A 230,686-nucleotide genomic window follows, 5' to 3' on the forward strand; every position below is an offset into this window, starting at 1 on the left:
GAGTTGCCGTTGTTATACCTCAAAGTGCCTAGCTCCGAAAGAAAACAACGCGTTGAAGAAGTGTTGGAAAGAATGAACATTATGCACCGTCGTAATCACTTCCCACAACAATTATCGGGTGGTCAGCAACAACGTGTGGCCATTGCCCGTGCTGTAGTAGCGAAACCCAAAATCATCTTAGCGGATGAACCTACCGGTAACCTCGATTCTACCAATGGTGAAGAAGTAATGAAACTGTTACAAGAGCTGAACGATGCCGGTACTACATTGATCATGGTAACGCACAGCCCGTACGACGCAGGCTTCGCTCACCGTATCATCAACTTATTCGATGGTAGAGTAGTGACTGAAAACATCAAGGAGCAATTTCACGTGTAGCAACTGATCATTTTATCAACCTAATTTATCTATAACGCCCGCAACATCATGATCCTAAACAACTTCAAAATAGCATATCGAAATATCAAGAAGCAAAAGCTCTATTCGTTGATCAACATCGGTGGATTAACCTTGGGTTTAAGTATTAGTATCATGCTGTTGCTATGGGTACAAGATGAATTCAGTTATGATAAAATGCATAGCAAGTTCAAAAACATCTACATCGTTGGTAACGTATTCGAACGCGGCGAGCAACAAAACTATAACCGCACGTCGCCGGCAGGTATTGCTGCATATGCCCCGAAAGAAATGACCGGGTTGAAAGAAATTGTACGTGTTGGCGATAATTACGATTACTACTTACAAGAGTACAACGGTAAAAGATTCTACGAATCGAACATGGGCTATGTAGATTCTACCTTCTTCAGGTTGTTCGATTTCGAATTGATTAGCGGGAACAGGTTTTCTCCATTCCCTAATATCCATTCTATCATCATGACCGAATCTACTGCAAAGCGTTACTTCGGCGATGCAGCATCGGCTGTTGGTAAAGTAATTACGGCGGAGAAAAAGACACAATTCACCGTAGTGGGGGTGATGAAAGATTTCCCCAATAACTCTTCCATAAAGTACGACATTCTTTTCCCTGTTGCCCATAAAGCCGCTTTATACACGGCGAATGATTACTGGAGTTCTCTGGATAACGACTTTGGTAACTGGGCATTTAATACCTATGTAGAATTAGCGCCCGGTGCTAATTTAAAAGCCATTGGTGATCAATTAGGCTTGGTACAACATCGTTATAACAAGTACGACCGTAATAGTAAATGGTTTGTACAGCCTATGAGCATGTTGCACCTGTACAATAACGATGGTTCTGATGGTGCTATACGCGTGGTTAGAATTTTCTTGATTGTGGCCATTGTAATTATCTTAATTGCATGTATTAACTATGTAAACCTTTCAACAGCCCGCGCTTCACAAAGAACCAGCGAAGTGGGTTTACGCAAAGTTGTAGGCGCAACGCGCTTCCAATTATTCGGCCAGTTCATGGGCGAGTCAACTATACTGTTTGTTGTATCCATCATATTAGCGTTAGTAGCGGTACCCTTGATGTTACCGTATTACAATACGCTCACACAAAAATCATTAACCTTCAGCCTATTCAACATGCAAATGTTGTGGGTAGTTGTAAGCGTTATCTTGTTCACCATCTTAATAGCAGGTATATACCCCGCATCGTTGTTATCTTCTTTCTCGCCACTGAAAGCATTACGTGGTAGTAAGGGTACAGTTGGTTCCAACAATGCGAGCTTCCGTAAGATATTGGTAGTGGTACAGTTCTTCATTTCTACTGTACTTATCATTGCCACTTTGGTGATCGCTTTTCAGATGAAATATATCCACTCGAAAGAGCTTGGTTTCGATAAATCTAATACCATCACCTTCGGTGGTGGGGCGCTAGGCGGTGAAAAAGCAACAATTACCAAAAATGAAATCGCCGCTATCCCAGGTGTGATGGCCGTTGCAGCTGCCAATCAAAACATTATGACCATCGGGCATACTACCGGTGATACCGATTGGGAAGGCCGTGGCCCCGACGAATCTATGATGGTACATCCTTTTGTAGTGGATGAAAATGTAATTCCTATGATGGGTGTGAAAATGATAGCAGGTAGAAACTTCATGCCGGGCTTAGGCGATACTACCGGTTATATCCTCAATGAAACGGCTTTACGCTTGTTGGGGTATGAAGGTGATCCTATCGGTAGGTACTTCTCGTTATGGGAACAAAAAGGTACTATCATTGGTATTGTGAAAGACTTCCACATGTCGTCGCTACATGCGAAGATAGAACCGGTTGTATTCACGATTAACCCTAACAGGTTATATTATTACCATGTGAAAATTACGCCAGGTAAGGAAAAACAAGTGATTGAAGGTTTAGAAAAGATCTATAAAAGAGGCAACCCGGATTATCCATTCGAATACAAGTTTATGGATGAGCAGTACAACAATATGTACCAAGCAGAACAACGTACGGGTTGGTTATTTAATTACTTCGCAGGTATTGCCATTTTCTTATCGTGTTTAGGATTGTTCGGACTCGTTACCTTCTCTACAGCACAGCGCTTTAAAGAGATAGGTATTCGTAAGGCTTTGGGTGCTTCCGTTGGAAACATCGTAACATTATTGTCGAAAGATTTCTTGAAGCTGGTGATTATCTCCATTGTCATCGCTGTACCTGCTGCTTATTATTTCATGAATATTTGGTTGCAAGAATTTGCTTACCACATTTCGTTACAAGCCTGGATGTTTATTGTAGCAGGTGCTGTAGCTATTGCTATAGCCTTGTTTACCATCAGCTTCCAGTCGATTAAGGCGGCACTGGTGAACCCGGTGAAGTCTTTACGTTCAGAATAATTATTCACGCTAAACATCATACATATGTATAGTGAATCGGAAGTAATGGTGCCAAAAGTTGTGCAAGCGATTTTTCAAACGCATAAAATTACTACGAATAGCCCTTCGTATGCCGCGGGGTACGACCTGCTGATGTTGGTGATTAATATCACCATTGTAATTGCGGTGATTACAGCCGTACATTTTTTCGCTTTAAACTTTTTAAAGGAAGTGAAAGCGAAGCCAATAACAGCCAACAAATACGCGGTTTTCAACCTCCGCAATAGTGAGCCTGCACAGTGGGATTTGGCATTAATGATGATTGTAAGCTTAGTGGTTTTATTCCACTACACCAATAAACCAGGAAAAGATTGTAGAACAGCCATTAAAACTACGCCGACGAGTATATGTTCAAAAACTATGTAAAAATAGCATCCCGGAATCTCTGGAAGTTCAAGCTGTACAGCTTTATTAACATCGGTGGCCTAGCCATAGGCTTAGCTGCTTGTATGATGATGTTGCTATACGTATCGCATGAACGTAATTACAACGATTTCGTAGCAAATGCTAATAACAAGTTTTTACTGGCCACAGAAAATAACTTCAATGGCGAAATTATGCGCCATAGGTATATGAGCTACGCTAGTGGTCCTATGTTGAAAGAGAAAAGCCCGCTGGTACTGAATTATGCTCGTTTACAAACACCTTATCAACCGGTAGTGGTAAGAGCCAATAATATAGCCGGCGATGCATTCACTGAAAAGAACATCGTATTTGCAGATCCTAATTTCTTTCAATTCTTTAGTTATCCACTCATTACCGGTAATGCCGTGGCGGCATTAGACAGACCTTATACGGCCGTTATTTCCCGTGCTACCGCGCAAAAGTACTTCGGGCAAGAGAACCCTATTGGTAAAGTGTTGGTGTACGATAATAATTATAAATTCGAAATTACCGGGGTAGCCGAGAACGCCCCTTCTAATACCACCGTACCTTTCGCGATGGTATTATCACTTTCTTCTAAACTTACCATGGGCGAAGAAGGGAAGTACCTATCTTCTGGTCAACAGTTTATTGGCGGTGGTGGTTTTTCAACCTATTACGAACTAAAGCCCGGTACCGATCTAAACAAATTCGCTGCCTCCATTCCCTCTATGAACGGGGAAGAGCGCCGCAAAGCCAGCAACGACGAATTCTTCTTTACCTCGCTTAACAATATTCACCTCGATAAAAAGCTCGGCGACGGTAACTTAAAATATTTGAACATCATTTCTTTAGTTGTGGTGCTTGTATTGCTATTAGCACTTATTAACTACATGAGTTTAGCTACGGCAAGAGCTACCCTTAGAGCGAAAGAAGTAGGTGTTCGTAAAGCTATTGGTGCCGGTAGAATAAAGATTGCCTACCAATTCTTCACAGAATCGGGGTTGTACGCCGTTATTGCCTTTATGGTAGGTATCGCCATCTTCTACGTATTCCAAGCCAATTTCTTTGGTATACTTGGGGTGCACATCGATGCGCAATACTTATTCACCCTGCGTATGGCTGGGTTGTATGTAGGCCTATTACTAATCACGATTATAATAGCGGGCAGTTACCCGGCATTCATATTATCGGCCTTTAAGCCGGTAGCTACCTTGTATGGTACAATTTCTAAAAGTGCAGGTGGTTCAACTGTAAGAAAGGTGTTCACCGTGTTGCAGTTTTCTATTTCTGTGGCCTTGATTATTTGCGGGGTAATTGTACATCAACAAATCCAACACTTCCAAAACGTACATACGGGCGTAGATCGTAACAATGTGTTGATGATTAATTTCAAATCTACCATTCACCCACATTACGCTGCTTTCAATAACGAGGTACAGCAATTGGCCGGTGTAAAACAAACGGCCACAGCGCAGTACCCAATGTATGAAGGATTTGATATGTTCTTTATTCGTCCTAAATCGGATGGTAAGGGGAATGACAATGAGAGTACGGCCTTGCCTTATTTCTCGGTAGATAGCTCGTTTATTAGCTTGTTGGGTTTACAATGGAGCATAGCCCCGGGCGATTACCAAGAATTAATTCATGCAAAAAATACGTTAGTCATTAACGAAAAAGCCATAGAAAAATTAGGCTTGCGTCAAAACCCGGTGAATGAAACTATCAACTTCGCCGGCGCTACTATGCGTATTGGGGGTGTGTTGAAGAACTTCAACTACGAAACCTTAGAAAATGCTATTGGGCCGATGGCTATTGGTATTACTGAAAATGCCATGAATGCTTGGGGCGAAAGAGGTGGATCGATGTTCGTGAAGATAGCGCCTGGTACTTCCATTAAACCATTAATGGAGCGCTTAGAAACCATTTACAAAAAGTACGATGCACAATCGCCTTTCCAATATATGTTCTTAGATGAAACATTCAACAAGCTGTTCATCAACGAAACCCGTTTAGCGAGCTTGTTCGATATTTTTATCAGCATCACCATCATGTTGGCTTGCTTGGGATTATTTGGCTTAGCAGCCTTCATGACCGAGCAACGTACCAAGGAAATTGGCATTCGCAAGGTATTGGGATCAAGTGTGCAACAAATCATCAAATTATTATCACTCGACTTTATCAAGCTTGTATTCATAGCTGTCATCATCGCGGCACCAATTGGTTATTTCGCGATGCATCAATGGCTGGAAAACTTCGCTTACCACGTAGATATTCAATGGTGGGTATTTGTATTAAGCGGTTTAGGAGCGGTAACGGTGGCCTTTATAACAGTAGGTTACCAATCGTTGAAAGCAGCTACACGCAATCCCATCAAGGCTTTGAAACAAGACTAAAACCCTATTACAACGAACGAACATGGTACAGAATTATTTAAAAATAGCAAAGCGCAATATGTGGAGATACAAAGGTTTCTCTGCCATTAACATTGCCGGTTTAATGATCGGTCTTGTTTGTTGCTTGCTCATTTGCTTATATGTATTCGATGAATTAAGTTACGATCGCTGGAACCCTAAGGCCGATAGAATTTACCGTATCAATTCTGATATCAAGTTCGGTGAAAGAGATTATGTGATGTGCCTCACCGCCGATCCAATGGGTCCTGTAATGGCGAAGGACAATCCTCAAATAGAAAAGCAAGTACGCATTCATAACTACTACGCTACTGTAGTACGCAAAGGAGAAGATAACATCCCGCAAGGAAACTTGCTCTACGCCGACTCTACCTTGTTCGATGTGTTCCCTTTTAAAGTACTACAAGGCGATGCAAAAACAGCCTTAGCGGCACCGGGTACAATTGTACTAACCGAGTCGATGGCGAAGAAATACTTTGGAAATGCCAACGCTTCTGTAGTGGGCCAAACCCTATTAATCGATAACTACAACTTGGTGCGTGTAACCGCCGTTATCGAAGATTTACCGAGCAATATGCACTTTTATGCAGAAGGCTTCGTAAGTATGGCATCCTTCCAAAATAGCCGCGAAAACGCTTGGGGTAGCCATAACTTCCATACATATTTATTGCTTCGCGACGGGGTAGACGCAAATTCATTCTTTCCTAGGGCAGAACAGAACTACGTGAAAACATACTTATACCCTTGGATTCAGAAAACCTTGGGTATGACGTTCGACGACCTCAAAAAGTCGGGCAATTTCTTAAAATACAGTATCATCCCTTTAAAAGATATTCACTTACATTCTAACCGCGAGGGCGAATTAAAGCCAAGCGGTAGTATCCAGTATGTTTGGGTGTTCTCTGCTGTTGCCTTGTTTATATTGATGATTGCTTGTATCAACTTTATGAACTTAACCACGGCGCAATCGAGCAAACGTAGTAAAGAAGTGGGTATACGCAAAGTATTGGGATCGGATCAAGCGGCATTAATTAAGCAATTCCTCGCAGAATCGTTCCTAACCGTATTAATCGCTTTAATATTAGCTATTGGCATGATGGCAGTAGTATTGCCTGCTTTCAATGAAATAGCGAATAAGGAATTAAGCTTCTTTACCATTTTCCAACCACCGTTATTGTTCATGATTCTTGCATTACCATTCGTGGTAGGTGCATTAGCGGGTAGCTATCCAGCATTTTTCTTATCCCGTTTCCAACCGTTGAAAGTGTTGAAAAGCAATACGGGTGGTAAACACGGAACAGGTGGTAAATTAAGGAGTGTGTTGGTGGTATTCCAATTCACCATGTCGATCATCCTGTTGTCTAGTACCGTTATCATTTATAAACAACTGGGTTATATCCAAAATACTAAACTGGGTTTCCAGCGTGAGCAGCGGATTATTGTGCAGAATTTGGGTACGTTGAATCAGAACAAATTAGCCACCCTGAAAGAATCGTTCGCTAAAGTACCGGGTGTAATCAATGCTTCTATATCTGGTTTCTTGCCAGTTTCTTCTAATAGAACCAATACTATTTTCTACAAAGGAAACGGTAACAACAAGGAAACACCTGTATCGATGCAACATTGGTTCGCAGATGCCGATTATATGAAAACAATGGGCATGGAACTAGCGTCTGGTCGTTATTTCGAACCTGCTAGTTTTGGAAACGATTCTGTTGGTATGGTGTTGAATGAAGAAGCGGTGAAGAAATTCGGATTCAAATCAAATGAAGAAGCGCTCGGTAAGGATATTACCGAGTACGTGGATATGGATGCACAAAAATTTGCCACTTTCCATGTAATTGGGGTAATGAAGAACTTCCACTTCGAATCACTTCGTCAAACTATTGGTGCTTTATCTATTAAACTCAGCGGCGATGGTAACCGCATCACCTTGCACGTTAGTCCGCAAAAAGATATGCCTGGGTTAGTGAAACAATTGGAAGATGTATTTAAACAACAAGTGCCGCACGAAATGTTCAGCTATGCCTTTATGGACGAGTCGTACAACAACATGTACCGTGCAGAAACCCGTGTAGGTAGAATTGCCTTGGTATTTGCTGCATTGGCCATTTTCATTGCTTGTATCGGCTTGTTAGGCTTGATTGCTTTCGTAGTGCAACAACGCAATAAAGAAATTGGTATCCGCAAGGTATTGGGGGCATCTACGGTGAGCGTGGTAACGCTATTGTCGAAAGATTTTATCAAGCTTGTAATCGTAGCGATTGTTATTGCTACACCGCTGGCTTGGTATTTAATGAGTTCTTGGTTGAAAGACTTCGCATTCAGCATTCAATTACATTGGTGGTTGTTCGCATTCGCTGGAGGTGTGGCCGTATTTATTGCATTATTAACAGTAGGACTACAATCATTAAAAGCAGCTTTAACGAATCCAATTCAATCGTTAAAGTCAGAATAAAACACAGCATTCTAAAACCTCGATTATGTTATTCAATTACATCATAGTAGCCTGGAGAAATCTTAGACGCAATAAGCTGTTCTCGGCCATCAATATTATGGGCTTGGCCATTGGCTTAGCGTGCTGTATGGCTTTAGTGTTGTATATCTTTAATGAATTGTCGTACGATAAACAATTCAAAAAAGGCGATCAAATCTATTTACTAGGTACCGACTTTATTCGTACTTCTGGTGATAAGGAGTCGGGCGTTTCCTCTTCTGCACCGTTTGCATACGCGATGAAGAGTGAATTACCCGCTATTGCTCAATCGACGAGATTGTTCCGCGACCCGGCTTCCGATAAAATCCTTTTCCGCTATACAAATCAAAACAACGTACAACAATCCGTTTTTCAACAACGTGGCTTTTACGTTGATTCCACTTTCTTCGATGTATTCGACTATAAATTCATAGCCGGTAACCCGCAGAATGCGTTACAGAATCCACAAGGACTTGTACTTTCTGCTACCCTCGCTAAGAACTTGTATAGCAACCCTGTAAATGCTTTAGGAAAAGTAATTGAGGTAGAAAGCAACATGGGTAAATATAGTTTAACTGTAACCGGCGTATTCGACGATAGTCAATTGAACCACATCGGTGCAAACTTCTTCATGCCGATGACGATGGGTTGGATTGCAGAATTTGTACGAAGCAACCAAGTAGAGTTTGCCGCGAATAATATGTTTATGACATATTTCCGTTTGCATGAAAATGCTACCCGCGAAAGCTTGGAGAAATTGCTGCCTGGGTTTATTGAAAAGTATGCCCGTAAAGACTTAACGGTAATTGGATTTGATAAACGTTTGTTCTTGATTCCATTGAAAGAAATTCACTTCAGTGCCGATATTAAATCCAACATCTTAACACCTACCATCACTAAAAAGTATTTATACATTCTTGGTTCCATTGCTGCCTTCTTACTTGTAATTGGCTGTATTAACTTCATGAACCTTGCTACCGCTCGTTCTGCAAAAAGAGCAGCAGAAGTAGGTGTACGTAAATCGATGGGCGCTACAAAAGGAGCGTTGATCAAACAATTCATCGGCGAATCGATGATGATCACCTTTATCGCCTTTGGCATTGCCGTGGTGTTATTGATCTGTGTATTGCCTTTGTTCAATAACCTAACAGGTAAACAAATATCCGTATTGCAAGTGCTCGATTGGAAGATCTTAGTATCGTTCTTGTTATTGTCGTTGTTAACTGGCGTTTTAGCAGGTAGTTACCCGGCTTTCTACTTGTCGATGTTTAAACCGGTAGAAGTATTAAAAGGTAAAGTGGTGAACAATTACAGTGCTATCTTCCTGCGTAAGGGTTTGGTAGTATTCCAGTTTATCATTACTATTTGCTTGATCCTTGCGGCATTGGTAATACAAATGCAAATGAAGTATTTGCAAGAAGCGCCGTTGGGTTTCAATAAAGATCAGCAAATCATTCTTCCATTACAAACAGAATATACGCGTTCGCACATTAACGTGATAAAAGAAGCATTGAGAAATAATAGCCAAGTAGAGCAAGTGGCGGGCACACAGTTTTACCCGGGTGTTACGAACTTTGGAGATTTCGCTTTATTCAATGAAGGGCAAACCGTGAAAGATGCCAAGAAATTCTCGCGTAACTGGGTTGATGAGAACTTCTTAGAAGGTTTAGGGGTGAAGTTATTACAAGGTAGATTGTTTTCTACGCAATATAAAACCGACAGCCTTACGAGCCTCGTTATTAACGAAGCCGGTGTGCGTGCTTTGGGATATAAACAAGGAGAAAATGTAATCGGTAAAAAGGTGTATGCTGAATGGCATGGTGAGCGCGAGCAGATGGAAATTGTAGGTGTGGTAAAAGATTTCCACTTCACCAGCTTACACGAAAAAATTGAACCGTTCTCATTCCGATTCGAGCCTAATAGCGATGGCTATAATTACTGCTTAATTCACGTGAATACAACGGATATACAAGGCTTCTTACGTACCCTAGAAAGTACATGGAACCGTATTTACCCCATGGAGCCATTTACCTATTCAATGCTCAGCGACGATTTCAACCGCTATTACTCGGCCGATCAGCGTACGGCTAGCATTGTAAACGTATTTGGTACCATCGCAATTGTTATCTCTTGCTTGGGCTTGTTTGGCTTAGTGGCTTTCTCTACGCAACAACGCACGAAAGAAATTGGCATCCGTAAAGTATTGGGTGCTTCCGTAACACAAATTGTGACGTTACTGTCGAGAGACTTCTTGAAATTGGTGGTGCTCGCCATCGTAATCGCTTGCCCATTAGCATACTGGGCTATGAATACATGGTTGAACGATTTTGCATATAAGATTAAAATTGAATGGTGGATGTATGTAGTGACGGCCGTAGTTGCCTTATTGGTAGCAGGCTTAACACTCAGTTATCAAAGTATTAAAGCTGCATTACTCAATCCTGTTAAATCAATAAAAGCGGAATAATGATTAAAAACTATTTTAAAATCGCTTGGCGGAATATCAAGCAACGCAAAGTGTTTTCCATCATTAACATCCTTGGCTTAGCCATAGGTATTAGCACCGCTTTGGTGATTTACATGATGGTACATTATGAAACACACTTCGATACCTTCCATCCCAATAAAGAACGCATCTTCCGTATTGTAACAGAAATGCCGGCCGATGAACCAGGTGGTGAAGGCTTCCACAATGGCGGCGTACCTACACCTATGTACGATGCAGCACAAGACGAAATCGCTGCTTTTCAATACGTAGCGCCGGTATCCACTAATTTCTACCAAACAAAGGTTACTATCGGTAACGAGGGTAAAGATCCCAAAGATTTTATCAGTGTAGATAATATCGTGGTAACCAACGAGCAATACTTCGATATCATCCAGTATAAATGGTTAGCCGGTAATGCTAAGTCGATGGCAGAGGTAAACCAAGTAGTGTTAACAGCCGACCGTGCAAAGCAATATTACCCGAACATGTCGTTCGCTCAAATGATCGGGCAAGGCATTACCTTGAACGATAGCCTGCATTTCCAAGTGGCAGGTGTGGTAGAGCAGCTACAAGGAACTACTGATTTCAATTTTAAAACATTCATTTCTTATAAAACAGTTACAACAGGTTTTTTACATAAAGCATGGTATTGGGGCGCATGGAATAGTATTAATTCCGCCAACCAATTGCTTGTTATGTTACGCGAAAACACGCCTATTGCCACTGCGCAAAAGCAGTTGTGGGCTGTAAATCAGAAATACATTAAACCAGAGAAAGGAAAAACGCAGCTAGAACAAATTTATCACCTGAGTCCTATCCAAGACCTACACTTTACCGGCTACGACAACTTCGGTACACCGCAAGCCAATAAAGAAGTATTTAAGAAATTAACCATAGTAGCTATTTGCTTATTGTTGCTCGCTTGTATCAACTTTGTGAATTTAAATACAGCGCAAGGTACTACACGTGCAAAAGAAGTAGGTATTCGCAAAAGCTTGGGTAGTTCGGTGAGTAACTTGGTTGCCCGCTTTTTGGGTGAAAGCTTCGTGTTAACATGCTTGTCGGCTATATTGTCTATTTGCATGGTGCCACTTATTTTACAACAGTTTTCCGATTTCCTACCAGGTGGTTTATCGGCATTGTATATGTTCCAGTGGCATGTGGGGTTGTTTTTGGTAGGATTGGTGGTCGTAATGAGTTTATTAGCCGGTTTATACCCAGCTTGGGTGTTGTCGAAATACAAACCCATTAGTGTGTTACGTGGTAGGATGACAACTAATACCAAGAGTGGTGGCATATCTCTACGCCAAGTATTAACCGTGTTACAGTTTACTTTCGCGATTGGTTTTATCGTAGGAACCTTCATCGTAATACAACAAATCAAATATGCCCTAACAGCTGATTTAGGATACAGGAAAGATGCGATTGTAAATATTAGGTTGCCATTCTCTTCTAAGGTGAGCCAAACTGAAGTATTTGCCGGTAAACTTGAACAGATGTCGGGTGTTAAAAAGGTATCTAAAAACTCTTTTGCCCCTTCTACAGCAGGTTCTGTTACCATGATAATTGAGGCTACCATTAAAGGCAAGAAATGGGAGAGTGCTGCTCAAATTCGGGCTACGGATAAAAACTACATCGATTTATTCCAACTGGAACTAGTGGCGGGTCGTAATTTCTTACGCGATGACACGCTCAGTGAGGCCATCATCAACGAATCAATGGCCAAAGCAATGGGTTTTTCGAACCCTAATGATGCCTTGAATCAATTCGTGAGCGCAAGTTCAAAAGAAAAATTGCCTGTAGTTGGTGTGATCAAAGATTTCCACTTCCGTTCATTCCGTGATAAAATCACCCCGTTAATGATGCGCCCGCAAATGAATATGATGCGCAATGTTAGCGTACTGGTAGGACCCACTACACAAGGATATTCAAAAACAATGCAGCAGTTTGAAGCTGCTTTTAAATCGGTATACCCCGATAATGTTTTTGATGCTACTTTCTTCGATCAGCAAATTGCTGATTTGTATTCCCAAGAGCGCAATACGTTACAATTGCTTAGTTGGGCCACGGGCTTAATCATCTTCATCAGTAGTTTAGGCATGTTGGGCCTAGTGATCCATGCTACCCAATCGCGCACAAAGGAAATTGGCGTGCGTAAAGTACTCGGTGCCAGTGTTACAAACATTGTAGTGCTTGTATCAAAAGATTTCGTAAAACTGATCATCATTTCATTAATCATTGCTACACCTATCTCGTATTACTTGATGAAAGAATGGTTAAGCAATTTCGCATACGGTGTGTCTATTCATTGGTGGGTATTCGGGTTAGCTGGTTTGGGCGCAATTGTAATTGCCGTAGCTACCATTAGTTACCAAACTATAAAAGCGGCTATGGTAAACCCAATTGAGTCGTTAAAATCTGAATAATAATTACATCAAATATTGTTGTATCAATAAAGTTAATATCATGTTCTTCAACTATATTAAAATTGCATGGAGGAATATTTGGAAATCCAAAATTACCACGTCTATTAACGTTATCGGTTTATCCGTGGCAATTGCCGCTGCTTTGCTATTAGGCTTAACAGCAGCATTCGAATTTTCGTATGATAATTTCCATGAGAAAAACGATCGTTTATTCCAAGCATATTGGCATACGCAACAACCGAACGGTAGAACAGAGGAAGGTTCGAACATGATGATGCCATTAGGGCCCGCTATATTAAACGAAATTCCAGAGGTAGAAGCCATTACACGCTACCAATCTGCCGGTGGAGCTTTGCGTATAGGAAACGATGAATTCAATGCCACCACCATGGCTGTTGATCCAGGTTTTTTCAAAATGTTCTCTTTCCCCATTGTGAATGGTGATACCAAAAACCCGTTAAGCCAACAATCTAATATTGTGGTGACAGAATTGGCCGCCAAAAAATATGTGAAAGCTGGCAACCCAATCGGTAAACAAGTTGACATTAATATGAATGGTCAATGGAAAACCTTTATCATTTCGGCAGTTACAAAAGACTTCCCAGAGAATTCTACTGTTAAATACGATTTCCTTGTACCGTTCGAAGGCAATGCATATGCATGGGAGCAAAGTAAAGACAATTGGGGCAGCTCGAACCATGAACTGTTCTTTATGTTGAAGCCCAACACCACTATCGCTTCATTCGAAAAGCACGCAGTTACGTTGGTGAATAAATACTTTGCAAGTACAATAGAACAACTCAAGAAAGACGGCGCTGTACCAGGTGCTAAAGGTCATATTATGGAGTTGAGAGGAATGCCTTTCCCAGAAGTACATTTCAGCAATGTTAGTCAATCTGGTGGCGGAGCTAAAACAACCGTTATCTATTTATTACTGGCTATCGCCGGTTTCTTAATGCTTATCGCTTGTATCAACTTCGTAAATCTTACCGTAGGTCGTTCTTTCACTCGTGCGAAAGAAATTGGCGTACGCAAAATATTAGGTGCTTACAAAACCCAGTTATTCGCGCAATTATGGGGCGAAGCATTTATTGTTAGCTTCATGGCCTTCTTACTAGGTTTACTGCTTTGTGGAAGCTTTTACAGCACCTACGCAGCGATGTTCAATACACAATTAAGCATCTTCCAATTATTTACCCCTACGGTAATTGTTTGGGTAGTTATATCATTTGTTGTAGTTACCCTGCTTGCAGGCGGTTACCCAGCCTTAGTAATGATTCGTTTGAATACAATCGAAGTCATGAAAGGTAAATTGAAAACAAGCCGTAAAAACTACTTCCGTAACTCGTTGATTGTTGTACAATTCGTGTTCTCTACTTTATTGATCACTTGTACTGTAATTGCCTATCAACAATTAACCTACCTCAGGAACCGCCCATTAGGTATCGATAAAGGCACCGTTATTAGCGTTCCGATGGACCCCACTACCGACGATGCCCGCTTTATGCATTTGTTCCGTAATAAACTGGAAGGAAATGCAGCTGTTGTAAGTGTTTCGGCGGCAGATCAAAACTTCGGCCGTGGTCGTGATGGCTCTTCCGGTACTTCCAAAGTAGGATTTACTTACGAAGGTCGAGCGCTGAAAGCACACTGGCAAACAACGAACTTCGATTTCGTGAAAACTATGGGCTTGCAACTAATAGCCGGCCGCGACTTCTCTAAAGCTTTTAATGATAGTAACTCTATCGTGATCAATGAAGCAATGGCGAAAACAATTGGTAAGAAAGACCTTATCGGCCTTGCATTACCGGTAGATTCGGCACGACCATTAACGATTATCGGTATTGTGAAGGACTATAACTTCAAATCGTTACACCAAAAAATTGAGCCCATCATCATGCAAATGATGGAGGGGGAAGAGCACTTGGGATATGCATTTGTAAAAATTCAGCCTAACCAATTGGTGAATGGTATGAATGCTGTTGAAGCTGCTTGGAAAGAGATTGTGCCTGGTAAACCATTCCTTGGTTCATTCCTCGACGAAAACCTCGCAAAGCAATACAAGCGAGAAGAGCGCTTATCGCAAATTTTCGTCGTAGGAGCTATTTTAACTATCATTTTATCGTGCATGGGCTTGTTCGCCATCTCTTTATTGGTGATCGCACAGCGTACGAAAGAAATCGGTATCCGCAAAGTATTAGGTGCTAGTGTAAGTGGAGTAGTGGTGTTATTAAGTGTCGATTTCTTGAAATTGGTATTGCTGGGTATTATAATAGCGGCTCCAGTAGCCATAATATTCATGTCGAGCTGGTTAGAAGATTTTGCTTACCATGTTAATATTACTTGGTACACAATAGCGGCCGTAGTGATCATTTCATTGGGTATCGCCTTCCTCACCGTATGTTACCAATCTATCCGCGCTGCCTTATTAAATCCCGTTAAATCGTTGAAAACAGAATAGAACATGATTACAAACTACATCAAAATCGCTTTTCGAAACCTGTGGAAAAGAAAGTCGTACACGTTTATTAACGTGACAGGTTTAGCCGTAGGTGTGGCTTGTTTCGCGCTGTTGGCTTTATTCATCAAGCATGAAACTTCGTACGATAAATTTCATACGAATGAACAAAATATCTACCGTGTACTAACGCAGTATAACGATGGAGCAGGGCAGGTGAATACCTACGCTTCTACAGCATCGGCATTGGCTGGCACCTTGAAATCGTCATCGCCCGGTATATTGGGTATTACTCGTTTAGGCGATGCTACGCCTGTGATCAAAGCAGGGGAGCAATTGATCCAAGAAAAGAAGTTCTTATATGCCGATAACGATTTCTTCAAAGTATTCTCGTTCCCAACTATTGCCGGCGACCCCGCTAAAATGCTAGTAGAACCTTATACGTTGGTATTATCGGAAACGGCTGCACGCAAGTATTTCGGTACAACCGATGCAGTGGGTAAAATGGTTACCATCAACGATAACCAAGCATACAAAGTAACGGGTGTAATTAAAGATGCCCCGGCGAATTCACAGATCCAGTATAACGTAATTGCCTCTTTTAACTCTTTAGAAGATGGTAGAACTGAAAACTGGAACCGTCCAAACTACCAAACATACGTATGGTTAGATAATCATGTTCAGTCTAAAACGGTAGAAACCAACTTAAATGCCTCCTTGTCTAAATTGATGGACACTTGGGGTATTAAGAAATCGGATAGGGGCATACTGTTCTTATTGGATAAGTTTTCTGATGTGCATTTACATAGCTCGATCGATGGTTTAACGGCCAATATGGACATCCGTTATATTTATATCCTCAGCATTGTGGCCATTTTAATGTTGTTGGTTGCTTGTATCAACTTCATGAACTTGGCAACAGCCCGCTCGGCTGAACGTGGCCGCGAAATTGGGGTGCGTAAAGCCATTGGGGCAAAACGTTTCCAATTAGTATCACAATTCCTCGCAGAGTCTGGCTTTATTACCTTGTTTTCGGTATTGTTGGGAGCATTAATGGCAGGCTTGGCTTTGCCATACTTTAATGCCCTCGCCGAAAGAGAGCTTTCTTTCTCTTTATTCTCGGTAGTGAGCATCGTAGGTATCCTGGTTGTACTATTTGTAGTAATTACCCTGTTGGCAGGTATTTACCCTGCTTTGTTCTTGTCTTCCTTCCGCCCAGTTACGGTGTTAAAAGGAAAGATGACGGCTAGCGGAGGCGGATTGCGTAAAACGTTGGTGATCTTCCAATTTGCAGCATCGGTATTTTTCATTTTAAGCACTATTGTAGTGATTAAGCAATTGCGCTATATCCAAGGTAGCAAAACAGGGATGGACCGTTCGCAAGTACTGGTAATTGATATGCCGCGTAAACTAATTGCGAACTTCTCTACCTTCAAACAACAATTATCTACGCAGCCAGGTATTTCGAACGTAACAGCTTCGTACGATTCACCGGTAAGCACAGGTGGCGGTTATAGTATTAACAGCTTTGAAGGAAAAGGTACCAACCTGAACTTCTCTGTAACGGCCCTCCCGGCAGAAATTGATTTCGTAAAAACACTTGGGATGAGGATTATTACGGGAGACGACTTCACCATGAGCGACGAAATTGCTGCTAAGAACGAAGAGAACAACGTGGTACACTTCATCTTAAACGAAACGGCTGTAAAAGAACTAGGCCTAACACCTGCCTTAGCAGTTGGGAAGAAATTGTCGATGAACGGTCGTAATGGCTTTGTAAAGGGAGTGGTGCAAGATTATAACTTCGCATCTTTGAAAGAGAAAATTACCCCGCTTGTCATTTTTACGGAATATGGTTATTTCGGTAAGATGATGATTAAAACGAACGGGGATGTACATAAGAGCATTGCTTCCTTGGAAAAGGTATGGCACGATTTAGTACCGTATGCGCCCTTGGAGTACCATTTCTTGAATGACGAGTTTGACAGCCTATACCGTACTGAACGCAATACGGGTAACATCTTAATCGTCTTCTCATCTATCATCATCTTCATCTCTTGCTTAGGCTTATTTGGTTTAGCGGCCTTTACAGCAGAGCAGCGGATGAAGGAAATAGGTATCCGCAAAGTAATGGGTGCTACTACAGGCAGCATTGTAGCTTTGTTATCGAAAGACTTTTTGAAACTGGTGTTAATCGCCATTGTAATAGGAACACCACTCGCTTGGTTCTTTATGCACCAATGGTTGAACAACTTTGCTTACCATACGAAAATGACGGCGGATGTTATTTTGATGAGTGCAATTACGGCCATTGTGGTGGCATTGGGCACCGTGGGATACCAAGCTTTCAAAGCAGCAGTGATCAACCCAATTCGCAGTCTTAAAATGGACTAAGCAAATAAACAGGCTTAGCAAAAAGAAATTAGTATTTTACCCAAACCAATCTATTCATTCGAAAATTATAAGTGATGATACAACTACATCGAATCTCTAAATATTACCCGGTGGGCTTTGGCAAAAATGAAGTGCTCAAAGATGTGGACTTGTCAATTCAAGAAGGTGAGTTTGTATCGATCATGGGCCCTTCGGGTTCTGGTAAATCCACTTTGCTACACATCATGGGCTTACTCGAGGAACCAAGTGCCGGCGAATATCTTTTCCAGTACGACCCCGTGCATAAGCTTAGTGAGAAGAAAAGAACGGAATTACACCGTAACAGTATTGGTTTCGTTTTCCAAGCATATCATTTAATCGACGAGTTAACGGTGTACGAGAATATTGAAACCCCTTTACTCTATAAGAACATGTCGAGTGCAGAACGCAAGAGCCGTGTGGCCGACATCCTGGATCGTTTCAACATTGTAGCGAAAAAGGATCTTTTCCCGAACCAATTATCGGGTGGCCAGCAGCAATTGGTAGGTATTGCCCGTGCCTTGGTGGCAGAGCCGCGCGTGATTTTTGCGGACGAGCCAACAGGTAACTTGCATTCCAGCCAAGCGAAGGAAATCATGGAGCTGTTCAAAGAATTAAATACAAAAGACGGCATCACCATCGTGCAGGTGACCCATTCGGATATTAATGCCACATTCGGCAACCGGGTGATCAATATTGCCGACGGTAAAGTTGTTTAAGCCATGGTTGGGCTTTTAGGGAGATGAAAGAAAATAATTCCCGGCTCAAACATATTTATAATGTTTTACATTAAATTCGTGTTCACCTGGTGCCACACCTACTAATAAACTTACCATTTATCAAGAAGGTACAAAAGGTATCATATCAATTATTATATTTTTGTCAAGTTATGAAACTACAAACCCTGCCTAAAATAATCACCGTAGCCTTGATGGTGCTTTGTATGCAGAAAACCTCCGTGGCCCAAGAAAAATGGAGTTTCCAGCGCTGCGTGGATTATGCTTTGGCGCATAATATTGATATCAGGCAAGTAGAAATGGATAAGCGTTTAGCTGCTTTGCGATTGAAACAAGCAAAGTGGGCGCAAGTTCCTAGCGTATCGGGTTCTGTAAACAGTTCCTTGAATAATGGTCGAAATATCAACCCTGCTACGAACGTGGCGGAAAACCTTTCCTTCTTCTCTTCTAACTTCAGCGTATCTGCCGGCGTAGAACTATTCAGTTGGTTCAAAATCCGCAACCAGATTAAGTCGTACAAGAAGATGGAGGAATTGAACCTCATGCTTTTGAACAGGGCACAAAACGACATGGGCTTCAACATCGCGAATGCTTTCTTACAAATTATCTTGGCAAGCGAAACGGTGAAAGTAAACGAATCCCAAGTACGCCAAGCGCAAGCACAACTCGAAAACACCAAAAAATTGGTAGCCGCAGGTTCCGTATCTGAAGCAAACCAAGCCGATTTGGAGGCGCAACTCGCCCGCGATAGTTCAACTTTGATCACTTCTAAGAATAACTTGGTAACAAGTGTATTGCAAATAAAAGCACTCCTCAACCTCGACTTCGAAACACCATTCGAACCAGAGATCCCGGGAGAAATCAAGAATTTGCCTATGCTTACGCTTGACCAGGTAGCTCCAGAAATGGTATTTAGCGCCGCTTTAGCTAACCACCCCTTAGCAAAAGCCGACCAAATGAGGATCGAATCTTCCGAGTACGACCTTAAAGCGGCTAAAGCTGCTATGTTACCTACGATCAGCCTTTTTGCCGGTATTAGCTCCGCTTATAACAGTACTACGCAACAAAGGGTGTACGACGGTACTACGACGGAAGTGCCTATCGGGTTTATTAAAACCACGCCACAAACCGAAGTGTACACGACTACCCAAAACTTCAGTTCAAGTAAAACTCCTTTCGGAACACAGTTCGATAATAACTTTGGTCAAAATATTGGTGCCACATTGCGTATCCCCTTACTCAATAACTGGCAATTACGTGGCCAAGTTGAACAAACAAGAGTGCAACTAGAAAAGAATAGATTAACGTTCGAGGGCGACAAATTGACCTTAAGAAAAGACGTGTATACTGCGTATGCCAATGCTGAAACAGCTTTGGATAAATACAGGAACGCCATTAGAATAGAAGAATCTTCTGCGAAAGCATACGATTTTGCCACTAAAAGATATAATGTTGGATTGTTGAGTTCGATAGAATATCTTACAACACAAACTAACCTATTCAAGGCGCAAACTGACAAACTATACGCTCTATACGACTACATTTTCAAAGTGAAATTATTAGAGTTCTATAGGGATCAGAAAATTACCTTGTAGGATCACGAGAAATACAACAACTGTTTATGAGAAAAAAAAGGCTGATTTGGTTAATTATCGGCATCGTCGTGCTTGCACTAGTGGTGTTCATGGTAGCAAAGCCAAAAGATGACTCTATTAAAGTTGGTACTGATAAAGTTGAGAAGAAAGATATTATTGAAGTAGTATCAGTAATCGGCAAAATTTACCCAGAAATCGAAGTGAAAGTAAGTCCCGACGTTTCTGGTGAGATCGTGGAATTGTTGGTACAGGAAGGCGACTCCGTATCGAAAGGACAATTACTCGCACGCATCTACTCCGATATCTACGGCTCTCTTCGCGACAAAGCAGCCGCTTCTGTGAGTCAATCCCAGGCACAATTAGCGAACGTGAGTGCCTCTATTCACTCCTTCAAAGCTAAACTCGACCAAGCGAAAGCCGCTTATGATCGTAACAAATCTTTGTTCGACCAGAAAGTAATTTCTCGTTCAGAGTTCGAAACTGCAGAATCTGCTTACCGCGCAGCAGTAGCTGATTACAACGCGGCACAAGAACAAATCAACAGTAACAAATACGCCGTTCAATCCGCACAAGCGAACCTAACGGAAGCTAATAAAAACCTCGGTCGTGCTACTATCAATGCACCAATGGGCGGTATCGTTTCTTTACTCGCTGTAAAGAAAGGTGAACGCGTAGTAGGTACTGGTCAAATGGCCGGTACTGAAATGTTACGTATCGCTGATATGAACGTGATGGAAGTACAAGTTGACGTAGGGGAAAACGATATTCCTAAAATTAAATATGGCGATACTGCTTTAATCGAAGTAGATGCTTATACCGATAGGAAATTCAAAGGTATCGTTACCCAAATCGCTAGCTCTAGCAAAGGCCTCGCTTCATCTGCAGCCTCTACTACTACCAGCTCGGCCGACCAAGTAACCAACTACATCGTACACGTACGCGTATTGGCTAGCTCTTATAAAGATCTTCTCGATCCTAAAAATCCAAGAGCATTTCCTTTACGCCCAGGTATGAGTGCAAACGTAGATATCCAAACAAGAAGAGAATACGGTGTAATGGCTGTGCCAATCAACGCCGTAACAAAACGCAACTTGGCGGATTCTATTTCTACCGTAAAAGGTAAAGAAACACCTAAAGCTGAAACAAAGGCTGCTAACAATAACAACGACGATGAAAATAAACCGAAGAACGAAGAAAAACTCGTTGTGTTTATTATTCAAAACGGTGTAGCAAAAGCAGTAGAAGTGTCAGCCGGTATCCAAGATGATAAATACATCCAAATCACGAAAGGCCTCACTTTAGGTCAAGAAGTAGTAAGTGCCCCGTACACCGCTATTTCTCGTACCCTTAAATCTGGTTCTAAAGTGAAAGTGGTACCAAAAGAACAGTTGTTCGAAACACCGAAAAAATAATCGCTCCCACGATAACCATTCATAAGTACACCCTTCCAGCACACACTGGAAGGGTTTTTTTATACCCCTACTAAGAACTTTCCCCCTGTACAACTGTTCCTTTTTATGGATGAACGCCCGCCCGGATATGATTTTTGCTTTACCAAATTGTTAATGGTAATGGCTTTATTAATTACATTGCACAAAAATTTATTGATCTCGTAGCGTTATGGGTAATAAAATTGGTTTACTCGGAAGCGGAAGCTGGTCGACAGCTCTAGCAAAAATCTTAACCGATAACGGTCACCACGTCAACTGGTGGATCCGCAATGAGGACACAATCCGTCATATGCAAGCCCGTCATCATAATAAACACTACCTCACCTCGGTGTATTTTGATACGGCATTATTGAACTTGCAACACGATGTAACTAACATTGTACGTGAAAGCGATATCGTGATTCTATCCGTTCCTTCTGCCTTTTTGAAAGATGTGCTGAAACAATTGCCGGCCGATGCGTTGGTAGGGAAGAAGGTGGTATCGGCTATCAAAGGCTTAGTAGCACCGGAAAATATCCTCATCAACGAGTACTTGTTACAGCAGTTCAACTTGCCTGTCGAGCAATATTTCACCATCACGGGGCCTTGTCATGCTGAAGAGGTGGCTAATGAAAAGCTTTCTTACCTCACCTTCAGTGGTATTGATCAAGATCAAACCCAAGTGATCGCAGATTTCTTTACCAATAATAATCTCCAAACGATCGTTAACCAAGACGTGCTAGGTGTTCAATTCGCGGCCGTGCTGAAGAATATTTATGCACTCGGTGCCGGTATTGCTCATGGTTTGGAGTATGGCGATAACTTCCTCAGCGTATACATCACGAACTGCTTCCGCGAAATGCAAGAGTTCCTGGAGAAATACGAACAACACCAAACCCCGCTTGGCGGTACACCTACTGTGCATAACTACAATGCCAGCGCCTACCTCGGCGATTTGCTCGTTACCTGCTATTCCCTCCACAGCCGCAACCGTACTTTCGGCAACATGATCGGTAAAGGCTATAGTGTAAAAGCGGCGCAATTGGAGTTAAACATGATTGCCGAAGGATATTACGCCTGCAAATCTATCCGCGGCGTAAACGAATCTGTAGGCGCTATTATGCCCATTGCACAAGCTGTATATAGTATTTTATGGGAGCAAGAAAATGCCGGCGAGGCTTTCATGGCGTTGGAGAAAGGTTTGATCTAAGCTTGTTTATAATAACTTTCTATATCCCCGGTTTGCCAGCAAGCTGGGGATTTTTATTGTATGCTGGCAAGTTGCCTATTTTGCAAGCAGTTGCATTAAACGCGGCACTAAACTTAAAGCTCTTGTTCTAATGTATTGATTAGTAGTTGTTTGATAAGAGTAGTCTTTCACTTACTTCCACTCCAACTATTCAAAAATACAGTTGTTAATATAGTATTACTTTAAAAGGGTGTTTTTGTCGCAAATGGAATGTTGTGGTTGTCTTTTGTATGATTTTTACGAATAAATGCTAAGTTTCGCTATTTATCGCAGCGTGTTTTATAATATCTCCTAATGGTCTTCCAATGGTCTTCTAATGTTTGTTCAATATTATCCCAATGTTGCTGATATATTTTTGATGTTTTTATAACATACCTACGATCTTATTTTTAGTGATGGTGTAATGCCTGCTATAATTTTGAAAATTGGGCATAACCATTTCACGATGCCTGTTCAACCGCAGCGCTAAACCGTACATTTGACATACCAAGGGGTTAAGCGGGAAACTCCTGGCTCGTTACATATTTTTTAAGGCAAGTGCTCGGTTCATGTTGCTTTAATCTTCCATAAAAAATTCTGCGGCAATACCATCTGCAAAGAATTTGCCTTCTTTGGTAAGGCGTAAAAAATGGCCGTCGGTAGTCATCCAGCCTTTGGTGATGAAGGGTTTGCTGCCGGTTTCTATATCGAGGCGAAGGGCTTCACCGAAGTGTTCGGAGATATAGGCAAGGTCGGTACCACGTGAGGTGCGTAATGAAATCATCATGTACTCGTTGAACTTCATAGCAGGGCTGAGGGTTTCAACTTCAGCAGGTACGGTATCCTGGCGGATAGATTGCATGTACAGTTGATTATTAGCCACGTTCCATTGGCGACTATTCCCATCATATGAATGTGCCGAGGGGCCTACTCCTAAATAAGGCATACCTTTCCAATAGCTGCTATTATGTTGTGAATGCATACCGGGTTTGGCGTAATTACTGATTTCGTAATGTTCATAACCGGCTTCTTCCACCCAATTCATTAACATTTCAAAATGCTTCGCTGCTTTGTCGGGATCAATAGCAGGGATTTTTTTCTTATTAATAAAATGATCTAAAGCCGTACCGGGCTCAACTGTTAGGGCATAACAGGAGAGGTGAGGTATGTTGAGCGCAAAAGCTTGGTGTACATTTTGCTTCCATGCTTCGTCCGTTAATGTGGGGCCACCGTAAATAAGGTCGATGCTGATGTTTGAAAACCCAATACGCTGGGCATCTTGTAAACAACGCAAAGCTTGGTCGGCATTATGTGCACGGTTCATCCATTGTAGGTCGTCTTCAAAAAAAGATTGCACACCAATACTTAAACGATTGATGCCAGCATCAAATAATTCTTGTAATTTCCCAGGCAAAAGATCGTCGGGATTAGCTTCAAGTGTAATTTCTGGGCTAGGTGCAACGTTGTAGTGTTCCCGGATGGTTTGCAGCAACGTTTGAATAGCGCCTGCCGGCAGTATGCTAGGAGTGCCACCACCAAAATAAATGGTGTGGATTGTTTGATTGTGCAGGTAGCTTTGTTGGAGCACCAGTTCTTTATTGATAGCTTCTAACATCTCGTCGCGGTAATACGTTGTGGTAGAGAAGTGGAAGTTGCAATAATGACAAGCTTTCTTGCAAAATGGAATATGGATATAAATGCCAGCCATGAAGCGATAATAAATAATCGGTATAATATATTTGCAAACCTCAGAAATACATATGAGTTTTGCTTAAATTTTTAGGAACAAGTTTCGTTGCAGTGCTAAAATATTTTATGGTGCGAATTTGGATCATCGTCGTTTTAATTCTAACACATTTTACAGCTATTGCGCAGGTGGATACCGGCGCAGTTTCCAAGCCGGCGCCCAAACGCGTAGCTCCTGTTACGCCCGCCAAAGTTAAAGCAGATTCTTCGCAACACAAGCCGAAGCCTGTAAGCAATACCATAAAGCCTGCTACTGTTACTGATACAACCAAGCGGATGGTGGATTCGGCGGCATTGGTACCTAAAATCCCGCAACGCAGCCAGTACGATATTACCATCGATTCCCTAAAAAAATGGAATACCTACTTCAAACACCTCGACGAAACCCCGGTAAACGATATTAGTCAATCGCGCCCCGACCAACAAGACGATTGGTTGGTGTACGTAGTAGGGGGTATTTTACTACTGCTGGGAATATTTAGGGTATCGTATTTGAAGTTTTTCGGTGACTTATTTAGAGCCTTTCTAAATCCAACACTGAGCCAACGCCAGTTGAAAGACCAGTTATCGCAATCGCCTTTCCCGAACTTTTTACTGAACTTCTTTTGGGTGATTACCCTTGGCTTTTACATTTACTTACTGATGTACAGGCTTGATTATATCAACGACGAGATTAAATGGATGTTAATTCCAGGGTTAATGTTGTTGGTAGGATTGATTTACGCCGTAAAGTACGTAGTACTAAGGTTTTGTGGATGGTTATTTGGCAGTGCTGACTTGATAGATGCCTACGTTTTTATTTTATACTTGATTAACAAGGTGTTAGGAATTGTTTTGGTGCCTTTCCTTGTGATATTGGCTTTTTGTAGTGATGATCTTGCGAAAATTGGCTTATATATTTCTTTATTCTTCATCGTGTTAATGGTTGGATACCGTTATGTAAGGTCATATTCTTTAGTGAAACAGCATTTGGCGTTTAGTAAATTGCATTTTTTTCTTTACCTTTGCGCATTCGAAGTTGTGCCGGTATTAATAATTATTAAGGCATTATTGAGAATAGTTAACGGGTAAAACTGGCATTCCAGTTTAGCTTAATTTGGTTAACAAGAGCAAATTAAAGTATGATAAAAGGCGGGCCAAAAAAAGATTTGCAAGTGAAACAACAACTGTCAATCCTAATTTCCCAACCTAAGCCTGAAACAGAAAAGTCCCCATATTTCGACCTAGCGAAGAAATTTAATGTGCGTTTAGACTTTCATCCTTTCATTAGGGTTGAAGGCGTACCGGGAAAAGAGTTCAGGAAACAAAAGATTGATATTTTAGCTTACACGGCGGTGATTTTTACCAGTAGAAATGCAGTAGACCACTTCTTTAGAGTATGCGAAGAGTTGAAAATCAAGGTTTCCCAGGATTGTAAATACTTTTGTATTACAGAAGCTGTTGCACTGTACTTGCAAAAGTTTATTCTTTACCGTAAGCGTAAAGTTTTCTACGGGGCCGATGGCTCTACGAAAAGTTTGCTGGAGGTAATGAATAAGCATCGTGAAAATGAGAAATTCCTTTTCCCTAGCTCCGACAGCCAGAAAAAGGATATCGAAGAATGGTTGAAAACCAACAAGAGCGAGTATGCCACCGCTTCCCTCTACAAAACTGTTTCAAACGATGTAAAGGAAATCCTGGCTGCTACGAACTACGATATGATCGTGTTCTTTAGCCCTTCTGGTGTTAAATCTTTGTTCGAAAACATGCCGAAGTTCAAACAGAACGGTACGCATATCGGTGCATTCGGTCCAACTACCTCGGCCGCTGTAGAAGAAGCAGGACTTAGGTTAGATCTTAAAGCACCCGCTCCGCAAGCACCTTCCATGGTGGCTGCATTGGAGAAATTCCTCGCGGATTTAAACAAAAAATAATTCGGAATTATTCCGATAAAATAAACTTACTTGCATGGGCAGTCGTTATTAAAACGGTTGCCCATTTTTCTTGTATGCATACTACATTTGCATCTCCCTTAGCTGTAATTGAATACCATGCCTAATCATACTAACAACCTCGTTCACGAAACGAGCCCATATTTACTTCAACACGCCCATAACCCAGTAAACTGGTACCCATGGGGCGAAGAAGCTTTGAACAAGGCAGTCGCAGAAAATAAGCCCATACTCGTTAGCATCGGCTACGCCGCTTGCCATTGGTGTCACGTGATGGAACGCGAAAGCTTCGAAGATGAAGCCACCGCACGCATCATGAACGAACACTTTATTAATATCAAAATCGACCGCGAAGAGCGCCCCGATCTCGATCATATTTACATGGATGCCGTACAAGCTATGACAGGCCAAGGCGGCTGGCCACTAAACGTTTTCCTGCTACCCAATAAACAACCCTTTTACGGTGGTACCTATTTTCCCCCCGTTAAAGCCTATAACCGTCCTTCGTGGACGGAAGTATTGAACGCCATCAACGACGCGTTTCAAACCAAGCGGGAAGAGCTGGAACAACAGGCCGACAACCTAACACAACACCTGCACCAGGCCAACCAATTCGGCATGCAATCGTCGCCCATCGACGCGGCTATCCCGAAAGAAGAGTTGTTCACCAAGCAGCAAATAGATACCATTAAAGAGAACCTGCTGAAGCAAGCAGATAAAGAATGGGGTGGCTTTGGCCGTGCCCCGAAATTCCCAGGTTCATTTAATATTCAATACTTACTCCGTTATTACCATCTTTATAAAGATCAAGAAGCCCTCGACCAAGCCCTATTATCCTTGGATAAAATGCTACAAGGTGGCCTGTATGATCAATTAGGTGGCGGTTTTGCCCGTTATGCTACCGACGATCGTTGGTTGATCCCCCATTTCGAGAAAATGCTGTACGACAATGCATTATTGATCGATGTGCTGTGTGAAGCGTACCAAATCACGGGTAATGAAGTATATGCCCAAACGATAGCGCATACCATCCAGTTCATTAAACGCGAAATGATGTCGCCTGATGGCTTGTTTTATGCTGCATTGGACGCCGACTCGGAAGGCGTGGAAGGAAAGTTCTACACTTGGCAGAAAGCTGAAATAGATGCCTTATTGCCGGCTGAAGATGCACAGTTATTCTGCGAGTACTATGATGTAACCGAAGAAGGTAACTGGGAAGAGCAGAACATTTTATGGGTACAACAACCCTTGAAACAGTTCTGTGCAACCAAAGGCATGGACGAAACCTTGGTAAGTAATAGTTTAACTGCTAGTCGTGCTATACTTTTAGCCGAGCGCAGCCACCGTATTCGCCCAGGGCTTGACGATAAGATTTTACTAGGTTGGAATGCCTTAATGATACATGCAATAAGCAAAGCCGCGGCTGTGCTGCAAGAAGACAGCTACAAGCAAATGGCTGTAACAGCCATGGAGGCCGTATTTGCCTACTTTAAGCAAAGTGGGAGCGAGGTGGCGCTACATCATACTTACAAAGAGAAAACGGCGAAATACCCGGCTTTCGTAGATGATTATGCTTATTTGATTCGTGCGTTGATAGCATTGCAGGAGGTAACGGGTGATTTGGGGTATTTTGATAGGGCGGATGCCTTGGTAAAATATACGAATGAGCACTTTGCCGATGAAACCCAAACGTTCTTTTACTACACGGACCATGCGCAGAATGATGTAATTGTCAGAAAGAAAGAGATTTACGATGGGGCTACGCCGAGTGGGAATGCCATCATGGCGCAGAACCTTCTGTACCTTTCGATTGTATTTGATAATAAAAGCTATCAAAAACAAGGAATCGAGATGATTTCGCGCTTATCTCAAACAATAACCAGGTACCCTACGTCGTTTGGTGTATGGGCAAATCAAATGTTGCAATTATTGCATGGAACAGCCGAAATCGCGATTGTAGGAGAAGCATATATTACACGTATGAAGGAAGCTTATAACTGTTATATACCCTTTAAAGTATTGCTAGGCGCAAAATCCGATCAACCTAAATATCCGCTTTTAGCCGATAGGATGCAGGCTGGGCGTACCTTAGTATACCTTTGCAAGGATTATCATTGTATTAAGCCTGTCGATTATATAAAAGAAATTATTAATTTATTATAGGAATATTGTACCTTGCATATCGGTTCAAACAAATTTGCTGTGATTGTATAATAAAATGTTAAAAATTACGTTTAAAATGGTTACCGGGGTTATCCCTATCAGCTTGAAAAAGTTGGGTAAAAAGTAACTACGGATTAAAATTAATTATTACATTTGCTATCTTTCATATCAACAACCAGGTGAGGAGTGTGACTATAAAGGTGCTGCGGGCATCTGGCCGGTTTATAGAAAAACATATTCTAATGAAAGTCACCCTTATGAAGCTTAATTATTTAAAAGGGCTGTTGGCTATACTGTTAGTGCTGCTTGCAGGTTGCGGTGGTAGTAAAACCCCCAAAAATGCACAGGGCCAATTGATTGGTGTTAGTCCAAGGCCTAAGTATTATCCACCCGTACCTATCGGAATGGTGTATGTACCCTCTGGTACATTTCACATGGGTCCCAGCGATGAAGACGTAAACTATGCGTTTACGGCGCGCAACAAATCGATCTCTATTTCGGGCTTCTATATGGATGCTACGGAGATTACGAACAACGAGTATCGCCAGTTCGTAGAATGGGTGAAAGACTCGATTGCGCACATCTTGTTGGGGCACGTAAAGAATGTTGATGGAACAGATTTCATCGACTGGAAACAAAAGATTAACTGGAAAGATCCAGCAGTGGTGGAGCAGTTAGATGCTATCATCTTTGCGCCGGAAGATCGTTTGTATGGTCGTAAAGAGATTGACATTCGCAAGCTTAAATACCACGCAGAAACCTTCAACTTCGACAAAGCGAAGTTGTTAGAGAATAAAGACAAATCTCGCTCAAACTTCATTGAACGTAAAGACGTTGCTATTTATCCCGATACTTTATGTTGGATCAGGGATTTCTCGTATGCTTACAATGAACCGATGACCCGTATGTATTTCTGGCATCCTGCGTTCGATAACTACCCGGTTGTTGGCGTAACATGGCACCAAGCGAATGCATTTTGCGAATGGCGTTCTAGGTTCTGGGAAGACTATAGAAGAAGCAAGAACTTATTCACGGAAGATAAATTCCAATTGCCTTCAGAAGCACAATGGGAATACGCTGCTCGCGGCGGTAGAGAACAAGCGCCATACCCATGGGGTGGTTTGTACATCCGCAACAAAAAAGGTTGTTTGATGGCGAACTTCAAACCGGGTAGAGGTAACTATCCAGATGATGGTGGTTTCTACACGGTACGTGCAGATGCTTATTTCCCGAACGATTACGGTTTATATAACATGGCCGGTAACGTTGCTGAATGGACGCAAGATATCTACTACCAAAATGCGTACTCGTTTACATCAGATATGAACCCTTATTTGCGTATGGATATTCCAGATAACGCACCTCCAAAAATGAAGCGTAAAGTAATTCGCGGCGGTTCTTGGAAAGATATCGGTCACTTCTTACAAAACGGTACACGTGCATATGAATACCAAGATAGTGCTAAATCTTATGTTGGTTTCCGTTGTACGATCGCGTTCTTGAGCCGTTCTAAGAATGATTTCGGAACGAAAAGATAAATACTAATAGCCATAAGATGAATGCATGGAATGGCAAATAACGAAGCACCTATTTAAACTATACTCATAATTTTTAACCTTAAATTCACTAGTTTTTTAAACTAAAATTTTGACCTATGGCTATGAATCCTAAAACAGCGAAATGGCTTAATTTTTTTGTATGTATCGCTGCTTCAATCGTAATTGTTGGTGCATTATTTAAAATTTTGCACTGGAAAGGCGCCGATATCGCTTTGATGGTTGGTTTGTTAACAGAAGCTTTGATCTTCTTAGTGTACGCATTCGTACCAGATGATCACGCTCCTGCTGCTGCCACTGTAACTGTTGCTGCTAGCGGTAATGTTGCTGGCCTCGACAAAATGTTGGAAGAAGCTGATATCACTCCTACAAACTTGAAACGCTTGAGCGAAAACTTCTCGAAGTTGGGCAATACAGTCGACAAAATGAAAGACATCAGCGATGTGGTGGCTGTAACAGGCGATTACACAGCTAAAACCAAAGAAGCTGCAAACGCAATCGGTTCTTTAACTCAAACCTATGCGAATGCTGCTGCTGCTGTTTCAACATTTAACTCAGCTTCAGAATCTACGCGTAACTTCCACGAGCAAGTACAATCAATGACTAAAAACTTAGCTTCATTGAATGCTATTTACGAATTGGAATTACAAGATACTAACAACCACTTGAAAGCCATGAACGGTTTCTACAGCAACTTATTGAGCGCTTCACAAGCGATGTCAAGCAGTGCTGAAGATGCTAAGAAAACACAAGAGCAAATCTCTTTATTGGCTAAAAACCTCGGCAACTTGAATACCATTTATGGTAACATGTTGACAGCTATGCAAGGTAAATAGTCGCACATAGTTATTTTTTGAACGAACAACAAGACATTCATTTCAAATCATTAAAATACTATGGCACTACCTAAAGATCCCAGGCAGAAGATGATTAACTTCATGTACCTGGTTCTCACGGCGATGCTAGCATTAAACGTATCTGCCGAAATCTTGAACGCTTTCGATATTGTAAACAACTCTATCGTTACGTCAAACACAACATTAGAAACTAAAAACAGCAACTCTTACAAAGTTTTTGAAAAACAACTCGGTATCGATCCAGCTAAAGTGGGTCCTTTTAAAGAAAAAGCCGATAAAGTAAAAGCCGATGCAGCTGCAATGGTGAAATACTTAGAGTCGATCAAAACTGAAATTAAAGTGTTGGCTGATGGTTCAGATAAAGGTGAATTGGTAAACAAAGGCGAATTAAACGCTTCTTCTAATATCATGCAAAACCAAGGTCGTGGCGCAGAATTACAGAAGAAACTAGAAGGTTTAAGAGCTGCTCTTTTGGCCAATGTGAGCGATGGAAAGAAAGCTGAATTCACAACTTCTCTTCCGTTGAAACTTGATCTTCCTAAAGAAGCAACACAAGGCCCGGTAAAGAAAGATTGGACAGCTTACCACTTCGTAGATGTACCAGCTATCGCTGCCATCACTTTGTTATCTAAATTCCAAAACGATATCCGTAACTCGGAAGCAATTATCGTTGAAGACTTATTAAAACAAATTCACGAAAACGATATCACTTTCGATCAAATGCAAGCATTCGTTTCTTTGAACTCGAAAAACTTGATGGAAGGCCAAACTGTTGAAGCACAGATCATGATCGGTGCATACAGCAGCACAGCTACGCCAACGATCACTGTAGGTGGTACAACTATCCCAGTTACAAATGGTATCGGTAAATTCTCTGCAACAGCAGCCGGTATTGGTGAAAAATCAATCTCTGGTACTATCCAGTTGACTAAACCAAACGGTGAAGTAGTAACGCAAAACTTCAACGAAACTTATAACGTTGGTGCTTCTGCCACTTCTATTTCTGCTGATAAAATGAACTTGTTCTACGTTGGTTTACCAAACCCATTGTCGATCACTGCTGCTGGTTATCCTGCTGAAAGTGTAAATGCTACTATCTCAGGTGGTGGTTCAATCACTAAAAACAGCGCTGGTCACTACACTGTGAACGTAAACGGTTCTGCACCAAAAGTAACGATCAACGTTACAGCTAACCACCAAGGTAAAACTGTGAACGTAGGTCAGAAAGAATTCCGTGTAAAATACATCCCAGATCCTGTCATGAAAGTGGGCTTTAACAAAGGTCCAAACATGAAATCTGCTGAGTTTAAAGTACAACAAGGTTTAAGAGCCGATTTAGAAAACTTCGAATTCGAAGGTGTTCGTTACGAAGTAATCAGCTACTTGATGGGTATCGATGCAAAAGGTAGAGACTTCGCTGAAGAATCTGCTAACTCTGCTTTCTTCCCACCAAAATTAGCCGGTGCTATCAAAGCGCTTAAATCTGGTGACCTCGTTTACTTCGATAACATCCGCGTAAAAGGTCCGGATGGTAGAGTACGCGATATGCAGTCTATTACATTTAAGATCAATTAATAAAACTTTAATTACTGGGCTATGCGAGCAGTAATAACTAAAAAATTTGCTTTAATCACCTTAGGTATCGCCCTCATCGCGATAGCTGATGTGAATGCGCAGAGAAGAAGTAGGAACAATAGACCTACTTCAACAACTCAAAATCAAGGTGCTGGCGATGCTGGCGTAACAAACCCTGCCACAGGCAATGCTGTTACTGCCCCTCCTCCAACGCCTGCTGCGCCCGCTCCAGCAGCAATGGTGGCAGATACACCACGTGTGTCATTAAGAGTAAATGGTATTACTGCGAAAAATGCGAACAAAGAACGCGTGCCAATCCAATACGACCACATTCGTGAAGATGACGAATTCTGGGAAAAAGAAGTTTGGCAAATCATTGATATCCGTGAAAAAATGAACCTTCCATTCCAATACAACGTGGAAGATGAAAACGGTATCAACCAATTGTTCATCAACATCCTTTTAAGCGCCATTAAAAACAAAGAAGTAGAAGCCTTCAACCCAATCGACGATCGCTTCACTACTACTATGTCATATCAAGAGATTATGACTAAATTAACCGGCGAAGAAAAGACTGTTCGTAGCATCGACCCTGTAACAGGTGAAGAGAAAATGGTGACCACAAGGGATGAATTCAACCCTGAAACCATCAAACAATACAAAGTAAGAGAGATCTGGGTATTCGATAAAGAAGCCTCTGCTTTAAAAGTGCGTATCCTTGGTTTAGCGCCAATGGTAGCCCGCTTGAATGAAGATGGTAGCTTACGTGCATCAGTACCGTTATTCTGGGTATATTACCCCGATATGCGCCCCATCTTAGCTCGCTTCGATGTATATAACCAAAACAACGATGCCGCTACTATGAGCTGGGAAGATCTTTTCGAAATGCGTTTCTACACCAGTTATGTAATCAAAGAAAAGAACCCATACAACCGCGAGATCAAAGATTATATTAAAGATGGCGTAATGCGCCTGCTCGAAGGACAAGCCATTAAAGACAAAATCTTTAACAAAGAACAAGATCTCTGGCAATACTAGTAGGGATAAAATATTTACAAGAAGCACCACCGCAAGTGGTGCTTCTTGCTTTTATATACACGCCATGTTTGTCGTTTGTGCGTACTTGGTATTCCCAATACGACGAACAACGATCTCTCCCCGAAATTTTACTCTCTATATATTAAGCGTTGTTAAAGCCACATCAATTAGTATTCACATCCTGTTAGCATTCTTGGCATATTGCGTGTAATACAATCAGTCAAAATTTAATTGATATATCAATCATATTTGGGAAACTCCATATGGCCCTACCACCGCAGTCAAAACTCGTAACATCGTGTAAACGTAGATGAGGGATATTTAGATCGCTGCGATAGGTTAAATGCTTAAGAATTGAATTGCATGTCTTTATGAAATTCTTCATCTCAATAACATATGGTTAACATCCTCATTACAATCCCTGTGGTATTTTAGTAATGTCAAAGCGCACAAAGCATGTGTAGCGATGCTTGGAAAGTGAGGCGTGTGCAGCTTTTAAAATGTGTATAATCACCGGAAACGGTTAAAGAATATATCTGTGTCTTTTAATGGTTAACTTGGGGAAAGAGCCCGGTTTTTTACCCGGGCTCCTATTTTTTATCTTGTCTTTATTATTTTCTACCGTTAGCCTTTTCTTTCTTTTTCTCATATTCATTCGTCATCACGTTACGCATCTTTTGAAGCGTTGTTCGTTGGATGAAAATGTTCAAATACTAACTTCGCTTTTGCTGCACCCACTTCTGTAGTTAGCTCGTCGAGAGTAAGGGCTTTTACTTTTGCAACAGAACGGAAGGTTTTGAGTAATTGGGTTGCTGTAGATTCACCAATCCCTTTAATCGATTCTAATTCGTTTTTAAAAGTGCCTTTACTACGCTTTAAACGGTGGAAGGTAATACCAAACCGGTGTACCTCGTCACGAATACGACGAATTAATTTTAAACTCTCACTATCAAAAGGAAGTTTAATACTATCCTTATCTCCAGGGAAGAAGATTTCTTCTTCGTTCTTCGCTAAACCAATTACCGTCATACTGCCAATTAAACCCAGGTTGCGAATGCTTTCCATGGCGGCGCCGAGTTGACCTTTACCACCATCTATAATGACTAATTGAGGTAAGGGCTGTTGTTCGGCTAATAAACGGCTATAACGACGGTGTACTACTTCGGTCATAGAGGCAAAGTCGTTAATACCTTGCACGGTTTTAATATTAAAATGCCTGTAATCTTTCTTTGACGCCACCCCTTCTTTAAATACCACGCAAGCAGATACAGGGTATGCTCCTTGGAAGTTCGAGTTATCGAAACATTCGATGTGCGTAGGCAGTTCTACTAGTTCCAAGTCGGCTTGTAGTTGATAAAGTACTTTCTTACGTTCCATATCGCTTTTGCCTTCGAGGTGAAGGATTTTCTTGCGATGAAGTTCGTCTTTAAAGTAGTTCACGTTTTTGATCGACAAGTCGAGTAGTTTCTTTTTATCGCCGCCTTTTGGAATAGTAATCGTAACGTCCTCTTCCGGGAATTCGATAGGGAAGGGGAGTACAATTTCTTTACAGCGACTATTAAACACCTCGCGCAGATAAGCTACAGCATATGCCAGTACCTCTTCGTCAGATTCTTCGAGCTTTTTCTCGAGGGTAACTGTTTTGGTATCGGAAATAGTGCCGTGTAATACACGAAGGTAGTTCACATAGGCATGTTCGCCGTCGGTAAGAATGCTGAACACATCTACATGGCCGATACGGGTACTAACGATTGTAGAGCGTACTTGGTATTCTTGCAGGCTTTCTATTTTCTTGCGCATGATCTCAGCTTTTTCAAACTCGAGGTTCATGGAATGTTCCTGCATTTGGGTTTTGAATTGGTTCAGTACGGGCGATAAGTTGCCCCGTAAGATATCTTTGACTTGTTGTAGTTCTTCTCGGTAATCTTCGAGAGTTTGTAGTCCTTCGCAAGGACCTTTACAATTCCCTAAGTGGTATTCCAAGCAAACTTTGAACTTTCCTTTTTTGATGTTCTGCTCACTGAGGTTGAGGTTGCAAGTACGTAAAGGAATGTTATACTTGATGACTTCCAGCAGTTCGCGTACACGTTGCACGCTTGTAAATGGGCCTAGGTACTCCGAGCCATCCTTAATATACCGGCGTGTTAAGAACACCCGGGGAAACGGTTCGTGTTTAATTACGATAAAAGGATATGTTTTATCGTCCTTTAAATCAATGTTGTATTTCGGCCTGAATTGTTTAATAAGTGCATTTTCCAGCAGGAAGGCATCCTGTTCAGAATCCACGATTGTGAATTCGAAGTGGTGGATGGTGTCTACCAGTTTCCGGGTTTTGAAGTTATCGTGGTTTTTTACGAAGTAAGAGCTTACGCGCTTGCGTAGGTTCTTGGCTTTGCCCACGTACAACAACTCGCCATCTTCACCGTAGTATTTGTAAATACCGGCTTGCGTAGGCAACGTATGTGATAATGTTTGAAACTCAGCTGCCGTCATTATTTACCTCCTTCAAAGCGAACGGTTACTTGCATTTCGGTAGGCTTCAGCAACATCACTTTTTGAGTGGTGTAAATGCGGGCTACCTTTTGCTTGTCGTATTCTAAGTTCTGATTGTGTTCGTAGATAAGATTTTTGATCGTAGAAGAAATCCTAGCACTTACGAGTAGTCCAGATTTATCTACGTTGAGAATGATTTCTTTTGGGCGTGTTTGATTGCCTTTGGCGAGGTAGATAAACGTGGTATCGCCAGTGAATTCATTCGCGATGGTGTTAACGGAGTATTGACCTGCCAGTGAAGGCTTAGTAATATCTGCATCCATGAATGGCTTAAAAAGATATTGCAAAAGGGCTGTATCGCTCGAGCGACGGGCTTGCATATTGCCATCTTTCTGACCGTTTAATTCCGCTTCTTCCTTCAGTACGAGGTCGGCCTTTTGTAATGAGGCGATTTCGTGTTGGAAGATTTGTTTGAGCGATTTATATGGAGAGGCATTACCGGCGACTTGCGTTTGTTGTTGGCAGGAAGCCATCATGATAACCGAGCTAATGGAAACAAACCAAACGTATAATTTCATGTGGCAAAATTAAGCATTTTGGTGCTGGCGGTGTCAACCGTATGTAAATAATAATGCGCTGTAAAAACAGCGCATCTGATGCATGAGCAAATCTGTCGAGAGCACTAAAAAAAAGCTTGCACCTTTACAGGCAATTATGTTGAATGCAATTGTTCGTTAGGAATAGACATGCGCGGGTACATGGGCAGTGTTCGACTGCGAAGTATTTGCGCATGCTGTGGTGATCGTTAAACGGGGTGCTGCGGTGAAATGTTACAGTTGGGGAGAGAAAAGAAATAAAAAAGCCTTCCCGCTTAGCGAGAAGGCCCGTACAATTATGCGGTATGCTTTACACAAGCACGTTACCTGTCATTTCTTTCGGAATGGGTAGTCCCATAAAATGCAAGATAGTAGGCGCTACGTCACCCAATTTGCCATCTTTTACAGCGCCTTTATAGTCGTTACTGATCACGAAGAATGGCACTAAGTTCAGCGAGTGTGCTGTGTTAGGGCTACCATCTTCATTTAACATGAAATCAGCATTACCATGGTCTGCTGTTAAGAACACGCGGTAGTCGTTTGCCAAAGCAGCAGTTACTACGCGGCGTACGCAATCATCTACTGTTTCTACGGCTTTAATTACGGCCGGCCATACACCGGTATGCCCAACCATGTCGGCATTCGCGAAGTTCAATACGATGAAATCGGCTGTTTTAGCGTTCAATTCAGGTACTAACTCGTCGGCCAATTCATTGGCGCTCATTTCCGGCTGTAAGTCGTAGGTAGCTACTTTGGGAGATGCTACTAGCATTCTTTTCTCGCCGTTGAATTCTTTCTCGCGGCCACCGCTAAAGAAGAATGATACGTGCGGGTATTTTTCGGTTTCCGCCATACGGATCTGTGTTTTGCCGTTTTCTGCCAGCACTTCACCCATGGTTTTTTCCAGGTTGTCGTTTTCGAAGATCACCGATACGCCGTGGAACGATTTATCGTATTCGGTCATGGTGGTATAATGTAAGTTCAGCGGGTGCATTTCGAAATCTGGGAAGTCTTGTTGAGTTAATACCTCCGTGATTTCGCGGCAGCGGTCTGTTCTAAAGTTGAAGCATAATACAGCATCGCCATTTTGGATAGTGGCGATTGGCTGGTTGTTTTCGTTTACAGTGATAATAGGTTTGATGAATTCATCTGTAACACCCTCTGCATAAGATGCTTTTACGGCAACGAGTGGCTGTTGTGTAGGCGTACCAACGCCGCGAACGAGTGCATCGTAAGCGAGTTTTACCCTTTCCCAACGTTTATCGCGGTCCATTGCATAGTAGCGACCTGTAATGCTAGCAATTCGACCGGTGCTTTGCGCGAGGTGTTGTTGTAAATCTTCCAAGTAGCCTAAACCACTTTTCGGATCGGTATCTCTACCATCGGTGAAAGCGTGGATGAAAACATTAGAAAGACCTTGTTGCTGTGCAATTGTGGTAAGGGCTTTCAGATGATTTATATGCGAGTGAACGCCGCCATCGCTCACAAGACCGATGAGGTGTAAAGCTTTATTATTTTCTTTCGCGTATTGTAGCGTATTTAAGAGAACTGGGTTTTGAGCCAATTCACCTGTTCTGATGGCAACGTTAATGCGTTGTAATTCTTGGTACACGATACGGCCTGCTCCTAAGTTAAGGTGCCCAACTTCGGAGTTACCCATTTGACCGTCTGGCAAGCCCACGGCTTCACCGCAGGTGACAAGCGTGCTATGAGGATATTGATGATATAATGCGCTAACGAAAGGTGTTTTAGCATGTGCAATAGCATCCGCGGTAGGAACTTTCCCTAGTCCCCAACCATCCATGATAATTAATATAGCTCTTTTCTGTTCCATACAATACCCGTGTTTTTACGGTAAATCAATTAATTGAGGTTGTGAAAATAAATAATTATCCCCAGTGAGTTAAACGTTCTTCCAAAATTTATATGAATGTTTAAAAAACGTCTAATGCCTATCCTATCTTGCATGCCTTGAGATTATTTCATATATTTTAAATGTTTTATAATTTGCGGCTTGAATTACATAGCACGATTGTGGGATTTCCTTGGCTGCCATGTGTTTGGCATAGTTTTCGCGCGATTTCAAGTTGGTAAAAAGTATATTCTTTATAAACAAACAAAGGACATGAAAAAGTTAATGTTTGTGCTGAGCACGTTCGTGCTGGGTGCTGTTTTGATGGCTTTTACGTTAGGAGCGGGTCCGTTCGAAGACGTAGTGGGTGCGTTGAAACAGGGCGACACAAATGGATTGTCCCGTTACCTCGATAATAACGTTGAGATCAACATGATGGGCAAATCGAACTCGTACAGCAAGGCGCAAGCTGAAATCATTCTCAAAGATTTTTTCAGCAAAAACCAAGTAAAATCTTTCGAATTGATTCACCAAGGTGAAGCTACCGGCGGTGGATCTCGATTTGGGATTGGTAATATGACAACCTCCGGGGGTAATTACCGCACATCTTTCTTCTTACAAAAGAAAGGGAATAATACCGTGCTTGATAAACTCAGGTTCGAAACAAAATAACAATAGGCAAAGCAATATTATAAGTGCCTCGCAACATGCGGGGCATTTTTATTTTTTGGCAATACTCACGGATAAGCCGAATTTTACACATCGAACCTAATTTTACAACGCAAGGAATTTTAATATAGATAACACCATGTTACCAGCAGCAGCATTAGAAGCCTTCATTACCGCAGCATTAGCAGAAGATATCGGCAACGGCGACCATAGTACTTTGGCTAGCATCCCAGTTGATGCACAAGGTACAGCCGTACTAAAAATCAAAGAAGCTGGCATCCTCGCCGGTATGGAAGTAGCCAAAGCAATTTTCCTTCACCTTGATCCACATACCGTTTTCACCCCTTATAAAAAGGATGGCGATGCCATGCAAGTAGGTGACCTTGCCTTTGAAGTAAAAGCAAGCGTACATGCCTTACTCATGGGAGAACGACTCGTATTGAACTGTATGCAAAGAATGAGTGGTATTGCTACGCTGGCAAAAACATATACCGATAAATTACAAGGCTACCATGCACGTCTACTCGATACAAGAAAAACAACTCCCAACTTCCGGATGCTCGAAAAAGAAGCCGTAAGAATTGGTGGTGCTGTTAATCACCGCATGGGATTATACGATATGGTGATGTTAAAAGATAACCATATCGATTTTTGTGGCGGGATTACGGCAGCTGTTAATAAAACAGTAGCATACCTGCAAGAGAAGCACCTAAATTTGAAAATTGAAGTAGAAACCCGTAACCTTCAAGATGTACAAGAGGTTATGGCGGTGGGCAAAGTACACCGTATTATGCTCGACAACTTCACCCCCGATCAAATCAAAGAAGCCCTACAAGTTATTAACGGGAAATATGAAACAGAAGCAAGTGGTGGTATAACTATAGATAATATTGTATCTTATGCCGCAACCGGCGTGGATTACATTTCCGTTGGCGCAATTATTCACCACGCTGTTAGCTTAGATTTAAGCCTGAAAGCGGTGATTCACTAAGTTCGAAAATGCGAATGCTCTTGAGAAAGATTCTAGTTATTATTAATAAAAAAGCCGGTACCGACCGCGAGAAAAGTATCCAAGGGGTAATAGAAAAACATTTACCCAAGGACCGGTTTTCTGTGGAGATAACCTATTTACAATACTTAGGGCATGGTGCCGACCTGGCCCGCGATGCTGTGAAAGCGAATGTAGACACAGTGGTAGCGGTGGGTGGCGATGGTTCTATTAACGAAATAGCGCAAGGTTTAGTAGGAAGCAATACTGCTTTAGCCATTATCCCGTTAGGCAGTGGTAACGGCCTGGCACGCGCACTCAAAATTCCTTTAAACACAGCGGCAGCCTTCCAAATTATCGTTGATAACAAACGCCAGCGAATGGACGTGGGTTATGCGAATGAGCATTTGTTTTTAAGTAATGCAGGCGTGGGTTTTGATGCGGTAATTGCCGATAAATTCCAACACTCTAAAAAGCGTGGCTTAATCAATTATGCCCGCCTTGTTATTAGTAGCTTCAAAAACTACGTAGCCGATCAGTATAATATCACTTCCGATAAGCAACAATCCAAACGTGAAGCATTTTTGCTAACCGTTGCCAATGGCAACCAGTTTGGGTACGAATTCAAACTGGCTCCAGATGCTAGTGTGTTCGATGGTAAATTGGATGTTTGTGTAGTGCCGCCTATTAACTTCTGGGGATTATTACCTTTAAGTATTCATTCGTTGCGCGGTACCATCAATAAAAGTAAATACATGCAACACTTCACCGGCGAACAAATTCACGTGAAAGGGCAACAACTCAATTGTCTACAGGTGGATGGCGATGCGGCCGTTCTTAGCACCCCGGGCGAAGTAGCATTCAAAATAGTGCCGGCGGCTATCGACGTAATTATTCCTTAGCACCTCAAAACCTACTATTATGAGCAAGAAGAAAAACAACAACAATGGTATCGTATTTTCAACCGATCCGAACTTTAAGCCGTATGACGACGAACAAGACGAGGTCGTAGAAACCCTAGCACCGAACCAACAACAACTACGTGTGAAGCTCGATACAAAGCAAAGAGCGGGTAAAGTAGTAACGTTGGTAGATGGTTTTGTGGGTAAAGATGAAGACTTGGAGAAATTGGGTAAAGAATTGAAAACGAAATGTGGTACGGGCGGTAGTGTGAAAGATGGTTTTATTATCATCCAAGGAGATTATAAAGATAAAGTACTGAAGTGGCTCCAGGATTGGGGTTACAAAGCAAAATAAAAGTAAAAAGGTCTCTACATCATAGAGACCTTTTTTTATGCGTTATGGTTTAAATACACCCCAATATTCAAAGAAATCCTTCTCACCTTTTAATACAAAATTTTGCGACTTCGCACCACGCTGAATTGTTAACGTTACCTCTTCGTTATAGGGTCGTTCGAGTGCGATATACACAAACCCTTTTGCATTCGTTTTCCCGATAACTGTACCATTCAACAGTATTTCCACATTTTCTGCTGGTTCTTTAAAATTGCTATCGTTCGATACGTGGCCGATAAACACATTTGGATGCGTTAATTGCTCAACACCAGGAGCCATTACAATGCTACCGGCAGTAACATCATCTTCCACTTTCCCGAAGCCTAATGAAGCACGTTGTTTATTCACTTCTTCGATATTTTTCATGGGGTAGCAGTATACATTGCCGAGTGGGTCCGACGCTTGTTGAAGGCCATAGCGCTGGAATTTGCCTTGGCGGAATAGGAGACGATCTACAAAACGAGCATAATCTAAGTGACTAATTTCTTTGGCCTTGTAGGCTTCATCCATGTAGCGAGCATACTTGATTTGCGCGGGTAGTTCGGCATGTTGAATAACGTAATAAAAAGCAGCACTGGCGTTCTTAGACGTAACGTTGCTTTTTAGCCAATTATATTGTTCCAAGATGGGAAATACAATGGCTTGGTTAGTGGAATCGATGTACCTCAATGAATCGCGCACAATTTTATATTCGGGCGTATTCATTGGTGTTTTAGCAAAACGCTCGCGGATAGATTGATCGCGTTCGTAAGCTTGTTCTAAAGTAGTGGTAATTTGTTTGAAGTTAGGTTGTTGTTGTGCTTGGGAAGGATTGCTAAAGTGCAATACCAGCAGGGCGATTAAGATAGTTTGTTTCATGTGGTTGATCGTTAGGGAATGAATGACGGGGCATAAAAAATGCCGTTCCATAAAGAACGGCATTCATCAGTTAACTGGAAGTTAAAATTAAGCTTTCGGTTGTTCATCTTCTGTGGTTGAAGATGCTGAAGGCGTTTCTTCCGCAACAGTAGCTTCTCCAGGAGCTTCAATAGCCGCTGGTTCGCTTACTGTTTCTTCTTCGGAAGAAGGAGTGCTATAAGCTTGTTCCTTTTTACGTTGGAATATTCTACGAATAGCAGCAAATAATGCGATAAAGCCAAGCGCAATGAATTTCCAGCCCGCTATAAGGAACTTCATAATCAATGCGAAGAAACCGGCTTTCGCTAATACTTTACCGGCAATCAAACCACCGATCGTCCATGCAGCTACTTGGTCTACTTTTGGATCGAAATCGGCATAAGTATTTTCTTTTGTGAAGTAGGCGATATCTAAGATATGCGGAATGTCTTCGTTGATGGTTTTCAATTCATCCATTGTACCGATAGCAGTGAGGGATAATACACCTTCGCGGCCGAGTACACGTACGTCGTAGTTCAGTGTATGGGAACGTTCTTCGGCACCGAATTTCAATTCTTTTGCCCAGTGCAAGATCTTTTTATCGTGATCGTAATAAGGTTTTTGCGCCCAGCCGATTAATTCGATAGTTGGGTATCCTTCTTTCACGCGGGCTTCATTGTTTTCCTTGGTACTTTCCTTCATCTGTTTCAATAAATCGTCGTAATCAATTTTGGCAGCATCATCGTCTTTAACGTGGCCATCATGTTCGTACGAAATAGTGAATACATATTTATGGTCGTCGAATGCGCCGGTACCTTCGCGCATAATCATGCCCAATACACCTTCGGCAGAAGCAGGAGGATTGCCCCAGAGATCCACCAATAAACGTTTAGATTGCTTGGCATCGAGGAATACGAAACCTTTTGGTACGTTTAGTTCGATTTTATTGTTTTCTAAGGCAATAACACCGTTTTGGAAAGTGAAAGTTTTTTGAATGGAATCAACGAATTGTTGTTCTTCCGGTGTTAAAGTAACCGAATCTTTTGATGATGCGAACAACGCTGTGCTTGCTACCAGCAAGGCAATAGTTAGGTAAATACGTCTAAACATTATGTTAGAATTATAAGTGTTAAGGGCGCAAAATGGTAAAAATTTGTTAAAAATTCTAATACTTAGTAAAAAATAAGGAAGGAATAACAAAAAATAGCCCCTAAAAAGGGGCTTTGGGGGCTATTTTTATAGCAGTAGTGTGTAATTAGTTTTGATCAATAAGTTTCATGGAACCTTCCGTATAGCGTTCGCCTTCTACGGTATAGTTTTTCATGAGGGTATTGATATTTTGCACATCGGCAGTAGATAATTGCACATCCACGGCTGCCGCATTTTCTTGTAAGTACTTGCGTCGTTTGGTGCCAGGGATGGGAATAATATCTTCTCCTTGTGCTAATAACCAAGCCAGCGATAACTGTGGCAAAGTGATGTTTTTGTCTTTCGCGATGTTTTCCAAACCATGTACAATCTCCAAGTTTTTCTCGAAGTTCCCTGCTTGGAAGCGAGGCAAATTGCGACGCCAATCGTTTTCCGATAAATCGTTCAAGCTTTTTACTGAGCTAGTAAGTACACCACGACCTAACGGGCTATAAGGTACAAGTGTAATACCTAATTCGCGGGCAGTTGCGAGAACGTTGTTGTTTTCCACATCGCGGGTATACAGCGAATATTCCGACTGTAACGCGGCTATGGGATGTACAGCGTATGCTTTCTTCAAACTGGTGGCAGATGCTTCGGATAACCCCAGGTAGCGTACTTTACCGGCTTTTACTAAATCTGCCATGGCACCAACTGTTTCTTCTATTGGTACATTTTGATCTACACGGTGCGCATAATACAAGTCGATGGTATCGATACCTAAACGTTGTAAACTGGCATCTACCGCCTGTTTAATGTATGCTGGGCGACCATCAAAATAAGTACCGCTACCATCTTCTTTCATTCGGAATCCGAATTTTGTAGCTAAGAAAATTTTATCACGGTTCGATTTTAATAAGGGAGCTAATTGTTGTTCATTCAGGCCATTGCCGTACATATCTGCTGTATCCCAGAAGTTAATACCAAGGTCGAGGGCTAACTCAAGCGTAGCTTGCGATTCCACGTCATCACGTTCACCATAAGCGAAGGCCATCCCCATGCAGCCAAGACCAATGGCGGATAATTTTTCGCCTGTTTTTCCTAATGTTCTGTATTGCATATTAAAAAGGGTTTTATGAAGCAAATGTAAGTAGGGTTCTATTGCCCAGGCTTGCCGCAATCAAAGGAATGATTGCAAAAAACAAGTTAAGGGATGACACGAATGTTATATTTTTTTGCACTAGGTTACGTTAAAATTAATCTAAATGAATGTTAAGAAAATGTAAAGCCTGCTTGCGTTTACATGATATTTATCATAAAAGTAGGCATGAGAACAACTAGGAATATGCAACAATTGTTCATTTTTATTTTTGGAAAAGAAGTAAAATAAGGACAATTTGTAAACACCTTTTATCTACCAAAATCTACGGCTTATGCCGATGCCGGCTGCATTGGAGAAGTTTTTTTCTCCTTCTTCAAGCAAATTGATCATGCTTCTCCATGGTGCCGGTGGGAACATTTTCTAGTTCAATGTTTTCCTGTAACTGAAATTCATTTATCCGTATGTAGAATCCTTACACTTGCTGCCAGGCAAGTTGTGTCTATATGGTTCGTTGTTCATTTCATTTTCCTTTTCTTTTTAATGATTCAAACTGCATTATAATTACCGTGTATAGAAAGTACTAAGTGCATTACTATAACATGGTCATATGGCTGGCATATATGGGGAATATATCCAGGACATTGGGATAATATTGGAAGAACATTGGAAGACCATTGGAGAACCATTAGAAGATATTATAAAAAGCACTGCGGGAAATAGCAGTAATGCTTAAAAATGTGTCTTAAATAACCCTTTGAGGTGTTATTGCGCCAAAAAAGATGCTGAAAAGGAGCTTTCCAGGTGAACAGTGCGACGCAAGCGGTGTTAAATAGAAAGGAAAAAGCTGGTTACATACTGCGAAAAAACATCGATCAAATGCGTTATTTCCGCACAGGCCGGTGTTCAATTTCGTACAGTTATAAGCTGTAGCGTATGTTCTATAAACCTCTTATCAAGTTTTTTGACAATATTTTAGGTCGTTTTTACAAACTCAACTTCGCCTACTCCCAGTTCTAGGAGTTTGCCTTCGCGTTCTAGCTGTAAAAGGCCGCTGGGCAAGATATCACGAATGATGCCTGTAAAGAATTCGCCGTCGATTTTATACAATCCTGGCTCGTTAAAACGGAAAAGTTTGGATTTGTATTCGTTCCGCAAAACGGTTTCCTGGATAAGGGGCAAATCGTTGAAGCGTTTATCTAGGAAAGTGCAGAGTTCTTGGGCTAAAGCGAGGCTATCGTACTCTTTACCCGTGATTTGTTTTAGCGACACGGGGTTCACTAAAGCAGGCGGAAAATGGGGGGTATTTATATTGATACCCATACCTGCGATGGCGTATTGCCATTGGCTACCGCGAAGGATGTTTTCGATGAGTGTGCCCCCTGCCTTTCTGTCACGCCAGTAAAGGTCATTTGGCCATTTGATCGCTGTTTCTGAGCCGGCATATTTTGAGAAGAAATCGTGCTGTGCGAGGGCCACAGTCATGCTAAGCATAAATTGCTGTGAAAGTGTGAGTGGTGGCTGTAGAACGACTGTTAAAATGATGTTTTCACCGGGTACGGAAGACCAGGATTTACCGCGTTGTCCTTTCCCGGCATATTGTTCCATTGCGAAGTATGCACTGCCGCTTGTAACAATGCCTGCGTTTACTTCTGCCGTGGCATAGTTATTGGTGCTGTCTACCGAAGCTAATACATGAAATGGAGAGCCTATCACTGTCGTAAATTTTAAATGAAAGGCAAAGTAACATCATTTTAACATTTCATTTAGAATATAGGCATTGCTAAACACGACATCTGAATAATATATACGAAGTTATATTTCCCGTGTGTTTAGTAATTTTGATATTAATAGTTTATTTTTAACGAAAACAAGAATTTATTGGCACCCTTAACCGTTCTAAATACCAGGAAAAAAGCGGTCACACGCGTAACCAGGAGCAGTAAAATATTTACAACCATCATTAAGGCCATACAGGAAAAAAAGGGAGACAATGTAGTCTCTTTAGATCTCCGCAAGATTCCTGAAGCTGTCGCTGATTTCTTTATCATTTGCGAGGCCAATTCCAATACACAAGTAAAGGCTATTGCCGATTTTGTTGAAGAAGAAGTGAAGAAGCATACGGATGAGTCGCCGTATAAAGCTGAGGGAAGAACAGGCCAACAATGGATTTTGGTGGATTATGTGAATATTGTTGTGCATGTGTTTACGCCCGACAACCGTAAATTCTACAACCTGGAGGAGATGTGGAGTGATGCAGATAGAATGGAGCACCTCGACAACTAACAAATCGTAAGATTTGAGTATCATAAACAAATAATCTGATTGCAAAAACAATAATTCGTAAAGGAGCGAACGATCATGGAAAAAGGAGGCAACAATCAAAAGCCGGGACCAGGACAAACGCCTAAAAAGGGAGGACCGAAGTTCAATATATACTGGGTATATGCCTTGATTGGTATTGCACTGTTATCATTGAACCTATTCGATTTTGGGACCCGCCCCAAAGAAATTAATTTCAAAGATTTTGAACTTAAGCTTCTTCCTACTCATGCTATTGACAGAATAGAGGTTAATACGGGTAAGAAGGTAGTTGATGTTTATATCCAGAAAGACAGTTTACAGAAAGACCCGCAATTCTCTGAAGTATCGAAAGGTCGTATCGGAGCTGTTAACCAAGGACCACATTATTTCTTCACTATCGGTTCTGAAGAAAGTTTCAAGAAAGATTTAGATCGTGCTGAAGATGGGGTAGCGATTAAGGACAGGGTGAAAGTAGTTTACCCGCCGGGCAACCCTTGGGTAGAATCGTTGGTAACGATGTTACTGCCGATTGTATTGATTATAGGTTTATGGATTTTGTTGATGCGTAAAATGGGAGGCCCTTCTGGTGGAAGTGGAGGCCCAGGCGGTATCTTCAACATTGGTAAATCTAAGGCGCAATTATTCGATAAAGGAACACGTGTAAACATTACTTTCAACGATGTAGCTGGTTTAGATGAGGCGAAAGTGGAAGTGATGGAGATTGTGGATTTCTTGAAGAATCCTAAAAAGTACACTTCTCTTGGTGGTAAAATTCCGAAAGGTGCATTACTTGTTGGCCCTCCGGGTACAGGTAAAACCTTGTTGGCAAAAGCCATGGCAGGTGAGGCGCAAGTACCATTCTTCTCTATGTCGGGTTCCGATTTCGTGGAACTTTTCGTAGGTGTGGGTGCTAGCCGTGTACGTGACCTCTTTAAGCAAGCACGTGAAAAAGCACCATGTATCATCTTTATCGATGAGATTGATGCGATTGGTCGTGCCCGCGGTAAGAATGTTATGATGAGTAACGACGAACGTGAGAATACATTGAACCAATTGTTGGTGGAAATGGATGGTTTCGGTACCGATAGTGGTATTATCATCCTTGCTGCTACGAACAGGCCAGATGTATTGGATAGTGCTTTGTTACGTCCAGGTCGTTTCGATCGCCAAATTTCGATCGACAAGCCGGATTTAGCTGGTCGCCAGCACATCTTCGAAGTGCACTTGAAACCTATTAAAACATCACCGAACCTGGATATTCAGAAATTGGCATCACAAACACCGGGCTTTGCCGGTGCGGATATTGCCAACGTATGTAACGAAGCGGCATTGATTGCAGCACGTAAGGGTAAATCACAAGTTGAGATGGAAGATTTCAATGATGCGGTTGACCGTGTGATTGGTGGTTTAGAAAAGAAAAACAAGATTATTTCTCCGGAAGAGAAAGAAGTGATTGCATACCACGAGGCTGGCCACGCGATTTGTGGTTGGTACTTGGAACATGCGAATCCATTGGTGAAAGTAACCATTGTACCACGTGGTGTGGCGGCTTTGGGTTACGCACAATATCTTCCAAAAGAACAATATCTCTATAATACCGAACAATTGATGGACGATATCTGCATGACCCTTGGTGGCCGCGCGGTAGAGGAACTCGTATTCGGTAAGATTTCAACAGGTGCGCAAAACGACTTACAAGTAATTACCCGCATGGCTTACGCAATGGTAACTGTGTATGGTATGAACGAGAAAGTAGGTAACGTATCGTTCTACGATCCAAATAACGACCAAGCCTTCACGAAACCGTATTCAGAAGAAACGGCTAAAATGATTGACGAGGAAGTACGTATTTTGATCGACAAAGCATACGTGCGTACAAAACAATTGTTGACAGAGAGATTAAACGATGTGAAATTGTTGGCGGAAGAATTGTTGAAGAAAGAAGTGTTGTATAAAGATGATTTGGAACGCTTAATCGGTAAACGTCCGTACGATCAACAAAGAGAACATCAAGTGAATAAAGAAGGCATGACGACTGACGGTGTTCATCCATCAGACATCATCAACCCTTCTCCAGCAAACGCAAACGTTGTTGAATAATTATGAAAGTATCTCCTGCTAAGGAAAATATATTGAAGAAAGTGAGGAACGCGCTGAGCCAATCGGTTCAGCTGCCGTTCCCGAATGCAGAAGGTAATAATTCAGTATTCAAAGCGGCACACGATTCGCTGGAACTGAAGTTTGCAGAAGAGTTTACCAAATTGGGTGGCAAGTTCATATTTTGTTCTAGCCGCGACGAGATGGTAGAAAACCTGCAAACCCTCGTGGAAAATAAAGGATGGAAACATGTGCAATGCCAAACTCCATCTGTGCTGAAAATGCTCAACCCGTATAATTTAAGCTATGTAAGTAGCGGCGAATACACCGAGTTGGATGCCGCCATTACAAGCGTAGAATACTTGGTTGCACGTACTGGCAGCATGGTTTTAACATCGGCACAACCTTCCGGCAGGCAATTGCCCGTGTATGCTCCGTATCATATCGTTATTGCACATACGCACCAATTGGTGTTCGATATCAAAGATGCACTTGCGAAGATGAAGGAGAAATACCCGCACCAACTGCCTTCCATGATTAATTTTGCAACAGGACCGAGCCGTACGGCCGACATTGAGAAAACCCTTGTAGTGGGTGTTCACGGGCCCAAAGAGGTATTCGTGTTCTTGTTGGATGAATAAGATCATTACACATTATTCATACGAGAGGTGTTGTAAAGTTGCTTGTCAACGCACAACACCTCTCTTTTTTATTTCATACTATCCCTATCTTTGCGGTCATGCAAATAGAATTGCCAAGTAATAAGAAGATATATTTCGCGTCGGATTTCCACTTAGGTGTACCGTCTAAGGAAAAAAGCCGCGAGCGCGAACGCGTGATCTTACAGTGGTTGAACGAAGTAGAGCAAGATGCGGCACACATATTTTTAGTGGGCGATTTGTTTGATTTTTGGTTCGAATACAAGCAAGTAGTGCCGAAAGGGTACGTGCGTTTACTAGGCAAGCTGGCCGATTTAACCGATAAGGGTATTGGCATTTCGGTATTTATTGGTAACCATGATATGTGGATGAATGGGTATTTTGAAGATGAATTGAATATTCCTGTTTACTACGAACCGCAAACATTCGATATCAAAGGCAAGAAATTCTATATTGGTCATGGCGACGGCCTTGGTCCCGGCGATCATGGCTATAAATTCCTCAAAAAGGTTTTCCGCAATCCTTTCTGCCGATGGGCATTCTCAGCTCTTCATCCTGCATGGGGCATTGGATTGGCTAATTACTTCAGCCGTAAAAGTCGCGCTAAAACCGGCCTAGAACTAGAGCATTTCCTCGGGGAGGAGAATGAATGGCTGGCTATCTATTCTAAAGAAGTTTTACAGAAAGAACATTTCGATTATTTCATTTTCGGGCATAGGCACTTGCCTCTTGATTTGAAAGTAGGCGATAACAGTCGCTATATTAACCTGGGTGAGTGGATGAATTACTTTACCTATGCTGAGTTCGATGGGAACGATGTGAAATTAAAGTATTACACGGGGGCTGCGCATTTGCGTCCACCGGGATTAAACATCGAGAATTTCGTGTAAAATAGGCGGGCTGTGCATTTCCGTGAAGTCGGGAATGTGTAATTTAAAGAACTCCAAGTACGTATACATCAAGTTTCTCCGTAAGTTTTTATTTAAAGGGATTTTATCCAAATCTTCGACGTTTTGCACACGCAATAAACGATCGGTGATTTCGCTATTGGTTTCATCGAGGTGATGGGTATGGTGGGGTGGAAGATCGGTGAAAATACCTTCTTGTAGATCTAAAAAAGGGGTATAGTTCGAGTAGTGGCCGTTAATACCAAAACCCATATGAGAAGCTAGTTTCAGTGTGAAATATAAAGGCAAGTTCGCGGCTACATTGGCCGGAGCTTGGTCGAGTAATTGCAGGCTGGAAGAGGCGAAATAGAATAGATCTGGCTGATGTTCGGGTTGTCGCAAGACCTTTTGCAGTAGCTCGATCATATATAGCGCTACGGTATTTTTCACCACGTTTACATGCAAAGCTGTATAAATATACCGCAACTTGAATTCCGAGATGCGGTGAAGGTTTTTTTGTTCTTGGTGGTACACTACTAAATCCAAGATATTCCCGGGTTGCAACAGGTTGCCCTTAGCCGATTTCGGCTTAGAAGAACGAGCGCCGTTCACGATATACGACTGGATACCGAATAGTTCAGTGAAAATGCTCACGATAATGCTGGCTTCGCCGTATTTCACCGTGCGTAAAACAATGCCGGGCGTTTTATGTAACATAGTGCTGCAAATGTCGGTATACCGGGTTAATTGATAAAAACGATTTTTGCGACTGACTTTTCCCTTCCATCATCGCCTTGGGCGAATACGAGATATACCCCGGTTTGCGGGCGATTCCCTTTAGCATCTTTCCCATTCCATACTGCTTGTGTACCGTTGGCACGGAGCTGTACTACTAGTTGGCCAGTAATATCTGTGATTTTCACCAGGGCATTACGAGGAACCCCGCGAATGCCGATAGGGCCCTGGTAAGTGGGTTTTACAGGATTGGGGAATACCAGCACATTCGTGGGCGTTTCGGCGATTTCGTTGCCGGTGGCCGTTCCACGGTAGGCTAGCAGACCTGCTGTTGTGGCGAAGAATATTTCGCCATTTGTTGGGTCGATAGCTATTTGTAGTATGATATTGCTGGGGAGTGGTGAATTGGAGGTGTTGAAATGGGTAATAACTTTTGTGCCTTGCGGGTTTACTAGCCATGTTCCATTATTAGTACCTATCCATTTGCGGTTGGCGCCATCTACGGCAATGCAGTGAATCGTTTCATTTTTTAGTAAGTAGCTAGGGGTGTTATTATCCATTACTACAGGCCAAACGGCGTTACAATCGTTGGTAAATAAGGTGTTTGTACAGGGAAAGTATCCTAACCCGCTAGCAGTTCCCACCCATACATTCCCATCGTGATCAAGTGAGAGGCTGCGAACATCGTTGTTGGGTAGGTTGCCATTTATTTTCGTGACTTGTTTCCAGTTAGTGGTATTGGAATTGTTAAGTAAGAGTAGTCCATTTTCCCCGGGGAGCTGCATCCATTTTTGTTGGAGGCCATCGATTAGGATGTTACCAACAGTGTTATTAGGAATAAAAAAGGGAGGTGCCATGCGGGTGAAATTGCCGTTGGTGGATTGTAGGACTACAGGGTTGGGGTTATTTTGAAAGGTGAACCAGGTATTGTGTTGTGCATCGATAGTAACAGCATTCATGTTATTAGCGCTGGCATCAGTATCGAAAGATGGTATTGGATGTTGCGTGATGGATTTATTTGGGAGAATGGAGATGAGGCCATTTCCTAGGCTACTGGCTAATAAAGTTTGTGATTGTAGATTGTAAGCGAGGCTGGTAATTTGAGTATTTGGGATTGGATGGGTTGTCCAATCGTTATTGCTGAAACTACAAATGGGGTCGCCATTTAGACCTGCTACGAATAGTGATTTGCCATTGTGGAGGAGTAGTTGTGGTTGGGAAATGCGCATCCCAACAGGCAGCGCTTCCGTCCAGTTACCTTGATATTGGATGAGTAGGCCTTTGCTGGTATCTGCGATACACAATTGGGTGCCTATTAAATTGATCGCTACTGGATGAGGGAATTCGGGGGAATTGAATTGTTGTATAGTAGTGCCTGTAGTGGATAATTCGGCGTATTGGGTATTCCCAATTTTGATCCATGCGTTTTGTATAGGCTGAATGGGTTGGGGGCTTTGAAAAATGGGTTGCCAGCCATTCTTATAGGCGAATACTTGTGATCCATTGCTATACCCCAGCCAATTGTTACCCTTAATGAATTGGGTAATTCGAGTGGGGCTTGTGGTTTCCCAGGATTTGTAGTTGTTGAGCACGGCACTGTTTGCGGGCGCTTTTAGGATACCTTCTTCCGTTGCCAAGAAAATCCATCCATCTACCACCCCCATATCGTAAACGGTTGCAAACTGGCCATTGTGCCCTATAACATAAGTATCGGCTACCTCTTCTTTCTGTAAATTCACTACTACCACTCCAATACTCGTGCAGATATAAGCCGCTTGTTGGTAGCAAACTACTTGGTAAATGGTTTTCGTAGCGGGTAATTGCTTAAGATAGAAGTCGGGGATATTGATTACCGCTTCATCCTTTACTAAGTCGATATTGCCGTTGCTGTAGGCAATTAATAGTGTTTGTAAATCGTATTGGTAGGCAATTTGTGCAATATTGGCATCGTGAAGGCCTGTTATCTTATTATAAACATCGAATGTATTTTCATCCAGGCGCCAGCGAACGACCTCGTTTTTTGTAGCATAAAAATAGTTGTTTCCACCCAAAGCTACGTCTACACCCGCTTGCAGGTTATAGAAAGTACGCCACTGACCAATAGGCGTTTGTGCTTGCGTAGTAAGGGAAAGGAACAAGATGCAACAACAAAGTAATAATCGCATAGGTGTTCATAAGATTGAAAGACCAAGTTAGCGTTAAATACCGTTAATTCGTAGAGAAGGCTGCGGCATACCTTCAGATTTTTGCGATTCTTTGTTTACCTTTAGGCCATTTACCAAATTTGAAAAATCCTTATGTGGCAACGCCTTGCTGGTTTTGTATTAAAATTTAGGTTATCGTTGTTAGCCGTACTGTTGTTGGGCACTGTTGTGATGGGCTATTTCGCCAGCAAAGTGCAGTTGAGCTACGACAATCTAAATGCCATTCCTACTGATAACCCGAAGCTCAAAGTTTACCAACAATTTAAGAAGCAATTCGGTGAAGATGGTAACATGATGGTGTTGGGCATTCAAACCAACGATTTCTTTAAAATCGAATTCTTTAAAGATTATGTTGCCCTTAACGACGCGATTAAGAAGATCCCGGCCGTTGAAAACGTATTAAGCATTCCAGGGGCTATTAACTTGGTAAAAAACGATAGCACGAAGAAATTGGCGGCTATTGAAATATTCAAACCCCTACCTACTACCCAAGTAGAGCTCGACAGCCTAGCTGCTGTTTTCCAAAACTTACCTTTCTATCACGGTTTATTATATTCTCCTACTGAAAAAGCTTACCTCATCGCCATCCGCATCAACCGTGACGTACTTAACTCGAGTAAACGTGTAGGTGTGATCAACGAGATTTCGAGTGTAGCCAATGCGTTCAGTGAGAAACATCAAACAGAAGTACACTTAAGTGGTTTACCATTAATTCGTACGAACCTGGCAGTAAAAGTGGCGAACGAACTAAAGCTTTTCTTGGCCATTTCATTCTTATTAACAGCATGTATTTTACTGATCTTCTTTAGAAGCATCAGCGCGGTGTTAATGAGTATGGTGGTTGTAGCCATTGGGGTGATTTGGTCGTTGGGAACAATCCAAATATTAGGGTATAAATTGACCTTATTAACGGGCTTGATTCCGCCATTGATCGTGGTAATTGGTATTCCAAACTGTGTTTACTTCCTAAATAAATACCATACAGAATATGCGATACATGGCAACAAGGTGAAGGCCTTGGTGCGTATGGTGCAGAAAATGGGTATTGTAACCTTGTTTACGAACATTACGGCCGCTATTGGTTTCGGGGTATTCTGCTTTACGAATAGTGCCATTTTGAAAGAATTTGGTGCGGTGGCAGGTATCAATATCATGTTGATCTTCTTGATCTCCTTTATATTCTTGCCTTCCGTATTAAGCTATTTACCGCCACCGAAAACCAAGCATACCAGCTACTTGGAAAACGGTGCGTTTACGAAGTTATTAGACTTTTTAACCACGCTTGTATTCAAATACAGGCCGATTATATATACTGTAACAGTGGTATTTGTGGTAGGTGCTATTTGGGGAATGACGAGGTTAGAGCCTAGGGCGTATATGCTCGACGATGTTCCGCATACCGACCGTTTGTATACAGATTTGAAATTCTTTGAAAAGAACTTCAAAGGTGTTATGCCATTGGAAATTGAAATAGATACGAAGAAAAAGAACGGTGTAATTGGTTTACAGACCTTGAATAAATTGGATGAGTTATCCAACTTAATTGTACAGCAACCTGAATTCGCTCGCCCGTTATCGATTTCTGAAGGTATTAAATTTGCGCGCCAAGCATATTACGATGGGGATAGTACCAGCTATTCCATTCCGAATTCTTTCGACATTGGGTTTTTGGCGAGTTATTTAAGAATGAAAGGAGGAGAAGGTGAGAATGCGAATGCATCGATGTTTAATAAGCTTTTGGCTTCCTTTATGGATAGTACGCGCCAAGTGGCTCGTATGAGTGTGAATATGGCAGACGTGGGGTCGGAGAGGTTGCCGGCTTTGTTAGATACATTACGTCCACAAGTAGATCAAATCTTCGATACGGCACAATATAAAGTAACCTTTACGGGTACTAGCATCATTTTCTTAGAGGGCTCTCGTTTCATCATTAATGGTTTGGCGGAAAGTATCATCTTGGCATTTGGTTTAATTATCTTGTGTATGTTGTACTTGTTCCGTTCATTCAAAATGTTAATAATATCACTGGTGCCGAATGTAATACCTTTATTGGTAACGGCAGGCGTAATGGGATGGATGGGCATAGCCATAAAGCCATCTACCGTGTTAGTATTTAGTGTGGCCTTAGGTATTGCGATAGATGTAACCATTCGATTCTTAGTGAACTTTAAGCAAGAATTGCCATTACATAACTTTGATATATCGGCGACTGTTAAGCAAACAATTCATGAAACGGGATTGAGTATTATTTATACTTCATTGATATTATTTGCTGGTTTCATGATATTCAGCTTTTCGGGATTTGGCGGTACGAAAGCATTGGGGTGGTTAACATCCCTAACATTAGTAATGGCGATGATTACTAACTTGACGATATTGCCGGCTATGTTATTGTGGATGGAGAAGGGTTTGATGAAGAAGGCGAAGAAGAAGGAATTATGGAAGACTTTGGATGCGGAGGAAGATATCGAGATCTCTAAATTGGGATTGAAGGAAGACGAGGATGAGAAATAATGGATATGAAATAATTGATATACCGTTCACGGCGCAACAATATATGTTGCGCCGTATTTTTTTTATATATAACTGAATATATAATTCACGATAAATTCCGTGAAACCCCCAGTAGTAGATTGTTTTAGCAAAGTATGTAAAAATAAAATAATCTAGTAAAATTCATTCATAATTCAGAAACCGCCGCTCGTAATATTAAGCCACCCTTTACCATTTAAATTTTCGAAGTTTATAATGCCATTTTATAACCTTTTAGATCCAGTAATGAAGAATAAGTACTTAAAGGGTGCTCACTTGTCTGAGCGCAAATTTAAGGAGATACTAAAGTTATTCTCCGAAGACCTCACTGCAACCCAAATCGCCAGCATTAGTGGCGTAAGCCGGGTTACTGTCAACAGTTATTTAAAGAAGATTAGGCTTCAAATTGTGCGTTTCTGCGAAGCGGAAATGTCGGTTGTTGCATTACCGTCGAAACCGGTTGCGGCGCGCCAGGGCGTGTTACAGCAGGGAGAAGCGGATCATGCAGGCTTAGGAAAAGAGATGGATAGGACTGTTAAGCCGGTGATTTTTGGGATTTACCGTTCCGGTAGTAAAGTTTACACCGAGATTTTGCCTGATATCAGCCGTTCAATGGTGCAAGCTGTTGTACGTGGCAGATCGATTTTAGAAACGATCGGCACAGCAGATAGGATTCGCAAATTCAGCGGGGTAGTAGATTTAGGTCAATACCGCTTATACCATTTAAACCATCATCAAACAGATTCGCAGCAGCGTTCCATTACAGAAGATGTGGATGGATTCTGGGCTTTAACGAAGCACAGGTTAGCGAAGTTTAAGGGTTTAAATAGAAACACTGCCTATTTGCATTTGAAAGAATGTGAGTTCAGGTATAACAATAGAACACAAGATATTTATGTTGTTTTGTTGGAATTACTAAAAAATTTCCCTCTCAATTTATCATGATAAAAAATTTTCTTCGCTGAAAAGCGAAGAAAAGCTTATGTACGAAAGTTGTAGTACTTATACGATTTAGCAGTATGTATGTCGATAAATTTATTTTGAAAATATTGAGAGTTGAAAAATATAAAGCCAAAACGTAGTCAATTAGCTTGACAAATTACCGCCCAATAGCGACAGAAAAATTCAGCCAAATTTAGATCGCCGTAAAACCGGGATCATTATTAACACTTATTATAGTTTGCAGCCAAAATTCTTGCTCACTATTCCACTGGAATTTTTTTCTTAGTACAAGCTGGTATTATGTTTTAAGCAAACGTTATTACACGGAAACCATGAGTTTAAACAAAGATTTTTCGATTTAGATTTTGGTTGATGATAAGCGGGCGATACTCTTATTGCCTGCTTTTATTGTACTAACGTGAACGACTATACGAATTAATTTTTTGACAAATAAATTAATAAACTTATACGATAGATTATTTTTTTATGTAGATAATTTGGCGTAGCCAATCCGCTGTAACCCTTTAGTGGTAGGTATTACAAAGGATTGCCATTTGTTAACGATAATAACAAACAACGTTAAGAATCTGTTACGACATTTTTCTGAATGAAAAAAAATTTTTGAGTTTATTAAGCTATTTATATTTGGAAAGTTAAATTTTCGTTAAACAACTAAATCATGCTTATGAGGAAAAGGCTCATCGTGCTTTTCCTGTTCCTGGTCGCCCTGGCTGGACAGGCAATGGCGCAATCCCGTGCCGTAAAAGGTAAGGTAACTGCCGCAGAAGACGGATCACCGATCATTGGTGCGACTGTCATCGTAAAAGGTACTAACATTGGTACTGTTACGAATGTAGAAGGTGTTTACACCATTAATGTTCCTGAAGGAAACGATGTATTAGTAGTGAAATTCGTTGGTATGAAAGACCAAGACGTTAAAATTAACGGCGCTACTGTAGACGTTACACTTCACCAAGATGTTAGAACGTTAAACGAAACCGTTGTAACGGCTAACGCAATCAAAAGAGAGAAACGTTCTCTCGGTTATTCAGCTCCCACTGTAAAATCAGACGAATTGACCAAAGGTCAGAATGCTAGTGCATTGAATGGCTTGGCGGGTAAAGTTGCAGGTGTGAACATCACATCTACAGCGAACGCTCCAGGTTCTTCTTCTCGTATCGTTTTACGTGGTGGTTCTTCTATCACAGGTAACAACCAAGCGTTGATCGTTGTTGATGGTGTTCCCATCGATAACTCTAGCGTAACTGGTGGTAGCGTTTTGTCTAACACCGACTTTGGTAACCGTGGTAACGATATCAACCCAGACGATATCGAATCTATGACTATCTTGAAAGGTCCTGCTGCTGCTGCATTGTATGGTTCACGCGCTTCTAACGGTGCGGTTGTAATCACTACAAAATCAGGTAAAAAAGCAAAAGGTAACCGTAAAGCTGACATGGTTTTCTCATCTGCAGTAACATTCTCTAACATCGCTAAATTGCCTGAATTCCAAAACGAATACGGTCAAGGTGCTGGTGGTGAATTTGATGCTCGTGAGAATGGTTCTTGGGGTACAAAGTTTGATGGCCAAATGAAAGAATGGGGTCAAGAGATCAACGGTAAACGTTTATCTAAACCTTACTCTGCTTTGCCAAACAACATCAAAAACTTCTTCGAGTTAGGTAAATCTGCCAACAACAACTTAGCAATTTCTGGTGCTGGCGATAAAACTACCTACTACTTGTCATTAGGCGCGTTGAACTCTGATGGAGTTTTACCTGGCGACTACGACACTTACAACAAATACAGTGTACGTTTCAACGGTACAGCGGAATTGTCTAACAAATTCTCTAGCTCTATCAACGTTGCTTACACTAAGATTAAGTCTGATATGATCTCTGGTGGTCAAGGTACTGGTTCTGTTTATAACTCAATCATCCAACAACCACGTGATATTCCTATCGACAAAATGGGTGATTTGAACAATCCATACTACGGTTATGACTTGACTAAAGGTACATACGGTTACTATGGTTCTTACACAGTGAGCCCATACTTCTTGTTACAGAATTACAAAAACTTGAACTGGGTTGACCGTGTAACGGGTAACGTTGGTTTGACATACAAAGCAAACGACTGGTTAGATGTAACTAACCGTTTGGGTGCTGACGTATATTCTGATCGTCGTAACTTCATTGCTCCTAAATTCAGTGTTGTTCCTGTTGATAAAACAACTGGTAACTACAAAGCATCAAACATCCGTAGTGATGTGGGTTCATTCCAAGAAGTGAACTACAACATCAGCGAAATAACGAATGATTTGATGGTAACTGCACGTAAGAAAATGGGTGACTTCAATACATCTGTAATGGTTGGTCATAACATTCGTCAGCGTGTAGCAAACACATTATCTGCAACTACTAGCTCTACGGGTTTAGTATTACCAGGTTACTACAACTTAGATAACAGTAACGGTCCTATCACTGCTGTAAACTCTAACTCTAAACGTAGATTAGTAGGTTTATATGGTGCATTGAACGTTGGTTATAAAGACATCTTGTTCTTGGATGTTACAGCTCGTAATGACTGGTCTTCAACACTTCCTAAAAACAACAATTCATTCTTCTATCCAAGCGTAAGTGCTTCATGGATTTACTCTGATTTGTTCAAGGAAGCTGGTCTTTCTCACATCATCAACTACGGTAAATTACGTGCGAGCTATGCTAAAGTTGGTAACGATGCTGATACATATTTAATTAGGGATGTTTATTCTAAAACTAGCTTAAGCGGTGGTTTTGGTTCAACTTTATTCCCTTTCAACAATATTCCGGGCTTCACAGTTGGTGACAGGGTAGGTAACCCTAACTTGAAACCAGAGACTACATCTGCTTATGAGATTGGTACAGAAATGGGCCTTTTCGAAAACAGAATCATTGTAGACTTCTCTTATTACAAGAACAAATCTAAAGACATGATCATTTCTATGCCTGCTGCTTCTTCAACAGGTTATACGTCAATGGTTGTGAATGCGGGTGAAATTCAGAATACCGGTGTCGAATTGAGCTTACGCGGTACGCCAATTAAAACTTCTTACGGATTGAACGTTGAGTTATACGGTACATTCACTAAAAACAACTCAAAAGTTACACAATTAAGTGTTGACCAAATCGTATTGGGTGGTTACAGTGGTATGAGCATCGTAGCAGCAAGAGGTATGGCATATGGTACTTTCTACGCAATCGACGTACAGAGAGATCCTCAAGGTCGTGTTGTAGTTAGTCCTACAACAGGTATGCCTTTGCCTACTACATCTGCAGTTTACTTAGGTTCTTACAACCCAGATTACCAAGCATCTTTGGGTACAAACATCAATTACAAAGGCTGGAACTTCAGCATGTTGTTTGATACTAAACAAGGTGGTAAATTCTGGAGCCGTACTAAGAGCATTGGTGACTTCGTAGGTACTGCTCCTGAAACTGTAGTAGGTGGTCGTGATCCTCACATCTATCCTAATTCAGTTATTAGACAAGCAGATGGTTCTTACAAAGAAAACACTAGTGTGAACTTCGATCCAGAATCATACTATGGTAGCAACATCCAAGCAGGTCAACACGTAGTAGACGCATCTTATGTACGTTTACGTGAAGCTAGCTTGAGCTACCGTTTGCCAAAAAATCTTTTAAACAGAACTCCATTTGGTGATATCACAGTTGGCCTTTTCGGTAACAACTTGTTCTTGTGGACTGCGAAAGAAAACGTATATGCTGATCCAGAGGTTAACTCAGGTGGTGCTAGCAATGCGCAAGGTTTTGACTACACAGCTCAACCGTCTTTACGCAACTTTGGTTTCAATGTGAAAGTAAGTTTCTAGTTTTTGGAAAATTAAAAGTTTGAAAATGAGAATTAATAAAATAAAAACTGCTGTTGCTGCCGTTGCTTTCGGTGCAGTAGCATTCACAGGATGTTCGAAATTTTTGGACATCAACGTGGATCCTAACAACCCAGCGGATGTAAATCCAAGATTGTTGTTACCATCAACAGAGGCGGCGATTGCTATGACTTTGGGTAACAACTTCCACCAGTTTGGTTCAATTTGGGGACAATACAATACACAAAATCCAACTTCATCTCAATACAAAACAGTTGATCAATACCTTTCTCAACAAACCGCGTTTAACACGCCTTGGTCAATGTTGTACAAAGATGCGATGACTGACTTGCAAAGAATCATCTCTAAAGCACAAGCCGACGCGTTTTACAAAAACCACGCTGCTGTTGCTTACTTGATGTTGGCTTACGAAACGCAAATGATTACGGATGCTTGGGGTGATGCTCCATTGTCTGAGGCAATCAAAGGTACGATCAACACTAGCCCGAAATATGATTCGCAAAAAGCTATCTACGATAGCATCTTTGCTTACATTGATCGTGGTGCTGCAATGATCGACTTGTCTTCAACTGCAGGAAAACCAGGTACAGAAGATTTGATCTTCCAAGGAGCAATGGACAAATGGGTGCTTTTCGCGAACACATTGAAATTGCGTGCTGCATTGCGTTTATCTAATCAACCAGAAGCTGCTCAAACAGTAGCTACTCAAATGGCTTCATTAAAAGGTAAAGCGTTCCTCACTGCAGATGCTAAAATCAATTACATCGCAACTGGTGGTAACGGTAACCCATTCTATGAAGAACAAGTTGGGTTGAAAAAAGTACAAAACATGGTTGCCAGCAAAACTGTTGTTGACCAGTTTGTAACTTATAGCGATCCTCGTTTAGCAGTATTTTATACTAAAAGAGTTGACGGTAGCTTCTTTGCTATTCCTCAAGGTTCTTTCGCTACAGATCCTAAAGTAGAAATTTCTTATCCTAGCGCTGCGGTTGCTGGTGATGCGAACAACACTGCTTCTGGTTTAGCGCCAGTTAAATTGATTTCTGCAACTGAAGCCTACTTCTTACAAGCTGAGGCAGTAGCTAAAGGTTTCTTAGATGGTAATGCTTCTACTTTGTTCACTCAAGGTATCGATGCTAGCTTCGCTGCTTATGGTGTGTCTACTGCTGATGCAACTGCATATAAAACGGATGCAGCTGTTGCTAAGTATCCAGGTACAACTGTAGCTGAAAACGTAAAAGCGATCATCACGCAGAAATACTTCGCTATGTGTAACAACCAATCTTTCGAAGCTTGGACTGAATGGCGTCGTACAGGTTACCCAACCTTCTTCGTAGGTTCTGTTGCTGGTAAAACAAACTTAAACGGCAATTTCCCTGCTCGTTTCAAATACCCAGATACAGAAGTTTTACGTAACCCTAATACTCCTAAAGGTGTTGAATTAGACGCTAGAGTATGGTGGGATGTTGCGGATAACAAAATCCCATAATTTAGCACTAGATAATTTTGCTACAATTTATAGGCGGTCTCTACTTGTAGAGGCCGCTTTTTTTATATATATGCTATCTTATATCTTACGCTATTTATCCATTTTAATAAACCTTTTTTCCAACCTATATGTTATTTAGTAGGGCTTGCATTGCCCTACCAATTCTAAAATCGCCTGGAACTGTCCTAAGTTACCCCTTCGCCTAGTATCCATGCGAAACACCATGCTTATTTATCCCCCATCCTAAGAGAGTTTTATTCTTTACCAAAATCGATTGTTTACATGAAAAGAGTTTTACTCCTCCTGCTACTGGCGGTTGCTATAACCGGGCAGGTAATTGCGCAAACCCGCAATGTTAAGGGTAAGGTCACATCCTCCGAAGATGGATCGCCCATTATAGGTGCCACAGTTCTTGTTAAAGGCACCAACATTGGTACTGTAACGAATGTAGAAGGAAATTACTCACTCAACGTGCCCAATGCAAACAATACCCTGGTTGTGAAATTTGTTGGTATGAAAGAACAGGAAGTTCAAGTTACCGGCGAAACAGTCAATGTAGTGTTGCAAACGGATGTTAGAACATTAAATGAAACGGTTATTACGGCGAACGCTATTCGTCGTGATAAAAGCTCTTTGGGTTATTCTGCTCCTGTAATTAAAGCAGATGAGCTTACAAAAGGGCAAAACGTAAGTGCCATTAATGGTCTTTCCGGTAAGGTAGCGGGTGTGAATATTACAGGTACTGCGAACGCGCCGGGTTCTTCTTCTCGTATCGTTTTACGCGGTGGTTCTTCTATCACCGGCAATAACCAAGCACTACTCGTTGTAGATGGTGTGCCGATTGATAACTCCAGCATCATGGGCGGTAGCAGCTCATTGTCATCTACCGACTTCGGTAACCGGGGTAACGATATCAACCCAGATGATATCGAATCTATGACTGTATTGAAAGGTCCTGCCGCTGCTGCATTGTACGGTTCAAGAGCTTCGAACGGTGCGGTAATTATTACCACTAAATCAGGTAAAAAAGGTAAAAAGAATGCTGATATCACATTTAGTACTACGGGTACTTTGTCGAGGGTGTTAGTATTGCCTAAGTTTCAGAACGAGTATGGACAGGGTGGTACCCAGTTAGATCGTGCAACAGGCACAGCAATAACTTTTGATGATCCCAAAGAAAACTTCAGCTGGGGACCTAAGTTCGACGGTCAACCTAAAGAATGGGGCCAAACCATCAACGGTAAACGTCAAATTAAAAACTACGTCGCACAGAAAAATAACGTAAAAGACTTCTTTGAAACAGGTATGTCTATAAATAACAACCTTGCTCTAACAGGCGGTGGTGAAAAAACATCCTATTATGTTTCGTTGAATGCTTTAAATTCAAATGGTGTAATGCCTACTAGTGCTGATACCTATAATAAATATGGTGTTCGTTTTAATGGTAGTGCAGAACTAGCGAAAAACTTCAGTACGAGCATTTCTGTTAACTATACAAAAATCAACAGTTCCATGATCCAAGGTGGCCAGGGTGTTGCTTCTGTATATGATAACGTATTGCAAACACCTCGTGATATTCCACTTCCTTCATTGAAGAATTTGAATAATCCTTATGCTAGTATGAATGGATTATTATTTGATGGTGACGGTAACCCATTATACGGTTACTACGGTGCCTATACTTTAAGTCCATACTTCATCTTGCACGATTTCAAAAACCAGAACAATGTAGATCGTATCACAGGTAACGTAACACTTAATTACAAACCTGCGGAATGGGTAACCATCACAAATAGGTTAGGCGCAGATTTTTATTCTGATAGAAGGAAATTTAAATACCCTAAATTCAATAACGCTCCTGCGGATTCTACTAGTGGTGAATATGATAAAGAGGGAAATGCCCAAGGTTATGTGGGGCAATATGCCGAATCAAATATCAACGTAAGTGAAATTGTGAATGACTTGATGGTTACTTTCAAGAAAACCTTCAGTAGCGATTTCAATGCGAGTTTAATGGTAGGTAATAACATTCGCCAAAGCCAAGTGAACGATGTAGAAAGCCAAACAAACTCAGGTGGTTTGGTAGTACCAGGTTGGTATAACTTCAATAACAGTAATGGTCCTGTTGTAACGACAAACTTCTATTCTATTCGTCGTTTAGTAGGTGTTTACGCGGAATTGAACTTAGACTATAAGAATTTCTTATTCTTAGGTGCTACTGCACGTAATGATTGGTCTTCTACTTTACCTTCTGGTAAAAATTCTTTCTTCTATCCAAGTGTGAATGCTTCTTTTGTCTTTACTGAATTGATGAAAGATTCTAAAGCACACGATATCTTAAACTACGGTAAATTACGCGCCAGCTATGCAGCAGTGGGTAATGATGCTGATCCTTACCTATTAAAAACATACTACGACAGAACAGTTGTAAGTGGTGGTTTTGGATCAATCATATTCCCATTCATGGGCACACCTGGCTTATCATTATCTGATAGAATTGGTAACCCTAATTTAAAACCTGAAAAAACCACAGCGTTTGAAGTAGGTACTGAATTAGGTTTCTTTGAGAATAGATTGTATATCGACTTTTCTTATTATGAAAACAGGTCTAAAGACTTGATCTTACCAATTCCTTCTCCTCCATCGATTGGCTATACAACACGTATTAATAACACGGGTGAAGTTAAAAATACAGGTATCGAGTTAGCAGTTCGTGGTACACCGGTTAAAACACAATCGGGTTTTACATGGGAGTTATATGGTACTTATACACGTAACCGAAACCGTGTAATTGCATTAGAAAATGGTGTACAGCAAATTGTAATTGGTGGTTATAGTGGGATGTCGATTGTTGCTGCTGTAGGTAAGCCATATGGTACTTTCTACGCGCAAGATATTCAACGTGATGATCAAGGTCGGGTAATAGTAGATCCAACTACCGGTTTGCCTAGGTTAACAGAAGCACCAGTGTATTTTGGTTCTTATAATCCAGACTACCAAGCATCTTTAGGATCGAACTTCAGTTATAAAAATTGGTCGTTTAGTTTCTTATTTGATACCAAACAAGGTGCCCAATTCTTCTCTCGTACGAAGAGTATTACAGCATTCAATGGTACATCTATTGTAACAACTGAAGGTGGTCGTGATGCGCAAATTTGGCCGAATTCAGTGATTTTCGATCAAGCAACACAAAAGTATATTCCGAATACAACAGCTAAGTTCTTCAACTACGATTTCTATGCAAACCAGAATAATACACCTGCTGGTCAATTTATTGTAGATGCATCTTATATCAAATTACGTGAAATCAGTTTGACTTACCGTTTCAGTAAATCATTATTGAGCAAAGCGAATATTGGAGATGCATCAGTTGGTTTATTTGGTAACAACGTTTGGATTCACAGGGCTAGTCAGAATAAATTCGCTGATCCAGAAATCAACTCAGGTGGTTCTGGCAACGAGCAGGGTTTCGACTTCACCGCGCAGCCATCGCTTGCGAATTTTGGTGTGAACTTAAAAATTACTTTCTAACCCTTAAAGCTGCTTAAGATGAAAAAGACTCATTTTTATATTACGTTGACGGCCTTAGCAGCGATACTGTTCGTGATGCCAGGCTGTAAGAAATTTTTGGATGTAAATGATAACCCTAACCAATCGGAAACTGCGAACGTGGAGTTGATTTTGCCATCAACCCAAGCGGCAATTGCACAGGCATTAGGTTTACAATACACCATTAATGCAGGTTTTTGGATGCAATATTGGACACAAGATCCATATGCAAGCCAGTACAAAAGTATCGACTCCTATAACATGGAGCCAGCAAACTTTGATCGCCCATGGGCTGCATTATATGCTACTGCATTAACAGATCTTCAAACTTTAACCAATTATCAAACGTTGGCTAAATATGCGCAATATTCAGGCGTAGCATATCTATTGAAAGCGTATAGTTTCCAATTATTGACGGATGCATTTGGTGATGTTCCTTTGGCGGATGCGTTAAAAGGGAATGGTAATTTAAGCCCTACCTATGCACCTCAACAAGTAGTGTATGATAGCATTTTTCTTTGGATTCGTAAGGGATTGACCTTAATAGACCCAAATACAGTGTACCCTATTGCAGTTGCAGATGGTGGCCCAGGTGGCGATCTGATTTACAATGGTAATTTGGAGGCATGGGAATCTTTTGGATATACACTATGGTTAAGAGCAGCATTGAAGATTCGCAATGCTAATGAGGCAAAAACTCGTACTGAAATAGCGGCATTGATGGCAATGAATCCTACTTGGATGGATGAGAATGCTGAGCTTCACTTCCAAAATGTGGGTGGTAATAGAAGTCCTATCTACGCAGAAACTGTTGCATTGAATGTGGTGAACATTCGCTCTAGTAAAACAGCCATCGATAACCTAAAGAAAAATGCTGATGGTCGATTACCTGCTTTTTATGTAAGAGCTTCGGGTACGGGGATATTCAATGGTTTACCGCAAGGAGATTTCAATGCTTCACCAACACGTGGAACATATTCTTCCGTTAGTCAAAATGCAATTGGACCACTTGCTCCTGTTAAATATGCTAGTGTAGCTGAAACATACTTCTTACGTTCCGAAGCTAGGTTAAGAGGCTATATTTCAACCGGTCCAAGCGCACAAACATTATTCACAGACGGTATTAAAGCAAGTTTTATATCAACTGGTGTAACTGCGGCTGACTCTTTAGCTAATGCTTATATTACACTAGCGCCAGATGCACAATGGAGTGCCACTGTAGATACTGCGGTTAAAAGAATCATCGTTCAGAAATATTACGCCTTTAGCGGTTCACAAACTTTTGAAGCGTGGTGTGATTGGAGAAGAACAGGCTATCCTGATTTCTTAGTGCGTTCAGTAAACTCTGCTTTACCAGGTAATACAAAACCATTACGTTTTATTTACCCAAGTGCAGAATTAACACGAAATGCAAACTTTCCTGGTTTGAAAACAATTGCAGAACCCGTATGGTGGGATAGATAACAAGTTTAGATTCTTAACACTTATATTAGAAACCCCGGTTGGACAACCGGGGTTTGTTTTTTATAACTGTTTATGATGACTAAAAGTCTTAACGTTTATATTGATGAACATGGAAGGCGCCATCAGCTCTATTTCTTGTCTTTATTAATGCCAACCAATGAAGCATCCCTTTATGTACAAAACATGATTTAATGCGCTTAAAATGGGTTCATTATTGTAATTACCTCTAATAATAGAGCTTCTTTCAATAACCGCATATCGCTGCGATATTAGAATGCTGCTACCTAATGAAATACGATTTGTTGAAAAACATTTTCTCCTAGTCTCATTCTCATAGAACGAATTTGAAAATGTTGTAAAAATGAGTATAACATAGATCGATAGCATACTTGGTAATGCATCAATGTGTATAAGACCTCTATACTTATAGCCCCACTGATTTAAAACATTGTATACTACAAAATGCTATTATCCTCATTTTATAAAGTACCGACAATAAAAGTCCTTCCACTGGAATACAGTAGGCAATAAGAGCTAGTATGTTTTCTTTAAAGATCGCGTAGAAATAATTAGGATGGCGGAGCAGATAGTAAACTACCACCATCCTAATAGCTTATTCTGATTTTAAACTTTTCACCGGGTTCATCCACGCTGCGCGGATGGCCAAGGCACTTACAGTTATAAAGGCAATTAAAACAGAAATACATCCTGCCAAAATAAATACCCAAACTTGTATGCTGGTTTGATAAGTAAACTGTTTCAACCAGTTACTCATAGCCCAGTAAGAGATAGCCCAACCTATAACGTTAGAAATAATCACCAGCTTAATAAAGTTGCCTGACAGTAAGAGTACGATACTATTTACAGATGCACCAAGTACTTTACGTACGCCTATTTCTTTCGTTCTTTGTTCTGCTGCAAATGCAGCCAAACCGAGTAGGCCTAAGCAAGAAATGAATATTGCTAACCCACCAAATATGTTGGCCAAGTTACCGAGCAACGTTTCTGTTTGGAATTTACGTTGGAATTGTTCATCTACGAATGAGTAGGTGAATGGATAATTCGGATTAACAGATTTCATGATTTTCTCAATCGTAGCCAATGATTCGTGGGCCGACTTGTTACCCGCTAAGCGAATACCATATGTACTTGCCCATTCTGCTTCAAATCCTATGATTAAAGGTTTTTGCTGTTCGTAAGGTGATCCTAATGTGAAGTTTTTGATAACGCCTACTACAGTACGATCTACATCCTGCCATTTTACGATTGTGCCAACTGGGTCTTTTAAACCCATTACTTTTACAGCTTCTTCGTTTAAGATGATCGCTGTTGAGTCTGTTGAAAAGGAACGGGAGAAATCGCGGCCTTGGATAAGTTGCATACCGAAGGTCGTTACAAAGTCATACGTACAGGCGATTTGATGGAAAACAAGTGTTGACTGGTCTTTACGCATACCGGGCCACTCTACGCCCCAGCAAGAACTGTTCTCATTGGAGATAGTGTTTGAAATAACGCAAACACTTTCAGCTGCTCTACTTTGTAATATTTGCTCCTTAATATGATCAATTTTATCCCAAGCTTTACCCTCGATATCTATCTCTACCAAGTTCTGTTTATCGTAGCCAATAGGCAAGTTCCGGATATAACTTACTTGTTTGTAGATGATGATAGAACAGATAATCAAACCAACGGCAAAAGTGAATTGTACAATTACCAAAACTTGGCGTAATGATAATTGACTTTTACTTGTTTTAAGCTTGTGCTTCAATACAACCATCGGTTTAAAGGACGACAAGTACAATGCTGGGTAGCTACCTGAAAGGATACCAGTAAATAGTATTAGCCCAATCAAGAATACCCAAGTACTCGTTTCTGTAAATGGCAAAGCCAACTTTAAACGCAATAGCTCATTAAACTTCGGCAAACAAAGCAGTACCAATAAAACTGCCACTAACACACTGATGAATGATACTATTAACGATTCTGTGAGGAATTGTCTTGCTAATGAACCCCTTGATGCTCCAATTGCTTTACGAATACCTACCTCTTTTGCACGTTTTTCTGAACGCGCTGTGCTAAGATTCATAAAGTTGATACAAGCAATCACAAGGATACCCAATGCTAAAATCACAAACATTTTAATCATATCAATTCTCCCACCAACCGGTATTCCATCTTTAAATTCATTATAAAGATGGTACTCCGCCATAGGGTAGAACATCGTTGCTTCACTTGATTCTCCTGCACTGTTAGAATGACGAGGAATAATTGATTTGATTTTCTTATTGATCTGTTGGTAATCTGTATGTTGTTTTAACTTCACATATGTTTGGATATTGAAATTACCCCAGTTATTACCCCTTAGCCAATTGTATTTCTGTTCAGCAAGGCGCCATGGAATGAAGTATTCTGCACGAGATATAAATGAATTTCCAGGCATAGGCTCAAAAACGCCTACTACTTTTACCGGGTTTTCTCCATCGTATTTAATCACCTGGTTCAATGGATCAGCATCCTTAAACAACTTTTTCGCCAAGGTGGTAGAAATAACGATGTTATTAGGTTCGTATAATAGCTTGTCTGTAGAAGATGTTTTCATCTTCAACCCAAACAAGTCTAAAAAACTGCTGTCTACAAAAAAGCCAGTTGCTTTCAACCCCAAATCGCCATTCGTTATCAACGATGTCTGTTGGTTCGATTTGCGGGCAACGATTTCTATTTCTGGTGTCTCTTCTGCCAATGCTGCGGCTAATGGCGTAGGGGAAATATTCATCGTCATGGTGGTGCCGGCTTCTGGAGTAAAGTTGCGCATAGCGATAAATACCCGGTCTACATCTTTATACTGCTTGTCATACATCCACTCGTGGTAGATATACAAAATAAGTAATAAGCTACTAGCCAATCCAATGGCTAAACCACTAATATTCAATAGTGAATACCATTTACTCTTAGATAAATTTCGAATTGCAACAATAAATCCGTTCCAAAACATACAGGGTTTATTTAATCGTGGTTAAAGAAAAGGCAAAATCATTAGTAATCCGAACTCACCTTAAAAAATATGCCATTAATATAAGTTGTTTTAAATCAATTTGTTAATAAGGATTCTTTTAGCAATAGTGTCCACTTCCGAACCGTAAGTGTCCGGTTTTGATACACTAAATATTAGCTAGATAATTTCTACTGCGTTACCTTATGATTCAATTAAATGTTGTTTTTATAGGTTATAGAATCCCGTTACGCAAACATTGATCTCTCAATGCCGGCATGCACTTTACTTTCATAGGTATTTTCTTGCAAACTAGTCGTGTGGTTGATAATTCTCGACAAGTAAGGCAAGACCTGCGTTAAAGTAAATTGTTTAACACATCTACGCCTAAGTTTGCAAGAAAATAAAGGGCAATTGCTAAAGAGCTAATTGCCCCCTTAAGAGAATGTTTGTTTTTTAATTATTGCATTCCTGAACGGTTTTGGTTAACAATAGGGTTATTAAATAACCCATTTCCTAAAAAGAAGTCCAGTTTGACTGCTAGGGATCAAACGATGGTATTAATCTCGTTTTTTAGAGGATTTTTTCTTTTTGTTTTGGCCATTACTATTTTTCTCCTGCACCAGTAGTAACTTTTTAATAATTACAAGTTCCGCTGATTGCTGCTGAAGTAGGCGTAATAGCATAGCTTGATCAGCTTTTAACTGGTCAATCGTTTGCTTCATCGTAGCAATTTCATTGCTCGAACTATCCTGAACTTTTTGTTGGGTACTATTAGCTGGGCTAGTACCTGCTTCAAAAAGGTTAACAACAGTAATTTCGAAAACTTGAGTAATGTTATCTAAAGTTCGAAATGCAACGGATTTTACTCCATTACGTTCAATATTTCCGTAACCAGTGGTGCTCATTCCTAACTGGCTTGCTACATGTTGTTGGGTTAAATTTTTAGTTAGCCTGATAAGTCGAAGTTTGTCCCCGAACTGCATGGGTTAACGTTTAAGTTTGCAAGCTTACGCTTACCTATAGAGAATTATCATGCGAATAAAAATAGAAGAAATTATTATTGATTGCAAGTAATCTCAAGTGAGAGTTGAGAAAGTTGTTCCAAATCTCAAGTGCCACTTGATATTGGGCGCAAAAAAAACGCCTCTACAAGGTAGAGGCGTTGATAGTGTATTTTGTACAGTTTTTACAAAAGCGACTTAACGGCTGTAATTACCGCTTGTAGTTGGCTGCTGTCTTGTCCGCCAGCTGTAGCCAACGTTTTCTGGCCACCGCCACCACCTTTGATTAGTCCTGATACTTTTTCTTTGATGATTTTGCCTGCATCCAAACCTTTCTCTGCTGCAACTTTTTCATCGAGCATGATGGCTACTTGGGCTTTCCCGCCTACTTCTGCCGTTAATACTACTACGTAGTTTTGCAAACTGTTCTTTAAGGCAAAGGCTAATTGCTTCAATGCATCGCCGCTAGATACCGATACTTGTAAGCCTAAGAAGGTAATACCATTCACCGTTTCAGCATGCTGTGGTAACGTAGCTGCTTGTTGTGCGATGGCTTGTTGTTCAAAGGCTGCTACTTGTTTCTCCAAGTTCATTTTGTCGGCCACCAAGTTTTCAATGGTCTTCAATAGGTCTTTTGGATTCTTCAAGATCGTTTTAATATCACGTAATTGCAGTAATTGTTCGCTTACATATGCTTCGGCTTTCGCGCCTGTTACTCCTTCAACCCTTCGTACACCAGCCGCTACAGCTCCTTCACTCGTGAATTTAAACATCCCCAATTCGCCGGTATGCCCAACGTGGGTACCGCCACATAATTCAACAGAGAAGTTATGATCCATCACCACCACGCGAACAAAGTCACCATATTTCTCACCAAACAATGCCATGGCGCCCAATTTCATGGCTTCTTCTTTCGGCATTTCAGTAATGACTACCGGTACGTTCTCACGGATCTTTGCATTCACTATGGCTTCTACTTGCGCTAATTCTTCATCGGTCACTTTTGCAAAGTGAGAGAAGTCGAAACGTAAGGTTTCTGGATTTACCAAGGAACCTTTTTGCGCTACGTGTGTACCCAACACTTGGCGTAATGCTGCGTGTAAAAGATGCGTGGCAGAGTGATGCATTGCTGTTGCTTTGCGCTTCGTTACGTCCACTTCTGCTATTAAGTCGCCTTGGATGGCTTCCGGTAATTTGTCTACGAAATGAACGATTAAATCGTTTTCTTTCTTCGTATCTGTTACCTCTATATCTTCTCCATCAAAATGTAAAATACCCGTATCACCTACCTGTCCGCCGCTTTCAGCATAGAACGGGGTATGGTTCAATACGATTTGGTATTGTTCTTTACCTTTTGATTTGATTTTACGGTATTTCTGAACGGTTGCAGGGCTGGTTAATTGCTCGTAACCGATAAATTTAGTATTGCCTTCTTCTAATACAACCCAATCGTCTAAATCCAAAGCTGTCGCAGCTCTAGAACGATCTTTTTGTTCTTGCAAGGCAACATCATAGCTTTTTTTATCTACTGTAAACCCATTCTCCGACGCAATCAAGGTCGTTAAATCGTAAGGGAAACCAAAGGTGTCATATAACTCAAACGCTGTTTTACCGTCGATGACTTTAGAGGTGGTATTACCCATTACCTCGTCCATTCTACGGATACCGCTTTCCAATGTGCGCAAGAAACTATTTTCTTCCTCGAATACAATCTTCTTCACAAAGTCAACTTGCTGCTGCAATTCAGGGAATACATCTTTAAACTGGTCGGCCAACACCGGTACTAATTCGTGCAATAATGGTTTTTGCACGTCTAAGAAAGAGAAGTAGTAACGAACTGCTCTACGCAAGATTCTCCGGATAACATAACCGGCACCTGTGTTCGATGGTAATTGACCATCGGCAATGGTGAAGCAAATTGCGCGGATATGATCTGAGATTACGCGGAATGCGATGTCTGTTTTCTCACTTTGGCCATATTTCTTTGTACAATATTTTTCTGTTGCGCGGATGGTAAGTTGGAAAAGATCGGTATCGTAGTTAGATTGTTTGCCTTGCAATACACGCACCAAACGCTCTAAGCCCATACCAGTATCCACGTGTTTCGCCGGTAATGATTCGAGGGAACGATCCTTTAAACGGTTGAATTGCATGAATACGTTATTCCAAATCTCGATCACTTGCGGGTGATCGGCATTTACTAACGATGCGCCGGGCACTGCTGCACGTTCTGCATCGGTACGACAATCAACGTGAATTTCGGAACACGGACCACATGGACCCGTATCTCCCATTTCCCAGAAGTTGTCTTTTTTATTACCCATCAAAATGCGGTCTTCAGCCACAAATTGTTTCCAGAGTTCGTATGCTTCTTGGTCTTTCGCCAGGTTCTCGCTTGCGTCACCTTCAAAAACGGTCACGTAAATACGGTCTACCGGGATTTTATAAACAGCTGTCAATAACTCCCAGCTCCATTCGATCGCTTCTTTTTTGAAGTAATCGCCGAAGCTCCAGTTACCCAACATTTCGAACATCGTATGGTGGTAAGTATCGATACCTACCTCTTCAAGATCGTTGTGTTTACCGCTTACACGCAAGCATTTCTGCGTATCGGCGACTCTTTTGTGGGCGGGAACTTTATTGCCGAGAAAATAGTCTTTAAACTGGTTCATCCCTGCATTCGTGAAAATGAGGGTGGGATCGTTTTTCAAAACGATGGGAGCGGAAGGCACGATAGTGTGGCCTTTGGATGCAAAGAAGTCTAAGAATTGCTTCCGTATCTCGGCTGCTGTCATAAAATATTAATGCGTATTGATATTTAATTTTAATATTATAATTGCGTCTGATCGAAATTTGGCTTTAATTTGTACTGATAGCAATATACATCATTCAGAAAATCAAGCAAAAGGTTGATCTTTTAACCTAATTAAGTTAATTTGTGCGCCTTCTGCCTGGCTTGATGTCCGGGAAGATGGCTTGGCGCGCTGCAAAAATATTGAAAGGTCGCCATATTATTGAAAAATCGTAGTGTTTTACTTTTTGCGGTAATTCCACGTGGATTTGTGCTCACTAGCCCAAATTTTACACTTTAATAATAAAATCGTTTTACAAACGTTTCGAGAACGTCTAGCTTTAGAACAACCTTTAGGGGCATGAAGAAGGTCAAATATTTCTATAATACACAAACACTTAAATACGAAAAGTTAGTGGTTTCACTTCGTGTGAAGCTCTTGCGTATTTTAGGTTTTTTATCAGCAGCCATTGTTACAGGTATCCTCTTTCTTTCAGTTGCATACCGCTTCCTCGATTCCCCTAACGAGAAGAAATTACGCCGGCAACTCGACGAAATGAAGGAACAATACGCTAACATGCGCACTTCTATTAAGGAAGTCAGAGGGCAGTTAGCCGAACTCCAACACCGCGATAACGACATTTACCGCGTTATTTTCGAAGCCAGCCCAATTGCCGATAGCACCCGCGCCGGTAAACCCATGCCCGAACCCGATGTGGATATGCTGGAAGCTTTACCTAGTGGCGACGTCATCGCAGATATCGCGAAATCTCTCAACGAAGTACATAACAGGATCAAAAAACAAGAAGAGTCATACCTCCAAATCGATGATCTTGTAAAGAATAAACAGAAAATGTTAGCATCTATCCCGGCCATCCAACCCGTGTCGAACCGCGACTTGGATAGGATTGCGTCTGGGTTCTCATATCGTATCGACCCCATTTACAAAACCGTTAAATTCCACAGTGGGCTCGACTTTGCCGCACCGATGGGAACACCAATTTACTCTACCGGCGATGGTAAAGTGGAATCCGCTAGCATGAGCAACGTAGGCTACGGTAACCACGTAATCGTTAACCACGGTTACGGCTACAAAACTTTATACGGCCACATGGTGCGTATGAAAGTAAAAGCCGGCCAAGCAGTAAAACGTGGCGATGTAATTGGTTGGGTGGGAAGTACCGGTAAATCAACCGGCCCGCACTGCCACTACGAAGTCATTAAAAACGGTGAAAAGGTAGATCCAGTCTACTTCTTCTTCAACGATCTTACCCCAGAACAATTCGATCGTATGTTGAAAATCGCCCGCTCTAGCAACCAGTCGCTCGATTAATGGCGTGATTATTGGTGTAACAAGCAAACGGTTATATATTTCGTACCTCGTGATAAGCGAGTGGAAGGCAATCGGTTAAGTGTGGTTTTTTACAGGACAGTAAGTGATTCTATCATTTTATAGCGTTAAATTGCATATAGGATAGTTAAGCCTACCCCATTTCTGTTACACACACAACTTGTTTCACGAATAACAATCTGTCATGATGCATCATCAACTGGATTTGTTTTCTTCGAATGAGGCTGAAAAGCCCGTATTGGGAAATGAAGTGGTGCCGGGACAAGAGAAAACAAACGACAAAAACGTGGATTCATTACCTAATTCGCCTGCCAACTCCAATGTTGCGTCGATTACGGTAATTGCTCCCCAGAAAGGAAAGAAGCGTGGTCGAAAATCATTGAAAGAATTGGCAGATGATCCACATGTTATCCAAGAAATTGAACGGATGACATTGGATAAGCAATATTATTCCATCTCGGAAGTAGCTGCTATGTTCCATGTGAACAGCTCGCTTATCCGTTATTGGGAGAACGAATTCGATGTGTTGCAACCTAAAAAGAATAGGAAGGGCGACCGCCTATTCAGGCAAGACGATATTCAACATTTAAAACTGATTTATCACCTTTTGCGAGAACGGAAATACACAATCGAAGGGGCAAAACAAAAACTGAAAGCAGATAAGAAAATAGCTAGCCGCAATTTTGAAATGGTACAAGCCTTACAAAAAGTCCGCGGCTTTCTAACGGAATTAAAAGATCAATTATAAACAAGTCTTTATTTTATGTGGGTTAAAACTATTCTACTCGGTGGAGGATTATTCTTCTCTACGTTCGCAATGGCACAATCACCCGTTAAAGGTAAAATAGAAATGAAAACCTTAACGAATGATGCCAACCACGCTTGGTTTTATGCGGGAATCAACAAATATCAACCAAATGATAAAGCTGTTGATTACTTAAAATCCAATAATACAAAATATAAGATCGTTGCTATTACAGGTACAACCGACGATAACAGCAAGAAATTATTGCCTGCATTCTATAAAACTATGATCTTGTCGAGCTGGCCAGATGATAACATCGAGCTATATGCTGCCGATGATAAACTCCAAACAGGCGACAATAAAGGTCAATCGTTTAAAGCCAAAAAATTACCCACTTTCGTAGTATTGAAAGAAGGTAAAGAAGTAGGCCGTGTAGCTGGTGATATCAACGAATCTATTGAAAAAGATTTAGCAGTGATTATCTTCAACAGCAACAAGAAAAGCGAAGAGAAATAAGATTTTGCAATCAGATACATTGAAAAAGCCTTCCTGCGTAAGTAGGAAGGCTTTTTTGTTATATCAAATATTGTGCTATGAATAATTGTTATGCCGATTCTGATTTAGAGGCTAATGATACCTTTTGCTCTGCCAATAATCTCATAATCGATAAGTTCACAAATTCGCGCAAACTATTATAAGGCTTGCCTTCGATGATGTTGGTTAGATAAATGACTTGAATTACGTAGGTGTCTTTAATAATATCATTCAAGTTCACCGTAAAGCCTTTTTCAATAGAAGGATGTTCCTCCAAAATATGCGTAATACCGCTCAGTACTTTTTGCATATCGCTGGCATTTGTATGGCTATCTAGTTCCAACTTTAACACTACACGCTGCTGCGTGCGCAAGGAAAGGTTATCCAATACGCTATCTACCATCTTCTTATTCGGTACTGTAACGAACGTTTTATCCAAGGTACGGATACGCGTACTGCGCAAACCAATTTTTTCTACGGTACCTTGGTACGCGTCAACCTTCACTGTATCGCCCACATGGAATGGTTTATCGAAGAAGATGATGAAGGACCCGATGAGGTTCTCGATGCTTTCTTTTGCAGCCAAAGCCATGGCAGCCGCACCAATACCAAGCCCCGCAATTAACTTCGCAACCAACCCGGCCCCGAATAATATCCGCGTTACTGCCAACATGCCGATGATGAATACAATGGCTTTGAAAAAGTCTTTGAAGAAAATTACAAACTGGTCGTCTGTTTTGTCGGCTGTTTGTGCTGCTTTGGTGTGTAATACCAAGGAGATAAAATCTATCAGGCGTAGCAATATCCAAATTACACTTACACACAAAGTAATTTGCATTAACGTATCGGTAATGCTATGTAATGTAACCTGGTACAGCTGCTCTCGTACTTCGCCATTCACCACCACGCTGCTGGTTTTCTTGTAAATGACAAGGTTTAAGAAGGAGGGGAATTTGATTTTATTGATGGCAATGAAAAACGTGAATAACACGAGGAACCATTCTAATGGTTTCACGAAGATTTCTACGAACTCATTACGTTCAATTTTGGGTGCCCAGCGTTTTACTAAGTTGAAGAATAAACGGGCAATTCCTTTTGATAAATAGCGTTTGATGAGGAAAATAACGAGCAAGCTAATTAAGAAGGCCGTATAATCTTGCACGGTATTATCAAGAAATTTGTAACTAAAAAATTCTGGCATAAAGTGTTTTACTAGCGGATGTGGGTGATGTTGTTATTGTGAATGGCAATAATACCGGGTTTTTTGCCGATTTCAAAGGAACCATAAGTATTGGCTATATCGAGTGCTTCGGCGCCGTTTTTGGTAGCCCATTGCAAAATTTCAGCTAAGTCTATGTGTGGAAAATGTTGTTGGATGGATTTGATTTCTTCCCATATGGATAAAGTGTGGTTAGAAGCCAACGAATCGGTACCCAAAGTAAGCGTACAACCCATTTCACGGAACATATCAATAGGTGGCACTTTTCCCTCGATATACAAGTTCGCATTGATACACAATACCCAAAACAGCTGCAACGGCAAGCTCTTCGCAAATTGTACATCTTGCGGGTGTGTACACGTATTGTGCACTAATAACATTTTATCGCGACCGGTAAAATACGGTAAGTAACTCTGTAAGCTCGATTTCCCGGTAGGCTGGAAGGCATCGATGTTAATCCCGAAAAACTGGAAAAAGTCCAAGAATTCACCCGATTTGCTTGCATACAATTGGTCTTCCGCGGGGCATTCTTGGTTATGGATACTTAAAGGACCCTGCTGCTCGAACCCGGCTATTTGTTGGAATAAGGCACCCGATACGGAATAGGGAGCATGTGGCACGATGGTAGCCGGTAAACCCGCATCGCGGAAGGCCTGGTATACTACTTGGGCTCCTTGAAAGCGCTGGTTAGCAAAGGCTTCTATAAAACCGGTGCTTTCCACGAAAGTATGGTAATAGAGGGCTTGTTGGGATTTAATAACCGCCGAGGTATCGGTATTGGAAATATCGCCCACCGCCACTATGCCTGCTTCCCGCATATCTTCCACGGCTTTTACCATGGCATCGTGCTGTTGAATGGGATCATTGCCGCGTTGTGTCATTACCCCCCGGAGGAAGGCAGGCAAGCCTGTTTTTTCGGGGATAACGCCCTTCATATGAGATAATTCTATATGACAATGGGTGTTGATGAAACCAGGGCACAGTATGCCCGGTATTTCTTGCACATTTTCGCCGGCTTCGGATTTATTAACAATTCCTTCAATGGTGCCGTCTGTGGCGGTTATTAGCACTTTGCCGGGGCCTAAAAACCTGTTTCCGTCAAAAATATCTTCTCCTAATAGCTTCATATAACCGGGTGTATGTAATATTTACGTGAATTGGTGTTAATTTTGCAACCCCAAGCCGTCCATTTTATGGTGAGCGACTGGGGATAAAACGGTATCAAAGATAATTATGATAGACAAACTAGAGGCCATAAAAGGTCGTTACGACCAGGTAGCGCTAGCGCTCACGAACCCCGAAGTAGTGAGCGACAACAAGCAGTTCGGTAAATTAAGTAAAGAATACCGCCAGCTTGAAAAAATTGTGAAGGCATACGAAGCATACAAAAATGTGATAGATGCCATCGCTTTCAACAAAGAGGTGTTAGAAAGTGGTGATGAAGAAATGCGTGAGCTAGCGAAAGAAGAAACGGAATCGTTAGCGAACCAAAAAGAAGAAGTGGAAGCGAACATCCGCAACTTGTTAATTCCAAAAGATCCGCAAGATGAGAAAAATGCCATCCTCGAGATTCGTGCCGGTACAGGTGGCGACGAGGCGAGCCTTTTTGCGGGTAACCTATTCCGTATGTATTTACGCTATTTCGAGATCAAAGGCTGGAAAACTAGCATCATGAACGAAAACCCTGGTTCTGCCGGTGGTTATAAAGAGGTTGTTGTTGAGGTAAGTGGTGATGATGTGTACGGTACTTTGAAATTCGAATCGGGTGTACACCGCGTACAACGTGTTCCTGCTACAGAAGCATCGGGTAGGGTACACACTTCTGCAGCTACGGTAGCAGTTTTACCAGAAGCTGAAGAGGTAGACGTTGAAATCCGCGAAGCCGATATTAAAATGGATACTTTCCGTTCTTCCGGCGCGGGTGGTCAGCACGTAAACAAAACGGAATCTGCCGTTCGTTTAACGCACATCCCAACAGGTGTTGTAGTAGAATGCCAGGAAGGTAGAAGCCAACACTCGAACCGCGATATCGCCATGAAAATGTTGCGTACGCGTATCTACGAAGCGGCTGTACGTAAACACGAAGATGCTATTGCTTCTCAACGTAAGAGCTTGGTATCAACTGGTGACCGTTCCGCGAAAATCAGAACTTATAACTATCCCCAAGGTCGTGTGACCGACCACCGTATTGGTATGACCATCTACAACTTGGATGCCTTTATGAGTGGTGATATTAACGAAATGGTGGAAGCATTGCAGTTTGCAGAGAATGCAGAGAAATTAAAGCAAGGCGGCGAATAATATTTCCGGCAGGGCGTTTGCGGCGATTGGGGTATTAAATGGTTTAACATGGAGATACTCAGGTTACATTTACACACCAATCGCCTGCCACAGCTGGTTACATTTTATGAAAGTGTTATTGGGTTGCCAGTAACAACATCGCACGACGGGCTACGGGCCATCATTCAAATAGGAAGCAGCGAAATAGTGTTTGAAGCCACCGAAGAAAGCGCCTATTATCATTTTGCCATCAACATTCCAGCTCATCTTTTAGTACAAGCACACGATTGGTTACAGGCAAGAGTAACATTATTGCCCTACCACAATCAACTGATCGTTCCATTCCCACATTGGAATGCCGACGCGTTATACTTTCACGACCCAGCAGGGAATATCGTGGAATTAATAGCACGGCGCGACCTGGCATACGATGTACCCGGGATATTTAGCGCCCAGCATTGGATGTCGGTGAGCGAAATTGGGTTACCGGTTGAACGGGTCGATCAAACGAACGAGGCTTTACAGCAAGTTGGAGTACCGGTTTATGATGGTGATAATGAACAGTTTAGTGCCGTAGGCGATGCACATGGATTATTTATTGTTGTTGACCGGGAACAGAAAACTTGGATGCCTACCCACGAACCAGCTTTAACTTTCCCTCTGGAAGTCATCTTTAAAACAATGCCCGGGGGAAAAGTGTTTGTATTGAGGTTGCACCAGCGGGGCATAGAAGTGGCCGAGATGCAAATCATAACGTGATTAACTGCTTTACGAGAAACCAACAATAATATCCCGTCAAATCTTCATCAGTATACAAATCAATTTATCCTATAAAATCATTTCACCATGATAGATCAATTAGTGCAATTAGTGAGAAACTATGCTACAGACGCAGTAGTAGCAAACCCCGCAGTTCCTAACGAACAAAATGAAGCGGTTATCGGCGAAGCTACCAATTCAATTACTTCCGTGTTGCAGAATGCTTTAGCCAATGGCCAAGCGAAAGATGTATTGGCATTGTTCAATGGCGGTGGAGCAGATGTTGCTGCCAACCCATTGGTAAACGGTATCTCTGGTAACTTCATTACCAACATCATGCAAAAATTCAACATCAGCCCCGAAGCTGCTACTTCTATTGCAGGTTCGTTGATCCCAACGGTGATGAATAGCATGGTAAAGAAAACCAACGACCCTAACGACAAAGGTTTCGATTTAACCAGCATTTTATCTTCTTTAACGGGTGGCAACGTAGCCGGCTTAAACGTACAAGGTATGTTGGGCAAATTAGGCTTAGATAAGGATGGCGACGGTGACGTTGATTTCCAAGACTTTGCCAGCATGTTAAGCAAAGGTGCCAAACAACAGCAACAAGGTGGCGAACAGAAGAGTGAAGGTGGTGGATTAGGCGACTTGTTGGGTGGCTTCTTTGGAAAATAATGCACGCTTGGTGTTTCATTCACCCTATACGTATCAATTTTTCAAATTTTTAACTTATTTACACTAAACTGCTTATGTAGTACCCGCTATCTTTGGCAAGAGATTTGATTTATGCTTGCCGGAGATAAGTAGCAGCATGTTTGCAGCAATAAAAATTTTTTTAAGATAAAATTCTCTATGATGAAACGAATGAATGCATTAGTAGCCTTCGCCCTTATTGGTGCTCTATTATTTAGTAGCTGTAGCACTTGGCAGAATATGGATAATTCTAAGAAAGGTGCAGTGATCGGCACAGGTGGCGGTGCGGCTGCTGGTGCAGTAATTGGTAAAGTTGCCGGTAATACGGCTTTAGGTGCCATTATTGGTGCCGCAGTAGGTGGTACTGCCGGTGTTTTAATCGGTAAGAAAATGGATAAACAAGCACAAGATATTAAGAACGAAGTACCTAACGCACAAGTAGAACGTGTGGGTGAAGGTATTAACGTTACTTTCAACTCTGGCGTGTTATTCGGTTTCGATAAATCAGATTTAAACGCAACCGCTAAAACAAACATCCAAAAGCTAGCAGAAATTTTAAATAAATACCCAGACACTTACGTACGTGTTGAAGGTCATACCGACGACGTAGGTTCTGATACATACAACTACGGTTTATCTGAACGCCGTGCAACTTCTGTAGCAAACTACTTGAAGTCTGTAGGTGTTAGCGCAAACAGGATTCAAACATTCTGGTACGGCGAAACTCAGCCTAAATACCCGAATGATTCTGAAGAAAACCGCGCTAAAAACCGTCGTGTTGAGTTTTCCATCTATGCGAACGAGAAGATGAAATCTGACGTTCAAAACGAAGCTGGTAAACAATAATCTTCGTCTTATACAATCTCACATAAGCAGTTTAGTTGTTCCCCCCGGTTCCGGGGGGATTTTTTATGCTAGAATGTTACGCGGTCGATGGCGTCTAATATAATTTTACACGCCGTACGTACTTCGTCTTCCGTAATAATCAATGGTGGAACCAAGCGTAAGCAAGCCGGTGCAAACAAGAACCAATCCGTAATTAACCCATTCGCAATACAATCGTCGATAATCTTCTTATTCACTTCAAAGCTTTCGAACTCTACCGCGAACATCATCCCAACACTCCTCACCGCTTTAATCTTAGGATGCTTTAATAAATCGAGGAACAACTGTTCTTTTGCAGGTATGGTAGCTATATAATCGCCTTCCACCAAAGCCTTCGCACCCGCTAAACCGGCTGCACAAGCTACCGGGTGGCCGCCGAACGTGGTAATATGACCTAACACGGGGTTATTCGTCAAGCTCCACATAATTTCTTTATCCGCTACAAATGCACCCAAAGGCATTCCCGCTCCCAATGCTTTACCGAGTAGTACTACATCGGGTACAATACCGTATTGTTCAAACGACCATAGAAAGCCGTTTCTACCAAAGCCACATTGTATTTCATCGAGTACCAACAGTGTACCTGTTTCAGTACATTTCTTGCGCAAGGCTTGCATCCATTCTTTCGATGCTTTATATACGCCCGCTTCAGCTTGTACCGATTCTGCGAATACAGCGGCAGTATTATGATTGATAGCGTCGATCGCTTCGAATGAGTTATAATCGAGATGATGAATGCCGGGTAATAACGGCCTGTAGGCATTTCTCCAGTACTCGTCGCCCATAATGCTTAGTGAGCCTTGAGTAGAGCCGTGGTAGCTATTTTTAAAAGCAATGATTTCGTGCCTACCTGTGTATCGTTTCGCTAATTTCATAGCGCCTTCTGTGGCTTCGGAACCCGAGTTGGTGAAGTATACACAGTTAAGTGATGGGGGTAAAATACTGCTTAAATACGTGGCGTATTGCACTTGCGGTGCTTGTACAAATTCTCCGTACACGAGTAAGTGCATGTATTGCGCTGCTTGTGATTGAATGGCTTCTACAACCGCAGGATGGCAATGACCAACATTACAAACGCTGATACCGGCAATCATATCGATGTATTGTTTGCCATGATTGTCCCACATATACATACCTGAAGCCTTTGTAAATTCAATCGCTAAAGGAGCGTCGGACGTTTGTGCTACGTGCTGTAAAAAAAGCTGCCTGTTGTTCATAATTCATTCAAGTTACTGCGCGAAGTTAGCGAAGTTCTTAATGCCTATCTTTGTAAACCTTCCTTCTGCATACGAAGAAGAACATTGTATCACCTTTAAAAAAATTAAGATGCCCGTTATATTACCGGTGAAAGGCGTACTGCCTAAAATGGGAGAAAATTGTTTTATAGCCCCGAATGCAACCATTGTAGGAGATGTGCATATGGGCGACGATTGTAGCATTTGGTTTAATGCAGTTGTGCGCGGCGATGTGAATAGCATTGTAATGGGCAACAAAGTAAATGTGCAAGATGGCGCCGTTATTCATTGTACCTATGAGAAAACGAAAACAGTAATTGGTAACAACGTATCTATTGGTCATAACGCCATTGTACATGGCTGTACCGTAGATGATAATGTGCTGATTGGGATGGGGGCTATTGTGATGGATAACTGTAAAATTGGTAGCAATTCTATTATTGCAGCAGGCGCTGTAGTACTTGAAAATACCGTGGTAGAGGCAGGCTCTATTTACGCCGGTGTTCCAGCTAAAAAAGTAAAAAGCATTAGCCAAGAACTGATAAGCGGGGAAATAAACCGTATCGCGAATAACTACTTAATGTATTCCGGTTGGTTTAAGGACCCGGCATAATACTTTATAAAAAAGTATTATATTTACACCAACAAAATCCCTCCTATGAAAAGAGCAGCTATCTTGTTGGTGCTGATCGTATGCCTATGCCAAGCATGTGCAACGGAGAAAAGTGGATGCCCGGGTACGAATAATTATTCCAAAAAGGAACGAAAGCAGAATATGCGGGCTGTTAAACAAACCCGGTTATTCTAGCATCTTGCATCTATTTTACCTTTCAATTGTTATTTACACGAAAACGATCTTGTTGCACATGAGAAAATATGTTTTATTACTGGTAGTGGCTGGCACAATGTGCAGTTGTCGTTCCCAAAAAGTAGGATGCCCTACAAACGAGCGAAATAAAGGTGCCGAGAAGGTGCTCGATGAGATGAGTGCGCCGCCGAAGAAGAAAGGCTTCTTGGGGTTATTTGGAGGGAAACGTAAAGGTTAAAGTTTGATTGATATAAAAAGTAAAGCGCGTCTTCTGAACGCGCTTTCTTTGTTATGGTGAACGAGGTGATTAGTAATTTTTATCGTCGATAGTTTCGAGCATGGTGGCATAGCTTACGTACCTTTCCACATCAATTTCTCCTTCATTTACAGCTTCCTTCACAGCACAGCCAGGTTCGTTGATATGTAAACAGTTATTGAATTGGCATTGCGGGATATAAGCCTGCATTTCCAAGAAGTAGTGCGACAATTCGCCCCGTGGAATATCCACGATGCCAAGTTCCCTAATACCGGGTGTATCGATTAAAGCGCCGCCTTGTGGTAGGTCGAACATTTCTGCGAAAGTAGTGGTATGTAACCCTTTACCGCTCCAACCGCTAACAGCCTTCGTTTTTTGTTCGAGGCCAGGTACGATTAGGTTGATTAAAGAGGATTTACCCACACCGGAGTGCCCGCTTACGAGGGTGGTTTTATCTTTTAAGATAGCATTCAGTTCATCGAGGCCTTCCCCTGTATTCGCGGAAACGAGCATTACTTTATACCCGATTTCGCTGTAAAGGGCATCCCAATCTTCATATTTTTCCATTTCCTTGGCTTTGTAGATATCCTTCTTATTGAAAACAAGGATGGCCGGGATATGGTATGCCGCAGCTGTAACAAGGAAACGGTCGATAAACCCTTGCGAGGTACGTGGTTCCTTCACAGTACAGATAAGCATCGCCTGGTCGAGATTGGCGGCTACGATATGTTTTTTGTGTTTATTATGGGGGGAAGAGCGCACGATGTAGTTTCGGCGATCTAAGATATTGGTAATCATGGCCGTATTTTCGGCGCTATTGGCTTCCATTTCAATGTCCACCAAATCGCCCACAGCAATAGGATTGGTAGAAGTGATATCCTCGTCTTTCTTGAAAATCCCTTTCATACGCGCCTGGATAAACGCGCCTTCTGCCGTTTTCACGGTATACCAGCTACCTGTTGATCTATAAACGATTGCTTGCACAGCTCTTATATACTTTAATTGAACAATAAAGTTAGGGCTATTTGTTTGAAATACATGTTTAATTGGATCAGTCCCATTTCCCTATTCGCATGATCTCCCTTTTCTTCCATACAAAACCACCATGTTCAATATAAACTCCTACATTTTCGTAGCAGGTCATTCCTCCACTGCGAAATCTGGGTCCAAAATCGCTGGGGACATTGGAAATGAATAACTAATGTTTGGTGGTTTTAGGAATATGAAGTTAACTAATTGATATACAATAGTGGAAATAGGCCAGGGATAGGCAAAAGATAGGCTCGAGATAGGCTTGGGATAGGCTTTAGATAGGGTAAGGATAGGGTAGGGATAGGCTTTTACTAGGCAGAAGATAGGGTGGAGATAGGGTAATACCGAACAAACTACGGAGAAACTACAGAGGAACTATAGAGGAACTATAGAGAAGCTACAGAGAACCGACAGAGAAACTACGAAGTGCATCTCTACTTTGTAAAGACAAGGTAAGTAGGCGGAGATATATTGGGGGGATAGTTGAAGTTAATATAAGCTACTGCGAAAAGCAGCAGCTTGCGAAAAGAATGGATGGTGCTATTGGAAGGTAATCGAATATAAGAACAATGGGTATTAAAAAACGGTCTTCGCATTTAAGCAAAGACCGTCAATAATAAAGGACGAACAAAAATATGATGTAACTCCTTCGCGGAGTATTAAGGTAATCTTCTGAACACTGTATATCGCAATATGATCTCTAAGAACAAACATGCTAAAGCCATCATTGCCAATGGGAAGAAATGTTCCTTATAACGTTTATACGAGGTAATTTCAACTTTCGTGCGTTCTAACTTATCGATCTCGCGGTAGATATTTTCTAAAGATGCATTGCCTGTAGCACGGAAGTACTGGCCACCTGTTTCTTTCGCGATTTTACGCATCAGGGGTTCGTCGATTTGTACGTCTTGCATTTGCATTTGTATAGAACCGTCGGGCATCGGGGTAGGGGCTGGTGCTTGACCAATTGTGCCTACTCCAATGGTGTAAACGCGTACTTTGTAAGCTTTGGCGATTTCTAATGCAGTGAGTGGATCTACGAGGCCGGTGTTGTTCACACCGTCGGTTAATAAGATGATCACTTTACTTTTCGCTTGGCTGGTACGTAAGCGATCTACAGAAGTAGCCAAACCCATACCAATGGCGGTACCATCTTGTAACATCCCGCTTCTTACTTGCATTAATTGCGCTTTTAACACGCCGTGGTCGGTAGTAATCGGGCACTGGGTGAAGCTTTCACCGGCGAAAATTACTAATCCAATACGGTCGCTAATACGGCTATCAATAAAGTCGGCAGCTACTTTTTTAGCAGCTTCCATACGGTTGGGTTGTAAATCTTCGGCCAACATACTACCCGAGATATCGATTCCTAGTACGATGTCGATCCCTTCACTGTCGATATTTTCGGAGGTGTTGGAAGTTTGCGGACGGGCTAAAGCTGCTACGAGGGCGGCAAAAGCGAGTAAACGCAAGATGAACAACACGGGGCGGAAGCGTACTTTCCACGAAATTGGAAGTCCTCTTAAACCCTGCAAGCTGGATACTTGGAAGGTGCTATCGGCGCGTTTGCTTTGGCGTAGTTGCCAATAAATCATAACGGGCACTAATAACAACAACCAGAAGAATAGCGGCTGTGCAAATGTGATATGTTTCCACGTATCAAGGTTCATCTATTATGTCGAATTAGTCGTTAGTTATTGTTTTGTTCCGGGTTGTCGCCAGCGTTTTCCTTTGCTTCGGCATTCTGTGCGGCGGCTTTTGTCCATTCCACGATGCCGATTGCCTTTTGTAAGCTGTCTTCCAATTCTTGCGGGGTAGGTTCGAACTTCGCGAATTTTGCTAAGTCGGATAACGTTAACAAAGCGCGGAGTTGATCCTTTTGTTGGTTCAATACAGTTACCGGTTTGATGTTTTGTAACAACTCGGCACTGGTTTGTTCCAAGGCAGCAATTTTGAATTGTTGTTCGAAGTAGAGGCGCAACACATCTGTTAAGGTCGTGTAATAGGTTTTACTATCCGTATGTATCCAAGCTTGATCTTGCTTCAGCTTCATAAGTCCATTCATGGCCAATTGGTACGGTGTAATTTCCGGTTTCTTTGGTACCTCAACAGGTTTGTTCTTCCGTTTATTATTCCAAATAACCAGGGCAATAATACCACCAATCACTCCTACACCAATTAATATCGCCCACCAATAATCTTTCAAAAAGTCGAGCAAGTTGAAAGGTACTTCTTCCACATTCTTAATGGGCTTGAAGGCTTTCGTTGTATCTACTTGCACGGTATTCACATCTAAAAAGAATGGCTCTGTAAATACAGAATCGTATGAACCATCGGTGATACTGAATACTTCGAATTTCATAGGTGGTATTTCCCAACGGCCACTATCAAAGCTGGTAACGGTAATGGTTCTGCTGAAGAAACTTACTGCATCCGTGCTTTTAGAAGTATCCAAGGCGCCTTTATCTACCACTTCGATGTGGTTAAAAGAATCGGGCACTATGGGAAATATCACTTTAAAGGCAGCCCCTTTCAAGGCGCCTAATTCAACGCGGGCCGACAAATTAATATTCACTTGTTCGCCGATGCGAATGTGATTACTGTCGGGTTTCGCGTCTACCTGGAAATAGTTTTGCGCTTTGGCGGCATATGGAAATGCTACCAAAACGGCCAATATGCATTGTAGAAATAGTGTAACGACGATATGCTTTTTATGCAATTTCATTGGTTAAGCGCTCCGTAGGTTATACTCGTTTGAGGAAAAATGATTGTAATGCTTTCACATAATCTTCATCGGTACGGATGGAAACAAGTTCGGCACCGCTTTTCATAAATGCATTACGACAATATTGTGAATGTTGCATAAACTGTTGTGTGTAATAGTCACGCACCTTTTTATCGCTAGCATCGATCCATTGTGTATGACCGGTTTCGCCGTCGCGCAGTTGAATAAGTCCAACCGGTGGCAATTCCTTGTCGCGTGGATCATATACATGGATGCCTACCATATCGTGCCTTTTGGCGGCGATGTTGAGGGCATCTTGGTAATTACCGGAAATAAAATCGCTTAATAAGAAAACGATGCTGCGTTTTTTCGCGGCATTGTTGAAGAACCGTAGTGTTTCGGCGATGTTGGTGCCTTTTTTCTTGGGTTCGTACGATAATAATTCGCGGATGATGAAAAGGATATGTGATTTACCTTTTTTGGGCGGGATATACTTCTCAACGCCATCACTAAAGAAGATAACACCTACTTTGTCGTTGTTCTTAATGGCCGAGAAAGCCAATACAGCACAAAGTTCCGTGAGCATTTCGCGTTTGCTTTGCTTGGCAGTACCGAAGCTTTCGCTTTCGCTCATATCAACCAATAACATCACGGTTAGCTCGCGTTCTTCTTCAAATACTTTGATATACGGCGTATTAAAACGCGCTGTTACGTTCCAATCAATGGCGCGCACATCATCACCGAAATGATAATCGCGTACCTCGCTAAAGTTCATACCCCGTCCTTTGAAGGCGCTATGATATTCGCCTGCAAAGATGTGGTTTGTTAAACCTTTTGTTTTAATTTCTATTTGTCGTACTTTCTTAAGTATTTCCGCTGTTTCCATGATTTGCAGTTATAGGCCGGGTGTTTAATGATGTGTTTTGTCACAAACAGTATAAAGCTGTGGTAGTACCACTTGCTCTACTATGGCACTTCTACAGCATTCAAAATCTCGCTCAAGATATTTTCAGCAGTAACGTTTTCTGCTTCTGCTTCGTAGGTTAAGCCAACGCGGTGACGCATTACATCGAAGCAAACATTGCGTACATCTTCTGGAATAACGTAGCCGCGGCGTTTCATGAACGCGTAAGCTTTAGAAGCTAAAGCCAAGTTGATGCTGGCACGTGGAGAACCGCCGTACGAGATCAATGGTTTCAGTTTCGATAATTTATATTCTTCCGGGTTACGGGTAGCGAAAACGATGTCGAGGATATAACGTTCGATTTTTTCGTCCATATACACTTCACGCACAAGTTTGCGGGCGTTGAGGATATCTTCAGGACTAATAATCGGTTGTATTTTGCTCATACCTTCAGGATTGAGGTTCTGGCGGATGATGAGTCTTTCCTCTTCTTTAGTAGGGTAGCCGATGACTACTTTCAGCATAAAACGATCCACTTGAGCTTCTGGTAGCATATAGGTACCTTCTTGCTCGATGGGGTTTTGGGTGGCTAGTACTAAGAAAGGTTCTTCCAACTTAAAGGTAGTGTCGCCGATGGTAATTTGTTTTTCCTGCATAGCTTCCAGCAAGGCACTTTGTACTTTTGCCGGGGCGCGGTTGATTTCATCAGCCAAGATGAAGTTAGCAAAGATAGGACCCTTGCGCACCATGAATTCGTTGCGTTGTTGGTTGTAGATCATTGTACCTACAACGTCGGCCGGCAACAAATCGGGTGTAAACTGGATACGGCTGAATTTACCATTGATGGCAGACGATAATGATTTAATCGATAAGGTTTTTGCCAAGCCGGGCACACCTTCTAATAGAACGTGGCCTTGTGCCAGCAAACCGATTAACAACCTTTCGACCATGTATTTTTGGCCGACAATAGCCTTGCCGAGTTCCAAATTGAGCAGGTCGACAAAAGCGCTCGCCTGGTGGATCTTTTCATTAAGTTGACGGATGTCTTGCGATGTATTTTCCATGCTATGAACATTTCGAGGTTGCTAAAATAACGATTCCATTTTTCAGATTAGCCACCGTGGCGGTTTCTAGCAGTTAAAATGCTGTTAAACTTGCTCACCTGGTTGGTATAGGCTCTTTGAATATGGTTGTAAAAAAATTCCAATTTAATAAACCCCTGGATATTTACATAGAATTTTTAATGAAAGCGTACATTTGATGACGGCAAGCGAAAAAAGCATGCCGCATATATATTCACAAGCATAAATCAACATACATATGCACGACGATTTCGGGCAAAGATGGAAAGCGCTGGAAGAGATGCTTACCGAACGCTTCGGCAAAACGCCCAATATGGAGGCCATTCTATTTTTGATTGGCGTACAAGAATTACAAAAATTCAAGAAGAAATATACCAAGGAGCAGAAACAAGACTTGATGCATATTGCAGTTTGTACCTTGTTAAGCCTAGGAGGCTATTTCGAGTTTGAAGGCTTAGACAACGATGGCTGGCCACATTTTAAGGAAGTATCGCCTGTACCTAAAATGGGTTTACAGGAGCAGGAGCACTTGTTAAAAGAATACGTGCTGGAGTATTTTGAAGTAGAATAGAATGGAAGCTGGGATAGGATTGAAGGAAGATTGGCATTTAAAACCTTTGCATATCAACATGAAGAAAATCGTACTCATCGTTAGTTTATTTTTGGCCCTCGCGCAGGTTGTAGCGGCTAAAAACCGTAAAGTAAAAGTGATCACGCCATATGGCACCATGGTAATTAAATTGTATGATGAAACCCCGCTACACCGGGATAACTTCATCAAACTCGTAAAGAAACATTTTTACGATAGCGTATTGTTCCACCGCGTGATCAAGAATTTTATGATTCAAGGTGGCGATCCCGATTCGAAGCATGCGCAGCCGGGTGCTGCATTAGGTGAAGGAGATGTAGGGTATACCATCCCGGCGGAATTTCGCGCTGATTTATTCCACAAGAAAGGCGTACTAGCTGCGGCACGGGATAATAACCCGGCGAAAGCTTCATCTGGCTGCCAGTTTTATATTGTACAAGGTAAAAAGTATACCGATGGAGGACTAGATACCTTGGAAACCACCCGTTTAAAGGGCCGCAAAATACCGGCGAACCAACGCGAGGTGTATAAAACAATAGGTGGTGTGCCACATTTGGATCAAAATTATACCGTGTTTGGCGAAGTAATTTCGGGCATGGAAGTGATTGATAAGATTGCTGCAGTTGAAACCGACAAGCGCGATCGCCCTGTGAAAGACGTTCCTATGAAGATTCGCTTGAAGAAAAAATTCTTGTTCTTCTAAGAATTGTCATTTCGCACCCATCAAGGTGGAGAAAAACATAGTACAATTAAAACTTTTTATTTTTCTGAAGGTTATAAGTAATTTTACCCCTCAAAATCAAACTTGTTATGAATTTTCCTGATAACTTGCGCTACACAAAAGACCACGAATGGGTTTTATTAGAAGGCAATGTTGCAACTATTGGTATTACTGAATTCGCACAGCGCGAATTGGGCGATATCGTATTCGTAGATATTCCAACCATCGGTAAATCTTTAGAAGCTGAAGATACTTTCGGCACTGTAGAAGCAGTAAAAACGGTATCTGATTTGTTTTTACCTGTTGCCGGTAAACTTGATCAATTCAACGAAGAATTAGAAGGTTCACCAGAATTAGTAAACGAAGATCCATATGGCGAAGGTTGGATGGTTAAAATGACCGTTAAAAACCCGGCTGATGTAAATAAATTATTGACTGCAGCGGACTACGCTAAGTTGGTAGGCTAATCGACAACCGATTAATAGTTTAATTTTTAATATAGACACAGAATGAGAATGCTCCGTTTTTTTGTACCCGCAATTTTATGGATCATTCTCATTCTTGTGTTATGTACCCTTCCTGGGAAAGACCTTCCCTCTGTTTCCTTTCTCGACAAGATCCATTTCGACAAAATCGTTCACTTCGGCATGTTTGCGGGGGTAGTAGTACTATTGGGTTTTGGGTATTTCAAAAATTTTGGTCGCATTCCAAGGGGCTTTATTACGGTGTCGGTAATAGGTGCATCTGCCATGGGATTGGCGATTGAATATATTCAGAAGTACTTTATTGCGAACCGTAGTTTCGACTTATACGATTTCCTTTTTGATACCTTGGGGGCCCTCTTTGGGGCACTTGTATTGCGTTTTTGGTTGAAATACCAATCCAAGAAACGATAACGCCTACACGTTTTTTAACATTCCTTTTAGCTTTCTCATCGCGTTTTAACTTTTTCTTATCTATGGGTCGCGCCTATTTTTGTCCCATCATTTTTAAAAACGATTGGAACTATGCAACGCAACCTTCAACTTTTGGGGTTATCCCTTTTTGCCGGCTGTAGCTTATTTCTGAGCCATCCAACCTATGCACAAACGAATGCGAAAGAAAAAGGATGGGGTGAGTATGATGAAATAGTAGTAAAGCGCAAAAATGATAAGAACGGAAAAGTAATCATTGAATTAAAAGATGGCGAGATATGGGTAGATGGCAAGAAAGTAGATGAACAAGCGAACCAAGATTTTATCGTGTTGTTCAGGAAAGTCACGCCCCAAGATGGCAATCAATTCAACAACAGTCTTAATGTACAAGACGGTCTTTCATTCAACGATTTGTTCAAAGATGATGCAAATCCGCCGTCGAAACTCCAGCAGGAAAAACCATTTCCTTGGGCTAGTAAAGCCGTGTTAGGCGTTATCACAGAAAAGAAAGAAGCAAAAGGTACCACTGTTACACAAGTAGCACCTAAAAGTGCTGCTGAATTAGCAGGTATCAAAGAAGGCGACGTGATAACGAAAATTAATAACACGAACATCAACGAACCTAAAGAACTCTTCGAAACCATTAGCAAGTTTAAGCCCAACGAGCGTATTACGGTAACGTATACCCGCGAAGGCAAATCAAAAACAGCTACTGTAAAACTGCAAGAACGTAAGCAGGTGGCGACGAAGAATTTCAAGGTAATGCCTGGGCAAGATTTAAATAGCTTCTTCTTCCGCCAAGGCCCCAATGTACCATTCATGCGCTTCTTCCATGATGCTGAGGAAAGTGAAAGTGGACAGCGACTCGGCATTACAGTGCAAGACACAGAAAATACTGCCGGGGCCAAAATAATTTCAATTGAACCGGGTTCGGTCGCTGAGAAAGCGGGTTTGCAACCTAATGATATTGTTTCTTCTATTGCTGGTAGCCCCGTTCGCAATGCAAGGGATGTAGTTGATGCCGTTCGTTCCCAACAAAACAAAGGCACTTTTTCTATCGATTACATTCGCAATGGAAAAACACAATCTTCGGAAATACCTGTTCCTAAGCAATTAAACACCGAAAGATTGTAAAGCAACCTTGGAATGTGTATGTTCCAAGCAGAAAGCCTTCTCCCAAAGATGGAGAAGGCTTTTGCTATTTTATTTCATGAGTAATTTCAATGTTTTCAATTTATTCCCGAAAGGTGGGTATTTGATGGGTACATCTAACCAAGTACCTGTTTTCATGATCGATTTATGATGTGAGAATAAATCGAAACTGTATTGCCCGTGATACCTACCCATTCCGCTGGCGCCTACGCCTCCAAAAGGCAATGTGGCACTGGTTAAATGCACAAGGGTATTGTTCACACAGCCTCCACCGAAGGCAATGTTTTCGGTATAGAACTGCTCCATTTGAACATCATTCGTAAACACGTACAATGATAAAGGATTGGGGTGCTGGGCAATTATATGGAGGGCTTCTTCTTTGGTACTGAAGGAGATGACCGGTAAAATAGGACCAAAGATTTCTTCTTGCATAACGGGGGCATCGGCTGGTACATCCGTTAAGATGGTGGGTTCGATATAGAGGTCGTTCTCGTCGAACTTTCCACCCCACAGTAATTTCCCATCGCCAATAAAGTTGCGCAATGTTTGGAATCGTTTATGGTTGATAATTCTACCATAATCGGGGCTTTCCTGTGGATTTTGTCCAAAGAATTCCTGTATAGCACTTTGTAGAGCAATGAGGAGCTTGGTTTTTACCTTTTCATGCACCACAAGGTAGTCGGGTGCCACGCAGGTTTGCCCGGCATTCCAGAATTTTCCCCATACAATACGCTTAGCAGCCACCTTCAAATTCACACGTTGATCAACTATGCAGGGCGATTTGCCGCCCAATTCGAGGGTAGTAGGCGTAAGGTGAGGGGCAGCCATGGCCAGTACTTTTTTGCCTACGGGGATACTTCCCGTAAAAAATACATGGTTAAATGGGTGTTCCATCAGCGCTGGTGTAACGGTAGCGCCATCACCTTCTACTACGGCTATATAGGCTGGATCGAAGTTTTTAGTAATAAGATCGGCCATGATTTGGCTGGTAGCAGGGGCCAGTTCCGACGGCTTTAAAATAGCACAGTTACCGGCAGCCATAGCGCCTACAAGTGGATCGATAATTAGTTGGAAGGGGTAGTTCCAGGGGCCAATAATTAGCACAACACCCAATGGTTCCTTGATGATTTTACTCGTGGAAGGAAACTGTGTAAGTGGTGCCGTGGCTGTTTCGGGTTGCATCCAATCGGCTAAATGCTTCAAAGCATGGTTAATTTCTTCATACAAGAACCCAATTTCACTCGCATATGCTTCCATAGCAGGTTTGCGAAGGTCGCTATACAGCGCATCCAAGATAGCTTGCTCATTTTCCTTCACAACGGCTTTTAATTTTAGCAATTGTTCTCGCCTGAAATCGAAGCCCCTCGTGGCTCCCGATGAAAAGTAAGCTTTTTGAGATTGGTAGATCTGTGTAATATTGACCATACTTTTATATTTTGTGGATGAAGTTCAATAAGGTTATAGGGACCATTATCCTAAATTTCGTGAAAATTCCCATATTCCTGGTACTTTGAATATCTTTACAGATCACCCGCATCAAATAATTTTTATGAGCGCAATGATTGACGATAGCAAGTATGAAGCCGTGATCGGCTTAGAAGTGCACGCACAGTTACAAACAGTGAGTAAGCTGTTTGTGGCCGACAGTGCTGCTTTTGGTGGCGCACCGAATACCCATATTAGCGCTATTACGCTAGCACATCCCGGTACTTTACCGTTTATGAATAAAAAGGCAGTGGAATACGCCATCCGCTTGGGTTTGGCTTGCCATTGCTCCATCGAAAAAGAAAACTATTTCGCCAGGAAGAATTATTTCTACCCCGACTTACCCAAAGGCTACCAAGTATCGCAACATACAGCCCCTATTTGTGTGGGTGGCTATGTAACGATTCCTTCTGCCGATGGTCCGAAAGACGTGATCTTGAACCGTATTCACTTAGAGGAAGATGCGGGTAAATCGATCCACGACCAGGATGATGCCTATACTTACGTGGATTACAACCGTGCAGGCGTTCCTTTGGTGGAGATCGTAACCGACCCGGTTATTCATAATGCCGATGATGCTTATTCGTACCTGACAGAATTGCGCCGTTTAGTGCGCTACTTGGATGTGTGCGATGGTAACATGGAAGAAGGTAGTATGCGTTGCGATGCCAATATTTCTATTCGTCCGAAAGGTTCGAATACCTTGGGTACGAAGGTAGAGGTGAAAAATATGAACTCTATTCGTAACGTAAAACGTGCAATTGAGGGCGAAATAAAGCGCCAAATCGAGTTGACCGAAACAGGAGGTGCTATTGTACAAGAAACGCGCAGTTATGATGCTGCAACGAATACCTCTTTCCCATTACGTTCGAAAGAAGAAGCGAACGATTACCGTTATTTCCCGGAACCGGATTTAGCCCCGTTCAACTTCACGGATGAATTTATTGATGATATTCGTCAATCATTACCGGCATTGCCAGAGGAATTGGTGGCACGTTATACGAAAGAATTGGGATTACCTGAATATGACGCAAGAGTAATTGTAGATGATAAATCGACTGCCCAATACTTCGAAAACATCATTCAACATACAGATCAATATAAAGCAGCTGCCAACTGGTTGTTAGGCCCTGTAAAATCGTACTTAAACGAGAAGAATATTGCGGCCGACGAGTTCCCTGTTTCGGCAGCAGCCATTGCTAGTATAATAGCACTCATTCAAGATGGTAAAACGAACTTCTCAATTGCATCGAGCCGCCTTTTACCGGCCTTGATCGAAACACCGAACGAGGAGCCATTGGCATTAGCGACAAAATTGAACTTGTTGCAAAATACCGATGCGGGTTCCATAGAAACCATTGTAGATGAGGTATTAGCGAAGTTTCCTGATAAAGTGGCCGAGTTTAGAGCTGGGAAAAAAGGCTTAATGGGGATGTTTGTGGGAGAAGTAATGAAAGCCTCGAAAGGTAGTGCAGATCCGAAGGTGACGAATAAATTATTAGCAGAAAAATTGGCTAAATAATAGTACACACTGCATAGTAGTTGCTGTAACGAGTGATAAGTTGCAATAACCTTGTTGCTGGTAATATGCATTTTGCATCCTATAACTTTAACATTTTTTACTATCAATAGTTGTTACTTTTGAAAGGAAGTTAAGCAACGTAATAAACGATTTGTAATGAAAAAATTAGTGCTCATGATTGCAGCGGCCGCATTTTTGGCTAGTTGTAATAATAACCCGGAGAAAGGAAGTTTCAAGATTGACTTACAATTAACCAATGCGCCACTGGAGAAAGTGACCTTGGAAGAAGTGAGTATGTCGGCTCCAAGAGTGGTAGATACTACTAAAATTACCGATGCATCTGGTAAATGCACTTTGGAAGGCACCGTAACTGAACAGGGCTTATACCGTGTAACCTTCAATAATGGCGGATCTATTTTCTTGGCTTTGGACGCGGGTGATGTAAAAATTACGGGTGATTATAAAGACTTAGAACATGTAAAAATTACAGGTAGCGAAGCATCCGTTGAGTTACAAAATATCCTCAACGAAGTAGTTACGAGAAATACAGCCTTTACAGCAGCAGCCCGCGAGTTGGATAGCTTACGTGCAGCAGGCGCTAGTGATAGCGTTATTACCGTTAAAGCAAAATCTTTGCAAGACAATGAAGCGTCTACTAACAAATACTTCTTACAGGCGTGTAATGATACAAAATCACCTGTAGCCGGTGTGTTTGCATTGAGCTTAGTACGCCCGGTTTCGCAAGACGATTTGAAAGTTATCCAAGCATCTGCAAAAGATTTGGCTAAACGTTACCCTAACAACACGATGGTAAAAGATTTATCAGCGCAAGTTGAGAAGGCTGTGAAGCAAAACGAGCAACAAGCAGCGCCGGGTTCCGAGTTATCGAAATTAATTGGCAAACCTGCCGTTGACTTTACCTTACCAAGTATTGATGGTAATAAAGTAGCATTGAGTTCATTTAAAGGAAAATACGTATTGGTAGATTTTTGGGCAAGCTGGTGCGGCCCTTGTCGTGCTGAAAACCCGAACGTGGTAGCAGCGTACAATGCGAATAAAGCAAAAAACTTTACCATCTTAGGTGTATCACTCGATCAAAAGCAAGAAGCGTGGGCTAAGGCCATTAAAGATGATGGTTTAACTTGGACACAAGTAAGCGACTTGAAAGGTTGGGAAAGTGAAGCTGCGAGATTGTATAATATCAATTCTATTCCAGCAAACATCCTAGTTGATCCACAAGGTAACGTGATCGCTACAGATTTGCGTGGTGCTGATTTGGAAAAGAAATTAGCAGAGGTGTTGAAATAATTTGATTTATCAAATATTGACATAAAAAAAGCTCCTTGTATAACAAGGAGCTTTTTTATTTATTGCAGCTGGAAGGCACGGCATGCATCGGCTGCTGGTTACTAGAAATGTTGGTAATTATTTTGCTACGAAGAAGTATTTCGGAGGATTGTGCATTTGCTGCAAAAGATATCCTGGTAGCACATATAGTGCCTACTAGCCAGTTAAGTTTTTACGATAAGGGAGTTTTATGAACAATAAAAAATCCCTTCAAGGTTGAATAACCTTGAAGGGATTTACATGATTATTTCAAGTGATTAGAACTGTAATTTAAAGCTGCCGAATATACCGAATCGTTTATCTGATTGTACAGGCAATGGACCTGGTTTTAAGCGCCAGATAAAGTCGATACGAATGAATTTGAAGATGTTTTCAACACCGGTACCCACTTCTAAATAAGGACTCTTCTCTAATGTTCTGAAAGGGTAGCCATGTGTTAAATTCAATTGGCGATTTTCGGCAGATAAGCCACCGATCAAACCTTTTGCAGTCCAGAATTGGCGGAGTTTGAATTTGCGTACGAAAGGAATATAATTGAATATACCGTTCCCGATTGTGTGTTCGAAATTAATACCTGCGTATTGATCACTGATGAATTCAAAACGGTTCATCATATTGAAAGCATACTTATTGTAGTAATAGATTTCGTTACCGGGGTGTACTTCTAATAGCATGTATGGTAGGGTGCCGAATACTTTACCGCCAAATACGTTGTAGTAAATGCTACCAAACGGCGCAATTTTCACATCGTCGCTCACCGTGAAGGCTAGCTTGTTGTAGTCGTAGCTGCTGTTTAGAATGCCCTTGAAACCTTTAGAATACTTCAATTCAACAATAGGGTAGCGGCTACCCATGCTAATACGGTAGTAGTTGCCTTCTAGGAATTCTTCTTGGTAGGCAAAACGCAACTTGATGGTAACGTCGGTATTGTTCAGTGGGTCGGTTGAACCATCCGTTGGGTAATTCAATACGCCAGGCAATGGTGCAAATGGGCGGTAGATTTTGTTTGTTAAAGCTACATGGTGCGAGAAACCGCTATAATATTCTTTGAAGAACTCGAAGCGTTTTTCTTCCACCATCATAAACTTTTGTGGAACACCACCTTTACGAATGGCGAGTGTGAAGATATTATCTGTACCTACTTCATCATAATAGCTGGCACCATTGTCTAAATCTTTCACATAAGAACCATAGAGGTACATACGTGGGTGACGGTTCAGTAAGTATAAAGCAGATAGTTTTCCTTTAAAACGTTGATCGGTAAAGCCGTAAGCTAAATACCCATTCAAGTAAAGATCTTTATGGAATTGCGGTGTAGTACCTAAATCGATCCTCGCACGGAAACCTTCCAACCTGTTTTGGCTGAACAAGTACCAATATGGGCCCCATTCGATTGGGCCAAGTGGTTTATACCCCGTGGCAAGGAAACGAATGGTGTTAGAGTATTTTTGGAAGAGCGGCATTTTCTGCAAGGTGTCTACCATTTTGTAGATACCTACTTCGTTTTTGCTCAACTCTTCATGCCGCATAGCCGACCATGCGTTTTCATCCAGGTTGCGGGCACCTTGTAACAAGGTAATGTTTTGTGGATAACGTTTGTCGCCGAAGATATTCGTTGCGGCTGTGTCGTTTACGGTGATATTTTCGTAGGTCGTGGTTTTACGGCCAATAAAGTCGATGGTTTTAGTTGGTTTGGGGCTTGGCGTCCAGAAATCTACGATAAACTTATCCTTCGACAAGAACCAAGTGCTGCTATCATTTGGTAATTGCTTGAACTCTTGTACGAGGGAGATCTTACGTACGAAATTGATATTGGCTTCGTTGGGAACGGCCATTGTCATTTTCTGTACAGCGAACGTAGAGTCTTGCACCCATACTTCCCCAACGAACACGTTTTCGCCGCGGCGTTTAGGTTCGAAATTGAGTTTAATAAACCGGCTTTTATCGATGTATTGCGTATCTGTGATGCGGTAATTATAGAATACGGCACCATTGTTACTGATGGGGGATACGAATGATTTATCGAAAACTGGGATGTAGTTGTCGTATACATTGATATTCTGGTACATACCACCGAGGAACTTGATTACGCTTTCATTGTCTAGTCCCGAGGTGCGACTAGCCTTAATGAGTTCTTTGGTTTTGCGAGGGCTTCTTTGGTAGTAGTAATCAGAAATTGTTTCCGTTAAGAAAACCGGGAGAAACGGTTTGTTTTCCGAGGTGCTATCGATATTCTTAAGGATAAATGCAAACGGCTTCGTGAAGCGGTTTTTCGACAGCTTCCCGGTGTTTAGATTTTTTAAATCAAGTTCCAGCTTGTTGTACAGTTCGTACTTGTAACTTTCTAATTTATTGTAATTGTTTTCGGGCTTGTGCTTGATAATTTGACGTAGAAGGAGCAGGGCAAAGTTCACATTGGCCTTTACTTCGAATTGTTTCAATGAAACATCGGAGCGGCTGATTTCAAAGTCAAGCGTTTGTTCCTTCAAGGATTTATCAACAAACAATACCGTTCGTTGGTAGCCCATTACCCTCACGAGTAGTGAATCGGAGGGAATGTAGTTTAGTTCGAATAGAAAGCTCCCTTCAGCATTGGTGACCATCCCTGTGTTCGTGCCTACGAATTGTAGGGTAGCGAATGGAATTAACTCCTGGGTATGGGCATCTTTAACAGTACCGCGTACCTTGTATTGTGCATGAAGAGATATCGAGCTGGCGATGCAAAAAATAAGTGCTATAATTCTAGTCCAGGCGATCATAATTAGGCAGCAAATTAGATATTTTACCCTTATCCAGGAGCACTTCTTAAAAATCTTCGAGAATTATTAAAAATATTTGACGAAATAAAAACTTTGATTAACTTTGTAGTGCAAAGTGCTTTTATATGAATCAGCAACATCACTTACAACAACTTAGCGATATCAAGCAAATGATGGAACGCTCGACGCGTTTCCTTTCCTTGAGTGGACTTAGCGGCATAGCATCTGGGATAACAGGTTTAATTGGCGCTTTTATAGCTCGCTCGTGGATGAAAAGTTATTATAGTGATTACGATGCTGTAGGAAGAGTGGATGCTGCTGCATTTTTGGAATTGAAAGTGAAGTTGATTGTTTTAGCAATTTGTACATTGGTAGTAGCTGTAGGAGTAGGAGCCATATTTACTTACCGTAGACCGGAGGTAAATAAGCAAACTTTCTTTTCACCTATCTTCAAAAAGATTACCATTAACTTAATGATCCCTTTGGTAACAGGGGGGATATTTATAGCAGCATTAATTACCCATGATAGGAACTTCGAAGTACTGGTGGCTCCTACCTGCTTGGTGTTTTACGGGTTGGCACTGCTTAATATAAGTAAATACATGGTTAGCGACATTAAATATTTAGCCTTGGTAGAAATACTATTGGGGTTATTGAATATGTTTTTCCTTCGTAACGGTATTTACTTCTGGATGATTGGATTCGGGTTTATGCATATTATATATGGAGCCAGCATGTGGTGGAAATACGAACGAAAGGGAAGTGTAAATTAAATTGTAGTTTTGCACCTCCTTTTAAATAAGATAATTATAGAGGAATTTTTATGAATCCGATCGGTAACCTAAATAAAATTTTCGAAAGCCGCATTCGCTTAGGCGTAATGAGCATTCTCATGGTAAATGAGGATGTGAATTTCAACGACCTAAAGCAAATGTTAGAGGCTACCGACGGCAACCTCGCTTCCCACCTTACTACATTAGAAGAAAACGGTTTTATTAAAGTACACAAAGGTTTTATCGGCCGTAAAACCAATACCACTTACTCGATCACCAAAGCCGGCGAAAAAGCCTTTAAAAGCCACCTCGCTGCCCTTGAAGACATGATCAAATTCAGCAAATAATTTTTTTTGTATTTGCACTTTGAAATACAAAGTGCTTTCAAAACAATAATCCTCATGGAATTACATCAATTCGAACCCGAAAAACGTGGCAGTTGGAAAGACTCCATCCTGCTGAAATCCGCCATCATTATGGCTTTGTCTCTCATGCTCCTCATTCCCATTGCCATGGTAATGGTGCTCGTTGAAGAACGAACATCCCGTCAACGTGATGCCATTGAAGAGGTCAGCAAAAAATGGTCGAATAGTCAAACTTTAACAGGCCCCATGATTGCCATCCCAATGAAAACAGGGGGCGAATACCTGTATATCCTTCCCAAGGAGTTAAAAATTACTTCAGATGTAAATGCTTCCACGCGCCAACGCGGCATTTTCCCCGTAACGGTGTATTCTTCCAATGTACAATTCTCCGGCAGCTTCGAACCATTCGATCAAACCATTTTGCCCGTATCCCCTGATTCACTCAATATCCAAGCGGCAAAGTTGATTATGGGTATTGGCGATTTACGCGGCGTGCAAAGCATCTCGGAAGCTACATTGGGCGGTACCGCATTATCATTTAATCCTGGTATTCCCGATGGGGCATTACCTGTGAATGCAACGACCATGGGCAGTAAGAACCCAAACAGCGGGGTGCAAACGAACGTGCCGTTATCTCTACTTGGCAGTAATTCACTTGCGTTCAATATCAAATCCAATATCAAAGGTTCTGAAAGTTTACATTTCGTGCCTATTGGTAAGCATACTACATTACATATGCGTTCTAATTGGTCGTCGCCCAGTTTTACCGGCGATTTCTTGCCTACAAATAGTAAAATTGGAAATGGCTACGAAGCCGATTGGGAAGTGTCGGATATTAACAGAAACTACCCACAGGTTTGGGTAGGACATAATTACGTGATCAATGATTCCGCATTTGGTGTAGATCTCCTTTCGCCATTGACAAATTATCAACAAACACTTCGTTCTGCTAAATATGCTGTGTTAATGATCGCGCTTACATTTGTTGCCTTTTTCTTGATGGAAATAGCGAAGGTATTATCGCTCCATCCTTTACAATATGGCTTAGTGGGATTGGCACTCATTATCTTCTATACTTTATTACTCTCTCTTTCAGAAAGAATCGATTTCGAATGGTCGTATTTAATAGCAGGTACAGCCACCACGGTATTGGTTTCGATGTATATATGGTCGGTTTCCCGGCAATTAAAAGCAACGTTGATTACGCTGTTTGTTTTGATTAGTATGTATTCGTTGGTGTATTTCATCATTCAATCTGAAGACCAGGCCTTGTTGCTAGGTAGCATCGTATTGTTTGTTGTTGTAGCCATTATGATGTATTTCACCCGTCGTATTCGATGGGGAGCACTTTCCACAGGGGCGCAAGTGTAAGTGATTTGCGCCTGTACACTATTCGCCCCGTTTTTACGGGGCGATCTTCCATACAAAAGCTAAGAATATGAAATATATTTGGTTTAAATCTTTCGGGTTCAGTTATATCCCTACGCATATTATCGGTTGCTTAATTACTTTATTGGCTTTGTTACTAGATGTTTGGGGAATATATTGGTGCGCAATTGAATTGCGGTTGGATGGTAGCTTATTAATTGTTGTATATAGCATGTTCTTTTCTATGGTGGCTTCCTGGTGGAAGTGGATTGCAGAGAAAACAACGGCTACAAAATAATGGCAAATGGCAAATTTATTTATACAAACGTGTAAGAACCGTTTACGTGCATTCAAGTTCGCGGGACAAGGCATTGTTTCGTTTATGCGTAGCGAGCCTAATGCTCGTTTACACTTGCTATCTACCATTATTGTAATGATGGCCGGGTTTTATTTTAAGCTAAGCCCGGTAGAATGGTGTTTGATTGTTGGTACAATAGGGCTTGTTTGGGTAACGGAAATGTTGAATACTGCTATTGAAAAAGCGATGGACCATGTTGCACCTACTATTCATCCCCACGTAAAAATTATTAAAGACATTGCGGCAGGAGCCGTATTAGTGGCGAGTACCGGGGCTGTTATTACCGGGCTCATTATTTTCTTGCCTAAGATTTTCTAGCGATTTTTAAATTAATTACTGATGTTATTATTGAAACGTGTTGCCTTGCTATCTGCAAGGAATAAGGGATTTGTATACATGGTACATGCCATGTCGGTGTTTGCAGTACTTCAAGTGGCAGTACGTATTGCATTAACAGGTCAAACGGCTTTCTTAGGAATGGTATGGAATTTATTTTTAGCTTATATACCGTTCTTTTTATCGAATGGATTGATGAAGATGGAGCGTGTCCGGAATAGTAATTTTTTATTGATGTTATGCACGCTGGCTTGGGTATTCTTTCTTCCTAATGCCCCTTATATGCTCACTGATTTTTTACATTTTTCTACTGATGCTAGTGTGCCAGCATGGATGGATATCATTTTGTTTTTCAGCTTTTCGTATGCCGGTTTGATGTTGTGTTTTATTTCTATAAAAGAGATTGAATCTGGCTTGCGTAAACGTTTCGCTACTTGGCAGGTATTTGTGTTTGTAGAGATGATGATGATACTCTGTGCAATTGGGGTGTACATTGGTCGCTATATTCGTTTCAATTCTTGGGATGTAATTATGCAGCCGTTCGAGTTAGTTGAAACCAGTTGGAAACTATTGTTTGTGCCTTCTTTCCATTCGGATTTCTGGGCTTTTACTATTTACCTAACAGTGTTGATGAGCATACTATATTATGCCACAAAAAAATCCCCCTCGCTGTAGCGAGAGGGATTTCCTATTTTGATGTAAATAGTTCTATTAGAAATCAACACCCATACCGAAGTAAATAATAGGTTTGCCTTTAAAGAAACCACTCATTGGCCAACCTGCATCTACTTTCAAGAAGTAGCCTGCTAAGGTAGTCCTGGCACCAAAGCCATAACCACCTACGAATGGACCAAGGAAGCTTTCTTTCATAGTTAACACAACGCTACCATCGTCATTCGGAATTCTAATTTGATTCGCTTCTTTGCTGAAATCAAGCTTTCTATTCCACGCTGTACCAATATCGATAAACGTTGTTAATTGGAAGTTGCGTAAGAATGCTGAGCTAATGGGTTGATTGCTGAACGTAGTGAATACAGGCAAGCGCAATTCGGTGTTCATGACCATTACGTTGTTACCATTCCGCGCATTTTGGTTATACCCGCGCATATTCACCGCTAATGTTTGATAGGCGTAGTTTTCAGTTGTATTAATAGGCCTGTTGTAGTTGTATTTCGGAGAGAACCAGTTATCGTAGCCACCTAAGAAATACAAGAGCTTACGACTACCCCAACTCATATCCAAGGAATAACGTGTAGCCCAGATGAAATTACGCATAATCGTTTTGTAGTAACGACCATCAAATCCCATGTTGTAGGTAAACCTACCTTTAGGCTCGGCAGCACCTGAGTTGAAAGCTGCATCGTAGTCACTTTTCACAACAGCAATTGCTTCACCATATACTTTATAACGTAATCCTTTCCAAATATTGATAGCAGGATTCATCGTGTTATCATATACATATTCTAACCTAGATAATACGGAGTTTCCATCAATATCCGGCAATTTCAACGATGTTCTATCCATCGATGTAAATACCGTTTTATCGGTTCTGAAACCTACTTGTAAACGTAAGCTACGTACTTGGTCGAATGGATATTTTACTTCGGCTTGGTAAAGGTTTGTTTTTACCCTTGTGCTGAAAGGATAATTATCTACACTGGAAGCCAATGAGCCTTTTTCAACTTTACGATAGTAGGTTACTTTCCAATCGAATCTTCTTTTTAGGTTACTGAAGCTGAAGAAATATTCTGTACCATCTAAGTTGGTTGGTACACGGAAGCCGCCTGTGAATTTGTAATCTTCCATCAGATCCATTACGCCTAAACGTATCAAACCATTCAAAGGCTCTGTTAAGCGGATGGGGCCGCCTGGAGGGCCTTGGTAAGGTTGATAGCGGGTAATCATCACCGAGTTATCCAATTGTAATACGGCATAATCGGTGGCGAATTTGAGTTTATACGGGTTCAGCTTCGCAGATTTTAAGATGGAAGGTTCGCGTTTCGGGATGTCGAGTGTATTGGCCAAAGGCAAATCGTCTTGCGCAGTGGCTGGTTGTGCAGTTGAATTCGGTAATACAATTTTATTGGTTGTATCTACCGGTTCGTTCGCAAATTCGTTTTGGAAGAAGTTCGGCTGGGCCGGTTTCTTCGGTTGCTCTGCGGCACGTTTATCGAACATCGTTGGTAAGCCTGCTTTAACACTGTCTTCGTGCATCAACTTCGCCATAAACTCAGTTGGGCGCACGTTCACATTACGTTTACGCAATGCTGCTGTATCAATCTTCAATTTGTACAAACGCAAATAATCGCCGCGCTTAATCACTTCCGATACTTGCCCTTGATCGCCGGCACCTCTACTTTCGCGGATACCCACTTGGTAGTTGGTGATAGGGAAGGTATAAGCAGAATCTTTTGTAATAGTTACCGCGATGATAGAATCTGGTTGGGTAGCGCCGTAATCTGCTAATGCAGAGTCTAAATCTTCAGGATCGGGGTTGTGCAAAATTTCATTTCCAACGAAGTACAACGAATCAACACCAGCTCTTTCCGTAGAGAAGAAGCCCGCATAACGGTTGTTGATACCATTTGCATCGCTCAGGAAGGTGAAATGTGTAGTGTTGTATTGCAATGGAGAACGAGCGTTACCGTAAGGTAATTTCGTTAGTTGCGAAATTTGCTTTTCGGATGTTTTGTTCCAGTTGTCGATTAAGAAAACTTGGTAGCGATTACTCATCGAGGCAGTATCGCTACTACGGGCAGTAGCTGAAGGGCGGTTAGATGAGTAAATGATACCACTTTTACCAGGGAAAGCAACGAATGAAGGATCTAGATCATCGTATACATCGTTCGTGATTTGCTCGGTTTTAAAGTTGGAGATACTATACGTGAAAATGTCTGTATGTCCATTTTTCACGGCCGACAATAAAAGCGAGTTATCATGTTCGAAGAAGTATTTCACATCGATTACGCGATCGAATTGTGGTAATGGTTGGTAGATTTTTGTGCGGGTAAGCACATCGTAGACCATTAAGTTTGTTTTGCCTTCTTTTTCGTAGATCACAGCCAGCTTGTTACCTTTTTGGTTCCAGGCCAGCAATGGGTAGTTTGGATCGAGCTTAGCATTGAGCTGGCGTACACCGCTTTTAAGCACGATTAGGGGTTTCATATTGCTACGTTGTATTTGCACCCTGTAGAAGCCACTACCGTATTCTACAACGGCGTACGTTTGGTTTTTAGGGTTCGCTTGGAAGCGAATGAAGTCGGTTTTACCAAGTTCACGTGCTACAACTGAGGTCCCTTTAACGGATTGTTTACGGCGGCGGTTATCCTTTTGGTAACGGCGCATGTTATAGATCATAAAATCTTTCATGGCGTTTTTAGGTGTTTGATGAAGAACGGATTCGAAGCCTTTCTTCAGCCCGCGGTTGATACGCGTGATGTACATGAGGTACGGCACGGCATCTTTACCGTATTTGGATTCAACATAATACCAGAAAGCATGTCCAGCCAATAAAGGCTTTTCATAAGCAAATTGATTAAATGTTGTGTATTTACCAGAAAGCAAAACAGATTTCAATTCATCGTCTAACTTTGCATTCCAGTTATCGGCGGCGTAGGAGATAAAACCATCTGTGAACCAATTGGGAAAGTCGAGCAATACGGCGTTACCGGCAAATTCGCCGATATCTTCACCGAAAAGGAGTGTTTGTAGCATCACGGAGGCGATACCTTGGCGGATTTGCTGACGTAAATGTTCGTGATCACCATCGAAATATACGAGCAATTTGTTGCCAACGAACTTCGTAACACCGCCTGTATTTTGCCAATCTTGGCCTATGCCAATATTGGATTGTTGGTATTCGCCGAAGCTATTATACACAACAATGTTTACCTTTTGGCGGAAGCTATACTCCATGAATTGTTCTAACTGCGGCAATTCTTTCTCTGCTATTTGGGCTACATACTTTCCAAGTTCAAGTCCATTCTGTGAGAAGTAGGTATAGAAGTGACGCGTGGTGTAATAGCGCCATTTGAAGTTCTTGTATTGAACGCGGTTCTGTCCATATTGCACGGTATTCGTCTGGGCATGTAGTATCAGTGGGCCAATTAATAGGATGCCGGATAATAATAACCTAGTAATAAATCGGTTCATACAGAAAGTATTGATAATATTGTGATCTAGTTTTAAAAATAGTAAAATTCGTGTAACAAATGATTGAAATTCAACATTTCACCTTTAGCCCGTTCCAAGAGAACACCTACTTGCTTATAAACGAAGAGAATAAGTGTATCGTAATTGATCCTGGTTGTTACTTTGATTATGAACGGACTGAGTTACTACAATTTATTGCAACACGAAAATTAGAAGTTGAGATGTTGTGGAATACCCACTGCCATTTAGATCATGTCTTTGGGAATCATTTGATCTGCAACACTTTCAACGTTCTTCCGGTTTTCCACCCATTAGAACAAGTGATTTTCGATAGGCAAACACAAACGGGTTTAACTTACGGACTGCCTTTCCCTGCTTCACCCCAAGCTGTCGAATTCTTCCACGACGAGCAAATTATCAAATGGGGCCAAAACGAAATCAAGGTCATCCTAACGCCAGGGCATTCCCCCGGTAGCGTGTCATTCTATTGCGAAAAGCAAGCGTTTCTCATCTCGGGCGATGTTCTATTTTACGAAAGCGTTGGTAGAACCGATTTCCAAGGATGTAACCACGCCGATCTAATGGATAGTATAAAGAACAAATTATTTAGACTGCCAGGGCAAGTGAAAGTTTATCCTGGTCACGGACCTTCCACTACCATTCAACACGAAATCGAACATAACCCTTTTATTTCATAAAGTAACGATAAAAGGGAAGCCAGTGTTCAATCATTGCTTCCCTTTTATAATAACGACAATGTGCGCAGAAAATTATCTTGGTGCGCACAATAACGCTCGCTTAACATATTTATTTTCTTCGAAGCATCGCTGCGAAGGTTTTTTTCTCCTTTTTCCACACTAATCCCACGTATAGCAGCAGCCCCAATACGCCTAATCCTAAACGAATAGGCATGCTTTTTACACTACCAGCACCCCACCAATAAGCTACAAATATCAATACCCCGAAGCCCACATATAACAGGATGGCCTTTACATTGTAAGGCACATAGTAATAACGCTGGCCTACGATATAGGTTACAATTGTCATGATTAAATAGCATAGCATCGTTGCCCAGGCACTACCCACGAACCCAATTTTCGGAATCCACCAAATGTTTAGCACAATGGTAATAACGGCACCCATTACGGTTACATACGAGCCAATAAGCGTTTTATTGGTTAGTTTATACCAGATCGTTAAGTTGTAATAGATACCTAAGCATACATAACCAAATGCTAAAACAGGTATTACTTGCAAGCCTTGGAGGTATTCTGGGTGCTGACGAGAATCTACTAGGTAACGTATCCAAATGGTATCTGAAAACAAGGATACGCCTAGGAATATGGCCATACAAATAATCGTAAAGAAGTACATCACATTGGCATATACTTGCTGAGCATTGTTTTTGTTCGACTCGTTGAAAAAGAATGGTTCGGCACCCATCCTAAAGATCTGGATGAAGATATTGATGAGGGCTGCAATTTTATAGCTGGCCGCATAGATACCAATCATCGATTTATTCGTTTCCACGTCGTATGGAAGCAAGTGATCCAACAAGGTTCTATCCAGCGCTTCATTCACCATACCAGCTAATCCCACCACGATTAACGGGAGGGAATAAGCCATCATATCGCGCCACAAGGTTTTATTGAATGTAAAGTTGTATTGCTTAAATTCTTTAGAAAGTAACAATAAGGTACTACCGCTAGCGATAAGGTTTGAAATGAAGGTATACCCAACGGCGGAAATATTCGGGTTGTAAACAGACAAGAAGATAGAATCGGGGTGATGTTTCGCTAACCAAGGACATAAACCTACGAAATACAAGGTGCAAAATACCTGTATAATGATGTTGGTAAACTTAATCAGCGAGAACTGCAAGGCTTTTCCCTCGTTGCGCAATTTTGCAAATGGAATGGTCGCAATCGCATCAAAGCCAATGATACAGGCAAACCACACCACGTATTCTGGATGATCTTCAATTTTCCACAAGGCTGCTATCCAGCCAGAGCAGGCAATCATAATCAAACTTAATACCAGCGTAGTACCTAAGATAGAGCTCATGGCTGTTGGGAACACATCCTTCTTGAAGTCGCTCGAATTGCTGAACCGGAAATACGAGGTTTCCATTCCATAAGTGAAGATGACGTTCAAAAATGTGACGTATGCATACACAACGGAATAGTTACCAAAATCGGCTGTTGTATTAAAGAGATATGTTAACCCGAAGGTCAAAAACACGTTCAAAAACCGTCCTAATATCGTAGGAACGCCATAGATTAACGTCTGACCTGTTAATTTCTTGATACTGCTCAATGCCCCTAATTTTGATCAAAAATAGAATTTACTCCCAGTTGTTGCGGCGATTTTGTTTCTTTTCCGACAACCTTTTTTTGTTATCCTTCCTTTTCTCGATGGCACCTTTGGGCACTTTCGTGGCTACACGGCGTTTCTTAGGTTTAAGGCTCAGTTTAACGAGTTCATTTATTTTTTTAATAACGAGGTGCTTGTTACCGAGTTGAGAGCGTTCTTGTTGGGATTTAACAACGAGGAAACCTTCCGCGTTAATACGGTTCGCTAACTTTTCGAGTACAATGGCTTTTTGTTCGGGTGTTAGCAAAGCGGAATCCTGTACATGCCAATGGCCAATTACCATTGTTTCTACTTTGTTAACATTTTGCCCGCCACTACCGCCGCTTCTAGCGGTTTGTAGTTTTATTTCTGAACTTAAATCGATGGCTGTCATGTTAATTGTTTGGTGCCTTCGGCACTTTATATTTATTTCACAAAAGTAAACCGAAAAAATTCAACAGATGAGAACAGTTATTCAACGTGTAACTTCAGCCAGTGTAACCATCGACGGACAAGTAAAATCCAGCATTGGACCGGGGTTGTTGGTGTTATTGGGGATTGAAGATGCGGATAATGAGGAAGATATTGCGTGGCTAGCTGCGAAAATCGTGAATTTGCGCATTTTCAATGATGATGAGGGGGTGATGAATAAATCGGTACTGGAAGCTAATGGTGAAATCATTCTTGTGAGTCAATTCACACTACATGCTGCTACCAAGAAAGGAAACCGTCCTTCTTATATTAAAGCAAGCAAACCCAATATTGCGATTCCTCTCTATGAAAAAATGATTAAACAACTTGAGCAGGAACTAGGTAAGCCTATTCAAACAGGCACTTTTGGTGCCGATATGAAAGTACAGTTAGTGAACGATGGGCCGGTGACTATTCTTATCGACTCCAAAAATAAAGAGTAACATTTGGGCATGTTATCCGTTTAACGGGTAACAATTCCCATTTTATGAAACTATCCAAAATCCTAACACTGCTGTTAGCTTCAGCTTCGCTATTGGCAGTAAGCTGTAAAAAAAGCAAAGACAAAAACACTGTTGTACCACCTGTAGTACAAGAAACTTTCCCTGAACCTTTAGTCAAATTACACGTTGTCGATTCCGTTTCAGGAACAGACATGTTAACTGGGGCCAACCCGTTAATAAAGGATGCTAATGCCTATCGTAACGACACATCCAAGATGCCATGTGCCGATTTATACATCGATAAAACAAAAGCGCCGGCAGAGTTGCATATCTATACCTATATTCAAACAGATTCCTTCTTGGTAAAGTTTGAACTCCAATCGGGCGAAATAGTACAGCGGAAAATAGCATATACCCCGGTGTTCAAATATGCTTATACATTAGGCCAGGGTATTAAAATCGGGCAAGATCTCATCTGTCAAAACTGTGATGCTGTTTATACTTTACGCTTAAACCCTTTAAATCGTTAATCTTATGAAAACATGGAAATATATTCTACTCTTCGCGGTGATAGGGATAATAGTAGCGTGCTCGAAAGAAGAAAAAGAACCAGAAATACTATGTGATTTACCGGCATACCCATTATTGTCATTTCGTTATATAGATAAACAAACAGGAAAGGATTTAGCCGCTGGAGCAGATGCTAAGATTAAGAAAGTATACTTCTTTTCAACTGCAGAAAAAGAGCATTTATTATTGAATTACTATCCCAGCGAAAACTTGTACCATAGCCCGTATGCAGACACTTTAAGACCATTTATGACGAGGCTAAACTACCAAAGAACAGATTTGTTTATCGAGGCAGTTTACAAGGATAATACAAGAACAATGGATCATATTAAATTGAGCTGGATTGGTGGTAGATGTGGCAGTTATCCTGTGATAATCGCCGTGAATGATCAACCTGTGAAAGGTACACCAAGCTTCTTTGCTATCGAAAAGTAAGTTTTTTTCTACTCGGTTTGCATTCATTATATTCGATGCAAACCGAGTAAAATATGACCATCAAAGAAGCGCAAGAAAAAGTAGATCAATGGATCAATACAACGGGCGTACGCTATTTCAGCGAGTTAACCAATATGGCCATCCTTACAGAAGAAGTAGGGGAGGTAGCCCGTATTATTAGCCGTCAATACGGTGAACAATCCTTCAAAGAAAGTGATAAAAAGAAAGAATTAGCCGATGAATTGGCTGATGTAATGTGGGTAGTTATGTGCCTAGCTAATCAAACGGGTGTTGACCTTACCGCCGCATTGGAAAAGAACTTCGAGAAAAAATCTACCCGCGACGCGAACAGGCACAAGGAAAATGAGAAGTTAAAATAAACGGTTTGGCGCAAAGGTTGTTATTACACCTATATGAATAACACCCAAAAGCCCATACGACCCTTCCAACAATATTGGAAAATCTTCGGTAAAGCCATCGGCGGATTCATGGACGATAAAGTACTGAAGCTCAGTGCTGCATTGGCTTACTATACGATCTTCTCCATCGCCCCGATGTTGATTATTATCATTTATTTATGTGATATCTTTTTAGGCCGAGAAGCCATTGAAGGCAGTATTTACGGGCAAATTCGCGGATTAGTAGGCGAATCGGCTGCTGTTCAAATCCAGCAAATCATCGAAAATTCAACCCTGTCGCAAGACATGAGTTGGGCAACCATCGTAGGTTTCGTAGCCTTAATTGTAGGGGCAACCGGGGTATTTTCGGAAATCCAAGACTCTATTAACACCATTTGGCGCCTTAAAGCCAAGCCCAAAAAAGGATTTCTTAAATTGGTGATTAACCGTTTACTATCCTTTTCATTGGTCATAAGCTTAGGATTTATCTTACTCGTGTCGTTGGCACTGAATGGGATTATTGAAATCTTAAATAATCGCTTAACAGCGATGTTCCCTGGTATTGCAGTTATTACGGCATATGTTTTCAACGTGGTGCTTACCTTCGGGATTATCACTTTATTATTTGGAATTATATTTAAAGTATTACCGGATGCCCGGATTAAGTGGAAAGATGTACTGGTAGGTGCTTTAACCACGGCGGCCTTGTTTATGCTGGGAAAGTTTGCTATTGGGTATTACTTGGGTGCCAGTAAGGTGGGGAGTACGTATGGCGCGGCAGGATCAATTGTGATCGTTTTGTTATGGGTGTATTATTCCGCTGCAATTCTGTATTTTGGGGCGGTTTTTACACGCATTTATGTGGAGCGGAATGGATGCCATATTGAACCGAATGACTATGCCGTTTGGGTGAAACAGATAGAGGCAGAAGCCGATACTTTAGAAGATACGCATAAGGCGGTGATAAAAAAGTAACGCATTGTAAAAAATATCAATGCAAGAAATCAAAATTCAAATTTATCTTTGCCCAACTATGGCTACAGATCAGAACAAATTCCAAGCGATCATTTCGCATTGTAAAGAATACGGTTTTATATTTCAATCTAGCGAGGTTTACGACGGTTTAAGTGCCGTGTACGATTACGGCCAATACGGTTCAGAGTTGAAGAAAAACGTGAAGGATTTATGGTGGAAGAGCATGACCCAAATGCATGATAATATCGTGGGTATCGATGCAGCCATCTTTATGCACCCTACTACCTGGAAAGCTTCAGGTCACGTAGACGGTTTCAGCGACCCAATGATCGATAATAAAGACAGTAAGAAACGTTACCGTGTAGATCATTTGATCGAAGGTTTTGCAGCTAATTTACCTACTGCAGAAGCTGAAGCACTTATTTCAAAAATGGAAAAATTAGAAGCTGCCAACGATTTAGTGGGTTTAAAGCAACTAATTGATGAAAATAAAATTACATGTAGTGTTAGCAAAACAGCTAATTGGACCGACATTCGCCAGTTCAACTTGATGTTTGCCACACAATTAGGTAGCGTAGCCGAAGAAGCTAACGAAATCTACTTACGTCCAGAAACTGCGCAAGGTATTTTCGTGAATTTCTTGAACGTACAAAAAACGGGTCGTATGAAAATCCCGTTTGGTATTGCTCAAATCGGTAAGGCGTTCCGTAACGAAATCGTTGCACGCCAATTCATTTTCCGTATGCGCGAGTTCGAACAAATGGAGATGCAATTCTTCGTTCGCCCTGGCACCGAAATGGAATGGTATAACTTCTGGAAAGAAGAACGTTTGAAATGGCACAAAAGCATCGGTATCAACCCTGGGAAACTCCGTTTCCATGATCACACGAAGCTTGCATTCTACGCCAATGCTGCATTGGATATCGAGTACGAATTCCCATTCGGATTCAAAGAATTAGAAGGCATTCACTCGCGTACGAACCACGATTTGTCGAGACACCAAGAGTTCTCTGGCAAGAAAATGCAGTATTTCGATCCAGAAATCAATCAAAACTACATCCCGTACGTTGTTGAAACTTCTGTAGGTTTAGACCGTACGATTTTGATGTTGTTAAGCGAAGCGTACGAAGAGCAGGACTTAAGCACACCGGAAAAACAAGATTCCCGTGTTGTATTGAAATTCCCAGCGAAAGTAGCACCGATTAAATTGGCCATTTTCCCATTAACGAAGAAAGACGGCTTACCAGAAATCGCCCGCGAAATCCAAGAGCAATGCAAACCATTGTTCCGCTGCTTCTACGAAGAGAAAGATGCCATCGGTAGACGTTACCGTCGTCAAGATGCAATCGGTACACCCTTCTGTATCACAGTTGACCACCAAACAAAAGAAGATGGCACCGTAACTATTCGCTACCGCGATACGATGGAGCAAGAACGCGTGGGTGTTGATCAATTAATTCAAATCGTTACGAAAGAAATCAACAAATAATAGTTGCTTTTAGATAAAGAAAACCCCAAGCATGTAAATATGCTTGGGGTTTTTTAGTAATAATATGTGTCAAATATTGATATGTTTATTTGAACATCAATATTTGAGAATGAAGTTAATTGTGCATCAAAGAATGCTTCATCAAATATTGATATCAACCATATAATTCTAAGTGAATATCTTTCCGATCATACCCCATGGCGATAATGCGTTGCTTAGCCTCATCAATCATATTTTTCCAGCCACATAGAAAAAAATGGGCCGGGCGCTTATCAGATAATAGCTGTTCGTAAACATCATGTACATATCCACGATGTCCCCACCAATTAGGGTTTGTATCGCGCGACAGTGTTGGGTGGTAGGTAAAATTATGCATGCCATTTTGCAAAGTCCGCATTTCTTCTGCGTACAATAGATCGTGCTCATACCGGGTGCCAAACACTAAGTGTATTGGAGGATGTGCAATATTATTTTCATGTAAAAATTTCACCATAGATCGATAAGGTGCAATACCTGTTCCCGTACAAATAAGGAATAAATCGCGGTCCATTTCCGGGGGTAAGGTGAACAAACCCAATGGACCACGTAATATCAAGGTACTTCCTTCAGTAATTTCGTTGAATAAATACGTAGTGCCTGCACCGCCTTCCAAAAGAACAATCACCAGCTCAATTTCGTTATTGCCATTAGGATGCGATGCGATCGAATAACTGCGCCAGCGCTTGTTTTTCTTTTCGTGGATAGGCAAATCCAATGTCACAAACTGCCCCGGTTTAAAGTCGAATGCCTGTAATTCGGGCACTTGTATCCAAAAGCGGCGTGTATTGGGCGTTTCATTGATAATTTTGGTCACAATGCCATTGTACCATGTTTCAACCATAAAATGGATAAATTAGTAAGTAAAAAGAAGCCGTAATTCGCTGTAAGCCTTATTGTTATTGATATTGACCTTTTCCTGGGCGTGCGATAATGTGTTGGAATTCATATCAATTTACAGATTTTTTACAAGAATACACGGCGGAACCAGGCAGGTGTCATAACATTAATTTTAACATCGCCTGCGAACGAAAAAAGGCATATACATCGTATCTTTGCAATCTTCATGAACTTACAGGCAGTTTTACAATTATACCAGCGAGATGCGCGCCTGCAAACTTTGGTGAAAGGCTTAGAAGCGCCTGCTCCCAGCTATTTTCATTTAACAGGATTGTCGGGAAGCTCCACCAACTTTGTAGCTGTGAATGCATGGGCCAATGGCGATGCTAATCACCTTTTCATCTTGAATGATCGAGAAGAAGCCGCATATTTTCACAACGATTTCGAGCAGCTCAGCGAAGCGCTCGACGTTTTCTATTTCCCCGACTCATTCAAGAAGGTCGGGCAATTCAACGAAATTAATAGCAGTCATAGCATGCTGCGAACGGAAGCTTTAATGAAGTTTACCGGCGCGCATGTGCATAAAAAGGTAATGGTTACCTATCCCGAAGCATTGTGGGAAAAAGTAGCCGGTAGCACAGCTTTTAACACAAATACTATACAAATTAAGATCGGCGATACTTTGCAGGTCGATGGTTTGTTGGAAAAGTTGATTGGCTGGGGATTTGAACATAGCGATTTCGTATACGAACCCGGTCAATTTGCCGTTAGGGGTGGTATCTTGGATATTTACTCTTTCGGGAATGAAAAGCCTTACCGTGTTGAGTTGTTTGGAGATGAGGTGGATTCCATTCGATTATTCGACCCGGAATCGCAACTGAGTGAACGGAAGCTCACACAGGTGACGCTTATAGCCAATATGGATACCCGCACGGAAACGCATGTGAAAACCAGCTTATTGGAGTTTTTGCCTGAGAATACCATTGTTTGGATCAAAGATCCAGCTTATGTAGCAGGCGTTATTAACCAGCTTGAAACCAAGTTGGAAGATTTCCTTGCACTGAACCACAGTGTGCGTATTAACGAAGACGAAACAATTTATATACACGCCGAAGATTTCGAAAAAAGCGAGCCATTATTCGAACAAATGTTGCAAAGACATAACGTCGTATTTGGTCCGAAATTCAACTTCGAGAATGTATTACCCAATGTCGAACTAGCTTTCAAAACAAAAGAACAGCCGGTATTTAATCGACAATTCGATCTGCTCATCAAAACGCTCGAAAAACAAAACGCTGAAAAGTACGCGATCTTTATATTCGCCGAAAACCCACGCCAGCTCGAACGCCTAAGAAGCATCTTCGAAGATCTGAAAGCAACATTCACCTTTTATCCCATACCGGTAGCTATTAGCGGCGGCTTCGTGGATGAAGAATTGAAGCTAGTGGTATTCACCGATCACCAGGTATTCCAACGTTTCCATAAATACAAACTCAAATCTGCCTACAGTAAAAGCAAGGCCATTACATTGAAAACCTTGCGTGAACTGCAACCCGGCGATTTTGTAACGCACATCGATCATGGTGTGGGGCAATATAGCGGCCTTCAAAAAATTGAAGTGGGTGGCAAAATGCAAGAAGCCATCCGCATCATTTACAAGAACAATGATTTGCTGTATGTGAACATTAACTCGTTACACAAAATCAGCAAATACACGGGTAAAGAAGGCGTAGAACCGAAGATTAATAAGTTGGGTAGCGATGCTTGGGAAAAGCTGAAAGAAAAGGCTAAAACTGAGGTTAAAGATATCGCGAAAGACCTGATTCGTTTATATGCAGCGCGAAAGGCACAGCAAGGTTTTGCACACACGCCAGATACTTACTTGCAAACAGAATTGGAAGCTTCGTTTATTTATGAAGATACACCTGATCAAGCCAAGGCTACTGCCGATGTGAAACGCGATATGGAATCGCCATCACCAATGGATCGCTTGGTTTGTGGCGACGTGGGCTTTGGTAAAACTGAGGTGGCTGTACGTGCAGCATTCAAAACATTAGCAGATGGTAAACAAGCGGCTGTGCTTGTACCTACTACCATCTTAGCTTTCCAACACTATAAAACATTTTCCGAGCGCCTAAAGGATTTCCCTTGCACAGTGGATTATTTGAACCGTTTCAAGTCCACAAAATTGAAAAAGGAAACCTTGCAAAAACTGGCGGAAGGTAAGATTGATATTATTATTGGTACGCATGCTTTATTAGGGAAAGATGTCAAATTCAAAGATCTTGGCGTACTGGTAATTGATGAAGAACAAAAATTCGGTGTAAGCGCTAAAGAGAAATTGAAGCAATTCAAAGTGAATGTGGATACGCTTACTTTAACGGCAACGCCTATTCCGCGTACGTTACAGTTCTCGTTGATGGGTGCCCGCGATTTGTCGATCATTAATACACCACCACCCAATAGGCAGCCAATTGAAACGGAAGTACAAGTATTCAACCCCGATCAAATCCGCGACGCCATCTATTATGAAACTGAGCGCGGAGGCCAAGTGTACTTTATCCACAATAGGATTAAAGGCTTGGGTGAAATGGCCGGTTTAATACAACAACTCTGCCCAGATTTAAGCATTGCTACGGCACACGGACAATTAGAAGGTCACCAACTCGAAGAAGCCATTATGGATTTCATCGAGCGTAAATACGATGTATTGGTATGTACAAACATCGTGGAAAGTGGAGTGGATATTCCAAATGCGAATACAATCATTATTAATAACGCGCATCACTTTGGTTTAAGCGATTTACACCAGTTGCGTGGTAGGGTAGGTAGAAGTAACAAAAAAGCCTTCTGTTATTTGTTGGCACCGCCGATGAGTACGTTGCCGGCCGATAGTAGAAAACGTTTACAAACACTCGAACAACACAGCGAGCTCGGTAGTGGTTTCCAAATTGCGATGAGGGATTTGGATATCCGTGGTGCCGGTAATTTGTTGGGTGGCGAGCAAAGTGGGTTTATTGCAGAGATCGGTTTTGATATGTATCAAAAGATCTTAGACGAAGCGATCCGTGAATTAAAACAAACAGAATTCCGCGATTTGTTCAAAGAACAATTGGAAGAGAAGAAAGATTATGTGAGCGATTGTACGATCGATACCGACTTGGAAATATTGATTCCTGATTCTTATGTTGAAAGTATTCAAGAACGTTTGAATCTTTACCAAGAGTTGGATAACATAACTTTAGAACCCAAGTTGCAAGCCTTCGCTAAAGGTTTGGAAGATCGATTTGGGCCATTACCGGAGCCTGTACAAGATCTATTTACAACTATACGCTGTCGTTGGTTAGCGATAAGATTGGGATTTGAGAAGTTGATGTTGAAGGAAGAAAAAATGCGTTGTTATTTTATTAATAACCCCGATTCGCCCTACTTCGAATCGCCAACCTTCAACCATATTTTGCAACATATTCAAACGCGTACCAACAATGCAAAATTGAAACAAGTGGGTAAAAACTTTATGCTAGTTGTGGAAAGAATGAAGTCGATGGACGATGTTTATCATTTCCTTAACAATATGAGCGAAAGTCAACCTGTTCCTTCAAAATAAATAGTGCAAAATCAGTATAGCAAAGGCCTTCGCGAAAACGAAGGCCTTTTTAGTTTGTTATATAATTAGGATGCCTTAACATTGCAAATGTTAATATTTTCTAAAACTGTAACATTGTGCCCCTTGATTCGTTTCATGCCTTACGACAATCTATTTTTCATAGTAAACCCCGGTCGAAAAAAAATTGGTACGACTTATGGAATGAAGAATACAAGTTGCATCCTATAATTGAAATAAAAAATGAAAACGATGAAAAAGTTAATCTTATTATTAGCTGTGGCAGTAGGTTTATCTACAACGGTAATCGCTCAAACTAAAACTGAAACTCCCGTGAAAAAAATTGAAGTAAACGGTTCTGCCGAAATAGAAATTACACCAGATGAAATATACATCAGCATCACATTGCGCGAGTATAAATTGAAGAATGGTAAAACAGTTGATATTTCAACATTGGAGCAACAATTACAGAAAGCTGTAAACGAAGCCGGTATCGCGAAAGCAGACTTCACTATTGAAAATGTTTTCGGTTATAATAACGACTACTGGTGGAAGAAAAAGAAAACAGCAGAAGAATTCATGACACGTAAACAATACCGCTTAAAAGTAAACAGGTTAGATAAAATCAACCCTATCTTATCTAAAGTAGATGATGAAGGTATTGAAAGTGTAAACGTTTCTTCTTACAACAGCAGCAAAATGGAAGAATACCGCAAAGAAGTAAAAATTAAAGCTTTGCAAGCTGCTAAAGCAAAAGCTGAATACATGTTAGCTGCTATCGGCGAAAACATGGGCGGTGTGTTAGAAGTACATGAAATCAACACAGATAACTATAGCGATGTTCGTCCTGTTATGTACAATACAATGGCGAAAATGTCTGCTGATAGGGCTGTTCCTGAATCAAACATCGACTTCAAAACCATTAAAATTCGTGCTGAAGTAAACGCGATTTTCTCTATCAAATAACGATAACCACAACTGTTTTTGATATATAAGCGGTCTCTACTGGTAGAGGCCGCTTTTTTTGTGATGCTATGATGAATACTTTAATTATTAATATTTTGAACTAAGAGTAGTTAGTAGTGGTATGTTTTAAAATAAAAAAAGAGCGGCAAAGAACTTTCGTTTTTTGCCGCTCTGCATTTGTGATCAATCCGCAACGCGTTACTACGTTGTGGTGCCAAATGCAAGGTCCGTTAATTGATTCCTCGTCCTGTTAATAAACTCTATTTTGCACTCAATATGTTTGCTCCCTAATGCTAACACATTGTAGTAATGTAGATCATGCTTGAGATATGGTTTACATTTTTTGGATGTTCGTTTGTATAACGTAAATGGTTATACGAAAACGAGGGTTATAATGAATGTGGTTAATCAAATGCTGCACTGAAAGCGCCATTGCTCAATAGGAGCGTGTGAGAAGGATCAAGATCGCTGATCACTTTTCCTGAGAATGTACCTTCAATACCGTCTTTATCTATACGCGTGATATTCACTACAGCATTCCCGCCGTTTTGGGTAGATGTATATTCTGCACCTAAACGAATCGTGGAATAGGAGAGTGTTACCACCGTATTTTTATCTTTATTAGAACTATAGGTACCCGGTACCGGGTTCTTGGTTGGAATAACTAATGTGAATCCTACGAGGGTTCCATTCATACTACCGGCACTAACACTAATCGTGGAATACACGTTGGAAGTATCGATGCGTAAAGCTGTGGCGAATTGACCTTTATAAGCGCTATCATTCACGTTCATGGTGATAGTGCCTTTAGGCTTAACGCCATCTTTCGTGCATGCGTGTAGGCACAACAAGGCCGCTACGCCTGCAAGCAGGAATAGTTTAAGTTTCATAGGGATAGGTTATTTCGTTATATAAAGATGTTTTACTTAATTGATTTTCGCGATGAATTTACCGTCGGTAATAGTTGATTTTACAGCGCCATCTTGCGATTTTACAGTTGCACTGAATGTGCCTGTAAATAACTTGTCGCTCACTGCTGTAATAGTAAGTGTAGCAGATTCTGCAATAAGCGGTGTTGCGTTTTTAATGGTAGTGAGGCTGAAATCAGGGTATTTATAAGTCCCCGTTTTCAATCCTGTAACGCCCGCAGGAAACCCAATCAGCATAGATGCCATGTTGGTCGCTGAGTTAGGATCTTGTGCAGAAATTGTAACTACATAACGACCAGCTGATGTAACCGCCATCACATCTACACCACTTTTAGCATAGTTTACTTGTGTGCCGTCCATTTTATAGGAAACGTATGCCGTATCTTGGATACTGCCTCCGTTATTCCCTCCATTGTTACCGCCGTTATTCCCACCATTATTCGAACCGCCACCACCGGCATTTGCTATCGCTTCTTTGAAAGTATCTTTTTCGCATGAAGAAAGGCCAATAGCTGTAATAGCCAGGCATGCAAGTACGAAAAGGCTAAGTTTTATACGCATTTTTCTAGGTATATGGTATGGGTCATTATAAATTACATATGCAATATATTAAAAATATCTGAAATAGTTTAATATATGACCAGGTTTTTCCTGGTATTTAACCTGTCTTTAAAGAAAAGGGCCATCCCGCTGATGCGGAATAGCCCTTTTCTGTATCTAATTTTCTATTACAATCGTAAATTATGCATCGATCTTAGCATATTTCGCGTGCGATTCGATGAACTCTCTACGTGGAGGTACTTCATCACCCATCAACATGCTAAATACACGGTCAGCTTCCGCTGCGCTTTCGATCGTGATTTGTTTCAATGTACGAACATCTGGGTTCATGGTAGTGTCCCATAATTGTTCTGCGTTCATCTCACCCAAACCCTTATATCGTTGAACGTTCACGCTGTCCTCTTTACCACCACCTGCTAATTTGGTAACGGCTTCGCGGCGCTGCTCTTCTGTCCAACAATAAATTTGATCCTTGTTTTTCTTCACTAAGTATAACGGTGGTTGCGCCAAGTAAACGTAACCTTGTTCTACTAATGCTTTCATATAACGGAACACAAATGTTAAGATCAACGTCGCGATGTGGCTACCATCCACGTCGGCATCCGTCATGATGATCAACTTGTGATAACGTAATTTCGAAAGGTTAAGTGCTTTATCATCTTCCTCTGTACCAATGGTTACACCCAGGGCTGTGAAGATATTCTTGATCTCTTCGTTTTCGTAAATCTTGTGTTCCATGGCTTTTTCCACGTTCAAGATTTTACCACGTAAAGGTAAGATCGCTTGGTAGTTACGGTTACGGCCTTGTTTAGCCGTACCACCTGCCGAATCCCCTTCGACAAGGTACAACTCGCATTTCTTAGGATCATTATCAGAACAATCCGCAAGTTTACCCGGAAGGCCGCTACCTGTCATTACGCTTTTACGTTGTACAAGTTGGCGCGCTTTACGAGCTGCTTCACGTGCTTGTGCTGCTAATACTACCTTGTTAATGATCGTTTTAGCTTCTCTTGGATGTTCTTCCAAGTAAGCATCTAACACACTGGCAACGGCGCTATCTACGATACCCATTACATCGGAGTTACCGAGCTTGGTTTTCGTTTGACCTTCAAACTGTGGCTCCGGTACTTTTACGCTGATAATAGCGCTTAAGCCTTCACGGAAGTCATCACCCGTTACCTCTACTTTCGATTTCTCGAATAATTTATTCTTATCACCATAAGATTTGAATACGCGGGTAATAGCACGGCGGAAACCGGCTACGTGCGTACCTCCTTCAATGGTGTTAATGTTATTTACGTAAGAGAAGATGTGTTCATTGAAAGAATCGTTGTACAACAATGCAACTTCTACTGCTACATTAGATGCCGCATCATGTGCTTCGATGTAAATTGGATCTGGAACAAGTGCATTCCTGCGACCGTTCTTATCCAACATTTGAACGAATTCTTTAATACCGCCTTCGCTGTAGAAAATCTCGCTTACCGGGTTACCAAGATCATCTTTTTCACGATCGTCGGTTAAGGTAATTTTGATTTGACGGTTCAAATACGCTAACTCGCGTAAACGACCAGCCAAAATCTCGCGGTTGTACGTCGTTTCTTTGAAGATCTCGCCATCAGGTTTGAACAATACTGTTGTACCTGTACGGTTTGATGTACCAATTTCGCGTACTGCATATTGCGGAATACCTTGGTGGTACTCTTGTTCGAAAATCTTTCCTTCACGTTCTACGGTTACTAATAACACGGAGCTTAACGCGTTCACACAACTCACACCCACACCGTGCAAACCACCGGACACTTTATACGTGTTCTTATCGAATTTACCACCGGCGTGTAAAACCGTCATTACTACCTCCAAGGCAGAACGGTTTTCCTTCGGGTGCATACCAGTTGGGATACCACGACCGTCATCTTCAACGCGGATCGAGTTATCTTCGCAAATGGTTACTTCGATATTTTTACAGTATCCCGCAAGGGCCTCATCGATGGAGTTATCTACTACCTCGTAAACCAAGTGGTGCAAACCTTTAACGCCAATATCACCAATGTACATGGCCGGCCTTTTACGAACTGCTTCCAAACCCTCCAAAACCTGGATGCTACCCGCGTCATATCCACTGGCGGGGGCAGCTGGTGTTTTCACAATTTCTTCACTCATATTATTAGCTGAAATCTTTTTTTAACAAATCGGTAGAGAATCCTGCAAAAATAACAAATTTCGGGCTATTAACCATAAAAAACGGGCAATATTTATACCCTGTGGATGTGCTGTAAAACCTGCAGCAATACTGCATTCTAGGGCATAGGGCTCAGAATGTGTATAAGTTGTTCAGCAACTGCCTATTTTTCAGCTACTTTATCCTTCAATAAATCTGTTCCCACCGTATTCATCACCCCAACAAACAATGTCTTCCAAACAAGGTTGAAAAACGACTTCTGCGGGTCGCGCTGGAAACTACCCGTTGCCAAGCGAACCGCCTTTCCTGGTTCGGGGTTCTCTTTATAAATACCCATTAAGTTAGCTATCATACTCATCAATCCTTTCCGCTTCAATTTCTCCCCATCATCTTTTAAGATGCTGATCCTCAACTTCTCATATAAAAACTTTACTTTAGAAGTAGCCGACCGCTCATTACCCGTAATGGTGAAATCCAAGTCGCTGATATGTAACGACTCTACCGCTACCATACTTAATGGGCGCGTTACCGGGTTTAATTCCTTCCCATTCATGTTACTTAACTGCCCACTTACCGTAAATGCCCCTTTCGGACTGCCCAAGGTAAAGTCGAATTTCGCCCGCAATTTGCCCGTTTGCATGAATATCGCGTTTAAGTTGGCCACACAATGGTTGTTCTTTTTCACCATCGTATCGTTATTCGTAATATTTGTAATAGTGGCATTTATTTGCTTAAACTGGATAGTGCCTTTTTCACCGTTTTTCGGGTTTAACTCGGTATAAGCCAAGTCTACTTTACCGGCTTTAAGGGTATCAATTCGCACGGGTAATTGTAACTTGTCTAATAGTTGGTTGGGGAAAGAGCCATATTTATTACCTGGTGGCAGCGGTAACGAACGGTTCCGGTAAATATCCAGGTCGCCTCCCCCTATAGTACACAGTTCACTCACCAGTTCGCCTTGTAAAATGTTCTCCAGCTTCATTCTATAGAAATTCACGTCCGAAAACTTCACATCGAAGCGGTCTTTCTGGGTACCGATTTTTTTATCGAACTGCTGGCGGTTATAACGGGGATCGAATTGCACTAACCCAAGGCTCAGGTTCTTTTGTGCCGCATGGTACGATATATCTTTTATATGTATCCAGTACAACGAATCCGCTAAGCGGTAATCGTATTGTGCTAAGTTGATATCGAAGTTACTGGCGTATAAATAGCGTTGTGGGTCGCTTTGGGTAACGGAATCAACAAATAGGTCCTTCACGAGCAAGCTCAAATCGGAAATTTTGATATGTGTTTTCGAGCTATCTTCCCGGATATGCGTATAGGTGAGGTCGATATTATTAGATAACAACTGGTCGATATAAATGCTTCTAATATAATCCTTAGCGCCTTCGTAAAAGGAGCCGTGTTTCGAGGTGTCTATAGCAAGATCGTTACGGATAACAGCTACTTTGGGTTTTACAAGGGCGAATGCTAATGCATGGGCTTGTTTCTTCATGAAATACTTCCATACAAGGAGGTGGTTAACCTCTAAGCGTTCCATATCTAAATGTACCAATAACCCGGGTGCTTTGTGATGGGCGAGGAGTTGTGTATAAATAGAGGAATCGGGTTCGAGGTGAACGTTATGAATGGCGACGTTGCCTGTTAATACATTGAGGTTAATGTCGCTATATTGAAGGGTATACAAACTGTCTGTTCCTTCTAAAACATAATGCTTTAACTCCTTGGTTAACAACTTTTTCCAATGGGTGTTTAGATACCAACCGGTGCATAATACAATCAATACCAAAACGCCCAAGCTGATGAGTAATATTTTCCAAAATTTCTTCATATTAAAAATTGTTTGGACACCTATCTATGTTCCAATACTGTACCAATTTAACAAGCGATTCGTATAAAAGTTATTACATGGTGTAACACGCTTATTGTAACGGCATTGTAAAAACGTGTGAGCATAAATTTTCATTCCGTATTTTTGCTTTCTCTTAACAAGGTCAAATTGAAAGAAATACAAGATTTATTAGCACTAGCCATCTCGCAACCAGCTATGAGCGACCAGTTGCAGCTCGCCGAACAAGATTCGGTGATGGTGCCTGATTGTATTGATTTTACTTTGCAACGCTTTACGTACGAGAAACCGTTGCCGGTTGAAGATGTAGCTATGGTTGTGTATGAGCCGGCGAAGAATGGTAAAGCAGCAGCGATCGAATTAAGATATTGTGTATCAGGTAACCGTTATTGTACCAATCCCGGTTGTACAGATCAACTTTGTTCGGATGGTAAGAAAAGCGAAGATTGTAAAGAGAAGAAATCATCTGTAGACTTAATCACTGTTCGTTTCCAGCCTTTATTCATTCAAGGGTTACAAAAAGGGAATACGAGTACAACTTTCACGATTTTCGAAGCATCAGCAAAGAAAAAACCTTTCGTAAAAACGATTCAGCCTTGCACCAAATCCAAAGCCGTTCTCGAGCAAATGGTGCATCATAATTATGAGGGCGTGTTGAAAAACATCTTCTTACAAAGTAGGGCACTGGATCTCTTATTATATAGCTCCGATCAATTTATCCAAAACGATACAGAAGAACGTTACGGTTGCCGTTTCTTAACGCAGTTGGAAGACCGCGAAAAGATTACCAAGGCACGTAATATCCTGCTCGAACAATTGGATTCTCCTATCACCATTCGCGACCTTGCGCGCCGTGTAGCCATGAACGAATGTTACCTGAAGAAAGGTTTCAAAGCTGTTTATGGTACCACCATCTACGATTATTTCCAAAAAGAGAGAATGGAAAAAGCCCGTGGCTTACTATATGAAAAAGGTTTATCCGTTTCAGAAGTGGCTATTATGATGGGTTATTCTTGTATTTCTCACTTCTCAACTGCCTTCAAAAAACATACAGGCTTAAAGCCTTGCGAATTATTATTCAGATAATTTCCGCTTGAAACACTTGCCAGTCAATCGTTTATAGGATTCGTGTGCGTAGGCGGAAATACTTTTCCGTAATTGATTATTAGTTTTCCCGAATTGAACATGCAAGTTTGGCAAAACGATGCACCTTTGTATCACGAGCCGCAGATGTTTATCCGGGTCCTCATAAGCTTCCTTATCAGATTTGACCTAAGGAAAAGCTTGCAAGACGATAGTAAAGCCATTAAGTAATGCTTCAATATCAAACACCAGTAAATTGACCTATTCTGGAGCATTACAGTCAAGTAAGTTTTTCCACCGTAATTTGCATAAAGCCTTCTCTATTCCAGGGAAGGCTTTTTTGTTATGTTAAAGCTTGATTTCGAATAAGCTACCTTCGCTAAAGGTGTAGTGAGAAGGTAAATCTGGGCTAGGAATGATTTGAGAAAGCCCCACGTAAGTAAATCCACAATCAACATAATATTGCCTCAACTTCTCGTTATCCGACCAGGTATCCATACGTATATAATCAACATCATTTTGCGCACAGTACGTTTTGGCCCAATCAACGATATGTTTCACATAGCCGCGGCCTCTGAAGGCTGGGTTCGTAGCAATACGGTGGATATAAATGGCCTTGTCTACAGACTTCTCTTTCCAGATTTGAGGATCATTAAAAGTGAGGGTGAAAATACAGGCCATCTCATTGCCCTCTACGATTTTAAATAAGCGAAGGTCTTGGATATCTTGTGTAACCAGCTCATTTTCAAAACCCTGCCATTGGCGGCTGTTAACGGTGGCTTGGAATTGTGTACCTAAGTCGTATAGCTCGAATATTTGTGGAATATCCTGCTGCGTAGCATTCAGTATTTGCATGGCGAATAAATTATTGCGTATGCATACAAAGTTCTGCATTATAAGGATGGGAAAACAGATTCAGTTTTATGTATTTTAACCATATCAGATGAGTGTATGAGTAGTGTGGTGTTGGGTTTATGTTGATGCTTGTAGAATTGGAGTTAATAAGCTGTGCTGGAGTCGCTAGGGGGAAAGTTGATCTTTGATGTAGGGTTGGTAAAGTATATGATGGGGTACGTAATTATAGAAGTATGGTGAATCAATAGGAGAATAACAGTTATGAACGATCAACATTATATGTAGATACTATGAATAACATAGTCACTACATGGCAATTACATGGAGCTTACATGGGGCCTACATAGAAACTACATGAAGCTTACATGAAAGTTACTTTGATTAGTCCTAAGAAAAATAGGAAGGGTCACTGGCAGAAATTAGGAAAATTAGTAGCAAGGATGAGGTACTAACCTTACAAGTATCACATCATTCAATACATTATCAACAACTTAGTAATTAAATACAAATGAAAAACCCCGCCCAAAAGAGCAGGGTCTGTCCTATTTATCCCTATACCTATGAAATACTAATTTATTGTGTAATGGTTCCGTTTTCGTTGATTAACAACGCTTTTGTGGTTCCATTATCATCGATATTAACTTTGTAATACGCTGCCACGTCTGCTCTTTCAATTTTCACACCGTTGTTAACAACTGAAGATGGAAATTTGTTTTTAATTGTTGCAGAAATTGTGCCAGGTAAATTTTCGGCTGTGTATTCGCTACGTGTAGCGATCCATTTGCCTTCTGCATCGTATTCCGCAGCAGTTTTTACATCTTCTTGTTTAAAGGTGCCAATCCAATTACCGGAACTGGTCTTTACCCATATAACGTCAGAAGTACCTGTAAAGTTTTGTTGAAATGCATCTTTTACATTAGCAGGAGCTTCAACCTTAGCTTTCGCTACTACTTTTGCTTTCTTAGATGATTTTTTCTGTTGCGAAAAAGCTGAAACAGATGTGAAGATGGCAACACAAATGATGAACGATAACTTTTTCATAAAGACATGGTGTTTAAGATACTGGTTAAAATCGTTTACTGCGTTTTCGCTTTGTGTAAACTTCTAAATACTACACTAAAACAATGCCAAAAACGAAAAATGGGCGTTCATTATTGTGAAATTAAGCAAAAATTCCTGTTTTTCCTATGAAATACTCCTTTATAATTTTGTTAATGTCGTGAACTATACCTATTATCGGCCTATTTTGTAACTTTGCAGAATTTATTACCGATCATCAAAGGCAAGGATTTTATATGTCCAGTAAGTACACGGAATTTAATCAATTGAATTTACCGCAAATAGAGAAAGAGATACTCCAATTTTGGGAGCAAAACGGCATATTTGAGAAAAGTGTCGACGGCCGCGAAGGCGCTACACCCTTCGTTTTCTACGAAGGCCCACCATCCGCTAACGGCTTACCTGGTATTCACCACGTGATTTCCCGCGCCCTAAAAGATCTAGTTTGCCGATATAAAACCATGCGCGGCTTCCAAGTGAAGCGTAAATCTGGTTGGGATACCCACGGGCTTCCAGTTGAATTAGGTGTGGAAAAAGCACTTGGCATCACGAAAGAAGATATCGGTAAAAAAATCTCCATCGCTGAATACAATGATACTTGCCGAAAGGAAGTATTGAAATATAAAGACAAGTGGGAAGAACTCACCCGCAAAATGGGCTATTGGGTGGATCTACAAAACCCATACATCACGTTCGATAATAATTATATCGAAACACTTTGGTGGTGCTTACAAACCCTCTACAAGAAAGGGTTGCTTTATAAAAGCGTGAGTATACAGCCGTATTCTCCCGCTGCTGGTACCGGTCTTAGCTCGCACGAATTAAACCAACCAGGTACATATAAAGATGTAAAGGATACTACCGTGGTGGCTATGTTCCGCGCAGTACACAACGAATTATCCAAGTTCCTCTTCGATGCCGTGCATAATGAAGAAGTTTTCTTCTTAGCATGGACGACCACGCCTTGGACTTTACCTTCAAACCTTGGCTTAACTGTAGGAGCAAATATCGACTACGTATTGGTGAAAACATTTAACCAGTACACGCACTTACCGATCAATGTTATCCTAGCAAAAGATTTATTGTCGAAACACTTCAAACCAGAAGGTGCCGACATCGACTTAGCGGATTATAAAGAAGGCGACAAGGTATTACCTTATAAAATTGTAGCCGAATTCAAAGGGAAAGACATCGAAAACATCCGCTACGAACAATTATTACCATACGTTCAACCTGAAGAAGGTGATCCATTCCGCGTGTTGTTAGGCGATTTTGTTACCACTGAAGATGGTACCGGTATCGTACATACTGCACCTGCATTCGGTGCCGACGATAATAAAGTAGGTAAAAAATATGGTATCGGTATCCTTACATTGGTAGATCGCCAAGGTAAGTTTATTGATGAAGTAGGTGAGTTCGGCGGTCGTTACGTAAAGAACTATAAAAACGAAGCAGACTATAAAGATGTAGACGTTGATATCGCGGTGAAATTGAAGAAAGAAAACCGTGCTTTCAAAGTTGAAAAATACGAACACAGTTACCCGCACTGCTGGAGAACTGATAAGCCAGTATTGTATTACCCATTAGATGCTTGGTTCATCAAAACAACCGCTGTGAAGGATCGCATGGTTGAGTTGAATAAATCTATCAACTGGAAACCGGCTAGCACAGGTACCGGCCGTTTCGGTAACTGGTTGGAAAACATGGTGGATTGGAACTTGAGCAGAAGCCGTTATTGGGGTACGCCATTACCGATCTGGCGCACGGAAGATGGTACCGAAGAAATCTGTATCGGTAGCATCGAGGAGTTGAATAATGAAATCCGTAAAGCTAACCAAGTATTGGGTGGCGATATCAATTCTAAATATTTACACGAAGGAATTCTTGATTTACATAAACCTTATGTCGACGAAATCGTTTTAGTGAGTGCGAGCGGTAAGCCAATGCACCGTGAACCCGATTTAGTAGACGTGTGGTTTGACTCGGGCGCGATGCCATATGCACAATGGCATTACCCGTTTGAAAACAAGGAAGCTTTGGAATCTGGCCAGGCATTCCCAGCGGATTTCATCGCGGAAGGTGTGGATCAAACAAGAGGTTGGTTCTATACTTTGCATGCATTGGGTGTAATGTTATTCGATAATGTTGCTTACAAAACTGTGGTTTCCAACGGTTTGGTGTTAGATAAGAATGGTGTGAAGATGAGTAAGCGTTTAGGCAACATCGTGGATCCATTCGATACAATCGATAAGTTTGGTGCCGATGCTACACGCTGGTACTTGATCACGAATGCATCGCCATGGGATAGCATGAAGTTTGACATCGACGGTATTAAAGAAACGCAGAGAAAATTATTCTCCACATTATATAATACCTATAACTTCTTCGCCATGTATGCGAACTTGGATAAGTTCACATTCAGCGAAAACTACATCCCTGTAGCCGAACGCCCAGAAATCGACCGTTGGATCATTTCCTTGTTGAACACCTTGGTGAAGAAAGTACAGGATAGTTTCGATGATTACGAACCTACCCAAGCCGGCCGTGCCGTGCAAGAGTTTGTAGATGAACATCTTAGCAACTGGTACGTACGCCTTTGCCGCCGCCGATTCTGGAAAGGTGAATATGAGCACGATAAAATCTGCGCATACCAAACCTTGTACGAATGCTTGGAAAAAATCTCGCAATTAATCGCACCGGTATCTCCATTCTTCGCAGATTGGTTATTCGGTAACTTAAATAAAGTATCTAACCGCGTTGGTGCTACTTCGGTACACTTAACCGACTTCCCAGCGATCGTTGAAGCAAACATCGACCCTGCCCTGGAAGAAAGAATGCAGTTAGCTCAAGATATCTCGTCGCTCGTATTAAGCTTGCGCAAAAAGGTGAATATCAAAGTTCGCCAACCATTGCAAAAGGTGTTAATACCAGTGTCAAGCGCCGAATTCCAAGCGCAACTCGAAAAAATCGAGCATTTGATAAAAAGTGAGGTCAATGTAAAAAGTATTGATTATCTTACGGAAACGGAAGGTTTCATCAAGAAAAAAATCAAACCAAACTTTAAATCGCTTGGTGCTAAGATGGGTGCGAAAATGAAAGCAGCAGCAGCAGCTATCACCAATTTATCGCAAGAAGATATCTCTACCATCGAAAAACAAGGTGAACTTGGCTTAATAATTGATAACGAAGCGGTCAAAGTTCTCCTGGCCGATGTCGAAATCATATCCGAAGATATCCCCGGTTGGACAGTAGCAAATAAAGGCGCCTTAACGGTAGCCCTTGATATTACAATTACTCCGGAATTATTAGATGAAGGGAATGCTCGCGAATTGGTGAACAGGATTCAGAAAATTCGCAAGGATAGTGGATTTGAATTAACCGATAGAATCGATGTAACCATCGGCGATGTCGACAGCTTGAAAACGGCGATAATTAACTTTAATGACTATATTTGCACCGAAATTTTGGCAGACAAACTGGATATGGTGCCGCAATTACAGGAAGGTATAGAGGTAGAAGTTAACGATCTTAAATTCAATGTATTAGTTAACAAAAAAAGCTAATCCCCATGGCAACAAAAAAGAAGGTTGCTAGTAAAACGACGAAAGCTGCTCCAGCTAAGAAAGCTGTAGCAAAGAAGGCGGCTCCTGTAGCTAAAAAAGCTGCGGCAAAACCTGCTCCTGCTAAAAAGGCTGCACCTGCTCCTAAAAAAGCAGCTGCGAAAGCTCCTGCTAAAAAAGTAGCGGCTAAGCCTGTACCGGCAAAGAAGGCAACCGTAGCCAAAGCTAAACCTGCTCCTAAAAAGGTAGCAGCGAAAGCAACACCGGCGAAAGCCCCTGCAAAAACTACAGCGAAAGCACCAGCAAAAGCAGCATCGACTAAAAAGCCTGTTACTGCAACAAAAAAACAGGCCCCCGTTTTAACTACAAAGGCCACGAAACCCGCTCCAGCTAAAACTGTAGCAAAACCGGTTTCGAAACCAATTGTAAAAAGCAATCCTGTTGCCAAAAAGCCCGCAGAACCGGTCATCGCAAAACCCGCAGAAAACGAAGAAATAATGCCAGTAAAGAAAGTAGCCCAAGAAAAACAGGAAAAAGACACTAGCAAGAAAGCAAAAACTGCCTCTGAATCTACTGCTCAACCGGTAGAAAAATCAGAGAAAACAGAAAAATCTGCTAAATCTGCTAAACCGTCTTCTAGCAAAGCAGCCGCAACTGCCGCTGTTTCTTATGCACCCGATTTCACAAAATCGGTACTGGATCAACCAGAAGTGCCGGTAAGTGGACCTATATTCCGTTATAGCGATAGCGAATTGCAAGAGTTCAAAGAAATCATCACGAAGAAATTGGACGCCGCTAAAAAAGAATTAGTGTATTTACAAGGACTTATTACTCGTAAAGACGAAGCAGGTACCGACGATACTGAAAACAAATACATGAGCATGGAAGATGGTAGCGGTTCCCAAGAAAGAGAACAGCTAAACCAAATGGCTAGCCGCCAAATCCAGTTCATCGATCACCTCGAAAAAGCGATGGTGCGTATCGAAAACAAAACTTACGGTATTTGCCGAATCACCGGTAAATTGATCGATAAAGCACGCCTCCGCGCTGTGCCGCACGCCACCCTTAGCATCGAAGCGAAGTTGGCTAAAAAATAGATTTTATAAGGTTATTGCCTAAATATATTTGCTTAAAAGGCTGTCTCGTAAGAGATAGCCTTTTTTGTTTACTGTGGGTGCAGGCTTGCTTGTTTATTATTGATCCTTTCGAAAGAAGGAATTTTCAATGAATTGTACGTGCAGGTATAGATATTTTTTTAATGGATTGTTGTTGAGGTGGTTATAAGGCCGCTCTTTGTTAGGTATAATATCTTCTAATGTTCTTCCAATGTTCTTCCAATGTTCTCCCAATGTTCTCCTAATGTTAGTTCAATGTTCTTCTAATATGTTGGATCATATTTCTAATTATGTAGGTATTTATACTAAGTATTTGGGTTGTTTTGAAAGATAGGAAGTCTTTGGATGTACTTGTAGGGGTAATGTTATATTAACGGCCTATTATGTCGATGATTTGACCATGGGTTTGATGAAATTTGTAGCAGTTTTTTAAGCTTGTTTTAGTGGTGTTTGGGTGCTTGGGTTGATGCCTTGGTGTTAGTAAAAGATTTGGGATGATAGATTGGGCTTAAAATGAGTTATATGGTGATTACTTATAGGTGATGGCAAAGTGGTTTTTAGAAAGAAGGCGTAGGTTGATAGGGTAATGGTAAAATGAAAATATAGTATTATACTCAATAAAAAAGAGGGCGCTTTTGTAAGTGCCCTCTTTTTGTTTATGATGGGAGGATGAATTTGAAACTAGCAATCCATTGCGGCTTTCTTCTTTTTCCGGGATTGTTTTACATTATAGTAAACTACTGCGCCTGCTGCGAGTAAGGCTAGGCTGCCCCAACCAATCTTTTTAGCACGGGTAGGAGTAAGCCATTGTTGAGGAACAGCTTTCGTATCTGGAACAATTTTTAGTAAAGGAGCCAAGGAGGCGCCATGAATGATGCGGTCGGCTACTTTAGCAATGTCGTCGCTAACTGGATTATAAGCTACGCCTATACCGGCCATGCTTAGCATGGCTTTATCGCTTTCGCCATTGCCTACATAAATGATGTTCTGCTGGGAGGTATGGTATTTCTCCTGGATGTAGTACATCAAATGACTTTTATCGTAAGAGGCTGGTTTGTTAGCCACATTCTCTTTTAGGAAATAGCTTGGGATAGTAATTTCACCGGTAGCTACGCTATGGTAAAGGTGTAGCCTGTTGGCAAATACGAAGTCGATGCCGAGTTTATTCTTGATGTGGTTAGCAACACATTCGAAGCCATCCGTTACAATACCCACCACGTAGCCGCGTGCTTTTAATTGAGTGATAACTTCGGCTGCACCTGGGGCTAATGGAATGCAATCTGCTACTTCCAATAACTCGGCTAAATTCCTATCTTCAAACAACGCGGCACTGCGCGTGAGAATGTCGATAGGGTCGGTATAATGTTGTAGTATTTGCATTAACGACTCTTCTTTCTCGAAGGCCATGGCTGCTAAGTATACGTAGTTTTGAGTAAGGATAACCTCGTCGAGGTTGAAGATGACCATCTTCTGGAGCTTGTCGATCGATTCTAAAATCGATTGTTCCATTTGCTCGCGGATGATGTGGATGTTGCTGAGGGTTTCTAAGTTTTGGGTAGGGAAGTTCTCTGCTTTCTGTAAGATAGCACGCGATACTTCGCGCGACATTTTCCCCAAGTTCTCCCAGCTTTGCATCGCGTTTTCAACACGCCCAATATTCACTTCCGCTATACGGGCACCTTTCAAATGCATGTCGATGAGTAGACCAATGTCTACACCATAGTCGTTCTCGAAGTGAACGCCCTGTAGGAACGACTTTCGCGCTGCAATCATCCCACTTAATGGCTGCTGGAAATTACTCAATGCGGGAAATAAAATCCCCAATAAGGGCTTCGCCACAAGTTGGGTAACCCGGCCCGCTTGCCTTTCAAAGTACGACTTCACAAAATCTGCTTGGTTCTGCACAATTGGATTCGCCAGTAAATCAACTATGTTGGATGGATAAGTTAGAATATCACCATCGAGATAAACAATAATATCGTGCTTCGCCGCCATCATGCCCTCGCGCATCGAAACGCCTTTCCCACGCTGGCTACTTGTAATCACACGTACATTCTCACGCATGGCCTCCGATACCGTGTTATCCGTAGAATTATCATCAACCACGATAATTTCTATAGGTAATTGTGTTTTCTGGATGTTCTTAATAACATGCCGAATGGTGCTGCCTTCATTGAGCACAGGAATAACAATGGAAATCATAGGAATCAATTGTTTTTTAATGATTGAAATGATATGTTCTTCTAGTGTGTCTTATTGGTAAGAGCTAGCTTCCATTACCCAAAAATGATACCATTATAGGCACGAAAAAAGGGCTTATGACGAACGGTAGTCGACATAAGCCCTTAATATCTATATGATGTAGATGCTATTATTTAAATTCTTGCATCTCAACCAGTTTCTTATATGTACCCTGTTTCGCCAACAACTCATCGTGTGTACCTCGTTCCACGATTTCACCTTTCTCTAATACAATGATCTCGTCGGCATATTGAATAGTCGACAATCTATGCGCAATTACGATGGTTGTTCTGCTCTTCATCAAGTTCTCCAATGCTTCTTGAACGAGCTTTTCCGATTCGGTATCGAGTGCAGAAGTGGCCTCGTCGAGGATCAGGATAGGAGGATTTTTGAAGATAGCACGGGCAATGGTTAAACGTTGGCGTTGGCCACCGCTCAACTTCATACCCCTATCGCCGATGTTGGTTTCGTAGCCTTGCTCCATTTGGTGAATGAACTCGTGGGCATTGGCGATTTTCGCGGCGTTGATTACATCTCCTGGTTTCGCATCGGGTTGACCGAAGGCGATGTTATTGAAGATAGAATCATTGAAGAGGATGGCTTCTTGGGATACTGTACCCATCAAATCCCGCAAATCGTGCAGCTTCAAGTCACGCACATCTTTCCCGTCAATAGTAATCTTACCTTCTGTTACGTCGTAAAAACGTGGTAGCAAATCGGCCATGGTCGATTTACCGGAACCGCTTCTTCCTACCAAAGCCACCATTTTACCTTTCTCGATTTTTAAATCGATGTTATGTAATACGTTGCTTTGTTCGTATTTGAAGGAGATATTGTTGTAATGAATATCGGATTGGAATGAATCGATCGATTGTGCATTTGGTTTCTCAACAATCATTTCTGGTTCGTCGAGCACTTTAAAGATTCTTTCACCGGCTACTAAGCCTTTTTGTAAGCCCGTGATAGCACTGGAAATATTCTTAGCCGGTTGAAGAATTTGAGAGTATAAACCCAAGTAAGCAATAAACTTAGAACCACTCAATTCACTATCGCCACCCAAAATCAACGAACCACCATAAATAATCAAGGCCACTACAATGAAGATCCCCAAGATTTCAGAAATAGGCGAAGCCAACTCACGCTGGTTGAACAAAGCGCGGCTCACTTTCGTGAATTGCCTATTCACTTGCTCGAACTTACGTTGCATAAAGGTTTGCCCGTTGAAGCCTTGGATTACACGAACTGCGCCCAACGATTCTTCCGATACATTCAATATTTTGCCCAGCATTTCTTGGCTGAAATATCCTTTCTGCTTTAACTTCTTCGAAATATACGATACCAGGAAACCCGAGATGGGGAAGAATACAATGGTGAATAACGTCAACTTCGCCGACATCACGAATAGTATAATGAACGTACCGATGATCACCAATGGATCGCGTAATAAAATTTGAATCGAGTTCACAATGGTCCATTCTACCTCTTGCACATCGTTGGTAACAACTGAAAGAATATCGCCTTTCTGGCGCGTGTGGTAGAAGGAAAGCGATTGACCCATCAATTTTTTATACAATGCGTTGCGCATTCTTTCCAATACTGTCATACGCATACGAATAAGCGTACGGGTACCCATGTACTTGGCTATATTAGCAACCAATGTAATACAACCGATGATCACACATACGAATACCAAGGCATGCAAAGGGCTACCATTGGCAGCATAGGAGGTATAATAGTGATCGAACGTACCACTTACATATTTAACGGGGTCTTCCCAGTTAAAAGATGGTTTGGGCGTAATAACAGTGATATTATTTTGTTTGAAGATGGAATCCAAAATCGGGATTAACATCACGAAATTGACTAAGCCGAATACGACACCGATAATAGTGTAGATGATATATTCCGGGAGGTAATGGCGTAAGGGAGTTGCGAACGTTAAAAATCGTCTAAATGTTTTCATTCTTTGCTTAGTTCGTCAAAAAAACAAGCAAAAGTAAGGATTTGGTTCCATAGTAAACTGTTAAAAGGCCAAGCATCTCAACAGAAATGGTTAGTTTTGCGTATACTTTACGTGCAGATGAATTGTCGGCGATGGTAAAGTTTAAAATTGAACATCATGCAACAAGAAACAAAACGCCAAAAACAAGTAGGCCAATTAGTACAGGAAGAGCTGAGCGATATATTTCAAAGAATGGGTTTTAACGTCATAGAAGGCGGTATGATTTCCATCTCGAATGTTCGCATGACACCCGATTTGCTGGAAGCACGTGTATACTTGAGCATGTTCAAGATCGACCAACCGAAATCTATGCTCCACAAAATCTTAGAACGTGGCAACGAAATTCGCCGCGAATTAGGTAACCGTGTTGCTAAACAATTACGCCGCGTTCCAGAATTACAATTCTACATTGATGATACGTTAGACCACGTATTCAAAATGGAAGAAATCTTCAAAAAGATCAACGACGAACGCGACGAACGCAACAAAGAACAAGAATAATTCCGCTTATCATTCCCTAAAACCCTACGCTGCAACATGACCTGGCAATTTGCTTCAAGGTATTTCTGGGCCAAAAAATCTACGCATGCCATCAATATCATTGCTTGGGTGAGCGTGGGCGCTATTGCCGTGGGTACAGGCGCGCTAATAGTTATATTAAGCGTGTTCAACGGTTTCGAAGGGATTGTAAAATCGTTATACGCCAACTTCTACCCATCACTTATTGTAGTACCTGCTAGCGGGAAAACGATGATGCTATCGCCCGAACAATTGCAACAAATTAAGCAAACCAAGGGCATCGCGTTTATTTCTCAAACCATCGAAGATAAAGCTGTACTACGCTACCAGCAGGAACAAACGATTGTTACCCTTAAAGGGGTCGACAACCAATTTACCAAGGTGGCCAGTGTACAAAACAAAATGGTGCGGGGAAAATATAATATCAACAATGTTGACGGTTATAATGCTGTATTAGGAGTAGGAATTGAAAACGCCCTAGGTGTGAACGTGGAAAACAGCCAAGTACCCATTACCGTGTACGTTCCCAAACGTGCAGGGAAAGGCGATAATGCCGATGCTGCTTTTAATATTGGATTACCCGAACAAGCCTTAAACTCCGATATTATTTACCCTGTAGGTACTTTCGCTATCCAACAAGATTTCGATGGGAAATATGTAATTACGAACATCGATTTCATGCGCCGCTTATTGAATTTTCAACAACATGAAATGAGCGCCTTGGAAATAGCCATAACCGCGGGGATGGACGAACGAAAACTCCAATCTGCCCTCAAATCTTTGCTGGGTAATAAATACGAAGTGCTTACCCGCTTCGAACAAAACAAAACATTGTACGGGGTTATGCAAACAGAAAAATGGGTCGTATACCTGTTTCTCAGTTTCATTCTCGTAATTGCAGCGTTCAACATGATAGGTTCTTTGTCGATGCTCGTGATAGAAAAGCAGAAAGACATTACCATTCTCAAAGCCATGGGTAGCCGCGATAGCCTTATCCTGCGTATTTTCTTAGCCGAAGGCATGATTATCGTGGGAATAGGTACAGGTATTGGCTTTGTGTTGGCCACGATCTTCCTCTTGTTACAACAGCACTTTGGATTGATTAAGTTGGGAGGTGGTTCTTTCTTGGTAGATGCTTATCCCGTAGAAATGAAACCGCAAGATTTTGCGCTGGTGGCGGTTACTGTTTTAGTGATTGGGTTATTAGCCAGTTGGTACCCCGCCCGGAGAGCTTCTATACAAACCATGGATTTAAAAGCAACATAATTGTTGTTATGGAAGATAGTTAAAGCGTTTCGATTCTTATCGAAGCGCTTTTTTGTTTGTCGTAATTAGGATGTTAAGGTGTCTATTTATACAAAAGCCTTTGACGAGCCTTTGACTTCCCTTTAACGACCCTTTGAAAAGCCTTTGAAATGCCTTTGACTTGCCTTTGGGAGACTTTGACTTCCCTTTGAAAGACTTTACCCTGCCTTTGAAAGTGTTTGACTTTACTTGGCACTTATTCAAATAGTCGCTAGTTAGATATGATCAAATATCACCTAGGGGGGCGAATCGCGACAAGAGATTGGAAAAATCTGAAAAAAACGCTCCCTGGAACCTGCTACAGGATTAGGTGATGTCGGAGAAATGTCGACAAAAGCTTGCTTAACCCTTACCACTACTGGGTAGATATCGGAAAAATGTCGACAAAAGCCTTACTTAACCCTGATTAATACTGGGTAGATATCGGAGAAATGTCGGTAACCTGTCGGTGAGCACTCGGTAGCAACTCGGTGAAGCGTCGGTAACAGGTCGGTGAGCGCTTGGTAGCGATACGGTAAAGTGTTAGTAAACAGCTGGTAATTGTTGGGTGAAAGTTAGGGAAAGGGAGGGAAGTTGTTCAGTTACAAATGATTGCATAAAAAAACGGCAGCGCTACGATGTAGTGACTGCCGTTTTCTATAGTTAAGATCTTGATTAGTAATCTCCGAGTGTAGCTGGTAGTTGCTCCATGGCTTTCGCCAATTGATCGTTGTTAGGAGCGATACCGTGCCATTCGTGTGTGCCTTCCATGAAGTCAACACCTTTACCCATGATCGTTTTCATGAGAATAACGATCGGTTGACCTTGACCGGTTAAGGATTTGGCTTTTTCGAGGGTAGCTACTACGTCTTCCATGTCGTTGCCGTACATGTGTAATACTTTCCAGCCGAAGGCGAAGAATTTCGCGTCGAGGTCGCCGAGGCTCATTACTTTATCGGTAGGGCCATCGATTTGTTGGCCGTTCCAGTCAACGGTTAAGATGAGGTTATCTACTTTTTTGTGGCCGGCATACATGATACCTTCCCAGCATTGACCTTCATTTAACTCGCCGTCGCCGCAGAGGGTGAAAACGAGGCTATCGTCGTTATTTAATTTTTTAGCAGTAGCTGCGCCGATTGATACGCTGATGCCTTGGCCGAGGGAGCCGCTGGCGATGCGAACGCCTGGTAGGTGTTCGTGCGTAGTGGGGTGACCTTGTAAACGGGAATTGAGTTTACGGAAGGTGCTTAGTTCAGCCAGTGGAAAGTAGCCTGAGCGTGCGAGCACACTGTAATACACAGGCGAGATGTGGCCGTTAGAAAGTACGAAAACATCTTGATTACGCGCATCCATATCGAATGGTTGCGGGGTGTGTTTCATAACTTTAAAAAACAGCGCCGTAAAATAATCGGCACATCCTAAAGAACCGCCTGGGTGGCCGCTTTGAACAGCATGCACCATTCTAACTATATCCCTTCTCACTTGGGTAGCTATATCTTTCAGTTCTGGCATGATAATTGTCTTTTATGTGAGCCGCAAAATTAATAGAAAATTAGTAAGAATTGTGTGGTTTTTGCGGCAATATTTTTCAGCCTTAAATCTATGGAATATGTAGCAGTTTTTAAACTAATTCATGCGTATTCCGTTGAAATTAATATCTTTGTAATACACCCCCCCAAATTATGGAGAATGTAATTATCGCAACTGTACTGAGTTTTGTCATAACCTATTTTGGAATACCTGTTTTGATTAAGGTAGCTGAGTTGAAGAATCTTTATGACGAACCAGATGAAAGAAAATCGCATAAAACCTTGAAACCTACACTTGGTGGGATGGGTTTTTTTGCCGGTTTTATCGTGGCAGTAACTGTTTGTGCACCTTCGCAAACCATGTCACCATTGCAATACTTATTAGCCGCATTTTTTATCATATTCATGGTTGGCTTAAAAGATGATATCGTAGGATTATCGCCTTTGAAGAAGCTAATTGGTGAAATTTGTGCTGCATTCTGTATCGTTTACCTGGGTAATTTGCAAATCACAAGCATGTACGGTTTATTCGGTATTGAAGAATTGCCGGCGCATGTAAGTTTAATGTTGACGTATTTCACCTTCGTGGTAGTAATTAACGCATTTAACTTGATTGATGGGGTGGATGGTTTAGCAGGCAGCATTGGGATGTTAGTATCGGGTGTATTAGGTGCTTACTTCTTGTATGTGCATGAAGTAATGTATGCTGTGATTGGTTTCGGTTTGGCGGCATCATTAGCAGCATTTTTGATTTATAATATTTCTCCTTCTAAGATATTTATGGGCGACACGGGTTCCTTATTAGTGGGCTTAGTGAACTCTATTCTTATTATCAAGTTTATTAACGTAGCGGGTAACCCAGCTAGCGAATTACCGATTGCATCGGTTCCGGCCGTAGCCTTCGCAATCCTCATCATTCCTTTGTTCGATACCTTGCGTGTATTCGCGTTAAGAATGTCGAAAGGAAGATCTCCTTTCTCTGCCGATAGAAACCACATTCACCACTATTTGTTAGCATTGAAGTTGAACCACCGTCAAACCACCTTGGTATGCGTGATCGCTAACGCGGCATTCATTGCGGTGGCCTTTGGTTTGCAACATTTGGGAACAACTACCTTGTTAACAGGTGTAATGGCCTCGGCTTTCATTTGTACTACCTTGGTGTACGTGATGAAGAAACGTGCTTTGTCGAAAAGCTTACTCCCTTCAACTGCCAATACCAACACCACTAATACAACGATCATCAACACTAGCTCGAAAATTCTTACTGTGAATAACGAAGGCGTTTTACAAGATAAATAATCGCCAACGTTCGACGTAGAAGCTACGTTAAGGCCCAAACAGGCATGGTTTATCGATGATTATCGCTTACTCCTTTGATGATCGGAATATTTCATGTAGGTTTGCAAGCACTTTAAGTTTTTATTTATATGCAAGAAGATCTCAATTTAATCCTGGATGATGCAAATGATACGATGCAGAAAGCGATTGCTCACCTGGAAGTAGAACTTACGAAAATAAGGGCTGGTAAAGCAAACCCACAAATCTTAGACGGTATCACCGTTGATTATTATGGCGCTCCAACCTTATTGAACCAAGTTGCGAACGTTAGCGTAGCAGATGCTAGAACATTGACCATTCAGCCATGGGAAAAAAATATGCTCCAACCTATTGAAAGAGCTATCATTGCATCTAACATTGGTTTGAACCCGCAGAACGATGGTGTTATCATCCGCTTGTTCTTGCCACCTTTAACAGAAGAAAGAAGAAAGGAACTCGTGAAGAAAGTAAATGGTGAAGGTGAACAAGGTAAAGTTGCAATCCGCAACATCCGCCGCGATGCTATCGAAGCGATCAAAAAATTGCAAAAAGACGGTTTAAGTGAAGATACCGCTAAAGATGCAGAAGGCGATATTCAAACCATGACTGATAAATTTATTGCTTTAGTAGATAAAGTTTGCGCAGCAAAAGATAAAGAAATCATGGCAATCTAATCTCGAACAGGTTGCTAATAAAATACGAACCGGGCTCTACATTGTAGAGCCCGGTTTTTTATGATTTAACCGGTGTATCTTCTACCACCGGTGCTTTCTTGGCTGCGTTATTGGCCAAGTACACCCCGCTTAAAATAATACCCATACACACCACCTGCAACCAACTGATCGATTCACCCGCTACAAATCCCCAACCAATAGCTACCACCGGCAAAGCATAGGTAACCATGCTGGCCATCATGCCACCCGCACGCTTAATTAACTGGTAAAACAATACCGAAGCAACGCCCGTACCCATAATACCCAAAACCGCCGAAGCGCCCAACGATTCCCAAGGTGTTGCACCTGTTTGGAAGGCCGCTTTAATATCACTAAACAACAAAATAGGCAAGGCAAAAATAGCCATGAAGAACAAAGCTATAGAACCCAGTTGCAAGGAAGAATACCCTTTTAAGTAATGGTGCACCAAGGCAATATTCAACCCGTAACAAATACAGGCCGCTATCACAAAGAAGCTATAATACCAATACTCGTTCGTTTGAATACCCTTCACCGCGAATAATCCCACCACGCCTATCAAACCAACACAAATACCAATCAATTGCTTTTTCACCATCGGAGCTTTGAATAGAACAATACCCGATAATAAAGCAAATAAAGGCGTAAGCGAGTTTAAAATACCGGCAAGGGAACTATCGATTTGGGTTTCGGCCAAGCAAAACAAGTAAGCCGGGATACCATTACCCAGTAAGCCCGATAGTATGATCACCGGCAACTTCCCGCGGGGCGTTTTGCGAATAAAGTAAAAGAAGAAAGGTAATAAAGAAATGCCCGCCGCTAATAAACGCATGCTGGCCACTTGGTTGGAACTAAACGACTGTAAGCCGATTTTCATCAAAATAAATGAACTTCCCCAAGTGAGTGCTAATAAAATAAATATCAGCACATTAATGAGACGATGATTCACAAGTATATATTTTAGGAAGTATAAAGGTAGATGATTACTGCCTTTTTCGGCATCGATTTCGTTGATGCGCATATTAAATGCATGTAAACCGTAGATAGTGAAGCATTTTTAAGTAAATTTAATGATAGAATGTTTGTTTATGGCCAAAATCAAGCTCTCGCAGATCGATACCAAAGCACCGAAAGAGTTGAAGAAAGAGGAAGTGAAATTGCAAACGGAAGCTATTTTAAAAGAATTAGATGAACTCCAAAACCTCTTGTACGCCGCGCACACACACGCCGTACTGGTGGTCATTCAAGGGATGGATGCCAGCGGGAAAGATGGCGCTATTCGCGATGTGTTCAGTTCATTAAACCCACAAGGCGTAGATGTTTATTCCTTTAAAGTACCTACAAAGGAAGAATTCGACCACGATTTTTTATGGCGTGTACACAAACAAGCACCGGCTAAAGGCATGATCCAAATATTCAACCGCTCGCATTATGAAGATGTGCTGCAATTGGATCATCCTTCCGATAAAATTATGAAGAAACGCTACGAAGCCATCAATTGTTTCGAGCAACTATTAATCGATCACAACAACACGCTTATCCTAAAATTCTATTTACACGTTTCCCACGAAGAACAACAAAAACGCCTACAAGAAAGGGTGAGCAATCCCGAGAAGATGTGGAAATACAACGAAGAAGATTTCGGGAAATCAGAAAAATTCAAACAATTCCAAGACTTATACGAAGCAGCGTTCGAGCAATGCAGCGAAGTACCATGGACAATTGTACCTACCGATAACAACTGGTACAAAGTGCACATCATCGCCAAAACCTTGCGGGATGCACTAAAGGATTTAAAGATGAAATACCCCGTACTCAAACAAACGGGCGAAAAATAATGTTTGCATATTGTATGATTGTTTTTAATATCGCACTTTATATGAATCCCTTCTTTCTTAACCAGTAAAAAATTGAGTATGTCTTTTATCAAAGAATTTAAAGAGTTTGCAATGAAAGGAAGCGTCATCGACCTCGCTGTGGGTGTGGTTATCGGTGCTGCTTTCGGTAAAATCGTTAATTCCCTTGTAGATAATATCATTATGCCGATCGTTGGTGCATTGATAAAAGGAGTTGACTTTAAAGAGTTCTCTATTAAAGTAGGTGCAGCCGAGATTAAGTACGGCATGTTTATCCAAGCAACGATCGAATTTATCATCATCGCATTCGCTATATTCCTCGTGATTAAAACGATCAACAGGTTTAAGAAAAAAGAGGAAGCAGCGCCTGCAGCACCTCCAGCTCCTACAACTGAAGAAAAGTTATTAATGGAAATCCGCGATGCTATCAAAGCAAAATAATCGTAAGGAATCCTATTTGCATCCTTTCGCAATAACACGCCAGTATAAATAGAAAACACTTATTACACATGAAGAAAATTTGTTTGCTTCTAGCAAGCTTCCTTTTCTCCGTGATGCTTGTGCATGCACAAGATCAAACTTTTAAAAAGTATAGGGAAGAGGTAGCCGGTAAGTTAAAAACGAACGACAAAGACACGACCAACCGCCTTTGGAAGAAAGGAGGCACTTTTTCACTTACCGTAAACCAAGGTTCGTTAACGAACTGGGCTGCGGGTGGTGATAAATTCTCGCTGTCGATAGCCAGTGCTTTTACCGGTTTTTATAACTATAAAGAAGGTAGAAGAAGGTGGGACAATACCTTGGACCTCGCTTTTGGCTATGTAAATACCACCAGCTTGGGTTCTCGTAAAAGCGACGATCGTATCGATTTCACCAGTAAATACGGTTATGAAATAGCTAAAAGCTTGTACGTAAGCGGTTTAGTAAACCTCCGTACGCAATTTGCGAATGGTTACTTGTATACCGATACCAGCAAAACCTTTGTTTCACGCTTTTTCTCGCCCGCGTACGTGATTGCTTCCCCGGGTTTGGATTACATCCCGAATAACGAGCTATCCATTTTTGTATCGCCCATTACAGCCCGCTGGGTAATTGTGATGGACGATAGTTTAAGCCGCGTGGGATCATACGGCGTAGATTCGGGCAAACATGTACAAACCGAATATGGTGCTTACTTAACGGCTACTTGGAATAAGAAGATTACCAGCAACATCGTGTACAAAACAAGGTTAGATCTCTTCTCCAATTATAAACACAATCCTAAAAACATCGACCTTTTCTGGACAAACATCATTACCATGAAAATCAACAAGTACTTGTCGGCCAACGTGTCGCTAGATATGATTTATGATGATGATATTAAAGTGTTCGAAAACAAGGAAACCGGCGTACTGGGGCCAAGGCTCCAGGTCAAGCAGGTAATCGGGGTCGGGTTAACGGCCGTCTTCTAATTTGATTAATTTTCTTATTTTTGATAAGCCTGTTGCATTGGCAGCAGGCTTTTTTTATCTACTCAGAACACCGCAATACGCTTCCGCATAATGGCAGATCAAGAAATATATAAAATTAAGTTACCGCAATTCGAAGGTCCTTTCGATCTGTTGTTGTTTTTTATTGAAAGGGATGAATTAGACATCTATAACATTCCTATCAACAACATTACGAAAGACTTCCTGGCGTACATTCACCAAATGGAGCAACTCAACATCGAGTTGGCCAGCGAATTCATTTTGTTCGTATCTACTTTGATGCGTATCAAAGCGAAGATGCTGATTCCTAGAAAGGAGCTCGACGAGCAGGGTAACGAAATTGATCCGCGTTTGGAATTGGTAGATAAAATCTTAGAATACAAACGCTACAAAGCTGCCGCCGTAGAACTGGCCGAAAAAGAAGCCGAAAGAATGCTGCAATTGAAACGGGGTAATATTGCCAAGGAATTGGCTGCCATTGGTGAAATTACCAGCGAAGGCACCGAAGTACAAACATTAACGCTTTTCAAACTAACGAAAACCTTCGAGAAGGTAATGCAGCGAGTGAAAGAGCGTAACGATAAACCGCAACACGTGGTGTATAAATACGATTATACCATGGAAGGCAGTCGCCAGTACATGATCGAACTAGCTTATACCGAGCGCACAATGGCGTTCGAAAAGATTTTCGATCATTGTAGAGACCGTGTGCACGCGATTTTCCTCTTCCTTGGGATGTTGGAACTCGTTCAAGCAAAATACTTGAGCATTATGGTAGGCGAGGGACGGAATAACTTTATAATTGAATATATCGACGAAGAAAATAGACCGGAGGGAGAACCCGTTGTATTCGATGAGTGATAAAAAGAACAAAATAGAAGTAATAAAATTGCCCGACTATGGGCAAGCGCCGGGCCCGGCATTTACCGTAAACTCTTTATGCGGTTTGGGTCCGACCTTCTTTGAGCATAATAAAAACCCGCACCGCCATAATTTCTATTCCATTTACTGGATCAAAAAAGGCAAGCTAACCCATACAATTGATACCATTACCCACGAAGTAAGCGAGAATACTTTATTCTTCGTAGCACCGGGGCAGGTACACCAATTGGAGTTCAGCGAGAAAGTGGATGGTTATATGATTGCCTTCCACGAAGGATTTATGTGCTTAGCACCGAGAACGGAAGCAGAAACGGAATCGGGCTTATTCTTCAATGGTAATTTCAGTTCTGTAATTACCTTGGAAAAAGGGCAGGAACGGGATTTTGAATGGCTGGTACTGGCCATGATGCGTGAGCTGGAAGAAAGGAAGAATGGGTATGAAGATGCCTTTCATGGCCTTTTACATTACTTTTTAGTAATGGCCGCTCGCCTCCGGGAAGACCAGGTAATGTTAACACCGGGCTATAACAAGCAGCATAATTCCAATGTATTCATGCAATTCAGGGCCTTAATCGAGAAGAAATACGTGGAATTGAAGAATGTATCCGATTATGCCGATTTGCTCCATATTAAGCCTGTATTGCTGAACGAGATTAGTAAGCAATTATCGGGCATTACAGCAGGCGAACATATCCGTAACAGGATTATCCTGGAGGCACAACGCCTATTATATAATACAGATATGACGGCCAAAGAAATTGCCTATTCCTTGGGATTCGAGGACCCGCATTATTTCAGTCGTTTCTTTAAGAAATACACGAACCAAACGCCGCTAGAATTTAAAGAAATAGCGAGAGCGAACGGGGCGCTTTTATAAAATATATTGAAAACCAGCTTTTTAGCTGGTTTTTTCTTTCCCTCTACTTCCCACCCAGAAAAAAGTACACCATTTAGGGTGATTTGTCCATTTCGTATAGATGTTATAACATGTACTTTTGTATTGTCAATTTGAAACACACGAATATGGCAAACACAAAACACATACAACACATTTACGAAGGGGCTAAGCCACACATGGTGGGCGATGGTTTCCGGGTAAGTAATTTGTTTCCAAGCGGTAACCGTATTGGGGCGCAAATGAACCCATTCTTTTTATTAGACTACGCGGCTCCTGCATATTTTCCGCCTACAACAAGACCAAGAGGCGTAGAAGAGCACCCGCACCGTGGATTTGAAACCGTAACAATTGCCTATGAAGGCGCATTGGAGCACAGGGATTCTGCCGGTAATAAAGGCAAATTGTTGCCAGGTGATGTACAATGGATGACGGCTGCTTCGGGCATATTGCACGAAGAAAAGCACGAAACGGAATTCAGCAAACGGGGTGGTAAAATGGAGATGGCACAGTTGTGGGTGAATTTGCCGGCTGCTGCTAAATCGGCTGCACCGGGGTACCAAAACTTAACAAAAGAAACGATCCCTGTTCAACAAATAGACGATAACGGTTCTTACATCCGCGTGATCGCCGGTGAACAAAACGGCGTAAAAGGTGCCGCTAAAACGTTCACACCTATTCATGTATACGACCTTCAGTTAAAGGCCGGTAGCGAGGTGAACATTTCCTTACCCGAACATTTTAATACCGGGTTGGTTGTTCTAAAAGGTGCGGTGAATTTCAACCATACCCACGATGCGAAAGGCACGCAAATAGCGGTGTTCGAAAAAGAAGGTGAAAACATCTTCATCAAAGCCAAAGAAGACGCGTCGATTCTCGTTCTCAGCGGCGAACCAATTAACGAGCCCGTTGTTGCATATGGACCGTTTGTAATGAACACGGAAGAAGAAATCGTGCAAGCGATTAACGACTTCAACGAAGGTAAAATGGGCGTACTCGCCTAATAACATAAAGAATTCATAAAACATTAACACAAATACATTTAAATCTTAAACACATGGCAACCTGGAAAATTGACGTAGCACACAGCGAAATCCAATTCAAAATCAGACACTTAATGATTACGAACGTAACGGGTTCTTTTACCCAGTTCGATGCAACATTGGACGCTACGAAAGAAGACTTCACCGATGGTAAAATCTCTTTCACTGCCGACGTAAACAGTATTACAACCAACAACGAACAACGTGACGGTCACTTGAAAAGCGATGATTTCTTCTCAGCAGAGAAATACCCGCAGATTTCGTTTGCATCAACAGCGATCAAACACAAAGGTGGCGACGACTATATTTTGGAAGGTGAATTAACCATCCGCGATCAAAAGCATCCTATTTCATTAGACGTAGAATTTGGTGGTATCCAAGTAGATCCATGGGGTCAAACCAAAGCTGGATTTGAATTGAAAGGTAAAATCTCTCGTAAAGAATTCGGTTTAACATGGAGCGCTACAACAGAAGCCGGTGGTGTAGTTGTAGGCGACGACGTGAAATTGCAATTGAACGTGCAAATGATTAAACAAGCATAATTAAGAGAAAGCGAATTAGAGGAGAATAGTATATGAGTAATAATATCCTGGATCAACTAACGTGGCGTTACGCTACTAAAAAGTTTGACAGCGAGAGAAAGATTGACGAAGCTCAACTTGACAGAATATTGAAGGCGACGAATTTATCAGCTTCATCATATGGTTTACAGCCATACAAAGTGTTGGTGATTCAGGATCCAGCAATAAGAGAGCAATTGAAAGCCGTATCATGGAACCAATCGCAGATTACAGATGCATCGCATTTGATTGTGTTTGCACGAGTTGATGATTTGAATGATTCGCATGTGGATGCATTCGTGCATAACATTGCAGTAACACGTGGTGTACCGGAATCGGCATTGGAACAATATGCAGGCTTAATGAAGGGGAAAGTAGGACATCTAAATGCAACGGAAGGCGCAACGGCAGAATGGACTGGCAAACAGGCTTACTTAGCATTGGGTACTTTATTGACAGCAAGCGCGGTAGAAGGAATTGATGCGTGCCCGATGGAAGGATTTGATCCGGCGCAATATGATGAAATACTTGGATTAAAAGATAAAAATCTGCGTACTGTGGTGATTGCAGCTGTAGGTTACAGGGCAGCAGACGATGCTTTCCAGCATATGAAGAAAGTACGCAAACCATTGGAAGAATTTATTGAATTTGTGTAGCCGTACAGTGGTTTTAAGGTTTAAGCCCCGCTCGTTATGAGCGGGGCTTTTTTTCGTGGTGATTTCAGCGTATCTTCAACAATACGTTTTAGCATACATTATCATTCATTATATAAAAATTTTCACCATGAAAAGAACTGCTTCTGCAAACTGGAAAGGTACCGGTAAAGAAGGTAAAGGCACTGTTAGCACGCAATCTGGCGTATTAAACGATACGCAATATTCATTTAGCAGTCGCTTCGAAGAAGGTATCGGTACCAACCCCGAAGAGCTGGTAGGCGCAGCGCACGCGGGTTGTTTTACGATGAAGCTTAGCTTCGTAATTTCCGGTGCAGGTTTCACCCCAACTAATATCGACACAAAAGCTACCGTTACTTTCGAAAATGGCGCCATCCCTAATGTGCACCTCGATGTAACAGCTAGCGTACCGGGTTTATCGGCTGAACAATTCGCTGAAATGGCTGCAGATGCAAAAGCAAATTGCCCGATTTCAAAATTGTTGAATACGGATATTACTATGGAAGCTAAACTCGTATAAGCTTCGTTTTTATATTCTTCTGAAAAGGTCTTCCAGCTTATGTTTGGAAGACCTTTTCTGCTTTCAATTCAATTCAAAAAATAGTACACCCTAAACAAAAAAATCTCCATTGCTTACCTGTGGTTATTATGTGAAATTTGTGTTATCAAAACAATATGAAAAGGAGAACATTATGAAAAGAACAATCCACCGCGCGAATACTAGGGGCCATGCAAATCATGGTTGGTTAGTAAGCTCACACACATTCAGTTTCGCTGGGTATTACAACCCAGAACGCATACATTTCGGCGCTTTGCGCGTGCTGAACGACGATCATGTAGCTGCCGGTATGGGATTCGGTTCTCACCCTCACGATAATATGGAAATCATCTCCATCCCGCTGGAAGGCGCGTTGGAACATAAAGACAATACCGGTCGCCACAAAATAATTAACAGCAATGATGTGCAAATTATGAGTGCCGGTAGAGGTATCGTGCATAGCGAATACAACGCTTCTAAAACCGATCCGGTAAAGTTCTTGCAGATTTGGGTGTTCCCGAAAGTACGCGATATACAACCTCGCTACGATCAAAAAACATTCGATCCATCACAACGCGAAAACCAATTACAAAAAGTAGTAGCGCCTACAGAAAGCGAAAATACCTTGTTCATTAATCAAGATGCTTGGTTCTCGTTAGGTAAATTCGACGCAGGAAAAGCAACAAATTATACAATGCAACATCCAGGAAATGGTGCTTATATTTTTGTATTGAATGGCAAGGTGGAAGTAGATGGTGAAGTGCTCGAAGCGCGCGATGCTATTGGTATTGAAGATGCTACAAGCATTGATATTAAAGCACTCGAAAATGCAGAATATTTAGTGATGGATGTACCCATGCACTTGAACTAGTTGATATGTCAATGTTTATAAAAAATCATTTTTAGTATATTCGTAAAATCAACAACCAAAGAGTTGCATAGTGACAAGCTGTGCAACTCTTTTGGCATTTTATGTACCATATGCATATATGCGTTTAACTAAAGGGATTATTATGAACGATTATTTAGCTAGAACACTTTGGGGAAACACAGTAGAAGCCTATTGTATCGCGATCGGGATGATTGTGTTGGGACTCTTTTTCGCCTGGTTTTTCAAACGAATTTTATTAGCGCGGATGAAGAAATTCGCAGAGAAAACAGATAGTAAGATTGATGATTTTATCATCTTGCAAATTGAGCGTACGGCCATGCCTGTTTTATTTTTTGGGATATTTTATTTCGCCCTGAAAACATTAAACCTCAGCACGAAGGTTGAAAAAACAATGTACGTAGTGGCCGTGATGTACTCGAGCTTCTTCATTATCCGCATGATTACCTCGTTGATTAAATTCTTCTTACTACAATATTTACAACGACAAGAAGATGGAGGCGAAAAACAAAAGCAAGTGCGCGGTATTATGGTGATAGTATCGTTAGTGGTGTGGATGCTGGGGATTGTTTTTATGATGGATAACCTGGGATTTGATGTAACGGCGATTATTACCGGTTTGGGAATTGGGGGTATTGCCATTGCTTTAGCCACGCAGCATATTTTGGGTGATTTGTTTTCTTACTTCGTGATTTTATTCGATCGGCCATTCGAAATTGGTGATTTTATTATTGTCCAAGATAAGAGCGGGATTGTAGAATATGTGGGTATTAAAACCACGCGTTTACGTACACTCTCGGGCGAACAATTGGTGTGTTCAAATACCGATTTAACCAACTCAAGAATTCATAACTACAAACGGATGGAACGCCGCCGGATTGTTTTCAATTTACGCGTTACCTATAATACCCCGGCCGACAAGCTACAACGGGTTTCAAATATGATTAAAGAAGTGATTAGCAACATCCCTGGTGCACAATTCGATCGTGCCCATTTTGCAGCCTTTGGCGATTATAGTTTGAACTTTGAAGTGGTGTATTATGTGCTAACGAATGATTATGTGAAATATATGGATATTCAACAAACTATCAACCTAGAACTCTTTAACCGCATTCAAGCTGAAGGGATTGAATTTGCATTACCTATGCAGATTTTATCGATGCAGAAAGCAAGAGCATAATAGATTTTTCTATCATATTAAAAGCAGCGATTACACCAAGTTTTCGCTGCTTTTTTGCATCTATTTAACAGTAAAATGCCTTAACTTAGTAGCAAGGCTAGAATCTATTATTAGCATGATCTCCACCACGGAAAACATACAACATTACCACACTAAATTTGCAGCTTACCAAATCATGGTGAAGGACTTAAACGTATAGCTTGGGCTGTAACGTGATGATGGATATTGTGCGTATCGTATAACATAAAATCTTGTACATCATGGAAACACCAACACAGCACTTTAACGTGTTCAATCAGCTCGACTCCTGGAAATTGGAAGTCAACCAAGTTCGCGGAGATGTAAAGAGAATGCGCGACGAACTTTCCCACTTATGCACAGGCAAACATCCCAATGAAAGGATGGCTAATGTAGAACATTTCCAAAACCAATTTATCAGGCAGCTAGAAGTAGCAGATGAAATGTACCACGATATAAAACAAGTGGTGCGCAACTTGAATAATACACGGATTGAACATGCTGATCGTCCTGTTGATGATGTGCCTACTTTGCAAAACCGCATGGCAACATTCCATAAGATATATGGTGAACTAGCCCAGGATTTTCAACAATTCCAGGCGCACCGTTTTTAATGTGCAGATAATAAGTGGCGGGTAATCACTTGCCACTTATTCTTCTTCCGGGTGCTGTAGTTTGAATTGAATTTTGTGGATGACTTCATCCAAGTTCTGCGAAGCATTCGTTAACAGTGCCAGCAATTCGGGGTTTAAAGGCAACTCCTTCTCATAATCCTCCGCGATATACTTCGTTAGGCTCATAATCGCGGTTAAAGGACTCCTTATTTCATGTGAATTAATATACGCGATATCGCGCAATACCTTGTTCTGTTGTTGTAGTTGTTCTATGATGTGCTTGCGTTCTGTAATATCTTGCTGGGCACCTATCGTTCTTACCAAGGAGCCATCTTCCCTAAAATCCATAAATGCCCGGTCTAATACATGCTTGTATTCACCATTGGCACAACGGAACCTATATTCCGATATCCAGCGCGATTGCTGGTTCATTTCTGCTGTATGGATCGATTGCACCACGCGTTCTTTATCCTCGGGGTGAATACGTTCTATGAACCATTCTATTGTGTTATCTACTTCTTGCAACGAATACCCAAATATGCTCTGTGGACCATGATTACGCGTCACCTCCTTCGTTTCATGGTTGTAATAGTATATACAATCCGGCGTAATCTTCGTGAATAGCTCGTACCGCGTACCAAAGTCATCCGCTTTAATCATCGACCCAATTTCAGCATCAATATCAATCGCCATCACGATTCGGGCATCCTTTCCATCGTAACGGGTAGGATAGGAGTAGATTTCCACTTTAAATAGTTTCCCATTCTTCTTCATATGCTGCCAAATACCACGGTAAGGCTCGCGTTCCCGGATTTTAGTACGACGCACATCGTCAAGTAACTTAGGTATATCATTTACATGGCGTAATGCTTGGATGGTTAACTGCATAAACTCGTCGCGGGTATAACCGTATTTTAAGGAAGCCGCTTCGTTTACAGCTAGGAAACGGAGGTTATGCACATCGTACACCCACATGGGGAGCGGGTAATGGTAGAAAAGGCGTTCGTATTGACGTAATTGCTTATTGGGTTGGTGACCGTAGTATTTTACCAAGCAGAACGTGAATAAAGCTAATAAAAGAAGTAAGCAGCCTTGTACGGCGTATTGCAAGTTTTGGGTAGGTACAGTAGGCCAACGATCCGCGGCTAAGCCGAGTAGCCAGGGGAAAGCTGCAATGGCTAGGCACCCCGTAATAAATAAGCTAAGGGCCACTTTTATAGCAACACGGTGCATCATAGCCGGTACCGTTTATTTTGTTGAAAATTGAGTTAGAATAATAGGATGGTTACCAGTCGATTTTAACTACATCACTCACTGGGTAACTTACGCAAGTTAACACAAACCCCGCAGCCAGCTCTTTATCTGTTAGCACTTCATTTACAGCCATCCACACTTTACCTTCCGAACATTTGGCCATACACGAGCCGCAAACACCGCCTTTACAACTATAAGGTAATTGAAGTCCCTGTTGTTGGGCTACATCCAAAATATTTTTATTACCCGGGATGCGCAGGGTATGTGTTTGGCCATGAATAGTAAGATGCACAGTTTTCTCGGCAGTATCGGGGGGCACTCCAATTTTTTCGAGATGCGTAGCGGTGTCGATGGTGAAGTTTTCTTTATGAATTTGTTCTTGCGAGAAGCCCAAGAAGCTTAAAGTAAAGGTGCACATCCGCATGTAATCCACGGGGCCACAAATGTAAAACTGGGCATTATGCGCTTGGTAATAGATTTGTTGCGGGGCCAAGGTGGTTAATAAACTATTGCTGATCCTGCGGTACGAAAAAGTACTTTGCTCGTCGGGTTCGCTGAAGATGTAAATGATCTTAAAGCGATCGGGGTATTGCGTTTGCAGGGCATTCAGTTGCGCATAGAAAATGGTGCCGTTGGGGTTCTTATTGCTGTAAATAAGGGTCACCTTACTCTGGCTTTCCTTGAACAAGGTTTGTTTCAAAATCGAGTATAAAGGTGTAATACCGCTTCCTGCTCCTAACAGGATGATATCCCTTTGTAAATCGATGGCTGTATTCAATGTAAAACGGCCTGAAGGCTGTAAAGAGGTTACAATCGTGCCAATATCCCAATGCCGCAATATATGCCGTGAAATCTCCCCGTTTTCCTTGCGCTTCACTGTTACACTTAAGTATTCGTCGATGCCCGGCGTAGAGCTTAAAGAATAAGAACGGCGGTATTCCACGCCATGGAGGTTTACAACAAAGGTTAAAAACTGGCCGGCTTTATATGGCACGGGTTCCCCGCTTTCGGCCACGAAACTATAAGTATATGTATCCGAAGTTTCTTTTACGATGTCAACAACGCTTAACTGGATATACAGATCATTCATCATATCTAAATAAAGAACCGCCATAGGTAAGCCTAGGCGGTTCAATAAAATAAGAACATTTTATATGCTTAACAGCTTTAAACGCTAGTTGTTGCACTCACGGTCACTTTACTTTTCAACATTTCTCTCACACCTTCCGCGATACCTTTCGCATCGTAGCCACATAAGCGGTACAATTCCGCCGGTTTACCATGTTCGATTAACTCGTCTGGGATACCGAGGATTTTAATATCTGCTTTATAACCGTACTTCGCCATAAATTCTAAGATGGCTGTACCAAAGCCTCCTTGAATAGCGCCATCTTCTACGGTTAATACTTTATCGTATTGGCTGAATACTTCGTGTAATATGGCTTCGTCTAATGGTTTCACGAATCGCATGTCGTAGTGTGCAGGTTGAAGACCGTCGTTCATCAAGTCTTTACATGCTTCTACTACAAAGTTGCCGGTATGACCGAGGGATAGGATCGCTACATCTCTACCATCACGGATTTTACGGCCTGTACCGATCTTGATTTCTTTAAACGGTGTACGCCATTCAGGCATTACGCCTTCACCACGAGGATAACGAATCACGAACGGATGCTCGTTGCTCGGTAACTGGGCAGTGTACATCAAGTTGCGGAGCTCTTCTTCATTCATAGGAGCAGAGATTACCATGTTTGGCACACAACGCATAAACGGAATGTCGTACGCGCCGTGGTGCGTTGCACCGTCTTCACCCACCAAACCGGCTCTATCTAAGCAGAAAATAACCGGTAAGTTTTGGATGGCCACGTCGTGCAAGGCTTGGTCGTATGCTCTTTGGAAGAAAGAAGAGTAAATATTACAGAATACCTGCATGCCTTGGGTAGCCAAGCCGGCAGATAAAGTAACTGCATGTTGTTCACAAATACCTACGTCAATGGCACGGTTCGGCATTTTCTCCATCATGAATTTTAAAGATGAACCCGATGGCATCGCTGGAGTAATACCCATGATTTTATCGTTCATCTCGGCTAATTCGATGATAGTATGACCGAAAACGTCTTGATACTTAGGTGCTTGTGGAGCGGTTACCGGCTTTTTGAAGATCTCGCCGGTAATTTTATCGAACAAACCGGGCGCATGCCACTTGGTTTGGTCTTTTTCTGCTAAGGCATAGCCTTTCCCTTTTACTGTTGAAATGTGCAACAATTTAGGACCAGGTATGTCTTTCAGATCTTGCAAGGTATCTACCAACTTCGTGATATTATGACCGTCGATCGGGCCAAAGTAACGCAATTTCAAAGATTCGAACAGGTTGCTCGATTTTGAAACCATGCCTTTTAAGCCGGCTTCGAGTTTAGAAGCCATATCGCGGGTAAACTTCTTACCTACAGGCAATTTGCCCAAAAGATTCCAAGTTTCGTCGCGTAAACGGTTATAAGTAGGGGAAGTGGAAATATCTGTTAAATATTCTTTGAGCGCACCCACGTTCGGGTCGATACTCATACAGTTGTCATTCAAAATGATCAGCACGTTCGCATTGGCAACGCCCGCATGGTTTAATGCTTCGAATGCCATACCGGCCGTCATAGCACCATCGCCAATTACTGCAATATGTTGCCTATCGTGTTCGCCTTTATAAGCCGACGCAATAGCCATACCCAATGCAGCAGAAATCGAAGTGCTCGAGTGCCCAACACCAAAGGTGTCGTACTCACTTTCGGCTCTCTTTGGAAAGCCACTGATGCCGTTGAACTTACGGTTGGTATGAAACACGTCTTTACGGCCCGTCAGTATCTTATGGCCATAGGCTTGGTGACCCACGTCCCATACTAATTGGTCGTAAGGAGTATTGTACACATAATGTAAAGCAACTGTAAGCTCTACCACGCCAAGGCTCGCAGCGAAGTGACCGCCATGTACGCTAACCACGTCGATAATGTATTGACGTAAGTCGTCGCACACTTGGTGTAATTGTTCCTTCGTGAGCTTCCGAAGATCGGAGGGGTATTGTATCTGGCTTAACAATTGACCTGCCGTAATATCCATATTGTCTCCAGGGTTTAGAATGGGTCAAAAATACGTGAAAATTTCCGATGGCACGGCTTTTTATTGGTATATGATCCTAAAAATATGTGAAGGAACAGTCAAATTTGGGGGCTTTCCATTTATATGGCAATATACACCATTGATAATAATTGCTTTTCGGTGGGGGGCCTCATATGGTATTTTTGGTTAGATGGCTTGTGCCATGGGCGTTTTCGCGTTTGATGAAAGGTGTTGGCTTTTGGGGATATTTACCTAAGTTTGGATGTTGGATAACGCGAAAAACCGCATTAAAAAAATAAAGCATTTCTTAGCCGGGAAGCTCCATAAAAACAATTTTCATTTTCAAATGAACCCGCAATCTCTTTCTAAATACTGGTGGTGTCAAATTCTTGGCTGGGTCGGGTATGCAATCATGTCGCTCTTCATCGCCTATTTACTGGGTGAGCAAGATTTTGGACCACGTATCGTATACGTGATCGGGGCCGTAGTAATCGGTATCCTCGTTACGCACAGCTTTCGCTGGGTTATCGTAAAGCTTAAAATGCTGGAAATGCCCTTCGAAAAGGCCATGATTTACTTCTTTTTTGGGATCATTCTCGCCACTTTCTTCATTTCCTTCCCATTAAGCTGGTTAGGTGTATTGCTGTTCGCAAGGCATGTAACCCTAGATTCTTTTTACGACAAATTCACTCTCTCATATCCACAAATTATAGTATTCGTGTTCCTGTGGGCGCTGATTTACTTTACCTGGCATTATGTAGAGAAAAATAGGAATTCGCAGCTCGACAAGCTCCGCCTGGAATCCACTGTGCGCGAACTCGAATTGAAAACGATCAAAGCACAAATGAACCCGCATTTCATCTTCAACGCGCTCAACTCCATCCGCGCACTCGTAGATGAAAACCCGCAACGTGCCAGGTCGGCTATTACCGAATTATCCAACATTCTAAGAAGCTCCATGGCGGCCGATAAAGCCGAAATTGTAAGCCTCGAAAATGAACTCAATATTGTAAAAGATTACCTTGCACTGGAAACCATTCGTTTCGAAGAACGGTTGAAGGTGGTATACGCGGTTGACCCAGAAACATTAGAGTTACCCATTCCGCCTATGATGCTGCAAACGCTCGTGGAAAATGCCATTAAACACGGTATTTCCAAGGAAATTTACGGCGGCGAAATTCGTATCGAGTCAACTATTAATAGCCAACAACAACATGTGCTTACCATCCAAAATACCGGCCAAATCGTGGAAAACAAGAATGGCAACGGCTTTGGATTACTCAGCACCCGTCAACGTTTAGGATTACTCTTCGGTAGCAGGGCTTCCTTCGAAATCTTTAATTTAGATGATCATACTGTAGAGGCTAAGGTGATAATGCCACTCTACTAACAACAAAATTGTCTGCAGAAAGGCACTTTAACATTTGCTTTAATGCCGATTGTATTATTTCTAACGAAAACAACTTAATTTGTAAGGCAGAAGGCGTATGATGATGTGAAAGGTGGAAAATAAGGTTACAACAACGAGCACTTATTACCCAGTATAGGCTTTTGTTCTTACAAAAGATTCCAAATCCTTAAACAATCATCAACCAAAAATTTGCAGAACCGTATGAAAAAAGCATTGATAATTGATGATGAGCGACTGGCTCGTAGCGAACTCAAAAAGCTATTGGCCGACCATCCAGAGATCGTGGTTATTGGAGAAGCTATAAATGCGAAAGATGGCATCGAAAAAATCGAAACGCTTCACCCAGATTTATTGTTCCTCGACATTCAAATGCCCGATAAAACTGGTTTCGACTTGTTGGCAGAACTCGAAAAGGCGCCACAGGTAATCTTCACCACGGCGTACGACGAATATGCGCTCAAAGCATTCGAGTACAACGCACTCGATTATCTCTTGAAACCCATCGAGCCAAAACGCTTGGCCGATGCCATTCAAAAGTTGCACCAAGTCGACGAAAAAGAACGCCAAGTTACAGCCGCCGGTATGCGCTCCATTTTATCGGAAAGCGACCAGGTATTTGTGAAAGACGGCGACCGCTGTTGGTTCGTGAAACTACAAGAAATCAGGCTCTTCGAAAGCGTGGGCAACTATGCACGCGTATATTTCGAAAACAACAAGCCACTGATCTTGAAATCACTGAACGCACTCGAAGAACGCCTCGATGAACGCGTATTCTTCCGTGCGAACCGTAAGCACATCGTTAACCTCCGTATGATCGAAAGAATCGACACCTACTTCAATGGTGGCCTTCTCCTCGAAATGCGCGGTGGCGAAAAAATCGAAGTGAGCCGCAGGCAAGCTGTTAAATTCAAAGAAATGATGAGCTTATAAGCCGCACGCAACATATTTACCATAAAAAACGCCATCCCCCTAAAAAGAGATGGCGTTTTTTGTTGTATGATGTAGCCGCCGTTTGAGCATTGTGCAACAGCCGTTGCTACGCTCACTTCAACGTTTATTGCTTCATGATCTTGAACGATTTTTGCACCTTGCCAACTTGTACTTGAACAAAGTAAACCCCGTTCGGCAAAGTCGATAAATCGTATTGTAAAACCCGTTCCTCCGCGTTAAATAGCGATTGACGAAGTGTTCTACCACGTAAATCAACAATACGCAAATGGCCTTGTGCAGCAGTTGCAGGCAACCCAAGTTGGCTCATTTCTACAAACAGTACATGCTGTGCCGGGTTCGGGTAAATCTTCCAAGCACCCAAATGCTGGTTTTCCAATGGTATTGTAGCCTTTGTTATTACCTCTAATCGGCGCGCACTGCTAAATGGCACCGCAGAACTCTCATCCACAAACTTCACGATCCAATAATCGGCACTACCTTTACTGTTTTCAGTTTTATCGCCACTAGTATTCGAGAAGGAATAGCCCCCCACGATAAACCCATCACTCGTTAATGCAAAGCCTTCAGCTTGTTCATCTTTACTGCCACCTATTACTTTATCCCAAATTTTCTGACCGTTCGCATCCGTTTTCACTAACCAAATATCTCCTTCACCCACTTGGTCGTCCGACTTGTCGCCCGAAGCTTGGTTAAAGCTGAAACCGCTTAATAGATAGCCTCCGTCACTTGTTTGCGCGAGGTTTTGTAGTATATCTAATGTGTCGCTACCGTAAGTACGATCCCAAGTTTTGTTAAGATTCGTGTCGATTTTTACCAACCAATAATCGCCGTACGCATCCTTTGCATTCGAAGATTTATCATTGGAAATATTGGAATTGGAACGGCCGCCTAATAGGAAGCCAGTGGTACCCGTGGAAATTATGTTATTCAATACATCATTGCCGCTTCCGCCAATAATGCGTTGTTGTTGGATAACGCCGTTCATATTCAATACCACTAACCAGTAATCGTTGCTACCATAACTCGCCAATGTTTTATCGCCGGAAATAGGGGAGGAAGATGAATTGCCCACAAGAATGTGGCCATTGTGCGTAAGCGCTAAGCCACCAAGATCGTCGATGCCGGAACCACCAAGGGTTTTATCCCAAACCTTGTTGCCACCTGCATCTAAGCGCACTAGCCATATATCCCAACTACCGCGGGTATCTTCTGTTTTATCGCCGGAAAGGCCGCCGTTTGTTCTACCACCTATAATCACACCACCATCGGCTAATGGAAGGGCTTTTAACATACGGTCTTCGCCTATACTACCGAAGGTTTTGTCCCACAGTTTATTACCATTGGCATCCACACGAACTACCCAATAATCGAGATTGCCTTGGTTGCCACCCGTTTTATCTCCCGATGCAGGCGAATTAGATTGGCCACAAAGGAAATAGCCGCCTCCATTGGCTGGTACAATCGTCATTAAATCATCGGAGCCGGTACCTCCAAAGGTTTTATCCCATTGCTTCCCGCCATGGGCGTTTGTTTTTACTAGCCAGTAATCGTGGCTTCCTTGGGAATTTTGTGATTTATCGCCACCGGCATTGGAATTAGAAGTGCCGGCTAAGATGTAGCCATTGTCGGAAGTGGGAATTATTCCGCGAAGACGATCATAGCTGGAAGCACCAAGGGTTTTATCCCAAGCTTTCGTAATCACCGGGGCAGGGTTAGGGTTGAGGTATTTTGCAATGCCAAGGTCATAATTGCCATTTTCTGTAATAGAAATATTACCAAATAAGGCGGTGCCACCATAATACCCACCTACATAAACATTATCATAACGATCAAGGCCGAGTAACTGTGGTCCAAATTTATATTGTACTACACCAATAATTTTTCCAGCTGGAGAATAGGTAAGTATTAACTGTGGCCCGGCGCCTACAGAAACAACCGTATCTAAATCGCCATTACCACTAAAATCGGCAGCAGCCACCAATTCATTTTTACTGTTAACGCGGAGCTTATAGATATAGGTTGTTCCTGCATATAAGCCATAGCTTTTTGCCCACAATGGTTGACCAGTTGGACTGAATTTAAAAATGAAATTATTCGAAGTGGGTAATTGATCGGTTACAACCAAACTATCAAATCCAATACGGCCATCATGTAGCCCGGCTAGGTATATGTTATCGTTTGCATCGGTAGCCAAATGATAGCCTGCATTCCCCGTGCTTGTAGTATTCACACTTGATTTTGCCCATAACGGGTTACCAGCGGTATCGTGTTTTACAATGTACGCATCGGCATGATTAATAGAATTGCTATAACTGTGAATAGTTTGAGCGCCTAGGTTAAGTGTACCTCGGAAGAAACCGGTTACTATAGGGTTACCTTTTTTATCTAAGGTCAAATCGTATCCAACGGAGTAATTTTCACAAGGGAAATTTTTCGACCATAACAGGTTGCCGTTGCCAGCATAACGCGATAATTGGTAGCCATTTGTTAGCCTACTTGTTAAGTAAAAGTTGCCAATTTTGTCTGCCGCTATTTTGAATCCTGGATTGAATCCTAGCTCTCGCTTTGCCCACAATAAGTTGCCATTACGATCATACTTCGCAAGGAAATTACTGATCGTACCACTACCTGTTATTTTGTAAGTGCCATTGAAAAAGGAAGAGTCTGTAAACGTGCCGAGAATATAGCAGTTACCGGTAGCATCTACAGTGATAGATAAGGGTAAATCATTACCTGGACCATTGATGTAATTCATCCATAGCAGGTTGCCGGATGCATCATATTTCCCAATAAAAACATCATTCTTAGCCGTATAAGGTAATGGAATGCCTGCAAAGTTGGCATTTGCTCCATATGTACCAGTAATATAGGAATTTCCATCAGGGTCTGTTACCATATCCTTGGTAACTTCCCAACCAGTACTTCCGCCTGTTTTGGCCCAAGCCCATACTTGTGCATACGACGATAAAGTGCTTGCGCACAGGGTTAATAAGAGTAATAATCTTTTCATGGTTTAGGGGATTAAAAGGGTTACAATAGAAATGTAATCAAATCATGCCCGTTATGCAAATTTGTAGGATGATCGGCAACCAAATTAACAACATGATAATATGCAAACCGGGATTAAACAAACGGGGCCATCCTAAAAAGGACGGCCCGTATGGTTGATTTTTGCTTATGAAAAAAAGGCATATCAGAGCGGTAGAAACCACCCAATATATTTATATGTTATCCAAAAAAATATTGTTGAAAATTACCTGTTGTACAGGCAATAATATGTTGCAGCATACCGAAAAGAAGTAGCTTCTTTTGCATGTTGATTTTTTTAACGGTTTGTAAGCATGAGCGCTTATACGCTGCACGCGAATAGTTTTATAAAATAAGAGGAATTAGCAGCCTTCGACATTATAGGTTCTCTTCACGCGGCATGAACTTTATTTCCTGGTTGGTATTCAACAGTTGTACTTATTTGCATCTCGACTGGTGTACAACCGTGTTTGTGAATGCAAATGTATAAATAACAATGTGTAAATGTAAAGCCCGGTTATTCACAAATGACATAATTATGTGAATAATATAGATAAGCGGTGCGTGTTTGGTCAATATTCCCCTAGGTAAGGATTTCTTACCATTTTCTTACTTCCTTGCCTGTTGTGGATTTCGGCGAAAAAATATGGTGCTGGCGGGTAAACGAATCTTTCTTACATCTTCAGCAGCCCTATAGAGTAATATATTGATGATTGGGGGCAAAAAAAAAGGACCAACTTATGTTGATCCCTGTTTATAATTAAGTTGTACCTACTAGGCGTTCACGGGAACGCTGTGCACGGCATCCGCAATTTCTTTGATTAAGTTCGGGTTCTTCTCAATCGCATTTCCTACAACAATAATATCAGCACCTGCTTTACAGTTGAGGTAAGCTTTTTCAGCATCCCTAATACCTCCACCTACAATAATAGGCGCTTCTACTTGGCTAGATACACGTTTGATCATGCTTTCAGTGATAGGCTTACGGGCACCTGAACCGGCATCCATATAAATCACTTTCATGCCAAGCATATCGCCTGCCATAGCAGTACACATCGCAATATCATCCTTATCGGCTGGGATAGGAGTTGCGTTACTGATATAAGATACCGTTGTGGGCGCTCCACCATCGATTACCATATAGCCTGTAGAAATAACTTCTAATCCACTCTTCTTAACATTCGCTGCTGATACCACGTGCTGCCCAATCAATAATTCTGGGTTTCTTCCCGAAATCAAGGAAAGGTAAAATAACGCATCGGCATATTTAGATACTTGCGAAGGACTGCCCGGGAATAAAATAACGGGAATCTCGCAGGTAGCTTTGATCTGTTGAACACATTCATCAAGGTGATCCGTGATCACCAAGCTGCCCCCCAGAAAAATATAATCTACCTTTGCAGCAGTACATTTAGCAGTAAGATCGGCGATCTCGGTAGGTGTAACCTTATCCGGATCAATCAAAACTGCGAATGACTTTATACCTTTTGCCTTTCTTTCGATAAAGGAATTGTAAAGTTTTTTGTACATCAATATAGCATTGTTCCGGTTGTCGCAAATGTATAAATTTTTTTCTAATAAGCTACCGGGAGCCTCATTTAAAGGACTAACCCCGCAACCTACCCATTTGTTCACTTGCGCTAACTGGATTTAGTTAGTTTGGTTCGATTCTTATGCACAGCCTGTGGATAATAAAACTATTTCTTCGACCGTATTTAAAGGTAAATTAGCTTACCCGCAATAATAAGAATTTTCGATTTGCTAATCCTCATAAAAAATAGGGCATGAAAAACCAAGTTAATACTAACAATGGCCTCAAATTCTCCCGTCATTTTACGAAAGAGGGCATAAGTCCGTATGAGCAATTTCAATACCAATTACGTTCGTCGGTAATAAGAAACCCCGGCGGAGATGTGGTATTCGAGATGAATAATGTAGAAGTACCGTCGGCTTGGTCGCAAATTGCAACCGATATTTTGGCACAAAAATATTTCCGAAAGGCAGGCGTTCCCCAAGCTGATGGCTCATTGGGCCGCGAAACCTCTGTGAAACAGGTCGTACACCGCATGGCGAATTGCTGGCGAGCATGGGGCGAAAAGTATGATTATTTCGCCTCGGAAAAAGATGCACAAATTTTTTACGAAGAACTCGCCTATTGCATGCTTAACCAAGCCTGCGTGCCGAATTCTCCGCAATGGTTCAATGCCGGCCTCTTCGAAAGCTACGGCATTAAAGGCAAACCCCAAGGGCACTACTTCGTGAACCCCAAAACAGCTAAAATTGAAAAATCAACCTCGGCATACGAACGCCCACAACCACATGCATGCTTTATCTTAAGTGTCGACGACGACCTCGTCAACGAAGGCGGCATTATGGATCTATGGGTGCGTGAAGCCAGGATCTTTAAATATGGCTCGGGCGTAGGTACCAACTATTCCCACATCCGCGGCGAAGGCGAAAAGCTAAGTGGCGGCGGTACTTCTAGCGGCCTGATGAGCTTCTTGAAGATAGGTGACCGTGCAGCCGGTGCCATCAAATCGGGCGGTACTACCCGTAGAGCAGCTAAAATGGTATGCCTCGATTTAGATCACCCGGAAGTATTGGAATTTATTAATTGGAAGGTGGAAGAAGAGAAGAAAGTGGCTGCCCTCATCGCGGCTGGCTATTCCTCCGACTATGAAGGCGAAGCCTATAAAACCGTTAGTGGCCAGAATTCCAATAATTCCGTACGAATTCCCAATACATTCTTCCATGCATTAGAACAAGATGGCGACTGGCATTTAACCGCCCGCTCGAATGGAAAGGTGATGAAAACCCTTAAAGCAAGGGATATGTGGAACCAAATCGCCTACGCCGCTTGGCGTTGCGCCGATCCTGGTACCCAATACGACACCACCATCAACGAATGGCACACCTGCCCACAAGGCGGCCGTATCAATGCTTCCAATCCTTGCTCAGAATACATGTTCCTCGATAACACAGCTTGCAACCTCGCATCTGTAAACTTGCGGAAGTTTTTCAATGAAGAAAAAAACCTCTTCGACGTACCCGGCTTCGAATATACTGTTAGGCTATGGACTGTAGTATTAGAAATATCCGTACTCATGGCCCAGTTCCCTTCCAAAGAAGTGGCACAACTGAGCTATGAATACCGCACTTTAGGTCTTGGCTACGCCAACCTCGGGTCTATGCTAATGGTAAGCGGCATCGCCTACGATAGTGAAGAAGCCCGCGGAATTGCAGGAGCTATCACTGCTATCATGACCGGCGTATCTTATAAAGCATCTGCAGAAATGGCGAGCTTCTTAGGCGCCTTCCCGCAATATGAACCCAATAAAGCCAATATGCTCCGCGTAATGCGTAATCACCGGGCAGCAGCTTACGATGCAGTAGAAGCCTACGAAGGACTGGAAATCAAACCTAGCGGTATCAACGCGAAGTACTGCCCAGATTACTTGCTAAAAGCAGCTACCAAAGCATGGGACGATGCCGTGCAATTGGGTGAAAAACATGGTTACCGGAACGCACAAGCCACGGTAATTGCACCTACAGGTACCATCGGCCTCGTAATGGATTGTGATACAACAGGGGTAGAACCCGATTTCGCCTTGGTGAAATTCAAGAAGTTATCTGGTGGCGGGTATTTTAAAATCATCAACCAATCGATCCCAACAGCGCTGAAAAACCTAGGGTATAAGCCTACAGAAATCAATGCAATCGTAGATTATGCTAAAGGAACAGGCAGTTTCGCCGGGGCGCCATATATTAACCCGCAAACCCTCAGCGAAAAAGGATTCATTGCCGAAGAAATCAAGAAACTAGATACCGCCGTGGGCTCATCTTTCGATATAGCCTTCGTTTTCAATGTATATACACTGGGAGAAGAGTGCTTACAGCGCTTGGGTTTTACGCCGGAACAGTATTATAACATGGAATTCAGCTTATTGCATGAATTAGGTTATAGTGATGAACAAATTGATGCTGCGAATGACTATGTATGTGGTACTATGACCGTGGAAGGTGCTCCTTACTTAAAAGATGAACATCTCCCAATATTCGATTGTGCCAATAAATGTGGTAAGAAGGGAGAACGGTATATCCATCCGCACGGGCATATCCGTATGATGGCTGCCGCCCAGCCGTTTATCTCTGGCGCTATCTCTAAAACAATTAACCTGCCCAACGAAGCCGAAATCGAAGAAATCGCCGATTCGTATATGTTGAGCTGGCAGTTAGGCCTCAAAGCCTGCGCTTTATACCGCGATGGTTCTAAACTGAGCCAGCCGTTGAGTAATAAAAGCGATAAAAAGAAGAAAGCCGCTACCGAAACCGAAGAAGCAGCTACCGCATCCCCGATCGTAGATCTCAATGCGCTCACGATCGATGAGTTACTCGATGAAGTAAACAAACGCATGCTGGCTAGCCCCGATACAACCTTGAAACGCCAATTATCGCGTATCGTGGAAAGGAAATCCCTACCGGCCAAGCGTACCGGCTTTACACAGAAAGCGAAAGTGGGTGGGCAAGCCGTGTATATCCACACTGGCGATTACAGCGATGGTACATTGGGTGAAATCTTCATCGACTTGGCCAAAGAAGGCTCTACCTTGCGTAGTTTGATGAACTGTTTTGCCATAGCCGTTTCTGTTGGCTTACAATACGGGGTGCCGTTGGAAGAGTTCGTAGATAAATTCGTATTCACTCGGTTCGAGCCGGCCGGGATTGTAGATCATAAAAACATCAAATCGGCCACTTCGCTCGTAGATTACATTTTTAGAGTGTTGGGGTATGAATACTTAGGTCGTACCGACTTAGTTCATGTACACGACAAAATCGAAAATACAGGCGAAGAAGAGTGGGACGAACCCACCGCGCCAAAACCTGCCTTATCGAATGTAAGAATTGTTCCACAAGCAGCGAGCCCTGCACCACAACCGGCGCCTACTAAGGCAAAAGCCGCCGTGAGCGGGGAGGGAAGCACCCAGGAATACATGCGCAGCATGCAAAGCGATGCCCCGGCATGTTCTACATGTGGACATATTACCGTTCGTTCCGGCACTTGTTACAAGTGTTTAAATTGTGGAAATAGTATGGGTTGTAGTTGATCGTATCACTACATATTTGTAAGTATATAAATCCACCCGCCTCTTCTTATGTATTATGTATCACCTTTTAAGGGTGAAATAAATATAAGAGGAGGCTTTTTTATGTGGATAAATCATTATATGACGAGGGTGGAAATCCCGCCATTATAGCTACAGGACTAGGCTTTTCGCCCCTGAATACTTTGTTAATAATTTGTTATTCTGGAGGCTAAAATTTCAAATAAAGTTAACATGGATGTACCTTTGTATTCAAATAGGGTTTTCATAGGATAGTAACAAATTGGGGGCACTTTTCTAAGTGCCCTTTTTCTATGCCCATCACTTTCCAACTTCTTCTCTTCCCAATAATCCTGATACTATTTAAACACTTACAAGGAAAGATCAGCTAGGCTGACCTATATATCATTATCGTAATTGGAATTATTTCTCTATATAATCAACTTATTCATCTTTTTTTGAGACTGGTTGAATATTAACCCAACCACTTTTTTCTTCCCTTTTTTATAACGGAAATACTGATTTGGGTATTTTTATGACAATAATAGCTACCCAACTAACACTATTTTCTCATCTACCTGCAATCGATCTCAATTTCACCTATGTAGATTTTTTAGAATATATTTAATTATTCTATATTTAAATTCAATTCATCAAATTAAGTGCGCTTTTTTTGCGGATTATAAATATTATATAAAACTTAATCTGTATTATTTAATTTTATTATATTTGTTATAGTATTAATTTTTTATATGGTTACTGTCCTATGAAAAACCAAAAATTCCTACACCGCGTGACTCTTCATGCACAGTAAATGACTCTCGAAAGCAATGGTTTATCCATTGCTTTTGTTTTTATATGCATGGCTACTATTTTATGTGAAAATATTATTATATAAGGGTAGGAAAGTATTAAACAGGGAGTAAATCGCGGTAGAAGAAGGCAGTATCCCAATCCTTTTCAGCATCTTTCTTATAACAATCATCCTCATTCCTCGCCGGTTCATAATAGCGTGTTACCGTTTCTCCTAGCTGAAAATCAATGGGTGTAGAGAATATAGGGCCATCATATACAAAAGTATGGAACTCGCCATTCTCCCCACAAGGATCTACATTCGGCGGAAAATCCGCTAAACATTGCTCATCCAATACCCGGCCGGCAAAACTCGCATCCAAATACTTCGCATTCGTACAAACAATCACCGTTTTAAATCCAGCCGCATTGAAATCCAATACTAACTGGCGCGTATTCTTCTGCCAAAGTGGAAATATACCCTGCATGCCGATCTGCGCCAGCTGCGTTTCCCTATACTTACGTAAGTCTTCCAAAAATATATCGCCAAACACGGCATTCGAAATACCCTGCGCTTGCAAACCCGTCAAGGTGTTCGTCATTATATGATTATAGTCCTCCATGGATGCGTTCTCCGGCAAGTAAGCTTTCACCAGTGGAATACCAATACTGGCCGCTTGTGCATCCAGTAGTTCCTCCCTAACACCATGCATCGATACCCGTTTGTAAGCTTGGCTAAGGGTGGTAAACAAGTAGGATACCTTGTATTGTTGCTGTTGCTGCATATGCCATAAGGCAAAAGAGGCGTCTTTGCCGCCACTCCAATTGAGAAATGCACGTTGCATAATTTTATCTTGGAAAGTTCAGATACGAAGATGGGAAATTTTTAATTACGTAAGAACTTGTAACACAATACCAATGCTATTGTTGCGTTATTGGATCATACCTCGGCAATTGTTATATAATGTTAAAAAAGTGATTAATGCCCCAAAAAAGGGGATGAAAGGGGAATTTCCCTTTTAAAGGATTGAATTTTATTTTGTATTTTTAAGCCACAAAATTTTTACCCGTATGAAAAAGCTGTTGTTTTTGCTGTTGCTTACGTCGGTAACAGTTACTTCAGCACTCGCCTCGGATGGTATTAAGAATGAGAAGGAAAAGGGAGCCAACAACGGTGAGAAAGGCGCCAATAATGGAGATAAAGACAAAGAGAAATCCGAAAAAGCCAGTACTAAAGTAGTAACGAAAACGAGTAGTAAGGTAGAAGAATTCGTGTGGAGCCTTCCACGCGAAATAGATAAAGTCGATGAAAACGACATGGAAAATGCGTTGATCGATCTTTATAAATGGTACCTACAAAACGAAACCAAGGTCAATACGAATATGCAACAACGTAAAGACGCGGGTAAGGATATTGCTATTCCCTTTAAGGTAGATCCTAAAGTTTTGCAACAATACCTCCAATTCATCAAGAAGAATTTCCCAGGTTTAAATACCGAAGATCTAAATAAACGCACTTCAGCGTTCAGGAAAAGCTTGGAACCTGTTTCAAACCGCGATGACATGAGTTCCAATATTATGTTCTCTGGTAAATAAGATTGCCGCGGTAATGTAGAGATGCCAATAGAATTCACGTACAATAAACAAGACGTTATTAATGCTTTGCGCTTCCACTTCTGGCATAGAGGTGAAATACGCGTATTGCGCATAACATTCCTTGTACTCGCCATCCTTACGATTGCCGGGTACATGACCGAGTATGTGAATTTGAATGCCTTAGTGATGATTATGACAATGGTTGTGGTACTCTACGGTGGTATTTACTTTCTCTTACCCATCTCCACTTACAATAAAGCAGCCACTTTTAAAGATAGCATTCACTTACGTTGGAACGAGAACGGGATTCTCATCACCACCAACAAAAGCGAACGCGTACAAGAATGGAAACGTTTCAAACACGTTATCGAAACCAAAACATTCTTCTACCTCTACCGCGACGCGAAATCTTTCTTCCTCATTCCTACCAATGCATTCGAATCAGAAGCAGATCGACAAGCCTTTAGCTTGTACCTACAACAGATTTATACCAATTACAGGATAACGTATTAATACTACGCACCCATAGTATCTTATGCCGGTATAGATGTAAAATAATCAAGAATCAATCCCGCCACAGATTGCACTTCCAATAAATCATCGTGGATTTCCAACGCATTAGGATGCGTATCTGTACACACCACTTTGCTGAATAGCCCGCTTGCCTTAATCTTCTCAAAGCCGCCACCTGTAAAAATCCCGTGTGTAGTAATTACGCAAATTTCTGTTGCACCCGCTGCTTTGTAAGCCTCTGCCGCATGTATTAACGAACCTCCCGTACGAATCATATCGTCGTAAATAATAACCAATTTACCTTCTACATCTGCACTAATAGCCGTGATGTGTGTTTCCTCGCCCGACAATCTTTTCTTGAACACAAAGGCTGCTTGTACATGCATATCATTCGCTAACGACTCTACCCATTTCGCACGCCCTGCATCCGTACTCGCCAACACAAAATCACGCCCATCGGCAATGGCTAACGCTGCTTTCTTCACCAAATCTTTGCCGTATAAATGAACAGGACGAATATTACCTTCAAAATAGTAAGTAATACCATCCACATGTAAATCAATCAACACTACTTTATTGCCCTTGCTCGTAGCAGGTAAGCTGGAAAATAGAATAGCACGGGTTTTAGCTTTCACCACTTCACCATATTTAACAGCTCTTTCCATGGTACCATACCCGAAAAAAGGAATCACAATACTCATAGAAGCAGCGCCGTATTGAATAGCACCATGCGCTAAATCAAACAACTCCAACGTCTCTTTGTCATCAATCGTTCCGCCGATAATCACTACATCTTTACCGTTCACATTACTGAGAATACGATGATAATGCTCCCCATCGGGGAAGTCGCGGATCTCGAGTTGACCATTCTCCCAGCCGCCATGGGAAAGGGCTAAGATGTTATTCTTAAGGTATTGATAATGCTGTGTAGCGAAGACGATTGATTGCGACATATCCTTTTTTCTATTGTGATGTGCCCAAAGATATTTTATTTTCGTTGTTTCGAAAGCCCTATTCACTGTTCATGAGCCGGTCAACCAGCATCGTTATCGACTTGTTATAATTTGTAGATGGGGGAAGTTTTAACTTTTCATTTGCCTATGGAAAGCTAAATTTGGAAGGTTGTATGAAGCAAAATTTGTCAAAATATACTGTAGCATTGCTATTGTTTACGGTACTAGGTTTCGTTCGAGCGCAAGCGCAATTGGTAAGAACTAGTGGTATGGTATCTGATGCCGACACCCACACAGGCTTACCGGGTGTGAGTATCTGGAATAAAACCTCCCGTCAAGGAACGGTGAGTAATGAAACCGGTCGCTACTTCTTAGAAGCGATGCCTGGTGATACCATCGAGTTTACAATGGTGAGTTACGTACGTTCAACGATTGTAATCCCCGCGATCTCATCCACGATGAACGTAGAACTAAAAAAACAAATTTTCGGCCTCCCACAAGTCACCATCCGCGGCTCCATCTATAAACAAGATTCCTTAGCCAATCGCCAAGAATATGGCCGTTATTTCGGCTATAAACGCCCCGGCGCTGTCGACGTATTGAAAACACTCCCTTTCAACCCCGTAACAGCCCTCTCATACTTGGTACCCAGCAAAGCCCGCAAACGCAAAGAAATGTTCGGTAAATCCCTAGAATACTGGGAAAAAGAACACTACATTGATTACCGGTTCAACGAAGAAATGATCGCCCGCATCACCAAACTAGAAGGCGACGACCTAGAAAAATTCATGAACCAATATCGCCCCTCATATTCTTTCCTACAAACCGCCTCAGAATATGATTTCCTTTTGTACATCAAACAATCGTACGAACGATTCATCGCCAACGGCAAAGGCGGCATCACCATGCCCAAAGACACCATCCCAGGCAACAACAAATAACTACACCGCTTCAAATAAATAAAAGGATGCTAATCAGCATCCTTTTTTATTGTCCATCAAAACAAATCAAGCTAAGACCCAAATCCCTCAAACACCCCCATTCAATTAAATGAAAAAGATGCAACGCATCTTTTTATTATTCCCACTTCTCACATCACCCCCCACCATCCCAACAAAACAGGCACCACAAAGAACCCAATGCCCTTCACCACAGTAGCACCAAAGCCCCATCCACATCCCGATAAAACGGCGACGCAGTCTTTCGCCGTTTTTCCTCCTTTCTTTGGTTACTTTCTTTGGAGAAGCAAAGAAAGTAACAAATAGGATTTCTAATAAAGAAAACTGCCCGAAGCCGCTCACGTAAAACCATTATTAACCGCCTCCGCAGAACACACCTCCCCAGAATAAACCATCAAAAAAGGCTATCCCCATAATCGGAATAGCCCTTATAAAAAATATGATTTTAAGGAAAAACTACTTTATAATATCCCCACGCAACCGCAGCAACTCCGTCTCCGCTACCTTGGTATTATACCTCGCTAAAATCAACCGCGTGTAAGCATCTTCCAAACTCTGTTGCGCTTCTTTCAATTCCAACGTCGTCGACACACCTTGTCTAAATCTTTCCAACGCCACCATCACGTTCTCTTTCGCTAACAAGATGTTTTCTTCTTCCAACTCGAACGCATCTTTGAAATACGTATAGTCGTTGTAAGCGTTGTTGAATTGGGTATTGAGTTTAACGATTTGATCGTCGAGCGTTAATTGTTGTGTAAGAACATCCAACTTCGCAGCTTTCAAATTGCGATGTGCATTTAAAGCATTGAAAATAGGTACGCTTGCTGTGAAGCCATAGTTGAAGCCGTTATTCCTGTTGAAAATAGAGCTGAACTGGTTCACCGCTTGGTTAGATTTCGCTGTATTGAAATTGTAGGCCGAGTTAAAAGAAATAGTAGGGTAAAACTCACCTTTACGTTCTTTCACACCCAGCTGTGAAATTTCAATGTTCTTTTCCAAGCCTTTCACCAAGGTGTTTGTTTTGAGGAAGTTCTCTTTCAATTCACCATATGGTAAGTTCATGTTTACAGGAATCGTATCCAGTACATCGTAAGAAATACTCGCCTCGTTCACGGCTAACAATTGGTTGAGATTGGTTTTGCCTTGGTTAATGAGGGTCAATTGACGTAAACGAACTTGTTTCTGCGCGTTTAAATCCACCTTCGCTTGTAAGAGGTCGGTTTTAGGACCAAGGCCCGTTTGGAACTTGGCATCGCTCAATTTTACACGTTCTTCCGAGATCGACATTTGTTCTGTGATCGCACGGAGTTGTTGTTTTAATTGAACAACGTTATAGTAACTATTAATAACAGCGGCAACCGTATTGACCATCCTGTCTTTCACCGCTAGTTCACCGGCATCTCTCAATGCTTGTGCTTTTTCGCGGGTAGCAAACATTTTAAGGCCGTCGAATAAAGTCCATTGTAAATTCACTGAAGCAGTAGTGTTCGTATTCTTAATACCATCTACTTCGTTTTTACTACCATTCGCAAATTCTTGTTTAGAGTGGCTATTCGTCCATAAGCGCGTAGCTGTACCATTTACACGGGGAGCTAATGCTAAGTTGGCATATTGCCAATCATTCGCTGCAAGCTCGGCCGATGTTTTAGCAAGGCGGATATCGAAGTTATTTTTTAATGCTAGATCAATCGCTTGCTCTAATGTTAGCATGTTACTGGCTTGTGGCGCAGGTTCGGTTTGCGCCACAACGCTGGCACTGTAACCTAACATAAGTGCGGCGGTGATGTATACGCGGATCAATTTCATGGCCCTTTTTCTTCTTTTATATACAACCGGTTATAACGTTCGCTATAACCGGTGTGATGGATTGTTGTGATTATGCGTGTGCCGATTCTACATCAGCTGTATGATCTTCATTCCTCATCATCTCATCGTATTCAGTATTCGCTGATCTTCTCGACATGTAAGAGTACATCGCCGGAATTACATACAGCGTTAATATCAACGAGAACATGATACCACCCACGATTACGATACCTAATGGTATACGGCTCGTAGAGGCTGCACCCAATGATAGCGCAATCGGTAAGGCACCTAATGCCATCGCTAAGCTCGTCATCAAAATCGGGCGTAAACGCATCGCCGACGCTTCAATTACAGCAGGACCTTTCGCCATGCCCGTATCGCGCTGGTGGTTCGCAAATTCCACGATCAAGATACCGTTCTTCGTTACCAAACCAATCAACATGATCATACCAATTTGAGAGAAGATGTTCAACGTTTGGCCAAATAATGTTAACGATAAGAAGGCACCCGCAATCGCCAATGGCACAGTAATCATGATGATGAACGGATCGATGAAGCTTTCGAACTGCGCGGCCAATACTAAGTAAATCAACACCAAAGCCAGCAAGAAGGCAAAGCTAGTGTTCGAAGAACTCTCTGCATAGTCGCGTGAAGAACCAGATAACGCCGTTTGGAACGACTCATCCAATACGCCTTCTTTCTTCAACTTCTCGTAAATATTATTCATCGCCACAATACCATCACCAATCGTTTTACCCGGTGCTAAGCTCGCAGATACAGTGGCCGATTTATAACGGTTATAGTGATAGATAACAGGAGGACTCGTTTCTTCCGTTACCGTAATTAAGTTATCCAATTGAATCGCTTCACCACGACTATTACGCACGTAAATGTTCTGCAAATCCGCTGGATCATCACGGTTGCCACGGAATACTTGTCCCATTACTTGGTATTGTTTACCATTACGAACGAAGTAGCCATAACGACGGTTACTCAATGCCAATTGCAAAGTCTCAGAAATATCCGCTACCGACACACCTAGTTCAGTGGCTTTTTCACGGTTGATTTTGATACGTAACTCTGGCTTATTGAATTTCAAATCCACATCCACAATACCTTGGAACGTAGGATCAGCTAACGCTTCTTCCATGAACTTCGGCACTGCTGCAGATAGTTTTTCGAAGTTGATATTTTGTAACACGAAGGCTACCGGTAAACCACCTCTTCTACCTACAGAAATCGTTTGTTGCTCAATCACGAACACACGTCCTTCTGGGAACCTATACATATTACGGTTCACCATGTTCACGATGTCTTTCTGAGAACGATTTCTTTCACGGGGATCAGTTAGCATTACGTTCACGAAGGCACTGTTTACAGAACCTGCACCTTGGAAACCGGGTGCTGTTACGGAAAGAATGATACGTTTTTCTGGTACCGAATCGGCAATGAATGCAGTTAATTTATCAACATAAGTATCCATGTAATCGTACGCAGTACCTTCTGGTGCTGTAACCGACATGCGGAATTGGCTACGATCTTCGAGCGGTGCCAATTCGGATTGAATACTTTTACCAATAACATATATAATACCGAAACAAGCTAGAATGATAATCAACGCTACCCAACGCACTTTCATAAAAGCGGTTAACGAAGCCTTGTAACCATTTTCCATACCGCGGAAGAAGGGTTCCGTTTTTTCGTAGAACCAAGAATGTTTGTGCGTTTTACGGGCCAACTTCACGTTCAATACCGGTGTTAGGGTAAGTGATACGAAAGCGGAGATTAATACCGCGCCGGCTACAACAATACCGAACTCTCGGAATAGCTGTCCTACGAAACCTTGCAAGAATACAATCGGCAAGAATACGAAAGCGAGGGTGATAGAAGTGGCGATAACGGCGAAGAAGATTTCTTCAGAACCTTCCTTGGCTGCACGCATCCTGGGGTAACCCAATTCCACTTTCTTGTAAATATTTTCCGTTACTACGATACCATCATCTACCACAAGCCCCGTTGCTAATACAATCGCGAGCAAGGTAAGAATGTTCACCGTAAAGCCACAGAGATACATGATAAAGAAGGCACCAATTAACGATACCGGGATATCCACTAAAGGACGTAATGCCATTAACCAATCACGGAAGAATAAGTAGATAATCAAGATAACCAATACCAACGATATGATCAATGTTTCTTCTACCTCTTCAATAGAGTTTTTGATGAACACCGTATTATCCATCGCGATGTTCACACGAAGATCGGCCGGGATATCTTTCTTGATATCGGCCAAACGTTTGTAGAACTCGTTCGAAATGGCCACGTAGTTAGAACCCGGTTGTGGTACAAGTGCAAGCGCAATCATTGGCTCACCCGATTCTTTCAACATCGTTTCTTCGTTCTCAGGACCTAATACTGCACTACCAATATCACGAATGCGAATTTCACTGCCGTTCACGTTTTTAACAATCAGGGCATTGAATTGCTCTTCTGTATCTAAACGACCGAAAGTACGTACCGTTAACTCGGTAGCATTACCTGCAATTTTACCCGATGGTAACTCTACGTTCTCTTTCAACAAAGCAGCTTGCACGTCGCCGGGCGTAAGGCTGTAAGCAGATAACTTAGCGGGGTCGAGCCAAATACGCATCGCGTATTTCTTTTCACCCCAAATCTGGATGGTACTTACACCAGGAATTGTTTGCAACCTTTCCAACAATACGTTGGTGGCAAACTCGGTTACTTCCAACTGGTTGCGGGTGTTACTTTGAACGGTCATGGAAATGATCGCGTCGGAGTTAGCATCCGCTTTGGCTACTACCGGTGGTGCATCCAAATCGTCGGGAAGTGAACGGGTGGCTTGCGATACTTTATCGCGCACGTCGTTCGTAGCTGCTTCCAAATCTTCACCCAATTCAAATTCTACAGTAATGTTACTGCTACCTTGCGAACTGAGGGAAGAGATATTTTTAATACCGGCCACACCGTTGATCGCTTTCTCGAGTGGCTCGGTAATTTGTGTTTCAATAATATCAGAGTTCGCACCTGGGTATGAAGTACGAACGTTTACGATCGGCGGATCGATGGCGGGGTAATCTCTCACCCCTAAGAATGTAAAGCCCACCACACCAAAAATCACGATAATGATATTCATCACAATCGCGAGTACTGGTCTTTTGAGCGATAAGCTAGGTAAACTCATGTTAAATCTGTTTTCTTCCGTTATCCAATTAATACTACAACCAATCGCGGCCCACTATTGCACTTTACTATAATTGAAAGGCATACCTGGACGCAATTGTAAAATCCCGCTAGTGATAACGGTGTCGCCAACTTGTAAACCACTGGTGATTTGGATGAGGTTTTCATCTCTTGCACCTGTTTCAACTACTACGAATTTCGCTTTGCCTTTATCGGCGATGATCACTTTCTTATCGCGGGTACCTGGAATAACAGCTTGCGAAGGAATCATAATCGCGTTAGGAATACCTTTCAACGAAATGGTGGTTTTCGCAAATGCACCTGGCAATAATTTACCATCACCATTGGGTACCAAAGCTCTTAATTTCAAAGTACGCGTTGCTAAATCAATTTTTGGATCTATCGCGTAAATGCGGCCTTTATGATTTTCGTTATCACCGGCTACGTTGAAGGTGATATCGTCGTTTACTTTAACAGCATTGCTATATTTTTCCGGTACAGCGAAGTCCACTTTCAATGGGTTCAACTGTTGGAGGGTAGTCATAATTGTAGTAGGTGATACAATAGCACCTTCCGACACATTTCTTAAGCCGAGGGTACCGGAGAAAGGCGCGCGGATTTCTGTTTTTTGCAATTGGGCTTTATTGAATTCAATATCGGCACCAAAGGCAGATACTTGGTTAGCGGTTACATCAACATCTTGTTGAGAAATACCGTTGATCTTCAACAACGATTCTTGGCGCGCGAGGGTGGTTTTCGCGAGTTGTTGTTGAAGGGCTAATTTTTGAAGCGTGGCTTTGATATCGCCATCATATAACTTAATTAGAAGTTGTCCTTTCTGCACTTGGGCACCTTCTTTGAAAAAGATGTTAGTGATGCGGCCTGTGATTTCTGGTTTCAATTCTACCTCTTCATTGCTTTGCAGCGTACCGCTTGCATAAATGGTTTCATCGAGCATGGATGTTTTCACAACAAATGCATCCACTTGGTTTTGTTTGGTGTTTCCTTTACCTGCGGGCGGTGCCTGTGTTTTATCTTTCTTGCTTGTACAAGCGGCACTAGCCAATACAACGAACATCAGAACTGTGCTTAGAGTCTTATTACTGCGCATGTATATAAAAGTATAATAATTTAAAATGAGGGAATCCCTGCGACGTTATACAACTTACTAGGCTAGGCTTTTTCCACGGCGAGGAGGCGCGGGAATACACCTAGCGCAACAAATTTAATAAATGGGTACTAACCCTACCAGTCGACGGTTTTAAATCTGGTTAAGAGGTTTAAAAGGGATTTGAATGGTGTGTTAAACGGTGTTAAGAATTTTGCATTTTAAAGCTGTAAAGTAGTATGCTGGCGTATTTGGGGTATATATAATATATGTAAGCACGAAAGTGCTTGATATTTAACACTATTTAACGTTGTATATATAATATATGGTGTAGCCTATATGATATTACTTGTTGATAGATAAATGACTTTGTGTTGATGCTTGGGAAGCTGTTGTAAGAAAGTTGTTTGCCTTACCTTTCACCATACCTTCCCTATATGAACATATACTTTCCATCGAGCCTTTCCACTAAAGAGGAAGTACCTACCATGTAATAACTAAGTACTTTCCATGTAACCACCTTGTTGTGTCCATGTGCGTTCCATGTAATCACCATGTAACTACCTTGTTAATCTACTGGTTATACGCTGTATTGTTATTATATACTTCTTTGTTTGCACTAGGTGTTTACTTGTAGATGAATAGGGAAGAAGTAAGGGAATAGTATAGAAAGGGTTACCCAACCCGCCTTCAACCCCACTATTTTCCTTTCAACCCCAACCCCCAATAAGTGCCTTTAAAACACTTAAAATATCTTCATGAGTAATTGATTATCAATTATATAATTACTCAAAAAACCTGCCAATTTCCCTCGAAATTCCGTATCTTCAAGTAACCCAAATGCGTTTGTTTAACCCAATTATGCAACCAAACCTGCTGGGTGAGTAAACACATATTTTCAAGAACCCCTCAATTATTTCACCATGGGAAAGGTTGTCTATTTCAATTTTTCAGAACCGGCGCAAGCCTCCTTTTATCAAACTGCCAATGGCTTCGTGGCCGTAAAGCCACGTAAGAAAGCTATCAAATGGCAAGCTCCGCAATACGAAAAAATACGGGCACACCGCCAAGAATTTGGCAGGGCAGCACAATCCGGGGCCGATCTACGCTTTGCTTTTCAAGCAACCAGTCACCTGTTCCGCGATGCATCGATGTACAGGCGGCTATCATCACAACTATTACAAATTATCCAGCAAGATACATCCCACGTTCGGGGCGAGCGAACCGTGGAAAACGGCGATGTACAATTATTAAAAGGATTTGAGCTGAATGAAAATGCCTTGTTCCGACGCGTATGCAGGGTACAACCCCGTACAACACTCGATAGGGCAAAGGGTATAGCAAAGGTGGATATACCTTCGTTTGTGCCCACGCATGAATTACGTATTCCCAAACATGCCACGCATTATAAAATAGTAACGACTGTACAAGCGGTCGACTTCGATAAGAACGAAACCACGAGCGAGAGCATACAAACCATCCCCCTGGTGCTCGATGATACCGCTACCATGCCGTATTCGCTTACGGTACCCTTACCTAAAAAGGAACAAAGGCATGTATTGGTATCGGTGGGAATTGTGTTCGTGGAAATATTAAACGACAAACCATACAGCGTGGCAGGTGGCCGGTACAATGCCATGTGCATTACCCATGTATTCCCCAAAGTGGGGGTGGAAGCTACGAAGCCAGTACCCCCTGTTGAAGCACCCATACCACTTATTGTAGAAGTAGCAGTACCTACAAAACAAATAAAACCGGCTACAACTTTATTACAAACTAGCAGTCCTCGCCCAAAGCAGCTTCGTTTACCCGGTAGAAAAATGCGCGGTAAATTATACAAGGAAGCTATATCGTATAATAATCACGGTAAAATAGCATCACACTTGTTGGAAGAGCAGGTAGAATGATGCTATATATATAATGGTGTACCTCGTAAGATGAGGTATGTTTGACAAGAAAGCAATCATATAAAATGTGATACAAGAAGCCTAGAAAAAAGGAATATTCGCACAAAAATTGCTGTTAATATGTTTTCAATTTTAAATAATTGAGATATTACAGGCATGTGTGTAAACCCTTGAAATGCTTGCGTGTGGTGGGTTATGGCATGAAAAAGGCAAGCTTAGCACTGCGGGGATATCCGAAAATATGTGCTAAAATTTGCTTAGGCTGTTGGCAATTGAATAAAAATTATATTTTTGCACTCAAGTTTTAAACCAAAAACACTTAAAATTATGTCAGACATTGCATCAAGAGTTAAAAAGATCATTATTGACAAATTGGGCGTTGACGAAGCTGAGGTAAATCCTGAAGCTAGCTTCACCAACGACTTAGGCGCAGACTCTTTGGATACGGTTGAACTGATCATGGAATTTGAAAAAGAATTCAATATTTCAATTCCTGATGAACAAGCTGAAACTATCACAACTGTTGGCCAGGCAGTAGCTTACCTGGAAGAACATGTAAAATAATCCAACTAATCAGAACTGTTTTAATGCAACCCAGACGAGTAGTCGTTACAGGTTTAGGCGCGCTGACACCGCTCGGCAATTCGGTCGATGAATATTGGCATGGATTGGCGAACGGTGTATCCGGCGCAGATTACATCAAGCAATTTGACGCTTCCAAATTCAAGACCCGCTTTGCCTGTGAACTGAAGAATTTTGATGCTACTAACTATATGGATAAAAAGGATGCTCGCAAGATGGATCCCTTTACCCAAACTGCAGTTATTGCATCCGACCAAGCAGTAGCAGATGCTAAAATCGACCGCAATTCAATTGATGTTGATAGAGTGGGCGTTATTTGGGGTACCGGTGTTGGAGGTATGATAAACTTCTGCAACGAACTGAAAGAGTTCTATCAAGGTGATGGTACTCCTCGTTTTAGTCCTTTCTTGATCCCTCGCCTAATATTAGACATAGCCGCAGGCTACATTTCAATCCGCAATGGTTTCCGTGGTCCCAACTTCTCAGTTGTTTCCGCGTGTGCTTCCGCTACAAATGCAATTATCGATGCCATGTACCACATCCGTTGGGGCAAGGCCGATATGATCGTTACAGGTGGTTCAGAAAACATTATCAACGCAGCTTGCGTTGGTGGTTTCAATGCCATGAAAGCATTGTCGGAAAGAAACGATGATCCTAAAACTGCATCACGACCTTTCGACGCCGATAGGGATGGTTTTGTTATGGGTGAAGGTGCCGGTGCTTTAATCGTGGAATCTTTAGAACACGCCCAAGCACGTGGTGCGCATATTTATGCCGAATTAGTTGGTGGCGGTGCAACAGCAGACGCTCACCACTTAACCGCTCCACACCCAGAAGGATTAGGTGCTAAAAACGTAATGACACAAGCTTTAAAAGACGCCGGTATGGAAGCGCACGAAATTGATTATATCAACGTGCACGGTACATCAACACCATTAGGTGATGTGGCAGAAGTAAAAGCTATTCAGCAGGTTTTTGGCGAAGCAGCGTATAAAATGAATATTAGTTCTACGAAATCTATGACCGGTCACCTTCTAGGTGCCGCAGGTGCAGTAGAGGCTATCGCAGCCATCAAATCTATTATTCACGGTTTGGTTCCTCCTACGATCAACCATTTTACCGACGATCCGCAGTTAGATCCTAAACTTAACTTTACCTTTAACAAGGCACAACAAAGAGAAGTGAGAGCAGCATTAAGCAACACATTTGGATTCGGTGGCCACAATGCTTCCGTGATATTCAAAAAATTTGTTCCTTAATCGTGTGAAAATTTTGCCAGGTTTTCTATATCGCATCGTCTTTAGAAAAAGGAAACTTTACAAAGACTTATATAATTTACTCGGCTTTCCGCCGGGTAATTATGCTTTGTATGAAGTAGCCCTAAGCCATCGTTCCAGCAAGGAGAAATTCTTGGAAAGCAACGAGCGCTTGGAGTACTTAGGCGACGCTATTTTAGGAGCGATCATAGGGGATTACTTGTTTAAAAAGTACCCCTACAAAACCGAAGGCTACCTCACCGAAATGCGATCCAAAATCGTAAACCGCCAGCAATTAAACGATATTGCTATCAAAATGGGTTTACGTAAACTCACCATCTACGATAAGTATAACAGCTTCCTCAAAATCTCTCAAATCTTCGGGAATACTCTCGAAGCCCTAGTAGGCGCCGTTTATTTAGACCGCGGGTACGAGAAAACAAAACAGTTTGTACACAAACGCATCCTCGTTCCGTATATCGACCTCGAAGCGCTCGAGTCGGTAGAAATGAACCACAAAAACAAACTCTACGGCTGGGCCAATAAACAAGGCAAAAACCTCGAATTCGAATTACTCGAAGAACAAATGGACAACGGCAGAAGAATCTTCACCGTAGGCGCCATGGTCGACGGGGAACTGATCTGTAGCGGTAAAGCTTTCAATAAAAAAGACGCCAGTCAAATCGCCGCACAACAAGCCATCGAATTACTCGGTATCACCGATAACACGAAAGAATAATTAGTCATCCTTCCTTTTTACCGGTATACGGATAATGGTTTTCCATTTCTCCGGCACTACTTTATTGGGGTCCGACAAATATATTTCGTGGTGTAAGCCATCTTGCTCATATCCTTTCTCTTCCATATACGCATGTAACAAAGCAATGGTAGCCGGCTCGCTATCGTAATTCCCTAAGTGCATACATTGCACCACCAAGCCTTCTTTCATTTTTTCAAATCGAACTTCTGTTGCTACCTGTAACTTCTTCGTATGCAGCACTAATCCAATTGCTTGTTCAATATCTGCTCGTTCCGTGTATGCAGGAATCCTAATCATCAGTTTCCAGCACCACTCGTTTTTGGGCACTTTTAAGGCGTCTTGGCCGTTTTTTGTCCACCAAAGGCCTTCAAGCTTAGAAACTGTAAAGTCTTCCTGTAATCGCTTATAAATGGCCTTTACGGTGTAGGCTACGCTATATAGGGCTTGTACTTTCGCTGTAAAGGTGGCGCCTGCGGGTTCGCCTTGCCCCATAATCGTAATGTATTGCCCAGCGTCTAAGGCTACCTCGGCGGGGGTAGTGGTAGCTGTGTAATACGATTTGTACAGTTTGCTTAAATCGATTTTACCTGCAATCATAGCTAACATTAAAAGGGTGAGAAAAATTTATTTAGCAGTTCTAACAGTAGCGCTATGAGTATAACGCTACTGGCTACACGAATACATCGTGGGAATATAAAGGAGGGTCGCATCTTATTGAACGCCAATTTGGATGTACGTTATATTGTTGTCGGCCTGCTCAAAGTTGCACAGCATATAGCATTCACGGTTATGCCCTGTGAAGTGCAAATTATTTTCTTGCACAAAATCAACGAGTTGCGAATAGGTATTGCTGAATTTATCCCATGCTCCCAAATGCAAAGCAGCAGCACATTTGAAGCTAGGTAGTTCTATTATTTCGTAAGGACTAGGTACTTCTTTCTTTGCTACTACGGGAAAGCCTATACGAAGTTGAAATAATGCCCCAGGTTGTGGATTAAAATCCACATAGTGCCATTGCATAACGCCGGCAATCTCTAACCCTAATTGTTGTGATTGTGCAAAAAGTTCACGGGGTAACACGCGCACATGCTGTAACATACCTTCGAAATCGCAAGTAAACGATCGACCGAAAAAGTACATGGCGGGTAATTGTATGATTTCCATATGATCTTGTATTTAATCATACAAAGAAACATAGGGGGTATGACAACCTTATGTCAGCAGCCTGGCAATAAATTTTTTAACTGTAAGGAAAGTGGTGGGTATTATTGGTATTGTTGATTGATTTGCAAGGTGATATCGCGAATGAAGTGCATGAGTTTTTGGGGTTGTATTACCGTGGCCTCTGTCATCCAAGGTAAAATCCACCGGCCAAAGTACTCGATCGAGCTATGGAGGAATTGCATTTCTACTTCGCCGTTTTCTAAGATGGTTTCGTCGATAAAGCCGTAGTACTGTTTCTGGTTACGCATATATTGTGCACCGCGGCTAGAGAAACGCACTTTGATGAGAAATGCATCATCGGGCATTTGATGTTGTTTGGAGATATAGGTTTGAAGGGAGATGTATTTGTCTTTATTGAAATTTTTATCGGTGACAGTCAATTGTTTAATACGATCGATTCTAAAATCCCGGTAATCATTTCTCAGCAAGCAATAGGCAATAAGGTGCCAACTGCCGGAAAGGTAGAATACGCCAATGGGAGCTATTTCGCGGGTATTCGACGAGTTGTTATATGTGGCTACATAGTGCATGGTAGTAATGCGCCTATGGGCGATAGCGTATTGAATTTCACTGAGGAAGCGGTTGGGAAACTCGGGGGTAGCGGGTTGAAAATTCCTGTTTAGAACAGCAATATTTTCTTCCAAAGATTCTAAAAAATCTTTTTCGCTGCCGCGGAGAACAGCACGAATTTTTTGCATGGCATTCGTGAACTGTGTTTGGGTAGATTTATCGCCGAAAGTGGCCATTATTTTTTCGCCTGTTAAAAGGGCTGCCGCTTCTTCTTTACTGAACATAACCGGCGGTAAATGATAGCCTTCTACAATGTAGTAGCCGGTTCCAGCCTCTGCACCAATAGGCACCCCCGACTCTTGTAAGGCCTTTACATCACGGTAAACTGTACGCAAACTAATATTAAACCGCTCAGAAATTTCCGCAGCTCTCACAATTTTCTTACTTTGTAGTTGTATTAGGATGGCATTTAATCGATCGATCCGGTTCATGAATCCAAATTAGTGTAAAAAGTATTCTGTACTTTTGTCTAGGAAAGAAAACTAAAATATTTTTTTATTCGTATTAAACTTAGACTATTTTTACATGTCTATTGTACTCTATTGCCTTCGGCATTCAACGAACGAGATATTCATATTATCAATATAATTAAGCTATAAAAAGCTACAAAGATACTAGTTGCTGTTACAGCATATAGTTAGGTTAAATGGTAAAAGCCCTGGTAATTCCTTACCGGGGTTCATTTTTTTTACCAATGAAACGTTAAAATATCTTTAGTAACTCATTTCATTCAACTTCACTTTCCCTCTAAAGGTCCAAAACACGAATATTGTATAGCCTAATACGAGCGGGGTTCCAATGGCCGCGATTAACATCATAATTTTCAACGATTTGGTAGTAGAAGCAGCTTGGTAGATGCTTACATTATAAGCCGGGTCGGTAGAAGAGATGATGATGTTAGGATATAATCCTATGGCAAAGAGTATCAACAATATAGCAGTAGTAGTACTAGAGAAAACGAAGGCTGTAAAGTATTTCCGGCTATCGATATTGCGCTTGATATTCAATACAACCAGCACAGCTAACAGCGGTAAAGCGAATAAAACGGGGTTCTCCTTGAACTCGGCCGTCATATGTGGAATGTATATCAAGGTGGCCAAGGAAGTCATTATAAAACACAAGATGAAGAACTTGCTACAGTTGTTCACGAGGATCGTCAATTTTGCATATAAACGGTTCTCGGTTTTCATGGCCAAGTAAATGGCGCCGTGTAACATGAATAACGAAAGGGTAGTAATGGAAATAAGGATAGAATAAGGGTTGAAGAAGGTCCATATCGTACCTGTAAATTCGTGTTGTTCGTTGAATGGCAAGCCATTAATTAGGTTTCCTAACACGAGGCCTAATAGCAAGGTAATAAGCGTGCTCGACACCATGTAACTAATATCCCACATCTTCCGCCACCACAACATCGGTTCCTTACTTCGAAATTCAATCGATATTGCCCTGAAAATCAAGGCCACGAGAAATAACATAAACGGTATGTAGAACGTGCTGAATATAACGCCATATACCAAGGGAAAACCCGCAAAAAGCGCACCCCCGGCAATTACTAACCATACTTCATTCCCATCCCAAACAGGCCCAATCGCGTTCAAGGCAATCCGCCTGCTTTCTTCCTTGTTGAAAAATAAATGCAAAGCACCAGCTCCTAAATCAAACCCGTCGAGCACACCGTAACCTGTTATCAATCCACCAATTACCAAGAACCACCAAGTGGGAAGATCTAATCCTAATATTGTTTCCATAATTGTTGCTTTATGCTTAAGAAATAGCGCCTACGTTGCGTTTAGAGAATACATCACTATCATCTTCTTCATTCTCGTTCACATCAGGCCCGTGCTTTATTTTTTTATTGAGTAAATAGAGGAATAGGATAAACAGCACGAGGTACACAAACGTGAAAAGTATTAAAGAGAATACCACTTGGTTGGCGGTGACTGTTTTCGACAAAGCATCGCTGGTGCGCAATAATTTATACACCACCCAAGGTTGTCGACCTACTTCCGCCGCGTACCAGCCTGCTTGGTTGGCAATTTGAGGAAGTAAAACAGCCAATACGAATATGCGCATCAACCACCTTTGCTCGAATAATTTCTTCTTATATAATAAGTATACAGCAAGCAAGGTTAAAGCAATTAAGGTAATACCGATAGTCACCATTAAGTGATATGTTTGGAATACGAAATTCACCTGCTTAGGTCGATCTTCTCCTGGGAAAGCATTTAACCCCGTTACTGGCGCTTTGAAATCTTGGTGTACTAAAAAAGATAGCCCACCGGGTACTTTAATACCACTTACTTTTTGATCTTTTGTATGTACCCAGCCGAGCAGGTACATATCGGCAGGAGCATTTGCATCGAAGTGACCTTCCATGGCTGCTAACTTAGCCGGTTGGTATTTACTTACATAATCGGCGGAACGGTGGCCGGAGAATAATTGTAATAAGGCGGCAATGCAAGCAACACTTAAGCCTACTTTAAACATTGCTTTGGCCGACGAAAGGTGTTTGTTTTTGAGGATATACCAAGCGCCTACACTCATTACAAGGAAGGAGCCTGCTAAGAAAGAACCGATAATAACGTGTGCGAAGCGATCCATGCTACTGGGGTTGAAGAACATCACCCAAAAATCGGTAATCACAGCCCGGGCTTGCATGCCTTCACCTTCTATGACGTAGCCGGTGGGGGTTTGTTGCCAGGAGTTGGCCACTACAATCCATAGGGCCGAGAAAATAGATCCCAAGGCCACCATAATCGTCGAGAAAAAGTGCACCCCTTTACTTACGCGGTTCCACCCGAATAATAGTATGCCCAGGAAGCCCGATTCTAAAGCAAATGCAAAAATACCTTCTGCTGCCAAGGCGCTACCGAAAATATCGCCTACATACCGCGAATACGTGGCCCAGTTGGTACCGAATTCGAACTCCATTACAATACCGGTGGCTACACCAATACCGAAAATTAAAGCGAATATTTTAATCCAAAACCGGGTAATGTGTTCGTACAGTTTATTACCGGTTTTTAAGTACATACCTTCCATAATCACGAGGCATAAACCAAGCCCTATACTTAACGGGGGGTAGATGTAGTGAAAAGCTACAGTGAAGGCAAATTGGATTCTTGAGAGGATTTCTACATTATGCATAGCACCTGTTTTTTTGGTGGGCAACTGGCGTAAAGGTAGCTGCTGAAATCATGTTGAATAATGATGGTTGTCATGTTTCATTATGCAACGTCCACTAACTTTGTTTGTTTATTTCTTGCACAAAAAATTATAGTTGATATGTCAATTATTAAGGGGAGAACTATTTCCCTACGATAACGAACAGTTAACAAAACATATACAAATTATCGCTAATTTTAGTTCATCCTAATTTTAGCATAACATCATTTAAAAAGATGCATCTTAAAATTAGTTTACTTGGAGTAAGCAGTAAGACCTGGTATTTCTACCGGGTTTTGTTTTTTAATAAGAATAACGAGCAATTAACAATTTTTGACCATCTTTCCCCTTATCATTACGTAACTATTCAAGCGCTATTTAGTTCATTCATACCACGTAAGTACTCAGGATCAAATGATTAGAATTGGGAATGTTTTATAATTGGATATTATATTTTATTTAACTATATTAAAGTTAAACTTACAACCAAAGAAAGTGCCGCAAATGGTGCAATCCTAGTAAGGAAAATCGCGTTTGTTATATACTCAGTCCCCGATGGCTATTAAGTGGCTTAATAACGTTAAAAGAACCGGCATAACGTCCGACGTGCCCGAAGAGGAAGTGCAACAGATCATGATTGTGAATTCATTTTGTTTCATCATCGCGATCTTGTGTACCTTTTACGGGGTGGGTTTGGCATGGATATCGGGAGAGTGGATCATTTGCTGGTCGGCTTTAGTGTTTGTAGCCGGGTTCTTAAGTGCCTTGTTTTTCAATAAGTACCATCTCTATTCCGCCGCAAAATTCAGTTTACCATTTACCATTAGTACGCTTATTTTATACTACGGGCAAATGTTCGGCGAGGCTACGGAAGTGCATTTACTGTGCTTGTTTCTATCCGGTGTGCCTTTACTCATTTTCAATAAAAAAGAACAATTCCTCAAATGCATTTGCATTATGATGCCCATCGTGTGCTTGGTGTTGTTAGAGGTGAATCATCATTACGCGATTATTCCGCCATTACGGCTTACCAACGCCGTTACGAACTCGTTCCGTTGGCTGATTATGGGTGTGATATTTTTATTGAATTGTATTATCCTATCCTTCTATCAACAGAATATTAATAACCTTTTACAAGTACTCGGTATTCGCAACGATTCGTTGGTACGATCACATGAAGAAGTGGAACTGCAAAAATCACAATTACGCAGTATGAACAAAGAGTTGATCTTAACGAATATACACCTCGAAGCACAAGTAGAAGAACGTACAGAAGAGATTCGTAAGAGCAAGTTACTGTTAGAAGAAACATTAGAAAACCTACGCAATAGCTACGCAACTTTGCAGGCACAAGAAAATGAATTGAAACACCAAGTAATCGTACTACACGATACACGGAAGAACCTCGCTATTGCCAAGGATGAAGCCGATAAAGCTAACCATGCGAAGTCGAAGTTTTTACGGGAGATTAGTCATGAAATCCGCAACCCTTTAAATATCATCATCGGCTTTTCCGATATCCTTATTCACCAACAAAGCTCGCAACTATTGCCGGTAGATGCCCAGGAAATGATTCACCATATCGACTCTAGCGGGCGCGGTTTGTTGGAGATTATCAACAATGTATTAGAACTGGCGAAGATCGAAGCGGGTCGTAAAGACGATATTTTGAACGAGCCGTTTAACATCCGCGACTGGATGCATAACCTCGTGGCGGTAGCACAATCCAACGCTAAAACGAAAGATTTGCATGTGAACCTTATTTTGGATCACAAGCTGCCGGAAAGAATAGTGGCCGACCGGAAACACTTAACACAGGTAATTAACAACCTCGTAGGGAACGCTATTAAGTTTACTCCCAAGGGTAAAAACATAACGGTGCATTGCTCCGAGGTAGATGGCAATAGCTGGTGTATTCGCATTTCCGATGAAGGCATAGGTATTGCAGAAGATCGTTTGCCATTTATTTTCCAGCCGTTTGTACAGGCCGATAATACCGTGTCGCATAACTATGGAGGTACGGGTTTAGGCTTAACCATTTCTAAGCACTTAGTGGAATTAATGGGCGGTGCTATGGAGGTGACTAGTGAAATTGGTATTGGCACTTGTTTCACTATTGTATTACCGCTGGTAGAAGCTGCCATGGAAGAACCACGGACCGAACAACAGCCGAAAACATGGGAGAAAATGCCTGCGGGTAAACGGGTATTAGTGATGGAGGATAATTTGTTGAACCAAAAAGTAATGCACAAGTATTGCCAAGGTATGGGCTTAGATATCGAAGTGGCCGAAGATGGTGAAAAGGGCATAGAAAAGGCATTGAAGAACCCACCGGATTTAATTTTTATGGATATGCATATGCCGAACCTTTGTGGTACGGCAGCATTGCTGGCTTTACGAACCTATCCCAACTTGCAACATATACCTGTTGTAGCAATTTCTGCCGATGCTTTCTACGAACAACAACAGGAAGCATTGCGCGATGGGTTCAACGATTACCTCGTAAAACCTATCGAATACTCCCGTTTATACGATACTTTAAGCAAGTATTTAATCACCGCCAATCAAACGTCTGTGCAAGTTTCAAGTGAAGAATGAGTGTAGAACAATCACGGCCTCAACTTGTTATATTCTTTCTGCTTACCAAAATCTTGTAAAATTTTACGCGTATGCTTTTGAAAGATGATTTTATCATTCCTGCCCATGCCGGTAATTACATGAATGTGCAACACATTATTGTGAAAGGTGCCAATGAAGAAATTGGGTACGACCTTGCATTGTTGGCCAAACAGGAATTTAGCACGAAGCTGTACTCTTATGTAGATCCTATTTATGCCAATGGTCGTTGGAACTATTTTAAACGTGTATGGCCTGCACAAGCCGAAAGGATGGCAGGCGTAGCGAAGGCTTTCAACATCGATATTGCCAACACCTTGTACGATACATCCAGCCTTATTTTTGGTAAAGGTGGTGTGGGTTGCTCAGCCGTGGTAATTCCCCCATCTATGACGGCTTCCGGTAACCCGCTGGTAGCCCGTAACTTCGATTGGTATATGGCTACACCGTCGGAATTAGCAGGTGGTAAAAGTGTGAAAGGTGAATGGAAGTTTAATACCCGTAACCAAATCACGGAAATATATCCAACCGATGGTGGGTTTGCTACGATGCATATTAGTAGCAATGATTTACTCAATCCTTGGACGGATGGAATCAATGAGCACGGGTTGTATGTTACCGTGTTATTCGATCCAGGTGCACCGGCGCTGCTCACAAATATTAGTGGTGTACGCGATGCGGGTATTAGTATGCTGCAATTACCCAACTTCTTATTGAGTACTTGTAAAACCGTGAATCAATGTAAATCGGCTATCCTGCAACAGCATATTTACTTCGCCGAAGGCCAAGGTATACATTACTTAATTGTAGATGAAACAGGAGCGGCCACAGTATTCGAGGTAGATGCAGAAACGGGCCAATACTTCTTTACGGATGCGAAGAAAGATACACCGTTCGTGGTTACGAACCATCCCTTGCATAAACATCCCGATTTATATAGTTACCCACTTGTGTTTATGGACGAAGAGCACAACTCTTTCACCCGTGTATGTATGCTCGATGAAGAAATAGAGTACCACGAGGGCCTGTTTACATTGGAGAGCTTGCGCGTTGTGATAGATACAGTACTGTGCGCCTTTATAGATGGCGAGCGGGCCGGGGTAAAACGCCCTTTCCCAGAAAGAACTTTCTGGTCGATTTGTGCCGATTTGGGTGAACGCCAGTTACAAACCATGTTCTACCTGGGCGACGAAGGCACCATTTCCGGTACCAACCGTATCCGTACAAAGCGTCAACCCATTAATCTTAGTTTTTCTCAACTGCCTGCGATGAGCCGTAACGAATAAAATTTTATTTTTATACAGAGGATAGGTGCGTTGTGTGTAACCATCTTAAAATAAACACGATGATTCCCGATACATTAGCTCCTTTGTTTAAGCGTGACTTGGACAAGCTAAAAGCCGAAATAAATGCTTATTTCCATGAAAGTACTATTTGGCAAACCTTGCCGGGTACAACGAATAGCGCGGGTAATTTATGCCTGCATTTAATCGGTAATTTGAATCATTATATAGGGGCGGTACTGGGCAATACGGGTTATGTACGCCACCGCGAAAAGGAATTCGAGCAGAAAGATGTGCCTCGAAAAGACCTGTTACTAGCCATCGATTACACGTCGAATATTATAAAACAAGTATTAGAAAACCTCAGTGAGGCCGACTTAGAGCGGCAATATCCACTTAAAATGTTCGATGCCAACCACTCAACAGAGTATATATTAATTCACTTAGCTACGCATTTAAACTATCACTTGGGCCAGATTAACTACCATAGGCGCTTAGCGCATTACATACCGTAGACCAGGATGTTGATTTACTATGGAGCATCGTTGCGACGCATTTCTTTCACCGGGACTTTTACTATTGAACGGCGTGCCTTATCTTGCATACGTATGAGAAAATCGATTTTGCTGTTATCTTGCCTATTTACTGCTTGCCAAACCACTACTTTAACGGAAACGGCACAGACAGATTCTTTTATCGCATCAATAAATGATTCAGCAATAATTGATACATCACTTAATCTTTTACATACGGTAGATCCTAAAAAAATACAACAAGATTCTTCCTTAAGCGAAACCTATTCCTATGACGGGATTGCTTACGATACAACCGAGTTAGATATTATTATAACCCCCTTTCTCGAATTACCCCCTGAAATTGAGGGTGCGTCGGAGCTGTATGCTGAAGATTCTACCATGTTAGGTAGATCCGAATATTTGCTAGCAGGTAACTTGGAAGGCGTTATATTTATGCGTATTAATGGCCGGTTGGAGAGGCTGGTAGCAGTTAAACAAGAAGAATATGTAGAAGGCGCTCCCCGGTTGTTTAGAAATAACATGTATGAGTTGTTGATTGAAGACGATGAGTTGGTGCAACAAGTGGATTACGTCATCTACCGTTTTGTAAATGTTACCGTTAGCTCTAAAAGAAAGAAAATTACCACCCGCTTATATGGAGAAATAGGCTGTTAACCTCGCTATTTACATACCTAGGTGCCTTCCCGGTTCAAATAAGCTCAACCCTTATATCGCCTATAACCCAATACCATCCTACATATACAAACTGCGCATTTCCCCTGCGTATAAATAATTCAAAAAATATTTTCCCTTAGGATCGTCCTTCCATCGATTTGCATTGTATCTATTATAAAAGCATTTGATGGAAGCGCCGAAATTTGATGATGCCTATATACAACAACTATTTGCGAAACTAGCTGCTGGAACTATAACTGAACAAGAACAATCTGAACTCGACGAATACCTTGCTAACCACGAGGCACCCGGTTTATTGCCGAGTGTAGACGATTTATTAGCACAACAGGGCGAAACAGGTTGGGAACAGATGGCACCAGCAGACGCTAATAGGGTATATGAGCATATTTTGGCATCCCGCCCAACCGAAGCAGCCCAGGTTTCGACCGTAAGGCGTATGGCGGCGTACAAATGGTATTATACGGCCGCTGCCGTGGCTTTATTGCTTGTATTAGGCGGTGCTTACCTTTGGAAAACGCCCCGTGCTGAATATATGACGGTAGCCACCGGGTACGGCGAAATCAAGAAAATTACCTTGCCGGATGGTAGCTCCGTTACCCTGAATGCAAATGCTACTTTACGATTTGCCAGCAACATGCAAAGCCTGTCATCCCGCGAAGCATGGATCACAGGGGAAGGTTATTTCAACGTAGCACAATCTGCGCAAAAATCATTCGTAGTACATGCGAAAGCCTTAACAGTAGAGGTATTAGGTACTACTTTCAACGTTAAAGCACAAAATCTACATACCAGTGTAGTACTGAATAGCGGGAAAGTAAAAGTGGCGAGCAAAAGGGAATCCACCATTTTACAACCCGGCGAAATGGTACTATACGACCATGCTGCCCTACAATTTAAACACCAAGCAGCCGACACCACAACACTTACCAGTTGGAAAAACAACCAGCTCATATTTAAGGATACACCATTACGCGAAGTTGCCGCTATTATGCAACAACAATTCGGCGTAGCGGTGAGATTCGACCATACACAATTAGCACAAACTACATTCACAGGAACCTTGCCGGCTACCGAGTTAGAAGTGGCAATGACCATCCTTGAACAATCACTAGACATTCAGATCGATCAAACTAATAAACAGGTGCTCGTTATCAAGGCCAAGTAACGATTGCCAACATTAAAACTGTCACTCAGATCTAAAACATCGCCACTATGCACAAAATGCTACGCATTCCGCAGCTAGTATGTTTCACTGCGTGCTTGTTTGCAGTTCAGCCAACAATGCAAGCGCAAAATATGCTCGCCCGCAACGACGTTGCACGGCAGAAAGACGTTTATCCTTTAGAGGATGCATTACTTCGATTGGAAAAAATTCACAAAGTAAAATTCAGTTACAACAGCGAGATTTTGCGTGGTAAAAATGTTCCTGCGCAACGTTTAAAGCAATTAGAACAGTATAATTTGGCCGATGCTTTACCGGCTATCTTGCAGCCGCTAGGCCTTGCCGGGGAAGCCATTACATCGAATTATTATGTTATTAAAGCGAGCCGTGTGGCTGCTATCGAGCAAACACAAACTTTCACTGTGAAAGGTAAAGTAGTAGATGCCACTACAAATGAGCCTTTGCCAGGTGTTACGGTAAGCGTAAAAGGTAAATCAAAAGGTACGGCTACAGATGCAGCCGGTAACTATACATTAAATGGTATATCAAATATTGATGTACTGATGTACTCGATCATTGGTTACGAACAGTTTCAACAGGCTGTTGGCGAATCGCGTACAATAAATGTGAAATTGAACCAAGCCAGCGCAGCACTCGGGGAAGTGGTGGTAACGGCACTTGGTATTCAAAAAGAAAAGAAATCACTCGGTTACGCCGTGCAAGAAGTGAAAGGCGAAAGCATGACACAAGCGCGTGAAGCCAACTTGGTGAACTCGTTAACCGGTCGTGTTGCAGGTTTAACCATCTCCAACTCAACCGATCTTTTCCGTGATCCAGGAATTTCATTACGTGGACAAACGCCCTTGATCGTAATCGACGGTATTCCTGATCCATCTGCCGATTTCTGGAAAGTGAATCCCGATGATGTTGAAAGCTTGAGCGTATTGAAAGGTCCCACTGCTTCCGCGTTATACGGTTCTATTGGTAAAAATGGAGCGATTATGATTACTACGAAACGTGGTAAGGGTACGGATATGAGCGTAGAGTTCAATTCGTCGACCATGTTTCAACCTAGCTTTATTAGGATTCCCGATGTACAATCAACCTACGGTAACGGTTACAAAGGCAAATATGCTTATACCGACGGTTCCGGTGGTGGTACAGAAGGTTCCGGCTGGATTTGGGGACCCAAACTCGATCAAAGAGATCCATCTACTGCCAGCGGTTATTGGGAAACTCCCCAGTATAACAGCCCTGTTGATCCCGTTACTGGTGTACGTTCCGCTACGCCGTTCTTATCGCGCGGGAAAAACAACGTAGAGAATTTCTTCCAAACAGGATTGATTTCAACCAACAACATCAGCGTTACAAAAGGTAGTGATAAAGGTAGTTTCAGAGCATCTGCTTCACATATCTACCAAAAAGGTGTAGTGCCTAATTCACAACTCAATAACTCTTCTTTCAGCGTTGCCGGTAACTACAACTTAACGAGCAAACTGAAAGCAGATGCCCGTATTACCTATAACAGGCAGTACACCGATAACTATCCAGAAAACGGCTATGGCCCCATGAACTACTTGTATAACCTAGTATTATGGACAGGCCCGGATGTAGATATCCGCGACTTAAAAGATTACTGGGTAAAAGGTAAAGAAGGTATCCAACAAAAACACTACAATAACTCTTGGTACAATAACCCGTACTTCCAAGCATACGAATTAAAACAAGGATACTACAAGGATAATACCTTCGGTTCCCTAACGCTCGACTACAAAATAAACGGCGATTTCAACGTGAAATTCCGTAACGGTATCAACGCCTACGGTTTGAATGAAAACTTGAAAGAGCCGGTTAGTTATATCCGTTACAGCGATAAATCGCGCGGTAACTATACTACCTCAACTACTAACTACTTCGATATCTTAAGCGAATTGATGGTACAGTATAACCACACTTTCAGCAAAAACTTTAGCGTGAATGCGCAAGTAGGGAGTTCTAATTTCTACCGTAATAGGAAGTACCAAACAGCCATTACCGATGGTTTAACCATTCCGGGTATTTATAATTTGAGTAACTCTGCTAAACCTGTAACGGCGCGTAACATCATCCAAGAAGATCGTACGTTCAGCTACTATGGTTTCGTTGACTTCGAATTCTACAAGGCGTTTTACGTAACCGTAACCGGTAGAACAGATAAGATTTCCTCTTTGCCAACACAAAACAATACTTTCTTCTACCCATCGGTATCGGGTTCGGTAGTAGTATCGGAATTGGTAAAATTGCCAGGATGGACTTCTTACTTGAAAGCACGTGCTTCGGTATCGAGCGTGTCGAGTGGAACCATTTTCAACTCTAGCGCTTATCCATACGATTTCTTAGCTACTTACGACCAAGGTGTTAACTGGGATGGAACACCATCATTAACCTACAGTGGCAACTTGAAGAACCCGGATGTAAAGCCACAGACAACAAATTCTTACGAAGTAGGTCTTGAATGGAAAGGCTTTAAAAACCGTGTAGGATTTGATGTTACTTACTTCAATGCACGCGACTTTAACAACATCATCAACTTACCGGTATCTGTTACCAGTGGTTACGAATCGCGTAAATTGAATGGGAATGAATATAGACGTAAAGGCTTCGAGATTGTATTAACGGGTACACCTATTCGTAATAAGAATTTTGAGTGGAACGTGTTAACCAACTGGTCGCACATGCGTAATACATTGTCGAAAATTTACGGTAATGCTAGCAAATTGGGTTACTTAAAAGTAGGCGACAACGTGAAGAATATCTACGATAACGTATACCAACGCGATCCGCAAGGCAATATTATCTATAGAGATAACGGTTTCCCATTAGCAGATAACTATGCTAGGTATATTGGTCATAGCGACCCTGATTGGGTATACGGTGTTGAAAACAACTTCCGTTACAAGAACTTCAGCATGAGAGTATTGGTAGATGGTAGAATTGGAGGCTTAATGTACTCTAGTACGAACCAGAAAATGTGGTGGGGTGGTACCCATCCGGGTACGGTGAACCAATTCCGTGATGATGCGAATGCCGGTAAAGCTACATATGTAGGTAAAGGCGTGGTTGTGGTATCGGGTAGTGTTGAATATGATAACGAAGGCAACATCGTAAGCGATACCCGCAAATTCGCACCTAACACGCAAGCGGTGAACTATATCGACTATATGATCAACACTAGTAATGCAGCAGAAACCAACTACAACTACTATTCGAATACTTTCTTGAAACTTCGCGAGGTTACATTCACGTACAACTTGCCAAGCAAGCTCGTTCATAGAACCTTCTTGCGTGCTGCTTCTGTTTCATTAGTAGGTAGAAACTTGCTGTTGTTATCGAAACTTCCAAACGTTGATCCAGATCCAGGTTACGATGCGTTACAAACACCATCAATGCGTAGCTATGGTTTTAACATCGACTTAAAATTCTAAACAAGAAACCACATGAAGCAAAATAAACTATTGTTGGGTTTGATGGCAATGGCGCTTAGTATGAGTGCTTGTAAGAAATTTGAAGCCTTCCAAACAGATCCGAATAAACCTACGCAAGCAGCTCCCAACTTGTTGTTAACAAGTATCGAAGCAAATGCTTTCAATGAAGTAAGCTTAAGTGCTACGTTGGCTTCTCGCCAAATGGCTTATACCGATGGCGTTAACGATAACCAATATTACGGTTGGCAACGTTCTGGCTTTGGTAACTACGGCAACCTTCGCCAAGTAAACCGCATGGAACTGGAAGCAAACCGTATGAACAAACCTTCTTACGTAGCCATCGCAAAGTTCTTCCGTGTATATTACATCATGCGTTTAACCATGGTGTTTGGTGATGTACCTTACAGTGAAGCATTGCAAGCTACAGAAGGTAACTATACACCGAAATACGATGCACAAGAAGATATTTTCATCCGCGCATTAGACGAATTGAAAGAAGCGAATGCTGCTTTAACTGCCGCTTCTGAAGCGGTAGAAGGAGATATCTTGTACGCCGGTAAAATTACCCAGTGGAAAAAGTTGATCAACTCGTACTCGTTACGCATTTTGATGACTTTATCAAACAAAACGAACAACACGAAACTAAATGTAAAACAACGATTCGCTGAAATCGTGAACAATCCTGCACAATACCCCATCTTCGACGTATTGGCAGACCAAGCACAATTGAAGTTCGTTGACAAAGTTGGTAACCGCTACCCGTTCTATAACGATAACAGTATCCAAACAGCGTATTACATGGACGAGTCGTTTGTGAATATGTTGAAAACCTTGAAAGATCCACGCTTATTCAGCTTCGCTGCGAAAGCACCAAAGTTTGATGCCTTGCCTGCCACAGATTTTAATGCCTACGGTGGCTTACAAGGAAGTGCTTCTATTAACTTGAACAGCGACCGTGCTGCTAAAGGGGAAGCGTCTAAAATAAACCGTCGTTTCTACGCTGATCCTGCTAATGAGCCGGGTATTGCTATTGGCTATGCCGAATTGCAGTTTATCTTGGCAGAAGCAGTGGTACGTGGTTGGATTACAGGTAGTGCCGATGCTTATTACAAGAAAGGTATCACCGCTTCCTTCCAATTCTACAATATTAACACCGATGCGGCTGATACCTACAAAGCGCAAGCAGCTGTTCAACTAACAGCAGGTACCGAAATCAAATCGATCATTACCCAGAAATACATCGCTTCGTTTATGCACTTAGGTTGGAATAGCTTCTATGAACAACGTAGAACAGGCTTCCCAACTTTCGAAGTGGTAGGCGATGGTGTGTTGAATAACAAAAAAATCCCTGTTCGCTGGATGTACCCTGAGAATGAAGGTATTTACAATGCCGATCATTTGAAAGAGGCCATCAACCGCCAGTTTACAACCGGTGGCGATAATGTGAACGGTGTAATGTGGTTATTGAAAGCAGAATAATAGCAAAACAAACCGGTGCGGAACGTTCCCCGTGCCGGTTTTCTAATTTTTGGTTATGAAGAAGATTATTTTATGCCTGGCGAGCTGTGTTTGCCTATTGTCGGCCCAAGCGCAACAAACGCGCAAGGCCGTATTTATTATTGTCGACGGGATACCGGCCGACGTAATTGAAAAACAACCCACGCCCAACTTGGATAAAATTGCCGGTAAAAACGGTTATATGCGCGCTTACGTGGGCGGCGAAAGAGGTGGTTATTCACAAACACCCACCATTTCGGCGGTAGGTTATAACAGCTTACTTACCGGTACTTGGGTGAATAAACACAATGTATGGGATAACGATATCAAAGCACAGAACTACAATTATTGGAGCATCTTCCGCTATTTCAAAGCGCAATATCCTACCAAACAAACTGCCATTTTCTCCACTTGGCTCGATAACCGTACTAAGCTGGTGGGCGATAACTTGGCACAAACCAACTTCCTAAAAATCGACCACCACGTTGATGGCTTGGAGTTAGATACAGCCAGGTTCCCGCATGATAAACAAAGCTGGTATATACATCGTATTGACTCTACTGTAGTAAAAGCAGCGAGTGAATACTTGGCTGAAAAAGCACCCGATTTAACATGGGTGTATTTAGAATATAGTGATGATATGGGGCATCGCCACGGTGATAGTCAACAAATGTACGGCGCTGTTAAAATGGTCGACGAACAAGTAGGTGCTATATGGAATGCTATTCAATCCCGCGCAGCAAAAAATAAAGAAGACTGGATGATTGTGATAACAACGGATCATGGTCGTGATAGCGTATCGGGTCATCACCATGGCGGGCAATCGAACCGCGAGCGTGGTACTTGGATTGTTACGAACCAGCAACAACTCAACGCTTATGCCAAGCATAATACCCCGGGTATCGTGGATATTATGCCAAGCATCGCCGAGTTCATGAAAATTAAAATACCGGCTGAAAACCTTCGTGAAGTGGATGGTATTTCCTTGTTGGGTAAAGTTTCGGTAGCGAAACCTACTGCAGCATTGAATAACGAACAATTGGATATTACTTGGGATGCGATCGACAAAACAGGTGATGTGAAGATTTACGTGAGTACGACGAATAACTTTAAAGAAGGTGGAAAAGACACCTATAAATTGATGAAGACTGTACAGGCTGCTACGCAGAAGGCAACAGTGGATGTGAAGGACATGAAAAGCGGTTATTACAAAATCGTTTTAGAAGGTAAATACAACACGGTGAACCGTTGGGTAATCGTTAAATAATATCTCAATATTTGATATGCAAAGGATCTTGAACATTGTTCAAGGTCCTTATGCTGTTTTATAAAATAAACGTTATGAAGAATTTTACATTGGTAGTTAGTGTACTCTGCATGATGGGGTGCCGTATGTCGAAACCCGCCACCAGTAATGATCAAACTTGGAGGGCTACAGCGCCTGCTTGGGGTGCTTTATGGCAACAAAAGGCAGGGGAATACAAAGCGCTGTGTTACCAAGCTTTCAATTTAGCCCAGCTTCGCTTAGATCAAATCTTACAACAACCTCACGCCAAACCTTTGGCCATCGTAACAGATATCGACGAAACCATCCTAGATAACAGTCCATATATTGTACACGACGCATTCCGTAATAGCCTATATACCGATAGTGCCTGGATGGAATGGACAAACAAAGTAGCGTGCGATACGGTACCGGGTGCCCTAGCCTTCTTACAATACGCAAAGTCGAAAGGCGTAGAAGTATTCTACATCACCAACCGTTTGGAAGCCGAGCGCAGCGCTACATTGAAAGAGTTAGTTCGCTATAACTTCCCGAACGCGGAGAGTAAGAACCTACAAATGAAAACCACCGCTAGTGGAAAGGAGCCTCGCCGCGAGCATGTAGCGAATACCCACGACATAGTACTTTTGTTAGGCGATAACTTGAGTGATTTTGATCGATTGTTTGATAAACAAACTATTGATAAACGCAATGCCGACGTAATTGCCAACCGTGCCAAGTTTGGTGAACGCTTTATAGTATTACCTAATGCGATGTATGGCGATTGGGAAGGAGGATTAATTCGTTTTCAATATTCACTTTCTCTAAAACAGCAAGACAGTATTTTTAAAGCGTCGTTACGTAACTATTAAATGTTGTAACGCTTATGAATTGGCTATGGTGGCTAGTTTAAAGTACTTGCATAGTTGGATATTAATGTATATTTTGAATCATCGTGTGGTTGAAGTTGGTATAAATTTAATATAGGCTTTACATTCAGTTAAAAGTGGTTTCTCAAATTTGTGATACCGGATTATGAACCAAGATGTTTACAACTGCATAGCACAAGTTAAAGAGGGAAGCACTACTGCTTTCTATCAACTCTTTAACACTTGGAAAGATCCATTATTTGGATACGCCTTGAAACTTTGTCGCACCCGCGACATGGCTGAGGAAGCCGTGCAAGAAGTTTTTATGCGTATTTGGATGCACCGTGAGAAATTAGATCCATCGCAAAATATACAAGCTTATCTCTATACCGCTATTCGAAACAGCGTTTTCAATTCTTTGAAAAAGGCAGCGATCGAGCGGAGATTGAAGAGCGGTGTGAGTTATCATCAATCTGATACCGACAATACCACCGAAGAGAAAATCTCCGCCGCCGATCTTCACCGGGCGAAAGACCAAGCCATCAGCCAATTGCCGCCACAACGTAAACTTATCTTCCAGTTAAGCCGCATGGAAGGCTTGTCGCAACAACAAATTGCCCTTAAGTTGGGGATCTCTACCAACACAGTGAAAGACCAAATAGTAAAAGCTAACCGCTTTCTTCGCACCCAATTGAAATATTAACATATACACGCTCCCTGCTATACGATGCCCCTTAACCGCTAAATGTTCGTTAAAATACCCCTTCTGCTACCATTAAAAAATTCCCGCTGTTTATCTTTGGCCGCATAATTTATTGTCGGTATGAGATTTTTAGGACGTTTACTATTGCTTGTAGTTTGCTTTTCACCTTTGTTATCACAGGCGCAGGATTCATCTAAAACCGCTGTGAAAGAGGTTTGGGATAATTACATCGCGCGTTTAAGCAAAGGCGTTGGCTCGGTAAACTATAATGCCAGCATCAAGGAAAAGGCACCTAATCCAAGATTGCCCTTTCTTGTTATTACAGGCGTTACCTTAAAGTCGAATGATGGTCGTAATTTGCCGGATGCCGACGAGTTGAATTATTTGTATGTAATGAGCGATACGGTGTTTGGTACTATTAAGAAACATACCAAGATGAGTGCTTATGTAGGGTCGCTCGCTTATAATAAAGAGCGGTACGACTATTTCTATGTTAGCGATACCTTGTTTTTAAAAGATCGTTTAGAAGAAACTTACCACAATAATTACAAGTATTACAAATCGCACATTAAAGTGAAGCGTGACGAGGAATGGAATGGTTATTTTACTTTTTTATACCCAAGCGCAGAAGTACTTGAATTCAAACAAAACCACGAAATTATTACCAAGCTGCTCCAAGCAGGTGATAACCTAGATAAACCGCGATCAGTTAACCACTTCTTTAGTTTCAAAGAGATAACCGATCGCGAGTATTTTGAGAAGGTAATTGAAGCCCAACAATTTAAAATCGTCACTAAAATGTTCAACCGCGATGACTTGGAATATCCTTTCAGGCTCTGTGTTTCGCGGGAAGATAGGGTAGATGAAGACACCATGAATGGCATTACCGTGCAACTGCGTAAGCTGGCCACACGCAATGGTGGGCGGTACGACTTCTGGCAAACCCAAGTAACGAAATAGCCCTTACGCTTGCTGTTTCGCTAAATCTTGCTTGAACATGTGCGCGAGCATATCGTATAACTGCGGGTGTTTTTTCTCCAATTCCGCAGGCTTTTCAAAGAAATATTCAGATACAACCGCGAGAAATTCACCGGTATTCATAGCACCGTACGGGTTAATATCGGAGCGGCCTTTTTCGATTTTTGTAATCTCTTGGCGAATTAAATTCAGCCAAGGAAGGCTATAGCTGTGCTCTAATAAGTTATTAGGAACGCCATCGACTACGCCATCGGATTTATCGAGCAGGTGCACGAATTCGTGGATGGCGGTGTTTTGCTTATCGGCGTATGCCGAGAAACCTTGTCGTAAGGCGGATTGTGAGAGAATCATTTGCCCGTTCATATTGCCACTTCCTACCATGCCGAGAATACGTTTATCGTCGCCTTCAAATTGGTATTTCTCGTCGAAGCTGGCGGGGTAAATGATAACGTTCGTGAGGTTGAAGTACTTCCAATCGTCGAACCCGAAAATTGGGATAATGGCGCTTGCAGCAACCAGTGCGCGGTCGAGGTTTTCAATTTCTATGCCAACACCTTCGATATGTACTTGTTCTAGGAAATGTACAGCGCGGGCATAGAATCGTTCTTTTCCATTATCGTCTAGTAATTGATAGAAACGTACATTTTGTTGCAATAAATCCTTTAAGTCGGCCGGAACGGCTAATTTAGCTTTCTCCTTTTTCTTCTTTTTCGATGCTAATACAATAACTAGGATTAGCGTAATACTAATAGATAGCCAAATCATTTTTTCAATAGTTTATCGTTGATAATCTTTTCCATCACACTTTCTTTCAAACTACGAGCAATCGGAGCTTGGGCATGTTGCAAGTGAATAACATTGCCTTCGATGCTGTTGATTTTTTGGGTGTTGATGATATATGATTTATGTGTTTGTATAAAATACTTAGGTAAAGCTTCCATAGCGGATTTGAGAGTACTTAGTACCAAGTGTTTCGCTTGCGCGGTGTAAATGGTGATATAGTTTTCAGTTGCTTCAATCATTTCCACATCTTGCCAGGCGATTTTCAGGAGCTTGTCATTACTTTTTACAAACACAAAATCTGCTTGTGGTTGATGTTTTAGGTTGAATAATTCGAGTGCACGGTTCGCTGCTTTTAAGAAACGATCGAAAGGAATAGGTTTCAATAAATAATCTACCGCTTCCAACTCGAACCCTTTAAGGGCGTATTGTTCGAAGGCAGTAGTGAAAATCACCATCGGCGGATTTTGTAGTTGTTGTAGCAATTCCACCCCGGTTACATATGGCATTTGGATATCCAGGAAAATGAGATCTACCGTTTGTTCGCGCAGCATATTGTTGAGAGAAACGGCGTTATCGCACATACCTACGAGTTGCAAGAAATCTATTTGCGACACGTAACCGGCTAGGCCTTTTCGAGCCATGGGTTCGTCGTCGGTAATCACACATTTTAATTGCATAGTAATATTTTAACAGCTACACTAAATACATTGTTTTCGCGGTGTATATCAAGCGTATGTTGTTGCGGGTATTGCAACGTTAAACTACGTTTCAAACTTTCCAATCCTATGCCACCTGCACTTTGTGGCTGTTGTGTTCCTGGCACCGCGTTTTGCACAATGAAGTGTAGGTAGCCATCTTGTAAGGTAGCATTTATATCAATCCAATAATCGCCTCCACAATATTTGAACGCGTTTTCAACGAGTGGTAGTAATAATAGGGGGAAGATTTTTTGTTCGTTTAATTGCGGATCGAAGGCAATGCGCAAATCTAGATGTTCGTTCATCCGTTCTTTTTGCAGTTGGATGTACGATTGCAAGTAATGGATTTCTTGGGCAATACTTACTTTCTGCTGTTGGTCGTATAATTGGTACCGTAATAATTCTGATAGTTTTTCCACCGTGTGCTTTGCTTTTGGTACGCTTTCATCCATTTGGAAGTAAATAGTATTTAGCGCATTGAACAGGAAATGTGGGTGGTATTGGGCTTTTAAGAAACGTAGTTCCGATTGTAACTGGTTTTTGGCTAGCTGTTCGATGTGTATTTGTTGTTCGTAGCTTTTTTGTACAAGCGCGTTGCCCCTTATGTAGCCATAATAAATGAGATTGAAGAGCAAGGGGAGGAGATAGATATTCACAACATCGTACCATTGTAAACCATCGTCGGTAAGGGCACATAGCGGGATCATAGTAACGCTGATCAATAATTCTAAAATCAGCGCCAATAGCAAGAATTCTTTTGCCGGTGGCATGGCGTTATTGTTTTCAATCCGTTGTTGTTGGTATCGAAAGAAGCGGTGAATAACGCACATGGTTAAATACCCCATCAGAATGGAACCCACAATTTCTATGACGTTCACGTGCCAAGGACGAAGCAAGATATTGGTATCGGAAATCACATCATTTACAAGGCGTAAGCTGGTGTAAATGACAAGCCCGAAAACTGCTGGGAATATATATTTCCTCCATTTGCTCATATGCATGAAAGTACTGAATTTAATGAATTTAATTGACCTGGCTGGTAGCTGGTTGGGGTTTTTCGATCGGTGGAAGTGGGGTGATGGCGGATTTGGGTTTCATCCCAAACAAGAACCGCATCACGTTGAATGGTCGTATAAACACATGGTAAGCAATCATGCAAAACAAGAATGTTGATATAACAAGGAATAAGTACTTCATATCAATTGTATCATTCGTTTGTACCACGTAAAAAGCAAATACAACTATCACTGTTTGATGTAGAATATAGAATGGGTAAATAGCTTGGTTTAAATAGGGAAGAAGGCGGTGTTGTTTATTGAAGTATCTTTTACCGTAGCCCACTAAAGCAAATACCCAGAGCCAAGAATTTAGAGGCATACGCGCGAGGTATAGGTATGTTAGCGGGTGGGATTTCCAATTTTCGCCACCCCACAAGGTATCAATTTCAATATCATTCCATCTAAACACATTAATCGTCACTATCATAAGGAAAGCAAAGGCTAAGCTGGTACGACGATTTCGCTCGAGGCTGTCCATAAGAGCGGGTTGAAGTACAAATAAAAACCCTGCCAGTAAGAACAACATCCAATACACGAAGAAACATGGATCGTGGATAAGATCGTTCGTATCGGGGTATTGTAGAATAAGTGCCGAGAACCAAATGGCGCTTGGAGCAATGAACCAATATACTCTTTTGCCTTTGGCGAAATATCCCAATTTCTCTACAAACTTAGCGGCCTTGGGAGAGGTAGCCCAGGCAAAGAATGGAGCTAGGAGAATATCGTAAACTAATAAATACGCAATAAACCATAAGTGGTGCCAGCTAAAATTGCCTTTAGGATAGGGTTGGAAATCGAACGTATTGGGGTACCAGCTCCAGAAACTGCCTTGGTAGCCATGTTGTACACGTTCGAAATATATCTGTGGTGGTACTATAATAAACATGCCCACTAATAAGGGAATAAACAATCTTCTAAATCGCAATCCCACGAAGCCGGCAGCCGATTTTCTTTTCACCATATACCAAGAAATAGTACCAGAAATAAAGAACAATAAATGCATCCTAAAACGACTCAACCAAAATGCAAACTCAGATAATAGCCCACTTTGGGTAGCATTGTTTACATGCCAAGGATCATCTTCCATGAATGGCCGTGCACAGTGAAAAAATAAAACGCCTGCTATGGCGAAGATACGGAGCCAGTCGAGGTAGGTCTGGCGAGAAGTAGATAGTGGTTGCATGTGAGTAATTTTCAACAAACCTACAATACGGCTTCTGGCTCTATAATATAGATTGACGTTCTGCACACAATAACTGACCAAATGCAAAAGGTGCTGCAAAGATTTACATGTTCCAACATTTCACCCCAGCAAGAACGGATTGATAGCGCGTTACTTGATATAAAATAACCAAGAAAGTAATACCCAATTAACCTTGAAATGGATCATGTAAAATTAGGTAGTTAAGAATGCATAAGCAGCAAGGTGTTTTTAGGTGAAAAGCACTTTTGGAGGCAGTATAAATAGATTTATCTTACAGTAAATCAATGTTTTAACTATTTCTTTATATAAAGTCTATAGAATTAGTAGGAAATAAGAAAAGTTTGCCTATCTTTACTTTACGAAACAAAATATCAGTAGCAACAACAACAATGTTTAACAACCATTAAATTTTTACCAATGTCTATCTATCACCGTTACGCCGATGTTTTACCGAATTTCTTTCCAGAGAATTTTGCAAAACCAATTGTAGGTCGCCAACTAATTACGCCATTGCGTGCAGGTGCGGAGTTCCCGCTGTTTACAATTACGCCATCACAAATTATTCAGTCTGGTGAAGTTATTCATCCGAATGTACATACGCCGTTGTTGAAGTTTATAACGCGTCCATTAGTGATTGCGTTTTATTCAGCACAGTTATCATTGTACGGACAATCTTACCTCGATAAATTACAACAATTATATGCCGATGTTCGCGTAATGGGAGGTTCCTTTTTGCTAGTTGTAGCAGAGGATGCTGACACATTTGAAGCATGGCAAGGCAAATACGATCTTCCTTTCGATATTATACATGATGTAGATTTTGCGATTTCAAAATCGGCCGGATTATATGCAGGATCGGATCCTTTATGGGGACGCGTATCTGGTGTTGATGCAGATGTTTTTGCACCAGCAGTTTATGTGGTGTCGCCTTCCGGGAAGATTGTATATGAATTTGTTGATACGAATTTGACCAAGAATTTGGATACACGCGATTTATTAACCGCTGTATACCAAGCCGGCACGAAAGCCGTTGCTTAGGGAGTTACTAAGCCAGATCTAGCTTACATAATATAGAGACCTTTAACCGGTTGCACAGGCTCCGGGATGTTGGGGGCATGCATTGCCTCCAACAAATTTATTTCTATATTCCTCGAAATACTATCCAGCGCAATCCCTGTTTGAGTTTCTTCGAATGGGTTCATAATACTTAAACCGTTCAATTGCGTTACATGGAAAACAAACCCAAATGCCCAACCAAATAGGATCGACCATGCACCGATGGTTTCTGTCATCATTAATGTATTCATAATTACATAGAACCAGATGAAAATGGATGTGAAGAACGAGTAACTGGGTGGAAACACCGTCGTTTTTATACGTTCAGATTTACCCATGGCATCTGTGAGCTTAACAAGTAACTCGTCGATCGCTCGAAAGCGAAATTGATCGATGGAGCCTTCTTTTTCCAATTGTTGAAGGTCGCGGGATTGGAGTTGTAAGATGGCGTTTGCTACGTTTGAACTGTCTTGTACTTCTGCAAGTTCGCGGGCGTTGAGGTAGCGAACATAGTAATCGTCGTTAGACGACCGTAAACGTGCTTTTAAGGCATAAATAAAGGCGAGATGGCGTTGTACCATTCTCCTGGCAATTTGTTGTGAATTGAAGTCGCCTTCGGTGTATTGTAATACGCTCCGTGCAAAAGAGCGGGAATCGTTCACTAAAGCCCCCCAAATTGTTCTGGCTTCCCACCAACGATCGTATGCTTGGTTATTATTAAAACCCACGAAGAAGGCAATTGCCGTACCTAGCACACCTGAAATACTGCCAGGGATAGAAATGTGCGATTTCATGTAGTACACGTCAATATAATAAGCAGCAGTGCAACAAAGCAAAATCCATAAATCTACCTTCCAAGTAAGCCTAAAAATTTGTGTAATCGAAAGCCGGTGGCGTAATAGCATAGTGTTTGCGTGGTTTTAATTAACAACAGGTAAACAGGGGAAATGTTAAAAAGAAACGTGCCAGAACCTATCAAAAAATAACATTTCTTCTCGAAATCAAAATAAATTAATAATTTTTCCACCGAAGAGTAGCATTTCAACAGTGAACTGAAAGCACAAATCAAAATTTACATGGCCAAGGTGTTGCATTCCGACCAATACTTATGGACGTTGATGAAAAGTGATGATGAGCGCGCATTTAGAGAAATTTATAACCGCCATTGGAAAAGTATTTACACGCAAGCGCTCATTAAAACAGGCATCGAAGAGGATGCGTGTGATATAACGCAAGAAATATTCTTGTATTTGTGGAAAAACCGCCAACAAATTGAGATGCAAGTTGCCTTGTCCACGTATTTACACGCCGCATTACGTCATAAGATCATCGATTACTACCGCACTTCCACGGTGAAACGTCGTTATATAGAACAATTGTTCTTACATAACGATCAAACCGACGTGCCCCAAACTGCCGATGCCCTCAATATGAAGGAGTTAACCCAACTAATAGATACCGAAATCCAGCAAATGCCCACCCGTATGCGGGAGATTTTCTTGATGAGTAGGGACGAGGAACTCCCCTCTGCCCAGATTGCAGCCAAACTCCAATTATCCGATCAAACCGTAAGAAACCAGATCAGTAGCGCAATTCAACGTATCCGCAAATGTATTGCGCAGCATGCAGGTATACTTTTGTAAAGAAATTCTAAAATTTTTTGAAAGCGGCTTAGTACAAACTAAATAGTTATGCGACTATTAATAAGGGTAGTATTTACACTATAAAAGAACAAACCAGCAGACTGTGAATTCAACACGATTACAATCGCTATTAGCAAAGTACGGCAGGAATGAATGTAGCAACGATGAGATGGAAGAGTTATCGGCTTGGTATGCGCAATTGAATGCTTTTGGTGAAGCACCACCCATGATGCATACCGACGAGGAAAACGCTATACAGGAGAAGATTTGGCGCAACATAACCCAACAGGCCGGCATTTCCACGCAATCGCGGGGCATCCGTCTTATTTGGAAGCGGGTGGCTGGTATTGCCGCTTCGGCAGCTATATTATTTGCCGCTTGGGGAGTTTACCAATATACCACTTCCGGTTCATCTTTAACCACCGCGGAGAAGGATGCTAGTTCTGCGATGGAAGCAGCTTTGGGTTCTACTTCCACCTTTTACCTCAGCGATGGTACCCAAGTGAAGCTGAATGCAGGTAGCAAACTTATATGCGCCAAACATTTTAATAGTCAAAACCGCGAGGTTTTCATTGAAGGAGAAGCATTTTTCGACGTAGCGAAGAACAGTAATAAACCGTTCATCATCCATGCTCATAAAATGGATATCCGCGTACTAGGCACCACGCTTAATGTAAAATCCTACGCCGCCGATAAAACATCGGAAGCGGCCCTGGTAACGGGTAGCGTAGAAGTTATCGTGCAAGCGGAAAAGCAACACCGCGTGTTACTATTGCCAAAGCAAAAGATTGTACTGTTGAATGAATCGAAATCGGTTGATTTTCAACTGCTACCGGTTAAATACCAATCTGCTTTGCAAGACAGCGGGTTTGTGGTTGGGAATCTAGTACAGAACGAACTGGATAGCTCTTTCGTAGAAACCTCCTGGAAGGATGATAAATGGGAATTTGATGACGAGCCACTCAGCGATATAGCCAATAAGTTAGCAAGACGATATAATGTAACCATTCAAATTGAAGACGCATCATTAGCAAACAAGCGCATGACTGCCAGCTTTGAAAACGAAGATTTAGCCACTGTTTTAGAAGCCTTACGTCAAACGCAGTCTCATCCATTTCAATATACAATCAACAACGGTACCGTCATGATTACCAAATAGTTTGCCTATGTAACGAACGAAAAAATGACCACGTACAAATCAAAAAGGGAAATGCAGCGAACACTTCCCTTGGCGATTTAGCAATATAAGACAGGTGCCAGTTGGAGCTGTTGTTCCTGTCTCCATTTTATAGACTAAAATCAATCTAAAAGTATGAAAAAAATCAGACTTGGGGGGCATCTATTGCCTGGTCCACTTCTAAAAGTCTTTCTCATTATGAAGCTTGCTTTCCTCGTTATCTTGGTCACATGTATGCATGTGTCGGCGGCTGTTTTCGGGCAACTGAACAGTATCAGCCTAAAAGCCAATGATGTACATTTATCGAAAGTCTTAAAACTCATTGAACGTAAAATTTCCTACCGTTTTGTTTACAGCTCAGAAAATATTCCCGTTAATAAAAAAATTTCGATCAATGTAACAGGTGCAACACTCGATGAAGTAATGGCTAGCCTATTAGCTGATACCGATTTGAGTTATAAAATGTTATCGAAAAACCTTGTTGTTATTGCGCCTCGCCATAATGCTGTGCAAAATATTCATGTACGTGGCCGCGTTACGGACTCTACAGGTATAGGTTTGCCAGGTGTTACTGTAAAAGTGAGCAATACAAACCATGGTACAATTACTAATCCCAATGGTGATTTTGAGTTAGATGCTCCTGGCGATGCTAGCCTAGAATTTAACTACCTGGGTTATCTTCCCCAAACTGTTGCTATCAATAACCGGAATGAAATCACTGTTAAACTCGTAGCCGATCAAAAAGGCTTAAATGAAGTGGTAGTAGTAGGTTTCGGTGCACAGAAGAAAGTTAACTTAACCGGTGCTGTAGCCACGGTTACACCCGGGGTATTGAATAACCGTCCTGTTGCTTCGGTACAAGATGCATTACAAGGTATTACACCCGGTTTAACAGTATTAGCACGTCCTGGAGATGTTGGTTCATCAGAATCTAATTCAACCATGACTATCCGTGGCCGCTCCAACCTCGGTAGTTCTGGTCCTATGATTGTGATTGACGGTATTCCAGTTTCGGGCCGTGAATTTGCTGCTTTACAACCGAATGATATTGAATCGATGTCGGTATTGAAAGATGCTGCTTCTGCTGCGATATATGGTTCACGCGCGGCGAACGGTGTTATTTTAGTAACAACAAAGAAAGGAAAAGAAGGCAAAACTTCAATTGATTTAAACGCCAGCTATGGTGTGCAATCTCCAACAAGGAGATTCGAATACTTAGGATCTGCCGATTACGCTACACTTTATAACGAAGCTTTAACGAACGCCAACCGCGCGAAACGTTATACGGATGAAGAAATCCAAAAATTCAAAAACGGCAGTCAACCTGATTTATACCCCAACACCGACTGGTACAAAGAAGCGCTCGCGAAGAATCCTGCCATGAAAGACGTAGACCTCGCCATTTCGGGTGGTTCGAAAACCAACCAATATTATTTAGGCTTGGGATACTTAGGGCAAGAATCCCTTGTTCCTAATAAATACATGAACCGTTACACGATGCGTTTAAATGCTTCTACGCAAGTATTGAAAATTTTAAACGTTGGTACGAATGTAAGTATCGTTCGTCAAGATCGCGATACAGAAGGTGGCGAATTGAACTGGGTTGCTTTAAATCGTTTGGTGCCATCGATGGTAGGCGTACATTCCGACGGTACCTGGGGTACCATCAATGCCGGTAAAGCCGATGCTACCTTGGCTAAAGATAACGTGTTGCGTAATATGGCAGAAGGTGGTCGTGGATACGCTCGCGATAACGTTTTCCAAGCTGGTTTAACAGGTGTTTTAAAACCTATGAAAGGGTTAACGATTAACGGGCAAGGTTCGTTGAAATATAACAACAACATGAACTGGTCGTTTACGAATGAATTGCCTGCTTTGGTGAATTTCATGACGAAAGAAACAATGCCTTCAACAATCGTAACTCCGAACGAGATGATCGAGCGTTGGAATAAGCGTACAGAAACTTTGTTGCAAGCTTACGCGGAATATGAAAAACGTATTCGCAAACACAACTTTAAAGTAATGGTGGGTTCTTCGCAAGAAAGAAGCACATACCGTTATGTAGGTGTTGGTAGAAGAAATTTCCCGAATAACAGTGCTACTATTATCGATTTAGGTGACAGTGAAAGCACCAGCACGGAATACGATGCATTCTACGATGCGAATGTGCCTTTAAATCGTTCTTATGAAACCTATTGGGCCATGTTGTCTTACTTCGGTAGGATCAACTATTCATTCGCAGATAAATACTTGTTTGAAGTTAACTACCGTACCGATTACTCTTCTTACTTCGCAGAACAATACCGCTCTGCTAACTTCCCATCTTTCTCTGTGGGCTGGCGTATTTCTGAAGAACCTTTCATGAAAGACATCAAAAATATCGATAACCTCAAATTGCGTTTATCTGTTGGTAACCTCGGTAACCAAAACAACGTACCAGAAGGTAACTACCGTGATTTGATTGCTTACGGAACTGTATACAGCTTCAATAACACCGCCGTTGCCGGTGCTTACCAAATGAACGGTGCCAATATGAAAGCTACTTGGGAAACCGTGAATATCAAAAACGTTGGTATCGACGGTACTTTCTTTAAAGGATTGCTTGATGTTACAGCAGATTATTTCATCAAAACAACGAAGGATATCTTATTACCAACACGCGTAGGCGATACGTATGGTTTGAAGCCACCCACCGTTAACTCGGGTCGTGTTGAAAACCGTGGTATAGAAATTATGTTGTCACACAACAATAGAATAGGCAAGGATTTCAGCTACAATGTTTCCGTTAATTTCTCTAAAATAAAGAATAAAATCCTCGACCTCGGTGACGTAACAGAACGTTATAATGATCGTTGGATTGAAAGAGTAGGCCAGCCAATCGGTTCCTTCTTCGGTTACGAGGCTATTGGTTTATTTACTACAGATGAAGAAGTAGCGAAAAGTGCTACCCAATCCTCTAGCACGAAAGCGGGTGATATTAAATACAAAGATCAAGATGATAATGGCATTATCGATGGTAACGACCGTGTAATTATCGGTAACGATGTGCCTTGGTGTAACTATGGTTTCAGTATTGGCGCTAACTACAAAGGCTTCGATATTGGAATGGCAGCTTACGGCGTAACAGGGGTAAAAACTTACTTGGATAATGAAGCATCGTTCTCGTTCTTCAACGGTGCCGGCGTAAAACCTTTGCATTTGGAAAGATGGACGAAAGAGAATCCGAACCCGAATGCGAAATATCCACGATTATTACTCAGTGCCGACGGTAAGCAAAACTATAACAGCTATAATTCTTTCTGGTTGTTTGATGCTTCGTACTTACGTATACGTACAATTACAGCAGGATATACTGTGCCGGCTAAATACAGCCAGAAAGTGGGGATGAGCTTTGCGCGTGTATATGTTGCGGCCAATAATCCTTTCACGTTTATGTTTGATGACCGCTTAACAGATTACGATCCTGAAATTCCTTCTGGTCGTGGTGGTTATCCTGGTATTAAAACTTGGAGTGTTGGTGTGAATGTGAAATTTTAACCGTCGTATTTTTTAAAACTGGATTCATGAAAAAGAATAAACTTATTATATCGTCTATTGCTGCGTTTACAGCAGTTTTGACAATTAGTTGTAATAAAGACTTCCTCAACAAACCATTCCAACGCCAATTGGAGGATGCTACCTTCTGGACAAACGCAAATGATGCTTACCTCGCACTAAACGCTTGTTACAATCAAATTGATGGTGGTGAAGGGATGATTTATGATGATGGTAAAACTGATAATGCCTACGCGCAATATCCATGGGAAAGCAACGCTACAGAGATTTCTTTAGGTGATGTAACCCCTGCTACTGGTGTTGATTGGGATTTTACAGCGATTCGTCGTGTGAATAACTTCCTCGACAAGGTAGAGCCTATCGCCATGGATGAAAATTTGAAAAAGCGTTTCAAAGCGGAGGCCCGTTTCTTACGTGCTTACCGTTATGCAAACATGATGAATAATTTCGGAGATGTGCCATTGATTACGTATTTGCCAGACCTTACGAATTGGGCTGTACCACGTAACAAGCGGGAGGACATTTTCAAGTTTGTGGTGGATGAATTAACTGCTGTTGCAGAAGATTTGCCAGCTAGCTATGCTAATGGTAAATACAACGAGCGTGGTCGTGTAACGAAAGGTGCAGCTTACGCTTTGCTAGCCCGTGTAAACCTGTACGAATCCAAATGGCAAGCAGCTGCCGACGCCGCGCAGAAGGTAATGGGCATGGGATACGATTTGTTTACCGTAACAACAGAAAGTGAAGCCGATAAATTGGACAACTATGCGAAATGGGTTGACTTCACTAACGCAGATGAAGAAAAGCGCTTCCGCCTAGGATTACGTAGTTATGAACAACTGTTCTGGGAACAAAATGAAAACAACGTAGAAGTGATCCTCGATCGCCAATACATCAAAGAGAAAGATCCCAAGTATCTAAATACCTACTTATTATCGGACGACCTCGGCGGTTGGAGTTCTGTAACACCTACCCAGGAGTTGATCAACGATTACATGAGTTTCAAAACAGGAGAACCCATTACAGCCATTACACCTGCCGAACGCGCTATTCGCTTCGCTGCTCGTAAAACGAATCCAGCTTTCTATGCTGAGTATAAAAACCGCGACCCTCGTTTCTATGCCTCCATATTATTCGAAGGCAACCCATGGAACGCGATTGACGATGCATATGAATTCGTGTGGGTAATTGGTGGTAACAACTGTTCGAAAACAGGTTTCAACTTCCGTAAAATGGTTGATCCTGTGGCATATAGGGCGCATTTGGACAATTATTCAAACCAAATATTGATTCGCTACGCAGAAGTATTGTTAACCTATGCAGAAGCTAAAAACGAAGCCGGCGGTGCTACACCCGATGCAAGTGTTTATGATGCTTTAGATAAGATACGGGTGAGAGCAGGGATGGCCAAAGTGGATCGCACAAAAATTAATACCAAAGAGAAAATGCAAGCCTTTATTCGCCAAGAACGCAGAATTGAATTGGCATTAGAGGGACATAGATACATGGATATTCGTCGTTGGAAAACTGCCCCCACAGTGATGCACACGATCCAAGATTTACAAAATGGGCTGGTGCAAACGAGAGCTTGGGATAACAAATTGTATCTCATGCCTGTTCCGCAAAGCGAAATCGACATCAACCCTAAATTGAAACCCAATAACCCGGGTTACATAGAGTAGGTCATTTTTTTACATTTCAGGCTATATGAAAAAGGGAAGAACATCTGTTCTTCCCTTTCATTTTACATTTCTCAAAGCCTTATATAGATAAACGGATTTGCATGTTGGAACGTGAAAGTATAAAAAATATAGATATTAAACCTATTTAATATTTTCAACGTCAATGGATTCAACCTCAAATGCCCAACAGTGGGGCAATAAAAAATATTTAAACTGGATAAATTTATCCTTTAGTGATCACACGAGCATCTACATCACCGAGGAAAAGTGGCAAATCACTTGTTTTCTCTGCAAAGAAAACCGGGGTGCGGGCATCGCCATTTAAGTCTACAATTTCAGGCGAAGCTTCTGCACGAATAAGGGTGATCAGCTTTTTGTTATTGAGGTATACAGCAGCCTTGCCTTTCAATAGGAGGTAAGTGCCAATATTTGATTGGAATAGGTCGACATAGGGCCGCATAGCGGGTTGGAGAGCGGCTAAATCGATGGTGCTTACTTTATTCTCGCGGATAGCTTGCGCAAGCTTACTGTTTTTGGATTTCGTGGTTTTATCGACAAGGGCAATGGCATTCAACACATCATCTTTCTTGAAATAGATGTGGTATTCACCACTGATAACCTTTACATCGCTACCCGATTTCTTTTGTGCGAGATTGATTTGTTGTGATGCGGGAATGTTCGACTGGGCGAACACGCAAGCCGTGTAAAAACACAGGCATAGGAATAAGCAAAATTTCTTCATGGCTATAGGTATATGCTACTAAGTTACGAAAAGCAAAGCTTTGACTTAGAAGAAAATACACCGAAGGATGGGGATGGCCCCGGTAGCATAGAGGAAATAGCAGGTAAAGAAAAGGATTGATTGAATTAGTAAGCGTCGTTGGGGTAGAAGAAAGAGATGGCCTACCCATAAAGATAACAGTGTTAATAAAATGGCCAAAGCAGCGGAAATGTACAGCATACCATCAAACATAAACCCGTTGAAAATCACCATACCCGTTGTAAATAAAACGAAACTAGCACAAAGGATTACCCGTATAATGTTAGCCGGTTCCCGGTTAAAGCTCAATTTCACGCTCCCTTCATAATACCAGGTAACCCATAATAAGCACCAGGGTAAGCCCGTGAGTGCAGCTAATAAATAATAGTATGTTTCGCCTACCATTTTCCCAATGAAGGGAATAACAAGTAAGGCAAGACTTGGCCATACGCCAATCATATTGATTAACCGGGCAACTTCAGGTCCTTCCGCTTTACGTTCTATTGCTGGCATATTATAAACTGGCTAGTTCTTTCTTTGAAAGGCGCACCCATTGCATTTGCTGCCTACGAATGTAACGTGGGTGAAGATCGATTTCTGTTTTCGCTGTTGTAAATTGCTCTTTGGCTTCTTCGAAGCGGGATTGCTTTTTTAAGAACATGCCGTAATAATACATTGCTTCTATAGAATGATGAACACGGATAATACGTTTAAACTCTTCCTCAGCACGGGCCGTTTGCCCAGTTGCCACAAGGGCACGGGTATACATCAATTCATCATCTTGCTTCTTCAACATCGGTTGATTAAGCGCTGCAATGCGATCGAAATAAGCGATACTTTGCTCGAATTGATTATTTAAAAAGTGTAAACGCGCTAGTTGTAAAGTAATGCCGGGATCTTTTGCGTGATAATCCGTTAAGCAACTTTGTGTAGTCGCAATCGCTCTTTCGTATTGTTTCTGCTTACTGTAAGCATCTGCCAATGCTAAGCGATTTGTAACTGTATCAGCAATTCTAACACGTTTCTGGCACTCTTCGATACTTGCGGCCGGCTTAAAGAACTCTTTCATTTGCGCGCTAAAGCTAGAGCTACGAACAGATGGAATGAATTCTTTGAATAAATAAATGAGACCACCGATAACCGGAAGGAAGATTAATATCCAGATGTAATCACGGCGTTGCGTTTTAAGCGCATGCCACAAAAAGAGCAGTTGAAAAACGATGACGATGTAATAATAATCGTACCACCAAGACAAAAACATAGTTAAACGGTCAATATTAATATTCACCAAGATAGCAATTTCATAAGAAAAAATTGATACCGCCGGCAATAATTAACAACTTGTTGGGATCAATACCGCAATAGGCTTCAAAAATTCGTAACTTACTGATAGGAAGCTTAAAAACAGGTATATGAAACGCAAAATTACGGTCACCTTTATAGCGTCGGCGATGGCTGCTGTAACGCTTTGTTCGCTTGCTGTTCCGCAAGACGAGGATGAAAAACCGAAAAATTTGAAAGTACTCTCGAAGAAAATCAGTGCAAAAGAACTGATTGATACGATGGATGAGTTTAATGCATCGTTGGGCGTGAAATGTAATTTTTGTCATGCTAGTAGTGATGCTGATCCTAGTAAGCTGGATTATGCAAGCGACAGGAATAAGCATAAAGATGAGGCTCGTGAGATGATGCGCATGACGAACCGTATTAATAAGAAATATTTTGGTGGTGCGGAAGTACGAGAGGTTACTTGTTATACTTGTCATCATGGTGAACCTGATCCTCCAAAAATGCCTATTTCTAAGAATTAATTGATATGTCAACTACTCGTAGTAGTATGCGGGTAGTTGATAAAAATATATTACTATAGAACGTTTGTTAAACCTTTATCTATTGCTATTTCAATAGATGTTTTGTTAATCCACTTTAACAAAAAATAATTCCTCATTTAACTGGTTGTGGTGTTTGTATGCTGTAGTTTTGTACAGCGGTATTTCAATTTGCATTCTTACATTTTTTATTTGTTTAACCATTCCAATATTACACCATGACAGAAAGAGAACGCAATGATTATTTGAGTTATTTAAAAGAACAATCTAAAAGGAAATGGACCGTTGAGGAAACTCATTCGTGGCTTAAATCCCTTGGATTGATGACAAAGGAAGGAGTACTTACTGAGGCAGGCGTTATTGTTTGTTCACTGCTTCGAACAGAACAAGTTAAGCGATACGGTGAATCTGTTCGTTAATTTTTTAAATACTTAGCAAATTCTATGAAATATCGAAACCAACAATTAATAATCGGTTACCACGGTTGTGATAAGTCTGTGCGTGACTACCTGCTTCATAATCCTTTTTCCATTAAAATGAGTGAATCGCCTTATGATTGGTTAGGGCATGGCTTTTATGTTTGGGAAAACAATTACGAAAGAGCAATGGAATGGGCAATAGACAAACATAAGAAAGGTCTAATCCAAGATCCTGCTGTATTAGGTGTTGTATTTCAACAGCATCATTGTTGTGATTTATTAAATAATGATGATATGCAATTATTGGTCGACACATACAAGGCTACCTTAGCTAGCTATACTATAGAGAATGTTCCGCTGCCGCAGAATTTAGATGCACCAGGTGACCCGCACAAGGATAAGCTATTGCGCTATTTGGATTGTACAATTATCGAGTCGATGCATAAAATTGTTGAAGGAAATCGTCTTGCTTTCGACACTATGCGTTGTACTTTCACAGAAGGTGCCCCTCTTTTTGAAGGTTCTGCATTCCGAGAAAAAACACATGTACAAGTTTGTATTCGTAACCCAGCATGCATAAAAGGCATGTTTATTCCAAAATCCTACTACGCTCACTCATCACCACCACACATGGAAGATATACAATTTGCATTGTCATAAACAGGAAGGCCACTTTTTACGGTGGCCTTTTTTAATGCTATTTTGCTTTGTTGACGGCGCAAAAACTAATAAACGACGCTAGTAAGCCCAGCACAAAAGGCAATACTAACAACCATCCATAGATTACTTCACTTGGCTCCCGTTCAATTTTATAAAAATTCTTGGCTAATATGAATACCCATATCGTTGGTAAAAGAAACCAACTCAGCCAATTCAATAAACCACATCGCCGAACAAAAGGTAGCTTATTGAAAAAAATCGGCAAGGCGGAAACACAGAATATAACACATACTCCTAGGCTAATGAAAGCCTGTAATGCAATGAACGAATACCCTGTGATCCACTCGCTTTGGTAATCACGGTTATCCAATAAAGAAAAAACAACGGAAGATAAAAAGGCTACACACGAGGGGACAAAAGTCGCCCACATGTAATGCTTGCTTACAGGCATAATATAATAGTTAGGTTGAGCGCTATATTAAAGCAAAAATTTGGACTTTCAAGTGTCGCTTATACATTTTGTCCATTCAGGCTATTTATACTTTTGAGTAGTTTTTAGTTCCTACTTGTAAGGAATTATTAGTTTGAGTGTTTTTTTTAAAAATATACTTATCTATTATATAAATAGTGATTGGCCTTAGCTTGTATTTCATGATAACTGGATGACGTCCGTAAGCTGTAAAGAACTCTATCTTATTGTCAATCTTCGAATACCAAACTTTCTCTAAAGATGCGTATGTAATGGTATCTGGCATAGTAATCTTCTGAAAGTTCTTTAACAACTCTATATCTAAGCCTATAATAACTGCACCTGGTATTCTGTGATCACATCCAATGGCTTCATAATGATCTTCTTTCCAATACATACAACTACCATTCGGTGGTGTTTGCTGACTTAAAAACCACCATATGCCACTCGTGCCAATAGCAAGTGATAAGATCATTGCACTAGCTACCTTATTGATAGATGTATCTTTTATTTTCCCAAGAACACCTTTCCCTGTTTGCTTATTATGCCCATGTTCTTTTATTATTGGAACTACATTTGGTGTATTCTGATTAGTTGGAATTTCCGGAATTCCAGTATTTCCACTTACTAATTTTACACTTACACTCGAGGTTTCTTGGCGAGTATCGCTTAGAACTGGAATGGGTTCTATTGTTTTTTTTACTTCAACGTTTACTTCTTCTTTCTCTTCTCCCGGCATATTGTCTATGCCATTTTTTTCCACGTACTTTATCCACTTGGCGCCTGGTCTTACAGGAAAATCCATTAACCAAGCTAATAACTCTACATTTTTAGAATTCGTTGTTTCCGACTTTCTATTCAAAAAATTGATCAAAGGCTTAAACTTATCAGCATCAAAACGTGCAATGATTGTTTGACATGATTTCGATGTATCCGGCTCTCCACAGAAATCACGAATCACCTGCTCGTCCAGCTTACTTAAGCTATGTCTACATTTCTTCTCACACTCATCTCTAAGGTTGGCAGCCGTTAGGTGCAGTAAACCATGTGGTAATTCATGATCATCCTTTTTTTGCTCGTAAGCCTTTAAAATTTGCTGTTCATAGTCTTTAAATAACATCACCATAAGGGAAATTATAAACTGAATAATTGGAATTGACCCGGCATTTTCGGAATTCCAGTAGGAATATTCGGAATACCCGGAATTATTGGAATTGTTTGTAAATCAGCCTGTTAACCCGCTCTACCTTTGTTTTGCAATCGGGTAATAACCTCGCTAGCTACGAGGATCTCTGTACAGAACCTGTGCAACCCGGGAAAAGATTGCGGAAGCCGTTTAACGGCTTGGGAAGCGATAAATATGCTTCCGCGATCCCATCCCAACTCTCCTTCCCAAAGCAAGAAGTAAGCGCTTCTTCTCGCACCCAAACTAATGCTGCCGCCTCCTCGGCGCTAGGCAGCCATTTCAGAACTAACTAAATCCAAACACAATGTTTAGCATCTTATTCAGTTTTTTCTTGGCATTCGTATGCCCTAACCATAATAATATCAACCCAGCTAATCCAAACAACGGTCCCCAAATCACAATCATGGGAGATGGCGAAACTGGCGGTGAAACCGGTACAGTTCCCCCGAGAAAACCGTAATTATTAACAAGTGCGAGGCAAGTACTTCTTGCCTCGCTTTTTTTATATAACCCGTTAAATAATAATTCCTCATAAACTGGGGAATTATTATTTTTAAGAAAATACCCTTTCAGTGCGAGCCTTACTCTTTATCCTAACGATCATGTTTGTTGGTCTCTCTGCCTGTAAAACAAAACGAGACACCCCAAACTCCATTACAGCCCCTACCTTAGAAAAAGGAGAATCATTCTTTAATGTTAATAATGACTCAGCCTTCTATTATTTTAACCTCGTAGCCACTTCCGCAACCGATAGTTTAGAAATTGCTATTGCTTATACCTATATGGGTATCATTCAAGCGTATGAAGGCGATCAATACGGAGGACAAGAAAGCCTGTTGAAATCGCTTACCTACCTGAACGAAAACAAAGAACAAGACAGGGAATGTATCAGCTCTAACTATCACGAACTTGGGAATGTATGTTTGAATCTCAAGAATTATAAAGCAGCTGTAGAGTATTATTATAAAGGACTTCAGTTCATGGAAAGTCCTATCACTAAAAATATTGCGCTCAACAACATTGCACTTACTTACCAAAAAAATGGAGAGTACGACAAGGCGATTGAATTATATACATCCTTACTTACAAAGAATGCTGATAGAAAAAAGGAATATGCCCGCGTATTGTCTAACTATGCACGAACGAAGTGGTTGAAGAATCCTACATATCCCGCAGGAAAAGAATTACGCCAAGCATTACAAATTCGTTTGGATTCAAACGACAACCGAGGGCTCAATGCCAGCTACGCACATTTATCTGATTATTATACGAATACCAAACCCGATTCTGCCCTATATTTCGCGGAAAAGCGGTACGCCGTTGCTCAATTAAATAATAGTACCGACGACCAAATTGAAGCGCTGTCTAAATTGATTTCACTCAGCCCACCTAAATTGTTGAAACCCTATTTCGTTCGCTACCAGTTCTTATCTGATAGCCTTCAAGCTGCTAAGAATGCTGCTAAAAACCAATTCGCATTAATTCGATTTGAAACCCTGCAACTACAGAAGGATAATGCCCAAAAGGAAGTACAACTCGTTGAACAACAGTATATTTTAGTGCTGACCATCTTTTTTTTCATAGCCATAAGTACAGCTATTATTATATGGTATAGAAAACGTCAACAACAAATAAAGGCCGCCTCTATACAGGCTATCCAAGAAAATCAGCTCAAAACCTCGCAAAAGGTTCACGATGTTGTGGCAAATGGACTATACCGTATTATGACCGACGTGGAGCATAATGATGATATTGACAAAGAACTATTAATTGATAAAATCGAAGACCTATACGAGAAATCCCGTGATATTTCTTACGATAAGCCTATTAATCCAAATATTCCTTTCGATCAGAAAATAGATGAGCTGCTTACTTCTTTTTCATCTGACAACACAAGAGTACTGATGGTTGGGCATAGTGCAGCAACATGGGAACGTACCCATGAAGTTGCACAATACGAAGTGGAACACATCTTACAGGAATTAATGGTGAATATGAAAAAACACAGTCAAGCCAGCAACGTTGTTTTGAAATTTGAACGCCAACAAGATCGTATCCACATTCACTATACTGACGATGGTATTGGATTTTCTCCGCAAGTTAAATATGGAAATGGATGGCAGAATACGGAAAACCGTATTCATAAAATTCAAGGTGAGTATACATTTGAGCATCCTACAAAAGGATTGAAAATTCATATTTCTTTTCCAATAGCTTATTCATCATGATTACAAAAGTATTGATAGCTGAAGACCACGAAAGCGCCAATATTTCCGTTCAAAAAACGCTGGAAGAACTGTCTATTACCAATACATCGCATGCTTATTATTGCGACGATGCCCTCAACAAGGTAGTGAATGCTGTAAAGGCCGGCGATTCGTTCGATCTTCTTATTACAGATTTATACTTCGAGCCAGATGGTACGAAACAAGTAATACACAGCGGTACTGAACTTATTACCGCCGTAAGGGCTATTCAGCCTGATTTGAAAATCCTCGTTTTTTCAGCAGAGAACAAACCTGCTACGATTGATTTATTGCACAGGGAATTAGATGTAGATGGATTCGTAAGAAAAGCGCGTCATGATGCTAAGGAACTAAAACAAGCCATTAAAGAGCTAGCCCAACATCGACGCTATTTTCCACGCCACATTATGCAATTAATCGATAAAAAGAACGTGTATGCGTTTACAGACTTTGATATTACGGTTATTACGCTCCTTGCTGAAGGAGTACTTCAGAAAGATATCCCGTCATACCTCCAAAATAAGGGCATAAAGCCTTCAGGTTTGAGTAGTGTAGAAAAGAAACTCAACCAAATGAAAGAAGCATTAGAATTCACGAAGAATGAACAGCTGATTGCTTATTGTAAAGACCTCGGCATTATTTAACCCTATCATTTCACCACAGGTACCCCATTACGGTTTCCCATAAAAAATGCCATATCACGTGCTGTATTTTTGTTTCATCATAAAAAAATCTTCTTATGAAACACAAGTACTACGTGAACGACAATACACAAAAGAACGGTGATCATGAAGTGCATGTCAATGGTTGTTATTTTCTAAAAGTCATTACTAATAAAAGTTATTTAGGCGAATTTGATACTTGCCAAGAAGCTGTACGTGTAGCGAAGAAACTATACGTGCAATCGAATGGCTGTGCTTATTGTAGTGAAGCTTGTCACACAACATAGGTTGTTGTAACCCTTATTTTATTTCATCCAAATTGAACGACCCGGCTCATGAGAAAACTGCTATATGCCTGTTTGCTTACGACCCAAGTTAATTGCAGCCCAGCTATGGTATACGTTTGCGACAGTAAAAGCGCTGCAAGATACCATTACAATCAAAACTGCCCGGGATTAAAAAGATGTACGCACCAAATTATTGCGCTTACTATAGAACAAGCAAAAGCAACACACAGAACGCTTTGTAAATGGGAGCAGCAGGATAGCGAGTAATAATTTAATCACCCAGTATGTTGGAGAATGACTAACCAACAATATCATACTTCTTCATCAAAACATTTTTCCAATACCGAAAACAATTTCCCCATGGATTTTAAAGATGAAATTAAACGCTTCGGCGATAAAGTCGAGAAACTTAAAAACCAAGTGCTCACAGAAGAAGCTACTAAAAACGCTTTCATTATGCCCTTCATTAAAGTTTTGGGCTACGATGTGTTTGATCCGTTTGAAGTAATGCCGGAATTTATTGCCGATATCGGTATTAAAAAAGGGGAGAAGGTCGACTATGCAATTCTGAAAGAAGGACATCCTTCCATTCTTATCGAATGCAAACACTGGGGTGAAAGCCTTGATCCACATAACTCGCAACTCTTTAGATATTTCCATACTACGGCTGCTAAGTTTGGGTTATTATCGAACGGTATCACATACCGCTTTTACACCGATCTCGTAGAACCCAATAAAATGGACGAAAAGCCATTCTTCGAATTTAATGTAACGGATATAAAAGACAATCAAATAGAAGAACTAAAGAAGTTCCACAAATCGTATTTCAATATAGAAAATATCCAAACTACAGCGAACGAGTTAAAATATATGAACGAACTCAAAGCGCTGATTAACGTGGAGTTTCAAAACCCTTCTGAACCTTTTGTAAAACTATTTGCTAAACAAATCTACCGGGGTATGTTAACCGCGAAAGTGGTGGAACAACTGGGGGCCCTCACGAAAAAATCTATTCAACAATACATCAACGATCTTATTACTGAAAGGCTTACCGCTGCATTGAAGAAAGAGAATACTGCAGAACAAGCTGCCGATAAAGAAACCCCAATCACACCCATAGCCGAAGAAAAAGTAGTAGTGGAAACCACTGAAGAGGAAATAGAAGGCTTCCTGATTGTAAAAACCATTCTTCGTCAAAAGATTAAGCCGAGTAGGGTCGTGTATAGAGATGCCCAATCCTATTTCGCCATCTTACTCGATGATAATAATAGAAAAACTATCTGCCGATTGTATTTCAATACCTCCAAAAAATACATTGGCATTTTGGATGAACAAAAGAAAGAAACTCGCACAGAGCTAGCTAGCATCGATGATATTTTCAAATTTGAAGAAGCTTTGCAGAAAACAGTGGAGTGGTATGATGCAGAGAAGGTGCCGACAGCGACTAACTAAATAGAATGCAAAGTAAACCGGCTAAAAAGCAAAAGGAGCTATTTCTTCATGAAATAACTCCTTTTTTGCTTGCGGAAGAGAAGGGATTCGAACCCTTGATGAAAAGTCCTTTATTTACTTGCTTTTCCAGACATTACATATAAAATGCGACCCTAGGCCATACCTTTTGGTAAAAAAGAGCTGCTGAGTGATTGAAAATTGAATTATTCAAATTCAGGTTGAAAATACGAATTTGATCGTATTATGATGGTCTTATGCACAGGTTTTTCTGATAAAATCAGATATTTCCTGACAGACTGCCTTAGCCTGCCTAATAATAGCCTCTTTTTCAGCGTTACTTAGAGCAGAGATTTTTTGGAACTCTAAAATTTTGTCCTTTTGCCTCATTTTACGATAGAATGTAGGAGTACTCCAATTACATTCCTCACAAACTTGATCCCTGAATGTGCTGGGAAACTTAATAAACGAGGTATGTAACTATTACAGGAGATTAATTTCTGTTTTACCCATAGTATTAGATTAATTCTTCAAATAACAGATTTAAAATTTCATCAGCAGTATGATCCCCTGCTATCTGCGTAATACCCCAATAATGGTTTCCCATGTAATCAAGAACAACCTGATCGAAGTTTATAAGTTCTTTGGCCAGCCAGTAAGGAACTAATAACCAGTAAAAGATATACCTATTGTCTGCCACAGCACTTTTCAGGGCTTTTATATCAGATTCCAGTTTCTCAATACTTTGCTGCAACTGTTCTGAATTATCCACAACTCTGTCAGCTTTCTTCCTACTGAGTATATCTTCATGATCCTCAATGTATTCAGTCAGCAGGGCCAAAGTTGCAACCTGTGTGCGCCCAGAGGAGAATTTGATTGTGAATTCTTCAGCATTATGAATATGTAAGTCCTCTTTATTGCCATCCAGTATATTATCAATTAATACAGTCTGGTCGATCAATAGTGACTTATTTAGAAATTCCTGGAATTTTGCAACTCTTTCATTTGTCATAAATGTATTGGTTTAAAATAGCAATAGCCCACTGCCATAAAGGAAATGAGCTATTGAATGAATAAAAAAAGCCACCTGAGTTAATCAGATGGCTGCTATTGTGAGTTTTTTAAACTTATGTTACTTAGGCAATTTTACTCCTTTCAGCGCCTCATTTACTTTGGCCTGTTTCTCAGGAGCAATTTTCTTTAAGTCAATTCCAGAACTTTTGTCATCTATAATCAGATTGACTTCCTGCTGAAATAAACTGCTGTTGTATTTGATGATTTTCTTTGCCATAACAGTAAATTTATAGCTTTCTTTTGATTAAAAGACCTGTAATAGATATATTTTTCCTGAAAGGAATAATGCCATTATCAGTTTGACAATAGATTTCAAATTTGGAAGATAATTCCTCTAAATTAAGTCCTATGGCCATTCTGTATAGTCTGGTTCTCCCATTGGTACTACCAGTAAAGAAAATGTATCTTTCTGGATGCCTGTTTAAATAGCTTATTCAGCAGCATAAGCTACAGTTGCTAATACCTTATTTCTATCCCCATTATCACTTACAGAAAAATCGTTGATTTCTCCATCCACATCTATATCTCCCAAAACAAGATTATAAACCTCAGCATATTCTGTAGGTATAAATGCTATCCTTTTGGGTATTACTTTATAGCCAATGCTGAAGAACTCAAATATAGTGTAGTTATCCCTTATGTACAGGTCTTTGTACACTTCATATTGCATGCTGTGGATTAAGTAAATGAATAAAAAAGGCCAGCCTGAAAAGACCAGCCATTCTGTTTTTTGTGGAACTAAAAAAGGCCAGATATAGATATATCCAGCCATTACTTACTAACCCTTGTTCTATGTAATCAACTTAAAAACCAGCTATGACGCTGATTCCCTAATGCAAATTTTATCTGTTCAGTGAATTGATAAGCATTTAAAGACCTATCCAGAAAAGTATCGATGTAGGAACTTTTATTAGCACCAGTAAACAGATTGTATAACCTCCATAAGTTGATACTACCATCATCAGACCTACAGAAAGATTCATCTTTGTAGTAGTCTTTACAGATAGCAGAAATCTGTGTATCACCAAATTGTAGAGGATAAATATCAGCTTTAACTTGTGCTGGCAGATAATTGTACAGCTTACATCTTCCAATAAGCTGCACAAACTGCCTTTCTGTAAGCTGATAATTTGCGAGGGATTTTAATTGTGCAATTTGTCTGGCTGCATCATGCTGTTGAAGTAGGCAGTATATGGCATTTTGTAATTCCTGCATATTCCTAACTGTCAAATCAGCTTTAAACCCATCTGTGGATACGCACAAGTTGGTACAAACCTTATTCTGGAAGCCAATAAATACTTTGAAATGTTCATCTGCTCCTTTCTTGTTAGAAAGATTGTCCAATGAATAGGCTTTAACTCCTCCAATGGTCAGGTTTAACCTGTTTCCTGCTACATCAGTAGAAATGGTAGGTACTTCGATGATAAAAGCCATCCTTTCATAATACAGCGTCTTTTCATGCTCTAACAGGTCTTTTGCAGCCTTATCTTTTGCCTCTGGTATTCAGCCCTTGATTGGGTGAGATAATCTGATAGTGGGGCTTAAAATAGTTTCCCCTTTGAATAGATCAGTGATTATCTCTGTTGTAGCGTCAATGAAGTCGCAATGAGAAATTAAAGGTTCATTATCCTTCGCAAAGCAAGGAATCGTGTGATCTTTCCTGATTTCCTGAAATGAAAATTCTTCTGTATTAGCTTGTAGGAATGGTTTCGCAGTAGATACTTCTGCATAATCAATATAAGTTCTACTATGTTGAAGTGCCATAAGTTCAGTATGTAGCATGTGTGATTTTTTTAACTTTTGCAGAAAAAAAGAAAGGCAAATCCTTTACAGGACTGCCTTTCTTTTGAATAGATGATTGATGTAATTGAGAATGATGATGCCTGAATCAAGGCTCATATT

At 41.5% G+C, this 230,686-nt stretch carries 187 protein-coding genes and 1 pseudogene (2 of these 188 only partly in view); 120 read left to right on the forward strand and 68 right to left on the reverse strand.

Annotation, left to right across the window (positions count from 1 at the left end; translation table 11 throughout):
• From LX64_RS13535 to LX64_RS13595, 13 genes are all read left to right on the forward strand, one after another.
• On the forward strand, positions 1 to 378 hold the 3' portion of the coding sequence (locus LX64_RS13535; RefSeq protein ID WP_111598213.1) for an ABC transporter ATP-binding protein. 312 nt of this gene lie to the left of the window's left edge; only the last 378 of its 690 coding nucleotides appear in the window; the start codon falls outside the window, past its left edge; the stop codon is at positions 376 to 378.
• Positions 379 to 426: 48 nt separating this feature from the next.
• On the forward strand, positions 427 to 2,802 hold the full coding sequence (locus LX64_RS13540; RefSeq protein ID WP_111598214.1) for an ABC transporter permease: 2,376 nt from the start codon (positions 427 to 429) through the stop codon (positions 2,800 to 2,802).
• A 24-nt stretch (positions 2,803 to 2,826) separates the two neighbouring features.
• Positions 2,827 to 3,207 (forward strand): hypothetical protein, encoded by a 381-nt coding sequence (locus LX64_RS13545; protein ID WP_111598215.1) that lies wholly within the window; start codon positions 2,827 to 2,829, stop codon positions 3,205 to 3,207.
• A complete protein-coding gene (locus LX64_RS13550; RefSeq protein ID WP_111598216.1) occupies positions 3,189 to 5,600 on the forward strand; it encodes an ABC transporter permease in 2,412 nt (803 codons plus the stop codon). The genes LX64_RS13545 and LX64_RS13550 overlap by 19 nt, the downstream gene beginning before the upstream one ends.
• A gap of 58 nt (positions 5,601 to 5,658) precedes the next feature.
• Positions 5,659 to 8,076 (forward strand): ABC transporter permease, encoded by a 2,418-nt coding sequence (locus LX64_RS13555; RefSeq protein WP_211324816.1) that lies wholly within the window; start codon positions 5,659 to 5,661, stop codon positions 8,074 to 8,076.
• A 25-nt stretch (positions 8,077 to 8,101) separates the two neighbouring features.
• Positions 8,102 to 10,561 carry an ABC transporter permease gene (locus LX64_RS13560; protein ID WP_111598218.1) on the forward strand — a complete coding sequence of 820 codons (2,460 nt, stop codon included), beginning with the start codon at positions 8,102 to 8,104 and terminating at the stop codon, positions 10,559 to 10,561.
• Positions 10,561 to 13,008 carry an ABC transporter permease gene (locus tag LX64_RS13565; protein ID WP_111598219.1) on the forward strand — a complete coding sequence of 816 codons (2,448 nt, stop codon included), beginning with the start codon at positions 10,561 to 10,563 and terminating at the stop codon, positions 13,006 to 13,008. Before LX64_RS13560 ends, LX64_RS13565 begins: the two co-directional genes overlap by 1 nt.
• Before the next feature lie 40 nt (positions 13,009 to 13,048).
• On the forward strand, positions 13,049 to 15,469 hold the full coding sequence (locus LX64_RS13570) for an ABC transporter permease (RefSeq protein ID WP_111598220.1): 2,421 nt from the start codon (positions 13,049 to 13,051) through the stop codon (positions 15,467 to 15,469).
• A gap of 3 nt (positions 15,470 to 15,472) precedes the next feature.
• Entirely contained in the window at positions 15,473 to 17,860 is a 2,388-nt protein-coding gene (locus tag LX64_RS13575) for an ABC transporter permease (protein ID WP_111598221.1), read from the forward strand.
• A 74-nt stretch (positions 17,861 to 17,934) separates the two neighbouring features.
• Entirely contained in the window at positions 17,935 to 18,597 is a 663-nt protein-coding gene (locus tag LX64_RS13580; RefSeq protein ID WP_111598222.1) for an ABC transporter ATP-binding protein, read from the forward strand.
• A 170-nt stretch (positions 18,598 to 18,767) separates the two neighbouring features.
• Positions 18,768 to 20,210 carry a TolC family protein gene (locus LX64_RS13585; protein WP_111598223.1) on the forward strand — a complete coding sequence of 481 codons (1,443 nt, stop codon included), beginning with the start codon at positions 18,768 to 18,770 and terminating at the stop codon, positions 20,208 to 20,210.
• A gap of 26 nt (positions 20,211 to 20,236) precedes the next feature.
• On the forward strand, positions 20,237 to 21,622 hold the full coding sequence (locus LX64_RS13590; protein ID WP_111598224.1) for an efflux RND transporter periplasmic adaptor subunit: 1,386 nt from the start codon (positions 20,237 to 20,239) through the stop codon (positions 21,620 to 21,622).
• A 208-nt stretch (positions 21,623 to 21,830) separates the two neighbouring features.
• On the forward strand, positions 21,831 to 22,850 hold the full coding sequence (locus LX64_RS13595; protein ID WP_111598225.1) for an NAD(P)H-dependent glycerol-3-phosphate dehydrogenase: 1,020 nt from the start codon (positions 21,831 to 21,833) through the stop codon (positions 22,848 to 22,850).
• Positions 22,851 to 23,445: 595 nt separating this feature from the next.
• Here the strand turns inward: LX64_RS13595 and hemW are convergent.
• A complete protein-coding gene (gene hemW, locus LX64_RS13600) occupies positions 23,446 to 24,576 on the reverse strand; it encodes a radical SAM family heme chaperone HemW (protein WP_111598226.1) in 1,131 nt (376 codons plus the stop codon).
• A gap of 107 nt (positions 24,577 to 24,683) precedes the next feature.
• Between hemW and LX64_RS13605 the strand changes: the two genes are divergently transcribed.
• The 7 genes from LX64_RS13605 (at position 24,684) to porN (ending at position 33,734) form a co-directional block, all read left to right on the forward strand.
• The gene (locus LX64_RS13605) at positions 24,684 to 25,685 is read left to right on the forward strand and encodes a DUF4271 domain-containing protein (protein WP_111598227.1); all 1,002 of its coding nucleotides are present in this window, start codon (positions 24,684 to 24,686) and stop codon (positions 25,683 to 25,685) included.
• Between the two features lie 83 nt (positions 25,686 to 25,768).
• Positions 25,769 to 26,527 carry a uroporphyrinogen-III synthase gene (locus LX64_RS13610; protein ID WP_245952659.1) on the forward strand — a complete coding sequence of 253 codons (759 nt, stop codon included), beginning with the start codon at positions 25,769 to 25,771 and terminating at the stop codon, positions 26,525 to 26,527.
• Positions 26,528 to 26,644: 117 nt separating this feature from the next.
• A complete protein-coding gene (locus LX64_RS13615; protein WP_111598228.1) occupies positions 26,645 to 28,708 on the forward strand; it encodes a thioredoxin domain-containing protein in 2,064 nt (687 codons plus the stop codon).
• Between the two features lie 242 nt (positions 28,709 to 28,950).
• Positions 28,951 to 30,246, forward strand: a complete 1,296-nt coding sequence (porK, locus tag LX64_RS13620) for a T9SS ring complex lipoprotein PorK/GldK (RefSeq protein ID WP_245952667.1) — start codon at positions 28,951 to 28,953, stop codon at positions 30,244 to 30,246.
• Positions 30,247 to 30,362: 116 nt separating this feature from the next.
• Entirely contained in the window at positions 30,363 to 31,100 is a 738-nt protein-coding gene (gene porL, locus LX64_RS13625; protein ID WP_111598230.1) for a type IX secretion system motor protein PorL/GldL, read from the forward strand.
• 60 nt (positions 31,101 to 31,160) lie between these two features.
• Complete coding sequence (gene porM / locus LX64_RS13630; protein WP_111598231.1) at positions 31,161 to 32,696, forward strand: type IX secretion system motor protein PorM/GldM; 1,536 nt, start codon at positions 31,161 to 31,163, stop codon at positions 32,694 to 32,696.
• A 21-nt stretch (positions 32,697 to 32,717) separates the two neighbouring features.
• Entirely contained in the window at positions 32,718 to 33,734 is a 1,017-nt protein-coding gene (gene porN, locus LX64_RS13635) for a type IX secretion system ring subunit PorN/GldN (protein ID WP_111598232.1), read from the forward strand.
• A 666-nt stretch (positions 33,735 to 34,400) separates the two neighbouring features.
• Here porN and uvrC read toward each other — a convergent pair.
• From uvrC to gpmI, 3 genes are all read right to left on the reverse strand, one after another.
• The gene (uvrC, locus tag LX64_RS13640; protein ID WP_111598233.1) at positions 34,401 to 36,227 is read right to left on the reverse strand and encodes an excinuclease ABC subunit UvrC; all 1,827 of its coding nucleotides are present in this window, start codon (positions 36,225 to 36,227) and stop codon (positions 34,401 to 34,403) included.
• Entirely contained in the window at positions 36,227 to 36,805 is a 579-nt protein-coding gene (locus LX64_RS13645) for a hypothetical protein (protein WP_111598234.1), read from the reverse strand. Before LX64_RS13645 ends, uvrC begins: the two co-directional genes overlap by 1 nt.
• 328 nt (positions 36,806 to 37,133) lie before the next feature.
• Positions 37,134 to 38,657, reverse strand: a complete 1,524-nt coding sequence (gene gpmI / locus LX64_RS13650) for a 2,3-bisphosphoglycerate-independent phosphoglycerate mutase (protein WP_111598235.1) — start codon at positions 38,655 to 38,657, stop codon at positions 37,134 to 37,136.
• A 291-nt stretch (positions 38,658 to 38,948) separates the two neighbouring features.
• Between gpmI and LX64_RS13655 the strand changes: the two genes are divergently transcribed.
• The 4 genes from LX64_RS13655 (at position 38,949) to LX64_RS13670 (ending at position 41,589) form a co-directional block, all read left to right on the forward strand.
• Positions 38,949 to 39,347: a DUF4783 domain-containing protein gene (locus LX64_RS13655; RefSeq protein WP_111598236.1), complete on the forward strand. Its 399-nt coding sequence runs from the start codon at positions 38,949 to 38,951 to the stop codon at positions 39,345 to 39,347.
• Positions 39,348 to 39,483: 136 nt separating this feature from the next.
• Positions 39,484 to 40,335, forward strand: coding sequence for a carboxylating nicotinate-nucleotide diphosphorylase (nadC, locus tag LX64_RS13660; RefSeq protein ID WP_111598237.1), 852 nt, complete (start codon positions 39,484 to 39,486; stop codon positions 40,333 to 40,335).
• A gap of 20 nt (positions 40,336 to 40,355) precedes the next feature.
• Positions 40,356 to 41,234: a diacylglycerol/lipid kinase family protein gene (locus tag LX64_RS13665; RefSeq protein ID WP_158538618.1), complete on the forward strand. Its 879-nt coding sequence runs from the start codon at positions 40,356 to 40,358 to the stop codon at positions 41,232 to 41,234.
• A 19-nt stretch (positions 41,235 to 41,253) separates the two neighbouring features.
• Positions 41,254 to 41,589 carry a translation initiation factor gene (locus tag LX64_RS13670; RefSeq protein ID WP_111598239.1) on the forward strand — a complete coding sequence of 112 codons (336 nt, stop codon included), beginning with the start codon at positions 41,254 to 41,256 and terminating at the stop codon, positions 41,587 to 41,589.
• 42 nt (positions 41,590 to 41,631) lie between these two features.
• Here LX64_RS13670 and LX64_RS13675 read toward each other — a convergent pair whose 3' ends face one another.
• From LX64_RS13675 to LX64_RS13690, 4 genes are all read right to left on the reverse strand, one after another.
• Complete coding sequence (locus LX64_RS13675; protein WP_111598240.1) at positions 41,632 to 42,486, reverse strand: DUF6624 domain-containing protein; 855 nt, start codon at positions 42,484 to 42,486, stop codon at positions 41,632 to 41,634.
• A gap of 87 nt (positions 42,487 to 42,573) precedes the next feature.
• Positions 42,574 to 43,614 carry a DUF2167 domain-containing protein gene (locus LX64_RS13680; RefSeq protein ID WP_111598241.1) on the reverse strand — a complete coding sequence of 347 codons (1,041 nt, stop codon included), beginning with the start codon at positions 43,612 to 43,614 and terminating at the stop codon, positions 42,574 to 42,576.
• A gap of 145 nt (positions 43,615 to 43,759) precedes the next feature.
• Entirely contained in the window at positions 43,760 to 44,752 is a 993-nt protein-coding gene (locus LX64_RS13685; protein WP_111598242.1) for an aldo/keto reductase, read from the reverse strand.
• 954 nt (positions 44,753 to 45,706) lie between these two features.
• On the reverse strand, positions 45,707 to 46,447 hold the full coding sequence (locus LX64_RS13690) for a biotin--[acetyl-CoA-carboxylase] ligase (protein WP_111598243.1): 741 nt from the start codon (positions 46,445 to 46,447) through the stop codon (positions 45,707 to 45,709).
• Positions 46,448 to 46,612: 165 nt separating this feature from the next.
• On the opposite strand from LX64_RS13690, the gene rsfS reads away from it, so the two are divergent.
• The 4 genes from rsfS to LX64_RS13710 all read left to right on the forward strand — a co-directional run bounded on the left by rsfS (position 46,613) and on the right by LX64_RS13710 (position 50,681).
• Positions 46,613 to 47,017: a ribosome silencing factor gene (rsfS, locus tag LX64_RS13695; RefSeq protein ID WP_111598244.1), complete on the forward strand. Its 405-nt coding sequence runs from the start codon at positions 46,613 to 46,615 to the stop codon at positions 47,015 to 47,017.
• Positions 47,018 to 47,092: 75 nt separating this feature from the next.
• A complete protein-coding gene (gene ftsH, locus LX64_RS13700; protein ID WP_111598245.1) occupies positions 47,093 to 49,135 on the forward strand; it encodes an ATP-dependent zinc metalloprotease FtsH in 2,043 nt (680 codons plus the stop codon).
• 2 nt (positions 49,136 to 49,137) lie between these two features.
• The gene (locus LX64_RS13705; RefSeq protein WP_111598246.1) at positions 49,138 to 49,773 is read left to right on the forward strand and encodes a LutC/YkgG family protein; all 636 of its coding nucleotides are present in this window, start codon (positions 49,138 to 49,140) and stop codon (positions 49,771 to 49,773) included.
• 98 nt (positions 49,774 to 49,871) lie between these two features.
• Entirely contained in the window at positions 49,872 to 50,681 is an 810-nt protein-coding gene (locus LX64_RS13710; protein ID WP_111598247.1) for a UDP-2,3-diacylglucosamine diphosphatase, read from the forward strand.
• Here the strand turns inward: LX64_RS13710 and recO are convergent.
• Complete coding sequence (recO, locus tag LX64_RS13715) at positions 50,658 to 51,395, reverse strand: DNA repair protein RecO (protein ID WP_111598248.1); 738 nt, start codon at positions 51,393 to 51,395, stop codon at positions 50,658 to 50,660. The genes LX64_RS13710 and recO overlap by 24 nt on opposite strands.
• Before the next feature lie 26 nt (positions 51,396 to 51,421).
• The gene (porZ, locus tag LX64_RS13720; protein WP_111598249.1) at positions 51,422 to 53,578 is read right to left on the reverse strand and encodes a type IX secretion system anionic LPS delivery protein PorZ; all 2,157 of its coding nucleotides are present in this window, start codon (positions 53,576 to 53,578) and stop codon (positions 51,422 to 51,424) included.
• 132 nt (positions 53,579 to 53,710) lie between these two features.
• On the opposite strand from porZ, the gene LX64_RS13725 reads away from it, so the two are divergent.
• The 6 genes from LX64_RS13725 (at position 53,711) to LX64_RS13750 (ending at position 67,482) form a co-directional block, all read left to right on the forward strand.
• On the forward strand, positions 53,711 to 56,131 hold the full coding sequence (locus LX64_RS13725) for an efflux RND transporter permease subunit (protein WP_111598250.1): 2,421 nt from the start codon (positions 53,711 to 53,713) through the stop codon (positions 56,129 to 56,131).
• Positions 56,132 to 56,395: 264 nt separating this feature from the next.
• Positions 56,396 to 57,094, forward strand: a complete 699-nt coding sequence (locus LX64_RS13730; RefSeq protein WP_148707318.1) for an IS1595 family transposase — start codon at positions 56,396 to 56,398, stop codon at positions 57,092 to 57,094.
• Between the two features lie 682 nt (positions 57,095 to 57,776).
• Positions 57,777 to 60,962 (forward strand): SusC/RagA family TonB-linked outer membrane protein, encoded by a 3,186-nt coding sequence (locus LX64_RS13735; protein ID WP_111598252.1) that lies wholly within the window; start codon positions 57,777 to 57,779, stop codon positions 60,960 to 60,962.
• Between the two features lie 25 nt (positions 60,963 to 60,987).
• Positions 60,988 to 62,469 (forward strand): SusD/RagB family nutrient-binding outer membrane lipoprotein, encoded by a 1,482-nt coding sequence (locus LX64_RS13740; protein WP_111598253.1) that lies wholly within the window; start codon positions 60,988 to 60,990, stop codon positions 62,467 to 62,469.
• 282 nt (positions 62,470 to 62,751) lie between these two features.
• The gene (locus LX64_RS13745) at positions 62,752 to 66,000 is read left to right on the forward strand and encodes a SusC/RagA family TonB-linked outer membrane protein (protein WP_111598254.1); all 3,249 of its coding nucleotides are present in this window, start codon (positions 62,752 to 62,754) and stop codon (positions 65,998 to 66,000) included.
• A gap of 18 nt (positions 66,001 to 66,018) precedes the next feature.
• Positions 66,019 to 67,482, forward strand: coding sequence for a SusD/RagB family nutrient-binding outer membrane lipoprotein (locus LX64_RS13750; RefSeq protein WP_111598255.1), 1,464 nt, complete (start codon positions 66,019 to 66,021; stop codon positions 67,480 to 67,482).
• Positions 67,483 to 68,095: 613 nt separating this feature from the next.
• Here the strand turns inward: LX64_RS13750 and LX64_RS13755 are convergent.
• The 3 genes from LX64_RS13755 to alaS form a co-directional block, all read right to left on the reverse strand.
• The gene (locus LX64_RS13755) at positions 68,096 to 70,474 is read right to left on the reverse strand and encodes an ABC transporter permease (RefSeq protein WP_111598256.1); all 2,379 of its coding nucleotides are present in this window, start codon (positions 70,472 to 70,474) and stop codon (positions 68,096 to 68,098) included.
• A gap of 557 nt (positions 70,475 to 71,031) precedes the next feature.
• On the reverse strand, positions 71,032 to 71,457 hold the full coding sequence (locus tag LX64_RS13760; RefSeq protein WP_111598257.1) for a helix-turn-helix domain-containing protein: 426 nt from the start codon (positions 71,455 to 71,457) through the stop codon (positions 71,032 to 71,034).
• 203 nt (positions 71,458 to 71,660) lie between these two features.
• Complete coding sequence (gene alaS, locus LX64_RS13765) at positions 71,661 to 74,270, reverse strand: alanine--tRNA ligase (protein ID WP_111598258.1); 2,610 nt, start codon at positions 74,268 to 74,270, stop codon at positions 71,661 to 71,663.
• Positions 74,271 to 74,627: 357 nt separating this feature from the next.
• On the opposite strand from alaS, the gene LX64_RS13770 reads away from it, so the two are divergent.
• The 3 genes from LX64_RS13770 to LX64_RS13780 all read left to right on the forward strand — a co-directional run bounded on the left by LX64_RS13770 (position 74,628) and on the right by LX64_RS13780 (position 76,878).
• Complete coding sequence (locus LX64_RS13770) at positions 74,628 to 75,599, forward strand: M23 family metallopeptidase (protein ID WP_111598259.1); 972 nt, start codon at positions 74,628 to 74,630, stop codon at positions 75,597 to 75,599.
• Positions 75,600 to 75,801: 202 nt separating this feature from the next.
• The gene (locus LX64_RS26275; RefSeq protein WP_245952669.1) at positions 75,802 to 76,365 is read left to right on the forward strand and encodes a MerR family transcriptional regulator; all 564 of its coding nucleotides are present in this window, start codon (positions 75,802 to 75,804) and stop codon (positions 76,363 to 76,365) included.
• 15 nt (positions 76,366 to 76,380) lie between these two features.
• The gene (locus LX64_RS13780) at positions 76,381 to 76,878 is read left to right on the forward strand and encodes a thioredoxin domain-containing protein (protein WP_111598260.1); all 498 of its coding nucleotides are present in this window, start codon (positions 76,381 to 76,383) and stop codon (positions 76,876 to 76,878) included.
• An 88-nt stretch (positions 76,879 to 76,966) separates the two neighbouring features.
• On the opposite strand, the gene LX64_RS13785 is transcribed toward LX64_RS13780, so the two are convergent.
• Positions 76,967 to 78,097, reverse strand: coding sequence for a mechanosensitive ion channel family protein (locus tag LX64_RS13785; protein ID WP_111598261.1), 1,131 nt, complete (start codon positions 78,095 to 78,097; stop codon positions 76,967 to 76,969).
• Between the two features lie 11 nt (positions 78,098 to 78,108).
• Entirely contained in the window at positions 78,109 to 79,242 is a 1,134-nt protein-coding gene (locus tag LX64_RS13790) for an amidohydrolase family protein (protein WP_111598262.1), read from the reverse strand.
• 106 nt (positions 79,243 to 79,348) lie between these two features.
• On the opposite strand from LX64_RS13790, the gene prfA reads away from it, so the two are divergent.
• The 4 genes from prfA (at position 79,349) to LX64_RS13810 (ending at position 82,696) form a co-directional block, all read left to right on the forward strand.
• Positions 79,349 to 80,416 carry a peptide chain release factor 1 gene (prfA, locus tag LX64_RS13795; protein ID WP_111598263.1) on the forward strand — a complete coding sequence of 356 codons (1,068 nt, stop codon included), beginning with the start codon at positions 79,349 to 79,351 and terminating at the stop codon, positions 80,414 to 80,416.
• Between the two features lie 48 nt (positions 80,417 to 80,464).
• The gene (locus tag LX64_RS13800; protein WP_111598264.1) at positions 80,465 to 81,154 is read left to right on the forward strand and encodes a VOC family protein; all 690 of its coding nucleotides are present in this window, start codon (positions 80,465 to 80,467) and stop codon (positions 81,152 to 81,154) included.
• Between the two features lie 87 nt (positions 81,155 to 81,241).
• On the forward strand, positions 81,242 to 81,832 hold the full coding sequence (locus LX64_RS13805) for a hypothetical protein (protein WP_111598265.1): 591 nt from the start codon (positions 81,242 to 81,244) through the stop codon (positions 81,830 to 81,832).
• A gap of 180 nt (positions 81,833 to 82,012) precedes the next feature.
• Positions 82,013 to 82,696, forward strand: coding sequence for an OmpA family protein (locus LX64_RS13810; RefSeq protein WP_111598622.1), 684 nt, complete (start codon positions 82,013 to 82,015; stop codon positions 82,694 to 82,696).
• A gap of 68 nt (positions 82,697 to 82,764) precedes the next feature.
• Here LX64_RS13810 and LX64_RS13815 read toward each other — a convergent pair whose 3' ends face one another.
• Positions 82,765 to 83,952 (reverse strand): aspartate aminotransferase family protein, encoded by a 1,188-nt coding sequence (locus LX64_RS13815; RefSeq protein WP_111598266.1) that lies wholly within the window; start codon positions 83,950 to 83,952, stop codon positions 82,765 to 82,767.
• 109 nt (positions 83,953 to 84,061) lie between these two features.
• Here LX64_RS13815 and LX64_RS13820 point away from each other — a divergent pair, with 109 nt between their 5' ends.
• From LX64_RS13820 to LX64_RS13825, 3 genes are read left to right on the forward strand one after another with little or no spacing between them, the layout of a single operon-like run.
• Positions 84,062 to 84,583, forward strand: a complete 522-nt coding sequence (locus LX64_RS13820) for a gamma carbonic anhydrase family protein (protein WP_111598623.1) — start codon at positions 84,062 to 84,064, stop codon at positions 84,581 to 84,583.
• A gap of 45 nt (positions 84,584 to 84,628) precedes the next feature.
• On the forward strand, positions 84,629 to 84,778 hold the full coding sequence (locus LX64_RS26045) for a hypothetical protein (protein WP_158538619.1): 150 nt from the start codon (positions 84,629 to 84,631) through the stop codon (positions 84,776 to 84,778).
• 58 nt (positions 84,779 to 84,836) lie between these two features.
• A complete protein-coding gene (locus tag LX64_RS13825; protein ID WP_111598267.1) occupies positions 84,837 to 85,016 on the forward strand; it encodes a hypothetical protein in 180 nt (59 codons plus the stop codon).
• A 69-nt stretch (positions 85,017 to 85,085) separates the two neighbouring features.
• Here the strand turns inward: LX64_RS13825 and rsgA are convergent, their stop codons facing one another.
• The 5 genes from rsgA to LX64_RS13850 all read right to left on the reverse strand — a co-directional run bounded on the left by rsgA (position 85,086) and on the right by LX64_RS13850 (position 90,759).
• Positions 85,086 to 86,018 (reverse strand): ribosome small subunit-dependent GTPase A, encoded by a 933-nt coding sequence (gene rsgA / locus LX64_RS13830; protein WP_111598268.1) that lies wholly within the window; start codon positions 86,016 to 86,018, stop codon positions 85,086 to 85,088.
• A gap of 707 nt (positions 86,019 to 86,725) precedes the next feature.
• Entirely contained in the window at positions 86,726 to 87,736 is a 1,011-nt protein-coding gene (locus LX64_RS13835; RefSeq protein ID WP_111598269.1) for a vWA domain-containing protein, read from the reverse strand.
• Between the two features lie 20 nt (positions 87,737 to 87,756).
• Complete coding sequence (locus tag LX64_RS13840) at positions 87,757 to 88,791, reverse strand: hypothetical protein (protein WP_111598270.1); 1,035 nt, start codon at positions 88,789 to 88,791, stop codon at positions 87,757 to 87,759.
• 19 nt (positions 88,792 to 88,810) lie between these two features.
• Positions 88,811 to 89,677 (reverse strand): DUF58 domain-containing protein, encoded by an 867-nt coding sequence (locus LX64_RS13845; RefSeq protein ID WP_111598271.1) that lies wholly within the window; start codon positions 89,675 to 89,677, stop codon positions 88,811 to 88,813.
• Between the two features lie 80 nt (positions 89,678 to 89,757).
• Positions 89,758 to 90,759, reverse strand: coding sequence for an AAA family ATPase (locus tag LX64_RS13850; RefSeq protein ID WP_111598272.1), 1,002 nt, complete (start codon positions 90,757 to 90,759; stop codon positions 89,758 to 89,760).
• A gap of 256 nt (positions 90,760 to 91,015) precedes the next feature.
• Between LX64_RS13850 and LX64_RS13855 the strand changes: the two genes are divergently transcribed.
• The 5 genes from LX64_RS13855 (at position 91,016) to LX64_RS13875 (ending at position 94,135) form a co-directional block, all read left to right on the forward strand.
• Entirely contained in the window at positions 91,016 to 91,348 is a 333-nt protein-coding gene (locus LX64_RS13855; protein ID WP_111598273.1) for a hypothetical protein, read from the forward strand.
• A gap of 58 nt (positions 91,349 to 91,406) precedes the next feature.
• Positions 91,407 to 92,069, forward strand: coding sequence for a peptidylprolyl isomerase (locus LX64_RS13860; protein ID WP_111598624.1), 663 nt, complete (start codon positions 91,407 to 91,409; stop codon positions 92,067 to 92,069).
• Between the two features lie 107 nt (positions 92,070 to 92,176).
• Positions 92,177 to 92,554 carry a glycine cleavage system protein GcvH gene (gcvH, locus tag LX64_RS13865; protein ID WP_111598274.1) on the forward strand — a complete coding sequence of 126 codons (378 nt, stop codon included), beginning with the start codon at positions 92,177 to 92,179 and terminating at the stop codon, positions 92,552 to 92,554.
• Positions 92,555 to 92,596: 42 nt separating this feature from the next.
• On the forward strand, positions 92,597 to 92,983 hold the full coding sequence (locus LX64_RS13870; RefSeq protein ID WP_111598275.1) for a VanZ family protein: 387 nt from the start codon (positions 92,597 to 92,599) through the stop codon (positions 92,981 to 92,983).
• A gap of 111 nt (positions 92,984 to 93,094) precedes the next feature.
• The gene (locus LX64_RS13875) at positions 93,095 to 94,135 is read left to right on the forward strand and encodes a PDZ domain-containing protein (protein ID WP_111598276.1); all 1,041 of its coding nucleotides are present in this window, start codon (positions 93,095 to 93,097) and stop codon (positions 94,133 to 94,135) included.
• A gap of 69 nt (positions 94,136 to 94,204) precedes the next feature.
• On the opposite strand, the gene LX64_RS13880 is transcribed toward LX64_RS13875, so the two are convergent.
• Positions 94,205 to 95,578, reverse strand: coding sequence for an aldehyde dehydrogenase (locus tag LX64_RS13880; protein ID WP_111598277.1), 1,374 nt, complete (start codon positions 95,576 to 95,578; stop codon positions 94,205 to 94,207).
• 124 nt (positions 95,579 to 95,702) lie between these two features.
• Between LX64_RS13880 and gatB the strand changes: the two genes are divergently transcribed.
• Positions 95,703 to 97,160, forward strand: coding sequence for an Asp-tRNA(Asn)/Glu-tRNA(Gln) amidotransferase subunit GatB (gatB, locus tag LX64_RS13885; RefSeq protein WP_111598278.1), 1,458 nt, complete (start codon positions 95,703 to 95,705; stop codon positions 97,158 to 97,160).
• 156 nt (positions 97,161 to 97,316) lie between these two features.
• Positions 97,317 to 98,468 (forward strand): TlpA disulfide reductase family protein, encoded by a 1,152-nt coding sequence (locus LX64_RS13890; RefSeq protein ID WP_111598279.1) that lies wholly within the window; start codon positions 97,317 to 97,319, stop codon positions 98,466 to 98,468.
• A gap of 296 nt (positions 98,469 to 98,764) precedes the next feature.
• Here the strand turns inward: LX64_RS13890 and LX64_RS13895 are convergent, their stop codons facing one another.
• A complete protein-coding gene (locus LX64_RS13895; RefSeq protein WP_111598280.1) occupies positions 98,765 to 101,266 on the reverse strand; it encodes a DUF5686 family protein in 2,502 nt (833 codons plus the stop codon).
• A gap of 125 nt (positions 101,267 to 101,391) precedes the next feature.
• Here LX64_RS13895 and LX64_RS13900 point away from each other — a divergent pair, with 125 nt between their 5' ends.
• The 6 genes from LX64_RS13900 (at position 101,392) to LX64_RS13925 (ending at position 105,141) form a co-directional block, all read left to right on the forward strand.
• Positions 101,392 to 102,039, forward strand: coding sequence for a hypothetical protein (locus LX64_RS13900; RefSeq protein ID WP_111598281.1), 648 nt, complete (start codon positions 101,392 to 101,394; stop codon positions 102,037 to 102,039).
• 50 nt (positions 102,040 to 102,089) lie between these two features.
• The gene (locus LX64_RS13905; RefSeq protein ID WP_111598282.1) at positions 102,090 to 102,386 is read left to right on the forward strand and encodes a winged helix-turn-helix domain-containing protein; all 297 of its coding nucleotides are present in this window, start codon (positions 102,090 to 102,092) and stop codon (positions 102,384 to 102,386) included.
• Positions 102,387 to 102,440: 54 nt separating this feature from the next.
• Positions 102,441 to 103,775: a cell envelope integrity protein CreD gene (gene creD, locus LX64_RS13910; RefSeq protein ID WP_111598283.1), complete on the forward strand. Its 1,335-nt coding sequence runs from the start codon at positions 102,441 to 102,443 to the stop codon at positions 103,773 to 103,775.
• Positions 103,776 to 103,842: 67 nt separating this feature from the next.
• A complete protein-coding gene (locus LX64_RS13915) occupies positions 103,843 to 104,070 on the forward strand; it encodes a hypothetical protein (protein WP_111598284.1) in 228 nt (75 codons plus the stop codon).
• Between the two features lie 6 nt (positions 104,071 to 104,076).
• Positions 104,077 to 104,448 carry a diacylglycerol kinase family protein gene (locus LX64_RS13920; protein WP_111598285.1) on the forward strand — a complete coding sequence of 124 codons (372 nt, stop codon included), beginning with the start codon at positions 104,077 to 104,079 and terminating at the stop codon, positions 104,446 to 104,448.
• Positions 104,449 to 104,469: 21 nt separating this feature from the next.
• Positions 104,470 to 105,141: a DUF1361 domain-containing protein gene (locus LX64_RS13925; protein ID WP_111598286.1), complete on the forward strand. Its 672-nt coding sequence runs from the start codon at positions 104,470 to 104,472 to the stop codon at positions 105,139 to 105,141.
• Positions 105,142 to 105,177: 36 nt separating this feature from the next.
• Here the strand turns inward: LX64_RS13925 and LX64_RS13930 are convergent, their stop codons facing one another.
• On the reverse strand, positions 105,178 to 108,618 hold the full coding sequence (locus tag LX64_RS13930) for a BamA/TamA family outer membrane protein (protein WP_245952671.1): 3,441 nt from the start codon (positions 108,616 to 108,618) through the stop codon (positions 105,178 to 105,180).
• Between the two features lie 59 nt (positions 108,619 to 108,677).
• On the opposite strand from LX64_RS13930, the gene LX64_RS13935 reads away from it, so the two are divergent.
• Positions 108,678 to 109,316: an MBL fold metallo-hydrolase gene (locus tag LX64_RS13935; protein WP_111598287.1), complete on the forward strand. Its 639-nt coding sequence runs from the start codon at positions 108,678 to 108,680 to the stop codon at positions 109,314 to 109,316.
• A gap of 109 nt (positions 109,317 to 109,425) precedes the next feature.
• Here the strand turns inward: LX64_RS13935 and LX64_RS13940 are convergent, their stop codons facing one another.
• Both LX64_RS13940 and arfB read right to left on the reverse strand, forming a co-directional pair.
• Positions 109,426 to 110,934, reverse strand: coding sequence for a lipopolysaccharide biosynthesis protein (locus LX64_RS13940; RefSeq protein WP_111598288.1), 1,509 nt, complete (start codon positions 110,932 to 110,934; stop codon positions 109,426 to 109,428).
• Between the two features lie 28 nt (positions 110,935 to 110,962).
• Positions 110,963 to 111,364, reverse strand: coding sequence for an alternative ribosome rescue aminoacyl-tRNA hydrolase ArfB (gene arfB, locus LX64_RS13945; protein ID WP_111598289.1), 402 nt, complete (start codon positions 111,362 to 111,364; stop codon positions 110,963 to 110,965).
• A 67-nt stretch (positions 111,365 to 111,431) separates the two neighbouring features.
• Between arfB and dtd the strand changes: the two genes are divergently transcribed.
• The 6 genes from dtd to LX64_RS13975 are packed head-to-tail and all read left to right on the forward strand — an operon-like array spanning position 111,432 to position 115,751.
• On the forward strand, positions 111,432 to 111,884 hold the full coding sequence (gene dtd, locus LX64_RS13950; protein WP_111598290.1) for a D-aminoacyl-tRNA deacylase: 453 nt from the start codon (positions 111,432 to 111,434) through the stop codon (positions 111,882 to 111,884).
• 44 nt (positions 111,885 to 111,928) lie between these two features.
• Positions 111,929 to 112,414, forward strand: coding sequence for a hypothetical protein (locus LX64_RS13955; RefSeq protein WP_111598291.1), 486 nt, complete (start codon positions 111,929 to 111,931; stop codon positions 112,412 to 112,414).
• Positions 112,415 to 112,418: 4 nt separating this feature from the next.
• Entirely contained in the window at positions 112,419 to 112,889 is a 471-nt protein-coding gene (locus LX64_RS13960) for a hypothetical protein (protein WP_111598292.1), read from the forward strand.
• 53 nt (positions 112,890 to 112,942) lie between these two features.
• Complete coding sequence (locus tag LX64_RS13965) at positions 112,943 to 113,269, forward strand: nucleotide pyrophosphohydrolase (protein ID WP_111598293.1); 327 nt, start codon at positions 112,943 to 112,945, stop codon at positions 113,267 to 113,269.
• Positions 113,270 to 113,302: 33 nt separating this feature from the next.
• Positions 113,303 to 114,262, forward strand: coding sequence for a YihY/virulence factor BrkB family protein (locus LX64_RS13970; RefSeq protein WP_111598294.1), 960 nt, complete (start codon positions 113,303 to 113,305; stop codon positions 114,260 to 114,262).
• A 58-nt stretch (positions 114,263 to 114,320) separates the two neighbouring features.
• Entirely contained in the window at positions 114,321 to 115,751 is a 1,431-nt protein-coding gene (locus tag LX64_RS13975) for a glycine--tRNA ligase (RefSeq protein ID WP_111598626.1), read from the forward strand.
• Positions 115,752 to 115,905: 154 nt separating this feature from the next.
• On the opposite strand, the gene LX64_RS13980 is transcribed toward LX64_RS13975, so the two are convergent.
• A complete protein-coding gene (locus LX64_RS13980; protein WP_111598295.1) occupies positions 115,906 to 116,631 on the reverse strand; it encodes a ferredoxin--NADP reductase in 726 nt (241 codons plus the stop codon).
• A 222-nt stretch (positions 116,632 to 116,853) separates the two neighbouring features.
• Between LX64_RS13980 and mfd the strand changes: the two genes are divergently transcribed.
• Positions 116,854 to 120,234: a transcription-repair coupling factor gene (gene mfd / locus LX64_RS13985; RefSeq protein ID WP_111598296.1), complete on the forward strand. Its 3,381-nt coding sequence runs from the start codon at positions 116,854 to 116,856 to the stop codon at positions 120,232 to 120,234.
• Positions 120,235 to 120,483: 249 nt separating this feature from the next.
• Positions 120,484 to 121,197 (forward strand): SIMPL domain-containing protein, encoded by a 714-nt coding sequence (locus LX64_RS13990; RefSeq protein ID WP_158538620.1) that lies wholly within the window; start codon positions 120,484 to 120,486, stop codon positions 121,195 to 121,197.
• 404 nt (positions 121,198 to 121,601) lie between these two features.
• Here the strand turns inward: LX64_RS13990 and LX64_RS13995 are convergent, their stop codons facing one another.
• The 4 genes from LX64_RS13995 to LX64_RS14010 form a co-directional block, all read right to left on the reverse strand.
• Complete coding sequence (locus tag LX64_RS13995) at positions 121,602 to 122,087, reverse strand: hypothetical protein (protein ID WP_111598298.1); 486 nt, start codon at positions 122,085 to 122,087, stop codon at positions 121,602 to 121,604.
• 36 nt (positions 122,088 to 122,123) lie between these two features.
• Positions 122,124 to 122,687 carry a hypothetical protein gene (locus tag LX64_RS14000; protein ID WP_111598299.1) on the reverse strand — a complete coding sequence of 188 codons (564 nt, stop codon included), beginning with the start codon at positions 122,685 to 122,687 and terminating at the stop codon, positions 122,124 to 122,126.
• Positions 122,688 to 122,867: 180 nt separating this feature from the next.
• Positions 122,868 to 124,850 carry a DNA topoisomerase (ATP-hydrolyzing) subunit B gene (gene gyrB, locus LX64_RS14005; protein ID WP_111598300.1) on the reverse strand — a complete coding sequence of 661 codons (1,983 nt, stop codon included), beginning with the start codon at positions 124,848 to 124,850 and terminating at the stop codon, positions 122,868 to 122,870.
• Positions 124,851 to 125,032: 182 nt separating this feature from the next.
• Positions 125,033 to 126,703: a hypothetical protein gene (locus LX64_RS14010; protein ID WP_111598301.1), complete on the reverse strand. Its 1,671-nt coding sequence runs from the start codon at positions 126,701 to 126,703 to the stop codon at positions 125,033 to 125,035.
• A gap of 168 nt (positions 126,704 to 126,871) precedes the next feature.
• Between LX64_RS14010 and LX64_RS14015 the strand changes: the two genes are divergently transcribed.
• A complete protein-coding gene (locus LX64_RS14015; protein WP_111598302.1) occupies positions 126,872 to 127,807 on the forward strand; it encodes a helix-turn-helix domain-containing protein in 936 nt (311 codons plus the stop codon).
• Between the two features lie 345 nt (positions 127,808 to 128,152).
• Here LX64_RS14015 and LX64_RS14020 read toward each other — a convergent pair whose 3' ends face one another.
• On the reverse strand, positions 128,153 to 128,659 hold the full coding sequence (locus LX64_RS14020) for a GNAT family N-acetyltransferase (RefSeq protein ID WP_111598303.1): 507 nt from the start codon (positions 128,657 to 128,659) through the stop codon (positions 128,153 to 128,155).
• A 573-nt stretch (positions 128,660 to 129,232) separates the two neighbouring features.
• Positions 129,233 to 129,700, reverse strand: a complete 468-nt coding sequence (locus LX64_RS14025; protein ID WP_111598304.1) for a PepSY-like domain-containing protein — start codon at positions 129,698 to 129,700, stop codon at positions 129,233 to 129,235.
• 254 nt (positions 129,701 to 129,954) lie between these two features.
• On the opposite strand from LX64_RS14025, the gene ileS reads away from it, so the two are divergent.
• Positions 129,955 to 133,281, forward strand: a complete 3,327-nt coding sequence (gene ileS / locus LX64_RS14030) for an isoleucine--tRNA ligase (protein ID WP_111598305.1) — start codon at positions 129,955 to 129,957, stop codon at positions 133,279 to 133,281.
• A 5-nt stretch (positions 133,282 to 133,286) separates the two neighbouring features.
• Entirely contained in the window at positions 133,287 to 134,375 is a 1,089-nt protein-coding gene (locus tag LX64_RS26280) for a TraR/DksA family transcriptional regulator (protein ID WP_245952672.1), read from the forward strand.
• Between the two features lie 699 nt (positions 134,376 to 135,074).
• Here LX64_RS26280 and LX64_RS14045 read toward each other — a convergent pair.
• Positions 135,075 to 136,595, reverse strand: a complete 1,521-nt coding sequence (locus LX64_RS14045) for an HAD-IB family phosphatase (RefSeq protein WP_111598306.1) — start codon at positions 136,593 to 136,595, stop codon at positions 135,075 to 135,077.
• A gap of 169 nt (positions 136,596 to 136,764) precedes the next feature.
• The gene (locus LX64_RS14050; protein WP_111598307.1) at positions 136,765 to 138,597 is read right to left on the reverse strand and encodes an ABC transporter ATP-binding protein; all 1,833 of its coding nucleotides are present in this window, start codon (positions 138,595 to 138,597) and stop codon (positions 136,765 to 136,767) included.
• 156 nt (positions 138,598 to 138,753) lie between these two features.
• On the opposite strand from LX64_RS14050, the gene rbfA reads away from it, so the two are divergent.
• Entirely contained in the window at positions 138,754 to 139,137 is a 384-nt protein-coding gene (gene rbfA / locus LX64_RS14055) for a 30S ribosome-binding factor RbfA (RefSeq protein ID WP_111598308.1), read from the forward strand.
• A 36-nt stretch (positions 139,138 to 139,173) separates the two neighbouring features.
• The gene (locus LX64_RS14060; RefSeq protein WP_111598309.1) at positions 139,174 to 140,421 is read left to right on the forward strand and encodes an FtsX-like permease family protein; all 1,248 of its coding nucleotides are present in this window, start codon (positions 139,174 to 139,176) and stop codon (positions 140,419 to 140,421) included.
• A 693-nt stretch (positions 140,422 to 141,114) separates the two neighbouring features.
• Here the strand turns inward: LX64_RS14060 and LX64_RS14065 are convergent.
• Positions 141,115 to 141,951: a transketolase gene (locus tag LX64_RS14065; protein WP_111598310.1), complete on the reverse strand. Its 837-nt coding sequence runs from the start codon at positions 141,949 to 141,951 to the stop codon at positions 141,115 to 141,117.
• A 251-nt stretch (positions 141,952 to 142,202) separates the two neighbouring features.
• Here LX64_RS14065 and LX64_RS14070 point away from each other — a divergent pair, with 251 nt between their 5' ends.
• Positions 142,203 to 143,270 (forward strand): MraY family glycosyltransferase, encoded by a 1,068-nt coding sequence (locus LX64_RS14070; protein WP_245952673.1) that lies wholly within the window; start codon positions 142,203 to 142,205, stop codon positions 143,268 to 143,270.
• Between the two features lie 128 nt (positions 143,271 to 143,398).
• Entirely contained in the window at positions 143,399 to 143,962 is a 564-nt protein-coding gene (frr, locus tag LX64_RS14075; RefSeq protein WP_111598312.1) for a ribosome recycling factor, read from the forward strand.
• Between the two features lie 58 nt (positions 143,963 to 144,020).
• Here frr and LX64_RS14080 read toward each other — a convergent pair whose 3' ends face one another.
• Positions 144,021 to 144,929, reverse strand: a complete 909-nt coding sequence (locus LX64_RS14080; RefSeq protein ID WP_158538621.1) for a DMT family transporter — start codon at positions 144,927 to 144,929, stop codon at positions 144,021 to 144,023.
• A gap of 139 nt (positions 144,930 to 145,068) precedes the next feature.
• On the opposite strand from LX64_RS14080, the gene LX64_RS14085 reads away from it, so the two are divergent.
• The 12 genes from LX64_RS14085 to LX64_RS14140 all read left to right on the forward strand — a co-directional run bounded on the left by LX64_RS14085 (position 145,069) and on the right by LX64_RS14140 (position 154,598).
• Complete coding sequence (locus LX64_RS14085; protein ID WP_111598314.1) at positions 145,069 to 145,818, forward strand: PPK2 family polyphosphate kinase; 750 nt, start codon at positions 145,069 to 145,071, stop codon at positions 145,816 to 145,818.
• A 78-nt stretch (positions 145,819 to 145,896) separates the two neighbouring features.
• The gene (gene mscL, locus LX64_RS14090; protein WP_111598315.1) at positions 145,897 to 146,277 is read left to right on the forward strand and encodes a large-conductance mechanosensitive channel protein MscL; all 381 of its coding nucleotides are present in this window, start codon (positions 145,897 to 145,899) and stop codon (positions 146,275 to 146,277) included.
• A 68-nt stretch (positions 146,278 to 146,345) separates the two neighbouring features.
• A complete protein-coding gene (locus LX64_RS14095) occupies positions 146,346 to 147,287 on the forward strand; it encodes a DUF3078 domain-containing protein (protein WP_111598316.1) in 942 nt (313 codons plus the stop codon).
• A gap of 90 nt (positions 147,288 to 147,377) precedes the next feature.
• Complete coding sequence (locus LX64_RS14100; RefSeq protein ID WP_111598317.1) at positions 147,378 to 148,166, forward strand: segregation and condensation protein A; 789 nt, start codon at positions 147,378 to 147,380, stop codon at positions 148,164 to 148,166.
• The gene (locus LX64_RS14105; protein WP_111598318.1) at positions 148,159 to 149,064 is read left to right on the forward strand and encodes a helix-turn-helix domain-containing protein; all 906 of its coding nucleotides are present in this window, start codon (positions 148,159 to 148,161) and stop codon (positions 149,062 to 149,064) included. The genes LX64_RS14100 and LX64_RS14105 overlap by 8 nt, the downstream gene beginning before the upstream one ends.
• 146 nt (positions 149,065 to 149,210) lie before the next feature.
• Entirely contained in the window at positions 149,211 to 150,086 is an 876-nt protein-coding gene (locus tag LX64_RS14110) for a pirin family protein (protein WP_111598319.1), read from the forward strand.
• A gap of 53 nt (positions 150,087 to 150,139) precedes the next feature.
• Positions 150,140 to 150,667, forward strand: a complete 528-nt coding sequence (locus LX64_RS14115; RefSeq protein WP_111598320.1) for a YceI family protein — start codon at positions 150,140 to 150,142, stop codon at positions 150,665 to 150,667.
• Positions 150,668 to 150,699: 32 nt separating this feature from the next.
• Positions 150,700 to 151,341 (forward strand): NAD(P)H-dependent oxidoreductase, encoded by a 642-nt coding sequence (locus tag LX64_RS14120; RefSeq protein WP_111598321.1) that lies wholly within the window; start codon positions 150,700 to 150,702, stop codon positions 151,339 to 151,341.
• Between the two features lie 127 nt (positions 151,342 to 151,468).
• The gene (locus LX64_RS14125; RefSeq protein ID WP_111598322.1) at positions 151,469 to 151,879 is read left to right on the forward strand and encodes an OsmC family protein; all 411 of its coding nucleotides are present in this window, start codon (positions 151,469 to 151,471) and stop codon (positions 151,877 to 151,879) included.
• 172 nt (positions 151,880 to 152,051) lie between these two features.
• Positions 152,052 to 152,768: a pirin family protein gene (locus tag LX64_RS14130; RefSeq protein WP_111598628.1), complete on the forward strand. Its 717-nt coding sequence runs from the start codon at positions 152,052 to 152,054 to the stop codon at positions 152,766 to 152,768.
• Positions 152,769 to 152,910: 142 nt separating this feature from the next.
• Entirely contained in the window at positions 152,911 to 153,966 is a 1,056-nt protein-coding gene (locus LX64_RS14135) for a mechanosensitive ion channel family protein (protein ID WP_158538622.1), read from the forward strand.
• Between the two features lie 260 nt (positions 153,967 to 154,226).
• The gene (locus tag LX64_RS14140; protein WP_111598324.1) at positions 154,227 to 154,598 is read left to right on the forward strand and encodes a hypothetical protein; all 372 of its coding nucleotides are present in this window, start codon (positions 154,227 to 154,229) and stop codon (positions 154,596 to 154,598) included.
• A gap of 36 nt (positions 154,599 to 154,634) precedes the next feature.
• On the opposite strand, the gene LX64_RS14145 is transcribed toward LX64_RS14140, so the two are convergent.
• From LX64_RS14145 to dxs, 3 genes are read right to left on the reverse strand one after another with little or no spacing between them, the layout of a single operon-like run.
• Positions 154,635 to 155,834, reverse strand: coding sequence for a PAS domain-containing protein (locus tag LX64_RS14145; protein WP_111598325.1), 1,200 nt, complete (start codon positions 155,832 to 155,834; stop codon positions 154,635 to 154,637).
• Positions 155,835 to 155,883: 49 nt separating this feature from the next.
• The gene (locus tag LX64_RS14150) at positions 155,884 to 156,966 is read right to left on the reverse strand and encodes a ferredoxin--NADP reductase (RefSeq protein WP_111598326.1); all 1,083 of its coding nucleotides are present in this window, start codon (positions 156,964 to 156,966) and stop codon (positions 155,884 to 155,886) included.
• Between the two features lie 53 nt (positions 156,967 to 157,019).
• On the reverse strand, positions 157,020 to 158,957 hold the full coding sequence (gene dxs / locus LX64_RS14155; RefSeq protein WP_111598327.1) for a 1-deoxy-D-xylulose-5-phosphate synthase: 1,938 nt from the start codon (positions 158,955 to 158,957) through the stop codon (positions 157,020 to 157,022).
• A gap of 412 nt (positions 158,958 to 159,369) precedes the next feature.
• Here dxs and LX64_RS14160 point away from each other — a divergent pair, with 412 nt between their 5' ends.
• Together LX64_RS14160 and LX64_RS14165 are read left to right on the forward strand one after the other, a co-directional pair.
• Positions 159,370 to 160,347: a sensor histidine kinase gene (locus LX64_RS14160; protein ID WP_211324818.1), complete on the forward strand. Its 978-nt coding sequence runs from the start codon at positions 159,370 to 159,372 to the stop codon at positions 160,345 to 160,347.
• A gap of 222 nt (positions 160,348 to 160,569) precedes the next feature.
• The gene (locus tag LX64_RS14165; RefSeq protein ID WP_111598329.1) at positions 160,570 to 161,298 is read left to right on the forward strand and encodes a LytR/AlgR family response regulator transcription factor; all 729 of its coding nucleotides are present in this window, start codon (positions 160,570 to 160,572) and stop codon (positions 161,296 to 161,298) included.
• A 124-nt stretch (positions 161,299 to 161,422) separates the two neighbouring features.
• Here LX64_RS14165 and LX64_RS14170 read toward each other — a convergent pair whose 3' ends face one another.
• Entirely contained in the window at positions 161,423 to 164,329 is a 2,907-nt protein-coding gene (locus tag LX64_RS14170; protein WP_111598330.1) for a T9SS type A sorting domain-containing protein, read from the reverse strand.
• A gap of 791 nt (positions 164,330 to 165,120) precedes the next feature.
• Positions 165,121 to 165,876 (reverse strand): geranylgeranylglyceryl/heptaprenylglyceryl phosphate synthase, encoded by a 756-nt coding sequence (locus tag LX64_RS14175; RefSeq protein ID WP_111598331.1) that lies wholly within the window; start codon positions 165,874 to 165,876, stop codon positions 165,121 to 165,123.
• Positions 165,877 to 166,130: 254 nt separating this feature from the next.
• Here LX64_RS14175 and LX64_RS14180 point away from each other — a divergent pair, with 254 nt between their 5' ends.
• The gene (locus LX64_RS14180; RefSeq protein WP_111598332.1) at positions 166,131 to 169,451 is read left to right on the forward strand and encodes a vitamin B12-dependent ribonucleotide reductase; all 3,321 of its coding nucleotides are present in this window, start codon (positions 166,131 to 166,133) and stop codon (positions 169,449 to 169,451) included.
• Between the two features lie 908 nt (positions 169,452 to 170,359).
• On the opposite strand, the gene LX64_RS14185 is transcribed toward LX64_RS14180, so the two are convergent.
• Positions 170,360 to 171,085 carry a Dph6-related ATP pyrophosphatase gene (locus LX64_RS14185; protein WP_111598333.1) on the reverse strand — a complete coding sequence of 242 codons (726 nt, stop codon included), beginning with the start codon at positions 171,083 to 171,085 and terminating at the stop codon, positions 170,360 to 170,362.
• A 226-nt stretch (positions 171,086 to 171,311) separates the two neighbouring features.
• Here LX64_RS14185 and LX64_RS14190 point away from each other — a divergent pair, with 226 nt between their 5' ends.
• Positions 171,312 to 171,836, forward strand: a complete 525-nt coding sequence (locus LX64_RS14190) for a hypothetical protein (protein ID WP_111598334.1) — start codon at positions 171,312 to 171,314, stop codon at positions 171,834 to 171,836.
• 21 nt (positions 171,837 to 171,857) lie between these two features.
• Positions 171,858 to 172,349, forward strand: a complete 492-nt coding sequence (locus tag LX64_RS14195) for a YcxB family protein (protein ID WP_111598335.1) — start codon at positions 171,858 to 171,860, stop codon at positions 172,347 to 172,349.
• Between the two features lie 20 nt (positions 172,350 to 172,369).
• Here LX64_RS14195 and prs read toward each other — a convergent pair whose 3' ends face one another.
• Positions 172,370 to 173,302: a ribose-phosphate diphosphokinase gene (prs, locus tag LX64_RS14200; RefSeq protein WP_111598336.1), complete on the reverse strand. Its 933-nt coding sequence runs from the start codon at positions 173,300 to 173,302 to the stop codon at positions 172,370 to 172,372.
• Positions 173,303 to 173,475: 173 nt separating this feature from the next.
• Here prs and LX64_RS14205 point away from each other — a divergent pair, with 173 nt between their 5' ends.
• Positions 173,476 to 174,243, forward strand: a complete 768-nt coding sequence (locus LX64_RS14205; RefSeq protein WP_111598337.1) for a carboxypeptidase-like regulatory domain-containing protein — start codon at positions 173,476 to 173,478, stop codon at positions 174,241 to 174,243.
• Between the two features lie 105 nt (positions 174,244 to 174,348).
• Here LX64_RS14205 and LX64_RS25850 read toward each other — a convergent pair whose 3' ends face one another.
• The 4 genes from LX64_RS25850 to LX64_RS14220 all read right to left on the reverse strand — a co-directional run bounded on the left by LX64_RS25850 (position 174,349) and on the right by LX64_RS14220 (position 180,346).
• On the reverse strand, positions 174,349 to 174,603 hold the full coding sequence (locus LX64_RS25850) for a hypothetical protein (RefSeq protein WP_148707320.1): 255 nt from the start codon (positions 174,601 to 174,603) through the stop codon (positions 174,349 to 174,351).
• Positions 174,604 to 174,717: 114 nt separating this feature from the next.
• Positions 174,718 to 176,067 carry a TolC family protein gene (locus LX64_RS14210; RefSeq protein WP_111598338.1) on the reverse strand — a complete coding sequence of 450 codons (1,350 nt, stop codon included), beginning with the start codon at positions 176,065 to 176,067 and terminating at the stop codon, positions 174,718 to 174,720.
• 70 nt (positions 176,068 to 176,137) lie between these two features.
• Entirely contained in the window at positions 176,138 to 179,269 is a 3,132-nt protein-coding gene (locus tag LX64_RS14215) for an efflux RND transporter permease subunit (protein ID WP_111598339.1), read from the reverse strand.
• 54 nt (positions 179,270 to 179,323) lie between these two features.
• Positions 179,324 to 180,346: an efflux RND transporter periplasmic adaptor subunit gene (locus LX64_RS14220; RefSeq protein ID WP_158538624.1), complete on the reverse strand. Its 1,023-nt coding sequence runs from the start codon at positions 180,344 to 180,346 to the stop codon at positions 179,324 to 179,326.
• A gap of 953 nt (positions 180,347 to 181,299) precedes the next feature.
• Between LX64_RS14220 and LX64_RS14225 the strand changes: the two genes are divergently transcribed.
• The 4 genes from LX64_RS14225 to rnc all read left to right on the forward strand — a co-directional run bounded on the left by LX64_RS14225 (position 181,300) and on the right by rnc (position 184,860).
• A complete protein-coding gene (locus tag LX64_RS14225; protein ID WP_111598341.1) occupies positions 181,300 to 182,283 on the forward strand; it encodes a hypothetical protein in 984 nt (327 codons plus the stop codon).
• A gap of 327 nt (positions 182,284 to 182,610) precedes the next feature.
• Entirely contained in the window at positions 182,611 to 182,847 is a 237-nt protein-coding gene (locus tag LX64_RS14230) for an acyl carrier protein (protein ID WP_111598342.1), read from the forward strand.
• Between the two features lie 23 nt (positions 182,848 to 182,870).
• Positions 182,871 to 184,124 carry a beta-ketoacyl-ACP synthase II gene (fabF, locus tag LX64_RS14235; RefSeq protein WP_111598343.1) on the forward strand — a complete coding sequence of 418 codons (1,254 nt, stop codon included), beginning with the start codon at positions 182,871 to 182,873 and terminating at the stop codon, positions 184,122 to 184,124.
• 4 nt (positions 184,125 to 184,128) lie between these two features.
• Positions 184,129 to 184,860 carry a ribonuclease III gene (gene rnc, locus LX64_RS14240; protein WP_245952674.1) on the forward strand — a complete coding sequence of 244 codons (732 nt, stop codon included), beginning with the start codon at positions 184,129 to 184,131 and terminating at the stop codon, positions 184,858 to 184,860.
• On the opposite strand, the gene LX64_RS14245 is transcribed toward rnc, so the two are convergent.
• The 5 genes from LX64_RS14245 to LX64_RS14265 form a co-directional block, all read right to left on the reverse strand.
• Positions 184,861 to 185,478: a GyrI-like domain-containing protein gene (locus tag LX64_RS14245; RefSeq protein WP_158538625.1), complete on the reverse strand. Its 618-nt coding sequence runs from the start codon at positions 185,476 to 185,478 to the stop codon at positions 184,861 to 184,863.
• 114 nt (positions 185,479 to 185,592) lie between these two features.
• A complete protein-coding gene (locus tag LX64_RS14250) occupies positions 185,593 to 186,045 on the reverse strand; it encodes a GyrI-like domain-containing protein (protein ID WP_111598345.1) in 453 nt (150 codons plus the stop codon).
• A gap of 101 nt (positions 186,046 to 186,146) precedes the next feature.
• Positions 186,147 to 187,106 (reverse strand): helix-turn-helix transcriptional regulator, encoded by a 960-nt coding sequence (locus tag LX64_RS14255; RefSeq protein WP_111598346.1) that lies wholly within the window; start codon positions 187,104 to 187,106, stop codon positions 186,147 to 186,149.
• A 282-nt stretch (positions 187,107 to 187,388) separates the two neighbouring features.
• A complete protein-coding gene (gene cydB, locus LX64_RS14260; protein WP_111598347.1) occupies positions 187,389 to 188,423 on the reverse strand; it encodes a cytochrome d ubiquinol oxidase subunit II in 1,035 nt (344 codons plus the stop codon).
• 16 nt (positions 188,424 to 188,439) lie between these two features.
• Positions 188,440 to 189,822 (reverse strand): cytochrome ubiquinol oxidase subunit I, encoded by a 1,383-nt coding sequence (locus LX64_RS14265; protein WP_111598630.1) that lies wholly within the window; start codon positions 189,820 to 189,822, stop codon positions 188,440 to 188,442.
• A gap of 573 nt (positions 189,823 to 190,395) precedes the next feature.
• Here LX64_RS14265 and LX64_RS14270 point away from each other — a divergent pair.
• From LX64_RS14270 to LX64_RS14320, 11 genes are all read left to right on the forward strand, one after another.
• Complete coding sequence (locus LX64_RS14270) at positions 190,396 to 192,438, forward strand: ATP-binding response regulator (RefSeq protein WP_111598348.1); 2,043 nt, start codon at positions 190,396 to 190,398, stop codon at positions 192,436 to 192,438.
• Between the two features lie 71 nt (positions 192,439 to 192,509).
• Entirely contained in the window at positions 192,510 to 193,742 is a 1,233-nt protein-coding gene (locus LX64_RS14275; protein WP_111598349.1) for a C45 family autoproteolytic acyltransferase/hydolase, read from the forward strand.
• A gap of 59 nt (positions 193,743 to 193,801) precedes the next feature.
• On the forward strand, positions 193,802 to 194,254 hold the full coding sequence (locus LX64_RS14280) for a DinB family protein (protein WP_111598350.1): 453 nt from the start codon (positions 193,802 to 193,804) through the stop codon (positions 194,252 to 194,254).
• A 93-nt stretch (positions 194,255 to 194,347) separates the two neighbouring features.
• The gene (locus tag LX64_RS14285; protein ID WP_111598351.1) at positions 194,348 to 194,929 is read left to right on the forward strand and encodes a hypothetical protein; all 582 of its coding nucleotides are present in this window, start codon (positions 194,348 to 194,350) and stop codon (positions 194,927 to 194,929) included.
• 187 nt (positions 194,930 to 195,116) lie between these two features.
• Entirely contained in the window at positions 195,117 to 196,115 is a 999-nt protein-coding gene (locus tag LX64_RS14290; protein WP_111598352.1) for a FecR family protein, read from the forward strand.
• Positions 196,116 to 196,162: 47 nt separating this feature from the next.
• Positions 196,163 to 199,576: a SusC/RagA family TonB-linked outer membrane protein gene (locus LX64_RS14295; RefSeq protein ID WP_111598353.1), complete on the forward strand. Its 3,414-nt coding sequence runs from the start codon at positions 196,163 to 196,165 to the stop codon at positions 199,574 to 199,576.
• A gap of 12 nt (positions 199,577 to 199,588) precedes the next feature.
• Positions 199,589 to 201,055 carry a SusD/RagB family nutrient-binding outer membrane lipoprotein gene (locus tag LX64_RS14300; RefSeq protein WP_111598354.1) on the forward strand — a complete coding sequence of 489 codons (1,467 nt, stop codon included), beginning with the start codon at positions 199,589 to 199,591 and terminating at the stop codon, positions 201,053 to 201,055.
• 55 nt (positions 201,056 to 201,110) lie between these two features.
• Complete coding sequence (locus LX64_RS14305) at positions 201,111 to 202,340, forward strand: alkaline phosphatase family protein (RefSeq protein WP_111598355.1); 1,230 nt, start codon at positions 201,111 to 201,113, stop codon at positions 202,338 to 202,340.
• A 74-nt stretch (positions 202,341 to 202,414) separates the two neighbouring features.
• Positions 202,415 to 203,209 (forward strand): 5'-nucleotidase, lipoprotein e(P4) family, encoded by a 795-nt coding sequence (locus LX64_RS14310; RefSeq protein ID WP_245952676.1) that lies wholly within the window; start codon positions 202,415 to 202,417, stop codon positions 203,207 to 203,209.
• Between the two features lie 163 nt (positions 203,210 to 203,372).
• A complete protein-coding gene (locus tag LX64_RS14315) occupies positions 203,373 to 203,909 on the forward strand; it encodes an RNA polymerase sigma-70 factor (RefSeq protein WP_111598357.1) in 537 nt (178 codons plus the stop codon).
• Between the two features lie 120 nt (positions 203,910 to 204,029).
• Complete coding sequence (locus LX64_RS14320; protein WP_111598358.1) at positions 204,030 to 204,869, forward strand: DUF695 domain-containing protein; 840 nt, start codon at positions 204,030 to 204,032, stop codon at positions 204,867 to 204,869.
• A 3-nt stretch (positions 204,870 to 204,872) separates the two neighbouring features.
• Here LX64_RS14320 and LX64_RS14325 read toward each other — a convergent pair whose 3' ends face one another.
• The 4 genes from LX64_RS14325 to LX64_RS14340 are packed head-to-tail and all read right to left on the reverse strand — an operon-like array spanning position 204,873 to position 208,609.
• On the reverse strand, positions 204,873 to 205,652 hold the full coding sequence (locus LX64_RS14325; RefSeq protein ID WP_111598359.1) for a M90 family metallopeptidase: 780 nt from the start codon (positions 205,650 to 205,652) through the stop codon (positions 204,873 to 204,875).
• Positions 205,649 to 206,347: a LytR/AlgR family response regulator transcription factor gene (locus LX64_RS14330; protein WP_111598360.1), complete on the reverse strand. Its 699-nt coding sequence runs from the start codon at positions 206,345 to 206,347 to the stop codon at positions 205,649 to 205,651. The genes LX64_RS14325 and LX64_RS14330 overlap by 4 nt, the downstream gene beginning before the upstream one ends.
• Complete coding sequence (locus LX64_RS14335; RefSeq protein ID WP_111598361.1) at positions 206,338 to 207,369, reverse strand: sensor histidine kinase; 1,032 nt, start codon at positions 207,367 to 207,369, stop codon at positions 206,338 to 206,340. Before LX64_RS14335 ends, LX64_RS14330 begins: the two co-directional genes overlap by 10 nt.
• A gap of 22 nt (positions 207,370 to 207,391) precedes the next feature.
• A complete protein-coding gene (locus LX64_RS14340) occupies positions 207,392 to 208,609 on the reverse strand; it encodes an acyltransferase family protein (RefSeq protein WP_111598362.1) in 1,218 nt (405 codons plus the stop codon).
• Positions 208,610 to 209,047: 438 nt separating this feature from the next.
• Between LX64_RS14340 and LX64_RS14345 the strand changes: the two genes are divergently transcribed.
• Positions 209,048 to 209,668 carry a redoxin domain-containing protein gene (locus LX64_RS14345; protein ID WP_111598363.1) on the forward strand — a complete coding sequence of 207 codons (621 nt, stop codon included), beginning with the start codon at positions 209,048 to 209,050 and terminating at the stop codon, positions 209,666 to 209,668.
• 23 nt (positions 209,669 to 209,691) lie between these two features.
• On the opposite strand, the gene LX64_RS14350 is transcribed toward LX64_RS14345, so the two are convergent.
• On the reverse strand, positions 209,692 to 210,591 hold the full coding sequence (locus tag LX64_RS14350; RefSeq protein WP_111598364.1) for a bestrophin family protein: 900 nt from the start codon (positions 210,589 to 210,591) through the stop codon (positions 209,692 to 209,694).
• Positions 210,592 to 210,762: 171 nt separating this feature from the next.
• On the opposite strand from LX64_RS14350, the gene LX64_RS14355 reads away from it, so the two are divergent.
• The 4 genes from LX64_RS14355 (at position 210,763) to LX64_RS14370 (ending at position 217,743) form a co-directional block, all read left to right on the forward strand.
• Complete coding sequence (locus tag LX64_RS14355; protein WP_111598365.1) at positions 210,763 to 211,329, forward strand: RNA polymerase sigma factor; 567 nt, start codon at positions 210,763 to 210,765, stop codon at positions 211,327 to 211,329.
• 103 nt (positions 211,330 to 211,432) lie between these two features.
• Entirely contained in the window at positions 211,433 to 212,488 is a 1,056-nt protein-coding gene (locus tag LX64_RS14360) for a FecR family protein (protein WP_111598366.1), read from the forward strand.
• Between the two features lie 216 nt (positions 212,489 to 212,704).
• Complete coding sequence (locus LX64_RS14365; protein ID WP_158538626.1) at positions 212,705 to 216,043, forward strand: TonB-dependent receptor; 3,339 nt, start codon at positions 212,705 to 212,707, stop codon at positions 216,041 to 216,043.
• A gap of 26 nt (positions 216,044 to 216,069) precedes the next feature.
• Positions 216,070 to 217,743: a RagB/SusD family nutrient uptake outer membrane protein gene (locus tag LX64_RS14370; protein ID WP_111598368.1), complete on the forward strand. Its 1,674-nt coding sequence runs from the start codon at positions 216,070 to 216,072 to the stop codon at positions 217,741 to 217,743.
• A 223-nt stretch (positions 217,744 to 217,966) separates the two neighbouring features.
• Here LX64_RS14370 and LX64_RS14375 read toward each other — a convergent pair whose 3' ends face one another.
• Genes LX64_RS14375 through LX64_RS14385 form a run of 3 tightly spaced genes read right to left on the reverse strand, consistent with a single transcriptional unit; the run spans position 217,967 to position 219,764 of the window.
• A complete protein-coding gene (locus LX64_RS14375) occupies positions 217,967 to 218,485 on the reverse strand; it encodes a hypothetical protein (protein WP_148707321.1) in 519 nt (172 codons plus the stop codon).
• Positions 218,486 to 218,530: 45 nt separating this feature from the next.
• Entirely contained in the window at positions 218,531 to 219,016 is a 486-nt protein-coding gene (locus LX64_RS14380; protein WP_111598370.1) for a hypothetical protein, read from the reverse strand.
• A gap of 1 nt (position 219,017) precedes the next feature.
• Positions 219,018 to 219,764: a tetratricopeptide repeat protein gene (locus tag LX64_RS14385; protein WP_148707322.1), complete on the reverse strand. Its 747-nt coding sequence runs from the start codon at positions 219,762 to 219,764 to the stop codon at positions 219,018 to 219,020.
• 151 nt (positions 219,765 to 219,915) lie between these two features.
• Here LX64_RS14385 and LX64_RS14390 point away from each other — a divergent pair, with 151 nt between their 5' ends.
• The 3 genes from LX64_RS14390 to LX64_RS14400 all read left to right on the forward strand — a co-directional run bounded on the left by LX64_RS14390 (position 219,916) and on the right by LX64_RS14400 (position 221,411).
• A complete protein-coding gene (locus LX64_RS14390; RefSeq protein ID WP_111598372.1) occupies positions 219,916 to 220,314 on the forward strand; it encodes a c-type cytochrome in 399 nt (132 codons plus the stop codon).
• Positions 220,315 to 220,550: 236 nt separating this feature from the next.
• Positions 220,551 to 220,751 carry a hypothetical protein gene (locus LX64_RS14395; protein WP_111598373.1) on the forward strand — a complete coding sequence of 67 codons (201 nt, stop codon included), beginning with the start codon at positions 220,551 to 220,553 and terminating at the stop codon, positions 220,749 to 220,751.
• Positions 220,752 to 220,775: 24 nt separating this feature from the next.
• Positions 220,776 to 221,411 carry a hypothetical protein gene (locus tag LX64_RS14400; protein ID WP_111598374.1) on the forward strand — a complete coding sequence of 212 codons (636 nt, stop codon included), beginning with the start codon at positions 220,776 to 220,778 and terminating at the stop codon, positions 221,409 to 221,411.
• Positions 221,412 to 221,947: 536 nt separating this feature from the next.
• On the opposite strand, the gene LX64_RS14410 is transcribed toward LX64_RS14400, so the two are convergent.
• Positions 221,948 to 223,006: a hypothetical protein gene (locus LX64_RS14410; protein ID WP_111598376.1), complete on the reverse strand. Its 1,059-nt coding sequence runs from the start codon at positions 223,004 to 223,006 to the stop codon at positions 221,948 to 221,950.
• A gap of 128 nt (positions 223,007 to 223,134) precedes the next feature.
• Between LX64_RS14410 and LX64_RS14415 the strand changes: the two genes are divergently transcribed.
• The 6 genes from LX64_RS14415 (at position 223,135) to LX64_RS14435 (ending at position 227,713) form a co-directional block, all read left to right on the forward strand.
• The gene (locus LX64_RS14415; RefSeq protein WP_111598377.1) at positions 223,135 to 223,359 is read left to right on the forward strand and encodes a hypothetical protein; all 225 of its coding nucleotides are present in this window, start codon (positions 223,135 to 223,137) and stop codon (positions 223,357 to 223,359) included.
• Between the two features lie 11 nt (positions 223,360 to 223,370).
• Positions 223,371 to 223,526: a hypothetical protein gene (locus LX64_RS26050; protein ID WP_158538627.1), complete on the forward strand. Its 156-nt coding sequence runs from the start codon at positions 223,371 to 223,373 to the stop codon at positions 223,524 to 223,526.
• 142 nt (positions 223,527 to 223,668) lie between these two features.
• On the forward strand, positions 223,669 to 225,294 hold the full coding sequence (locus tag LX64_RS14420) for a tetratricopeptide repeat protein (RefSeq protein ID WP_111598378.1): 1,626 nt from the start codon (positions 223,669 to 223,671) through the stop codon (positions 225,292 to 225,294).
• On the forward strand, positions 225,291 to 225,956 hold the full coding sequence (locus LX64_RS14425; RefSeq protein ID WP_111598379.1) for a response regulator: 666 nt from the start codon (positions 225,291 to 225,293) through the stop codon (positions 225,954 to 225,956). Before LX64_RS14420 ends, LX64_RS14425 begins: the two co-directional genes overlap by 4 nt.
• A gap of 95 nt (positions 225,957 to 226,051) precedes the next feature.
• Positions 226,052 to 226,261, forward strand: coding sequence for a hypothetical protein (locus LX64_RS14430; protein WP_111598380.1), 210 nt, complete (start codon positions 226,052 to 226,054; stop codon positions 226,259 to 226,261).
• 360 nt (positions 226,262 to 226,621) lie between these two features.
• Positions 226,622 to 227,713: a type I restriction endonuclease gene (locus tag LX64_RS14435; protein WP_111598631.1), complete on the forward strand. Its 1,092-nt coding sequence runs from the start codon at positions 226,622 to 226,624 to the stop codon at positions 227,711 to 227,713.
• 514 nt (positions 227,714 to 228,227) lie between these two features.
• On the opposite strand, the gene LX64_RS14440 is transcribed toward LX64_RS14435, so the two are convergent.
• The 6 genes and pseudogenes from LX64_RS14440 to LX64_RS14455 all read right to left on the reverse strand — a co-directional run.
• Entirely contained in the window at positions 228,228 to 228,722 is a 495-nt protein-coding gene (locus tag LX64_RS14440; protein WP_111598381.1) for a hypothetical protein, read from the reverse strand.
• Between the two features lie 120 nt (positions 228,723 to 228,842).
• Entirely contained in the window at positions 228,843 to 229,001 is a 159-nt protein-coding gene (locus LX64_RS26055; RefSeq protein WP_158538628.1) for a hypothetical protein, read from the reverse strand.
• Positions 229,002 to 229,011: 10 nt separating this feature from the next.
• Complete coding sequence (locus tag LX64_RS26485; protein ID WP_394337181.1) at positions 229,012 to 229,218, reverse strand: DUF6934 family protein; 207 nt, start codon at positions 229,216 to 229,218, stop codon at positions 229,012 to 229,014.
• On the reverse strand, positions 229,215 to 229,556 hold the full coding sequence (locus LX64_RS14445; RefSeq protein ID WP_111598382.1) for a DUF6934 family protein: 342 nt from the start codon (positions 229,554 to 229,556) through the stop codon (positions 229,215 to 229,217). The genes LX64_RS26485 and LX64_RS14445 overlap by 4 nt, the downstream gene beginning before the upstream one ends.
• 26 nt (positions 229,557 to 229,582) lie before the next feature.
• Positions 229,583 to 230,566: pseudogene (locus LX64_RS14450) on the reverse strand (DUF3871 family protein).
• A gap of 106 nt (positions 230,567 to 230,672) precedes the next feature.
• Positions 230,673 to 230,686: the end of a hypothetical protein gene (locus LX64_RS14455; protein WP_111598383.1), read on the reverse strand. 277 nt of this gene lie beyond the right edge of the window; the window shows 14 of its 291 coding nt (coding positions 278-291); its start codon lies off the right edge, out of view — the gene reads right to left on this strand; it ends in the stop codon at positions 230,673 to 230,675.

The sequence above is a fragment of the Chitinophaga skermanii genome (assembly GCF_003259335.1).
Classification (GTDB): Bacteria; Bacteroidota; Bacteroidia; order Chitinophagales; family Chitinophagaceae; genus Chitinophaga; species Chitinophaga skermanii.

Coding starts and splice junctions, on each gene's coding strand:
- LX64_RS13540 (WP_111598214.1), top strand. CDS start 427: ATGATCCTAAACAACTTCAAAATAGCATATCGAAATATCAAGAAGCAA.
- LX64_RS13545 (WP_111598215.1), top strand. CDS start 2,827: ATGTATAGTGAATCGGAAGTAATGGTGCCAAAAGTTGTGCAAGCGATT.
- LX64_RS13550 (WP_111598216.1), top strand. CDS start 3,189: ATGTTCAAAAACTATGTAAAAATAGCATCCCGGAATCTCTGGAAGTTC.
- LX64_RS13555 (WP_211324816.1), top strand. CDS start 5,659: ATGTGGAGATACAAAGGTTTCTCTGCCATTAACATTGCCGGTTTAATG.
- LX64_RS13560 (WP_111598218.1), top strand. CDS start 8,102: ATGTTATTCAATTACATCATAGTAGCCTGGAGAAATCTTAGACGCAAT.
- LX64_RS13565 (WP_111598219.1), top strand. CDS start 10,561: ATGATTAAAAACTATTTTAAAATCGCTTGGCGGAATATCAAGCAACGC.
- LX64_RS13570 (WP_111598220.1), top strand. CDS start 13,049: ATGTTCTTCAACTATATTAAAATTGCATGGAGGAATATTTGGAAATCC.
- LX64_RS13575 (WP_111598221.1), top strand. CDS start 15,473: ATGATTACAAACTACATCAAAATCGCTTTTCGAAACCTGTGGAAAAGA.
- LX64_RS13580 (WP_111598222.1), top strand. CDS start 17,935: ATGATACAACTACATCGAATCTCTAAATATTACCCGGTGGGCTTTGGC.
- LX64_RS13585 (WP_111598223.1), top strand. CDS start 18,768: ATGAAACTACAAACCCTGCCTAAAATAATCACCGTAGCCTTGATGGTG.
- LX64_RS13590 (WP_111598224.1), top strand. CDS start 20,237: ATGAGAAAAAAAAGGCTGATTTGGTTAATTATCGGCATCGTCGTGCTT.
- LX64_RS13595 (WP_111598225.1), top strand. CDS start 21,831: ATGGGTAATAAAATTGGTTTACTCGGAAGCGGAAGCTGGTCGACAGCT.
- hemW (WP_111598226.1), bottom strand. CDS start 24,576: ATGGCTGGCATTTATATCCATATTCCATTTTGCAAGAAAGCTTGTCAT.
- LX64_RS13605 (WP_111598227.1), top strand. CDS start 24,684: ATGGTGCGAATTTGGATCATCGTCGTTTTAATTCTAACACATTTTACA.
- LX64_RS13615 (WP_111598228.1), top strand. CDS start 26,645: ATGCCTAATCATACTAACAACCTCGTTCACGAAACGAGCCCATATTTA.
- porK (WP_245952667.1), top strand. CDS start 28,951: ATGAAAGTCACCCTTATGAAGCTTAATTATTTAAAAGGGCTGTTGGCT.
- porL (WP_111598230.1), top strand. CDS start 30,363: ATGGCTATGAATCCTAAAACAGCGAAATGGCTTAATTTTTTTGTATGT.
- porM (WP_111598231.1), top strand. CDS start 31,161: ATGGCACTACCTAAAGATCCCAGGCAGAAGATGATTAACTTCATGTAC.
- porN (WP_111598232.1), top strand. CDS start 32,718: ATGCGAGCAGTAATAACTAAAAAATTTGCTTTAATCACCTTAGGTATC.
- uvrC (WP_111598233.1), bottom strand. CDS start 36,227: ATGACGGCAGCTGAGTTTCAAACATTATCACATACGTTGCCTACGCAA.
- LX64_RS13645 (WP_111598234.1), bottom strand. CDS start 36,805: ATGAAATTATACGTTTGGTTTGTTTCCATTAGCTCGGTTATCATGATG.
- gpmI (WP_111598235.1), bottom strand. CDS start 38,657: ATGGAACAGAAAAGAGCTATATTAATTATCATGGATGGTTGGGGACTA.
- LX64_RS13655 (WP_111598236.1), top strand. CDS start 38,949: ATGAAAAAGTTAATGTTTGTGCTGAGCACGTTCGTGCTGGGTGCTGTT.
- nadC (WP_111598237.1), top strand. CDS start 39,484: ATGTTACCAGCAGCAGCATTAGAAGCCTTCATTACCGCAGCATTAGCA.
- LX64_RS13670 (WP_111598239.1), top strand. CDS start 41,254: ATGAGCAAGAAGAAAAACAACAACAATGGTATCGTATTTTCAACCGAT.
- LX64_RS13675 (WP_111598240.1), bottom strand. CDS start 42,486: ATGAAACAAACTATCTTAATCGCCCTGCTGGTATTGCACTTTAGCAAT.
- LX64_RS13680 (WP_111598241.1), bottom strand. CDS start 43,614: ATGTTTAGACGTATTTACCTAACTATTGCCTTGCTGGTAGCAAGCACA.
- LX64_RS13685 (WP_111598242.1), bottom strand. CDS start 44,752: ATGCAATACAGAACATTAGGAAAAACAGGCGAAAAATTATCCGCCATT.
- ftsH (WP_111598245.1), top strand. CDS start 47,093: ATGGAAAAAGGAGGCAACAATCAAAAGCCGGGACCAGGACAAACGCCT.
- LX64_RS13705 (WP_111598246.1), top strand. CDS start 49,138: ATGAAAGTATCTCCTGCTAAGGAAAATATATTGAAGAAAGTGAGGAAC.
- LX64_RS13710 (WP_111598247.1), top strand. CDS start 49,872: ATGCAAATAGAATTGCCAAGTAATAAGAAGATATATTTCGCGTCGGAT.
- recO (WP_111598248.1), bottom strand. CDS start 51,395: ATGTTACATAAAACGCCCGGCATTGTTTTACGCACGGTGAAATACGGC.
- porZ (WP_111598249.1), bottom strand. CDS start 53,578: ATGCGATTATTACTTTGTTGTTGCATCTTGTTCCTTTCCCTTACTACG.
- LX64_RS13725 (WP_111598250.1), top strand. CDS start 53,711: ATGTGGCAACGCCTTGCTGGTTTTGTATTAAAATTTAGGTTATCGTTG.
- LX64_RS13730 (WP_148707318.1), top strand. CDS start 56,396: ATGAAGAATAAGTACTTAAAGGGTGCTCACTTGTCTGAGCGCAAATTT.
- LX64_RS13735 (WP_111598252.1), top strand. CDS start 57,777: ATGAGGAAAAGGCTCATCGTGCTTTTCCTGTTCCTGGTCGCCCTGGCT.
- LX64_RS13740 (WP_111598253.1), top strand. CDS start 60,988: ATGAGAATTAATAAAATAAAAACTGCTGTTGCTGCCGTTGCTTTCGGT.
- LX64_RS13745 (WP_111598254.1), top strand. CDS start 62,752: ATGAAAAGAGTTTTACTCCTCCTGCTACTGGCGGTTGCTATAACCGGG.
- LX64_RS13750 (WP_111598255.1), top strand. CDS start 66,019: ATGAAAAAGACTCATTTTTATATTACGTTGACGGCCTTAGCAGCGATA.
- LX64_RS13755 (WP_111598256.1), bottom strand. CDS start 70,474: ATGTTTTGGAACGGATTTATTGTTGCAATTCGAAATTTATCTAAGAGT.
- LX64_RS13760 (WP_111598257.1), bottom strand. CDS start 71,457: ATGCAGTTCGGGGACAAACTTCGACTTATCAGGCTAACTAAAAATTTA.
- alaS (WP_111598258.1), bottom strand. CDS start 74,270: ATGACAGCAGCCGAGATACGGAAGCAATTCTTAGACTTCTTTGCATCC.
- LX64_RS13770 (WP_111598259.1), top strand. CDS start 74,628: ATGAAGAAGGTCAAATATTTCTATAATACACAAACACTTAAATACGAA.
- LX64_RS26275 (WP_245952669.1), top strand. CDS start 75,802: ATGATGCATCATCAACTGGATTTGTTTTCTTCGAATGAGGCTGAAAAG.
- LX64_RS13780 (WP_111598260.1), top strand. CDS start 76,381: ATGTGGGTTAAAACTATTCTACTCGGTGGAGGATTATTCTTCTCTACG.
- LX64_RS13785 (WP_111598261.1), bottom strand. CDS start 78,097: ATGCCAGAATTTTTTAGTTACAAATTTCTTGATAATACCGTGCAAGAT.
- LX64_RS13790 (WP_111598262.1), bottom strand. CDS start 79,242: ATGAAGCTATTAGGAGAAGATATTTTTGACGGAAACAGGTTTTTAGGC.
- prfA (WP_111598263.1), top strand. CDS start 79,349: ATGATAGACAAACTAGAGGCCATAAAAGGTCGTTACGACCAGGTAGCG.
- LX64_RS13800 (WP_111598264.1), top strand. CDS start 80,465: ATGGAGATACTCAGGTTACATTTACACACCAATCGCCTGCCACAGCTG.
- LX64_RS13805 (WP_111598265.1), top strand. CDS start 81,242: ATGATAGATCAATTAGTGCAATTAGTGAGAAACTATGCTACAGACGCA.
- LX64_RS13810 (WP_111598622.1), top strand. CDS start 82,013: ATGAAACGAATGAATGCATTAGTAGCCTTCGCCCTTATTGGTGCTCTA.
- LX64_RS13815 (WP_111598266.1), bottom strand. CDS start 83,952: ATGAACAACAGGCAGCTTTTTTTACAGCACGTAGCACAAACGTCCGAC.
- LX64_RS13820 (WP_111598623.1), top strand. CDS start 84,062: ATGCCCGTTATATTACCGGTGAAAGGCGTACTGCCTAAAATGGGAGAA.
- LX64_RS26045 (WP_158538619.1), top strand. CDS start 84,629: ATGAAAAGAGCAGCTATCTTGTTGGTGCTGATCGTATGCCTATGCCAA.
- LX64_RS13825 (WP_111598267.1), top strand. CDS start 84,837: ATGAGAAAATATGTTTTATTACTGGTAGTGGCTGGCACAATGTGCAGT.
- LX64_RS13835 (WP_111598269.1), bottom strand. CDS start 87,736: ATGAACCTTGATACGTGGAAACATATCACATTTGCACAGCCGCTATTC.
- LX64_RS13840 (WP_111598270.1), bottom strand. CDS start 88,791: ATGAAATTGCATAAAAAGCATATCGTCGTTACACTATTTCTACAATGC.
- LX64_RS13845 (WP_111598271.1), bottom strand. CDS start 89,677: ATGGAAACAGCGGAAATACTTAAGAAAGTACGACAAATAGAAATTAAA.
- LX64_RS13850 (WP_111598272.1), bottom strand. CDS start 90,759: ATGGAAAATACATCGCAAGACATCCGTCAACTTAATGAAAAGATCCAC.
- LX64_RS13855 (WP_111598273.1), top strand. CDS start 91,016: ATGCACGACGATTTCGGGCAAAGATGGAAAGCGCTGGAAGAGATGCTT.
- LX64_RS13860 (WP_111598624.1), top strand. CDS start 91,407: ATGAAGAAAATCGTACTCATCGTTAGTTTATTTTTGGCCCTCGCGCAG.
- gcvH (WP_111598274.1), top strand. CDS start 92,177: ATGAATTTTCCTGATAACTTGCGCTACACAAAAGACCACGAATGGGTT.
- LX64_RS13870 (WP_111598275.1), top strand. CDS start 92,597: ATGAGAATGCTCCGTTTTTTTGTACCCGCAATTTTATGGATCATTCTC.
- LX64_RS13875 (WP_111598276.1), top strand. CDS start 93,095: ATGCAACGCAACCTTCAACTTTTGGGGTTATCCCTTTTTGCCGGCTGT.
- LX64_RS13880 (WP_111598277.1), bottom strand. CDS start 95,578: ATGGTCAATATTACACAGATCTACCAATCTCAAAAAGCTTACTTTTCA.
- gatB (WP_111598278.1), top strand. CDS start 95,703: ATGAGCGCAATGATTGACGATAGCAAGTATGAAGCCGTGATCGGCTTA.
- LX64_RS13890 (WP_111598279.1), top strand. CDS start 97,317: ATGAAAAAATTAGTGCTCATGATTGCAGCGGCCGCATTTTTGGCTAGT.
- LX64_RS13895 (WP_111598280.1), bottom strand. CDS start 101,266: ATGATCGCCTGGACTAGAATTATAGCACTTATTTTTTGCATCGCCAGC.
- LX64_RS13900 (WP_111598281.1), top strand. CDS start 101,392: ATGAATCAGCAACATCACTTACAACAACTTAGCGATATCAAGCAAATG.
- LX64_RS13905 (WP_111598282.1), top strand. CDS start 102,090: ATGAATCCGATCGGTAACCTAAATAAAATTTTCGAAAGCCGCATTCGC.
- creD (WP_111598283.1), top strand. CDS start 102,441: ATGGAATTACATCAATTCGAACCCGAAAAACGTGGCAGTTGGAAAGAC.
- LX64_RS13915 (WP_111598284.1), top strand. CDS start 103,843: ATGAAATATATTTGGTTTAAATCTTTCGGGTTCAGTTATATCCCTACG.
- LX64_RS13920 (WP_111598285.1), top strand. CDS start 104,077: ATGGCAAATTTATTTATACAAACGTGTAAGAACCGTTTACGTGCATTC.
- LX64_RS13925 (WP_111598286.1), top strand. CDS start 104,470: ATGTTATTATTGAAACGTGTTGCCTTGCTATCTGCAAGGAATAAGGGA.
- LX64_RS13930 (WP_245952671.1), bottom strand. CDS start 108,618: ATGAACCGATTTATTACTAGGTTATTATTATCCGGCATCCTATTAATT.
- LX64_RS13935 (WP_111598287.1), top strand. CDS start 108,678: ATGATTGAAATTCAACATTTCACCTTTAGCCCGTTCCAAGAGAACACC.
- arfB (WP_111598289.1), bottom strand. CDS start 111,364: ATGACAGCCATCGATTTAAGTTCAGAAATAAAACTACAAACCGCTAGA.
- dtd (WP_111598290.1), top strand. CDS start 111,432: ATGAGAACAGTTATTCAACGTGTAACTTCAGCCAGTGTAACCATCGAC.
- LX64_RS13955 (WP_111598291.1), top strand. CDS start 111,929: ATGAAACTATCCAAAATCCTAACACTGCTGTTAGCTTCAGCTTCGCTA.
- LX64_RS13960 (WP_111598292.1), top strand. CDS start 112,419: ATGAAAACATGGAAATATATTCTACTCTTCGCGGTGATAGGGATAATA.
- LX64_RS13965 (WP_111598293.1), top strand. CDS start 112,943: ATGACCATCAAAGAAGCGCAAGAAAAAGTAGATCAATGGATCAATACA.
- LX64_RS13970 (WP_111598294.1), top strand. CDS start 113,303: ATGAATAACACCCAAAAGCCCATACGACCCTTCCAACAATATTGGAAA.
- LX64_RS13975 (WP_111598626.1), top strand. CDS start 114,321: ATGGCTACAGATCAGAACAAATTCCAAGCGATCATTTCGCATTGTAAA.
- LX64_RS13980 (WP_111598295.1), bottom strand. CDS start 116,631: ATGGTTGAAACATGGTACAATGGCATTGTGACCAAAATTATCAATGAA.
- mfd (WP_111598296.1), top strand. CDS start 116,854: ATGAACTTACAGGCAGTTTTACAATTATACCAGCGAGATGCGCGCCTG.
- LX64_RS13990 (WP_158538620.1), top strand. CDS start 120,484: ATGAAAAAGTTAATCTTATTATTAGCTGTGGCAGTAGGTTTATCTACA.
- LX64_RS13995 (WP_111598298.1), bottom strand. CDS start 122,087: ATGAAACTTAAACTATTCCTGCTTGCAGGCGTAGCGGCCTTGTTGTGC.
- LX64_RS14000 (WP_111598299.1), bottom strand. CDS start 122,687: ATGCGTATAAAACTTAGCCTTTTCGTACTTGCATGCCTGGCTATTACA.
- gyrB (WP_111598300.1), bottom strand. CDS start 124,850: ATGAGTGAAGAAATTGTGAAAACACCAGCTGCCCCCGCCAGTGGATAT.
- LX64_RS14010 (WP_111598301.1), bottom strand. CDS start 126,703: ATGAAGAAATTTTGGAAAATATTACTCATCAGCTTGGGCGTTTTGGTA.
- LX64_RS14020 (WP_111598303.1), bottom strand. CDS start 128,659: ATGCAAATACTGAATGCTACGCAGCAGGATATTCCACAAATATTCGAG.
- LX64_RS14025 (WP_111598304.1), bottom strand. CDS start 129,700: ATGAAAAAGTTATCGTTCATCATTTGTGTTGCCATCTTCACATCTGTT.
- ileS (WP_111598305.1), top strand. CDS start 129,955: ATGTCCAGTAAGTACACGGAATTTAATCAATTGAATTTACCGCAAATA.
- LX64_RS26280 (WP_245952672.1), top strand. CDS start 133,287: ATGGCAACAAAAAAGAAGGTTGCTAGTAAAACGACGAAAGCTGCTCCA.
- LX64_RS14045 (WP_111598306.1), bottom strand. CDS start 136,595: ATGATTTCCATTGTTATTCCTGTGCTCAATGAAGGCAGCACCATTCGG.
- LX64_RS14050 (WP_111598307.1), bottom strand. CDS start 138,597: ATGAAAACATTTAGACGATTTTTAACGTTCGCAACTCCCTTACGCCAT.
- rbfA (WP_111598308.1), top strand. CDS start 138,754: ATGCAACAAGAAACAAAACGCCAAAAACAAGTAGGCCAATTAGTACAG.
- LX64_RS14060 (WP_111598309.1), top strand. CDS start 139,174: ATGACCTGGCAATTTGCTTCAAGGTATTTCTGGGCCAAAAAATCTACG.
- LX64_RS14065 (WP_111598310.1), bottom strand. CDS start 141,951: ATGCCAGAACTGAAAGATATAGCTACCCAAGTGAGAAGGGATATAGTT.
- frr (WP_111598312.1), top strand. CDS start 143,399: ATGCAAGAAGATCTCAATTTAATCCTGGATGATGCAAATGATACGATG.
- LX64_RS14085 (WP_111598314.1), top strand. CDS start 145,069: ATGGCCAAAATCAAGCTCTCGCAGATCGATACCAAAGCACCGAAAGAG.
- mscL (WP_111598315.1), top strand. CDS start 145,897: ATGTCTTTTATCAAAGAATTTAAAGAGTTTGCAATGAAAGGAAGCGTC.
- LX64_RS14095 (WP_111598316.1), top strand. CDS start 146,346: ATGAAGAAAATTTGTTTGCTTCTAGCAAGCTTCCTTTTCTCCGTGATG.
- LX64_RS14100 (WP_111598317.1), top strand. CDS start 147,378: ATGGCAGATCAAGAAATATATAAAATTAAGTTACCGCAATTCGAAGGT.
- LX64_RS14105 (WP_111598318.1), top strand. CDS start 148,159: ATGAGTGATAAAAAGAACAAAATAGAAGTAATAAAATTGCCCGACTAT.
- LX64_RS14110 (WP_111598319.1), top strand. CDS start 149,211: ATGGCAAACACAAAACACATACAACACATTTACGAAGGGGCTAAGCCA.
- LX64_RS14115 (WP_111598320.1), top strand. CDS start 150,140: ATGGCAACCTGGAAAATTGACGTAGCACACAGCGAAATCCAATTCAAA.
- LX64_RS14120 (WP_111598321.1), top strand. CDS start 150,700: ATGAGTAATAATATCCTGGATCAACTAACGTGGCGTTACGCTACTAAA.
- LX64_RS14125 (WP_111598322.1), top strand. CDS start 151,469: ATGAAAAGAACTGCTTCTGCAAACTGGAAAGGTACCGGTAAAGAAGGT.
- LX64_RS14130 (WP_111598628.1), top strand. CDS start 152,052: ATGAAAAGAACAATCCACCGCGCGAATACTAGGGGCCATGCAAATCAT.
- LX64_RS14135 (WP_158538622.1), top strand. CDS start 152,911: ATGAACGATTATTTAGCTAGAACACTTTGGGGAAACACAGTAGAAGCC.
- LX64_RS14140 (WP_111598324.1), top strand. CDS start 154,227: ATGGAAACACCAACACAGCACTTTAACGTGTTCAATCAGCTCGACTCC.
- LX64_RS14145 (WP_111598325.1), bottom strand. CDS start 155,834: ATGATGCACCGTGTTGCTATAAAAGTGGCCCTTAGCTTATTTATTACG.
- LX64_RS14150 (WP_111598326.1), bottom strand. CDS start 156,966: ATGGCGGTTCTTTATTTAGATATGATGAATGATCTGTATATCCAGTTA.
- dxs (WP_111598327.1), bottom strand. CDS start 158,957: ATGGATATTACGGCAGGTCAATTGTTAAGCCAGATACAATACCCCTCC.
- LX64_RS14160 (WP_211324818.1), top strand. CDS start 159,370: ATGTCGCTCTTCATCGCCTATTTACTGGGTGAGCAAGATTTTGGACCA.
- LX64_RS14165 (WP_111598329.1), top strand. CDS start 160,570: ATGAAAAAAGCATTGATAATTGATGATGAGCGACTGGCTCGTAGCGAA.
- LX64_RS14170 (WP_111598330.1), bottom strand. CDS start 164,329: ATGAAAAGATTATTACTCTTATTAACCCTGTGCGCAAGCACTTTATCG.
- LX64_RS14175 (WP_111598331.1), bottom strand. CDS start 165,876: ATGTACAAAAAACTTTACAATTCCTTTATCGAAAGAAAGGCAAAAGGT.
- LX64_RS14180 (WP_111598332.1), top strand. CDS start 166,131: ATGAAAAACCAAGTTAATACTAACAATGGCCTCAAATTCTCCCGTCAT.
- LX64_RS14185 (WP_111598333.1), bottom strand. CDS start 171,085: ATGCAACGTGCATTTCTCAATTGGAGTGGCGGCAAAGACGCCTCTTTT.
- LX64_RS14190 (WP_111598334.1), top strand. CDS start 171,312: ATGAAAAAGCTGTTGTTTTTGCTGTTGCTTACGTCGGTAACAGTTACT.
- LX64_RS14195 (WP_111598335.1), top strand. CDS start 171,858: ATGCCAATAGAATTCACGTACAATAAACAAGACGTTATTAATGCTTTG.
- prs (WP_111598336.1), bottom strand. CDS start 173,302: ATGTCGCAATCAATCGTCTTCGCTACACAGCATTATCAATACCTTAAG.
- LX64_RS14205 (WP_111598337.1), top strand. CDS start 173,476: ATGAAGCAAAATTTGTCAAAATATACTGTAGCATTGCTATTGTTTACG.
- LX64_RS14210 (WP_111598338.1), bottom strand. CDS start 176,067: ATGAAATTGATCCGCGTATACATCACCGCCGCACTTATGTTAGGTTAC.
- LX64_RS14215 (WP_111598339.1), bottom strand. CDS start 179,269: ATGAGTTTACCTAGCTTATCGCTCAAAAGACCAGTACTCGCGATTGTG.
- LX64_RS14220 (WP_158538624.1), bottom strand. CDS start 180,346: ATGTTCGTTGTATTGGCTAGTGCCGCTTGTACAAGCAAGAAAGATAAA.
- LX64_RS14225 (WP_111598341.1), top strand. CDS start 181,300: ATGGGAAAGGTTGTCTATTTCAATTTTTCAGAACCGGCGCAAGCCTCC.
- LX64_RS14230 (WP_111598342.1), top strand. CDS start 182,611: ATGTCAGACATTGCATCAAGAGTTAAAAAGATCATTATTGACAAATTG.
- fabF (WP_111598343.1), top strand. CDS start 182,871: ATGCAACCCAGACGAGTAGTCGTTACAGGTTTAGGCGCGCTGACACCG.
- LX64_RS14245 (WP_158538625.1), bottom strand. CDS start 185,478: ATGATTGCAGGTAAAATCGATTTAAGCAAACTGTACAAATCGTATTAC.
- LX64_RS14250 (WP_111598345.1), bottom strand. CDS start 186,045: ATGGAAATCATACAATTACCCGCCATGTACTTTTTCGGTCGATCGTTT.
- LX64_RS14255 (WP_111598346.1), bottom strand. CDS start 187,106: ATGAACCGGATCGATCGATTAAATGCCATCCTAATACAACTACAAAGT.
- cydB (WP_111598347.1), bottom strand. CDS start 188,423: ATGGAAACAATATTAGGATTAGATCTTCCCACTTGGTGGTTCTTGGTA.
- LX64_RS14265 (WP_111598630.1), bottom strand. CDS start 189,822: ATGCATAATGTAGAAATCCTCTCAAGAATCCAATTTGCCTTCACTGTA.
- LX64_RS14270 (WP_111598348.1), top strand. CDS start 190,396: ATGGCTATTAAGTGGCTTAATAACGTTAAAAGAACCGGCATAACGTCC.
- LX64_RS14275 (WP_111598349.1), top strand. CDS start 192,510: ATGCTTTTGAAAGATGATTTTATCATTCCTGCCCATGCCGGTAATTAC.
- LX64_RS14280 (WP_111598350.1), top strand. CDS start 193,802: ATGATTCCCGATACATTAGCTCCTTTGTTTAAGCGTGACTTGGACAAG.
- LX64_RS14285 (WP_111598351.1), top strand. CDS start 194,348: ATGAGAAAATCGATTTTGCTGTTATCTTGCCTATTTACTGCTTGCCAA.
- LX64_RS14290 (WP_111598352.1), top strand. CDS start 195,117: ATGGAAGCGCCGAAATTTGATGATGCCTATATACAACAACTATTTGCG.
- LX64_RS14295 (WP_111598353.1), top strand. CDS start 196,163: ATGCACAAAATGCTACGCATTCCGCAGCTAGTATGTTTCACTGCGTGC.
- LX64_RS14300 (WP_111598354.1), top strand. CDS start 199,589: ATGAAGCAAAATAAACTATTGTTGGGTTTGATGGCAATGGCGCTTAGT.
- LX64_RS14305 (WP_111598355.1), top strand. CDS start 201,111: ATGAAGAAGATTATTTTATGCCTGGCGAGCTGTGTTTGCCTATTGTCG.
- LX64_RS14310 (WP_245952676.1), top strand. CDS start 202,415: ATGAAGAATTTTACATTGGTAGTTAGTGTACTCTGCATGATGGGGTGC.
- LX64_RS14315 (WP_111598357.1), top strand. CDS start 203,373: ATGAACCAAGATGTTTACAACTGCATAGCACAAGTTAAAGAGGGAAGC.
- LX64_RS14320 (WP_111598358.1), top strand. CDS start 204,030: ATGAGATTTTTAGGACGTTTACTATTGCTTGTAGTTTGCTTTTCACCT.
- LX64_RS14325 (WP_111598359.1), bottom strand. CDS start 205,652: ATGATTTGGCTATCTATTAGTATTACGCTAATCCTAGTTATTGTATTA.
- LX64_RS14330 (WP_111598360.1), bottom strand. CDS start 206,347: ATGCAATTAAAATGTGTGATTACCGACGACGAACCCATGGCTCGAAAA.
- LX64_RS14335 (WP_111598361.1), bottom strand. CDS start 207,369: ATGCATATGAGCAAATGGAGGAAATATATATTCCCAGCAGTTTTCGGG.
- LX64_RS14340 (WP_111598362.1), bottom strand. CDS start 208,609: ATGCAACCACTATCTACTTCTCGCCAGACCTACCTCGACTGGCTCCGT.
- LX64_RS14345 (WP_111598363.1), top strand. CDS start 209,048: ATGTCTATCTATCACCGTTACGCCGATGTTTTACCGAATTTCTTTCCA.
- LX64_RS14350 (WP_111598364.1), bottom strand. CDS start 210,591: ATGCTATTACGCCACCGGCTTTCGATTACACAAATTTTTAGGCTTACT.
- LX64_RS14355 (WP_111598365.1), top strand. CDS start 210,763: ATGGCCAAGGTGTTGCATTCCGACCAATACTTATGGACGTTGATGAAA.
- LX64_RS14365 (WP_158538626.1), top strand. CDS start 212,705: ATGAAGCTTGCTTTCCTCGTTATCTTGGTCACATGTATGCATGTGTCG.
- LX64_RS14370 (WP_111598368.1), top strand. CDS start 216,070: ATGAAAAAGAATAAACTTATTATATCGTCTATTGCTGCGTTTACAGCA.
- LX64_RS14375 (WP_148707321.1), bottom strand. CDS start 218,485: ATGAAGAAATTTTGCTTATTCCTATGCCTGTGTTTTTACACGGCTTGC.
- LX64_RS14380 (WP_111598370.1), bottom strand. CDS start 219,016: ATGCCAGCAATAGAACGTAAAGCGGAAGGACCTGAAGTTGCCCGGTTA.
- LX64_RS14385 (WP_148707322.1), bottom strand. CDS start 219,764: ATGTTTTTGTCTTGGTGGTACGATTATTATTACATCGTCATCGTTTTT.
- LX64_RS14390 (WP_111598372.1), top strand. CDS start 219,916: ATGAAACGCAAAATTACGGTCACCTTTATAGCGTCGGCGATGGCTGCT.
- LX64_RS14395 (WP_111598373.1), top strand. CDS start 220,551: ATGACAGAAAGAGAACGCAATGATTATTTGAGTTATTTAAAAGAACAA.
- LX64_RS14400 (WP_111598374.1), top strand. CDS start 220,776: ATGAAATATCGAAACCAACAATTAATAATCGGTTACCACGGTTGTGAT.
- LX64_RS14410 (WP_111598376.1), bottom strand. CDS start 223,006: ATGGTGATGTTATTTAAAGACTATGAACAGCAAATTTTAAAGGCTTAC.
- LX64_RS26050 (WP_158538627.1), top strand. CDS start 223,371: ATGTTTAGCATCTTATTCAGTTTTTTCTTGGCATTCGTATGCCCTAAC.
- LX64_RS14420 (WP_111598378.1), top strand. CDS start 223,669: ATGTTTGTTGGTCTCTCTGCCTGTAAAACAAAACGAGACACCCCAAAC.
- LX64_RS14425 (WP_111598379.1), top strand. CDS start 225,291: ATGATTACAAAAGTATTGATAGCTGAAGACCACGAAAGCGCCAATATT.
- LX64_RS14430 (WP_111598380.1), top strand. CDS start 226,052: ATGAAACACAAGTACTACGTGAACGACAATACACAAAAGAACGGTGAT.
- LX64_RS14435 (WP_111598631.1), top strand. CDS start 226,622: ATGGATTTTAAAGATGAAATTAAACGCTTCGGCGATAAAGTCGAGAAA.
- LX64_RS14440 (WP_111598381.1), bottom strand. CDS start 228,722: ATGACAAATGAAAGAGTTGCAAAATTCCAGGAATTTCTAAATAAGTCA.
- LX64_RS26055 (WP_158538628.1), bottom strand. CDS start 229,001: ATGGCAAAGAAAATCATCAAATACAACAGCAGTTTATTTCAGCAGGAA.
- LX64_RS14445 (WP_111598382.1), bottom strand. CDS start 229,556: ATGGCTGGATATATCTATATCTGGCCTTTTTTAGTTCCACAAAAAACA.